Source organism: Streptomyces composti, from assembly GCF_012034205.1.
GTDB lineage: Bacteria > Actinomycetota > Actinomycetes > Streptomycetales > Streptomycetaceae > Streptomyces > Streptomyces composti.
Genome location: NZ_JAATEM010000001.1, coordinates 54772 through 281725, shown reverse-complemented (window position 1 = coordinate 281725; position 226954 = coordinate 54772). Strand labels below are relative to the sequence as shown.

General features: G+C 73.3%; 196 protein-coding genes and 5 pseudogenes. 101 read left to right on the top strand and 100 right to left on the bottom strand.

Annotated features, from left to right (window positions below; genetic code table 11):
• Positions 1–27: 27 nt before the first annotated feature.
• Complete coding sequence (locus tag HCJ93_RS01265) at positions 28–1053, top strand: glutathione S-transferase family protein (protein ID WP_167990240.1); 1026 nt, start codon at positions 28–30, stop codon at positions 1051–1053.
• A gap of 46 nt (positions 1054–1099) precedes the next feature.
• Entirely contained in the window at positions 1100–1408 is a 309-nt protein-coding gene (locus HCJ93_RS01260; RefSeq protein WP_167990238.1) for a DUF4235 domain-containing protein, read from the top strand.
• Positions 1409–1546: 138 nt separating this feature from the next.
• Here the strand turns inward: HCJ93_RS01260 and HCJ93_RS01255 are convergent, their stop codons facing one another.
• A complete protein-coding gene (locus tag HCJ93_RS01255; RefSeq protein ID WP_167990236.1) occupies positions 1547–1939 on the bottom strand; it encodes a VOC family protein in 393 nt (130 codons plus the stop codon).
• Positions 1940–2186: 247 nt separating this feature from the next.
• On the opposite strand from HCJ93_RS01255, the gene HCJ93_RS01250 reads away from it, so the two are divergent.
• Complete coding sequence (locus HCJ93_RS01250; RefSeq protein ID WP_309141282.1) at positions 2187–2579, top strand: anti-sigma factor antagonist; 393 nt, start codon at positions 2187–2189, stop codon at positions 2577–2579.
• Between the two features lie 38 nt (positions 2580–2617).
• Here the strand turns inward: HCJ93_RS01250 and HCJ93_RS01245 are convergent, their stop codons facing one another.
• Positions 2618–3571, bottom strand: coding sequence for a ribose-phosphate diphosphokinase (locus tag HCJ93_RS01245; protein ID WP_167990233.1), 954 nt, complete (start codon positions 3569–3571; stop codon positions 2618–2620).
• A 218-nt stretch (positions 3572–3789) separates the two neighbouring features.
• On the opposite strand from HCJ93_RS01245, the gene HCJ93_RS01240 reads away from it, so the two are divergent.
• Positions 3790–4452: a DUF4230 domain-containing protein gene (locus HCJ93_RS01240; protein ID WP_167990231.1), complete on the top strand. Its 663-nt coding sequence runs from the start codon at positions 3790–3792 to the stop codon at positions 4450–4452.
• Positions 4453–4534: 82 nt separating this feature from the next.
• Positions 4535–5083, top strand: coding sequence for a VanZ family protein (locus HCJ93_RS01235; RefSeq protein ID WP_167990229.1), 549 nt, complete (start codon positions 4535–4537; stop codon positions 5081–5083).
• A gap of 145 nt (positions 5084–5228) precedes the next feature.
• On the opposite strand, the gene HCJ93_RS01230 is transcribed toward HCJ93_RS01235, so the two are convergent.
• Positions 5229–5465 carry a hypothetical protein gene (locus tag HCJ93_RS01230; RefSeq protein WP_167990228.1) on the bottom strand — a complete coding sequence of 79 codons (237 nt, stop codon included), beginning with the start codon at positions 5463–5465 and terminating at the stop codon, positions 5229–5231.
• A 154-nt stretch (positions 5466–5619) separates the two neighbouring features.
• On the opposite strand from HCJ93_RS01230, the gene HCJ93_RS01225 reads away from it, so the two are divergent.
• From HCJ93_RS01225 to HCJ93_RS01210, 4 genes are all read left to right on the top strand, one after another.
• Entirely contained in the window at positions 5620–6645 is a 1026-nt protein-coding gene (locus tag HCJ93_RS01225; RefSeq protein ID WP_167990226.1) for a PHP domain-containing protein, read from the top strand.
• A gap of 135 nt (positions 6646–6780) precedes the next feature.
• Complete coding sequence (locus HCJ93_RS01220; RefSeq protein ID WP_167990225.1) at positions 6781–7437, top strand: HAD family hydrolase; 657 nt, start codon at positions 6781–6783, stop codon at positions 7435–7437.
• 114 nt (positions 7438–7551) lie between these two features.
• Positions 7552–8766 (top strand): FUSC family protein, encoded by a 1215-nt coding sequence (locus HCJ93_RS01215; RefSeq protein WP_373563540.1) that lies wholly within the window; start codon positions 7552–7554, stop codon positions 8764–8766.
• Positions 8767–9122: 356 nt separating this feature from the next.
• Positions 9123–10154 carry an SDR family oxidoreductase gene (locus tag HCJ93_RS01210; RefSeq protein ID WP_167990223.1) on the top strand — a complete coding sequence of 344 codons (1032 nt, stop codon included), beginning with the start codon at positions 9123–9125 and terminating at the stop codon, positions 10152–10154.
• 70 nt (positions 10155–10224) lie between these two features.
• On the opposite strand, the gene HCJ93_RS01205 is transcribed toward HCJ93_RS01210, so the two are convergent.
• Positions 10225–10539, bottom strand: a complete 315-nt coding sequence (locus HCJ93_RS01205; protein ID WP_167990222.1) for a hypothetical protein — start codon at positions 10537–10539, stop codon at positions 10225–10227.
• Positions 10540–10601: 62 nt separating this feature from the next.
• Positions 10602–11891, bottom strand: coding sequence for an ROK family transcriptional regulator (locus HCJ93_RS01200; RefSeq protein WP_167990220.1), 1290 nt, complete (start codon positions 11889–11891; stop codon positions 10602–10604).
• Positions 11892–12136: 245 nt separating this feature from the next.
• On the opposite strand from HCJ93_RS01200, the gene HCJ93_RS01195 reads away from it, so the two are divergent.
• The 3 genes from HCJ93_RS01195 (at position 12137) to HCJ93_RS01185 (ending at position 15319) form a co-directional block, all read left to right on the top strand.
• The gene (locus HCJ93_RS01195; RefSeq protein ID WP_167990218.1) at positions 12137–12625 is read left to right on the top strand and encodes an FBP domain-containing protein; all 489 of its coding nucleotides are present in this window, start codon (positions 12137–12139) and stop codon (positions 12623–12625) included.
• 137 nt (positions 12626–12762) lie between these two features.
• The gene (locus HCJ93_RS01190) at positions 12763–14010 is read left to right on the top strand and encodes an FUSC family protein (RefSeq protein ID WP_167990217.1); all 1248 of its coding nucleotides are present in this window, start codon (positions 12763–12765) and stop codon (positions 14008–14010) included.
• 109 nt (positions 14011–14119) lie between these two features.
• Positions 14120–15319: a lactonase family protein gene (locus tag HCJ93_RS01185; protein WP_167990215.1), complete on the top strand. Its 1200-nt coding sequence runs from the start codon at positions 14120–14122 to the stop codon at positions 15317–15319.
• On the opposite strand, the gene HCJ93_RS01180 is transcribed toward HCJ93_RS01185, so the two are convergent.
• Positions 15287–16015 (bottom strand): DUF2470 domain-containing protein, encoded by a 729-nt coding sequence (locus HCJ93_RS01180; RefSeq protein ID WP_167990213.1) that lies wholly within the window; start codon positions 16013–16015, stop codon positions 15287–15289. The genes HCJ93_RS01185 and HCJ93_RS01180 overlap by 33 nt on opposite strands.
• Before the next feature lie 120 nt (positions 16016–16135).
• A complete protein-coding gene (locus HCJ93_RS01175; RefSeq protein WP_167990212.1) occupies positions 16136–16744 on the bottom strand; it encodes a TetR/AcrR family transcriptional regulator in 609 nt (202 codons plus the stop codon).
• Positions 16745–16886: 142 nt separating this feature from the next.
• On the opposite strand from HCJ93_RS01175, the gene HCJ93_RS01170 reads away from it, so the two are divergent.
• On the top strand, positions 16887–18374 hold the full coding sequence (locus tag HCJ93_RS01170; protein WP_167990210.1) for a cytochrome P450: 1488 nt from the start codon (positions 16887–16889) through the stop codon (positions 18372–18374).
• Here HCJ93_RS01170 and HCJ93_RS01165 read toward each other — a convergent pair.
• The 4 genes from HCJ93_RS01165 to HCJ93_RS01150 form a co-directional block, all read right to left on the bottom strand.
• Entirely contained in the window at positions 18342–19166 is an 825-nt protein-coding gene (locus HCJ93_RS01165; protein WP_167990209.1) for a pentapeptide repeat-containing protein, read from the bottom strand. The genes HCJ93_RS01170 and HCJ93_RS01165 overlap by 33 nt on opposite strands.
• 51 nt (positions 19167–19217) lie before the next feature.
• Entirely contained in the window at positions 19218–20111 is an 894-nt protein-coding gene (locus tag HCJ93_RS01160) for a sigma-70 family RNA polymerase sigma factor (protein ID WP_167990208.1), read from the bottom strand.
• Positions 20108–20860, bottom strand: coding sequence for a PIG-L deacetylase family protein (locus tag HCJ93_RS01155; protein ID WP_167990207.1), 753 nt, complete (start codon positions 20858–20860; stop codon positions 20108–20110). The genes HCJ93_RS01160 and HCJ93_RS01155 overlap by 4 nt, the downstream gene beginning before the upstream one ends.
• Before the next feature lie 112 nt (positions 20861–20972).
• The gene (locus tag HCJ93_RS01150; RefSeq protein ID WP_167990206.1) at positions 20973–22274 is read right to left on the bottom strand and encodes an alpha/beta fold hydrolase; all 1302 of its coding nucleotides are present in this window, start codon (positions 22272–22274) and stop codon (positions 20973–20975) included.
• 268 nt (positions 22275–22542) lie between these two features.
• Between HCJ93_RS01150 and HCJ93_RS01145 the strand changes: the two genes are divergently transcribed.
• The 5 genes from HCJ93_RS01145 to HCJ93_RS01125 all read left to right on the top strand — a co-directional run bounded on the left by HCJ93_RS01145 (position 22543) and on the right by HCJ93_RS01125 (position 27800).
• Complete coding sequence (locus HCJ93_RS01145; protein WP_167990205.1) at positions 22543–23298, top strand: (Fe-S)-binding protein; 756 nt, start codon at positions 22543–22545, stop codon at positions 23296–23298.
• Entirely contained in the window at positions 23295–24773 is a 1479-nt protein-coding gene (locus HCJ93_RS01140) for a LutB/LldF family L-lactate oxidation iron-sulfur protein (protein ID WP_167990204.1), read from the top strand. The genes HCJ93_RS01145 and HCJ93_RS01140 overlap by 4 nt, the downstream gene beginning before the upstream one ends.
• Positions 24770–25438: a LutC/YkgG family protein gene (locus HCJ93_RS01135; protein WP_167990203.1), complete on the top strand. Its 669-nt coding sequence runs from the start codon at positions 24770–24772 to the stop codon at positions 25436–25438. Before HCJ93_RS01140 ends, HCJ93_RS01135 begins: the two co-directional genes overlap by 4 nt.
• 149 nt (positions 25439–25587) lie before the next feature.
• On the top strand, positions 25588–26445 hold the full coding sequence (locus HCJ93_RS01130) for an AAA family ATPase (protein ID WP_167990202.1): 858 nt from the start codon (positions 25588–25590) through the stop codon (positions 26443–26445).
• Positions 26442–27800 carry a vWA domain-containing protein gene (locus HCJ93_RS01125; protein ID WP_167990200.1) on the top strand — a complete coding sequence of 453 codons (1359 nt, stop codon included), beginning with the start codon at positions 26442–26444 and terminating at the stop codon, positions 27798–27800. The genes HCJ93_RS01130 and HCJ93_RS01125 overlap by 4 nt, the downstream gene beginning before the upstream one ends.
• 40 nt (positions 27801–27840) lie before the next feature.
• On the opposite strand, the gene HCJ93_RS01120 is transcribed toward HCJ93_RS01125, so the two are convergent.
• The 4 genes from HCJ93_RS01120 to HCJ93_RS01105 form a co-directional block, all read right to left on the bottom strand.
• The gene (locus HCJ93_RS01120; protein ID WP_167990198.1) at positions 27841–28689 is read right to left on the bottom strand and encodes a class I SAM-dependent methyltransferase; all 849 of its coding nucleotides are present in this window, start codon (positions 28687–28689) and stop codon (positions 27841–27843) included.
• A 111-nt stretch (positions 28690–28800) separates the two neighbouring features.
• Entirely contained in the window at positions 28801–29160 is a 360-nt protein-coding gene (locus tag HCJ93_RS01115; RefSeq protein ID WP_167990197.1) for a cupin domain-containing protein, read from the bottom strand.
• Positions 29161–29320: 160 nt separating this feature from the next.
• Complete coding sequence (locus HCJ93_RS01110) at positions 29321–30298, bottom strand: pyridoxal-phosphate dependent enzyme (RefSeq protein ID WP_167990195.1); 978 nt, start codon at positions 30296–30298, stop codon at positions 29321–29323.
• Positions 30295–31074 carry a helix-turn-helix transcriptional regulator gene (locus HCJ93_RS01105; RefSeq protein WP_167990193.1) on the bottom strand — a complete coding sequence of 260 codons (780 nt, stop codon included), beginning with the start codon at positions 31072–31074 and terminating at the stop codon, positions 30295–30297. The genes HCJ93_RS01110 and HCJ93_RS01105 overlap by 4 nt, the downstream gene beginning before the upstream one ends.
• A gap of 204 nt (positions 31075–31278) precedes the next feature.
• Here HCJ93_RS01105 and HCJ93_RS01100 point away from each other — a divergent pair, with 204 nt between their 5' ends.
• The 3 genes from HCJ93_RS01100 (at position 31279) to HCJ93_RS01090 (ending at position 34600) form a co-directional block, all read left to right on the top strand.
• A complete protein-coding gene (locus HCJ93_RS01100; protein ID WP_206316639.1) occupies positions 31279–32052 on the top strand; it encodes a sulfite exporter TauE/SafE family protein in 774 nt (257 codons plus the stop codon).
• Positions 32053–32194: 142 nt separating this feature from the next.
• Positions 32195–33934 (top strand): sensor histidine kinase, encoded by a 1740-nt coding sequence (locus HCJ93_RS01095; RefSeq protein WP_167990190.1) that lies wholly within the window; start codon positions 32195–32197, stop codon positions 33932–33934.
• A 243-nt stretch (positions 33935–34177) separates the two neighbouring features.
• A complete protein-coding gene (locus HCJ93_RS01090; RefSeq protein ID WP_167990188.1) occupies positions 34178–34600 on the top strand; it encodes a pyridoxamine 5'-phosphate oxidase family protein in 423 nt (140 codons plus the stop codon).
• A gap of 20 nt (positions 34601–34620) precedes the next feature.
• Here HCJ93_RS01090 and HCJ93_RS01085 read toward each other — a convergent pair whose 3' ends face one another.
• The 3 genes from HCJ93_RS01085 to HCJ93_RS01075 all read right to left on the bottom strand — a co-directional run bounded on the left by HCJ93_RS01085 (position 34621) and on the right by HCJ93_RS01075 (position 37569).
• Positions 34621–35313: a response regulator gene (locus HCJ93_RS01085; RefSeq protein ID WP_167990187.1), complete on the bottom strand. Its 693-nt coding sequence runs from the start codon at positions 35311–35313 to the stop codon at positions 34621–34623.
• 143 nt (positions 35314–35456) lie between these two features.
• A complete protein-coding gene (locus HCJ93_RS01080; protein WP_167990394.1) occupies positions 35457–36671 on the bottom strand; it encodes a PP2C family protein-serine/threonine phosphatase in 1215 nt (404 codons plus the stop codon).
• Positions 36672–36945: 274 nt separating this feature from the next.
• Positions 36946–37569, bottom strand: a complete 624-nt coding sequence (locus HCJ93_RS01075; protein ID WP_167990185.1) for a DoxX family membrane protein — start codon at positions 37567–37569, stop codon at positions 36946–36948.
• A gap of 451 nt (positions 37570–38020) precedes the next feature.
• Here HCJ93_RS01075 and HCJ93_RS01070 point away from each other — a divergent pair, with 451 nt between their 5' ends.
• Together HCJ93_RS01070 and HCJ93_RS01065 are read left to right on the top strand one after the other, a co-directional pair.
• Positions 38021–38233, top strand: a complete 213-nt coding sequence (locus HCJ93_RS01070; RefSeq protein ID WP_167990183.1) for a hypothetical protein — start codon at positions 38021–38023, stop codon at positions 38231–38233.
• Positions 38233–38907, top strand: coding sequence for a restriction endonuclease (locus tag HCJ93_RS01065; RefSeq protein ID WP_167990182.1), 675 nt, complete (start codon positions 38233–38235; stop codon positions 38905–38907). Before HCJ93_RS01070 ends, HCJ93_RS01065 begins: the two co-directional genes overlap by 1 nt.
• A 75-nt stretch (positions 38908–38982) precedes the next feature.
• On the opposite strand, the gene HCJ93_RS01060 is transcribed toward HCJ93_RS01065, so the two are convergent.
• The 3 genes from HCJ93_RS01060 to HCJ93_RS01050 form a co-directional block, all read right to left on the bottom strand.
• Positions 38983–39480 carry a flavodoxin domain-containing protein gene (locus HCJ93_RS01060; RefSeq protein ID WP_167990180.1) on the bottom strand — a complete coding sequence of 166 codons (498 nt, stop codon included), beginning with the start codon at positions 39478–39480 and terminating at the stop codon, positions 38983–38985.
• A 100-nt stretch (positions 39481–39580) separates the two neighbouring features.
• Entirely contained in the window at positions 39581–42328 is a 2748-nt protein-coding gene (locus HCJ93_RS01055; protein WP_167990178.1) for a bifunctional acetate--CoA ligase family protein/GNAT family N-acetyltransferase, read from the bottom strand.
• Between the two features lie 244 nt (positions 42329–42572).
• Positions 42573–43469, bottom strand: a complete 897-nt coding sequence (locus HCJ93_RS01050; protein WP_167990176.1) for a universal stress protein — start codon at positions 43467–43469, stop codon at positions 42573–42575.
• Positions 43470–43759: 290 nt separating this feature from the next.
• Here HCJ93_RS01050 and HCJ93_RS01045 point away from each other — a divergent pair, with 290 nt between their 5' ends.
• From HCJ93_RS01045 to HCJ93_RS01025, 5 genes are all read left to right on the top strand, one after another.
• Positions 43760–44953 carry a sensor histidine kinase gene (locus HCJ93_RS01045; RefSeq protein WP_309141281.1) on the top strand — a complete coding sequence of 398 codons (1194 nt, stop codon included), beginning with the start codon at positions 43760–43762 and terminating at the stop codon, positions 44951–44953.
• Positions 44953–45630, top strand: a complete 678-nt coding sequence (locus HCJ93_RS01040) for a response regulator transcription factor (protein ID WP_373563542.1) — start codon at positions 44953–44955, stop codon at positions 45628–45630. Before HCJ93_RS01045 ends, HCJ93_RS01040 begins: the two co-directional genes overlap by 1 nt.
• An 85-nt stretch (positions 45631–45715) precedes the next feature.
• On the top strand, positions 45716–46672 hold the full coding sequence (locus HCJ93_RS01035; RefSeq protein ID WP_167990172.1) for an ABC transporter ATP-binding protein: 957 nt from the start codon (positions 45716–45718) through the stop codon (positions 46670–46672).
• Positions 46657–47433 carry an ABC-2 transporter permease gene (locus tag HCJ93_RS01030; RefSeq protein WP_167990171.1) on the top strand — a complete coding sequence of 259 codons (777 nt, stop codon included), beginning with the start codon at positions 46657–46659 and terminating at the stop codon, positions 47431–47433. The genes HCJ93_RS01035 and HCJ93_RS01030 overlap by 16 nt, the downstream gene beginning before the upstream one ends.
• An 18-nt stretch (positions 47434–47451) precedes the next feature.
• Positions 47452–48483 carry an alpha/beta hydrolase gene (locus HCJ93_RS01025; protein ID WP_167990170.1) on the top strand — a complete coding sequence of 344 codons (1032 nt, stop codon included), beginning with the start codon at positions 47452–47454 and terminating at the stop codon, positions 48481–48483.
• A gap of 43 nt (positions 48484–48526) precedes the next feature.
• Here the strand turns inward: HCJ93_RS01025 and HCJ93_RS01020 are convergent, their stop codons facing one another.
• Positions 48527–49051 carry a hypothetical protein gene (locus HCJ93_RS01020; protein ID WP_373563539.1) on the bottom strand — a complete coding sequence of 175 codons (525 nt, stop codon included), beginning with the start codon at positions 49049–49051 and terminating at the stop codon, positions 48527–48529.
• Positions 49052–49178: 127 nt separating this feature from the next.
• Positions 49179–50144: a pirin family protein gene (locus tag HCJ93_RS01015; RefSeq protein WP_167990169.1), complete on the bottom strand. Its 966-nt coding sequence runs from the start codon at positions 50142–50144 to the stop codon at positions 49179–49181.
• Positions 50145–50310: 166 nt separating this feature from the next.
• Between HCJ93_RS01015 and HCJ93_RS01010 the strand changes: the two genes are divergently transcribed.
• The 3 genes and pseudogenes from HCJ93_RS01010 to HCJ93_RS01000 all read left to right on the top strand — a co-directional run bounded on the left by HCJ93_RS01010 (position 50311) and on the right by HCJ93_RS01000 (position 53589).
• Positions 50311–50685, top strand: a complete 375-nt coding sequence (locus tag HCJ93_RS01010; RefSeq protein WP_167990168.1) for a tetratricopeptide repeat protein — start codon at positions 50311–50313, stop codon at positions 50683–50685.
• Between the two features lie 374 nt (positions 50686–51059).
• Positions 51060–51757: pseudogene (locus HCJ93_RS01005) on the top strand (peptide deformylase).
• 245 nt (positions 51758–52002) lie between these two features.
• Positions 52003–53589: an ABC-F family ATP-binding cassette domain-containing protein gene (locus HCJ93_RS01000; protein ID WP_167990167.1), complete on the top strand. Its 1587-nt coding sequence runs from the start codon at positions 52003–52005 to the stop codon at positions 53587–53589.
• Positions 53590–53707: 118 nt separating this feature from the next.
• On the opposite strand, the gene HCJ93_RS00995 is transcribed toward HCJ93_RS01000, so the two are convergent.
• Positions 53708–55153 carry a dihydrolipoyl dehydrogenase family protein gene (locus HCJ93_RS00995; RefSeq protein ID WP_167990166.1) on the bottom strand — a complete coding sequence of 482 codons (1446 nt, stop codon included), beginning with the start codon at positions 55151–55153 and terminating at the stop codon, positions 53708–53710.
• A 118-nt stretch (positions 55154–55271) separates the two neighbouring features.
• Here HCJ93_RS00995 and trxA point away from each other — a divergent pair, with 118 nt between their 5' ends.
• Positions 55272–55673, top strand: coding sequence for a thioredoxin (trxA, locus tag HCJ93_RS00990; RefSeq protein ID WP_167990165.1), 402 nt, complete (start codon positions 55272–55274; stop codon positions 55671–55673).
• 59 nt (positions 55674–55732) lie between these two features.
• Here trxA and HCJ93_RS00985 read toward each other — a convergent pair whose 3' ends face one another.
• Entirely contained in the window at positions 55733–56770 is a 1038-nt protein-coding gene (locus tag HCJ93_RS00985; RefSeq protein ID WP_240967383.1) for a LacI family DNA-binding transcriptional regulator, read from the bottom strand.
• A 274-nt stretch (positions 56771–57044) separates the two neighbouring features.
• Positions 57045–57686: pseudogene (locus HCJ93_RS00980) on the bottom strand (TetR/AcrR family transcriptional regulator); the annotation flags it as partial.
• 119 nt (positions 57687–57805) lie between these two features.
• On the opposite strand from HCJ93_RS00980, the gene HCJ93_RS00975 reads away from it, so the two are divergent.
• The gene (locus tag HCJ93_RS00975; RefSeq protein ID WP_167990160.1) at positions 57806–58369 is read left to right on the top strand and encodes an NADPH-dependent FMN reductase; all 564 of its coding nucleotides are present in this window, start codon (positions 57806–57808) and stop codon (positions 58367–58369) included.
• A gap of 181 nt (positions 58370–58550) precedes the next feature.
• Here the strand turns inward: HCJ93_RS00975 and HCJ93_RS00970 are convergent, their stop codons facing one another.
• From HCJ93_RS00970 to HCJ93_RS00955, 4 genes are read right to left on the bottom strand one after another with little or no spacing between them, the layout of a single operon-like run.
• Positions 58551–59708, bottom strand: a complete 1158-nt coding sequence (locus HCJ93_RS00970; RefSeq protein ID WP_167990158.1) for an XdhC family protein — start codon at positions 59706–59708, stop codon at positions 58551–58553.
• Positions 59701–61830 carry a xanthine dehydrogenase family protein molybdopterin-binding subunit gene (locus HCJ93_RS00965; protein ID WP_167990156.1) on the bottom strand — a complete coding sequence of 710 codons (2130 nt, stop codon included), beginning with the start codon at positions 61828–61830 and terminating at the stop codon, positions 59701–59703. The genes HCJ93_RS00970 and HCJ93_RS00965 overlap by 8 nt, the downstream gene beginning before the upstream one ends.
• Positions 61827–62819, bottom strand: coding sequence for an FAD binding domain-containing protein (locus tag HCJ93_RS00960; protein ID WP_167990155.1), 993 nt, complete (start codon positions 62817–62819; stop codon positions 61827–61829). Before HCJ93_RS00960 ends, HCJ93_RS00965 begins: the two co-directional genes overlap by 4 nt.
• Positions 62816–63373 carry a (2Fe-2S)-binding protein gene (locus HCJ93_RS00955; protein WP_167990153.1) on the bottom strand — a complete coding sequence of 186 codons (558 nt, stop codon included), beginning with the start codon at positions 63371–63373 and terminating at the stop codon, positions 62816–62818. The genes HCJ93_RS00960 and HCJ93_RS00955 overlap by 4 nt, the downstream gene beginning before the upstream one ends.
• 228 nt (positions 63374–63601) lie before the next feature.
• Here HCJ93_RS00955 and HCJ93_RS00950 point away from each other — a divergent pair, with 228 nt between their 5' ends.
• Entirely contained in the window at positions 63602–64198 is a 597-nt protein-coding gene (locus HCJ93_RS00950) for a TetR/AcrR family transcriptional regulator (RefSeq protein WP_167990151.1), read from the top strand.
• Between the two features lie 359 nt (positions 64199–64557).
• On the opposite strand, the gene HCJ93_RS00945 is transcribed toward HCJ93_RS00950, so the two are convergent.
• On the bottom strand, positions 64558–65463 hold the full coding sequence (locus HCJ93_RS00945; RefSeq protein ID WP_167990150.1) for a LysR family transcriptional regulator: 906 nt from the start codon (positions 65461–65463) through the stop codon (positions 64558–64560).
• Between the two features lie 163 nt (positions 65464–65626).
• On the opposite strand from HCJ93_RS00945, the gene HCJ93_RS00940 reads away from it, so the two are divergent.
• Both HCJ93_RS00940 and HCJ93_RS00935 read left to right on the top strand, forming a co-directional pair.
• Entirely contained in the window at positions 65627–65866 is a 240-nt protein-coding gene (locus HCJ93_RS00940; protein WP_167990148.1) for a hypothetical protein, read from the top strand.
• A gap of 214 nt (positions 65867–66080) precedes the next feature.
• Positions 66081–67268 carry a CaiB/BaiF CoA transferase family protein gene (locus HCJ93_RS00935; protein ID WP_167990146.1) on the top strand — a complete coding sequence of 396 codons (1188 nt, stop codon included), beginning with the start codon at positions 66081–66083 and terminating at the stop codon, positions 67266–67268.
• 152 nt (positions 67269–67420) lie between these two features.
• On the opposite strand, the gene HCJ93_RS00930 is transcribed toward HCJ93_RS00935, so the two are convergent.
• Positions 67421–68083, bottom strand: a complete 663-nt coding sequence (locus HCJ93_RS00930) for a phosphoribosyltransferase (protein WP_167990145.1) — start codon at positions 68081–68083, stop codon at positions 67421–67423.
• Between the two features lie 378 nt (positions 68084–68461).
• Between HCJ93_RS00930 and HCJ93_RS00925 the strand changes: the two genes are divergently transcribed.
• Positions 68462–68845, top strand: a complete 384-nt coding sequence (locus HCJ93_RS00925) for a peptidase M23 (protein WP_167990143.1) — start codon at positions 68462–68464, stop codon at positions 68843–68845.
• A 203-nt stretch (positions 68846–69048) separates the two neighbouring features.
• Here the strand turns inward: HCJ93_RS00925 and HCJ93_RS00920 are convergent, their stop codons facing one another.
• The 4 genes from HCJ93_RS00920 to HCJ93_RS00905 all read right to left on the bottom strand — a co-directional run bounded on the left by HCJ93_RS00920 (position 69049) and on the right by HCJ93_RS00905 (position 71960).
• A complete protein-coding gene (locus tag HCJ93_RS00920) occupies positions 69049–69498 on the bottom strand; it encodes a hypothetical protein (RefSeq protein WP_167990141.1) in 450 nt (149 codons plus the stop codon).
• 168 nt (positions 69499–69666) lie between these two features.
• Positions 69667–70467 (bottom strand): FHA domain-containing protein, encoded by an 801-nt coding sequence (locus tag HCJ93_RS00915; RefSeq protein ID WP_240967382.1) that lies wholly within the window; start codon positions 70465–70467, stop codon positions 69667–69669.
• 117 nt (positions 70468–70584) lie between these two features.
• On the bottom strand, positions 70585–71430 hold the full coding sequence (locus tag HCJ93_RS00910; RefSeq protein ID WP_167990140.1) for an aminoglycoside adenylyltransferase domain-containing protein: 846 nt from the start codon (positions 71428–71430) through the stop codon (positions 70585–70587).
• Positions 71427–71960, bottom strand: coding sequence for a cysteine hydrolase family protein (locus HCJ93_RS00905; RefSeq protein WP_309141280.1), 534 nt, complete (start codon positions 71958–71960; stop codon positions 71427–71429). The genes HCJ93_RS00910 and HCJ93_RS00905 overlap by 4 nt, the downstream gene beginning before the upstream one ends.
• Before the next feature lie 125 nt (positions 71961–72085).
• Here HCJ93_RS00905 and HCJ93_RS00900 point away from each other — a divergent pair, with 125 nt between their 5' ends.
• Entirely contained in the window at positions 72086–72532 is a 447-nt protein-coding gene (locus HCJ93_RS00900) for a type II toxin-antitoxin system PemK/MazF family toxin (protein ID WP_167990137.1), read from the top strand.
• On the opposite strand, the gene HCJ93_RS00895 is transcribed toward HCJ93_RS00900, so the two are convergent.
• On the bottom strand, positions 72517–73392 hold the full coding sequence (locus HCJ93_RS00895) for a TIGR02452 family protein (protein WP_167990135.1): 876 nt from the start codon (positions 73390–73392) through the stop codon (positions 72517–72519). The genes HCJ93_RS00900 and HCJ93_RS00895 overlap by 16 nt on opposite strands.
• 295 nt (positions 73393–73687) lie before the next feature.
• Here HCJ93_RS00895 and egtA point away from each other — a divergent pair, with 295 nt between their 5' ends.
• Genes egtA through egtD form a run of 4 tightly spaced genes read left to right on the top strand, consistent with a single transcriptional unit; the run spans position 73688 to position 78067 of the window.
• Positions 73688–74986 (top strand): ergothioneine biosynthesis glutamate--cysteine ligase EgtA, encoded by a 1299-nt coding sequence (egtA, locus tag HCJ93_RS00890; RefSeq protein WP_167990133.1) that lies wholly within the window; start codon positions 73688–73690, stop codon positions 74984–74986.
• A complete protein-coding gene (egtB, locus tag HCJ93_RS00885) occupies positions 74983–76299 on the top strand; it encodes an ergothioneine biosynthesis protein EgtB (RefSeq protein ID WP_167990132.1) in 1317 nt (438 codons plus the stop codon). Before egtA ends, egtB begins: the two co-directional genes overlap by 4 nt.
• Positions 76299–77105, top strand: a complete 807-nt coding sequence (gene egtC, locus HCJ93_RS00880; RefSeq protein ID WP_167990130.1) for an ergothioneine biosynthesis protein EgtC — start codon at positions 76299–76301, stop codon at positions 77103–77105. The genes egtB and egtC overlap by 1 nt, the downstream gene beginning before the upstream one ends.
• The gene (egtD, locus tag HCJ93_RS00875) at positions 77102–78067 is read left to right on the top strand and encodes an L-histidine N(alpha)-methyltransferase (protein WP_167990129.1); all 966 of its coding nucleotides are present in this window, start codon (positions 77102–77104) and stop codon (positions 78065–78067) included. The genes egtC and egtD overlap by 4 nt, the downstream gene beginning before the upstream one ends.
• Positions 78068–78329: 262 nt before the next feature.
• Here egtD and HCJ93_RS00870 read toward each other — a convergent pair.
• A pseudogene (locus tag HCJ93_RS00870) lies at positions 78330–79589 on the bottom strand (extracellular solute-binding protein).
• A 235-nt stretch (positions 79590–79824) separates the two neighbouring features.
• Between HCJ93_RS00870 and HCJ93_RS00865 the strand changes: the two are divergent.
• Positions 79825–80040: a dodecin gene (locus HCJ93_RS00865; protein ID WP_167990127.1), complete on the top strand. Its 216-nt coding sequence runs from the start codon at positions 79825–79827 to the stop codon at positions 80038–80040.
• A 58-nt stretch (positions 80041–80098) separates the two neighbouring features.
• Here the strand turns inward: HCJ93_RS00865 and HCJ93_RS00860 are convergent, their stop codons facing one another.
• Entirely contained in the window at positions 80099–80590 is a 492-nt protein-coding gene (locus HCJ93_RS00860) for a phosphatase domain-containing protein (protein WP_167990126.1), read from the bottom strand.
• A 113-nt stretch (positions 80591–80703) separates the two neighbouring features.
• Here HCJ93_RS00860 and HCJ93_RS00855 point away from each other — a divergent pair, with 113 nt between their 5' ends.
• Positions 80704–81717: an LLM class flavin-dependent oxidoreductase gene (locus tag HCJ93_RS00855; protein ID WP_167990124.1), complete on the top strand. Its 1014-nt coding sequence runs from the start codon at positions 80704–80706 to the stop codon at positions 81715–81717.
• Between the two features lie 146 nt (positions 81718–81863).
• Here HCJ93_RS00855 and HCJ93_RS00850 read toward each other — a convergent pair whose 3' ends face one another.
• Genes HCJ93_RS00850 through HCJ93_RS00840 form a run of 3 tightly spaced genes read right to left on the bottom strand, consistent with a single transcriptional unit; the run spans position 81864 to position 85234 of the window.
• Positions 81864–82613 (bottom strand): succinate dehydrogenase/fumarate reductase iron-sulfur subunit, encoded by a 750-nt coding sequence (locus HCJ93_RS00850; protein ID WP_167990122.1) that lies wholly within the window; start codon positions 82611–82613, stop codon positions 81864–81866.
• Positions 82610–84559 carry a fumarate reductase/succinate dehydrogenase flavoprotein subunit gene (locus HCJ93_RS00845; protein WP_167990120.1) on the bottom strand — a complete coding sequence of 650 codons (1950 nt, stop codon included), beginning with the start codon at positions 84557–84559 and terminating at the stop codon, positions 82610–82612. The genes HCJ93_RS00850 and HCJ93_RS00845 overlap by 4 nt, the downstream gene beginning before the upstream one ends.
• A gap of 3 nt (positions 84560–84562) precedes the next feature.
• Positions 84563–85234 carry a succinate dehydrogenase gene (locus tag HCJ93_RS00840; RefSeq protein ID WP_167990118.1) on the bottom strand — a complete coding sequence of 224 codons (672 nt, stop codon included), beginning with the start codon at positions 85232–85234 and terminating at the stop codon, positions 84563–84565.
• 132 nt (positions 85235–85366) lie between these two features.
• Here HCJ93_RS00840 and HCJ93_RS00835 point away from each other — a divergent pair, with 132 nt between their 5' ends.
• A complete protein-coding gene (locus HCJ93_RS00835) occupies positions 85367–86251 on the top strand; it encodes a LysR family transcriptional regulator (protein WP_167990116.1) in 885 nt (294 codons plus the stop codon).
• 31 nt (positions 86252–86282) lie between these two features.
• On the opposite strand, the gene HCJ93_RS00830 is transcribed toward HCJ93_RS00835, so the two are convergent.
• The 3 genes from HCJ93_RS00830 to HCJ93_RS00820 all read right to left on the bottom strand — a co-directional run bounded on the left by HCJ93_RS00830 (position 86283) and on the right by HCJ93_RS00820 (position 90436).
• Positions 86283–88427: a putative bifunctional diguanylate cyclase/phosphodiesterase gene (locus HCJ93_RS00830; RefSeq protein WP_167990114.1), complete on the bottom strand. Its 2145-nt coding sequence runs from the start codon at positions 88425–88427 to the stop codon at positions 86283–86285.
• A complete protein-coding gene (locus HCJ93_RS00825) occupies positions 88424–89236 on the bottom strand; it encodes an SAM-dependent methyltransferase (protein ID WP_167990112.1) in 813 nt (270 codons plus the stop codon). Before HCJ93_RS00825 ends, HCJ93_RS00830 begins: the two co-directional genes overlap by 4 nt.
• A 276-nt stretch (positions 89237–89512) precedes the next feature.
• Positions 89513–90436, bottom strand: a complete 924-nt coding sequence (locus tag HCJ93_RS00820) for an SCO0930 family lipoprotein (RefSeq protein ID WP_167990388.1) — start codon at positions 90434–90436, stop codon at positions 89513–89515.
• Between the two features lie 726 nt (positions 90437–91162).
• On the opposite strand from HCJ93_RS00820, the gene HCJ93_RS29805 reads away from it, so the two are divergent.
• The 3 genes from HCJ93_RS29805 to HCJ93_RS00810 all read left to right on the top strand — a co-directional run bounded on the left by HCJ93_RS29805 (position 91163) and on the right by HCJ93_RS00810 (position 92925).
• Entirely contained in the window at positions 91163–91291 is a 129-nt protein-coding gene (locus HCJ93_RS29805) for a hypothetical protein (RefSeq protein ID WP_277350662.1), read from the top strand.
• A gap of 54 nt (positions 91292–91345) precedes the next feature.
• Complete coding sequence (locus tag HCJ93_RS00815; RefSeq protein WP_167990387.1) at positions 91346–92083, top strand: bestrophin-like domain; 738 nt, start codon at positions 91346–91348, stop codon at positions 92081–92083.
• A 215-nt stretch (positions 92084–92298) separates the two neighbouring features.
• Entirely contained in the window at positions 92299–92925 is a 627-nt protein-coding gene (locus HCJ93_RS00810; RefSeq protein ID WP_167990110.1) for a hypothetical protein, read from the top strand.
• A gap of 75 nt (positions 92926–93000) precedes the next feature.
• Here HCJ93_RS00810 and HCJ93_RS00805 read toward each other — a convergent pair whose 3' ends face one another.
• On the bottom strand, positions 93001–93498 hold the full coding sequence (locus HCJ93_RS00805) for a hypothetical protein (RefSeq protein ID WP_167990108.1): 498 nt from the start codon (positions 93496–93498) through the stop codon (positions 93001–93003).
• Between the two features lie 332 nt (positions 93499–93830).
• Between HCJ93_RS00805 and HCJ93_RS00800 the strand changes: the two genes are divergently transcribed.
• Complete coding sequence (locus tag HCJ93_RS00800) at positions 93831–94499, top strand: class F sortase (protein ID WP_167990106.1); 669 nt, start codon at positions 93831–93833, stop codon at positions 94497–94499.
• 60 nt (positions 94500–94559) lie between these two features.
• On the opposite strand, the gene HCJ93_RS00795 is transcribed toward HCJ93_RS00800, so the two are convergent.
• Together HCJ93_RS00795 and lysX are read right to left on the bottom strand one after the other, a co-directional pair.
• Entirely contained in the window at positions 94560–95399 is an 840-nt protein-coding gene (locus HCJ93_RS00795; protein ID WP_167990104.1) for a polysaccharide deacetylase family protein, read from the bottom strand.
• Positions 95400–95486: 87 nt separating this feature from the next.
• Positions 95487–98762 carry a bifunctional lysylphosphatidylglycerol synthetase/lysine--tRNA ligase LysX gene (gene lysX, locus HCJ93_RS00790; protein WP_167990102.1) on the bottom strand — a complete coding sequence of 1092 codons (3276 nt, stop codon included), beginning with the start codon at positions 98760–98762 and terminating at the stop codon, positions 95487–95489.
• A gap of 242 nt (positions 98763–99004) precedes the next feature.
• Between lysX and HCJ93_RS00785 the strand changes: the two genes are divergently transcribed.
• On the top strand, positions 99005–99466 hold the full coding sequence (locus HCJ93_RS00785) for a universal stress protein (protein WP_167990100.1): 462 nt from the start codon (positions 99005–99007) through the stop codon (positions 99464–99466).
• 159 nt (positions 99467–99625) lie between these two features.
• A complete protein-coding gene (locus tag HCJ93_RS00780) occupies positions 99626–101068 on the top strand; it encodes an amino acid permease (RefSeq protein ID WP_167990098.1) in 1443 nt (480 codons plus the stop codon).
• 41 nt (positions 101069–101109) lie between these two features.
• On the opposite strand, the gene HCJ93_RS00775 is transcribed toward HCJ93_RS00780, so the two are convergent.
• A complete protein-coding gene (locus tag HCJ93_RS00775; protein WP_167990096.1) occupies positions 101110–101925 on the bottom strand; it encodes an alpha/beta fold hydrolase in 816 nt (271 codons plus the stop codon).
• Positions 101926–101982: 57 nt separating this feature from the next.
• On the opposite strand from HCJ93_RS00775, the gene HCJ93_RS00770 reads away from it, so the two are divergent.
• Positions 101983–102495 (top strand): MarR family winged helix-turn-helix transcriptional regulator, encoded by a 513-nt coding sequence (locus HCJ93_RS00770; RefSeq protein WP_309141279.1) that lies wholly within the window; start codon positions 101983–101985, stop codon positions 102493–102495.
• A 71-nt stretch (positions 102496–102566) separates the two neighbouring features.
• Here HCJ93_RS00770 and HCJ93_RS00765 read toward each other — a convergent pair.
• Positions 102567–103715 (bottom strand): annotated as a pseudogene (locus tag HCJ93_RS00765) (CapA family protein).
• Positions 103716–103926: 211 nt separating this feature from the next.
• Between HCJ93_RS00765 and HCJ93_RS00760 the strand changes: the two are divergent.
• From HCJ93_RS00760 to HCJ93_RS00750, 3 genes are all read left to right on the top strand, one after another.
• The gene (locus HCJ93_RS00760) at positions 103927–104472 is read left to right on the top strand and encodes a sigma-70 family RNA polymerase sigma factor (RefSeq protein WP_167990094.1); all 546 of its coding nucleotides are present in this window, start codon (positions 103927–103929) and stop codon (positions 104470–104472) included.
• Between the two features lie 136 nt (positions 104473–104608).
• Positions 104609–105124: a hypothetical protein gene (locus tag HCJ93_RS00755; protein WP_167990092.1), complete on the top strand. Its 516-nt coding sequence runs from the start codon at positions 104609–104611 to the stop codon at positions 105122–105124.
• 261 nt (positions 105125–105385) lie between these two features.
• The gene (locus tag HCJ93_RS00750; RefSeq protein WP_167990090.1) at positions 105386–106036 is read left to right on the top strand and encodes a zf-HC2 domain-containing protein; all 651 of its coding nucleotides are present in this window, start codon (positions 105386–105388) and stop codon (positions 106034–106036) included.
• A 74-nt stretch (positions 106037–106110) separates the two neighbouring features.
• Here the strand turns inward: HCJ93_RS00750 and HCJ93_RS00745 are convergent, their stop codons facing one another.
• Together HCJ93_RS00745 and HCJ93_RS00740 are read right to left on the bottom strand one after the other, a co-directional pair.
• Positions 106111–106974, bottom strand: coding sequence for an Fpg/Nei family DNA glycosylase (locus HCJ93_RS00745; protein ID WP_167990088.1), 864 nt, complete (start codon positions 106972–106974; stop codon positions 106111–106113).
• Positions 106975–107008: 34 nt separating this feature from the next.
• The gene (locus HCJ93_RS00740; protein WP_167990087.1) at positions 107009–109108 is read right to left on the bottom strand and encodes a SpoIIE family protein phosphatase; all 2100 of its coding nucleotides are present in this window, start codon (positions 109106–109108) and stop codon (positions 107009–107011) included.
• Between the two features lie 147 nt (positions 109109–109255).
• Here HCJ93_RS00740 and HCJ93_RS00735 point away from each other — a divergent pair, with 147 nt between their 5' ends.
• Complete coding sequence (locus HCJ93_RS00735) at positions 109256–110677, top strand: lipase maturation factor family protein (RefSeq protein ID WP_167990085.1); 1422 nt, start codon at positions 109256–109258, stop codon at positions 110675–110677.
• A gap of 162 nt (positions 110678–110839) precedes the next feature.
• On the opposite strand, the gene HCJ93_RS00730 is transcribed toward HCJ93_RS00735, so the two are convergent.
• The 6 genes from HCJ93_RS00730 to HCJ93_RS00705 form a co-directional block, all read right to left on the bottom strand.
• Positions 110840–113854, bottom strand: a complete 3015-nt coding sequence (locus HCJ93_RS00730; RefSeq protein WP_167990083.1) for an alpha-mannosidase — start codon at positions 113852–113854, stop codon at positions 110840–110842.
• A gap of 30 nt (positions 113855–113884) precedes the next feature.
• Entirely contained in the window at positions 113885–115939 is a 2055-nt protein-coding gene (locus HCJ93_RS00725; protein WP_167990081.1) for an endo-beta-N-acetylglucosaminidase, read from the bottom strand.
• Entirely contained in the window at positions 115936–117258 is a 1323-nt protein-coding gene (locus HCJ93_RS00720) for a glycoside hydrolase 5 family protein (protein ID WP_240967381.1), read from the bottom strand. The genes HCJ93_RS00725 and HCJ93_RS00720 overlap by 4 nt, the downstream gene beginning before the upstream one ends.
• Positions 117259–117403: 145 nt before the next feature.
• Positions 117404–118324 (bottom strand): carbohydrate ABC transporter permease, encoded by a 921-nt coding sequence (locus tag HCJ93_RS00715; RefSeq protein ID WP_167990079.1) that lies wholly within the window; start codon positions 118322–118324, stop codon positions 117404–117406.
• On the bottom strand, positions 118321–119214 hold the full coding sequence (locus HCJ93_RS00710; RefSeq protein WP_167990077.1) for a carbohydrate ABC transporter permease: 894 nt from the start codon (positions 119212–119214) through the stop codon (positions 118321–118323). The genes HCJ93_RS00715 and HCJ93_RS00710 overlap by 4 nt, the downstream gene beginning before the upstream one ends.
• Positions 119215–119220: 6 nt before the next feature.
• Positions 119221–120513, bottom strand: coding sequence for an ABC transporter substrate-binding protein (locus HCJ93_RS00705; protein WP_167990075.1), 1293 nt, complete (start codon positions 120511–120513; stop codon positions 119221–119223).
• A 230-nt stretch (positions 120514–120743) separates the two neighbouring features.
• On the opposite strand from HCJ93_RS00705, the gene HCJ93_RS00700 reads away from it, so the two are divergent.
• The 4 genes and pseudogenes from HCJ93_RS00700 to HCJ93_RS00685 all read left to right on the top strand — a co-directional run bounded on the left by HCJ93_RS00700 (position 120744) and on the right by HCJ93_RS00685 (position 125181).
• The gene (locus HCJ93_RS00700) at positions 120744–121790 is read left to right on the top strand and encodes a LacI family DNA-binding transcriptional regulator (protein WP_167990073.1); all 1047 of its coding nucleotides are present in this window, start codon (positions 120744–120746) and stop codon (positions 121788–121790) included.
• Positions 121791–122512: 722 nt separating this feature from the next.
• Positions 122513–122971 (top strand): annotated as a pseudogene (locus HCJ93_RS00695) (Tn3 family transposase); the annotation flags it as partial.
• A gap of 199 nt (positions 122972–123170) precedes the next feature.
• The gene (locus HCJ93_RS00690) at positions 123171–124535 is read left to right on the top strand and encodes an amidase (protein WP_167990071.1); all 1365 of its coding nucleotides are present in this window, start codon (positions 123171–123173) and stop codon (positions 124533–124535) included.
• A gap of 220 nt (positions 124536–124755) precedes the next feature.
• Positions 124756–125181: a VOC family protein gene (locus tag HCJ93_RS00685; RefSeq protein WP_167990069.1), complete on the top strand. Its 426-nt coding sequence runs from the start codon at positions 124756–124758 to the stop codon at positions 125179–125181.
• Positions 125182–125244: 63 nt separating this feature from the next.
• On the opposite strand, the gene HCJ93_RS00680 is transcribed toward HCJ93_RS00685, so the two are convergent.
• The 7 genes from HCJ93_RS00680 to glgA all read right to left on the bottom strand — a co-directional run bounded on the left by HCJ93_RS00680 (position 125245) and on the right by glgA (position 135049).
• Positions 125245–125724, bottom strand: coding sequence for a GNAT family N-acetyltransferase (locus HCJ93_RS00680; RefSeq protein ID WP_167990067.1), 480 nt, complete (start codon positions 125722–125724; stop codon positions 125245–125247).
• A 51-nt stretch (positions 125725–125775) separates the two neighbouring features.
• Complete coding sequence (locus HCJ93_RS00675; RefSeq protein ID WP_167990066.1) at positions 125776–125949, bottom strand: hypothetical protein; 174 nt, start codon at positions 125947–125949, stop codon at positions 125776–125778.
• A 529-nt stretch (positions 125950–126478) separates the two neighbouring features.
• Complete coding sequence (locus HCJ93_RS00670) at positions 126479–127972, bottom strand: SDR family NAD(P)-dependent oxidoreductase (protein ID WP_167990065.1); 1494 nt, start codon at positions 127970–127972, stop codon at positions 126479–126481.
• A 101-nt stretch (positions 127973–128073) separates the two neighbouring features.
• Complete coding sequence (locus HCJ93_RS00665) at positions 128074–129525, bottom strand: wax ester/triacylglycerol synthase family O-acyltransferase (protein WP_167990064.1); 1452 nt, start codon at positions 129523–129525, stop codon at positions 128074–128076.
• A 259-nt stretch (positions 129526–129784) separates the two neighbouring features.
• Positions 129785–132400: a PA14 domain-containing protein gene (locus HCJ93_RS00660; protein ID WP_167990063.1), complete on the bottom strand. Its 2616-nt coding sequence runs from the start codon at positions 132398–132400 to the stop codon at positions 129785–129787.
• A gap of 225 nt (positions 132401–132625) precedes the next feature.
• Positions 132626–133846 carry a glucose-1-phosphate adenylyltransferase gene (gene glgC / locus HCJ93_RS00655; RefSeq protein ID WP_167990062.1) on the bottom strand — a complete coding sequence of 407 codons (1221 nt, stop codon included), beginning with the start codon at positions 133844–133846 and terminating at the stop codon, positions 132626–132628.
• Positions 133847–133897: 51 nt separating this feature from the next.
• Positions 133898–135049 (bottom strand): glycogen synthase, encoded by a 1152-nt coding sequence (gene glgA, locus HCJ93_RS00650; RefSeq protein WP_167990061.1) that lies wholly within the window; start codon positions 135047–135049, stop codon positions 133898–133900.
• Positions 135050–135435: 386 nt separating this feature from the next.
• On the opposite strand from glgA, the gene HCJ93_RS00645 reads away from it, so the two are divergent.
• On the top strand, positions 135436–136548 hold the full coding sequence (locus HCJ93_RS00645) for a DMT family transporter (protein ID WP_167990060.1): 1113 nt from the start codon (positions 135436–135438) through the stop codon (positions 136546–136548).
• Here HCJ93_RS00645 and HCJ93_RS00640 read toward each other — a convergent pair.
• The gene (locus HCJ93_RS00640) at positions 136538–137806 is read right to left on the bottom strand and encodes a transglycosylase family protein (protein ID WP_167990383.1); all 1269 of its coding nucleotides are present in this window, start codon (positions 137804–137806) and stop codon (positions 136538–136540) included. The genes HCJ93_RS00645 and HCJ93_RS00640 overlap by 11 nt on opposite strands.
• Before the next feature lie 368 nt (positions 137807–138174).
• Between HCJ93_RS00640 and gnd the strand changes: the two genes are divergently transcribed.
• Complete coding sequence (gnd, locus tag HCJ93_RS00635; protein ID WP_167990059.1) at positions 138175–139614, top strand: NADP-dependent phosphogluconate dehydrogenase; 1440 nt, start codon at positions 138175–138177, stop codon at positions 139612–139614.
• A 583-nt stretch (positions 139615–140197) separates the two neighbouring features.
• Here the strand turns inward: gnd and panD are convergent.
• Together panD and HCJ93_RS00625 are read right to left on the bottom strand one after the other, a co-directional pair.
• Positions 140198–140617 carry an aspartate 1-decarboxylase gene (gene panD, locus HCJ93_RS00630; RefSeq protein WP_167990058.1) on the bottom strand — a complete coding sequence of 140 codons (420 nt, stop codon included), beginning with the start codon at positions 140615–140617 and terminating at the stop codon, positions 140198–140200.
• Between the two features lie 234 nt (positions 140618–140851).
• Complete coding sequence (locus HCJ93_RS00625) at positions 140852–142291, bottom strand: MFS transporter (RefSeq protein WP_167990057.1); 1440 nt, start codon at positions 142289–142291, stop codon at positions 140852–140854.
• A gap of 334 nt (positions 142292–142625) precedes the next feature.
• Here HCJ93_RS00625 and HCJ93_RS00620 point away from each other — a divergent pair, with 334 nt between their 5' ends.
• The gene (locus HCJ93_RS00620) at positions 142626–143126 is read left to right on the top strand and encodes a hypothetical protein (protein ID WP_309141278.1); all 501 of its coding nucleotides are present in this window, start codon (positions 142626–142628) and stop codon (positions 143124–143126) included.
• Positions 143127–143397: 271 nt separating this feature from the next.
• A complete protein-coding gene (gene glxA / locus HCJ93_RS00615) occupies positions 143398–145335 on the top strand; it encodes a radical copper oxidase GlxA (RefSeq protein ID WP_167990056.1) in 1938 nt (645 codons plus the stop codon).
• 161 nt (positions 145336–145496) lie between these two features.
• Here the strand turns inward: glxA and HCJ93_RS00610 are convergent, their stop codons facing one another.
• Both HCJ93_RS00610 and ctaD read right to left on the bottom strand, forming a co-directional pair.
• The gene (locus HCJ93_RS00610; RefSeq protein ID WP_167990055.1) at positions 145497–146057 is read right to left on the bottom strand and encodes a hypothetical protein; all 561 of its coding nucleotides are present in this window, start codon (positions 146055–146057) and stop codon (positions 145497–145499) included.
• 3 nt (positions 146058–146060) lie between these two features.
• Positions 146061–147761: an aa3-type cytochrome oxidase subunit I gene (ctaD, locus tag HCJ93_RS00605; RefSeq protein ID WP_373563538.1), complete on the bottom strand. Its 1701-nt coding sequence runs from the start codon at positions 147759–147761 to the stop codon at positions 146061–146063.
• A 416-nt stretch (positions 147762–148177) separates the two neighbouring features.
• On the opposite strand from ctaD, the gene HCJ93_RS00600 reads away from it, so the two are divergent.
• Positions 148178–148795 carry a hypothetical protein gene (locus HCJ93_RS00600; protein ID WP_167990053.1) on the top strand — a complete coding sequence of 206 codons (618 nt, stop codon included), beginning with the start codon at positions 148178–148180 and terminating at the stop codon, positions 148793–148795.
• Positions 148796–148850: 55 nt separating this feature from the next.
• Here HCJ93_RS00600 and HCJ93_RS00595 read toward each other — a convergent pair whose 3' ends face one another.
• The 3 genes from HCJ93_RS00595 to HCJ93_RS00585 form a co-directional block, all read right to left on the bottom strand.
• Entirely contained in the window at positions 148851–150698 is a 1848-nt protein-coding gene (locus tag HCJ93_RS00595) for an ABC transporter ATP-binding protein (RefSeq protein WP_167990052.1), read from the bottom strand.
• Between the two features lie 161 nt (positions 150699–150859).
• Complete coding sequence (gene putP / locus HCJ93_RS00590) at positions 150860–154426, bottom strand: sodium/proline symporter PutP (RefSeq protein WP_167990051.1); 3567 nt, start codon at positions 154424–154426, stop codon at positions 150860–150862.
• Between the two features lie 192 nt (positions 154427–154618).
• Entirely contained in the window at positions 154619–156508 is a 1890-nt protein-coding gene (locus HCJ93_RS00585) for an NAD-binding protein (RefSeq protein ID WP_167990380.1), read from the bottom strand.
• 555 nt (positions 156509–157063) lie between these two features.
• Here HCJ93_RS00585 and HCJ93_RS00580 point away from each other — a divergent pair.
• Together HCJ93_RS00580 and HCJ93_RS00575 are read left to right on the top strand one after the other, a co-directional pair.
• Positions 157064–159109 carry an SPFH domain-containing protein gene (locus HCJ93_RS00580; protein WP_167990050.1) on the top strand — a complete coding sequence of 682 codons (2046 nt, stop codon included), beginning with the start codon at positions 157064–157066 and terminating at the stop codon, positions 159107–159109.
• 78 nt (positions 159110–159187) lie between these two features.
• A complete protein-coding gene (locus tag HCJ93_RS00575) occupies positions 159188–163915 on the top strand; it encodes a DNA repair ATPase (protein WP_167990049.1) in 4728 nt (1575 codons plus the stop codon).
• A gap of 235 nt (positions 163916–164150) precedes the next feature.
• On the opposite strand, the gene HCJ93_RS00570 is transcribed toward HCJ93_RS00575, so the two are convergent.
• Entirely contained in the window at positions 164151–165257 is a 1107-nt protein-coding gene (locus tag HCJ93_RS00570; protein WP_167990048.1) for an SPFH domain-containing protein, read from the bottom strand.
• A 29-nt stretch (positions 165258–165286) separates the two neighbouring features.
• On the bottom strand, positions 165287–165724 hold the full coding sequence (locus HCJ93_RS00565; protein WP_167990047.1) for an NfeD family protein: 438 nt from the start codon (positions 165722–165724) through the stop codon (positions 165287–165289).
• A gap of 460 nt (positions 165725–166184) precedes the next feature.
• Between HCJ93_RS00565 and HCJ93_RS00560 the strand changes: the two genes are divergently transcribed.
• From HCJ93_RS00560 to HCJ93_RS00545, 4 genes are all read left to right on the top strand, one after another.
• Positions 166185–167702: an alanine/glycine:cation symporter family protein gene (locus HCJ93_RS00560; protein ID WP_167990046.1), complete on the top strand. Its 1518-nt coding sequence runs from the start codon at positions 166185–166187 to the stop codon at positions 167700–167702.
• A 377-nt stretch (positions 167703–168079) separates the two neighbouring features.
• Entirely contained in the window at positions 168080–169072 is a 993-nt protein-coding gene (gene dhaK / locus HCJ93_RS00555) for a dihydroxyacetone kinase subunit DhaK (RefSeq protein ID WP_167990045.1), read from the top strand.
• Between the two features lie 55 nt (positions 169073–169127).
• The gene (dhaL, locus tag HCJ93_RS00550) at positions 169128–169748 is read left to right on the top strand and encodes a dihydroxyacetone kinase subunit DhaL (RefSeq protein WP_167990044.1); all 621 of its coding nucleotides are present in this window, start codon (positions 169128–169130) and stop codon (positions 169746–169748) included.
• The gene (locus HCJ93_RS00545; RefSeq protein ID WP_373563537.1) at positions 169738–170151 is read left to right on the top strand and encodes a PTS-dependent dihydroxyacetone kinase phosphotransferase subunit DhaM; all 414 of its coding nucleotides are present in this window, start codon (positions 169738–169740) and stop codon (positions 170149–170151) included. Before dhaL ends, HCJ93_RS00545 begins: the two co-directional genes overlap by 11 nt.
• Positions 170152–170186: 35 nt before the next feature.
• Here the strand turns inward: HCJ93_RS00545 and HCJ93_RS00540 are convergent, their stop codons facing one another.
• A complete protein-coding gene (locus HCJ93_RS00540) occupies positions 170187–170897 on the bottom strand; it encodes a glycoside hydrolase family 75 protein (RefSeq protein ID WP_309141277.1) in 711 nt (236 codons plus the stop codon).
• A gap of 373 nt (positions 170898–171270) precedes the next feature.
• On the opposite strand from HCJ93_RS00540, the gene HCJ93_RS00535 reads away from it, so the two are divergent.
• Positions 171271–172281 carry a fibronectin type III domain-containing protein gene (locus HCJ93_RS00535; RefSeq protein WP_167990042.1) on the top strand — a complete coding sequence of 337 codons (1011 nt, stop codon included), beginning with the start codon at positions 171271–171273 and terminating at the stop codon, positions 172279–172281.
• Between the two features lie 334 nt (positions 172282–172615).
• The gene (locus HCJ93_RS00530) at positions 172616–173143 is read left to right on the top strand and encodes a hypothetical protein (protein WP_167990041.1); all 528 of its coding nucleotides are present in this window, start codon (positions 172616–172618) and stop codon (positions 173141–173143) included.
• 51 nt (positions 173144–173194) lie between these two features.
• Here HCJ93_RS00530 and HCJ93_RS00525 read toward each other — a convergent pair whose 3' ends face one another.
• From HCJ93_RS00525 to HCJ93_RS00515, 3 genes are all read right to left on the bottom strand, one after another.
• On the bottom strand, positions 173195–173800 hold the full coding sequence (locus HCJ93_RS00525; RefSeq protein WP_167990040.1) for a PadR family transcriptional regulator: 606 nt from the start codon (positions 173798–173800) through the stop codon (positions 173195–173197).
• An 86-nt stretch (positions 173801–173886) separates the two neighbouring features.
• Positions 173887–175902, bottom strand: a complete 2016-nt coding sequence (locus HCJ93_RS00520; protein ID WP_167990039.1) for an oxidoreductase — start codon at positions 175900–175902, stop codon at positions 173887–173889.
• Between the two features lie 114 nt (positions 175903–176016).
• Positions 176017–176391, bottom strand: a complete 375-nt coding sequence (locus HCJ93_RS00515; RefSeq protein WP_167990038.1) for a hypothetical protein — start codon at positions 176389–176391, stop codon at positions 176017–176019.
• A gap of 287 nt (positions 176392–176678) precedes the next feature.
• Here HCJ93_RS00515 and HCJ93_RS00510 point away from each other — a divergent pair, with 287 nt between their 5' ends.
• Complete coding sequence (locus HCJ93_RS00510) at positions 176679–178754, top strand: SpoIIE family protein phosphatase (RefSeq protein ID WP_167990037.1); 2076 nt, start codon at positions 176679–176681, stop codon at positions 178752–178754.
• A 4-nt stretch (positions 178755–178758) separates the two neighbouring features.
• Here the strand turns inward: HCJ93_RS00510 and HCJ93_RS00505 are convergent, their stop codons facing one another.
• The gene (locus tag HCJ93_RS00505; protein WP_167990036.1) at positions 178759–179562 is read right to left on the bottom strand and encodes a putative protein N(5)-glutamine methyltransferase; all 804 of its coding nucleotides are present in this window, start codon (positions 179560–179562) and stop codon (positions 178759–178761) included.
• Between the two features lie 339 nt (positions 179563–179901).
• Between HCJ93_RS00505 and HCJ93_RS00500 the strand changes: the two genes are divergently transcribed.
• The 4 genes from HCJ93_RS00500 (at position 179902) to HCJ93_RS00485 (ending at position 183613) form a co-directional block, all read left to right on the top strand.
• Positions 179902–180507 (top strand): sulfite oxidase-like oxidoreductase, encoded by a 606-nt coding sequence (locus HCJ93_RS00500; protein WP_167990035.1) that lies wholly within the window; start codon positions 179902–179904, stop codon positions 180505–180507.
• A gap of 52 nt (positions 180508–180559) precedes the next feature.
• Positions 180560–181300 (top strand): ferredoxin reductase, encoded by a 741-nt coding sequence (locus HCJ93_RS00495; protein WP_373563536.1) that lies wholly within the window; start codon positions 180560–180562, stop codon positions 181298–181300.
• A 454-nt stretch (positions 181301–181754) separates the two neighbouring features.
• The gene (locus HCJ93_RS00490) at positions 181755–182723 is read left to right on the top strand and encodes an acetylxylan esterase (RefSeq protein ID WP_167990034.1); all 969 of its coding nucleotides are present in this window, start codon (positions 181755–181757) and stop codon (positions 182721–182723) included.
• Between the two features lie 146 nt (positions 182724–182869).
• Entirely contained in the window at positions 182870–183613 is a 744-nt protein-coding gene (locus tag HCJ93_RS00485; protein ID WP_167990033.1) for a GntR family transcriptional regulator, read from the top strand.
• A 28-nt stretch (positions 183614–183641) separates the two neighbouring features.
• Here the strand turns inward: HCJ93_RS00485 and HCJ93_RS00480 are convergent, their stop codons facing one another.
• Positions 183642–184388 (bottom strand): class I SAM-dependent methyltransferase, encoded by a 747-nt coding sequence (locus HCJ93_RS00480; protein ID WP_167990032.1) that lies wholly within the window; start codon positions 184386–184388, stop codon positions 183642–183644.
• A gap of 4 nt (positions 184389–184392) precedes the next feature.
• Positions 184393–184962, bottom strand: coding sequence for a PadR family transcriptional regulator (locus HCJ93_RS00475; protein ID WP_167990031.1), 570 nt, complete (start codon positions 184960–184962; stop codon positions 184393–184395).
• Between the two features lie 69 nt (positions 184963–185031).
• On the opposite strand from HCJ93_RS00475, the gene HCJ93_RS00470 reads away from it, so the two are divergent.
• Together HCJ93_RS00470 and HCJ93_RS00465 are read left to right on the top strand one after the other, a co-directional pair.
• Positions 185032–185430 (top strand): nuclear transport factor 2 family protein, encoded by a 399-nt coding sequence (locus tag HCJ93_RS00470; protein WP_167990030.1) that lies wholly within the window; start codon positions 185032–185034, stop codon positions 185428–185430.
• 100 nt (positions 185431–185530) lie between these two features.
• Positions 185531–186712 carry a D-alanyl-D-alanine carboxypeptidase family protein gene (locus HCJ93_RS00465; protein WP_167990029.1) on the top strand — a complete coding sequence of 394 codons (1182 nt, stop codon included), beginning with the start codon at positions 185531–185533 and terminating at the stop codon, positions 186710–186712.
• A gap of 28 nt (positions 186713–186740) precedes the next feature.
• Here the strand turns inward: HCJ93_RS00465 and HCJ93_RS00460 are convergent, their stop codons facing one another.
• The 6 genes from HCJ93_RS00460 to HCJ93_RS00435 form a co-directional block, all read right to left on the bottom strand.
• Complete coding sequence (locus HCJ93_RS00460) at positions 186741–187667, bottom strand: glutaminase (RefSeq protein WP_167990028.1); 927 nt, start codon at positions 187665–187667, stop codon at positions 186741–186743.
• Between the two features lie 89 nt (positions 187668–187756).
• Positions 187757–188773 carry an asparaginase gene (locus HCJ93_RS00455; protein WP_167990027.1) on the bottom strand — a complete coding sequence of 339 codons (1017 nt, stop codon included), beginning with the start codon at positions 188771–188773 and terminating at the stop codon, positions 187757–187759.
• Complete coding sequence (locus HCJ93_RS00450) at positions 188773–189507, bottom strand: FadR/GntR family transcriptional regulator (protein ID WP_167990026.1); 735 nt, start codon at positions 189505–189507, stop codon at positions 188773–188775. Before HCJ93_RS00450 ends, HCJ93_RS00455 begins: the two co-directional genes overlap by 1 nt.
• Positions 189508–189553: 46 nt before the next feature.
• Positions 189554–189928, bottom strand: a complete 375-nt coding sequence (gene crcB, locus HCJ93_RS00445; RefSeq protein ID WP_167990025.1) for a fluoride efflux transporter CrcB — start codon at positions 189926–189928, stop codon at positions 189554–189556.
• Complete coding sequence (locus HCJ93_RS00440; RefSeq protein ID WP_167990024.1) at positions 189925–190368, bottom strand: fluoride efflux transporter FluC; 444 nt, start codon at positions 190366–190368, stop codon at positions 189925–189927. Before HCJ93_RS00440 ends, crcB begins: the two co-directional genes overlap by 4 nt.
• A 195-nt stretch (positions 190369–190563) precedes the next feature.
• Positions 190564–190821: a winged helix-turn-helix domain-containing protein gene (locus HCJ93_RS00435; RefSeq protein WP_206316633.1), complete on the bottom strand. Its 258-nt coding sequence runs from the start codon at positions 190819–190821 to the stop codon at positions 190564–190566.
• A 231-nt stretch (positions 190822–191052) separates the two neighbouring features.
• Here HCJ93_RS00435 and HCJ93_RS00430 point away from each other — a divergent pair, with 231 nt between their 5' ends.
• Complete coding sequence (locus HCJ93_RS00430) at positions 191053–191448, top strand: MarR family winged helix-turn-helix transcriptional regulator (protein WP_167990022.1); 396 nt, start codon at positions 191053–191055, stop codon at positions 191446–191448.
• A 21-nt stretch (positions 191449–191469) separates the two neighbouring features.
• Here the strand turns inward: HCJ93_RS00430 and HCJ93_RS00425 are convergent, their stop codons facing one another.
• A complete protein-coding gene (locus tag HCJ93_RS00425) occupies positions 191470–191880 on the bottom strand; it encodes an SseB family protein (protein ID WP_167990021.1) in 411 nt (136 codons plus the stop codon).
• Positions 191881–192103: 223 nt separating this feature from the next.
• Here HCJ93_RS00425 and HCJ93_RS00420 point away from each other — a divergent pair, with 223 nt between their 5' ends.
• On the top strand, positions 192104–193549 hold the full coding sequence (locus HCJ93_RS00420; protein WP_167990020.1) for a glyceraldehyde-3-phosphate dehydrogenase: 1446 nt from the start codon (positions 192104–192106) through the stop codon (positions 193547–193549).
• A gap of 98 nt (positions 193550–193647) precedes the next feature.
• The gene (locus HCJ93_RS00415; RefSeq protein ID WP_167990019.1) at positions 193648–194616 is read left to right on the top strand and encodes a hypothetical protein; all 969 of its coding nucleotides are present in this window, start codon (positions 193648–193650) and stop codon (positions 194614–194616) included.
• Between the two features lie 120 nt (positions 194617–194736).
• On the opposite strand, the gene HCJ93_RS00410 is transcribed toward HCJ93_RS00415, so the two are convergent.
• Positions 194737–196389 carry an FAD-dependent oxidoreductase gene (locus tag HCJ93_RS00410; protein WP_167990018.1) on the bottom strand — a complete coding sequence of 551 codons (1653 nt, stop codon included), beginning with the start codon at positions 196387–196389 and terminating at the stop codon, positions 194737–194739.
• 271 nt (positions 196390–196660) lie between these two features.
• Here HCJ93_RS00410 and HCJ93_RS00405 point away from each other — a divergent pair, with 271 nt between their 5' ends.
• The 7 genes from HCJ93_RS00405 to HCJ93_RS00375 all read left to right on the top strand — a co-directional run bounded on the left by HCJ93_RS00405 (position 196661) and on the right by HCJ93_RS00375 (position 201969).
• Positions 196661–197785, top strand: a complete 1125-nt coding sequence (locus tag HCJ93_RS00405) for a SchA/CurD-like domain-containing protein (protein WP_167990017.1) — start codon at positions 196661–196663, stop codon at positions 197783–197785.
• Between the two features lie 71 nt (positions 197786–197856).
• On the top strand, positions 197857–198324 hold the full coding sequence (locus tag HCJ93_RS00400) for a cupin domain-containing protein (RefSeq protein ID WP_167990016.1): 468 nt from the start codon (positions 197857–197859) through the stop codon (positions 198322–198324).
• Entirely contained in the window at positions 198321–199589 is a 1269-nt protein-coding gene (locus HCJ93_RS00395; protein WP_167990015.1) for a beta-ketoacyl-[acyl-carrier-protein] synthase family protein, read from the top strand. The genes HCJ93_RS00400 and HCJ93_RS00395 overlap by 4 nt, the downstream gene beginning before the upstream one ends.
• The gene (locus tag HCJ93_RS00390) at positions 199586–200833 is read left to right on the top strand and encodes a ketosynthase chain-length factor (RefSeq protein ID WP_167990014.1); all 1248 of its coding nucleotides are present in this window, start codon (positions 199586–199588) and stop codon (positions 200831–200833) included. The genes HCJ93_RS00395 and HCJ93_RS00390 overlap by 4 nt, the downstream gene beginning before the upstream one ends.
• A gap of 26 nt (positions 200834–200859) precedes the next feature.
• Positions 200860–201120: an acyl carrier protein gene (locus HCJ93_RS00385; protein WP_167990013.1), complete on the top strand. Its 261-nt coding sequence runs from the start codon at positions 200860–200862 to the stop codon at positions 201118–201120.
• Positions 201121–201122: 2 nt separating this feature from the next.
• Positions 201123–201605 (top strand): SRPBCC family protein, encoded by a 483-nt coding sequence (locus HCJ93_RS00380; protein ID WP_167990012.1) that lies wholly within the window; start codon positions 201123–201125, stop codon positions 201603–201605.
• Between the two features lie 28 nt (positions 201606–201633).
• Positions 201634–201969 (top strand): TcmI family type II polyketide cyclase, encoded by a 336-nt coding sequence (locus HCJ93_RS00375; RefSeq protein WP_167990011.1) that lies wholly within the window; start codon positions 201634–201636, stop codon positions 201967–201969.
• 113 nt (positions 201970–202082) lie between these two features.
• On the opposite strand, the gene HCJ93_RS00370 is transcribed toward HCJ93_RS00375, so the two are convergent.
• Together HCJ93_RS00370 and HCJ93_RS00365 are read right to left on the bottom strand one after the other, a co-directional pair.
• Positions 202083–203111, bottom strand: coding sequence for a methyltransferase (locus HCJ93_RS00370; protein ID WP_167990010.1), 1029 nt, complete (start codon positions 203109–203111; stop codon positions 202083–202085).
• 54 nt (positions 203112–203165) lie between these two features.
• The gene (locus HCJ93_RS00365; protein ID WP_167990009.1) at positions 203166–204227 is read right to left on the bottom strand and encodes a right-handed parallel beta-helix repeat-containing protein; all 1062 of its coding nucleotides are present in this window, start codon (positions 204225–204227) and stop codon (positions 203166–203168) included.
• A gap of 452 nt (positions 204228–204679) precedes the next feature.
• Between HCJ93_RS00365 and HCJ93_RS00360 the strand changes: the two genes are divergently transcribed.
• The 3 genes from HCJ93_RS00360 (at position 204680) to HCJ93_RS00350 (ending at position 208002) form a co-directional block, all read left to right on the top strand.
• Positions 204680–205594 carry an AurF N-oxygenase family protein gene (locus HCJ93_RS00360; RefSeq protein ID WP_167990008.1) on the top strand — a complete coding sequence of 305 codons (915 nt, stop codon included), beginning with the start codon at positions 204680–204682 and terminating at the stop codon, positions 205592–205594.
• A gap of 103 nt (positions 205595–205697) precedes the next feature.
• On the top strand, positions 205698–207236 hold the full coding sequence (locus tag HCJ93_RS00355; RefSeq protein ID WP_167990007.1) for an FAD-dependent oxidoreductase: 1539 nt from the start codon (positions 205698–205700) through the stop codon (positions 207234–207236).
• Between the two features lie 190 nt (positions 207237–207426).
• Entirely contained in the window at positions 207427–208002 is a 576-nt protein-coding gene (locus tag HCJ93_RS00350; protein WP_167990006.1) for a DUF6328 family protein, read from the top strand.
• A 90-nt stretch (positions 208003–208092) separates the two neighbouring features.
• Here HCJ93_RS00350 and HCJ93_RS00345 read toward each other — a convergent pair whose 3' ends face one another.
• Complete coding sequence (locus HCJ93_RS00345) at positions 208093–208893, bottom strand: alpha/beta fold hydrolase (RefSeq protein ID WP_167990005.1); 801 nt, start codon at positions 208891–208893, stop codon at positions 208093–208095.
• A gap of 36 nt (positions 208894–208929) precedes the next feature.
• Between HCJ93_RS00345 and HCJ93_RS00340 the strand changes: the two genes are divergently transcribed.
• Together HCJ93_RS00340 and HCJ93_RS00335 are read left to right on the top strand one after the other, a co-directional pair.
• On the top strand, positions 208930–209550 hold the full coding sequence (locus HCJ93_RS00340) for a TetR/AcrR family transcriptional regulator (RefSeq protein ID WP_167990004.1): 621 nt from the start codon (positions 208930–208932) through the stop codon (positions 209548–209550).
• Between the two features lie 162 nt (positions 209551–209712).
• A complete protein-coding gene (locus HCJ93_RS00335) occupies positions 209713–211149 on the top strand; it encodes an MFS transporter (RefSeq protein WP_240967379.1) in 1437 nt (478 codons plus the stop codon).
• A 103-nt stretch (positions 211150–211252) separates the two neighbouring features.
• Here HCJ93_RS00335 and HCJ93_RS00330 read toward each other — a convergent pair whose 3' ends face one another.
• The 4 genes from HCJ93_RS00330 to lnt form a co-directional block, all read right to left on the bottom strand.
• Complete coding sequence (locus HCJ93_RS00330; protein ID WP_167990003.1) at positions 211253–213232, bottom strand: helix-turn-helix domain-containing protein; 1980 nt, start codon at positions 213230–213232, stop codon at positions 211253–211255.
• Positions 213233–213347: 115 nt separating this feature from the next.
• Positions 213348–214148, bottom strand: a complete 801-nt coding sequence (locus HCJ93_RS00325) for a 3-hydroxybutyrate dehydrogenase (protein WP_167990002.1) — start codon at positions 214146–214148, stop codon at positions 213348–213350.
• Positions 214149–214203: 55 nt separating this feature from the next.
• The gene (locus HCJ93_RS00320; RefSeq protein WP_167990001.1) at positions 214204–214683 is read right to left on the bottom strand and encodes an NUDIX hydrolase; all 480 of its coding nucleotides are present in this window, start codon (positions 214681–214683) and stop codon (positions 214204–214206) included.
• A 123-nt stretch (positions 214684–214806) separates the two neighbouring features.
• On the bottom strand, positions 214807–216414 hold the full coding sequence (gene lnt / locus HCJ93_RS00315; RefSeq protein ID WP_167990000.1) for an apolipoprotein N-acyltransferase: 1608 nt from the start codon (positions 216412–216414) through the stop codon (positions 214807–214809).
• Between the two features lie 272 nt (positions 216415–216686).
• Here lnt and HCJ93_RS00310 point away from each other — a divergent pair, with 272 nt between their 5' ends.
• Positions 216687–217754 (top strand): O-antigen ligase family protein, encoded by a 1068-nt coding sequence (locus tag HCJ93_RS00310; RefSeq protein ID WP_167989999.1) that lies wholly within the window; start codon positions 216687–216689, stop codon positions 217752–217754.
• A gap of 79 nt (positions 217755–217833) precedes the next feature.
• Here the strand turns inward: HCJ93_RS00310 and HCJ93_RS00305 are convergent, their stop codons facing one another.
• The gene (locus HCJ93_RS00305; protein ID WP_167989998.1) at positions 217834–218382 is read right to left on the bottom strand and encodes a hypothetical protein; all 549 of its coding nucleotides are present in this window, start codon (positions 218380–218382) and stop codon (positions 217834–217836) included.
• A gap of 230 nt (positions 218383–218612) precedes the next feature.
• A complete protein-coding gene (locus HCJ93_RS00300) occupies positions 218613–219398 on the bottom strand; it encodes a glutamate racemase (RefSeq protein ID WP_167989997.1) in 786 nt (261 codons plus the stop codon).
• A gap of 58 nt (positions 219399–219456) precedes the next feature.
• On the opposite strand from HCJ93_RS00300, the gene HCJ93_RS00295 reads away from it, so the two are divergent.
• Positions 219457–220632: a glycosyltransferase gene (locus HCJ93_RS00295; RefSeq protein WP_167989996.1), complete on the top strand. Its 1176-nt coding sequence runs from the start codon at positions 219457–219459 to the stop codon at positions 220630–220632.
• A 73-nt stretch (positions 220633–220705) separates the two neighbouring features.
• Here HCJ93_RS00295 and HCJ93_RS00290 read toward each other — a convergent pair whose 3' ends face one another.
• Entirely contained in the window at positions 220706–222013 is a 1308-nt protein-coding gene (locus HCJ93_RS00290; RefSeq protein WP_167990374.1) for a TerD family protein, read from the bottom strand.
• Positions 222014–222341: 328 nt separating this feature from the next.
• Between HCJ93_RS00290 and HCJ93_RS00285 the strand changes: the two genes are divergently transcribed.
• The 4 genes from HCJ93_RS00285 (at position 222342) to HCJ93_RS00270 (ending at position 226946) form a co-directional block, all read left to right on the top strand.
• Complete coding sequence (locus HCJ93_RS00285) at positions 222342–222773, top strand: DUF6643 family protein (protein WP_167989995.1); 432 nt, start codon at positions 222342–222344, stop codon at positions 222771–222773.
• Between the two features lie 41 nt (positions 222774–222814).
• Positions 222815–223642: an MOSC domain-containing protein gene (locus HCJ93_RS00280; protein ID WP_167989994.1), complete on the top strand. Its 828-nt coding sequence runs from the start codon at positions 222815–222817 to the stop codon at positions 223640–223642.
• Between the two features lie 123 nt (positions 223643–223765).
• A complete protein-coding gene (locus tag HCJ93_RS00275) occupies positions 223766–224371 on the top strand; it encodes an Rv1733c family protein (RefSeq protein WP_167989993.1) in 606 nt (201 codons plus the stop codon).
• 109 nt (positions 224372–224480) lie between these two features.
• Positions 224481–226946, top strand: a complete 2466-nt coding sequence (locus HCJ93_RS00270; RefSeq protein ID WP_167989992.1) for a right-handed parallel beta-helix repeat-containing protein — start codon at positions 224481–224483, stop codon at positions 226944–226946.
• Positions 226947–226954: the final 8 nt, after the last annotated feature.

Sequence of the window (226954 nt, the reverse complement as noted above, 5' to 3'; positions counted from 1 at the left end):
AACGGGAACGGCGAGGAGGAGGCGACCATGAGCCGCGACGGCGCGGACGGAGGCAACAGTGCCTACGGCAGGAAGGCTTTCCGGCGGTCGAAGGCACACTTCCGGGACCGGATCACGGCGGACGGCCGGGAGGGCTGGCCGGTGGAGGCGGGCCGCTACCGGCTGGTGGTCAGCCGGGCCTGCCCCTGGGCGAGCCGCGCGCTGATCTCCCGGCGGCTGCTCGGGCTGGAGGACGCGCTGTCACTGGCCGTGGTGGATCCCCTCCAGGACGACCGCAGCTGGCGTTTCACCCTGGACCCCGGTGGCCGGGACCCGGTCCTCGGCATCCGCTACCTCAGCGAGGCCTACGACCGGCGCGAGCGGGACTACCCGGGCGGGGTGAGCGTGCCGGCGATCGTGGACGTGCCCACGGGGAAGCTGGTCACCAACGACTACCAGCAGATCACCCTGGACTTCGCCACCGAGTGGACGGCCCTGCACCGGGACGGGGCCCCCGACCTGTACCCGAAGGAGCGGCGCGAGGAGATCGACGCGATCATGGAGGACGTCTTCCGGGACGTCAACAACGGCGTCTACCGTGCGGGGTTCGCCACCGGTCAGGAGGAGTACGAGGCGGCCTGCCGGGACGTGTTCCGCCGTCTCGAGCTGCTGGCCGAGCGTCTGGAGCGGCAGCGGTATCTGGTCGGGGACACCATCACCGAGGCGGACATCCGGCTGTTCACCACGCTGGTGCGGTTCGACCCCGTGTATCACGGTCACTTCAAGTGCAACCGCTGGAAGCTGACGGAGAACCGGGTGCTGTGGGCGTACGCCCGCGACCTCTACCAGACCCCGGGCTTCGGCGACACCGTCGACTTCGACCACATCAAGCGCCACTACTACCAGGTGCACACAGGCATCAACCCGACCCGCATCGTCCCCCTCGGCCCCGACCTGTCGGGCTGGCTGACGCCTCATCACCGCGAGGAGCTGGGCGGGCGGCCGTTCGGGGACGGCACCCCGCCGGGGCCGGTCCGCGCCGACGAGGAGGTCCCCGCCCGAGGGCGCCCCTGACCCCGACCCACCGACCGCACACAGCCCACCGAGCTAGGAGATCCACGTGGCGAAGAAGAGCAAGAAGCCGAAGCTGCCGCTGGCGTACAAACCGATCGGGTTCGCCCTCAGCTGGACGGGCGGAACCCTGGCCGGGCTCGCCTTCCAGAAGACCTGGAAGATGATCCGGCACGAGGACAACGCGCCGGACGCGCTGGACCGGGACCGCCGCTGGGGCGAGATCCTGCTGGCCGCCGCGATCCAGGGAGCGATCTTCGCGGCGGTGCGCAGTGCCGTGGACCGGGCCGGCGCCAAGGCCATCGAGCGCCGCACCGGCGTGTGGCCGGTCACCGACAAGGACAAGGGCCGCGACTGACCTGCCGCCGAGGTCCTTCGGGCGCACGACGGCCGGGCGCGGGGAGCGTGTTCCCCGCGCCCGGCCGTGCCGTGAATGCCCGGAGGCCGTGCCGGGTGCACCCCGCACGGTGCGCCCCGCGGGCGGGGCGGGGAGGACTCAGCCCTGCTTGGGTGCCGTGGACGGGCCGCAGCGCAGGGTGAAGGAGTGGCCGGACGGGTCGGCGTAGCCGCGTTCCTCCAGCGGGCCGCCGGTGTCGGACGCCTCCACCGGGCGCCCGCCGAGGGACACGATCCTGCGTTCCGCCGCGTCGAGGTCGTCCACCACGAACTCCAGGTGCGCCTGGAGGGAGTTCTCCGGGCGGGGCCAGCTGGGAGCGGTCGCGTTCATGTCGCGGCGCAGCGCCAGCCGGAAGCCGTCGGCGGAGCGGAGCTCCACCCGGCCGGCGCCCGCCTCGGTCTCCTCCGCGTCCAGCAACTCCCGGTAGAACTCGGCCAGTTTCTCGGGTTCGGCGCAGTCCAGCACCACCACGCCCGCCGTCACCACCGTCATGTCTCCTCCGCTCAGGTTCGCCGCTCGCGGGGCAGGCCCGCGCCCCGCCCGGTGGAGAACGGTTATCCCCAGAGAGCAGAATCAGTCGGCCGGCGCACCAGCGACCGCAAATCGAAGACATATGTCAATCGAACATGCTCAAAATCTGTCGAGCGAGGGTAACTTGCTTGACGGCGAACGGCGTTGGCGTCGTCCGCCCGTCCCCGTGGTACCCCCGCGCACGGAGCAGGCTGGAGGCGATGGCGTCGTGCGGCACGAATCTGCACCGCTGACCCGGCATCTGCGCGTCCTGCGGGAGCGGGGGCACACGGTGCTGGAGTTCCGCGGTGAGATCGACATCGCCGCGGCCGAGGAGATCGTGCCGCATCTGGACGCGGCGACCGCGGTCCCGGACCCGCGCGTGGTCATCGATCTTTCGCGGATCGAGTTCTTCGACTGCTCGGGTCTGCGGCTGCTCTACCGGGCCAGGCACCGGGTCGCGGACCGTCGTGGACGGCTGCAGCTGGTGTGTACCCACCCGCTGACCCTGCGCATGCTGCGGATCACCGGCCTGTCCCGGCTGCTGCCGCCCCGGCCGACCCTGAAGGCCGCGCTGGAGGCGGCCCGGGAGCAGCCGGAGGCGACGACCGACCCCGTCTGACCGTCCGGGGGTGTGTCCGCAGCGCCGCTCCCCGCCCGCTAGGCGATCGGCTGTGCGTCGAACAGGGCGCTGACCGACTCCCCGTTGTGGATGCGCCGCACCGCCTCGGCGAGCGCCGGGCCGATGGACAGGATCCGCAGCTTGCCGGTGTGCTCCTCGGCCGGCACCGGCACGGTGTTGGTGCACACGATCTCCAGGACGTCCTGCTGCTCGCTCAGCCGCCGCAGCGCGCCGGCCGCGAACAGCCCGTGCGTGCAGGCGACCCGGATCGACCGCGCGCCCAGCTCCCGCAGCCGCTCCAGCAGGGCGAACACCGTGCTGCCCTTGGCGATCTCGTCGTCCAGGACGATCACGTCCCGCCCGGCCACGTCACCGATGACGGAGCTGATGCGCACCCGGTCGTCGGCGAACCGCTGCTTGGCCCCGGCCGCCACGTCGGCCCCGATCAGCCGGGCGAAGTGGGCCGCCTCCTTGGCGTTGCCCAGGTCCGGGGAGACGACGGTGGTGCGGCTGAGGTCGTACTGGCTGAAGTGCGCGGCCAGTTCCCGCAGGGCGTGCAGATGGTCGACCGGCACCGAGAAGAAGCCGTGCACCTGGGGCGAGTGCAGGGTCATCGTCAGGACCCGGCTCGCGCCCGCCGCCACCAGCAGGTCGGCCACCAGCCGGCCGCCGAGCGAGATGCGCGGGGCGTCCTTCTTGTCGGAGCGCGCGTAGGAGTAGTGCGGCATCACCACGGTGATCCGGGACGCCGACGCGCCGCGGGCCGCGTCGATCATCATCAGCAGCTCCACCAGGTGCTCCTGCACCGGCTTGACCAGCGGCTGCACCAGGAACACGTCCCGCTCGCGGCAGTTGGCCTGGAGCTGCACCTCCAGGCAGTCGTTGGCGAAGCGGCTGACCCGCGTCGGGCTGAGCGGCACACCGAGATGCGAGCAGACCTCCTCGGCGAGTTCGGGGTGGGCGCTGCCGCTGAACACGGCGATGTCTCGCATGACCGGTCTCCTCGCCTGATCATGTGTCCGGGCCGGGATCATGCTACTGGCCTGCCGCGCGGCCCAGTTGCCGACGCACGGTCCGTCGTCCGCCGGTGCGCCGTGCGCCCCCCGTGTGCGTCCGGTGAGCATCGTGCGCGCAGCGGTCCGCCTCCCAACGGACCTGTTTGCCACAGCAGATGGGGGCATCCGCTCGGTAGGAAGGAGGGCCGTCCGCCATGACGACTCCCATCGGCCGCCTGTCCGGGCGTACGGCGGGCCGGGTGAAGGTGCTGAGCGCGGTGGTGCTGCTGTTCGCGGTGCTGCTCGCCGGTATCCGGCTGCTCGGCCTGCCGGGACCGAAGGACGTGTTCGGCACCGGGTCCCGCGACCGCGGCGGTCCCGCGCCGCTGAGGTCCGTCCAGGACATCAGCCGCCACGAGGCCGCCTCCGGCAGCTTCCAGGTCGTCGTCGGTCCGGAGAAGGACGCCGAGTACCTGCCCGACGCGCTGCGCGGAAGCCGCACCCCGTACGTCGGAGCGGGCTCCGTGGACGGCTGCGTCGTTCTCGGGAAGGCCGGCGCGGACGCCGTGGGGGCCGACGAGGACCGCACCGCTGCCCCCCTTCGGCTGCCGCACGCCCGCCTCGGCCATCCGGCGCCGGTCCCCGAGTGCTCCTCCGCCGTCTCCAAGCAGCGCGGGCCGTTCGACCGGCTCGGCGATCCGTTCCCGGACAACCCCGACGGCGAGCAGGCCGTGCGGAAGCTCGCCGTGCGGCACATCGGCGACGCCGCGAAGGAGAGCGGTCTGCCGGCCCGCGCCGAGGCCGACACCACCGAGATGCTCCGAGGCCCGCTGCGCTCGCTGGGTTTCGAGGACGTGCGCATCACCTACGGGGACTGAGCCGTCCCCCACGAGGCCGGCCCGTCCCGGCCGCTTGTCCGCCCCGTGCCGCCCCCACCCACGCCGATCACTGGAGGACCTCATGGCCCGCTCCGCCTCGCACTCCCTGTCCGCCGGCCTCCGGCGTTCCCGGCCGGCGGCGCCCGGCGGGGGCGAGCCGGACGGACGGCGCCCGCTGCCGCTGCGGCTGCGGCTGCCGGCGATGGCGTGCGCCTTCGTGTTCATGGTGGCCTTCGCGGTGGTCCTGGCCCGGCTGACCCTGCAACCCTCCCCCGCCTCCGAGGCGCTGACGCACACCAATCTGCATCCGGGCCGCTCGCTGCGGGCCTATCTGGACCACCACACGGCGCGGGACGCGCTGCGGCAGGTCGGCGGCAACATCCTGCTGGGCGTGCCGTTCGGTGTCCTCACCCCGGTGATCGCGCCGCGCACCCGGAGGTTCCTGCGGGTCCTGCTGCTGACCACCGTGGTGATGCTGCTCGTGGAGTTCGCCCAGGGGGCGCTGGTCACCGGGCGGGCCTTCGACGTCGACGACGTCATCCTCAACACCGGGGGCGCGCTGCTGGGGTATCTGCTGGCGGGCCGGCGGCTGGGCCGCGCCGTGCACGCGCGCCGCAGGCGCCCGGCCTGACCGGATTCGGCCCGGCGCCCGGCCGGTCCGACCCGGCCCGCCGCCCGGTCCGGCGCTGCCGACGCCCCGCCCGGTCCGGCGCGAAGGGCACAGGCCGACCGCGGCGCCCGCCCGGGGCGCCGTCGTCGGATGATGCGACCTGCCGCTAGCGGACAGTCCAGGTGAACTTGTCGCCGCCCACCCAGCGGACCACGTCCGGGTCGTCCAGGTCGTGGACCGTGATCCCGTGCGCGGCGGCGACCTGCAGCACGTCGGTGATGGTCCTCGCCTCGCCGACCACCTGTCCGTCGATCTCCACGATGCGGAACGGGGGTGACCCGGGCTGTACGCCCAGCACCATGATCCGCGGTTTGGTGATGTGCGGGCTCGCGCTTTCGGTCATGAATAGAGCGTAGAGCGCAATCGGCGCGAACGCGGCGTCCAGGAAGCAATCCTCCCGGACTTCGCGCGTCCGCTCCTCCCCGGTCCACCGCGGGCGCGGCCGCGGTGTGCGGTGGTGCGCCCGCTGGGGAACCCTGGAGCGAGGAGGTAGGCCGATGGATCCCGTCGAGGCGTTGGAGCGGATCGCCTTTCTGCTGGAACGGTCCCTGGCGCCCGCCTACCGGGTCCGGGCGTTCCGCACCGCCGCCCGGGTGCTGAAGGAGCTGGGGCCCGAGGAGGTGCGCGAGCGGGCGGCGGCCGGGTCGCTTCAGTCGCTGAAGGGGGTCGGCCCGAGGACCGCGCAGGTGGTGCGGGAGGCCCTGGACGGCCGGGTGCCCGGCTATCTGGAGAAGCTGGAGGCCGAGGCGCAGGACGAGACCCCGTCCGGGCGGGGCGGCGGGCGGCTGCGGGCGCTGCTGCGCGGGGACTGCCATCTGCACTCCGACTGGTCCGACGGCGGCAGCCCGATCGAGGAGATGGGCCGGGCCGCGGCCGCGCTCGGCCACGAGTGGGCCGTGCTCACCGACCACTCCCCGCGGCTGACCGTGGCCCGCGGGCTGTCGGCGGAGCGGTTGCGCGAGCAGCTGGAGGTGGTGGCGCGGCTCAACGAGACCTGGGCGCCGTTCCGGCTGCTGACCGGCATCGAGTGCGACATCCTCGAGGACGGCTCCCTCGACCAGGAACCGGAGCTGCTCGAGCGGCTGGACGTCGTGGTGGTGTCGGTGCACTCCAAACTGCGCATGGACGCCCGCTCGATGACCCGCCGCATGGTCGCCGCCGTGCGCAACCCGCACTCCGACGTGCTGGGCCACTGCACCGGCCGGCTGCTCAGCGGGCGCGGGCGCCCGGAGTCGGAGTTCGACGCGGACGAGGTGTTCGCGGCGTGCGCGGAGACCGGCACCGCCGTGGAGATCAACAGCAGGCCGGAGCGGCTCGACCCGCCCCGGCGGCTGCTGCGCCGGGCGGTGGAGGCGGGCGTGCTGTTCTCCATCGACACCGACGCGCACGCGCCGGGTCAGCTGGACTGGCAGATCCTGGGCTGCGCCCGCGCGGAGGAGTGCGGGGTGCCGCCCGAACGGGTGGTCACCACCTGGACGCGCGAGCAGCTCCTCGACTGGGCGCGGGAGCGGAAGCTGCCGTGACCGGTGAGAGGCGGGAGCGCGAGCCGCCGTGACCGGTGAGTCCCAGGGGCGGCGGCTGCCGTGACCGGTGAGGCGCGGCTGCGGCGCGGACGGGTACCCGTACCGCGCACGAGGAGCACCGAGGAAGGGACCGCGATGGAACGCGCCGCCGTGTTCGACGTCGACGGCACGCTGGTCGACACCAACCATCTGCATGTGACGGCCTGGTGGGAGGCCTTCCGGCAGGCGGGCCACCGGGTGCCCATGCACGCCGTGCACCGGGCCGTGGGCCTGCCGTCCGCCGATCTGGTCGCACACCTGCTGGGCGACGAGCGGGACCCGGACCGGGACGGCGAGCTGAGCGCCGCGCACAAGGCGCTCTACGGGCAGTACTTCGACCGGCTGCCCGCTCTGCCGGGCGCCGGCGAGCTGCTGAAGCGGCTGCACGCGGACGGCTGGCAGGTGGTGCTCGCCACCTCGGCGGGCGGCTCCGAGCTGAGCGCGCTGCGCCGGGCGATCGACGCCGACGAGGCGATCACCGCGACCGCGAGCGCCGACGACGTCGAGCAGGGCAAGCCCTCGGCCGAGCCGGTCGAGCACGCCCTGGAGCTGGCCGGGGTAGCGCCCGAGGGAGCGGTGTTCGTCGGCGACACCGTGTGGGACATGAAGGCCGGCCGCCGGGCCGGCGTGCGCTGCGTGGGTCTCCTGTGCGGCGGCATTCCGCGGGCCGACCTGGAGGAGGCCGGTGCCGAGGCGGTCTACGCCGACCCGGCCCATCTGCTGGCGTCCCTCGCGGACAGCCCCCTGGGATGACGGCCGGGCGGCCGGCCCCTCCGAGGTGACCTTCCAGGGCGAGCGTCCGGGTGTGACGTCCGACGCCGGACGGCCCGGGTGTGAACCCCCGGGGTGCCGGGATACCCGCAGGCCATGACGCGTGTGTGGGAGACGGTCGGAGAGGGCCGGGCGGGCAGCCGGGCGACGCCGATGGCCCGGATGGCCGACCTGGTGCGGCGGGACGTACGGGCCGCCGGGCAGGCGGCGCGTGCCGTGTGGCGGGGGCCGGGGCGGGAGCGGGACCAGCTCGTCCAGTCGATGAAGGCCGCCGGGGCGGCGCTGCTCGCCTGGCTGGTGGCATGGGTGTGGCTCGGCGATCCCATGGCGCTGATGGCCCCCTGGGTGGCGCTGGTGCTGGTGCAGGCGACCGTCTACAGCTCGGTGCTCCAGGCGGGGCGGCAGTTCACGGCCATCTGTGTGGGGGCGCTGGTGGCGTCCGGGGCACAGGTGGTGACCGACGACGCGACGGGCGCGCTGGCGCTGTCCGTGCCGGTGCTGATGCTCCTGTCGAACTGGCCGCGCTTCGGTGACCAGGGGATCTTCGCCGCCACCACGGCGCTGTTCACCATCGCCTCGGGCGCGGTGAGCGTGGCGGCGGTCGGCCACCGGCTCGGGCAGGCGGCGCTGGGCGCGGTGATCGGTGTGGCCGTCAACGCGCTGGTGCTGCCGCCGATCCATCTGCGCGACGTGCGGGAGAACCTGGCCGCGCTGGCCCGGGAGACCGGTGACGTGCTGCACGCGGTGGCGCGTGATCTGCGGGAGGGCGACTGGGACGCCCAGTCGGCGGCCGACCGGCATGCGGCCGCCCTGCGGCTGCACAGCAGGCTGGACGCGCTGCGCTCGGCGCGCGGCTGGAGCAGGGAGAGCCTGCGCTTCACCCACGGGGCGCTGCGGGCGCTGCACCGGGCGCCCACCGCCGCGCTGCCTCCCGAGGAGGAGGACGACCGGTTCAGCCGGGTGGTCGGGCATGTCACCGCGCTCACCCGCACGCTGGCGGTGGCCGCCGACGAGCAGCGCAGCCCCACGGCCCCCGACCCGAAGGCGCTGCGGCACTGCGGGCGTCTGCTGGAGCTGATCGGGGACACCTGTCACGCGGAGGCCCGCCGCCTGGCACACGGCGGCTCCTCCGGCGGGGGCCGCCCCGACGAGGAGACCGAGGCCGTGATGCGCCAGCTCCACGAGGACCTGCAGGAAGGCATGCGGGAGCACGCCGGTCTCGGGGCCGCGCGGGCCGCGGTGCTGGGCACGCTGCTGCTGCAGGCCGAGAACCTCTGGGCGGACCTGGTTCCGGAAGGAGACGACGAGTGACGCACATCACCGCAAACACAGACATTCGGCGGAACACCTGAAGGTGGTTGCCCGTTGAACCAAGCGTGGGTGCGGATGGGACAGTGTCCCCGAGCCTCACCATTCGCCCACAGGGACGATCGTTCGGCTGAAGCCCTGTGGAGCCTTTCGCCGAGAGGCGACCGCCATCCGTACCCACCCCGTACCGCCCCGACCGTGATTCCCCCGTCGCGGTCGGGGCTCCTTCTTTCCGCCCTCCTGGCCGCACTCCGCGGCGCGCCCTCTCGCCCTGCCGGTGCGCGCCCTCATGCCCGGCGCGCGTCGCGGGTACTCGGTCGGTTCCGCACAGCAGCACAGCCGGCCGAGAGGAGTGGACCGTGAGCAGCGAGACCGGTCTGAGGGTCGTGGTGACGGGCGCGACGGGGAACGTCGGCACCAGTGTGGTGAGCGCCCTGTCGGAGGAACCGCGGGTCGCGTCCGTACGGGGCCTGGCCCGGCGTCTGCCCGCCTGGTCACCGGCGAAGACCGACTGGTCGGCGGTGGACCTGGCATCCGGCAACGCGAACCTCGCCGACGAGTTCGCGGGCGCCGACGCGGTGATCCACCTCGCCTGGGCCTTCCAGCCGACGCACGATCCGGCGACGACCTGGCGCAGCAACGTGATGGGCAGCATGCGGGTGTTCGACGCGGTCGCCGAGGCGGGCGTCCCGGCCCTGGTGCACGCCTCCTCGGTGGGTGCGTACTCACCGGGGCCGAGGGAGCGCGCGGTCGACGAGTCCTGGCCCACGCACGGCTGGCCGGACGCCGCGTACTGCCGCGAGAAGGCCTATCTGGAGCGGGCGCTGGACATCTTCGAGCGCGACCACCCGGACACGCGGGTGGTGCGCATGCGGCCGGCGTTCCTGTTCAAGCGCGCGTCGGCGAGCGAACAGCGCCGCATCTTCGGCGGCCGGTATCTGCCGGGCCCGCTGCTGCGGCCGGACCTGCTGCCGTTCCTGCCCGACGTCCCCGGCCTGCGGGTCCAGGTGCTGCACACCGATGACGCGGCGACCGCCTGCAAGCTGGCGGTGCTGGACGGGAACGTCAGGGGCGCGTTCAATCTGGCGGCCGAACCGCCGGTGGACGCGGACCTGCTCGGGGAGATGCTCGGTACCCGGCGGGTGCGCATGCCCCGGGCCGCGGCCCGCTCGGCGGTCGCCGCCGCCTGGGGCCTGCACCTGCTGCCCGCCTCCCCGCACCTCTTCGACGCCGTGCTGCGACTGCCGCTGATGGACTGCACGCGGGCGCGCGCGGAACTCGGCTGGCAGCCGCTGCGCAGCGCGACGGAGGTGATGGAGGAGTTCCTGGAGGGTCTCCGCGAGGGCGCGGGAGCCCCCACCGAACCGCTCCGGGGCCGGAAGGTGGCCTGAGAAGGCGGCCTTCCGCTCCGCGAGCCGCCGTCAGGGGACAGGGGGGACTTCGCCCCCCACCCGGGGCGGGTCAGGCGGACGACTCGTCCGGCACCGGGTGCTCCGGGTTGGGGGAGCCGGCGTGCGGGGCGCCGCGGCGACCCGTCCCGGCCTCGTCCGTGTCGGGGACCTCGGTGTCGGGCTCGGGCTCCTCGGAGCCGGACGCCGGCCCGGCCGCTTCGGCCTCTTCGGCGGCATCCTCGGAGGTGTCGCCCCCGGCCTGGCGCTGGGCGGCGCCGGGGGCCACCTCCCAGGGGTCCTCACCGGCTCCGGCCTGCTGGTCGGGCAGGTCGCGCGGGACGGCCGGACCGTTCTCCCCCGGTCCTTCGAGGCGGTGGTCGGTCACGGCGCTCTCCCTTCCTTCGTACGGCGACCTCCGCGAGTACCTCCGCCGGGAGGTGCGAAACCTCAGCGGGGCGTCAGCTCCCGCAGCGCGGCCCGCCAGGCGGGCGGCGGGATCTCGGGATCCGGTTCCGGGCGGCGTCCGCCGCGGGCGAAGAAGGCGGCGAGCGGCAGGACCGCCGCGCCCACGGTGACCGCGTCGGGGCCCAGGCGGCCGAGTTCGATCGTCACCCGCTCGGCCGGGTGGCGCAGCGCGTACGACAGGGCGTGCCGGCGCACGGCGGGCAGGAAGCGCGTGCCGAGCCGGAGGCCGGCCCAGCCGCCGACGAGGATGCGCTCGGGCTGGAACAGGTTGATCAGGTCGGACAGCCCGGCGCCCAGGTACTCGGCGGTCTCCTCGAGGACGGCGAGCGCGGTGGCGTCGGGCTCGGCATCGCCGGCCGGGTAGGCGGCGGCGAGCATCGCGGTGAGGGCGGTCTCCTCGTCGGTGCCCTCGGGCACCCGGCCCCCCTCCTCGCGCCACCGGGTGAGCAGCGACTCGGCACCGGCGTACGCCTCCAGGCAGCCGAGCGCACCGCACCGGCAGCGGCGCCCCCTGACCCGTACCGTCAGGTGGCCCCACTCGACCGCCCGGCCCTGCTCCACCTCCGGGGTGACCAGGCTGGCGCCGACGCCGGAGCCGAGGAGCACCACCACGGCGTTGCGGGCCCCGCGCCCGCCGCCGAACCACATCTCGGCCTGGCCCAGCGTCCTGGCGCCGTTGTCGATGAGGTAGGGGACGGTGTCGGGCAGCGGGGAGCCGGTGCGCAGCAGGGACTCCAGCGGTACGGCGTCCCAGCCGATGGTCTGCCCGTGCACCACGGCGCCGCCGCCCTCCGGGTGCTCGACGATGCCGGGCACGCCGATGCCGACGCCGAGCAGCCGCTCGGGCGGCAGGCCCGCCGCACCGAGCACCTCGGCGATGCCGGAGCGGATGTGGCCGACGATGACCTCGACCGCGTACCGCCGCTGCTCCAGCGGGCGTTCGGCCCGGGCGAGCTCGGTGAGCGCGAGGTCGAACAGCTCCACACGCACCCGGGTCTCGCCCACGTCCACGCCGATCATGTGGCCGCCGGCGGGGGCGACGCGCAGCAGCGTGCGCGGGCGGCCGCCGTCGGAGCCGACACTGCCGGCCTCCTCCACCAGGCCGTCGGCCATGAGGTCGGCGACCACATTGCTCACCGAGCCGGAGCTGAGTCCGGTGGCCGGGCCGAGCTCGTAACGGCTGAGGGGGCCGTCGACGTAGAGCCGCTGCAGCACGGCCGTCCGGTTGGCCCGTCTGAGGTCGCGTACCGTTCGCCCGTTCCGCCCCGCCATGTGGCTCCTTCCGCCCCGGCCCGGCCTGCACCTCACCGCTCGCCGGGACCGGGTCCGGCGCGACTTCCCTCCCTGCTTATTTTACGGTGTGAACTATCACCTCTCCGGCACCCCGGCGAAATTCGGTGGCCCGTTCCCCGCCGGTCTCCCTACGCTGACACCAAAACCTAGACCCCCTAGGTTTCTCGACCGATCCCTTCGACCGATCTTTCGACCATCCCCGACCGACTCGCTGGAGACCCGTCATGCGCCCGCTCACCGAGCAGGACATCCGCACCTCGTTCATCAACTGCTCGAAGGGCGAGGCCAAGCGGCTGCCCGTGCCCCGCGATCTCGGCGAACGCCCCTGGGAGGATCTCGACTTCCTGGGCTGGCGCGATCCGGGCGGGCCCGACCGGGCGTATCTGGTCGCCGAGCGCGACGACCGCCTGGTGGGAGTGGCCCTGCGGTTCCAGCCGGGGCGCCGCGGCCTTCTGCAGCGCAGCATGTGCTCGCTGTGTCTGACCACCCATCCGCGCGGCGGCGTCTCCCTGATGACGGCCCGCAGGTCGGGACCGGCCGGCCGGGAGGGCAACTCGGTCGGCGCCTACATGTGCACCGATCTGGCCTGCTCCCTCTATCTGCGCGGCAAGAAGGTCCCGGAGACCGGGGCCCGTTTCGAGGAGAGCCTCACCCTGGAGGAGCAGGTCGCCCGGACCCGCGACAATCTGCACGCCTTCCTCGACAAGCTGTAGGCCCCCGCCCGGCGGCCCGGCCCCCCGGCGGCCCGGCGGGCGCCGTTCCCGGTGTGTGACGGACCATGGTGCGCCAGTGGAGTTTTCCTCACGGGCCTGTGTGTTCGATGCGAACCGGGAAGGGGAACCGTCGGAAGATGCGAGTGGTACGTGAGTGGACGGCGCCGGTGAGGGAGTTCATCCTGCGTCACCGGGACCCGGTGACCGTCCAGGCGCTGCGCTCGGCCACCGCGGCGACGCTGTCGTACGTCATCGCCCTGCGGCTGAGCCCGGAGCCCGCTCCCCTCACGGCTCCGCTGACCGCGCTGCTCGTCGTGCAGGTCACCCTGTACTCCACCATCACCACCGGTGTGCGCCGGGTGAATTCGGTGGTGGCGGGGGTGCTCGTGGCGATCCTCTTCAGCCTCCTGGTGGGTCTGACCTGGTGGAGTCTGGGCCTGCTGATCCTGGCGTCGCTGATCGTCGGGCATCTGGTGCGGGTGCAGGAGTTCGTCCCCGAGGTGGCGATCAGCGCCATGCTGGTGCTCGGGGTGACGACCCACGGGGAGTACGCCTGGGCCCGTGTGGTGGAGACGCTGACCGGCGCGGTCGTCGGGCTCGGCATCAATCTGCTGCTGGCTCCCCCGGTGTGGGTGGAGGAGGCCGGCGAGTCGATCGAGGGACTGGCCCGCCGGCTGCGGCAGTTGATGCTGAGCATCGGCGAGCAGGCCACCGGCCCCACGCCGCCGCACGAGGCGGCGGACCGGCTGCACGAGGCGCGCCGTCTGGACCACGACATCGTCGAGGTGGACGCGGCGCTGCGGCAGGCGGAGGACAGTCTGCGGCTCAATCCGCGGGTCCGGGAGGGACTGCTGCACCGGGTGGTGCTGCGCACCGGCCTGGACACGCTGGAGATCTGCACGGTGGTGGCGCGGGTGCTGGCACGCACCCTGACCGACCTGGCCAAGGAGCGGGAGCCCGAGCGGCTGTTCGAGCCGGAGACCGGGGCGACCTTCGCGGAGCTGCTGTCCGAGATCGCCGACGCGGTGGTCAGCTTCGCGGTGCTGGTGACCACCAGCGTGAGCAGGAGCGCCGAGTCGGCGGAGGAGCGGCTCGCCTCCGAGCTGCGGCAGGCGGCCACCACCCGCGACAAGCTGGCGCAGCTGCTGCTGGAGGAGGTGCAGCGCGACCCCAGTCAGTGGGAGCTGCACGGCGCGGTGCTGACCGAGGTCAACCGCATCCTCGACGAGATGGACATCGAGCACCGCACGCGCCGCCTGTTCGAGGAGCTGGACCGGCACTCGCGCGAGCAGCGGGAGCGGATGCCGTGGCTGACCCGGCTGCGCGAGAGCGTCCCCGCCCGGCTGCGCCGTACGTCCGGCGCCGCCTCCCATCGCGTCAAGTGACCCCGGCCGTGCGGGCGCCCGGGGCGGTTGTCCCGGTGTCCTTGCCCCGCCGGCGGAACGGCGTCAGGGTGGCCGTGGTGCACGGGGCCCCTGATGACGAGGTGGGTGGATGAGCTCGGGCGGGTGGAGCAGGCGGCGGTTCGTGGGTGCCGTCGTCGGGTCGGCCGCCGCGGCGGCGGTGTCCGGGTGCGGCGGCGAGGACGGTGCCGCCGAGGGCTCGCGGTCGGCGGCGGCACCGGCGTCCCGCAGCGGCGCACGGAGGCGGAGCCCGTCGCCCTCCGGTCCGCGCCCGCTGTACCTCGGCACCTACACCTCGGCCGAGGGCGGCGGCAAGGGCATCGGCCTGGCCGTCTACGACCCGGCCACGGGACGGATCACCGGCACCGGGACCGTCACCGGCGTGGCCGACCCCTCGTATCTCGCGGTGCACCCGGACGGCCGGACCCTCTACGCCGTGAACGAGCGGCACGACGGCGCGGTGACCGCCGTGCGGATCGCCGGCCGCGAGGTGCTGGGCAGCCGGAGCTCCGGCGGTGCCGCGCCCTGCCATCTGTCGGTGCATCCGAGCGGGCGGTGGCTGCTGAGCGCCAACTACGGCTCGGGCAGTGTGGCGGTGCACCCGATCGACGGCTCGGGGGCGCTGGGCGAGCGCAGCGAGCTGGTCGTGCACTCCTCGCCGCCGCCCGGGCCGGGGCAGCGGGGCCCGCACGCCCACCAGTTCGTCACCGCGCCGGACGGCGGGCATGTCCTCGCCGTCGATCTGGGCACGGACACGGTGTACAGCTACCGGCTGGACGAGAGCTCCGGCCGGCTCACCGAGGCCGCCCGGGCGAGCACCCGGCCGGGCGCGGGTCCGCGGCATCTGGCCTTCCACCCCGGCGGCCGGTACGCCTACCTGGCCAACGAGCTCGACAACACGGTGGCGGTGTGCGCCTACGACCCCGGCTCGGGGCGGCTGAGGATCGGGCGGCCGCAGTCCACCGGGACGGGACCCGGCACCAACTACCCGGCGCAGATCGTGGTGACGCCCGACGGGGGCTTCGCCTTTCTCGCCAACCGCGGCGACAACAGCCTCACCCGGTACGCCGTCGAGGAGGACGGGGCCGGGCTGAGGCTGCTGGACACGGTGCCGGTGGGCGGCGACTTCCCCCGGCAGATCGCCCTCTCCCCCGACGGCGCGCTGCTGTTCGCGGCCAATCAGAAGTCCGGTACCGTCACCGTGTTCAGCGTGGACTCGGAGAGCGGGGAACTGCGGCCTGCGGGCGAGCCGTTCGTCTCACCCGTCGCCGTCTGTGCGCTGCCGCTGTAGGGCGCGCGGGCAGGAGGCCGCGCTCGCCTGGGCGAGCAGCACATGCATGCGCTCGGTGAGCTGGGCGATGTCGTCGGCGGGCGCGTGGAACGGCAGCCGTACGTCGCCGTCGGTGCGGGCGCGTTCGACGCGCAGGGTCAGTCCGTGCCGGTCGACGGCGAGCGGCTGGACGCGGACGGCGCCGTGCAGGCTGCCGGGGCCGACCAGGCGGGTGAGGCGTTCCACCGCGTCGGGGTGGCAGTCGGCGAGGTGGGTGAGCAGCCGGGCCTCGGCGAGGGCGAGCGGGTCCGGCGCGGCCACGGCGTACTCGTCCGGGTCGACGAGGACCGCTCCGGAACGGCGGCGCAGCACCACGCGGGTGGGCCTGAAGACCAGATGGCCGTCCTCGGCGGAGAACCAGCCGGCGAGCCACAGCCGGGCGCGGATCCTGCCGCGCACGGGGACGGGCGCGACATCGGCGAACTCCAGCACGGCGGACGGCTCGCCGCGCGGCGCGCAGATCGCGGCGGCGCGCAGCACGCTGTCCTCCGGCACGCTCAGGCGGATCCGTCCGTCCTCGGTCACGCTGTGCGCGCCGACGAACTCCTCGCGCGCGCCCTCGGCGGTCACCGCGCAGGACCAGGCCGCGGCCAGCACCGAGCGGGCGCGTTCCGCGGCGCCGGGTGCGGCCGTCCAGCCGTGCGTGTCGTCACCCATCCCCGAACCTCCTCTTAGGTAAGCCTTGCCTAACTTATCGGAGATCGGGGTGTGCGCCAACCGGGACACCTGATCTTCACGAGACCTCGCCGCGCCGGACCGGCCGGCCCGGCGCGGCGGTCAGTGCGCGAGCACCTTCAGCAGGGCGCGGGCGCACAGGTCGCGGACCTGCTCCCGGCTCAGCTCCGAGCCGCGCAGCCACTCCAGACACACGGCGGTGGTGAAGGCCAGCCAGCCGCGCACGGCGAGCCGGACCTCGGGACGCTCCTGGAACGCCGGCCCGAACTCGGGGTCCGCGGCCAGCGCGGCCAGGATCTGCCGCTCCTGGGCGGCGAGCGCCCGCCGGTAGGCACGGCGCACCACCTGGTCCCCGGCCGCCTCGGCACGGTGGAAGGCCCGGTAGCCGTGGGCGTGCTCGGCGGCATGCGCGAGATACATGTCGAGGTTCGCGGCCAGCTGGTCGCGCACCGGAACGCCGGGTACCGCGGCGGTCATCCGCAGCATGCGCTCGCTCTCCCGCTCCACCACGGCCGCGAAGAAGTCCCGCTTGGTCGGGAAGTAGTGGTACAGCAGCCCCCGCGATACCCCGGCGATCTCGGCGACCTGCTCGATCCACACCTCGTCGTACGGCTTCTCGGAGAACAGGCGCGCCCCGACGGACAGCAGCTGCTCGCGGCGCTCCTCGGTGCTGAGCCGGCGACGGGTGCGTTCGCCCTGGTTCGCAGCCATTCCCGCACTGTACTTGACGCCGGTTCAGCGGCGGGACGACACTGAGGCCGCTATTGAACCCACGTCCAACACGCGAGGGGGCGCAGGCTGCCCACGGCTCCCGCGGCGCGCAGGCGCGCCGGCAGTGAAGGAGACCGCTTCCATGGCGAAGACGACGACAGGGACGAAGCCGCCGAAGGGGTTCCGCAGCGCCGAGCTGGGCTGGCCCGAGCTGCACCGCATCCCGCACCCGCCGTACCGGCTGCCGCTGCTCGGTGATGTGATCGGCGCGAGCAGGCGCACTCCGCTGCAGGACTCGCTGAAGTACGCCTCGCTCGGGCCCGTCTTTAGGCGGAACGCCTTCGGCAAGGAGTTCGTGTTCGTGTGGGGCGCCCGCCTGGTGGCCGATCTCGCCGACGAGTCGCGCTTCGCCAAGCACGTCGGTCTCGGCGTCGCCAATCTGCGGCCGGTCGCGGGCGACGGCCTGTTCACCGCGTACAACCACGAGCCCAACTGGCAGCTGGCGCACGACGTGCTGGCCCCCGGCTTCAGCCGCGAGGCGATGGCGGGCTACCACACCGTGATGCTGTCGGTGGCGGAGCGGCTGACCGGCCACTGGGACCGGGCGGCGGCCGCGGGCCGCGCCGTGGACGTGCCCGGCGACATGACCAAGCTGACCCTGGAGACCATCGCCCGCACCGGCTTCGGCTACGACTTCGGCTCCTTCGAACGCTCCCGCCCGCACCCCTTCGTGACGGCGATGGTGGGGACGCTCACCTACGCGCAGCGGCTGAACACGGTGCCCGGTCCGCTGATTCCGCTGCTGCTGCGCCGGGCGAGCCGGCGCAACGCCGCCGACATCGAGCGGCTGAACCAGATCGTCGACGAGGTGGTGCGGACGCGCCGCGCCGACGGGGGCGGGAGCGGCGACCTGCTGGACCGGATGCTGGACACCGCGCATCCGGAGACCGGTGAGCGGCTCTCCGCCGAGAACGTGCGCCGCCAGGTCATCACCTTCCTGGTGGCGGGCCACGAGACCACCTCGGGCGCGCTCTCCTTCGCCCTGCACCATCTCGCCCGGCACCCCCGGGTCGCGGCCCGCGCCCGCGCCGAGGTGGAGCGGGTCTGGGGCGACACACCGGCGCCCGGCTACGAGCAGGTGGCCAAGCTGCGCTACGTCCGCCGGGTGCTCGACGAGACGCTGCGGCTGTGGCCGACGGCGCCGGCCTTCGCCCGCGAGGCGCGCGAGGACACCGTGCTGGCCGGGGAGCATCCGATGCTGCGGGGCGCCTGGGCGCTGGTGCTCACCCCGCTGCTGCACCGGGACCCCGAGGTGTGGGGACCGGATGCGGAACGCTTCGACCCGGACCGGTTCGAACCGCGGGCGGCGCGGTCGCGGCCGCCGCATGTGTTCAAGCCGTTCGGGACGGGGGCGCGGGCCTGCATCGGGCGGCAGTTCGCGCTGCACGAGGCGACGCTGGTGCTGGGACTGCTGCTGAGGCGGTACGAGTTCCACGCCGACCCGGCGTACCGGCTGAAGGTGACCGAACGGCTGACGCTGATGCCGGAGGGGCTGCGGCTGCGGGTGGAGCGGCGGCCGGTCAGGGGCAGGCCGGTGTCAGACGCCCCAGTGGGCCGGGCGCCGAAGTGACGCCGGCAGGCGGGTGCCCTCGTTGCCCCGTGCGGCGTTCACCTGCGGCTGGGTCAGGAACAGCGCGCCGGTCAGGTCCGCGTCGGTGAGATCGGTGTCCCGCAGGTCCGCGCCGAGCAGGTCGGCGCCGCGCAGGTCCGCGCCGGTCAGATCGGCGGCGATCAGGCAGGCGCCGCGCAGGCTGACTCCGCGCAGATCGGCGCCGCCGAGGCGGGCGCCCGGCAGATCCGCCCCCCTGCGATCCCTGCGCCGTCCGCGCAGCGAGGAGCGGGCCAGGTCACTGACCCTCAGCAGCAAGGCGCCGACGTGCTGCCGGTGGGCCTCCGCGTCCAGCGCCGCCAGTTCCTGCGGCGGCAGCAAAGCGAGCCGCTCCGTCTCCTGAAGCGTTACGCGCAGCTCGTCCCGGAGAGGGCGGGCGGCGGGCAGCGAAACGGCCTCGGTGAGGTACCACAGCAGCTCCTGCAACTGGCGCACCACCGGGAACACCTCGAACATGCGCCGGGCGTGCTCGTCGGGCCCGCCGCGCCAGTCGCGTCCGCCGAAGGTGACCTGGGAGACCTTCTGCCCGGCGCCGAAGCAGTCGTAGACGGTGCAGCCGCCGTAGCCCTCCTGCCGCAGCCGGGCGTGGATGCGGCAGCGGTGGTCCTTCTCGAGGTTGCGGCAGGGGGTGCCGGCCGGCTTGTCGGCGGCGAAGCCGGACGACCGGGCGAACGGCAGGGCGACGCAGCACAGTCCGAAGCACTGCGCGCAGTCGCCGCTCAGGTCCGCCCGGCCGGCCGTCTCCTCGTGCACGCCGTTCACCCTACCGGCCGGCTCGGTCCAGCCGGCGCCGGTGCGGTCTGGTCACCGCAGGCCGGACACGTCGAGCCGGGCGAGCCGCTCGGGGTCGGCCAGGACGTACATGCCGGTGATCCGGCCGTCGTCGTCGACGGTGACGTACATGACCGAGTTCAGGCGGCCGTCGACCAGGCTGACCAGTCCAGGGGAATCGTTGACCCAGGCCATCGTGGCGGCCGCGGTGTAGCGGGCGAACAGGAGCGCCGACTCGGCCACGGGCTTGGCACCCTGCAGCCGCCTGGAGGCGCCGGGGCCGCGGACCAGCGGACCCGCATCGGCCCGGAGCACCACGTCGGGGTGCAGCACCGAGACCAGCGCCTCGAAGTCACCGCCGCGCGCGGCGGCCATGAAGGCCTCGAGCGCCTGCCGCTGCCGGGCGGGATCGGGCTCGGTGGAGGGCGTGGCCTCCTTCACCCTGCGACGGGCCCGGCTGGCCAGCTGCCGGGTGGCCGCCGGGGTGCGCTCCACCACCGGTGCGATGTCGTCGAAGGGCACCGCGAACATGTCGTGCAGCACGAAGGCCAGGCGCTCGTCGGGCGCCAGCGTCTCCAGGACGACCAGCAGCGCCAGGCCCACCGAGTCGCTGCGCACCGCGTGCTGCTCCGGGTCGGTGTGGCCGAGCGGCCTGATCACGGGGTCGGGGACGAAGGTCTCGTCCATCGGCTGCTCGCGGCGGGCGGTGCGGGTGCGCAGCATGTCGAGGCAGATCCGGCCGGTGACGGTGGTCAGCCAGCCGCCGAGGTTGTCGATCTCCTCGGTGCCGGTGCGGCCCAGGCGCAGCCAGGCCTCCTGGACGGCGTCCTCCGCCTCCGCCGTCGAGCCGAGCATCCGGTAGGCGACCGAGGTGAGCCGGGCGCGGTGCTCCTCGAAGCGCTCGGCCAGCTCCTGGGTGCCGCTCATGCCCCCGCCCTGGGGAAGAGCTCGAAGGTGACCGCGGGCCGGCCGCCGAACCGCTTGCCCGCCTCGCGGGCGAAGCCGATCAGGAACTCCCGCACGTACTCCTCCGGGTCCCGGTCGGTCAGCGCCTCGATGTAGGCGCGGTGCTCGAGCAGGGAGCGCACCGCGCGCTCCATCCCCTCCGTCGCGTCCACGGCGTGCGTGGGCGAGCTGGAGCCGGCCACGGCGACCCAGCGGACGCCGTCCCAGGGTTCCAGGCCCTGCTCGGTCAGCTCTGGGAAGATCCAGCGGTTGCCGGCGTCGGCGGCGGCGTCCAGCGTGGCCCGCCCGACCGCCACGTGGTCCGGGGTGTTCCACTGCGTGCCGCCCCAGGTGTCCCGGTGGTTGAGGGTGATCACCAGTTCGGGCCGGTGCCGCCGGATGGCGGCGGCGATGTCGCGGCGCAGCGCGGGGCCGTACTCGATGACGCCGTCCCTGTGGTCCAGGAACTCCACGGTCGACACCCCGACCACGGCGGCGCTCGCCCGCTGCTCCTGCTCGCGCAGCGGGGCGCACTCCTCGGGCGGGAGCGTGTCGATGCCCGCCTCGCCGCGGGTGGCCAGCACATAGGCGACCTCGCGGCCGGCGTCCGTCCAGGAGGCGATGGCCGCCGAGCAGCCGTACTCCAGGTCGTCGGGGTGGGCCACCACCGCGAGCGCGCGCTGCCAGTCCTCTGGCATGGGGCTCAATTGCGTGATCAACGGATCCGTCATGCCCGCAGCGTAACCACGTCGGAGCGGTGACCTCGCGTCGATGTGCGGCGAGTTGATCACCCGTCACCGCGCGCCCCGGCAGACGCACGGCGGGCCCCCGCGCTCGGCAGCCTCACAGCCGGCCGCGGGCGAGTGCGAGCAGCCGGTCGAGCACCCGGGGGCCGCCGGCCCGCACGCCGTCGTGCTCGAACTCGTCGGTCACCCAGGTGCGCAGGCCCTTCACGGCGCGTGCGGTGGCGAGGGAGTGGGCCGTGTCGACGAACAGGTCGTCGTGGTAGACGGCCGCCGCGACCGGGACCTCGTTGACGGCGAGGCGGGCGGGGTCGTACAGCGGCGGCCAGTCGGTGCGGGCGGCCAGCAGTTCGGCGGTCTCGCGCAGCGGGCGCAGCGCGGGGTCGCAGTCGAAGGTCCAGGGGTGCACGGTCTCCCCGGTGAACAGCAGCGGCTCGTCACCGGCGAGCGCCTTGGCCGCGTCGAACTGCGGGAACTCCGAGCGCACCCGCTCGGCCGCCCAGGCGGTGGGGCGGTTTCCCTGGGCGTAGCAGGCCTCGTGGACCAGGGCGTACAGCGGATGGCTCGCGTAGGAGAGCAGGTGCTGGACCTGCTCCTGGAAGGCGTCCGACAGGGCGGGTCCCGAGGCTGTGCGGACGAAGGCGTCCTCCAGGAGGTGGTGCAGGCGGTGGGTGCCGTCACCGCTGCCGAGCAGGATGCCGAGGGACTGGAACGCCTCGACGGTGAGCCGGTAGCCGTTCGGCAGGGTCACCTCGTGGGTGAGGAGGTGGTCGGCGATGCGGCGGGCCCGTTCGACGTCCTGCGGGTAGCGCTCGTAGTGGGCGGTGACCTTGCGCTCCATGCGCGGGTAGGCGGCGCGGTAGACGTCGTCGGCGTGGCCGTCCAGCGAGGGCAGCCCGCCGGTGATGATCGCGGTGTCCAGGCCCTCGGGGGCGAAGGACAGATAGGTGAGCGTGCAGAAGCCGCCGAAGCTCTGCCCGAGGACCGTCCAGGGGGCGCCGCCGGTGACGCGGGGGCGGATCGTCTCGCAGTCGCGGACGATGGAGTCGGCGCGGAAGCGGGCGAGGTAGGCGGCCTGTTCGGCGGGGCCGCCGCGCAGCGGGAGGGTCTGCCGGTTGGCCGGTGTGGAGTGGCCGGTGCCGCGCTGGTCGAGGAGGAGCACCCGGTAGTCGTCCAGGGCCCGGCCGAGCCAGGCCTGCTTCCCGATGAAACGGTTCGCCCCGAAGCCCGGTCCGCCCTGGAGGTACACCAGCCAGGGCAGGTCCCGGTCCGCCTTCTCGGCGGCCACGGCCTCGCGGGCGTACAGCTCGATGGTCTCCCCCGAGGGGTCGTCGTGGTCGAGCGGAACGGTGAAGCGGTGGTCGGTGAGGACGACTCCCGGCTGGCGGTAGCTGTGCGTCAACGGGGCTCCCGGGACGGACGGACGATCGGACCGCGCCCCAGTCCAGCACATGTTTCTGCGGTCAACGAGCCCGGATCGCGCAAAACTTTCTGATCGGTCGGTCAGGGGGGCGCGGAGAGCGCGGGAGGGGCACGCCGCTCGCCGGATCGCATTCCCTCGCGCGGGGCGCGCACGCGCGGTGCGGGACCCGGCAGGCCCCGGGTCTGCCCCACGCGCCGCGAAGCGCACTACTCTGCTCAGACGCGATGATCGACAACTGGGAGCCGCCATGCGTGTCGCCCTGTTCCTGACCTGTGTGAACGACACGCTCTGCCCGGACACCGGGAGGGCCGTGGTGAAGCTGCTGACCCGGCTGGGCGTGGACGTCGACTTCCCGATGGACCAGACGTGCTGCGGCCAGGCGCACTACAACACCGGCTACCGGCACGAGGCGGAGCCGCTGGCCGAGCACTTCGCGAAGGTCTTCGGCGAGTACGAGGCGATCGTCACCCCGTCCGGTTCCTGCGGGGCGATGGTGCGCGAACTGTATCCGCGGATGGGTGAACGGGCGCGGGCGGAGGGGCGCGGCGACAGCCTGGCCGTCACGCTGGCCCCGGTCGTGCCCCGGACCTACGAGCTGACCGAGTTCCTGGTGGACGTGCTGGGCGTGACGGACGTCGGGGCGTACTACCCGCACAAGGTGACCTACCACCCGACCTGTCACGGGCTGCGGAGCCTGGGCCTCGGCGACCGGCCGCGGCGGCTGCTCCAGGCGGTGGCGGGACTGGAACTGGTGGAGCTGCCCGGGGCGGAGGAGTGCTGCGGGTTCGGCGGCACCTTCGCGGTGAAGAACTCCGACGTGTCCGCCGCGATGGGTGCCGACAAGGTGCGCAGCGCGGAGTCGACCGGCGCTCAGGTGCTGTGCGCGGCGGACAACAGCTGTCTGATGCACATCGGGGGCACCATGAGCAGAGTGGGCACCGGCATGCGTGCCGTGCACCTCGCGGAGATCCTGGCGAGCACACGGGAGGAGCCGGCGGCATGAGCGGGACCTTCATCGGAATGCCGGCGTTCCCGCAGGCCGCGCGTGCCTCGGTGCACGACGCGACCCTGCGCGGCAACCTGCGGCACGCCACGCACACCATCCGCGGCAAGCGGGAGCAGGCGGTCGCGGAGGTCGCCGACTGGGCCGAGCTGCGGGAGGCGGGCAAGCGGATCAAGGACCATGTGCTGCGGCATCTCGACCGCTATCTGGTGCAGCTGGAGGAGTCGGTCACCGCCGCGGGCGGCGTGGTGCACTGGGCGGCGGACGCCGAGGAGGCCAACCGGATCGTGGCCCGGCTGGTGAAGGAGACCGGCGAGCGCGAGGTCGTCAAGGTCAAGTCGATGGCCACCCAGGAGATCGGGCTGAACGAGGCGCTTCAGGCCGAGGGCATCCGCGCCTACGAGACCGACCTCGCCGAACTCATCGTGCAGCTGGGCAGAGACCGGCCCTCGCACATCCTGGTCCCGGCGATCCACCGCAACCGCGGCGAGATCCGGGACATCTTCACCCGCGAGATGGGCGAGTGGGGCCGGCCCGCCCCCGAGGGCCTGACCGACTCGCCCGCCGAGCTGGCCGAGGCGGCCCGGCTGCATCTGCGGGAGAAGTTCCTGCGCGCCAAGGTCGGCATCTCCGGGGCGAACTTCATGGTGGCCGAGACCGGCACGCTGGTGGTGGTCGAGTCGGAGGGCAACGGCCGGATGTGCCTGACCCTGCCGGAGACGCTGATCTCGGTCGTGGGCATCGAGAAGACCGTGCCGAGCTGGCGGGACCTGGAGGTGTTCCTGCAGACCCTCCCCCGCTCCTCTACGGCCGAGCGCATGAACCCGTACACCTCGATGTGGACCGGGACGCGGGACGAGGACGGTCCGCGCGCCTTCCATCTGGTGCTGCTGGACAACGGCCGCACCGACACCCTCGCCGACGAGGTCGGCAGGCAGGCCCTGCGCTGCATCCGCTGCTCGGCCTGCCTGAACGTCTGCCCCGTCTACGAGCGGGCCGGCGGCCACGCCTACGGCTCGGTCTATCCGGGCCCGATCGGCGCCATTCTGAGCCCTCAGCTGCGGGGCACGCGGAGCGAGATCGACGCCTCGCTGCCGTATGCGTCGAGCCTGTGCGGTGCCTGCTACGAGGTGTGCCCGGTGGCCATCGACATCCCCGAGGTGCTGGTCCATCTGCGGGAGCGGGTGGTCGAGGGCGGACCGGTGATCCGCGAGGGCAACAAGGTGGTGCTGCGGCCCGCGAAGGGGCATGCGGCCGAGCGTGCCGCGATGCGCGCCGCCCGCTGGGCGCTCACCCGGCCCGGTGCCCTGCGCACCGCCCAGCGCCTGGCCTCCCGCACCCGCCGGCTGCGTCCGCGCACGCTGCCCGGCCCCGGCAGGGCGTGGAGCGGCACCCGGGATCTGCCACCGGTGCCGCCGGAGCCGTTCCGCGACTGGTGGCAGCGCACCCGCGGCGGAAAGGACGAGGCGAAGTGAGCAGCAGGGAACGGATCCTGGGCCGGGTGCGTCGTGCACTGGCCGACGTGCCCGGCGACGACACCCCCTACGAGCAGGCGGTCCCCCGCGGCTACCTGCGCGAGCACGGCGAGCGGAGCACCGAGGAGACGGTGGAGCTGCTCGCCGAGAACCTGGCCGACTACCGCGCCCTGGTGCACCGCACGGACGCCGGGGGGCTCGCCGGGACCGTCGCCGCGCTGCTGCACCGGCGCGGCGCCACGTCGGTCGTGGTCCCGCCGGGCCTGGACGAGAGCTGGCTGGCGGAGACGGACGTACGGCGGGTGGTGGACCGGGCGGAGCAGACACCGGGCGAACTGGACCGGGTGGACAGCGTGGTGACCGCCTGTGCGGTCGCCGTCGCCGAGACGGGCACCATCGTCCTGGACGGCTCCCCCGACCAGGGCCGGCGCCGCATCACGCTGATCCCCGACCACCACATCTGTGTGGTGCGGGTGCCCGGCCAGGTGGTCTCCTCCGTGCCGCAGGCGCTCGAACGCCTCGACCCGGTGCGCCCGCTGACGTGGATCTCGGGCCCCTCGGCCACCAGCGACATCGAACTGGACCGGGTCGAAGGGGTGCACGGCCCGCGCACCCTGGAGGTGGTGCTGGTGACCGGCCTGCCGAGCGGCACGGACGGCTCGTAGCACCCCGAGGTCCGCCGCGTGCCGGAGGGTGATCCTTCGGCACGCACCGAGGACCCTGATGCGCGCACCCCGGGCTCCCTGGTGCACCGACGGGCTTCCTGGGGCACCCACCCATTGATCCGGCGGTGAGCAAGCGCTTGGATAGTGCCATGTTCACTTCCGTCGACGACGTCTCCGCCCGCCTCGCGGAGGCCGGCTATCTCGCCTCCCCCGCGGTCGCCACCACCGTCTTCCTGGCCGACCGGCTCGGCAAGCCGCTGCTGGTGGAGGGGCCCGCCGGGGTCGGCAAGACCGAGCTGGCCAAGGCGGTCGCCCGGGTCGCCGGGGCCCGGCTGGTGCGGCTGCAGTGCTACGAGGGCGTCGACGAGTCCCGGGCGCTGTACGAGTGGAACCACGCCAAGCAGCTGCTGCGCATCAGCGCAGGACGGGACGAGAGCTGGGACGAGACGCGCACGGACATCTTCAGCGAGGAGTTCCTGCTCCCCCGCCCGCTGCTGACCGCGATCCGCGGCGACGAGGCGAAGGTGCTGCTGATCGACGAGATGGACAAGGCGGACGTCGAGGTCGAGGCGCTGCTGCTCGAGGTGCTCAGCGACTTCCAGGTGACCGTCCCGGAGCTGGGCACGGTGACGGCGACCCGCCGCCCCTTCGTCGTCCTCACCTCCAACGCCACCCGCGAGCTGTCCGAGGCGCTGCGCCGCCGCTGCCTGTTCCTGCACATCGGCTTCCCCGACGCCGAGTCGGAGCGGCGGATCGTGCACCTGAAGGTGCCGGGGATCGACGCGGCGCTCGCCGAGTCCGTGGTCCGGGTGGTGGGCGCGCTGCGGGCGATGGACCTGCGGAAGGTGCCGTCCGTCGCCGAGACCGTCGACTGGGCCCGCACCCTGCTGGCCCTGGGCGCCGACACCCTCGACGAGACGGTGGTGCGCGACAGCCTGGGCGTGATCCTCAAGCACCAGGACGACGTGCTGAAGGCGCAGGCCAAGCTCGACCTGGACGCGGTGTGACCACCTCCGCGGATCTCGCCTCCCGCCTGACCGGGCTGGTCGACGCGCTGCGCGCGCACGGCCTGCGCATCGGCACCGGTGAGACGGTGGACGCGGCGCAGGCGGTCCGGGAGCTCGGCCTCGCCGACCGCGAGCTGCTGCGCGAGGGCCTTGCGGCGACCCTGCTGCACTCGGCCGGTGCGCGGCCGGTGTTCGACGCGGTCTTCGACCTGTACTTCCCGAGCGGCGTCGGCGCGCCGGACGTGGAGCCCGCCGGCCGGGAGGAGCTGCGCGACCGTCTGGCCGCCGCGCTCGCCGACGACGACACCGCACTGATGCGCCGGCTGGCGATCGAGGCCGTCGACGGTTTCGGCGGCTACGGCGCTTCGCCCGCCTCGGACGGCTGGTCCTCGTACCAGACGCTGGACCGGCTGCGCCCCCAGACCCTGCTGGCACGGGTGCGGGACGAGGTGCGGGCCCGGGGCGGCTCCACCGGGTTCGGCGACCGGCTGCTGGAGGACGAGATCCGGCGGCGCATCGAGGAGTTCCGGCGGATGGTGACAGCGGAGGCCCGGCGCCGGGTGGCCGAGCGGCGGGGCCGGGACGAGATCGCCCGGCGGGCGGTGGCACCGACGGCGGACCGTGTGGACTTCCTGTTCGCGGGCAAGGAACGGCTGGCCGAGCTGCGCCGGACGGTCCAGCCGCTGGCGCGGAAGCTGGCGACCCGGCTGGCCGCACGGCGGCGCCGGGCGGCGCGCGGCAGCATCGATCTGCGGCGCACCCTGCGCGCCTCGCTGTCCACCGGCGGGGTGCCGATGCGTCCGGTGCTGCGCCGCCGCCGTCCCGCGCGGCCGGAGCTGGTGCTGCTGTGCGACGTGTCCGGCTCGGTGTCGGGCTTCTCCGACTTCACCATGCTGCTGGTGCAGGCGCTGCACGACCAGTTCAGCAAGGTGCGGGTGTTCGCCTTCGTCAACCGTGTCGACGAGGTGACGGGCCTGCTGGTGCACGGTGCGGCCGACCCGGAGGGTCTCGGCGCCCGCATCAGGGGCGAGGCGGCCCTCACCTCGTGGCACGGCAGCAGTGACTACGGCGCCGCGCTCGGCGAGTTCACCGAGCGGTACGCGGATGCCGTGGGCCCGCGCACCACGGTGTTCGTGCTCGGCGACGCCCGCAACAACATGGGGGACCCGAACCTCCCCGCGCTGGCCGGGATCACCGCCCGCGCCCGGCGGGTGTACTGGCTCAACCCCGAGCAGCGCTCCCGCTGGGGCACCGGCGACTCGGCGGCGCCGGCGTACGCCGAGCTCGTCGAGATGCACGAGTGCCGCAACGTACGGCAGTTGAGCGCGCTGGTGGGGCGGCTGCTGCCGGTGTGAGGTCCGGCCACGTTCCCGGGCCGGGCCGTGGGGCCGGGCGTCAGGCGTCGGCGCGGCGGGCGGTGAACAGCAGGTACTCCCAGTCCATCACCGTGCCGTCCGTGCCCGCCCCCCGGTCGTGGCTCCGGGCGAGCTCCGCCAGGTCCCGGTCCAGGGCGGCGGCACGCCCGGCGTCGTCGCCGATCGCCTGGTAGACGCTGATCGTGGGGCCGTAGCGCTGCTTGAAGTAGTCCCGCCACTCCTCGGGCGAGGCGAAGCGGTCCACCGTGAGCATGCGCCGCTCGGCCGTCACTTGGGTGATCCGGTCGCCGAACAGCGCACGCACATGACTCTCGTCGCCCCACAGCGGCGGCGGCTGCGCACCCGGCGGGGGCGGCGGGGCGTAGGGCTTCATCGCGGCGAGCATGCGGCCGAGGAACCCCTGTGGCGTCCAGCTCAGCAGTGCCACGGTGCCACCGGGGCGGCAGATGCGCAGCAGCTCGTCGGCGGCCTTCTGGTGGTGCGGGGCGAACATGACGCCGACGCAGGAGAGCACCACGTCGAAGGAGCCGTCGTCGAAGGGCAGGGCCTCGGCGTCGGCCTCCTGCCAGCGCAGCTCGGCGCCCCGCTGCTCGGCCAGCCGCCGCCCGGTCTCCAGCAGTTCGGGGGTCAGGTCGGAGGCGACCACCTCGGCTCCGGCCAGTGCCGCGGGGATGGCGGCGTTCCCCGTACCGGCCGCCACGTCGAGGACCCGGTCCCCCGGGCTCACCCCGGCCGCCCGGACCAGGATCTCCCCGAGACCGGGGATCATCTCGGCGGCCACGCTCGGGTAGTCGCCCTGAGCCCACATCGCGCGGTGCTTGTCCTTCAGGGCACGGTCGGCCGCGGCCGTGTCACTTCCGTTGCCCATCAGCGCTCCTCGACGGTTCACGGCACGGCCCAGAAGGCGCGCGGCCCAGCGCTGCGCCTTCGGTTTCCTGGCCGGGTCTCCGGGGTGTCAGCACTCCGTGCAGTGCTGGTACTACTCCTTCTTCGCGTACTCCTGCGCCATGGTGCCCGCGAAGTCGTACACCACGACCTGCTCGTCGCCGACGACCCAGGCGTCGTGGCCCGGCGGGCAGACGAAGACGTCCCCGGGGCCCACTTCGCTCTCGGCGCCGTCGTTCATCCGGATGTGCAGCCGGCCCTGCACGACGTAGCCGTTGTGGTGGATCTCGCACAGCTCGGTCCCGGCGATGGGGCCGACGGACTCCGTCCAGCGCCACCCCGGTTCGAACGTGGCCACCGCGAAGTCCAGCCCCGTCAGGTGCACCGCTTCGAGGTGTCCCCTGGGGAAGTCGCGCCGCTCGTCCGGCTTGTCCAGCGTCTTGACCTCCAGCATGGCCCTTCTCCCTTCCGGTGGCCCTGGCGACCTCGCCCGGCATGCTCACGTGACCGCGTGACACGCGGCCCCGGTGGGCGTGCACGGCCTGGGCCCGCCACTCCATCGTCCGCCCGGCAACTCGGCGGCGCCATTCGGGTGACGGGCCCGCCCGGGGGCGTCAGGCGCCGGGGCCGCAGAGCCTGGCGAAGCGCTCGGTGTCGATGTTCCCGCCGGAGAGGATCACCCCGACCCGGCCGGCCAGCGCGCCCGCCCGGCCGGTGAGCAGCGCGGCCAGCGGGGTGGCCCCGCTCGGCTCCAGGACGATCTTCAGACGCTCGAAGGCGAAGCGCATGGCGTCCCTGATCTCGTCCTCGCCGACCGTGACGACCCCGTCCAGCAGCCGCCGGTTGACCGAGAAGGTCAGCTCTCCGGGGGTGGGCAGGGCCTGCCCGTCGGCGATGGTGCGCGGAACGGGGATGGTCACCCGGTGTCCGGCCTCCAGCGACCGTCTGGTGTCGTCACCCGCCTCGGGCTCGACCCCGATGACCCGCGCCCCGGGCCGGAGCCCCTTGACGGCGGTGGCGCAGCCGGCGATCAGACCGCCGCCGCCCACCGGGGCGAGCAGCAGGTCCAGCGCGCCCGCCTCCTCCAGCAGTTCCAGGGCGGCCGTGCCCTGTCCTGCCATGACGTGCGGATGCTCGTAGGGCGGGATCAGGGTGAGGCCCCGTTCGGCGGCGAGCGCCTCGGCGATGGCCACCCGGTCGCCGGTGTAGCGGTCGTAGGTGACGATCTCCGCTCCGTACCCCTCGGTGGCCGCCCGCTTGGACGGCGGCGCGTCCTCGGGCATGACGATGACGGCACGGGTGCCGAGCTCCCAGGCGGCGAGCGCGACCGCCTGGGCGTGGTTGCCGGAGGAGTAGGCGGCGATGCCCCGGGACAGCTGCTCGGGGGTGAGCCGGGAGGCCGCGTTGTAGGCGCCGCGGAACTTGAAGGCGCCGACCCGCTGGAAGTTCTCGCACTTGAGGTGGATCTCGGCGCCGGCCCTTTCGTCCAGCGTGCGGGAGCGCAGCACCGGGGTGCGGTGGGCGACGCCCTTGAGGCGCTCGGCGGCGGAGCGGACGTCGTCCAGGGTCACCGGCTGGCTGGTGGTCGTCATGCGGGGCCTCCGGGTGGGGCGGGATCGGCGGATGTGTTCGGGGTGCCGGACCGGGAGCGCGCGCCGGGCGCGGCCGGGGGGTGCGGGGGGCCGGCCTCGTTCTCGGCAGGCTCCCCGTTCCGGGCCTGGGAGAGGTAGCTGTAGGCGGAGGCGCGGGAGATGCCGAGCCGGGACGCGACCTGCTCGACCGAGCGCCGGACGGCGAACACCCCGCTCGCCTCCAGGTCGCGGAAGAGCCGCAGCCGTTCGGCGCGGTCGAGCTGTGCCCAGCCGCGGTGCCGGCGCAGTGGGTGGGCGTCGATGACGGCGTCCACCACCGAGCCGATGTCGTTGCCGAAGGTGGTCGCCGGCGGATCGGCCGCGGGGCCGGTGCCGAGGCCGGCGAGCGCGCCGAGCAGGGCGTGCGCCTGCCCGACGGCCCCGGCGTCGATGTTGACGCACAGGGCGCCGAAGACCGCGCCGGTGGAGTCGCGCAGCGGCATGGTGGAGGACTTCACCAGCGTCCCGGTGCGGGTGCGGGTGAGCTGGTTGAGTTCGTTCTGCGCCTCCTCGCCGCGGGCGAGCATCCGCATCCCGATCTCGCTCATCGCCCCGCCGACGGACCGGCCGGTCACCGATCCGGCCACGGCGATCACGGACGCCTCCGGGCGCCGGTAGTCGTGCAGCACCACCTCGCACACCGGTCCGAAGGTGGCCGCGAGCCCCTCGACGACCGGCCGCAGCGCCGCCAGGATCGCGTCGCGCTCGGCGCCGAGCCGCGCCTCGTCGGCTGCCATGCCCACTCCCCTCGTCCGCACGGTTCCCGGATCGACACCTGGACTATATGTCCAACCACTGGATGATGTGTACAGCACCCCGGGCAAAACGTGTCGAGCCCGACCGCCGGGCCCCCCGCCGCTCGCCCCCCGATCCGCTCATGGATGATCGGAACCGGCCCCTCGACCTGCAGGGCGGGGAGGCGTACCCGCGACGCGAAGGAGATGGCTTTGTCCATCTGGGAGGCTCTGGCGGTCCTCGCTGCCGGAATCGGCGCCGGCACCATCAACACGATCGTCGGCTCGGGCACCCTGATCACGTTCCCGGTGCTGCTCGCCACCGGACTGCCGCCGGTGACCGCCACGGTGTCCAACGCCCTCGGTCTGATCCCCGGGTCGGTCAGCGGCGCCATCGGCTACCGGGCGGAGCTGAAGGGGCAGCGCAGCCTGGTGCTGAGACTCGCAGGGGCCTCCGCGACCGGCGGTCTGGCGGGCGCGGTCCTGCTGCTGATGCTGCCCGAGACCGCCTTCGAGACGATCGTTCCCGTCCTGGTCGCCCTCGCCCTGGTGCTGGTGATCTTCCAGCCGCGCCTCTCGGCGGCCGTGCAGCGCCGCCGGGAGCGCAACGGCACCTCCGCCGTCTCCCACGGCGGTCCCGTCCTCTTCGGCTCGCTGCTGCTCGCCAGCGTCTACGGCGGCTACTTCACCGCGGCGCAGGGGATCATCTACCTGTCCCTGATGGGGATGCTGCTCGACGACACCCTGCAGCGCCTGAACGCGGTGAAGAACGTCCTCGCCGCGATCGTGAACACCATCGCGGCGCTGTTCTTCCTGTTCGTCGCCGACTTCGACTGGTCCGCCGTGCTGCTGATCGCCGTCGGGTCCGCGCTGGGTGGCCAGGTCGGCGCGAAGGTGGGGCGGCGGCTGCCTCCCTTCGCGCTGCGCGTCTTCATCGTCGCCGTCGGCTCGGTCGCCATCGTCCAGCTGCTGCTCCGCTGACCCGGCGCCGGACGGGGCGTCATACGATCGATGTCCGGACGGCACACGGCCGGCGCGTACTTGGGCAAGCGTTCGCGCGCGGGGAGGACCGTTGGGCATGCTGGTGGGGTGCCTTGCGGTACCCCCACCGGAGGGAGCGGGAATGGTGGACAGTCCGGTCGAACGGCACGGGCGCGGCCCGGGGGCACCTCAGCTGCGGCTGGACGAGCTGCTGGAGGGCCTGCAGGCGCAGGTGGCGCAGGTGCGGGCCACCCGTGACCGGGTGCACACCCTGCTGGACGCGGTGCTGTCGATCGGTTCCGATCTCGACCTGGGTGTGGTGCTGCGGCGCATCACCGAGTCCGCGGTCACCCTGGTCGACGCCGAGTACGGGGCGCTGGGCGTGCTCGGCGAGGAGGGCAAGATCGCCCAGTTCATCACCGTCGGCGTGGACGAGGAGACCATCGAGCGGATCGGCCACTACCCGGAGGGGCGCGGCATCCTGGGCCTGCTGATCCGGGAGCCGGAGCCGCTGCGCCTGGCCGACCTCACCAGACATCCGGAGTCGGTGGGCTTTCCCGAGGGGCATCCGCCCATGACGTCGTTCCTCGGTACCCCGATCCGGGTGCGCGGACGCGTCTTCGGCAACCTGTATCTGACGGACAAGCGCGACGGGGGCGAGTTCGACGACGAGGACGAGGCGGTGCTGCGCACCCTGGCCGCGGCGGCCGGTGTCGCCATCGACAACGCCCGGCTCTACGAGGACACGCGCCGCCGTGAGCAGTGGCAGGCCGCCAGCAGCGAGCTGACCCGCAGCCTGCTGTCCGGGACCGAGCCCGACTCCGTGCTGCACCAGGTGGCGGCGACGGTACGGTCGCTGGCCGGGGCGGATCTGGTGACGGTGGCGGTGCCGATCGCCGAGGGCGGGGAGCTGGTGATCGAGGCGGCCGAGGGCGAGGGTGCCGAGGAGGTGCGCGGACTGCTGCTGCCGGAGACCTCGCTCGCCGTGAAGGTCCACCGGACCGGTGAGCGGATCACCAGCAGCGCGCTGTCCCAGGAGCCCCAGGAGGGCAGCGGCTCCGCCAGCCGGGTACGGCTGGGCCCGGGCTTCCTGCTGCCGCTCAGCGGCCGCGAGCACGTCCGCGGCGTACTGCAGGTGGCCAACATGCCGGGCGGCGAGACCTTCTCCGATGCCACCATGACGATGATCAGCGGCTTCGCCGACCAGGCCGCGCTCGCGCTGGAGATCGCCGAGCACCGCAGGGAGGCCGAGCAGCTGATGGTGCTGACCGACCGCGACCGCATCGCCCGCGATCTGCACGACCTGGCCATCCAGCGTCTGTTCGCCTCGGGCCTGACCCTCAACTCCGTGCTGGCCCGGCTGGACGACCGCCCCGACGTGGCCAAGCGGGTCCAGCGGGTGATCGACGACCTCGACGACACCGTCAAGACGGTGCGGACCACCATCTACGCCCTGCGGGAGCACGACCGCTCCGAGGGGCGGCCGAAACTGCGGGCGCAGCTGCTGGCGGAGACCGACCTGGCCGCCGAGGTGCTGGGCTTCAGCCCCGCCCTGCGCATGACCGGGCTGCTGGACACGGGCGTGCCCGCGGCGCACGCCGAGCATCTGCTCGCGGTGCTCCGCGAGACGTTGTCCAACGTGGCCCGGCATGCGAAGGCCTCCGCGGTGGAGGTCACCGCCGAGGCCGACGGCACCCGGCTGCGGCTGCGGGTCGCGGACAACGGCCGCGGCATCGACCCGGCCGTCACCCGCCGCAGCGGCCTGGACAACTGCCGCCGCCGCGCCACCGACCTGGGCGGTGACCTCACCGTCGGCCCGAACGAGCCGACCGGCACGGTCGTGGAGTGGACGGTGCCGCTGCCCGCGGAGAGCGGCGCGTGAGCGCTGTGCCCACCTGGTGCCGGGCGCTTCGCGCGAGCACGGTGCCCCGCCCGGCCGCGGCGCCACGCATGCGCACCGCGCCCACGCCGTCGGGGAGCGGCGCACCGGCCACGGTGCCGGCGGTGGTCGGCGCCTTGTCCCGGACGGCCCGGTCGGTGATCCTTTCCTGAGAATTGAGGACAGCCGCGCAGGTGGGGCCGGTCGGCCCTATCCTCTCGCGGCGGTGGCGGAGAACATGAAGCAATGGACCACCAGGACGCCTTCCGCGCACTCGACCGGCAGGAGTGCCTTCGGCTGCTCGCCAAGGTGCCGGTCGGCCGCGTGGTCTACACCCGGCACGCCCTTCCGGCGGTGCTGCCCATCAATTTCTCCCTGGACGCGGACGCCAACGTCCTGCTGCGCACCTCGCCCAACTCCGAGCTGGTGCGCGCGGTGGACGGCTTCGTCGTGGCCTTCGAGGCGGACGAGTACGACGCGGCCACCCGCTCCGGCTGGAGCGTGATCGTCACCGGGCCGGCCACCGTGGTGACCGACCCGGCCGAGGTGGAACGGCTGTCCGAGACCGCCCCCGCCTCCTGGATGCCCCTGCCGGAGTCGGTGATCGTGCGGATCGAGGCCGAGCTGGTCACCGGCCGCGAGCTGAGGGGGACGCCCGGGAACGGGTGAGTCGTCGCCCTTCCCCCCGGTCAGTGCCCTTCGTGCCTGAGCCGGTCCTGGGCCTGGGTGGCGATGACCGCCGCCTGGATGCGCCGCTCCACGCCCAGCTTGGCCAGCAGCCGCGAGATGTGGTTCTTCACCGTCTTCTCGGCGAGGTAGAGACGCTGGCCGATCTGCCGGTTGGTCAGGCCCTCGCCGATCAGGGCCAGGATCTCCCGCTCCCGCTCGGTGAGCCCCGGCAGCGCCTCCTCCTCCGGTGACGGCTCCCGCTCCTGGCGCAGCCGGTCCATCACCCGGGCCGTGACGCTGGGGTCGAGCAGCGACTGGCCGGAGGCGACGGTGCGGACCGCCGACACCAGGTCCGAGCCCTTGATCTGCTTCAGTACGTATCCGGCGGCCCCGGCCATGATCGAGTCGAGCAGCGCCTCCTCGTCGTCGAAGGAGGTGAGCATCAGACAGGCCAGCTCCGGCATCCGCGAGCGCAGCTCGCGGCAGACGGTCACGCCGTCGCCGTCCGGGAGCCGCACGTCCAGCACGGCCACCTGCGGACGCAGCGCGGGCACGCGGACCAGGGCCTGCTCGGCCGTGCCGGCCTCGCCGACGACGGTGATGTCCGGTTCGTCGTCCAGCAGATCGTGCACCCCGCGCCGCACCACCTCGTGGTCGTCCAGCAGGAAGACCCTGATCGGGCCGCCGTCGCCCGGCTGCGCGCCGTCCGCCATGGAATCGCTCCTTCTCCGCATCGCGCGCTCCTTCGCACCGCGCGATGCAACTGTCCGTCCTTCGCCGATCCTCCGCCATCCGGGCCCGCGGGGCCAGGGCCGGTCGGCCCTACCCGCCGCCGCTTCGTGCACCGGGGCACGGCTCAGGGCGGGCCCGGTGGCCGGATCGCCAGGAGCGCGAGATCGTCGTCGCCCGAGCCGGGGTGCCGGTCGGCCAGCACGCGGCACAGGTCCTTCAGCGGCAGGCCGCTGTGCGCCGCTGCCTCCGCGGCGAGTTCGTCCAGGCAGGCGTCCAGCGAGCGGCGGGGATGCTCGACCAGTCCGTCGGTGTACAGCAGGACCGTGTCCCCCGGCTTCAGCGCGCGGGTGTGGTCGGGGCGGGGCAGCGACTCGTCCACGCCGAGCGGCAGACCGGGCTCGGCCTCCAGGTAACTGGCGTGTCCGTCGGCCGTGACGACGAGCGGCGGCAGATGTCCCGCAGTGGACCACAGCACACGCCACCCCTCGCCCTGCCGTTCGATGCGGGCGAGGCAGGCAGTGGTGACGGGGGCCTTGGTGATGGCGTGCAGGGTGTGGTCGAGGCGGTGCAGGACCAGGCTGGGCGGGGTGCGGCGGTCGTAGAGCAGGGCGCGCAGCATGTTGCGGATCTGCGACATGGCCGCCGCCGCGGTCAGGTCGTGTCCGACCACGTCCCCGATGATGGCGGCGCAGGAGCCGTCCGGCAGCGGCAGCACGTCGTACCAGTCGCCCCCGAGATGGTGACCGGGTGCCTTGGCGGGGCGGTACTCGGCCGCGGCGGCGAACGGTGCCGGCTCGGGCAGGGTGGGCAGCAGCAGCCGCTGGAAGTGCTCGGCCGAGGACCGGGACTGCTCGTAGAGGCGGGCGTTCTCGATGGCGATGCCTGCGGCCCCGGCGAGTGCGGTCACCACGGCCTCGTCGTGGTCGTCGAAGCGCCGGCCGTCCCGCCGGTCGCACAGGTAGAGATTGCCGTAGATCCGGCCGCGGACGCTGATGGCGACGCCGAGCAGGGTGCGCATCGGCGGGTGGCCCGGCGGGAAGCCCACCGAGTCGGGGTGGCCCGGCAGGTCCGCCACGCGCAGCGGCTCGGGGTGGTGGATCAGATGGCCGAGCAGGCCACGGCCGTGCGGGAAGTCGGAGCCGGCCAGGGCGTCGTACTCCTGCTGGTTCAGGCCGAGCGGGATGAACTTCTCCAGCGCTGAACCGTCGTCGTTGAGCACGCCCAGGGCGCCGTAGCGGGCGTCGACCAGGTCCATGGCGGTGCTGACGATGCGCCGCAGCACCACCGGCAGCTCCAGCTCGCGGCTGACCGCCAGGACAGCGTTGAGCAGGCGCTCCATACGCTGCTGCGCCCTGGCCGACTCCTCGTCCGGGTCCACCACGACGTGCTTCTCCTCGTGTGCCGTGCGGCCGGGGCGTCGCGCGGTACCGCCGCGACGTGCGGTGCCGCCACCCTCGTCACATCGTGACCCGGCCGCCGCCTCCCCGCACGTCCGCGGCTACCGCCCGTCCGGCCCGGACCCTCGCGCGGGCGTACGGGGAGGGGCGTCCCCGTACGGCCGGGAACGCCCCTCTCCCGCGGCAGGCCGGCGGCCCACGCTCTCGGACCCGCTCTCACAGCAGCCAGCGGTGGCGGCTGACGAAGGGCAGCCGCGCCCACGCCTTGCCGAGTCCCCAGGTGGCGCCGGCCCCGGCCGCGGCGAGGGCGATGAGGACGACCGCGTACACCAGGTGGTAGTCGGCGAACGGGTTGGTCGACATGCTCGGCGAGCCGTCCGACAGGTGCCTGGCCGGCGGCCACTCCGCGATCCACATCAGCGCCATCATCACCGTCCCGGCGACCGCGGCGATCCGCAGGCCGATCCCCGCGAGCAGGGCGACTCCGATGCCGAGCAGACCCAGCATGAACAGCCAGTCGGCCCAGGCGGCCCCGGCCCAGTCGTGGAAGACGGACTCCATCGGTCCGACGGCGACACCGCTGAGGAAGCCCTCGGTGGGAGAGCCCCCGTCGATCCAGCCCTTCCCGGAGGGGGTGGCGTAGCCGAGGCCGAACGTCTTGTCCAGGAACGCCCACAGGAAGACGAACCCGGTCAGGATCCGGAGCCCGGCCATCGCGTACGCGCCGGCGGCGGTGGCCTCCGCGGTCGCCGCCCCGGCGGACGCCCGGTCCGCCGCGCCCCGGCGCAGCGACGGGAAGCGGAAGGCGGGACGTCGGTGCGGGTGCTCGTGAACTGCCATGGCGCTCACCTCTTTCGCACGGTGAAGCCGGCTCTCAACGGCTTCGTTGCACCTTCAATGTCCCGCTCCACGAACCCCGACCGGAGAGGCTGCAGGGCCCTCGGAACGGGCCGAAGGTCCCCGGTCCGCAGGGACGCTCCGCGTCCGGCCCGTCGCTCGGAAGGCCAGGGCGCACCACGGCGCATTCCGCATCCGGTGCGCGCCGTCTTTTCTCGCCAACCTCCATGTGCCGCCGTTGATCCGGCGCAGGCGTCCGTGCGCCCAGGTCAGAGCCCGGGTGCCCGCGCGGCGGAGCCCGTGCGCGCGAGGCTGCTGCCCCGCCGGGGCGGGCCGGATCGTTACCGAGGGGGGTGCGACGCCGTGAAAGGCCGTCAGGCGTTGTCAGTGCCCGCTGGTACACCCGGTTGCAGAGCAGGCCGCACGAGGCGGCCTCCGTCGAGAGGGAGACGGCATGAGGAAGGCACCCGAGGGATTCCACTACGTCCGCGGCCACCTGCGCCGCAACCCGAAACCCCGCAGTGCGAAGCGCATGAGCGGCTGGATGATCGCCGGTCTTCTGGCGGGCGTCTGGTTATGGGGCCAGTTGTTCGGCTTCGGGGAGGCCGGGACGTCGGCCCCCTCGAACGACCCCAGGCCGGCGGTCAGTGAAACGGCCGGCCGCTGATGGGCCGGATGCGTCTGCGGCGCCCGCGCGGTGCCGGAGAGTCGTTCTCGGCTGCGCTCGTCGGACTGGCCGTGCTCGTTCTGCTGGCCCGGACGGCTGCCGCGGTCGTCGACGCCGTGATCGCCGTGTGGCCGGTGCTGCCGGCCTGCGCCCTGGTCGCCGGCGCCGTCGCGGTGCGCCGGATCAGGCGGGCGTCGTCGCAACGGGCCCGGGACAGGGCGCGGTTGGCCGCCCTTCGCCTCACCCTCACCCAGCTCGACGCCCTGGACGATCGCCGATTCGAGTGTGCGCTGCGCGATCTGCTGATCCGTGACGGCTGGACGGCTCGGCGGGTCGGCGGGGGCGGCGACCAGGCCGCCGATGTCATCGCCTACCAGGGCCCGTTCGGGCGCATCGTCGTGCAGGCCAAGCACACCCGTGTCGGCGGAAAGGTCGGCTCCTCGGTGATGTACGCGGTGAAGGGGACGGCGGGCCCGGTCCATGGAGCGGATCACGCCGTCGTCGTCACCAACGGCGGCTTTACCCGTGACGCCAGGCAGTGGGGCGACCGGCACGGCGTCCACTGGGTCGACCGTGAGAGGCTCCGGCGCTGGGCCGAGACGGGTGCGGCCCTGCACGACCTCCTCGGTCTGGTGGCCCGCCCCCGGACCGGCCGCTTCAGGCGTGCCGCCTGACGGCCGGGAGCAGAGCCTCTGCGGAGGGACCCCGGCGCCGGGCGCCGGGGTGTCAGAAGGTGCCGGCCGGTGGGCTCAGATGTGCCTGATCTCGTCGGCGACCCGGGTCGCCCATGCCTCGACGGCGATGAAGTCGCGGTGGTCGCCGCCCTTTCCGTCGCGGAGGATCATGCGGGCGATCCAGCCCTTGGCGCCCTCCTGCAGGCAGCCGCCGAAGGTGACGTGGCCGCGGGCGTCGAGGGCGGTGACGGCCTTCCTGACGCCGGGCACGGGCGGGATGTCGCGCTCGGAGGCGGAGGCGTCGAGCGGGCCGCTGCTGAACAGCCACAGGGGGCGTTCGGCCAGGGCCCTGCGGTGCCGTCGCAGGAAGCGCCGGGCGTCCTTCTGCCAGCGACCGCCGTAGAGTCCGGCGCCGGCCACGACGGCGTCGTAGGGTGCCACGCTCGTCACGTCCTCGGCGGGCCGGACCTCGACCGTCAGTCCGTCCTTGCGCAGGACGTCGGCGACGGTCTCGGCGATGCGTGCGGTGGACCCGTTCGTGCTTCCGTAGGTGACCAACACGGTGCCGGTCATGGCGGTGCCTCCTTTCGCGTCCGGCGCGGCCGGTGCCGGTCACGCCGTGTGCAGCGTCTGCTGGTCGTTGCCGTACGGAGCAGCGATCAGCCGCGGGCTCTCAGCGGAGCCGGCGCAGATAGGGGTCCTGGGGCCGGCACGGCACCAGGCGGATCCGTGCGTCGAGCACGGTGACGGCGTCCGGTGTCGCCAGGACCGGGTTGAAGTCGGCCTCGGCGAGCTGCGGCAGGTCCTCCGCCATCCGGGACAGCCGCAGCAGCAGCTGTTCCAGACCGGCCACGTCGGCGGCCCGGCCGTCGTGCGCGCCGAACAGCAGCGGGGCGCAGCGCGGTGAGGTGATCAGGTCCTGCACGTCGTGGTCGGTGAGCGGGGCGAGGCGGGCGGCGTGGTCGGCCAGGATCTCGGTGGCCGTGCCGCCGAGTCCGAACAGCACCAGCGGGCCGAACACCTGGTCCTGGACGACCCCGGCGAACAGTTCGGTGCCGCGGGGTGCGAGGGGCTGCACGACGACGCCGGTGACGAGCCCGTCGAAACGGGTGCGCAGGTCGCGGAAGGCGGACCTGATCTGCTGTTCGCCGCGCAGGTCGAGGTGGACGGCGCGCTGCTCGCTCTTGTGCACGAGTCCGGGCCAGTGGGCCTTCATCACCACCCGGCCGTCGGCGCCGCGCAGCCGTTCGGCGGCCGCCACCGCCTCGTCCTCGGTCTCCGCCCAGGCCCAGGGGATGTGCGGGATGCCGTAGCAGGCCAGCAGGTCCGCGCAGGGGCGCGGGTCGAGCCAGCCGCCGTCGGGGTGGGCGGCGAGGTGGTCCCGCACCAGCGCGCGAGCCCGGTCCGCGTTCACGCCGTCGAGCGCGGGGTCGGTCCCGGCGGGGCGGGCGAGCCAGGCGGAGCGGCGTGCGGCGTGGGCGAGCGCCCGTGCGGCGGCCTGGGGTTCGGCGTAGGAGGGGATGCTGCCGCCGCCGGCCGCCGCCGGAAGCAGCTCGACGGACCGCGCTTGTTCGAGGCGTACCAGGGTGACCGGCTTCGGCGTCGTCGGGGCGGCGGCCTCGGTGACGGCTCGGGTGACGGCTCGCACCAGGTCGTCCCCGGTTGCCGCGGCGACCGCCGTGGGGACGAGGGTCACCACCACCGCGTCGATGCCTCCGTGGCGCACGATCCGCTCCACGCAGTCCGTCAGCTGCTGTTCGGTGACGGCCGCGGTGGCGTCGACGGGATTGCCGACGGCGGCGCCCTCGGGGAGGGCGGCGCGCAGGTCGTCGGTCAGCTCCGGGGTGAGCGCCGGAAGGACCAGCCCCGCCTCGGCGCAGGCGTCGGCCGCCAGGACCCCCGCTCCGCCCGCGTTGGTGACGATCGCGACGCGCGGGCCTGCGGGCAGCGGCTGGGCGTGCAGCAGAGCTGCCGTCTCGAGAAGTTCACCGACCGAGCGGGTGGCGGTGATGCCGGCCTGGGTGAACAGCGCGTCGCGCGTCATGGTGCGGGTGGCGGCGGCCGCGGTGTGCGAGGCGGCGGCCTTCCTGCCCGCCTCGGTGCGGCCGGCGTCCACCGTCAGCAGCGGCATCCTGCGGGTCACCCGGCGGGCGGTGCGGGAGAAGGCGCGCGGGTTGCCGAAGGACTCCAGATGCAGCAGCGCGAGACCGGTGCGGCCGTCGCTCTCCCACCACTGGAGCATGTCGTTGCCGCTGACGTCGTACTTGTCGCCCAGGGAGGCGAAGGAGGAGACGCCGATGCCGAGCCGGGACAGTCCTTCGAGGAGCGCGATGCCGACGCCGCCCGACTGCACGGCGACGCCCGCGGTGCCGGGGCTGGGGTGCCCGGCGGCGAAGGTGGCGTCGAGGCTGATGCCCGGCTCCGTGTTGCTGATGCCCAGGCAGTTGGGGCCGACGAGCCGCATGCCGTAGGTACGGCAGGCGGTCAGGAGCCGCCGTGCCTGGTCCTTGCCGAAGCCCGCGGAGACGACCACCAGGGCCCGGACGCCCGCCCGCCCGCACTCCTCGGCGATCGCCGGGACCGCGGGGGCGGGCGTGGCGATCACGACGAGATCGGGGATCCGGGGCAGGGAGGAGACCGAGGGGTACGACGGCACGCCCAGGATGGCGGTGGCCGCGGGGTTCACCGCGAACAGCCGGCCGGTGCAGCCGCCGGAGTGCAGCTGGCGCAGGATGGCCCGGCCGACCGAGCCGGGGGTGCGGCCGGCGCCGACGACCGCGACGGTCCTGGGCCGCATCAGGGGGCGCAGGCTGGCGACGTCGGCGGTGCGTCCGCGTTCCTCGACCGCCGTGAGGTAGGTGTCGTTCTGGTCGAGGGCGATGGTGCAGCGCACCTCCGGTCCCTCGAAGCGGCGTTCGGTGCGCAGGCCGAGGTCGGCGAAGAGTTTCAGCACCTCGCGGTTCTCGCTGAGCGCGTCGGCGGTGAAGGCGGTGATGCCGTCGGCGCGGGCGGCGGAGACGAGGTGCTCGACGAGCAGGGTGCCGACGCCCCGGTGGTGGAGCCCGTCGGCCACGGCGACGGCCACCTCCGCCGTCTTCCGCCCCGCCCCGGCCTCGCTCTCCTGGTCGGCCCGGCCGTCCTCCGTCTCGTACTCCGCGAGGCCGATCACCCGGCCCTGCCGCTCGGCGAGCAGCGCTCGGTAGCCGGGGCGGGCCGGTCCGCAGGCCCGGTCGGCGGCGAGCCGGGCCGACCTGCGGGAGAGGGAGAAGAACCGCAGCCGCAGGTTCTCCGGGGACATCTCCTCGTACAGCCGCTGGATCTGCTCGTGGTCGTCGGGCCGGACGGGACGGATGCAGACGGTGGCGCCGTCGGCCAGCAGCGCGTGGACGGGCGGCCGGTCGGTCACGTCGTGCTGCGTCATCACAGGGCTCCTCACACAACCGGTCGGTCGTCTCGAGCATCCGGCGGATCCGGCGGCCGTCCCATGGGCTGACCGGGGCGCTTCGAAGGCCGGTCGGCCCCGGCCCCGTGCCGATCGGCCCCCGCCGGGACCCGCCGGAAAGACCCGTCCCCCGGGCCTGTCAGCAGGGGTCTGTCAGCAGGGGTCTGTCAGGCGGCACGGGTCAGGGGGACCGGTCAGGAAGGGCACGGCGGACCGGTGGCCGTCAGTGGTGCGCCACGACCGCGACGGGTGCCGCGCAGTGGTGCAGCACGGCGTGCGTGACGGGGCCGATGTGGACACCGACGGGCGCCCGGCGGATCCGGCGGCCGACCACGACCAGCGAGGCCTCGCGCGAGGCCTCGACGAGACGGCTCGCGGCGCTCCCGGCGGCGGACTCCTCGACCACCTCGACGTCCGGGAACGTCTCCCGCCAGGGACTCAGGATCTTCGTGAGCGCGGCCGCCTCCTGTTCGCCCAGGTCGTCACCGAGGCGGGGGCCGGCGGGCAGGGCGAAGGCGTAGTGGGCCGGGAGCGTCCAGGCGTGCACGGCCCTCACCGCGGTGCCCCGGCGTGCCGCCTCCTCGAAAGCGAAGGCGATCACCGCGTCATCGGGGTGCCGGGTGTCGATCCCGAGCACCACGGGCAGCCGCGCGGCCCCGGCGGACGACGCGCGCTCGCGCTCCTCCCCGTCCGCCCCCGCCACAGCACGCACCAGCACCACGGGGGCCTCCGTGTGACCGATCACGTACATGCCCACCGACCCGACGAGGAACCCGCCGAGCCCGCTCAGCCCCCGCGAGCCGAGCACGAGCAGCTCGGTCTCCTTCGCCACCCGGGGCAGTACGTCCATCGGGCTGCCGGGAACCGACTCCACCCGCACATCCAGCTCCCGGTGCCGTGAGCGCAGCCCGTCGGCCACCTGACGCGGAATCTGCTCACTCCAGCGCCTCAGCTTCTCCGGCGTCAGATGCGCGACCTCGGCGACCGGCTCGGGGACCGGTTCCCATACGTGCACCAACCTCAGCGGCAGCTGCCACAGTTCCGCTTCCCGCGCCGCCCACTCGGCGGCGGCACGGCTCTGGAGCGAGCCGTCGAGCCCCACGGCAATGCTGCGGAACATCAGGTCCACCTCCTGGAAACGGACTGCCGGCTCCAGCGTGCCGGGCGGGGCGCCCTCGGCGGCATTGCCCGCAGGTCCCTGACAGGGGCCCGATGGGCCCGGCTCGCGCGGACGCCACGCCGTCGGCGCTCCGGCCACCGCGGTGTCGTGCCGCGCCGGTTGCCCCGTCCGCGCGTGCCGTCCGGACCAGGCCCGCTCGGCCCGGATCCGGCTGCGCCCCGCGAGTTCGCCGGCGGCGTGTACTCCCGCGGATGTACGCGCACGCGGCGGTCGGCTCTTACCGTGAGGCTGTGAGCCGTTCCGAGCCCCGGTACCGCCTGCGTGCCCCCTGGCCCCTGCCACCGCCGCTCGCGGATCTGCTGATCGCGGCGGTCGTCGCGCTGTTCACCGGGCCGGACGTGGCCGTCAACGACCCCGGGCACCGGCAGGCCGACGGCGTGACCTGGCTGTTGTTCGCCGTGTCGATCGGGGCGCTGCTGGTGCGCAGCCGATGGTCGATGGCAGTCGCACTGGTCACCGGGGCGGCCTGCGCGGGATGGGCGCTGTACGGGCACATCGGTGAGCTGCTGAACCTGCCGGTGATGGTCGCGCTGTACACCGTGGCGGTGCAGGGGAACCGGACGCGGACGGTCCGTACCGGTGCGGTCGCCGCGCTCGCCTCCGGGATCGTCTCGGTGGTCGCCGGCAAGGACGTGGCGCAGCCGCAGGGGGCGCCGCTGCTGGAGATGCTGTGGCCGCTGGTGCCGCTGCTGCTGGGCGAGGTGGTGCGCGGCCGGAGGGAGCAGGTGCGCGCGTACGCGGAGCGGGCCGCGCGGGCGGAGGCGGAACGGGAGCGGGAGGCGCAGCGCCGGGTGGAGCAGGAGCGGGTGCGGATCGCGCGGGAGTTGCACGACGTGGTGGCCCACACCGTGTCGGCGATGACCGTGCAGGCGGGTCTGGCGCTGGACGCGTTCGACACCGAGCCGGAGGTGGCGCGGGCCGCGATGCGGCAGGTGCGGGCGTCCGGCAAGGAGGCGGTGCGGGAACTGCGGGCCACGGTGGGCGTGCTGCGGGCGGAGGGGGGCGTATCGACCGGGCCCGCGCCGCGGCTGGGCGAGCTGCCCGAACTGGTGGAGCGGATGCGCGCGGCGGGCCTGGATGTGACGCTGCGCATGGACGCCGGGCAGCTGCCGCAGGTGGTGGAGCTGGCGGCGTACCGGATCGTGCAGGAGGCACTGACCAACGTGATCAAGCATGCGCGCGCCCGGCACGCGACCGTGTCGGTGGGCCGGGACGGAGACGAGCTGGCCGTGGAGGTCGTCGACGACGGGGTCGCGGGAGGCCGGCCGGTTGACGGTTCCTGGCTCGTCGGCGACGGTTTCGGCCTCATCGGCATGCGGGAGCGAGCAGCCGCCGTGGGCGGCCGGCTGGAGGCGGGGCCGGTGCCGGGCGGCGGCTGGAGGGTCTGCGCGCGGTTGCCCGCCGGCGGTGGGGCGAGGGCGTGATCCGGGTTCTTCTGGCCGACGACCAGACCGTGGTACGGGCCGGCTTCCGTGCCCTGCTCGACCTGACCGACGACCTGGTGGTCGTCGCGGAGGCCGCCGACGGGGTGCGGGCGGTCGAGCTGACGCGCACCACGCGGCCCGACGTGGTGCTGATGGACATCCGTATGCCCCGCGCGGACGGCCTCGAGGCGACCCGCCGCATCGCCGCCGACCCCGCCCTGGGTTCCGTGCGCGTCCTGGTCCTGACGACGTACGAGATCGACGAGTACGTCTTCGAGTCCCTGCGGGCCGGGGCCGCCGGCTTCCTGCTGAAGGACATCGACCCGGAGGACCTGCGTTCCGCGATCCGTACGGTCGCCGCCGGGCACAGCCTGCTCGCACCCGCCGTCACCCGCCGGGTGATCGAGGAGTTCACCCGCCTCAAGGGCCCCGAGACGCGGGCCGTGCGGCGGCTGGAACCGCTGACCGGACGGGAGCGGGAGGTGCTGGCGCTGGTCGGTCGCGGGTTGTCGAACGACGAGATCGGCGAGCGGCTGCTGATGTCCCCGCTGACGGCGAAGACGCATGTCAGCCGGGTGATGAGCAAGCTGTCGGCGCGCGACAGGGCCCAGCTGGTGGTGCTGGCGTACGAGACGGGGCTGGTGCGGGCGGGAGAGCGGCCCGAGGAGGGGAGCTGAGCGCGCCGCCGCTACTCCCGGCGGAGTAGTCGCCGGCTCCCGGCGGCGGATGTCCGCCGTGGCCGTCCTCCCTAGCGTCGAAGACATGATCGAAGCGCGGGAACTCACCAAACGGTACGGCGGCAGGACCGCCGTGGACGGATTGACCTTCACGGTCCGGCCCGGGGCCGTGACCGGCTTTCTGGGACCGAACGGCGCGGGGAAGTCGACCACCATGCGCCTGGCCCTCGGCCTCGTCAGGCCGACCGCGGGATCCGTCACGGTGGCGGGTCGCCGCTACAGCGAACTGGCGGCGCCGCTGCGCGAGGCCGGCGCCCTGCTGGACGCGAGAGCGGTGCACGGCGGCCATACGGTGCGCCGCCACCTGCTCGGCCTGGCCCGCTCCCACGGCATCCCCGCCCGGCGGGTGGACGAGGTGCTGGGAGCGGTCGGTCTCGAGTCGGTGGCGGACCGGCGGGCCAGGGGCCTGTCGCTGGGCATGGCACAGCGGCTCGGCATCGCAGCCGCCCTGATCGGCGATCCCGGCGTCCTGATCCTCGACGAGCCGGTCAACGGCCTGGACACCGAGGGCATCCGCTGGATCCGGGCTCTGCTGAAGTCCCTGGCGGCGGAGGGACGCACGGTCTTCCTCGCCAGCCATCTGATGAGCGAGCTGGAGCTGACCGCCGACCGGATCATCGTGATCGGGCGTGGCCGGCTGCTCGCCGACACGGACATGCGCACCTTCATCGAGAGCAATTCCCCGCACGCCACGCTGCTGCGCACCCCGGCGGAGGAGTCCGGCCGGATGCGCGCCCTGCTCGAGGCCCGCGGCGCCGCGGTGCGCCCCGACGCGCACGGCCGCTGGCGGGTGACCGGGCCCACCACCACGGACATCGGCGAACTCGCCCGCGAGCACCGTATCGCCGTGCACGAACTCACCCCCTGCCGTTCGTCGTTGGAGGAGATCTACACGGCCCTGACGGGCGCGGCCGTCGAGTACCGGAGCACACGGTCCGCTGACGCGAATGCCGAGGAGGAGCTGTCATGCATGCCGTCGTGAACACCGCCGTCACCCCCGCTCCCGGGTTCCGGGAGGCACTGGCCTTCGAGTGGACGAAGTTCACCGGCCTGCGCTCCACCCTGTGGACCACCGCCGCAGCGGCCCTGGTGACCGTGGCCGGTGCCGTGTTCGTGTCCCTGACCCGCAGCCTGCAGCCGGACGACACCGTGCTCGGCGGCAGCCTCACTCTCAGCGTGGTCGGACTGATGATCGCGGGTGTGGTGGGTGCGCTGACGGTGTGCGGCGAGTACTCCAGCGGCACGATGGCCACCACCCTCGCCGCGGTGCCCCGCCGCGGCCGGGTGCCGGCCGCCAAGACCGTGCTGGTGTCGGCGGTGCTGTACGTCGTCGGGCTGGTGTCCTGCACGGTGGCCTACCTGCTGGGCGACGCCTTCCTCGACGGCTCCTACGCCCAAGGGCGGCCGCTGCCCGCGCTGTTCGGCATCGCGGCGCTCTTCTCCGTCGTAGGAGCGCTGGGAGTGGCCATCGGGCTGGTCGTGCGGCATCCGGCCGGTGCGGTCACCGTGGTGATCGCCGTGCTTCTGCTGCCGTCGCTGTTCGGGCCGCTCTTCGGGGATCTGCAGCGGTGGGTCGCCGGTGCCGCCCCGACGGCCGCGCTGGAGAAGCTCACCCAGACGTCCGACGCCGCCCCGGAGGCGGTGGGCAGCCTCGGCGGCTGGCCGTCCCTTGCCCTGGTCACCGCGTACACCGCCCTCGCCCTCGCGGCTGCGTCCGGCGTCCTGTGCAGGCGCGACGTCTGACGTCCGGCGAGGTGCGTGATGTGTGATGTCCGGCGGTTCCTCGTCCGGATGCTGGTGGCGCTGTGCAGCACGGCGGCCCTGCTCGCGCCGGCGGCGCCGGACGCCCGGGCCGGCGAGGGCGTCCGGGTGGTGGACGAGCACCGGGTCGCGGACCGGATCGTCGACCTGACCGTGCGCTCGTCCGCTCTGGGCCGTGCAGCCCGCGTCCGGCTGCTGACCCCGGACGGATGGGACGAGCGCGACCGTCACCAGCGCTGGCCGGTGCTCTGTCTGTTCGCCGGCGGTGACGGTGACCACGCGACCTGGACCCGGGAGTACCAGGTCCACCGAAAGCCGTCGCTGCGCGACACCCTGGTCGTCATGCCGGAGATGCCGCTGTACGGCTTCTACAGCGACTGGTGGAACCACGGCGACGGCGGACCGCCCGCCGTGGAGAGCTTCCATCTGCGCGAGGTGCTGCCGCTTCTCGAACGCTCCTACGGGGCGGGTACCCGGCGGGCGGCGGCCGGGGAGCCCCAGGGCGGTTTCGGCGCCCTCTCCTACGCCGCCCGGCACCCTGGACTCTTCGGGGCGGTGGCCAGTTACAGCGGGTTCGTCCATCCGCTGCGGCATCCGCACGCGGTACGGGCCGGTATGACCTACCTGGGCCTGGACTGGACGGCGCTGTGGGGCGACCCCGTCGCCCAGCGTGCGATCTGGCGGGCGCACGACCCCTTCCATCTGGCCGAACGCCTGCGCGGCACGCGCGTGCACCTGTCCAGCGGCGACGGCAGGGCGGGCGCGCTCGACCCGCCCGGGACCGAACCCGATCCGCACATCCCCGGTCTGGAGGACCCCGGCGATCCCTTCCCTCACGACGTCGTCTCGCCCACGGAATTCCTCATGGGGGACGAATCGCGCGCGGTGGCCACCCGCCTCGCGCGGGTCGGCGTCCGGCTGAGCACACACTTCTACACCGGGACGCACTCCCCGCCGTACTGGTGGCGCGAACTGGACCGCACCCTGCCGATGCTGCTGGAGGCCCTGGACGCCCGGCCGTCAGGGCGATGAGGCAGCGATGTGCTCGGTCACGGCCGGTGGAAGCGCGGCGCGGCTACGCCGTACCCGGACCCGCCGTGGGCCCCATGCCCCGCAGCTGCTGGACGGTGCCGCCGATCTTCTCCCGGAACCGCTCCAGCATCTCCGGGTCCTTGGCGCTGACGATCCAGCGCGGGCCGACGAGGTACGTGCCGCCGTACACGGCGGCGGAGTCGAGCCAGGCCTGCTGGTACTTCTCCTGGGGGAAGGTCGTGACGAGGTAGTCGAGCTCGGGCGTGTGGCAGAGGCCCTGGCGCAGTTCGTCGGCGTCGATACGGATCCTGGGCTTGCAGCCGGTGAGCCGGGCGATCACCTCGACCCGGGCGGGGGCCACGACACCGGCGGCGGGCGCCGCCGGGATGTCCGAGGGGTCGCTCTTCGCCTTCTCGTCGCCGTCCGCGCCGCCGCCGCACGCGGTGACCAGGGGCAGCAGGGCGAGGCAGCCGGCCAGCAGGGACAGGCGTATGCGGCGGGCGGTGTGCGGTGTGCGGCCGGTGCGTCCTGACTGCGGTGGCGGTGACTGCTCGGGATGCCGTGGCACGTGCCTCTCCGTACTGGGAGTACCCGGGTGCCCGGAGTACTCGGACCTCTCTGCCCGCGTCGGCGGGCGGGCGTTGGGCTACGGAGAGGGGTACGGGTGAACGGCGGCTCGTGTTCAGCCCGGTGCGTCAGCGCACTCTGCCCCGCGGCTTCAGCGGTGTCGCGGGCAGCTCGGGTGCGGGCAGCGGGGCCCCGGCATAGCCCTTGACCTCGCCGAAGCGGGTGCCCTCCATCCAGTCCCGGCGGGCCTGTTCGATCTCCTCCTGGGTGCGGGCGATCCAGTTCCAGAACATGATGAGCTCCTCCTCGAAGGGCTCACCGCCGAGCAGCATCACGCCGGCGTCCGACTCGGCGCGCAGCGGGAGTTCGGCGCGGCCGCAGCCGAGGTAGAGCATGGAGCCGGGCAGCACCGGCACGCCGTCGACGTGAGTCTCGCCGGACATGGCGAGGACGGCGTACTCGAAGTCGGGTTCGAGGGGGAGGCGGAGGTCGGCGCCCCGGGTGAGGGCCAGGTCGGCGCCGACGATGGGCGTGTAGGTGGTGCCGGGGGACGTGGCACCGTCCAGGCTGCCGAGGATCAGGGTGGCCGTGAGCCCCGGTGCCGTGACCACGGGCAGGTCGGCGTGGTGCTCGAAATGCGGGTCGGTGTGGCGGTGGCTGTCGGGGAGCGCCACCCACAGCTGGGCGCCGTGCAGGAAGCGGGCGTGCTCGCGGGGGCTCTCCTCGGAGTGGCTGATCGCCCGGCCGGAGGTCATCAGGCCCAGTTCCCGCGGGCGGATCAGCTGGAGGCTGCCCGTGGAGTCGCGGTGCAGCACCTCGCCCTCGTGCAGCCAGCTCACGGTCTGCAGGCCCATGTGAGGGTGCGGTGGCACCTGCATGCCGGGCTCGTCGGCGATGTCGTCGGGGCCGTAGTGGTCGACGAAGCACCAGGCGCCGATCATGCGCCGGCCGAGGTTCGGCAGCAGCCGCCGTACCTCGGTGGACTCGCCGAGCCGGACGTGCCGGGGGCTGAGGAGTTCGCGCACCGGTTCGGCGACCACGAAACCCCGCCCGCCGCACACCGAGGGGACCGCCTCGCGCTCAAGGTTGCTCATGCCGGACAACCTAGCCGCGAGACGTGCGGTCCGTCAGTGCGTCGCAGCGGGAACGGTCCGATATCGGTCCGATCGGGGGCCGGACGCGCTGCGGACGCCCCGCGAGGAGGGGGCTGAGGAATAGCCGGTCACCGCCGTCCGTTCCGGGCCTTCGAGGAGGTCACGAGTGGACACCAGGTACTACGGCCACGGAACGCCCGCCGAGCGCTGGGAGCGCGCCGGGACGTTCTTCGACGCCAAGGACTACGCCGGCGCCGCGCGCGTCCTGGCCGGGCTGGTCGAGGAGGTGCCGGAGCAGACCGGGCCGCGGCTGCTGCTGGCCCGCGCCTACTACCACTCGGCCCAGCTGCGCCGCGCGGAGGCGGAGCTGAGGACCCTCGTCGAACGTGACCCGGTGGAGCACTACGCCCGGCTGATGCTCGGCCGCACCCTCCAGCGGCAGGGGCGGCACGAGGAGGCCGCGTCCCATCTGCGCATCGCCGCCGCGTTCGAGGGGCGGTTCGACGCACCTGACGGGGACGGGGGATCATCCGGGGTCTGACGGGAAGCGGCCGAAGTGACGGGGGCCGACGTGTCCGGGCGGGGCCGGACGGGTTCCCCGTCACAGGTCTTGGTCAGGGACCCGTGACGAGGAACGCCGGGGCGGACGGCCCGGCGTCGGTGGTCCGCCCGGGGACGCTGCCCGGCACCCCCCTGTGGAGCCGGGCCCCCGTGTTCCAGAGGGTGGTTCCGCCTGTCCGGTTGCGCCGGAGGCCCGCCGGGTCCGCCGGTGGGCGATCTCGCCGAGCAGGATGCCGGCGGCACGAGGAACGCGGCCGGCGGGACGCCGAGGAGCGTGGCGTTCCCGCGCCGCGGGAGCGGCCTGTGCCACGTGGGGCCGTCGAAGGGCGGGTCGGGGCACGGCATGCTGGCGCGATGGGACACGCCGAACGTCAGGGAACGATCGCCGCGCAGGTGGAGGAACTCCTCGCCGTCCCCGGCCCGTTGACGATCGTCACCGCCGGTGACCCGGTGCTGCGACGCGGTGCCGAGCCGTTCGGCGGGCAGCTGGATCCCGGTCCGCCGGCCCGTTTCGTCGGGGCGCTGCGCCTCACCCTGCACGAGGCGCCCGGCGCCGGGCCGGCCGCGCCGCAGGTGGGAGTTCCGCTGCGGATCGCGGTGCTGGAGGATCCGGCTCCGGTACCCGAGGAGGTGCCCGGGCGCGGGAGCGCACGCCGCAGCCGTTCCGGGTGCTGATCAATCCGGCGTACGAACCGGCCGGCCCGGAACGGGTCGCGTTCCACGAGGGCTGCCTGAGCGTTCCCGCCTATCAGGCGGTGGTCGCCCGTCCGCGCGCGGTGCGGCTGACGGGGCAGGACGAGTACGGCCGGTCCTTCGACGAGGTCTTCACCGGCTGGCCGGCGCGGATCGTGCAGCACGAGACGGTTCACCTGGACGGCGTCCTCTGCCTCGACCGGGCCGAACCGCGCTCGCCGGCCTCGCTGCAGGCGCCGGCGGAACGCTGGTCGCGGCCGGCGCCCGAGGAGGCGGCCCGGGCGCCGGGGTTCGAACTGCCCTGGCGGCCTGCCGTGGCCGGCCGACGCGGCGAACCGACGCAGCCCGGAGAGCGGTGACGGTCCGCCGCGGCGCCTTGGCGACTGCGACTGACTGCGATCGGCGACCCCGCGCCTTCCTGCCGGCGAAACGGCGGGCGCGCGGCGCACTCGCCCACTCCCCCGGCGGGACCCGCGGAAAATCCGGCTGCGCCCGGCCCACCGCCCCGGCTACCTTGGCCGCATGTCCACGCCCCGAACTTCTTAGCCGAGGACCCGCTTTCACGCCACCCGTGTGTCCTCTTGCCAGTTCGGAGCGTCATCCCATGATCACCGTTCGTGATGTCGACGTGCGCGTGGGCGCGCGTCTGCTGCTGTCCGGCGTGTCCTTCCACGTCTCCCCCGGCGACCGGGTCGGCCTGGTGGGGCGCAACGGCGCCGGCAAGACCACCCTGATGAACGTCCTGGCCGGGACCCTGCGGCCCGCCTCCGGGACCGTCACCACCCACGGCGGCATCGGCCACCTGCCGCAGGACTCCCGTGCCGCGGACCAGTCGGTCACCGTCGCCGACCGGATCCTGTCCGCGCGCGGACTCGACCGTGCCGTGAGGGCGTTGCGCCGGGCCGAGGAGGCGATGGCGGACGGCACCGAGCGGTCGATGCGGGCGTACGTGCGCGCCGAGGCCGAGTTCCAGGCGCGCGGCGGGTACGCGGCGGAGGCAGAGGCCGCCCGGGTCGCGGCCGGAGTCGGGCTGCCGTCGGCGCTGATGGAGCGGCGGCTCGCCGCGCTCTCCGGCGGCCAGCGACGGCGGGTGGAGCTGGCCCGCATCCTGTTCGCGGGCCACGACACGCTCCTGCTGGACGAGCCGACCAACCACCTCGACACGGACGCGGTCGACTGGCTGCGCGGCTTTCTGACGAACCACCGGGGCGGGCTGGTGATGATCAGTCATGACACCTCCCTGCTCGCCGGCACGGTGAACCGGGTCTTCCATCTGGATCCGCAGCGGGCCGCGCTGGACGTCCACAACACCGGCTGGGAGACGTATCTGGCCCGGCAGGAGGCGGACGAGCGGCGGCGCGCGCGGGAGCGGGCCAACGCCGAGCGCAAGGCGGCCTCGCTGCACGCCCAGGCGGACCGGATGCGGGCCCGGGTGTCGACGGCGGTGGCCGCGCGCAACATGGCCCGCCGCGCCGACCGTCTGCTGGCCGAGCTGGAACCGGAGCGGCGCAAGGAGCGCACGGCGCGGATCCGGCTGCCCGAGCCGGCGCCCTGCGGGCGGATCCCGCTCGGGGCGGTGAGCCTCGTCAAGGCGTACGGCGGGCAGCGGGTGCTGCACGGCGTCGATCTGGCCGTGGACCGGGGCAGCAGGCTGGTGGTACTGGGGCCCAACGGGGCCGGCAAGACGACCCTGTTGCGCATCCTGGCGGGCCACGAGCGGCCGGACGAGGGCAGGGTGGTGCACGGACACGGGCTGCGGCTGGGCTACTTCGCCCAGGAGCACGACACCCTGCGCCCCGACCTGACCGTGCGCCGGCAGCTGGCGTCGGTCGCTCCGGGTCTGACGGACGGTGAGGTGCGCAGTGTGCTGGGGTCGTTCCTGTTCTCCGGCGACGACGCGGACAAGCCGGTCGGTGTGCTCTCCGGCGGCGAGAAGGCCCGGCTGGCGCTGGCGGGGCTGGTGCACTCGGGGGCGAACGTGCTGCTGCTCGACGAGCCCACGAACAACCTCGACCCGGCGTCCCGGGAGGAGGTGCTCACGGCGGTGGGCACCTATCCGGGCGCGATCGTCATGGTGACCCACGACGAAGGGGCCGTCACGGCCCTGCGCCCGGACCGGGTCCTGCTCCTGCCGGAGGCGGAGGAGGACCTGTGGAGCGAGGACTACCTGGAACTGGTGGCCTCCGCATGAGCGGGGCGACGGCTCCCTCCGGCTGAACCGGGGGCCGGCGGCCGCCGCCTGCGCCGCGAGAGGGGGCGGCGCCCCACCGGGCGAGCCGCGGGCGCCGCCGGGAGGGCCGGCCTCCGCGTCAGCTGTCGCGGTACGCCTCCAGCAGGCGGAGCCAGACCTCGCTGATCGTCGGGTAGGAGGGGACCGCGTGCCACAGGCGGGGCAGCGGGACGCGGGCGGTGACCGCGATGGTGGCCGAGTGGATGAGCTCGCCGACGCCGGGACCGACGAAGGTGACTCCGCGCAGGATCTCCTCCTCCACGTCGACGACCATCCGGGCGCGGCCCCGGTAGCCGTCGGCGTAGAGCCCGGCGCCGGCGACGGTGGCGAGGTCGACGTCGACGGCGCGGACGCGGTGGCCGGCCTGCTCCGCCTCGGCGAGGGAGAGGCCGACGGCCGCCGCCTCGGGGTCCGTGAAGACGACCTGGGGGACGGCGGCGTCGTCCGCGGTCGCGACATGCGCGCCCCAGGGGTCGGTCGCCACGGGTTCGCCCGCGGCCCGGGCGGCGATCGCGGCGCCCGCGATGCGGGCCTGGTACTTGCCCTGGTGGGTGAGCAGGGCGCGGTGGTTGACGTCGCCCACGGCGTAGAGCCAGTCGTGGCCGGTCACCCGGAGGCTGTCGTCCACGGGGAGCCAGGAGCCCGGTTCGAGGCCGATCGTGTCGAGGCCGATGTCGTCGGTGCGGGGGGCGCGGCCGGTGGCGAACAGGATCTCGTCGGCCTCGATGCGGTCGCCCTTGTCGGTGACCACGGTGAGCGTGCCGTTCTCGCGGCTCACCGAGGTCACCGAGGTGCCGGTGCGGATGTCGGCGCCCGCCTCGGCGAGCGCCTCGGCCACCAGTTCCCCGGCGAAGGGCTCCATGCGGGCCAGCAGGCCGCCGCCGCGGACGAGGAGGGTGACGCGGGAGCCGAGGGCCTGCCAGGCGGTGGCCATCTCGGTGGCGACCACGCCGCCGCCGACCACCACGAGCCGGCCGGGTGCCGCCTTGGCGCTGGTGGCCTCCCGGCTGGTCCACGGTTCGATCTCGTCGAGTCCTGGCAGGTCGGGCAGCCGGGCGCGGCTGCCGGTGCAGACGGCGACGGCGTGCCGGGCGGTGAGGACCCGGCGGCTGCCGTCGGATCCGGTGACGGTCACCGTGCGCTCGCCGGTGAGCCGCCCGTGCCCCCGGTACAGGTCGGCGCCGATGCTCTCCAGCCAGGAGACCTGTCCGGCGTCGTCCCAGCCGGAGGTCTCGTAGTCCCGGTGGGCCAGGACCTCCGCGGTGTCGAGGGGGCCCTGCACGGATCGGCGCAGGCCGGGGACGCGGCGGGCGTCGGCGCGGGCGATGACCGGGCGCAGCAGGCTCTTGCTGGGCATGCACGCCCAGTAGGAGCACTCGCCGCCGACCAGCTCGCTCTCCACGACGGCGGTGGTGAGGCCGGCCGCGCGGGTGCGGTCGGCGACGTTCTCCCCCACGGGCCCGGCCCCGAGCACCACGACGTCGTAGGCGATGGGTGCGTTGTGCGTCGATTGCGATTCCGTCATGGCGTCAGTCTGGTGGGTGGTGTGCACGGTGGCCACATGGGTAGGGGCGCGGAATACGTGACCGGCCGGCCGTGTTGTGCCGACGGCTCGACCCGACACCAGGAAGAGGGACCACGCCATGAGCAGCACCGTTGAGCTCACCAAGGAGAACTTCGACCAGATGGTCACGGACAACGAGTTCGTCCTGATCGACTTCTGGGCCGAGTGGTGCGGGCCGTGCCGGCAGTTCGCCCCGGTCTACGAGAAGGCCGCGCAGGAGAACCCCGATCTGGTGTTCGGCAAGGTGGACACGGAGGCGCAGCCGGAGCTGGCCGCGGCCTTCGGGATCCAGTCGATCCCCACGCTGATGATCGTCCGGGATCAGGTCGCGGTGTTCGCCCAGCCGGGTGCCCTCCCGGAGGCGGCCCTGACCGATGTCATCGGGCAGGCGCGCAAGCTGGACATGGACGAGGTCCGCCGGCAGATCGCCGAGCAGCAGGCACAGCAGGGCCAGGGGCAGGCACCGGGCGACGGCGCCTGAGCCTCCCGCCGGTTGCGTCCCCGCCGAGGGGATGCGGGTCCTCGGGTCCGCAGGCCGCGTCAGCTGGACTCGCGCTGCACCACCGTCGCGCCGAGCACTTTGTGTGCCTCGGGCGCGGCGGCCGGGTCGCGCACGGCGCGGTCGACCAGCTCGGCCAGCTCGCAGCCGGAGGGCAGTTCCAGGTGGACGGTGCTCAGCCGGGGCCGCAGCAGCCGGCCGAGCACCAGGTTGTCGGCGCCCACCACGGCGGTCTCCTCGGGGATGCGGATGCCCTCGTCGAGCAGGGCGCGCATCAGCAGCATGGCGTACTCGTCGTTGTAGGTGAACACGGCGTCCAGGCCGAGGTCGCGCCAGCGGGCGGCGAGCCGGGCGGCGGCCTCCTCGTCGTAGGCCAGGGGCAGTTCTGTGACCTCGGCGTCGGTACCGTGCAGCGCCTCGCGCACCCCGGCGAGGCGGGGTGCGGAGAACGTCTCCAGGCCCCGGTCACGGGGGACGACGACGCCGATGCGGCGCCTGCCGCGGTCGAAGAGGTGGGCGCCGGCGCTGTGGCCGACGACCTCATGGTCCAGCAGGAGGGCGTGGGCGCCCTCGACGGACTCCGGACCCAGGGTGATCACTGCGCGGGCGCCGGAGCGCTTGAGCACCGCGACGCCGCCGGGTCCGAGACCCGAGCCGGGCACCAGGACGGCCACGGGCCTCAGTTCGGCCCAGGCGCGGGCGGCCTCGTCGTCGTGACCGCCGGTCGTGCCGAACTGCACCACGGTGTAGTCGAGCCGGCCCAGCGCCTCCTGCAGTTCGGTGATGAACCTGCTGTACAGGGGGCCGACGGGGAAGGCGGGGGCGGGCATCAGGACCGTACGGCTGTGCCCCGCGCGCAGGCTGCGCGCCGCGGCGTGCGGGACGTATCCGAGTTCGCGGGCGGCCTCGCGGACCCGGCGGCGGGTGGGCTCGCTGATGCGGACGGCGACGGCGTTGTTCAGCACGTAGGAGACGGTCGCGCGCGAGACGCCGGCCAGGCGGGCCACATCGGCGCTCGTGGGGACCGAGCGCGTCGGTGCGGGGGACGCAGGGGCGGATTGTTTCGGTATCTGCACCATGACGTACCGCATCTAAGCAGAAGCCCGAACGGGGCCTTCAGCCGGGGGAGTTGAGCGACGCGGTCGGCAGATGCGGGAGGGATGCCACAAGGGGTCAGACGGCCCTGTCCGCGCCCCGGTCGGCCCCGTCCGCACCCCGGCCGTCCCCGTCCGCCGCCCGGCCGTCCCCGTCCGCCGCCCGGCCGTCCCCGTCCGCCGCCCGGCCGTCCCCGTCCGCCGCCCGGCCGTCCCCGTCGGCGGTCCGGCCGTCCCCGTCGGCGGTCCGGCAGGCCCCGCCCGTCACCCGGTCGACCAGGTCCACCCAGGCCTCCTCCAGGCGGCTGAGCGGCATGCCGCACTGCCGGGTGAGGTGGTGCACCAGCGCGGGGTCCAGCGGTGCCATCAGGGTGTGCGCCAGCAGCTCGGAGTCCGCATCCGGCACGGCCTCGCGCAGCAGCAGCGTCACATGGTGGCGCAGCACCCTGCGCGGCGGTGCGGTGAAGCGGCGGTCCGCGGCGGGCTCGGCCGCCAGTTGCAGTTCGAGCTCCTCCGAGGTGCGGCGCAGCATGGCGAGACCGAAGGCGCGCAGCCGCTCCACCGGCGGTGCGCCCGGTCCCAGCGGCGGCGGGCCGCTCAGGAAGGCGGCCTGGAACTTGCGCTCGGAGTGGTCGAGCAGGGCGGACAGCAGCCCGGTCCGGTCGCCGAAGCGGCGGAAGACGGTCCCCTTGCCGACGTTGGCCTCGGCGGCGACGGCGTCCATGGTGAGGCAGTCGGCGCCGCGCTCGGCGACGAGGCGGGCGGCGGCCTCCAGCAGACGCGCCCGGTTGCGTGCGGCGTCGGCGCGCAGGCAGGGGTCGGGCTCCGCGCCGAGCTGGAGCAGTTCCTGTGCTTCGACGGGCTCCGGCGACGTCGGGGTGGGCGGCTGAACGGCGGACATGAAGCCAGCGTAAAGCATCGGAATAGAACTGGACCGCGGTCCGGTTAAAGTGCTACAACAGAACCGGACCTCGGTCCGCTTGTTAAGGGCCTGTTTCACACCCCTCCCAGGAGATCTTCATGTCCGTTCGCATCCTCGCCCTCGTCGGCAGCCTCCGCGCCGGCTCGCACAACCGCCAGCTCGCCGAGGCTGCGGTCAAGCTCGCGCCGGAGGGCACCAGCGTCGACGTCTACGAGGGGCTGGCCGACATCCCCTTCTACAACGAGGACATCGACGTCGAGGGCAGCGTCCCGGCCGCCGCGGTGAAGCTGCGCGAGGCCGCCGGCAGCGCCGACGCGCTGCTGCTGTTCACGCCCGAGTACAACGGCACCATCCCTGCCGTGCTGAAGAACGCCATCGACTGGCTGTCGCGTCCGTACGGAGCCGGTGCGATCAGCGGCAAGCCGGTCGCCGTGGTCGGCACCGCCTTCGGCCAGTACGGCGGCGTGTGGGCGCAGGACGAGACCCGCAAGGCGGCCGGCATCGCCGGCGCGAAGGTGCTCGAGGACATCAAGCTCTCCATCCCGGGCTCCGTGACGCGCTTCGCCGAGACCCACCCGGCCGAGGACACCGAGGTGGCGGAGCAGCTGACCGAGGTCGTCGCCCGTATCCAGAGCCACGCGGCTGCGCCGGCCGCGGCCTGAGCCGCACGGGAGCGGCCGCGGCGCACCCGGGGCCGATGGCACGAGAAGGGCCGGAGCGTTCTCCGCTCCGGCCCTTCGGCATGACAGACGTGACCGGCCCCGCCTTCGGCACGAGGGCATGACCGGCCCGGGCGGGGCGCTCCGGCCGATGTCGTCGGCAGCCGGCTTCCCGGCCCGCGCGTCAGGCGGCGGCAGCGTCACGGTCCTCCGCGGGCGGGCCCGGTGCGGGAAGGTCCGGTGCGGGCCGGTGGATCGGGGTGCCGGAGACGGTCAGCGGCAGCCCCGTGCCGCCCCGGCTCGCGGCGACGATCTCCGCGGTGATGGACAGCGCCGTCTCCTCCGGGGTGCGGGCGCCGAGGTCCAGGCCGATCGGCGACCGCAGGCGGGACAGCTCGGCGTCGGTGAGGCCGGCGGCGCGCAGCCGGCGTTCGCGGTCCGCGTGGGTGCGGCGCGAGCCCATCGCCCCCACGTAGGCGACCGGCCGCCGCAGCGCCTCCACCAGCAGCGGGACGTCGAACTTGGCGTCGTGGGTCAGCACGCACAGCACCGTCCGCCCGTCGGTCCTCGTGCGCCGCAGGTAGCGGTGCGGCCAGTCGACCACGACCTCGTGGGCGTCGGGGAACCGGGCCCGGGTGGCGAAGACCGGGCGGGCGTCGCAGACGGTGACGTGGTAGCCGAGGAAGCGCCCGGCCCGCACCAGCGCCGCGGCGAAGTCGATCGCACCGAAGACGATCATGCGGGGCGGGGCCAGGTTCGTCTCCACGAGCAGGGTGACCCCGCCCGGGCAGTGCGAGCCGTCCTCCCCCACCTCGACCGTGCTGGTGCGGCCCGCCTCCAGCAGGGCACGGGCCTGTTCGGCCGCCGTCCGGTCCAGTTCGCCGGGTCCGCCGAGGCCGCCCAGCCGGGTGCCGTCGGGCCGTGTCAGCAGGCCACGGCCGACCAGGTGTCCGGGGCCGCGGACGACGCGGGCGAGCGCCACCGGCTCGCCCTGGGCGGCGGCGGTCACCGCGGCGCGGACCGCCGGGTCCTCCTCCACCGGCGTGACCAGTACCTCGATGACCCCGCCGCAGGTCAGTCCGACGGCGAAGGCGTCCTCGTCGCTGTACCCGAAGCGTTCGCGCACCGGGACGCCGTCCCGGAGCGCCTGCAGGCACAGCTCGTACACCGCGCCCTCGACGCAGCCACCGGACACCGAGCCGATCACCGTGCCGTCCTCGTCGACGGCGAGCGCGGCGCCGGGGCCGCGCGGGGCGCTGCCGCTGACGCCGGAGACGGTGGCCACCGCGAAGCGCCGGCCCTCGTCCAGCCAGGTGCTCAGCTCACCGGCGATGTCAAGCATCGACGGCTCCCGCCGCGATCACCCGGTCCGGTCGGATCGGCAGGTGGCGGTGGCGTACGCCGGTGGCGTGCCAGACCGCGTTGGCGACGGCCGCCGCGGCGCCGACGATGCCGATCTCGCCGATGCCCTTGATGCCGACCGGGTCCTCCGGGTCCGGGTCGTCCACCCAGTCCGCCTCGATCGCCGGCACGTCGGCGTGCGAGGCGATGTGGTAGCCGGCCAGGTCGCCGCCGTAGAGCCCGCCGAAGGCGGGGTCGCGGACCGCTTCCTCGTGCAGGGCCATGGACAGGCCCCAGGTCATGCCGCCGACGAGCTGGCTGCGGGCGGTCAGCGGGTTGACGATGCGGCCGGCGGCGAAGATGCCGAGCATGCGCCGCACCCGCACCTCACCGGTGGCGGGATCGACGGCTACCTCGGCGAACTGGGCGCCGAAGGAGTGCCGTTCCTTCTGGGAGAGGGTGCCGAGCGCCTCGGTGGTGTCGGCCCGCACGGTGAGGCCGTCCGCCGGGATGTCCGGGGCGGCCGCCAGCCGTTCGCGCAGCTCCCGGGCGGCCGCCATGACCGCCCAGGACCAGGAGCGGGTGCCGGTGGAGCCGCCCGCGATCATCGCAGGGCCGAAGGCGCTGTCGCCGATCCGCACCCGCACCCGGTCGGGTGTCACCTCCAGGGCGTCGGCGGCGACCAGGGTGAGGGCGGTACGGGCCCCGGTGCCGATGTCGGCCGCCGCGATGCGCACGGTGAAGGTGCCGTCGGGTTCGGCGGTCAGGCTCGCCGTGGACGGCCCCGCCCCGGCGCCGAAGGAGGCGGCGGCGGTGCCGGTGCCGAGCAGCCAGCGGCCCTCTCGCCGCACGCCGGGGCGCGGATCGCGGCCGGCCCAGCCGAACCGGCGGGCGCCCTCGCGGAAGCACGCGGCGAGGTTGCGCCCGGCGAACGGCAGCCCGGAGACCGGGCCGCGCTCGGGGTCGTTGCGCAGCCGCAGCTCGATCGGGTCGATGCCCAGCTTCTCGGCGAGTTCGTCGAGCGCCGACTCCAGGGCGAAGGAGCCCGGCGCCTCGCCCGGGGCGCGCATCCAGGTCGGCGACGGCACGTCGAGGGGCACCAGCTCCGAGGCCGTGCGGTGCGCGTCCGCGTCGTAGAGCACCCGGCCCGGGATGGAGGCGAGTTCGAGGAACTCGTGGACGGTGGAGGTGTGGTTGAGGGTGCGGTGCTCCAGGGCGCGCAGCCGTCCACCGGCGTCGGCGCCGAGCCGGACCCGCTGGACGGTGGGGCTGCGGTGACCGGTGAGGCTGAACATCTGACGCCTGGTCAGCACGACCCGCACCGGCCGGTCCAGGACGCGGGCGGCCATCGCGGCGGCGACCTGGTGGGCGCGCAGGCCCTTACTGCCGAATCCGCCACCGATGTGCTCGGAGCGCACCCGGATGTCGGCCGGGTCCAGGGCGAACAGGCCGGCCAGTTCGCTCTGCACCCAGGTGGTGCCCTGGTTGGAGTCGAGGAGGTCGAGCCGGCCGTCCTCCCACCGCGCGGTCGCCGCGTGCGGCTCCATCATCGCGTGGTGTTCCTCGGGAGTGGTGTACTCGGCGTCCACCACGGCGGCGGAGGCGGCGAGTTCGGCCTCCAGATCGCCCTTCTCCGTCACCCCGGGCAGGTAGTCGTCCACCGTGCGGGCCTCCGGCCGGTCCGCGGTGAGGGCGATGTCGTGCGGCTCCTCCTCGTAGGTCACGGTGAGCGACTCGGCGGCCTCGCGGGCCTGTTCGGGCGTCTCTGCGACGACCAGGGCGACGGGCCAGCCCGCGTGCGGCACCCGGTCGTGCTGGAAGACGGCCGCGGTCTGGTCGTGTGCGCCGAACTGCCGCTCGTAGTCGGTGCGGAGCCGGGGTGCGTTGCCATGGTGGAGGACGGCCAGGACGCCGGGCATCGCCAGGACGGGCCCGGTCTCGACGGAGCGGATCCGGCCACGGGCCACACGGGAGACGACCAGCCAGCCGTGGGCGAGGCCCGGGAGCGGGAACTCGGCGGCGTAGCGGGCGGCTCCGGTGACCTTCTCCAGGCCCTCCACGCGGGGATGGGCGGTGCCGACCGCGCCGGCCGCCGTGGCGGGGCGAAGGGGCGTGGTGGTCATCGGGCGGCCTCCTGGGCGAGGTCGGTCAGCACGGCCACGACGAGATTGCGCATCAGGGTCACCTTGTAGGCGTTGTCGGGCAGCGGGCGGGCGGCGGCGAGCTCGGCGTCCGCCGCGGCGGCGAAGTGCTCCGCGTCGGCCGGGGAGCCGACGAGCGCGCGCTCGGCGGCGTGCGCCCGCCAGGGGCGGGAGGCGACCGCGCCGAACGCCAGGCGCACATCCCGCACGACGCCGTCGTGCACCTCGAGCGCGGCGGCGACAGAGCCGATGGCGAAGGCGTAGGAGGCGCGTTCGCGCACCTTGCGGTAGCGGGAGCGGGCGGCGACCGGGGCGGCCGGCAGGGTGACCGCGGTGATCAGCGCGCCCCGCGGCAGCGCCGTCTCGCGGTGCGGGGTGTCCGAGACCGGCAGGTAGAGGTCGGCCAGCGGCAGCTCCCCCGGCCCGTCGGCGGTCTGGTAGGAGACGACGGCGTCGAACGCGGACAGCGCCACGGCCATGTCGGAGGGGTGCACGGCCACGCAGTGCTCGGAGGCGCCGAGGATGGCGTGATTGCGGTGCTCGCCCTCGATCGCGGGGCAGCCGCTGCCCGGTTCCCGCTTGTTGCAGGGTTTGGTCACGTCGGCGAAGTAGCCGCAGCGGGTGCGCTGCAGCAGATTGCCGCCGACGGTGGCCATGTTGCGCAGCTGACCGGAGGCGCCGGCCAGGACGGCCTGGCTGAGCGCCGGACAGCGGCGGCGCACCTCCGGGTGGGCGGCGAGGTCGCTGTTGGTGACGGTGGCGCCGATGCGCAGTCCGCCGTCGTCGGTGAGCTCGATGCCGTCCAGCGGGAGCCGGCGGATGTCGACGAGGCGGGCCGGGCGTTCGACGCCGGTCTTCATCAGGTCGACGAGGTTGGTGCCGCCGCCGAGGTAGCGGGCGCCGGGGTCCGCGTCGAGCAGCGCCACCGCGCCGGTGACGTCGTCGGCGCGCCGGTATCCGAACTCCCTCATGCCGCCTCCTCCTTGGCGCTCTCGTCCTGCTGCGCGGCGGCGCGGGCGACCGCTCGGACGATCGACACATAGGCGCCGCAGCGGCAGAGGTTGCCGCTCATGCGTTCGCGGATCTCCTCGTCGGTCAGCTCGGGCGGCCCGTGCTCGGGCCGTACGTCCTCGGTGGCGGCGCTGGGCCAGCCCGCGGCGTGCTCCTCGAGCACGGCGACGGCGGAGCAGATCTGGCCGGGCGTGCAGTACCCGCACTGCAGGCCGTCGAGTTCGAGGAACGCCTGCTGGACCGGGTGCAGTTCGCCGCCCCGGGCCATGCCTTCGATGGTGGTGATCTCCTGGTCCTCGGCGGCCACGGCGAGCTGCAGGCAGGCCAGGGTCCGGCGGCCGTCGACCAGGACGGTGCAGGCGCCGCACTGGCCCTGGTCGCAGCCCTTCTTGGTGCCGGTGAGATCCAGGCGCTCACGCAGGGCGTCGAGCAGTGTGGTGCGGTGGTCGAGCGACAGCTGGTGCTTCTCGCCGTTGATGTTCAGGGTGACGGTGCTGGACGTCGAGGGATGCATGAACAGCCTTCCTGCACGGATCCGGGCAGGCGCCGGTGGCGGCCTTCCGGACGGCGGACGGATGACGGGTCAGGCCGGGCTGGGGGGTGTGCAGACAGGGCGCGGGTGCGCCGATACGATGACTGGTAAGCAGTAAGCGGACAGCTGTCCGGTACTACCCGGAACCGTAGTGGACAGCTGTCCGGTTAGCAAGGGGTCGATTCCGGCCGCGACCCACGAGGAGGACGAGTGGGGCAGGACAAGGACGCACCCCTGCGCTCGGACGCCCAGCGCAACCGGGAGCGCATCCTGGAAGTCGCCGTCGCCGAGCTGACCCGCTCGGCGGAGGTCCCGCTGAGTCAGATCGCCAAGAAGGCGGGGGTCGGGCAGGGCACCTTCTACCGCAACTTCCCCAACCGCGAGGCGCTGGTCCTGGAGATCTACCGGCACGAGGTGCAGCAGGTGGCCGACACCGCGGACCATCTGCTGTGCACACGGGAACCGGACCGGGCCCTGCGCGAGTGGATGGACCGGTTCGCCCGGTTCGCCATCACCAAGGCCGGCCTCGCGGACGCGATCCGCCAGGCCACCAGCGCGCCGGGGAGCCCGGCGGCGCCGGGCAAGGCGCCGATCACCGCCGCGATCGACCGCCTGCTGCGGGCCGGCGAGGCGGCCGGCACCATCCGGCCCGGGCTGACCCCCGAGGACTTCTACCTCGCCATCGCGGGGCTGTGGCACCTGGATCCGCGCGGCGACTGGCAGCCGCGTGCGGCCCGGCTGCTGGACATCGTCATGGACGGGTTGCGGGCTCCGGGGCAGGGGGCGCGGACCGCCCCTCCGGCTTAGGGGGTCTGGAAGCCGTCGCCCCACGGAGCGCGGACGCTGCTGCGGGGCGGCGAGGCGAGCGGGGGCGCTCAGAGCGGGACGACGCGACGCCCACGAGACGGGCGGTCGGCACAGCGCCCCCGGCCAGAGCGATGACGGGCCTCTTCCGGGGCAGACCCCGGCGCTCGCGAACCGAGCGGCAGCGCACCTGAGCCGGGGCGGGTGCGGGGCACGATGCCCGCGATGAGAGAATTGCTCCCGCGGGAGGGACGGGCCGCCGTCCGATCGGGCCGACGCCGTCCACCGAGCCACCGCGAGACCCTCCGGTCACCACCGGCCCCTTCGGGCCGCCGCCGTCCGCTCGAGCCGCCACGGGCTCTTCAGGCCACCGCCGTCGACGCGAGTTCCCGCAGCTGCGTCAGGGCGGCACGGACCGCCGGGCGGGCGTGGCCGCCGCCGCGGGTGACGGTCAGCAGCTTGCGGTGGGGATTGCCTGAGCAGCGGACACGGGTGATCGGGAGGTGCGGCGTGAGGTGCGCCAGGCGTGGGATCAGGGCCACGCCGAGGCCGTTGGCGACCAGATGCGCGGTGACGTTCCAGTCGAGGGCGTGGTGCACCACCTCCGGGGTGAAGCCGGCCGCGCCGCACGCCGACATCACATGCGTCCGGCAGGGACTCTCCGGCACCGGGGCGATCCACGGCTCGTGCGCCGCGTCGGCCAGCTCGATTCGCTCGCGCCCGGCCAGCCGGTGCCCCTCCGGCACCACGAGGTCGAACGGGTCGTCCAGCAGAGACTGCTGGTCGAACCGCGTGTCGCTCAGCGGCGGGTTGTGCGGCGTGACCTCCGCCACGACCAGGTCGACGGCGCCCTCGAAGAGCAGGTCGAAGCTCTGCGGCACCCCCGCCTCGGTGATCCGGACGGACAGCCGGGGATGAAGTTCACCGAGCCGTGCCGCCATCGGCGCCAGCAGCACCGGGACGGCCACCGTGAACCCGGCGACCCGCAGCAGCCCCGCCGGTTCCCCGTGATCCGCCCGCAGGTCCAGTTCCGCCTGCTCCCAGCGGGCCTGGATGGCGTCGGCGTGCGCCAGCAGGCTCTCCGCGGCCGGCGTGAGCCGTACACCCCGCCCCTGCGGCTCCAGCAGGTCGACGCCGAGGTCGCGGGAGAGCTGCCGGATCTGCTGGGAGGCGGCGGACGGGGTGAAGTGCAGAGCCTGGGCCGCCGCGGTGACCGTGCCGTAGTGGGCGACCGCTCTGAGGACGTGCAGCCGGCGCAAGTCAATCATGTAGCCCAGGCTTCACGGTCTTCTTCAGAAAGTCAACCTGGACGTGAACGGTTGTCAGGCCGCACCCTGGCTGTGTCAGGACGAACGGCGGCCCCGGGAGCACCGCACGCGACAGCGGCCGCAGCAACCGCACCGCACACACGGAGAGTTCGAAGGAGTCAACATGGCCAGCACGACCGGCACCACGGGAACCACCGGCACCACCACGTGCCCGTACTGCGGTTGGCCGGACCACGCCGAGCCGTTCCAGGTGGTGTCGCGGCACGGCACCTCGGCGGGCAGCACGGTCTGGACGCGGTGCGGCTGCGGTTCGCTGCAGGTCCGCGTGGTCGGCGACGAGGGCATGCGGATCGTGTCCCGGAGCAGGCCCGCCGATCTGCCGTGGGGCGACCCGGCGCCCTGAACCGACCCACTCCGCCGGTGCGCCCGGGCGCCCTGGCGGTCAGGGGGCCTGCCCCGGACCGGCGCGCACCGGCGTCGACAGGCGGCGGGGGCACCCCGGCCGGCGTCGACAGGCGGCGGAGGGCACCCCGGCCGCCGTTGACAGGCGGCGGAGCACACCCGTACTAATCGAAACTGTCGGGACGGATGATCCCGCCGGGAGCGGAGGCACGGACGTGCAAGGACATCCCCTGTCGGGGGTCACGGTGATCAGCCTGGAGCAGGCCGTGGCCGCGCCCTACGCCACCCGGCAGCTCGCCGACCTCGGTGCCCGGGTGATCAAGGTGGAGCGGCCCGGGGAGGGCGACTTCGCCCGGCACTACGACACCACCGTGCACGGGCAGTCCAGCTACTTCGTCTGGATCAACCGCTCCAAGGAGTCGCTCACCCTCAATCTCAAGGACCCGCGCGGCCTGGAGATCCTGCACAGCCTGCTGGAGGGCGCCGACGTCTTCGTCCAGAACCTGGCCCCGGGCGCAGCCGACCGCCTGGGCCTGAGCACCGAGGAGCTGACCCGGCGCTACCCGCGGCTGATCCCGTGCACCGTCTCCGGATACGGCACCACCGGCCCGTGGGCCGACCGCAAGGCGTACGACATGCTGGTGCAGTGCCAGACCGGGCTGGTGTCGCTCACCGGCACACCCGAGGGCACGGCCCGCACCGGGATCTCCGTCGCCGACATCGCCGCCGCGATGTACGCCTACAGCGGGATCCTGACCGCCCTCTACACCCGCGCCACCACCGGCGAGGCGCACCCGGTGGAGGTGTCCCTGTTCGAGGCGCTCGGCGAGTGGATGGGCCAGCCCGCCTACTACACCCGCTACGGCGGCACCCAGCCCCCGCGCCTGGGCACCCAGCACGCCACCATCGCCCCCTACGGCACCTACCGCGCGGCCGACGGCCGGGAGGTGCTGTTCTCCATCCAGAACGAGCGCGAGTGGGCGGCGCTGTGCTCCGAGTTCCTGCGCCGTCCCGACCTGACGGACGATCCGCGCTTCGCCACCAGCTCCGCCCGGGTCGCCCACCGCGACGAGCTGAACACCGTCATCGCCGAGCGCTTCGCCCGCTCCGACGCCGGCGAGCTGCTGAAGGACCTGGAGTCCATCGGCATCGCCTGCGCCGGCGTCAACGACATGCACGCCTTCCTCGACCACCCCGTCCTCGCCGCCCGTGGCCGCTGGAGCGAGGTGGCCGTGCCCGGCGGCACGACCGTCGAGGCCCTTCTCCCGCCCGCCGACCTCGCGGGTCTCCCCCCGCGCATGGACCCGGTACCCGCCGTCGGCGAGCACACCGACGCGATCCTCACGGAACTGGGCCACTCCCCCACCGCCATCGAGGCCCTGCGTGCCGACGCGGTGATCTAGAACCGCCCGGCAGTGATCCGGACGGATCCTCCTCCCCCCCCGCCGTGCCCCGGAGGGGCCAGAACCCCCGCAGTCTCCCGGACGGATCCCCGACGCCCCCAATGGCCCGAACGCCCCCGGGGCCCGGACGGCTCCGGGCCGCGCGGCCCGGCTCACCGGCCGCCCGCTCCCTCGGCCCTCTCCTGCAGCGCGGCCAGCACGTCCTCGTCGGTCAGCTGCTCGAAGTCGTCGTACCACTGCCCGACGGCCATGAACCCGGCCGGCTCGGACAGGCACACCACCTCGTCGGCCTCCCTCCGCATCAGCGCGGCACCCTCCGGCGAGGCGACCGGCACCGCGAAGACCAGCCGCGCCGGCTGCTGCCGCCGCACCGAACGCAGGGCGGCCCGGGCGGTCGAGCCGGTCGCCAGACCGTCGTCCACCACCATCACCGTCCGGCCCGCCAGTTCCGGCGCGGGCCTCCCCCGGCGGTACAGCGCCTCCCGCCGACGCAGCTCGGCCCGCTCCCGCTCCACCACCGGCTGTAGATCCGCCTCGCTCATCCCCAGCCGGTACAGGGCCTCCTGGTCGAACAGCGGAACCTCGTCACCGGCCATCGCCCCGACCCCGTACTCCTCGTGGAACGGCGCCCCGATCTTCCGCACCACCAGCACATCCAGCGGCGCCCCCAGCGCCCGCGCCACCTCCCGGCCCACGGCGACCCCGCCCCGGGGCAGAGCAAGCACGATCGGGTCCGGCCATCCCCCTGCCTCCCCCCGCGCACGCAGCCGCTCGGCCAGCTCCCGCCCGGCCTGCCGACGATCCCGGAAGCGCATCTCACCCCTCCTGCCCATCCCGCCAGCAGTTCCGGCTCCCGCGTACCCCGCTGCCGGAAGCCGAAGCACGACGCCCCCCACCCACTGGCAGGGGCGGGCGTGCCAGTGGGTGGGGGCGCTCTGCCGATGTCGGCCGGGGCCGAGTGCGGGTCCTCCGTGCCGGCGAGGCCGCCGATGCCGACGATGCCGACGATGCCGGCGGGGCAGCGTGTCCCTCCGCGCAGCCCGCTGCGGGGGGTGAACGGGCCCGGTTCCTGACATCTGTCAGGAACACTTCCGTGCCGCGGGTTCCTAGTGTGATGGAGCGGCGGCCCCTTCCGGCGAGCGCCGGCCCGGGCCGCAGGCAAAGGAACACCCAGTCGAATCCGGGGGACAACCATGAAGCAGCTGACCCGCCGTACCGCCACCGCGCTGGGCGCGGCCGTGCTCGCCGTGGGCGCACTCGCCGCCACCGCGCAGGCCGCACCCGCCGCGCCCGCGGCTCCGGCCGGGGGCGACCCGACGCTGACCGACGTCTACATCTGGGCCACCGACGTCAACCTGCGCGCGCACCCGACCACCAAGTCCAATGTGCTGGCGGTCCGGTCGACGTACTGGCTGGACGCGGTCTGCCAGAAGCAGGGCGAGACCGTCACCGACCCGGCGGTGGGCACCAACAACTGGTGGACCGCCGTCCAGGAGTTCGCTGGGAGCGACATCGCCTGGGTGAACAACCTGTACCTGCGCGGCGGGCAGAAGATCGAGGGCGTTCCCGACTGCTGACCCGCGCAGCCGGCCCCGGCGGCCATGTGCCGGGGCCGACGGGGGACGACGGGGGACAACGGGGGATGTACAAGCGCCTGTGGGCGGCCACCCTGGAGCAGGGTGGCCGCCCACAGGCCTTTTACCCCGTGACCGCCGACGGGCTCCCCCGCGGGCCGCCGGCGGTCGTTCCCCCGTGGTCGGTCGCCGCGATGCGCCGGTCGTCAGTACCAGGCGGTCGTGGCCATGATGTGGCCGTCGCAGGTGAGCATCGCCCGGGAGACGCGGCCGTTCAGGTTGTTGCCGATCTTCGTGTAGGCGTAGTTGATGCCGGGGTCGACGGTCTCGGAGACCCAGCCGTCGGCGCGGCCCGTCCCGTTGTTCGAACGCTCCAGCACCGCGGCACAGTTGCTGCGCGAGTTCTCGATCCGGGCGAAGGAACCGCACTTGTCCGAGTAGAAGTACTTCAGCGCCATGCCGTCGGCGTACTTGGTGCCCCCGACTTGCCGGAACGTCCCCGAGCAGCTGGAGATGGTGGGATACTGCCCCTCCATGCTGTAGGCGCCGTAGTTGCCGCCCGAGTACGGGGCGGCGACGGCGGATGCGGGCAGGAGCGCCAGCACCGCGGCGGCACCCCCGGCTGCGAGCAGAGTCCTGAGCGAACGGCGGCTCATGGTCCCTCTTTCCTGTGTCGGCGTGTGGTGACCCGGGGCGACGGCTCGCTGCCGTCGTCCGGTGATCGTGAGCCTACGAGCCGTCACCGCCGCTGCGACACCTGACAGATATCAGGGTGGGCGGGCCGGGTGTCAGGGCGGGGGTGCCGGGCGTCTGGCCGGCACGGGTCAGGTGCGGGGCCTGCGCGGCAGCAGGGCGAGGTGCTCCTCGCGTACCAGGCCGAAGCGCAGCGCGACCGAGGCGAGCCGGGCCCGCTTGGCCCCGGTGCGGCCGCCGCCGTCGGCGGTCGTGCCCGCCTCCTCTCCCGGGTCCAGGCGCAGCTTGGTGAAGGACAGGTAGTCGATGTGGTAGTTCACCGCCGAACGGGTGAGGTCCCGGCAGGAGTCGAGTGGGCGGAGGCGTTCCACGATCTCTCCGACGCCGGGCAGCGTGGAGTCGGAGGGGTCGCGCAGCCGGGGCTCGCACAGCGCGACCAGCACCAGGAAGTACTTCGCCGTGGGGTCGAGCGCGAACGGGTGGACGGTCTGTTCGCCGAGGCCGTCGGAGGGCCGGTCGCCGAGGTAGGCGTGCTGCGGCGCGAAGACCTTGAAGGAGGCGGTGCCCGCCAGGGCGGGCAGCACCACACGGGAGAACTCGAAGGGCACGGGTGCCCCGAGCCGGCCCGGGGCGACGGTCAGGTACTCGCCGGCGCCCTCCAGGTTCTCCACCACGTAGGACACACTGCGGCTGAAGTTGGACAGCCGCCAGTAGTCGCCGGCCGCCTCCAACTGGCCCGCGTGACGGGAGATTCCGGGGTCGTCGAGCGGGATGGCCACGTCGGTGCCGCCGGGCTGCCCCCGGCCGAAGGAGACGATGTCGCCGGGCCCCAGGTGCAGCAGCCTCGGCTTGCCTCCCCCGCCACGGGGCGGGCTGGGCAGCTGGTCCTGCGGATCCGTGGCGTCCGGCAGCTGGACGATGATGGTCTCCATGGCGGCTCCCCCGACGAGTCGCCAGAAATTGTAGGGGCGCGTTCCGCTTGTCGGCGAGGCGGCACGACGGGCGCCGGTGACCCCTGAGGGCGCGAAGCCGGGCAGGTCAGCGGCCGGTCAGCGCGGTGCTGCGCCGCCGGCTGCCGCCGCCCGTGCCTCCTCCACTCCCTCGGCCACCCGCTTCAGGAAGGCCCGCACCTCGTCCCTCGGCAGCGGGAGCGCCTCGGCGCGCGGGCGTTCGAAGCTGCGCAGGGCGGCCGCGAGCAGGGCCCGGAAGGCCGGCTCGGCCCCGGCCACCGCCGTGGCGGCCCGGCGCTTGGGCAGCCAGCGGCCGGTGCGGCAGAACATCAGGGAGCGGCAGCCGTTGAGCACCCGGTTGTCCGCCAAGTGTCCCTCGCCCTCCTCGTGTTCGCGAACGGAGGCGCGAAGTGCGCCGAGCAGTACCGGGTGTTCGGGCGCGGCGACCACCCGGCGGGCCGGCGGGCCGTACAGCGCCAGCCCGCACTGCCGTGCCACGGAGCGGTCTATGACGTACCAGAAGGGCTGGGCCCCGGCCGGGTCGCAGCTGACCTTGCCGGGCAGTCCGTCGCCGGTGTTGAGGTCGAGGAGGTATCCGGCCTCACCGGACGGACGGGCCGCGAAGTCCGCGTCGTAGACGACCAGTTCGAGCCCGGCGGCGGGGCACCGCAGGCCGGGGTGGCGCAGGGCGCCGGCCAGCTCCGTCAGGGCCGGGGCAGGGAGGCCGGGTGCCACCACGACGGTCACGTCGACATCGCTGCGTCCGTGCCGGTAGTCCCCGAGCGCGACGGAGCCGACGGCGAGCACGCTCACCAGGTCCGCTCCGCAGACGGCACGGGTCCGTCCGACCAGCTCGGTCAGGTAGGGCCGCAGCTCGACGGGGACGCCGGGAGACCCGGGGGATCCGGGGGATCCGGGGGATCCGGGGTCCTCGGGACGGTTCACTTCCACAGATCTCCGCTCTCGCACACCTTGGCACCCATGTTCCGTTCCATCATGCGCAGCGCCGCGTCGGCGAGGTCGGCGTGGATGTGCGCGACGGCGTCGCGCGGGACGACGACCTGGTAGTGGCGGATGTGGGCGTCCAGCGAGGAGTAGAGGACGCACTGCTCGGTGACCTGCCCGCACAGCACCAGTTCGTCGATGCCCTGCTGGCTCAGCAGGTAGTCCAGCGGGGTCTCGAAGAAGATCGAGTGCCGGGCCTTGACGACGAAGAGGGAGGAGTCGTCGGGGCGCAGCGGTTCGACGAGCCGGGCGTGCGGTCCGGCCAGGGCCTTCTCCAGCAGCTCGCCGTGGTGCGAGCGCCACTCGCCGAAGTTGTCGTTGACGTAGATGACCGGGACGTCGCGGCGGCGGGCGCGTTTCAGCAGGCCGGCGATGACCGGGACGACGGGTTCGGCGGTGGGGATCAGCTGCTCGGCGTCCTGGTGATCGTAGGTGTTGATCATGTCGATGACGATCAGTGCGGTGGTCACAGCGAGCTCCCAGCGGTGGTGCGTCGTCCGGGGACGGGGCGGGGCCCGGCCGTCCCTGCCGGACCCCACCGCTCTCCGGGTTACCCGGCGGCCGGCGTTCACGCACGTCCGCGTACGGTACGACTGTGACCGCCTACAGCCCTGAGAACTTCCCCGGCCGTTACGGCCCGAGCGCGACCACCGAGGCCGACCCCCGTGAGGTGGGCCGGGTGCGCACCGAGTACTCGCCCGCGTACGACGGCGACCCCGATCCCGGGGAGATCGTCTGGACCTGGGTCCCCTACGAGGAACGGGACGGCCGGGGCAAGGACCGGCCGGTGCTGGTGGTGGCCCGCGAGGCGGCGGGGACGCTGCTCGCGGTGCAGCTGTCCAGCAAGGACCACGACGGCGACCGCGACTGGGTACCGATCGGCAGCGGTCCCTGGGACCGCTCGGGCCGGGCGTCCTGGGTGGCCCTCGACCGGGTGCTGCGCCTGCACAACGAGGGCATGCGCCGCGAGGCGTGCGCCCTGGACCGCGTGCGCTTCGACCTGGTCCGCCACCGTCTGCGGGAGCGCTACGGCTGGAGCTGAGGCCCGGCTGCGGCTGAGGCCGGGGCGGCGTCCGCGCGCGTCAGGTCGGCAAGGACGCGGTCGAAGACCCCGCGGGTCTCGCCGCGCCGGTCCAGGATGGCGAAGACCACGTGTGCGAACGCGCCCGCGAAGCGTCCGCCCGGCCCGAGGAGGGCACGGAACGCGCCGGCCACCTGTGCGGGGTCGTTGCGGAACACGCCGCAGCCCCAGGCGCCCGGCACGAGGGCGCGGTAGCCGTGGGCGGCCGCGGTCTCCAGGACCCGCTCGGCGCGGACCGCGAGGGCGCGGGGCAGCCCGGCCGCGCGCTCCGGGGCGGTGCGCAGGACGACGCCCGCGTTGGGTGCGGGCGAGGTGAGGAAGCCCGCGGTGAACGGCTCGCTCAGGAGCACGCCGCGGTCGTCGCGGAAGACGGGCACACCCGGTGAGTGGATGACGCGGTCCGAGTAGAAGGGGTCGCGGACGGCGCGGTGGTGCTCGTAGTACCCGGGGGCGCGCAGCAGGCAGGCGTACAGGGCGGAGGCACGGCACAGGGCCTCCTCCTGGGCCTTGGCGCCGTTGAGGTAGCCGCCTCCCGGGTTGCGGGCGGAGGCGAAGTTCAGTACGGCGGGCGTGCCGTTCCCGGTGTCGGAGGCGAGGCGGCGCGCGGCCCCGAGGCTGCTCTCGCCGGTCACCTCGAACCGGGTGGCGACGGAACGGAACGGCGGCACCGGTACCGGTTCCGGGCCGTACAGCCGGGTCCCGGCGAGGGCGGCGTCGAGCTCCGTCCGGAGGGACACCTCGCGCCCGTCAGGCGCGCGGTAGCGCCCTGCGGCAACGATCCGCTCCGTCTCGCGTGCGAGATCGCGCAGGCGCCCGCTCACGCCCCGACCCCCGTGCGCGGCGTGGGCGAGAGCCGCGCGATCTCTCTCGTCGTGCTCATGCACGCATCCTGGGTGATCCTGGGGAGGCGGCGCAACGCAGTTTCCCTCCCCGCCGGGAGCCGGGAACGCCGGAGAAAGCCCAGGCCAGAAGCCTGGAGAGGAGTGTGACAGACCGGGAACGCGCCCGCAGGCGCCCTTGTGCCCGGCGCGCCCGCCGTCTTGGGTGGGACGCGTCGCTGCCGGCCGGGCCCACCGAGCCCCGACCGGCATGGTGGTATCTCAGGAGGATCCCGACATGTCTGCATCGGCAGGTGGCTGTACCGACCCGCCTGACGCCGTCACCGAGGCGGAGGCGGACGCCCTGGTCCGCGGCATCTGCTTCAAGACCGGACCGCCGAGCCGCCTCGGAGTCGAGGTGGAATGGCTCGTTCACGAGCTGCGCGGCCCGCAGCTCCCCGTCTCCCGCGAGCGACTCGAAGCGGCCTATGCCGCACTGCGGACGCTGCCCCTCGGCTCGGCACTCACCGTGGAGCCCGGCGGCCAGCTGGAGCTGAGCTCGCCGCCCGCCGGGTCACTGACCGAGTGTGTGGGCGTCGTCGCCGCCGACCTCGAGGCCGTGCGCGCGGTACTGCGCGAGGACGGTCTGCGACTGGTCGGCCTGGGCCACGACCCCTGGCACCCGCCCCGCCGTTACCTGCGTGAACCGCGCTACGACGCCATGGAGGCCTGCCTCGACCGGGAGGGCCCGGCCGGCCGGGCCATGATGTGCACCTCCGCCTCGGTGCAGGTCTGTGTGGACGCCGGGTACGAGGAGCCCGGCCCCCTGGGCCATGTGCGGCGCTGGTGGCTGGCGCACCAGCTCGGCGCGGTCCTGGTCGCCGTGTTCGCCAACTCCCCGCTGGCCGGCCGCCGGGCCACCGGCTGGCTGTCCACCCGGCAGCTGCGCTGGGCGCAGATCGGATCCGGCCGCGCCGGCGGTCCCCCGCTGGACGCCGACCCGCGCGGCGCGTGGGCCCGGCATGTGCTCGACGCGCCGGTGATGTGCGTACGGGGGGAACGCGGTCCGTGGGCGGTGCCGGATGCGCTGACCTTCCGGGAGTGGACCAGGTCCCGGCGGCCCAGGCCGCCCACCCGGGAGGATCTCGACTACCACGCCACGACCCTGTTCCCGCCGGTCCGGCCGCGGGGGCATCTGGAGCTGCGGATGATCGACGCGCAGCCCGGTGACGACGGCTGGATCGTGCCGCTCGCGGTGACGGCGGCGCTGTTCGACGATCCGCAGGCCGCCGAGACCGCCTACCGGGCGGTGAAGCCGCTGACCGAGCGGACGCTGGGCCGGCCGGCCCCGCACAATCCGCTGTGGCGCGACGCGGCCCGTGTCGGCCTCGCCGACCCTGAGCTGCGCGAGACCGCCGCCGTGTGCTTCGCGGCGGCTCTGGAGGCCCTGCCCCGGCTGGGCGCCACGGGTGAGGTGGTGGACGCCGTGGCGGCGTTCGAGGACCGCCATGTCAGGCGGGGGCGCTGTCCCGCCGACGACCTGCTCGACGCGCTCCACGCCGGGAAGTCCCCGTACGGGAAGGACCTGAGCTCATGACCGACCTCGCCCCCGGCACCGAGACCCTGCGCGAGCGCGCGGTCACCTCGCTGGTCACCGCCCGCGACCGCACCACCCTGCTGACCGAGTGCGTGGACGAGCCGGATCTGACCGCCCAGCACTCGCCGCTGATGTCCCCGCTGGTGTGGGACCTGGCGCACATCGGCAACCAGGAGGAGCAGTGGCTGCTGCGGGCCGTCGCCGGGCAGGAGGCGCTACGGCCCGAGATCGACAGCCTCTACGACGCTTTCGAGCACCCGCGCGCCGAACGCCCGAGGCTGCCGCTGCTGCCGCCGGACGAGGCCCGCCGCTACGCCGCCGAGGTGCGCGGCCGGGCGCTGGACGTGCTGGAGAGCGCCGCGTTCGACGGGACCCGGCTGACCGAGGCAGGTTTCGCCTTCGGGATGATCGCGCAGCACGAGCAGCAGCACGACGAGACGATGCTGATCACCCACCAGCTGCGCAAGGGCCCGCAGGCGCTGACGGCGCCCGACCCGGATCCGGTGCCGCTGTTCGCCGGACCGTCCGAGGTGCTGGTGCCGGGCGGTCCTTTCACCATGGGCACCTCCACCGAGCCGTGGGCGCTGGACAACGAACGGCCCGCGCATGTGCGGGAGGTGGCGCCGTTCTGGATCGACACCACCCCGGTGACCAACGCCGCCTATCTGGCGTTCGTCGAGGACGGCGGCTACCGGGACCCGCGCTGGTGGACCCCGGAGGGCTGGGCGCACATCCGCCGCAACTCCATCACCGCGCCGCTGTTCTGGCGTCTGGACGGCGGCCAGTGGCTCCGCAGGCGCTTCGGCCTCACCGAGGTGGTCCCGCCCGACGAACCGGTGCTGCACGTGTGCTGGTACGAGGCGGACGCCTACGCCCGCTGGGCCGGGCGGCGGCTGCCCACCGAGGCCGAGTGGGAGAAGGCCGCGCGGTACGACCCGGCCGGCGACCGCTCGATGCGCTACCCGTGGGGCGACGCCGACCCGGGCCCCGAGCACGCCAACCTCGGCCAGCGGCATCTGCGTCCGGCGCCCGCCGGCAGCTATCCGGCCGGTGCGTCGCCGCTCGGGGTGCGGCAGCTGATCGGCGACGTCTGGGAGTGGACGGCGAGCGACTTCCTGCCGTACCCGGGCTTCCAGGCGTTCCCGTACCGGGAGTACTCGGAGGTGTTCTTCGGCTCCGACTACAAGGTGCTGCGCGGCGGTTCGTTCGCGGTGGACCCGGTGGCCTGCCGGGGCACGTTCCGCAACTGGGACTATCCGATCCGGCGGCAGATCTTCTCCGGCTTCCGCACCGCACGCTCGGAGGACGTCTGATGTGCCGTCATGTGGCCTACGTGGGGCCGGAGGAGCCGCTGGGGCGGCTGCTCGTGGAACCGCCGCACGGCCTGTACCGGCAGTCGTGGGCGCCGCGCCGCCAGCGCTACGGCACGGTCAACGCCGACGGCTTCGGCGTCGGCTGGTACGCGCCGGGCGATCCGGTACCGGCCCGGTACCGGCGGGCCGGGCCGGTCTGGGCGGACCTGTCGTTCGCCGATCTCGCCCGGGTGGTGCGCACCCGGGCGCTGCTGGCGGCCGTGCGGGACGCCACGCTCGCGGGCGCGGACGCGGAGGCGGCCGCGGCGCCGTTCGCCGCGGGGACCTGGCTGTTCAGCCACAACGGGGCGGTCCCCGGCTGGCCGGGCAGCCTCGCGCCGCTGGTGTCCGCGCTGCCGCCCGAGCAGCTGCTGTCGCTGGAGGCCCGCAACGACTCGGCGTTCGTGTGGGCCCTGGTGCTGGCCCGGCTGCGGTCCGGCACCCCGGACGGGCAGGCGCTCGGCGACACGGTCCTCGAGGTGGCCGGGGCCGCCCCCGCCGCCCGGCTCAATCTGCTGCTCACCGACGGTGGCACCGTCTCGGCCACCGCCTGGGGCGACACCCTGTGGTACCTGGTCCGTCCCGGCGGCGGCACCGTGGTGGCCTCCGAGCCCTACGACGACGACCCGCACTGGCAGGAGGTCCCGGACCGCACCCTGCTCACCGCGAGCCGCACCGAGGTGCTGCTCACCCCCCTGCACCAGCCGGCCGGCGCCCTGGCGGCCGCCCCCGCCCGAGCCGCGTCACCGAAGGAGCCGAGTACGTGAGTCCGTTCCGCATCACCCGCACCCTGCCCGAGGACGCCACCGGCGCGGCCCTGCGCGCCGACGTCCTGCACGGCCTGACCGGCGACCCCAGGACGCTGCCGCCGAAGTGGTTCTACGACGCCCACGGCAGCGAACTGTTCGAGAAGATCACCCGGCTCCCCGAGTACTACCCCACGCGGGCCGAGCGGGAGATCCTGTCCGCCCGCGCGGGCGAGATCGCCGCCGCGGCCGGCGCCCGCACCCTGGTGGAGCTGGGCTCCGGCTCCTCGGAGAAGACGCGGCTGCTGCTCGGCGCCCTCACCGAGTTGCACACCTACATACCCGTCGACGTCAGCGAGAGCGCGCTCCGCCAGGCCGGCCGGGCGCTGACGGCCGAGCGCCCCGGCCTCGACGTGCACGCTCTGATCGCCGACTTCACCGGCCGGCTCACGCTGCCGGACGCTCCGGGGCCGCGGCTCGTGGCGTTCCTCGGCGGCACCATCGGCAATCTCCTGCCCGGCGAACGGGCCGCGTTCCTGGCCTCCGTGCACGCGCTGCTGGCGCCGGGCGACGGTCTGCTGCTCGGCACCGACCTGGTCAAGGACGAGCAGGTGCTGGTGCGCGCGTACGACGACGAGGCCGGGGTGACCGCCGCGTTCAACAAGAACGTGCTGACCGTGATCAACCGGGAGCTGGGCGCCGACTTCGACCCGGCCGCCTTCGAGCACGTCGCCCTCTGGGACGCCGAGCGGGAGTGGATCGAGATGCGGCTGCGTTCCCGCACGGCGCAGACGGTGAAGGTGCCCGCGCTGGATCTCGCCGTGGACTTCGCGGCGGGCGAGGAGCTGCGCACCGAGGTGTCGGCGAAGTTCCGCGGGGAGGGAGTGCGTGCCGAACTGGCCGCCGCGGGGCTGGAACTGAGCCGCTGGTGGACGGATGCGGAGGGACGCTTCGCGCTGTCGCTGAGCATCGTGCGCCGATGACGGGTGCGGAGGACGGCGCGCCGAACACGGTGGGCCGGCCGGCAGGGGTGCCGGGCACCGTGCGCCCCGGACCGGGCGGCCACACGGCGAGCGCGGTGTGCCGGCCGGCGGGCACCGGACACGTACACCGGCCGGCGGGGCGCCGGCCTCGGTGCGCCGACCGCTGGGGCGCCGGGCGGTGCGCCCCGGCGGGGCGGCCACGCACCGCGCACGGTCCACCGGCCGACGGGGCGGCCACGCGCCGTCCCGCGGGTCGGTCCGGTCAGTCCCCGGTGAGGGCCGCGGTGATGCGGCGGGAGGCGCGCTCGGCCTCCATCGCCGGGTCGCCTCCGGTGAGCACCGCGGTCATGTACTCCTTGATCGGGTTGTCGGCCTCGACGACCCCCCAGTCGGGCGTGATGGGCGTGGCGCGGCCCCGGGCCGCGCCGGCCGCCATGGCCGCGACGGCCTCCTCGCCGGCCACGGCTGCGGCGAGGGTGGTCTTGTTGGGCACGTAGTTCATGGTGCGGGCCAGCTCGGTGTTCCACTTCTTCCCGGCCAGCGCGGTGACCACCTCGATGGCGCCGTCCGGTTCGCCGGCGGCGGCCGGGACGACGAGGTCCGAGCCGCCGGTGAACACGGCGCCGGGCCTGCCCGCGGTGCGGCCGGGGACGGGGAAGTAGCCCAGCTCGCCCTCCAGTTCCGGGTTCTGCTGCACGATGACCCGGGCCAGTCCCGGCACGGCCACGATCTGCGCCACGGAGCCCTCGGCGAACACCTCGGCCTGCGGCGGGTGCTCCTCGTCGGTGTCGGCCGGCCCTTCGCCGAGCGCCTGGAGGCGGCGGTAGAAGTCCATGCCGCGCAGCGCCTCGGCCGAGTCCAGCGTGCCCCGCCAGACTCCGCCGCGTTCCTCGGCGAGTTCGCCTCCCGCCTCCCAGATGAACCCGGCGAGCGTGTACCAGTCCTGCCCGGCCAGGTAGATCCCCTGGTTGCCGCCGCTGTTCAGCTTCTCGGTGACCGTGAGCCACTCCTCCTGGGTCCTGGGCGGTGCGGTGACACCGGCCTTGCGGAAGAGGTCCTTGCGGTGGATGACCACCCGGTTGGCCGCGTACCAGGGGATGCCGTACTAGCGGGAGCCCCAGCGGCCGGGTTCGGCCAGGCCGGGCAGCCAGTCCTTGTCCGGGTCCCAGTCGCGCAGCGCCTCCAGGGTGAGGTCCCGCAGCTTGCCGCCCTCGGCGTACTGGGCCACCTGGGTGTTGCCGACCTCGATGACGTCGGGGCCGTCCTCGCCCCGGCCCGCCAGCGCGGCCTGGATCTTCTCGCCGATGCCGGTCCACTCCTGGATGCGGATGTCGAGCTCGAGGTCCGGGTGGGCGCGTTCGAAGTCCTCGGTGAACCGGTCGAGGAAGTCCTGGGAGGCGCTGTGCCGCATCAGCCACACCGTGACGGTGCGCCGTCCGAATGCCTCGCCTCCCGGCATCAGCCCGCAGCCTCCGAGCAGAGCGGTGAACGCACAGGCGAGGGCGAGCAGTCGACGTCTCACGTGGGGGTCCTGTTCTCTGTCTGGCGGACAGGGTGGTCCCGACGTGGGGGGAGAGCGGGTGCGCTCGTACGGGTTTCGAGCATCTTGGTATGGACCAATGCGCAGGGTCAAGGGCCGTCGGGCGAACGGAGCCGACGCCTCGCGCCCGGGCACGGCTTGGGGCACCGTGGAGTGATGTGTGACACAGGCGGCACCGCCGGGCCCGGTGGGAGCCGCCACGGAGAGGAGCACCCGCATGTCGAACCACACCTACCGGGTCACCGAGATCTACGGCACCTCGCCCGACGGGGTCGACCAGGCCGTCCGCAACGGCATCGAGCGCGCCGCACAGACGCTGCGCAATCTGGACTGGTTCGAGGTGACCCAGGTACGCGGCCAGATCGAGGACGGCCGGATCGCGCACTATCAGGTGGGCCTCAAGGTCGGCTTCCGCCTGGAGGAGAGCGAGTAGTCCGCACGGACCGCCCGGCGACCGGGGGTCCGGCTCCGCGTACCGCCGCGGGACGGCGTCAGGTGCGGCCCTCGCGCTCCTGAGCAATCTCGAGCGCGTCCGACGGGTTCGCCCAGCGGGCCTGCAGCACGGTGAACCCGGCGCGCCGGGCGTCCGCGCAGACCAGCTCGTCGTCGTCGACCAGCACCCTGATCTCCCGGCCGCGGGCGAGCCGGCGCAGCACGGCGAGCTTGGTGTGGCGAGCGGGCCGGCGGTCGGCGTCCCCGCGCATGTACAGGGCGCCCTCGGGCAGTCCGTGCTCGCGGAGCCAGTCCAGCGTGTCCCGACGGCAGCGCTCGGGGCGCCCGGTGAGGTAGACGATCTCGCACGCGCGGGCGCTCTCCCGCACCATGGCGACGCCCTCGGCGAGCGGCGGATCCTGCGGGGCGGCGGCGAAGAACCCGTCCCAGTCGCGTGGCCTGCGCTCGAGGAAGTGCTGCCGGTGCGCGGTGTCGGCGAGCGTGTTGTCCAGGTCGAACACGGCCAGCGGCCGCCTGCTGCTGTCGGTCACACCGCCAGCCTAGACAACCGATACCCCGGCCGGGGCGGACCGGTCTCCCCGTGAGGGCGGGCACAGCGGCGCCGGGTGCGGAATCCTGGGGCGCGACCGGTGTTGAACCGTGCATGAGCTCCGTGATCGCCTCGGCCCGTTTCTCCGTCCTCGACCGCTCCCGTACCCGCGAGGGCCACACCGGCCCCGAGGCACTGCGGGACACCGTGCGGCTGGCGCAGGAGGCCGAACGGCTCGGGTATCACCGGTTCTGGGTGTCCGAGCACCACGGTGTGCCCGGAGTGGCGGGTTCGGCGCCGACCGTGCTGGCCGCGGCGGTGGCGGCGGCGACCCGGACGATCCGGGTGGGCACGGGCGGGGTGATGCTGCCCAACCACCGGCCGCTGGTCGTCGCCGAGCAGTTCGGCGTGCTGGAGTCCCTGTTCCCCGGGCGGATCGACATGGGTCTGGGCCGCTCGGTCGGTTTCACGAACGGGGTGCGCAAGGCGCTCGGCCGCGGCAAGGCGGACGCCGAGGACTTCGCCGCCCAGCTCGACGAGCTGCTCGGCTGGTTCCGCGGCACGTCCCCCACCGACGTGCACGCCCGCCCGTCCGAAGGGCTTGCCGTACCGCCGTTCGTGCTCGCCATGGGCGAGGGCGCCGCCATCGCCGCCCGGGCCGGGCTGCCCATGGTGATCGGCGATCTGCGCAGCCGTGAGCGGATGCTGCGCGGCATCGAGACCTACCGGGCGCGGTTCCGGCCGTCCGCCTGGGCGAGCGAGCCCTACGTCGTGATCTCGGGCACGGTCGCCGTGGCGGCCACGGCCGAGGACGCCCGGCGGCTGCTGATCCCGGAGGCCTGGTCGATGGCGTACTCGCGCACCCGCGGCACCTTCCCGCCGCTGCCGCCCGCCGAACGGGTCGAGGCCCTGCGGATGAGCGACCGGGAGCGCGACTTCTACGAGGCGGCGCTGACCGGTCACATCGCCGGCACCGAGGAGGAGGTCGCGGACCAGCTGGCGACGGTGCTCAGGGAGACCGGGGCCCAGGAGGTCCTCGTCACCACGAGCACCTACGACCGTGCGGCGCTGCTGGACTCCTACCGCCGGCTGGCCCGGATCGCGGGCCGGGCGGGCGACGGCCGGTGAGGCGTCCGCCCGGCCGGCTCACGGCGGGGATCCCGGTGGGCGGACACCAGACGGGGCCGGGATGAGCACCACACCCGGCCCCGCCCGTCCGCACCGTTCGGCGAACGTCTGTGATCAGCCGCCGCGGCGGCCCGCGCGCCGGCGGGTCACCGCTTGCCGGCCTTGCGGGTGGCGCGCAGCCACTCCTTGTTCATGCTGGTGATGGACGTCAGCGGGATGCCCTTGGGGCAGGCGGTGGCGCACTCGCCGGTGAGGGTGCAGCCGCCGAAGCCCTCCTCGTCCATCTGCGCCACCATGTCCAGCACGCGGGTCTCCCGCTCCGGAGCGCCCTGCGGCAGCACACTGAGGTGGTTGATCTTGGCCGAGGTGAACAGCATCGCCGCCCCGTTGGGGCAGGCGGCCACGCAGGCGCCGCAGCCGATGCACTCGGCGTGCTCGAAGGCGTAGTCGGCGTCCGGCTTGGGCACGGGGGTGGCGTGCGCCTCCGGCGCGGAGCCGGTGGGAGCCGTGATGTAGCCGCCGGCCTGGATGATCCGGTCGAACGCCGACCGGTCCACCACCAGGTCCTTGATCACCGGGAAGGCGGCGGCCCGCCACGGCTCGATGTCGATGGTGTCGCCGTCCTTGAAGGCCCTCATGTGCAGCTGGCACGTGGTGGTCCGCTCGGGGCCGTGGGCCTCGCCGTTGATGACCAGCGAGCAGGCGCCGCAGATGCCCTCGCGGCAGTCGTGGTCGAATGCCACGGGGTCCTCACCGCGCAGGATGAGTTCCTCGTTGAGGGTGTCGAGCATCTCCAGGAACGACATGTCGGGCGAGATGCCGTCCACCTCGTACGTGGACATGGCACCTTCGGCGTCGGCGTTCTTCTGCCGCCAGACGCGCAGGGTGAGCTTCATGCGTAGCTCCGCTGAGTGGGGTGGACGTACTCGAAGACCAGGTCTTCCTTGTGCAGGACGGGGGCGGAGCCCGTGCCGGTGAACTCCCAGGCGGCCGCGTAGGCGAACTCGTCGTCCTTGCGGGCGGCCTCGCCGTCGGGCGTCTGGGACTCCTCCCGGAAGTGACCGCCGCAGGACTCGGTGCGGTGCAGCGCGTCGAGACACATCAGCTCGGCGAGCTCCAGGTAGTCCACGACGCGGTTCGCCTTCTCCAGCGACTGGTTGAACTCCTCGCCGGTGCCGGGCACCTTGATGCGCCGCCAGAACTCCTCGCGGATCTGCGGGATGCGCTCCAGGGCCTTGCGCAGCCCGGTGTCGTTGCGCGCCATGCCGCAGAACTCCCACATCAGCTCGCCGAGTTCGCGGTGGAAGGAGTCGGGCGTGCGGTCGCCGTCGACGGCCAGCAGCCTGCGCAGCCGCTCCTCGGTCCCGGAGACGGCCTCGCGGACCGCGGGGTGGGTGGCGTCGACGTCGTCCTTGTGCGGGTTGCGCGCCAGGTAGTCGTTGATGGTGGCGGGCAGCACGAAGTAGCCGTCGGCCAGGCCCTGCATCAGCGCGGACGCGCCGAGCCGGTTGGCTCCGTGGTCGGAGAAGTTCGCCTCGCCGATGGCGAACAGGCCCGGAATGGTGGTCTGCAGGTCGTAGTCGACCCACAGGCCGCCCATCGTGTAGTGCACGGCGGGGTAGATCCGCATCGGCACCTCGTACGGATCCTCGTCGGTGATCCGCTGGTACATGTCGAAGAGGTTGCCGTACTTGGCCTCGACCGCCTTGCGGCCCATGCGCTTGATGGCGTCGGCGAAGTCCAGGTAGACGCCCTGGCCGCCGGGGCCCACTCCCCTGCCCTCGTCGCAGACGTTCTTCGCGGCGCGGGAGGCGATGTCCCGGGGGACCAGGTTGCCGAAGGACGGGTAGATGCGCTCCAGGTAGTAGTCGCGCTCGTCCTCGGGGATCTGGTCGGGCGGCCGGGTGTCGCCCTTGGCCTTGGGCACCCAGATGCGGCCGTCGTTGCGCAGCGACTCGCTCATCAGGGTGAGCTTGGACTGGTGGTCGCCGGTGCGCGGGATGCAGGTGGGGTGGATCTGGGTGAAGCAGGGGTTGGCGAAGTAGGCGCCGCGCCGGTGCGCCCGCCAGATGGCGGTCGCGTTGGAGTTCATGGCGTTGGTCGACAGGTAGAAGACGTTGCCGTACCCGCCGCTGGCCAGGACCACGGCGTCCGCGAAGTAGGTGTCGATCTTCCCGGTGATCAGGTCCCGGGCGACGATGCCGCGGGCGCGTCCGTCGATGACGATCAGGTCGAGCATCTCGGTGCGCGGGTGCATCTCCACCTGGCCGGCGGCGATCTGCCGGCTGAGGGCCTGATAGGCGCCGAGGAGGAGCTGCTGGCCCGTCTGGCCGCGGGCGTAGAAGGTGCGGGAGACCTGGACGCCGCCGAAGGAGCGGGTGTCGAGCAGGCCGCCGTACTCGCGGGCGAAGGGCACGCCCTGGGCCACGCACTGGTCGATGATCTCGACGGAGATCTGCGCCAGGCGGTGCACGTTGGACTCGCGGGCGCGGAAGTCGCCGCCCTTGACGGTGTCGTAGAACAGGCGCTGGATCGAGTCGCCGTCGTTGCGGTAGTTCTTGGCGGCGTTGATGCCGCCCTGCGCGGCGATGGAGTGGGCGCGGCGCGGGGAGTCCTGGTAGCAGAACTGGATGACCTTGTAGCCCTGTTCGGCGAGGGTGGCGCCGGCCGAGCCGCCCGCGAGGCCGGTGCCCACCACGATGACGGTGTGCTTGCGCCGGTTGGCGGGGTTGACCAGCTTGGCCTCGAAGCGGCGCTTGTCCCAGCGCTCGTGGATGGGGCCCGAGGGCGCCTTGGTGTCGGCGATCGGCTCGCCGGTCGTGTAGTCGGCGTAGGAAGTCATGGGTCAGCTCACCACTCCGGTCATGACGCCCACGGGCACGGCGACGAAACCGGCCGTGAGCAGCAGCGCGAGGACGTTGGCGACGGTCTTCAGGGCGCGGTCGCGGGTGCGGCTGCCCACGCCGAGGGTCTGCGCGGCGGCCCAGAAGCCGTGCCGGATGTGCAGGCCGACGGCGAGCATCGCCACGATGTAGATGGTGTTGCCGTACCAGGTGGAGAAGGTGTCCACGACGTTCTGGTAGGGCTTGCCGCTCTCGAAACCGCCGGAGTGCACGGTGCCGGTGGTCAGGTCGAGGATGTGCCAGAGGATGAACAGGGCGAGGATGATCCCGCCCCAGCGCATGGTGCGCGTCGCATAGCTGGCACGGGGCTTGCGGTGGACGTACTTGCTCGGGCGCGCCTTGATGTCGCGGCGGCTGAGCTGGTACGCGGAGACGGCGTGCGCGACGACGGCGAGGACGAGGACGACGCGGACGAGCCAGAGCGTCCACTCGTAGTGCATGAAGGGCTCGCCGATGGTGCGCAGCCAGTGGGCGTAGTGGTTGAACTCGCCCGCCCCGAAGAAGATCTTCAGATTGCCGAGCATGTGGACGACCAGGTACAGCAGCATGATCAGTCCACTGACCGCCATCACGGTCTTCTTGCCGACGGTCGAGTCCCACACGGTGCGTGCCATGGACGGCCGTCGGTCCGTCCGCGTTGCCAGAGCCATGTCATCAGACGCTAGGGCCGAAGGGCCCCATCGGTCCAAGACATGGTGCAGCTCGTTCCGATAGGCACTGCCTATGGGCGGGCTACGATGGCGGGCATGCAGTTCCAGCAGCTCCAGTACTTCGTGGCGGTCGCCGAGACCCGGCACTTCACACGGGCGGCCGAGGCGGTGCATGTGGCGCAGCCCTCGCTGTCGCAGCAGATCAAGGCACTGGAGCGGGAGCTGGGCGCGGATCTGTTCCTGCGCGCGCGGGGCAACATCACGCTGACCGACGCGGGTGAGGCGCTGCTGCCGCTGGCCCGGCGGATCCTGGCGGACGCGGAGACCGCACGGCACGAGGTGCAGGAGCTGGTGCAGCTGCGCAGCGGGCGGGTGCGTCTGGGGGCGACGCCGAGCCTGTGCACGGGTCTGCTGCCGGATGTGCTGCGGGCCTTCCACGACCGCTATCCGGGCATCCGGCTGCTGATCGAGGAGAGCGGCTCGCACGATCTGGTGCGTGAGCTGGCGCGCGGTGCGCTCGACCTGGCGCTGGTGGTGCTGCCGCTGCCGACGCCGTCACCGGCGCTGACCACGGTGGAGCTGCTGCGGGAGGACCTGGTGGTGGTCTCCTCCCCGGACGCGCCCAGACCGGGCGGCGGCAGGCGCTCGGTGCGCATCGCCGACCTGGAGGGCGAACGCCTGGTGATGTTCCGCCACGGCTACGACCTGCGCGAGCTGACCGTCGCGGCGTGCCGCTCGGCCGGTTTCGAGCCGTCCTTCGCGGTGGAGGGCGGCGAGATGGACGCGGTGCTGGGCTTCGTCCGGGCCGGTCTCGGCATCGCCGTGGTGCCGCGCATGGTTGCCTCCCGCGCCGGACGGGGGCTGCGGGTCACGCCGCTGGCACGCCCTGGACTGCACCGCACCATCGCCCTGGCGCACCGCAGCGACGTGGCGCCGCCGCGAGCCGCACGCGAGCTGCAGCGGATGCTGCTCGAGCGGTGATGCCCCGCCGGCACGGCCGGCAGACGCCGCCTCAGGAGGTCGCGTCCGCCAGGGTCAGCTCGTGCAGCCGCTCGGGCGGACCCGGCCGGGCGTAGTACCAGCCCTGGGCCGTGTCGCACCCCAGTATCCGCAGCTGCTCGGCCTGAGCACCGGTCTCCACGCCCTCCACGGTGACCGCGAGGTCGAGGCTGTGGGCGAGGGAGACGATGCCCTCCACGATCTTCAGGTCGACCGGGTCGGCCGGGAACTGCTGCATGCTCTGGGTGAAGGAGCGATCCAGCTTGAGCACGCTCACCGGGAGGCGGCGCAGATTGGCGAGGTTGGAGTAGCCGGTGCCGAAGTCGTCCAGGGCGATGTCGACACCCATCTCGGCCAGCCGGCGCAGCGGTTTCAGCAGGTCGTCGTCGGCGCCGATCAGGGCGGACTCGGTGACCTCCAGACACAGGGCGCTCGGCTCCACACCGGTGCGCTCCAGGATCTCCACGGTGTCCTGGACCAGCCCGGGGTGCGTGAGCTGGCAGGGCGAGAGGTTGACGTTGATGCGGAGCGGTCCCGTGGCCTCGGTGCCGCCGTTGCGCTCCTGCCAGGCGCGGGCCTGGCGCACCGACTGCTCGAGCACCCAGCGGCCGAGCGGCACGATCAGACCGGTGTGCTCGGCGAGCGGGATGAAGCGGTCCGGGGAGAGCACGCCGTGCTGCGGGTGCAGCCAGCGCACCAGGGCCTCGGCGCCGCGCACGCTGCCGTCGCCGAGGTGCACCAGCGGCTGGTACTCGATGAAGAACTCTCCGCGTTCCAGGGCGGCGGGCAGCGCCGTGGTCAGCCCGTGCCGGGTGATGGCGCGGGCGTCGGCCTCCGGGTCGGCGACCTCGAAGCGGTTGCCGCCCGCGGACTTGGCCCGGTACATGGTGATGTCCGCGCTGCGCAGCACCTCCGCCGCGCTGCGCTCCCCCGCCGGCCCCTCGACGATGCCGATGCTGCCGCGGACGGTCAGCTCCCGGCCGTCGATGCTGATGGGGGCGAGCAGCACGTTCATGATGCGGGCGGCGAGCTCGTCCACCTTGCGCCGGGTGTCGGGGCCGGTGGTCAGCGCGACGAACTCGTCGCCGCCGAGCCGGGCGACCATCTCGCCGGGCGCGGTGGCGCAGGACTGGAGCCGGTCGGCGACCTCCACCAGCAGCCGGTCGCCGGCCGCGTGGCCGAGGCTGTCGTTGACGGTCTTGAAGCCGTCCAGGTCCAGGTAGCACAGCCCGAACCGCTGTCCTTCGCCGGCGGCCAGTGCCTTCTCGAGCCGCTCGAAGAAGAAGGTGCGGTTGGGCAGGCCGGTGAGCGCGTCGTGGGTGGCCTCGTAGCGCAGCCGCAGATTGAGCAGCCGGCGCTCGGTGGTGTCCTCCATGAGGGCCAGCTGGTACTGCGGGTTGCCGTCGGCGTCCCGCAGCAGGGAGACCGTCAGGTTGGTCCACAGGACCGTTCCGTCAGGCCGGTAGAAGGCCTTCTCCACGTGGTAGTGGTCGCGTTCGCCGCGCACCAGCTCCTCGTAGAGCTTCCACACCTGCGGGGCGTCGTCGGGGTGGGTCCACTGCAGGATGCTGCGGCTGCGCAGCGCCTGTTCGCTCTGCCCGAACATGCGCAGCAGCGCCCCGTTGACCTGGAGGACGTTGCCCTCGAGGTCGGCGATGCCGATCCCTATGGCCGCGCCCTCGAACACCGCGCGGAACCGGGCCTCGGTGGCGTGCAGGGCCTGCGCCACCACGCCCTGGGCGCGCAACGCGGCCTGGGCGATGGCCTCCTGCTCGGCCAGGGTCCGCCGGCGCAGCGCCTCGGCGAAGCCGGCGGCCAGGGCGTGCTGCAGCCGTGCGCAGCGCGCCCGCAGGTCCTCGCGGTCCCCGTCGCCGCCGCAGTAGAGCACCAGGTAGGAGTCCAGGCAGTCCAGGGTGCGGGTGAGTGCGTCGGGGTCGGTGCAGTGCGCCTCCACCAGGGCGGCGCCGGCCGCCCGTCCCGCCTCCGGGTCGAACACCCGGGCGGTGAGGGCCTCGCTCAACCGCTGTGCCGCCGGCAGCAGTTGCTCCTCCAGCTCGGCCCGGGTCGACGACGTGGAGGTCACCGGGAAGACCGCCCGGCTCCAGATCGTGGTGAACCGGCGCAGTCTGTCCTCCGGCCCGTCCGGCTGTGCGCTCACGCCTTGCGCCCCACGCCCGCGAGACCGGAGAACGCGAACGGATCCTCGTCCTCCGGCGGAGAGTCCGGCCTCCAGCGCGGCGGCGACACAAGTCCCGGTTCCACCATGTCGTACCCCTCGAAGAACCGCGCGATCTCCTCGCGCGAGCGCATGATCAGCGGATTGCGGATGTCCTTGTAGACGTCCACCGCTCCCCCGGCCCGCTCCGGCGGCAGCGGAATGCCCTCGTAGGAGGCATGGGTGAGCACGAGCAGGCTGCCGGGCGCGAGGGCCTCGCGCAGTTCGGCCACCGCCGAGTACGGGTCGTCCGCGTCTTCCACGAAGTGCAGTATGGCAACGAGAAGCAGCGCGACTGGCCGATTCAGGTCGATCAGCCGGTGCACGCCGGGGCTTTCGAGGATCTCACGGGGCTTGCGGAGGTCCGCGGCGAGGATGTCCGCGTGGTCGTTCCCCTCCAGCACCGCCTGGCTGTGGGCCACGGCGACCGGGTCGTGGTCGACGTACATCACCCGGGCCCGCGGATCGGCCTCCTGCGCCACCTCGTGCACATTGCCGAAGGTGGGGATGCCGGAGCCGATGTCCAGGAACTGGGTGATGCCCTCGCCGGCGGCGTACCGCACCGCCCGCCGCATGAACGCCCGGTTCGCCTGCATGATTTTGGGCAGTCCCGGCATGAACTCCATGGCCTTGCGGGCCGCTTGCCGGTCGACCTCGAAGTTGTGCGATCCGCCCAGGTAGTAGTCGTACATCCGGGCGACGCTCGGCACCGTGATGTCGATGCTCCGTGGGGCCCAGGCGGGGCGCTCCATGTATCACTCCAAGGCGTAGGCGATCCGGTGTTCGACAGGAGGCTACTGATCGCCCGCCCGGGCGGCGACCAGAACCGGAAATCGACCGTCCGTTCCCGGTCACTGCCAGCGGCACGTGCGGATACTGAATGCCGGATCAGTACCCAGAATCCGGTCATTCGGCCGTTCCGCCGTTTTCACCGCACCGCTCGGCAAAACGGCCCGCCCCCCGCGCCAGTTGCGCGGGGGGCGGGCCGTGGCCGGGGCGCCGGAGTGGACGACACCCTGGGGAGGTTGCTACTTCTCCTGCGCTCCGACCGGCTTGCCGTCGGGCCGTACGGCGTACCAGGTGCCGCCCACGCCCTGACCGTTGGTGTCGCCGGGCTTCTTGTCACCGGCGAAGGTGTAGATGGGCCAGCAGTTGATGGTCTGCTGGTCGGCGCCGTCGGGCCGGGTGAAGGTCATGTAGCCCTTCTTCTGGATGCCCTTGGTGTCCTCGAAGGGCACCGGTGAGACCACCGGCCACTTCTGCAGACACTCGCCCTTGCACGCGGAGACGGGCTTCGGCCAGGCCTCGTCCTTCATGAAGCGGTAGACCGTCATGCCGTTCTTGTCGACCACGATCTCGCCGAGCTTCGGGTCCTTGCGGGTGGACAGGCCGAGCTGCTCGGCCGCCTGCGCCTTCTTGCCCTCGGGGTTGAGCGCGTACCACTTGCCGCCCACGCCCTGGCCCTTGACGTCGCCGGCGTTGATGTCCTTCACGTAGCGGTAGGCGGGCCAGCCGCCGATGGTGAGCTGCTTGGTGCCGTCGGCACGTGTCACCTCGCCGAGGAGGGACTTGTCGATGCCCTCGCCGGCCGTGGCGTCGTCGGCGGGCACCGGCGGCCAGGTCTTGGCGCAGTCGCCGTCGCAGTTGGACTTGGGCGGCTCGGCGACATCCTGGTCGAATCGGTACAGGGTGCGGCCGAGGCCGTCGGTCACCACCTTGCCGAGTTCGGCGTTGGTCGACACCGTCAGCTTGCCGGCGGAGTTGTCGGGAGCGGTCGAGGCCTCGGCCGTTCCGCCGGGGGCCTTTCCGGCCCCGGCGTAGTCACCGGATCCGGCCGCGCCCACGTTCTGGCTGCTGGCCGGCGGCGGAGCATCCTGACCGCAGGCCGTCGTCAGGGCCAGCACCGCCGCTGCGCTCGCCACGAGCGAGGCGGTCCGCCAGGAGGTCTTCATCGTCAACTCCACATCATCGCAAGGGTGTTGTGTTGCAGCGCCCTGCTGTGCCGCCGCTCGACGATGAGTACGCACCGAAGCACCTGTTGTGTTCAACGCGAGGCCGACTTCTTTTGTGACGCGAGTGGCCGGCGCCCGGGGAGACCCCGCCCCGCCCCCGTGGACGCCCCGTACCGCTCTCCGGCGACATTCCCTCATCCGGGGCAATCCTGGCGCACTCCGGCGTGGCCCGGTCCGGCTCCACCCATGATCCTCTCCGTGCAAGGACTCGTACCGACCCGATCCGCGCTCGCCGCACGGGCGTTGGCCGCGACCACGCTGGTCTGGGCACTGCTGGGTGCGCCGGGCGCGGCGGTGGCCGACGCCTGCGCGTACGCCTCGACGGGGCCGGAGGGCACCGAGGCGGTGGTGGTCGCCGGGGGCCTGCCCTGGCCGGTCCCGCCGTGCTCCCCGTCACCGGCCCCCACGCCCACCCCCACTCCACCGCCTCCTCCCCCTCCACCTCCACCGCCTTCGCCCTCGCCTCCGCCCGACCCGACGCCCACGAAGACCCCGCCACCGCCGAAGCCCACCCCCACACCGGCCCCCGCTCCCCCACCGCCCCCTGCGGCCCGCCCGGCGCCGCCACCCCCGCCCGGCCCCACACCCACACCACGACCCACGCCGCCCCCGCCCCCTACGCCCGCCCCGTCGGCCACACCCGAGCCCCGCCCGTCCGTGACACCGGTGCGCTATCCGCCGCACCGTCCGGCCCGGCCCAGCCAGCCCTCCCGCAGGGCCACGTCACCACTGACCTTCGTCCTGCTGATCACGGCGCCCGCGGCGGTCGCCGTGGCCGCCCTGCGTCCGCGCTGATCCCGACCGACTCTGGAGGACCCCTTGCCGGAATGGCTCGTTCTCACCCTCGCGATGCTGGCCGCCGGTCTCGTGGTGGTCGTCATCACCGTCGTACGCCACCGCAGGGCGTCCGACGACGAGGACACCAGCGAGACCCCGGACGTCATCGAGTACATGACGATGTGGATCGGCGTGGTGTACGCGATCGTCCTGGGCCTCGCCATCGCGGGGGTCTGGGAGGGACGCAGCGCCGCGCAGGACCACGTGCGGGCGGAGGCCGCGGCGCTGCACGAGATCAAGGAGCGGGTACGGGTCTACCCGTCCGAGGTCCGCGACCGCATCCGTGACGACGTCGACGCCTACGTCGAGCACGTGCTCACCTCGGAGTGGCGCAGCATGGCCGACGAGGGCGAGTTGACCGGGCGCGGCGCCGAGCTCCTGGACCGGGTGCGCCGCGACGTCACCGACTACGAACCCCGCACCGACTTCGAGGCCCAGGCCTACCAGCCCCTGCTGGACCAGGTCACCGCGGCCGACCAGGCCCGTACCGCCCGCGCGGAGTCGACCGGCAACACCATGCCGGGCGTGGTGTGGTTCGGCCTCCTCACCGGAGCGGTGGTCACCATCGGCATGATCTTCGCCCTCCAGATCCGCCGCACCGGCCGCGAGCTGATCCTCGCCGGCGTCTTCTCCGCCCTGATCGCCTTCCTCCTCTTCCTCATCTGGGACTTCGACGCCCCGTACAGCAGAGACGCAGCGGAATCCGCGGAACCGCTCCGCTACTTGTTCCCGCACCTTCTGCATTCCTGACGGGGTCCGGCCGCAAGGAGCCCCTGACACGGATCCGGCCGGGAAGGCGGGCGGCGCGCCGTGCGGGTCGCCCGGGCGGCTCAGGGGTGTGACCCGTTCGCTCTACTGCGATCGCGCGCCGGGGCGCGGGTTCCTAGCGTTTCGGGCATCGAGGCGCTTTCACGGCGTGAGCGGAACAGGTCCGCAGCCGCTCCTCGGAACCCGGAGGATTCACCATGCACGCGATACGCGTCGCTTCCGCCGCGCTGGCTGGCGCCGGCGCTCTCACCCTCGCCAGTGCACCGGTCGCCGGTGCCGAGACGGCCGCCGGTGCCCCGCCGGCGGCCGTCTCGCACGTCGGACGGGCCCCGGTCCTGGACGGCGGCATCACGCCGTTCGGTTTCGAGGTGAAGCCGAACATCGTGGAGCCGGGGGACACGGTGGGGTTGCGGGTGGAACGGGACGACGGGGGGTGCAAGGGGCGGGCGAAGGTCTCCTCGGCCGTGTTCGACACGGTGACCATCCCGCCGCGGCGTTCCACGGCCACGGCCGTGGTGGACCGGGACGCCCGGGTCGGGGCGGAGTACCGGGTGACGTTCACCTGTGACGGCGCCACCGGGAGCACGGTGCTGACCGTGGTCGGCGGTACGCCGGTGCCCCTGCCCTCCCCGGTCGACAAGGAACACGGGCACCGCTCCGAGGGGCATGACGGCCGTCATCCCAAGGGTGTGCACGCCGGTGAGGGCGGCACGCTCGCCGGGGCGGACCTCGGCAGGGTGGGGCTGGGCGCGGTGTTCGTCGCGGGGGCGCTCGGGGTGGCCTACCGGATGTCCCGGCGCGGGCGCACCGAGGACGGCGGCTGACGGCAAGGCTGCGCCCCGGAACCGCACCGGGGTTCCGGGGCGAGGCCCACGTGCGCGGCGCGGCCCGACGGCGCCTCAGATCCGCTTCTCGGCGCGGCGGCGCATCCAGAAGAAGCCGCCGCCGGCCAGCGCGGCGGTCACCAGGGCGCCGCCGATGGCGATGTCGGTCGGGGTCGCCCCGGTGGTGCTGGAGCCGCCGATGCCGCCTCGGACACCGCCGATGACGGTGAAGGCCGCGGGCCGGGTCAGGTTGCGGTTGGAGCACTGGACGTGGACGTCGTAACGGCCGGGTCTGGCATCGGGGTGGACCGTGGCGGTGCCCTTGGCGGTGCTGCTGCGTCCGCCGACCGGGGTCAGCTCGGTCCGGTGGAAGGCCTCGGACGTGGCGTGGCCGCCGTGCGGGCAGCCGTCGGCCGTGATGGTCAGCTGGCCGCCCGCGGCGATCACGCTGGGCATCACGACGATGTTGTGCGGTCCGGGGACCTGGCCGCCGTCGGCGTGTGCGGCCGGGGCGGCGAGCCCGAGGACGGCGACGGCGGCACCGGTGGCCGCGAGGGCACGTGGATTGCGCATGTGTTCCTCCGCGGAAGGCGCCCCGGGTCCCGTCCCCGGTCGATCGGCGAGAAAGCGCCTCCCGCAACGACAGTCGGGTGCGGTGCCCCGGCCCGCATGTCGGCGATGGTCCGTCCCGGTGAGGCCGTGCCCCGTGCCCGAACCGCTCGACCGGCTATCGCCGCAGGTCACGGACCGTCAGAAAATCTTCGGCCGGACCGCCTCGGATGGCGCACGTCCGCGTGCCCCGGCCACCCGTTCGCCGCTGCCCCGTCGCCGGTTGTGCGCACGGCACTTAGCGTTTGGCCATGCGCGAGTGACGCGGCGACGGCCGGGTCGAGAGGGGAAGGTGAATGTCTGCTTTCGAGGCGGGCGAACCGGAAGAGGAGCAGCGCCCCAGGAAGCGCGCGCCCTGGGGCGTGATAGCGCTGGTGCTGCTCACCGGGCTCGCGCTCATCCGCAACGGCTCCGGGGAGTTCGACGAGGGTCCGCCGCAGCCCGCCAGCGCGGCGGCCGCCGACACCCGCTCCGGCGCCGCGGTCACCCTGGGGACGGCCGCTCCGCTGCCGTTCGCGGTGCCGGACCGGGTGCGGATCCCGGCGATCAATGTGGACGCGCCGATGATCCCGGTGGGGCTGGACGCCGAGGGCTGGGTGGACGCTCCGCCGCCGGAGGACCCGAATCTGGCCGGCTGGTTCAGTGGCGCGGTCACTCCGGGCGAGAAGGGCACCGCGGTCGTCGTCGGCCATGTCGACAACCAGCAGGGCCCGGCCGTCTTCTACGGGCTCGGCGCGCTGAACAAGGGCCAGCGCGTGGAGATCGCACGGCGGGACGGCAAGACGGCCGTGTTCGAGATCTACGGCGTCGAGGTGTTCGCCAAGAACAGCTTCCCCGGTGAGCGGGTGTACGCCTCCAAGGGCGCCCCGGAGCTGCGGGTGATCACCTGCGGCGGCGGGTTTACCCCGCAGGAGGGCTACGACGGCAATGTGGTGGTCTTCGCCCGCCTGGTCGAGGTCCGCTGAGGGCTCGCACCGGGCGGGCGGAGAGGGCCTGCGGGCAGAAGAGGGCGAGGGCCGGCGGGCTCAGACGTACTGCCGGCGGGGCACGCCGATGTGGTAGCCGGAGTCGAGCAGCTGGGGCAGATAGTCGCGCAGCGCCCGGACACTCTGGGAGCGTTCGCCCCCGGCGTCGTGGGAGAGCACCACGACGCCGGGGGCGGCGCCGTTCTCCACCCGTTCGACGATGGTGCGGGTGCCCGGCGTGGTCCAGTCGAGGGTGTCGACGGTCCAGGCGAGGGGTTCCATGCCGAGTTCCGCACCGAGCTGGAAGGTGGCGCGGTTCCAGGCGCCGTAGGGGGCCCGGAACCACTGCGGGGGCTCGCCGTAGGCCTTCTCGACGACCTCGCAGGTGCGCTCCATCTCGGCGCGGATGCGGCTGCGGCTCAGGCTGGTCAGCAGCGGGTGGGACCAGGTGTGGTTGCCGACGACATGGCCCTCGTCGGCCATCCGGGCCAGCAGGTCCCGGTGCTCGGTGGCCATCTCCCCGCACACGAAGAACATCGCCCGCACGTCGTACGCGGCCAGGGTGTCGAGGATGTCGGGGGTGTAGCGGGGGTCGGGGCCGTCGTCGAAGGTCAGGACCATGGTGTTGCCGCGCCCGGTCATGCGCAGCAGCGGTGCGCTGCGCACGGGGGTCCGGCCGGGCACGGCGCGCGGCGGGCCGTATCCGGTGAGCGGCTGGAGGCGGTACGCGGACGGCTTGAGCGGGCTGCGGGCGGCCTGGGCGCCGGCCGCGGGCGCCGCCGGTGCGGCCGTCCTCCTGCCGGTGCCGGTGGCGAGCGCTCCGGCCAGCGCGGCGGCCCCCATGGAGGCGGCGCCGGCCAGCAACGCCCGGCGCCGCGTGAGGAAGTGACACTTCTGCATGAGACATCAGTCGCCCAGCGGCGGGCCGACGCACTTCAGCGACACCGGTGTGGCGGCACGAAACCACCCGGTCGGCTCAGTGTTCCGTCAACGCCGGCGCACCAGCGGGAAGGGCAGGGTCTCCCGGATGGTGAGCCCGGTCAGGAACATCACCAGCCGGTCGACGCCGATGCCGAGGCCGCCGGTGGGCGGCATGGCGTACTCGAGGGCGTCGAGGAAGTCCTCGTCGATCTCCATCGCCTCGGGGTCTCCCCCGGCGGCGAGCAGCGACTGGGCGGTGAGGCGGCGGCGTTGCTCCACCGGATCGGTCAGTTCCGAGTAGGCGGTGCCCAGTTCGGTGCCGAAGGCGACCAGGTCCCAGCGTTCGGCGAGCCGGGGGTCGGTGCGGTGCTGACGGGTCAGCGGCGAGACATCGGTCGGGAAGTCCTTGTAGAAGGTGGGCAGTTCGGTCTTCTCCTCGACCAGCCGCTCGTACATCTCGAGAACGACGTCGCCGGGTGTGTCGTCCTCGACGTAGGGCACGCCCGCGCGGTCGCACAGGCGCAGCAGTTCGGGCAGTTCGGTGCCGGGGCCGATCTCCTCGCCGAGGGCCTCGCTGATCGCCTGGTGGACGGTCTTGACGGGCCAGGTGCCGGAGATGTCGTACTCCTTGCCGTCCTTGCGGGCGACGGGTGCGCCGAAGGCGGCGGTGGCGGCGCCCTGGATCAGTTCGCGCACCAGGTCCAGCATCACGTCGTAGTCGGCGTGCGCCTGGTAGGCCTCCAGCATGGTGAACTCGGGGTTGTGCTTGTAGGAGACGCCCTCGTTGCGGAAGGTGCGGCCGAGTTCGAAGACCTTCTCCAGGCCGCCGACGCACAGGCGTTTGAGGTACAGCTCGGGGGCGATGCGCAGGTACAGATCGAGGTCGTAGGCGTTGATGTGGGTGGTGAAGGGGCGGGCGTTGGCGCCGCCGTGGATCTGCTGCAGCATCGGCGTCTCGACCTCGAGGAAGCCCCGGTCCAGCAGCCCCTGGCGCAGGGCCTGGACGGCGGTGGAGCGGCGCCGGACCACCTCGCGGCTCTCGGGGCTGGCCACCAGGTCGAGATAGCGGCGGCGGACCCTGGTCTCGGGGTCGGCGAGGCCGCGGCGCTTGTCGGGCAGCGGACGCAGGCACTTGCCGGTGAGCTGCCAGGAGGTGACGAAGACGGTGGGCTCGCCCTTGTCGCTGAGGGCGGCGTGGCCGGTGGCGGTGATGTGGTCGCCGATGTCGGTGTCGGCGCGGAAGCGGGCCAGCTCGGGTCCGGCCCCGGAGCGGGTGAGGGCGATCTGGTGGTCGCCCGACCAGTCGCGCAGTCCGGCGAAGAGGATGCCGCCGAAGTCGCGCACCGCCATGATCCGTCCGGCGACGGTGACGTCCTGTCCCGGGCGGACCTCAGCGAGGGTGTGGGTGCGGGCCGGTACGCCGACGGGGTAGGGGTCGGTGCCGCCGGCCCTCAGGCGCTCCAGCTTGCGGTGCCGGACCCGGAACTGGTCGGGCAGCCGGGCGAGCGGGTCGTCGGTGCCGGGCTCGTCCCCTCCCCCGGGACCAGGGACGTCCGGTGTGGGCAGGCCCGCGGCGGGGGCGGCGTGCCCGCCCCTCGCGTGCCCCTTGCCCAGGAGGCTGCGCAGCGACGGTACGGAGACGAAGCCCTCGGCGATGGCGGAGGCGAGGCCGACGCGGGCGAGGGAGGCCGCGTCGGCGTAGCAGAGGAAGCGCGGGCACCACTCGGGGTGGTACTTGGCGTTGGACCGGTACAGCGCCTCCAGCTGCCACCAGCGGGAGAAGAACAGCAGCAGGCGCCGCCAGAGCCGCAGCACCGGCCCGGCGCCGATCCGGGCGCCCTCCTCGAACGCCGAGCGGAACACGGCGAAGTTGAGGGAGATGCGGCGGACGCCCAGCTTGGGGGCGGCGGCGCACAGCTCGGCGACCATGAACTCGGTGACGCCGTTGGGGGCCTCGCGGTCGCGGCGCATCAGGTCCAGGGAGATGCCGTCGCGGCCCCAGGGGACGAAGGAGAGCAGCGCGAGCAGCCGGCCGTCCCCGGAGAGGGCCTCGACCAGCAGGCAGTCGCCGTCGGCGGGGTCGCCGAGGCGGTTCAGGGCCATGGAGAAGCCGCGTTCGGTCTCGGTGTCGCGCCAGGCGTCGGCCCGGTCGACGATCTCGCGCATCTCCTCGTCGGTGAGGTCGGCGTGCCGGCGCACCCGGCAGCGGGCGCCGGTGCGCCTGACCCGGTTCACCGCCTGCCGGGTGACGCGCATGTCGCGGCCGCCGAGGTCGAAGTCGCTGACGTGGAGCACGGCCTCGTCGCCGAGCTGCAGGGCGCCGAGCCCGGCGCGGACGAAGGCACGGGCGCCCTCCTCGGACGCGCCCATCACCGCCGGGGTCCAGGCGTAGCGGCGGGCCAGGTCGAGCCAGGCGTCCACGGCGTGCGGCCAGGCCTCCCTGTCTCCGACGGGGTCGCCGCCGGCCAGGCAGACCCCGGCCTCGACCCGGTAGGTGACGGCGGCCTTGCCGCTGGGCGAGAAGATCGCCGCCTTGTCGCGGCGGGTGGCGAAGTAGCCGAGCGAGTCGCGGTCGCCGTAGGAGCGCAGCAGGGCGCGGATGCGGGCCTCCTCGTCGCCGTGCAGGGCGGCCTCGAGGCGCTGGGAGCGGAACAGGGTGGCGGCGGCGTTCAGCAGGGCGAGCGCGCCGAACAGGCCGAGCAGGAAGGACAGCAGGCGCGGCGGGCTGCCGTCGAAGGTGCCGCCGGACATCAGGCCGCCGAAGACCCGGTTGGCGGCCCAGGGCAGCCACTGGCCGGCCGGCAGCCCGCCGGGGAACAGCGCGACCAGGCCCCAGCCGACGAGCACCGAGAGGGCCAGCCCGGCGGCGAGCACGGCGAGGGCCCGCCGTACGGCGGCCGGGCGGGAGAGGGCGTAGAACTCGCCGCGGGCGTGAACGAGCAGCCCCAGCGCGAGGGCGCACACCACGAACGACGGGACGGAGTCGGCGTAGAGGCCGGCTGCCATGCCGAGCACGTCGGCGAGCAGCAGCAGGGCGAGGTAGACGACCACCAGCCACCAGGCGATCTTCTTGCGGGCGGCCGTCGCGGCGGCGAGCAGGAAGAGGAAGACGGCGTAGGCGAGGTTGGCGCTGACGGGGACGAGCAGCAGCTCCAGCACGTCGACGAGGGGCCGCAGCGCGGTGCGCAGCGGCGGAACGACCGCCAGCAGCACGCAGAGCGCGCCGAGCAGCGCGAAGAACACCGCGAACCCCTGAGGCACCCTGCTCAGCACGGACCGTCCCGGCCGCCGTCCCGACTCCGCGGTGCCCTGGGCTCTGCCGGTGTCCACGGTGACACCCATGAAGTCGACTTTAGGAACACCTGACCGGACGCGCGCGCCGAACGGCGGCGGGCCGCGGGCCACCCGGGCGGGCTGCGGGTGGCGCGCGGGGACGGGCAACCCGCGGCGCACACGCGGACAGGCAGGATGCGCGTGCGCGGACGGGGCGGCGCGGGCCGCGGGTGCGCGGGTGGGGCTCGGGGATCGCGGGTGCGCGGGTGGGGCCCGGGGGGGGCGCGGAGCGTGTTCGATAGCCTCGCGGCGTGAAGGAACCACGTCCCGGACAGTTCGAACGCGGTACCGACGGGCCCAAGGTGATCGTCGTCGGAGTGGACGGCTCCGAGTCGTCCATGCGTGCCGCGGCCTACGCCGCCGGGCTGGCGAGGCGGCAGGGTGCGCTGCTGGCCCTGGTGTACGTGCAGCCGGTGATGGCGGCGGGCGCGGCGCTCGGGGCTCCGGTGGCGGCGGTCACCGACGAGATAGCCGAGGATCTGATGGCGCAGATCCGGGAGGCGACCGAGCGGATGCGGGGCATCTTCGAGGTCCGCTGGGAGTTCCACACGTTCCGGGGCGACCCCTTCAGCGGTCTGGCGAGGGCGGCCGACGACCTCAAGGCGGACGCGGTGGTGGTCGGCGCCTCCGAGCAGGCCGGGCACCGCTTCATCGGCTCGGTGGCGGTGCGGCTGGTGAAGGCGGGGCGCTGGCCGGTGACCGTGGTGCCCTAGCGGGTGCCCGCGGGACACGCGGGGCGCCGGGCGTCGGTTGCCGGGGTGGCGTGTGCGCCGGGTGTCGCCCGAGGTGTGCGTGGCGTCTTCCCTCCCGGCCGGGCCGGGGGCATCATGATCCGCCGTCAGCCGTTTGCCTGTCGCGAAGAGGTGAGGCGCATGGCCGGGCTCCGGATGGGTGAGGGCGTTCTCCGCCGCAAACCCATCGAGCACATCGAGGAGACGGAAGTCGGCGAGGGCACCCGGCTGGACCGCACCCTCGGCCTGGGTCAGCTGACCGCGATCGGCGTGGGCGGCATCATCGGCGCCGGTATCTTCACGCTCGCCGGCACGGTCGCCAACGGCACGGCAGGACCCGCGGTGCTGGTCTCCTTCCTGATCGCCGGTGTCGCCAGCGCGGCCGCCGCGCTGTCCTACGCGGAGTTCGCCGGGCTGATCCCGAAGGCGGGCTCGGCCTACACGTACGGGTACGCGGTGCTGGGCGAGCTGGCGGGCTGGTTCATCGGCTGGGACCTGCTGCTGGAGTACACGGCGATCGTCGCGGTGGTCGGCATCGGCATCTCCGGCTACTTCAGCTTCCTGGTGAGCGAGATGGGCGCCGATCTGCCCAGCTGGATGCTGGGTGCGCCCGGCACCGGCGAGGGCCACAAGATCGATCTGTTCGCCGCGCTGCTGTGTCTGCTCATCGCCTTCCTGCTGAACATGGGCATCAAGAACGCGGCCCGGTTCGAGACGGTGGTCGTGGTGCTGAAGGTGCTGGTCGTGCTGCTGGTGATCGCGGTCGGCGTCTTCCACATCGACACCTCGAACTACAACCCGTTCTTCCCGTACGGGGTGGGCGGCGCGTTCACCGGTGCGGCGACGGTGTTCTTCGCGGTGTTCGGCTACGACGCGATGTCGACGGCGGCCGAGGAGTCCAAGGACGCCCAGAAGCACATGCCCAAGGCGATCATCTACTCGCTGATCATCTCGATGACGCTGTACGTGGCCGCCTGTCTGGTGCTGACGGGCATGCAGAACTACACCGAGATCGACCCGGAGAGCGGCTTCTCCACGGCGTTCAAGTCGGTGGGTCTGACCGGACTCGCGGACCTGATCGCGGTGGGCGCCATCATCGGCATCCTCACCGTGATGTTCACCTTCATGCTGGGTGTGACGCGGGTCTGGTTCGCGATGTCCCGCGACGGGCTGCTGCCGCGCTGGTTCGCCAAGACCCACCCGACCCGGCACGTCCCGACCCGCGTCACCTGGATCGTGGGCGTGGCCTCGGCCGTGATCGCCGGCTTCCTGCCGATCGGGGAGGCGGCCGAGCTGACCAACATCGGGATCCTGCTGGCGTTCATGGTGGTGTGCACCGCGGTGATCGTGCTGCGCTACCGGCAGCCGGACCTGCCGCGCGGCTTCCGCACGCCGTGGATGCCGGTGGTTCCGGCGATCGGCGTGGTGTTCTCCATCTGGCTGATCACATTCCTGGCGTGGCAGACCTGGGTGCGTTTCGCGGTGTGGTTCGTCATCGGCCTGGTGATCTACTTCGGCTACTCCTACCGGCGCTCGGAGCTGGCGCGCCGTCCGGGGCCGGCGGAGCAGCACGGCGGCCGGTAGCGCCGGCCCCGCCCCCCGTAGGCGGGGCCGGCGGGTCCGCGCTAGAGGGAGCCGAGGAAGTCGGTGAGGAGCGCGTTGTAGACGCCGGGCCGTTCCTCGTTGGGGTAGTGGGCGGTGCCCTCGACGGTGGCCAGGCGGCCGTCGGGGACGGTCCGGGCGAGCCGCTCGGTCAGGCGCAGGTGGTCCTCGGACTCCAGGGCGCCGCGCACGGCGAGCACCGGGACGCCGATCCCGGCGGCGCGCTCCCAGGTCCGGGTGACGGGCACGCGGTGGTCCGGCTCGCCGGCCGTGTGCTTGCGGATGGTGCCCAGTGCCATCTCCCGGTGCTTGTGCAGGATCTCGGGCGGCACCTCGTCGGCGGTGCGGTGCGGCCCGGGGAGGAAGCGCAGGAACGCCTCCAGCCAGGCCTCCACGTCCCCGGCGGCCAGGGCCCTGGCCCACTCGGCCATGAGCGAGGTGGTCCAGGGGTCCTGGAAGTCGGGCTCGCTGGTGCCGGCTCCGGTGACGACCAGCGCGCGGACCAGGCCGGGGTGTTCCAGTGCGGTGTCCACCGCCGTGCCCGCGCCCATGGACAGGCCGATCAGCACCGCGGAGTCGATGCCGAGGTGGGTCAGCAGCGCGGCGACGTCGTCGGTCTGCCGGTAGGGGCGGGTGGCGTTCGCGGAGGCGCCGTGGCCGCGGGCGTCCGGCGCGATCACCCGGTGTGTCCCGGCGAGGGCGGCTACCTGAGCGTCCCACATGCGGTGGTCCAGGAACCCGCCGTGCAGCAGGACGACCGGGTCCCCCGAACCCGCTTCGAGGTAGGCGAGGTCACCGTCGCCGGACGGGAGGTGACGCAGAGCAGGAACAGCAGTCATGACAACCAAGGTGTCATCTTCTGGCTCACATGACAACCTAGGTGTCATGATGACAGGGTGAACGACACCGATGCCCCGCTGCCGCACGACGGCACCCCCGCACCCTCCGACCTCCCGCTGCCGCCGGACGAACTCGCCCGCCGCCTCACCGAGGTGTACGACGTGGTCGGCCCCCTCTACCGGCGCGTCCAGCGCCTGGTGGAGCAGAGCCTGGCCCCCGAGGGCCTGTCCGTCGGCGTGCGGGCGGTGCTGACGCTGCTGCACCGCGGCGGGCCGATGACGGTGCCGCAGATGGGCCGCGCGCAGTCGATCAGCCGTCAGTTCGTGCAGCGCATGGTGAACGACGCGGCGGAGCGCGGCCTGGTGGAGAGCGTGCCGAACCCCGCGCACCGCCGGTCCTCGCTGATCCGGCTCACCCCTCGGGGCTCATCGGTGATCACCGCCGTCCTCGACCGGGAGCACCGGATGCTCCGCGAGGTGGGAGGGGGTCTGACGGACGCCGAGGTGGCGGCGTGCCTGCGGGTGCTCGGCGTCATGCTGTCCGCCCTGGACCACGTGGACGTCGGCTGACCCCGCAGCCCGGGGGACCCGCTCCGGCAGCGGGCCGAGGGAGCCGAGGGCCGTGGCCCGCGACCGGCCCGCTACTCCCCCATCACCAGTCCGTCCTGGGCCGCGCCCCGGCTCATCACCACCGCGCTGATGCGGTCACGCACGGCGTGCGCCTCCGCGCCCTGGGCGATCGCCCGGTTCAGGTTGACCACCCGGCCGGCGTCGACGTCGAACAGCTGCGGGACGAACTCCGCGCGGGTCACCTCCCAGCGTCCGCCGGGCCGCCGGGGCGGGCCGAAGGTGAAGCGGGCGAGGGTGGACTGGTTGGCGCGCGGGTCCCTGGCGCCCTACCGGCCGGACATCTCGCCGGCGATCTGGTCGCCCATCCCGTAGACCACCCAGGTGCCGTTGACCTTCTCGTAGGCCTGCGGGACATGGGCGTGGGTGCCCAGGATCAGGTCGATGTCGGGCCGGCCGCCGGAACGGGAGGCGGTCAGCGAGCGGGCCAGGGCGACCTGCTGCTCGTCGGGGTTCTCCTGCCACTCGGTGCCCCAGTGCAGCGAGACCACCACGACGTCGGCGCCCGCGGTGCGGGCGGCCCGCGCGTCGGCGACGATCCGCGCCTCGTCGATCAGGTTGACGGACCAGGACTGGTCGGGCGGATAGGGCGAGACGGCGGTGCCGTAGGTGTAGGCGAGGTGGGCGACCTGGGCCTGGCCCGCACGCAGCAGGGTGACGGTGCGGGCCTCCTGCTCGGTGCGGGCGGAACCGGTGTGCCGCACCCCCGCCCGGTCGAGGGCGTCGAGCGTGCGCCGGATGCCCTCGGAGCCCGCGTCCAGGCTGTGCTCGGAGGCGGTGGAGCAGCCGTCGTAGCCCGTGGCGGCGAGGCCCGCGGCGATCTCGGGCGGCGACTGGAAGACGGGGTGACCGGTGTACACGCCGTCGGCGCCGTAGACCGTCTCCATGTGACACAGCGCCAGATCCGCGGGGGCGACGACGGAACGGATGCCGGAGAGCATCGGCCGGAAGTCGTGACCGGCGCCGTCCGCGTCGAAACGGGCCCGGTCGATGACCGAGGTGTGCGGCAGGATGTCCCCGGAGGCCACCAGGGTGAAGCCGCGCGCGGCGGACGGCGCGTGCTGCCCGCCGGCGGGCGGGCGCTGGTCCTTCGCCTGGCAGGCGGCGCCCGCGGCGAGGACGACGGTCAGGGCCAGGGCGACCTGTCGACTTCGAGCGATCATCATTTCACCCCGCAGTAGTCACATTTACGGATCAACAGGTAAGAAGTGGATCTGGGTCCGCCGTGGCTCCGACACGCGTTTTAGGCCGTCCGGCGTGCGCGAAAGGACGTCTCGACCGTTCGTCGAACCGTTCGTCGACGCGATCGACCGCCCGCCGCACACCCGTGCGCGCTCCCTGTCGTCCCCCGGCGCCGTGCGCTGGCATACGGCCATGACGGCCGGAATCACACTCCCGAACGAGACGACCGCCGAGCACGAGCTCGCCGCACTGCAGCGCGAGCACGGCCGGCCTCTCTTCGCGCTGCTGCTCCGGCTCTGCGACGGAGACCGGCAGCGGGCGGAGGATCTGGTACAGGAGACGCTGCTGCGCGCCTGGCAGCATCCCGAGGCACTGCGCGCCGACGCCTTCGACTCCGTGCGGCCGTGGCTGCTGACGGTGGCGCGCCGGCTCGCCATCGACGCGCGGCGCGCCCGTCAGGCCCGGCCCGCCGAGGTGGGCGACGCGGTGCTGGAGAGCGCGCGGGTGATCTCCGATCACGCCGAACGGGCCGCCGCGGCCCTCGATGTCCGCGAGGCTGTGAAGACACTCACTCCGGAGCACCGTGAAGTCCTGGTGCTGGTGTATTTCCAAGGTGCGAGCGTGGCGGAAGCGGCGAAAACCCTCGGCATCCCTCCCGGTACGGTGAAGTCCCGCGCGTACTACGCGCTGCGCGCCCTGCGCAGGGTGCTTCCGGGCTACGCCGCCGACCTGCGGTGAAACCGCCGGCCGGGTCAAACCTCCGTAAAGCGCCTTGCCGACCACCCGGGTTGAGTAATCGGCTGTCCTCATCCGTGTTCCGGACCGGGGGCCCGGGTTCGGGCGACGCGCACGCACCGGAGGAAGGCAGGAAGGGATGCTGCACAGAGGTCGAGAGGGCACGGACGGCTCAGGCGGAGGCGAACTGATCGTCCCCATGGCGTGGTTGTACGCCGAGTACATCGCCGACGAACTGCTGCGCAGCGGCGATCTGATGCCGCCGACGTCCTTCGAGTTCCGGGCCGGCCGGGACGCGTTGGCGCTGACCGTCTTCCTGTCCGACGCCGACGGCGAGCTCTCCGGCATCCGCGTGGTCACCCAGCTGGAGACCTGGCTGTCGCTGACCGCGTACGACCAGCCGTGGCAGGAGTGGGTGGAGGACCGGCTGACGGATCTGACCGCCGACGCGGCGGCTTCCGGCCGGAGGGATCCCGACCTGGAGCTGGCCCGGGCGGCCTGGCGCTGGCTCCAGGAGACCGAACTGCTGGCGCCCGATCTCAACGCGGTGCCGGGCGGCGGGGCGGTGGCCGGCGAGGACGAGGGGCCCAAGGTGTGGACCCCCGCCTGGCAGCTGGGCCTCCCGCTCAGCCACCTCGCCATCCATCTCTTCTAGCGGGCCGCGGCCGCTCTCCTCGTCCTCCCAGGGCCGCGGCCGTTCCTCTCGTCGCGGACAAGCCACGGCTCCGGCCGGCCGGAAACGCTCCATGCCCCGGGAATTCCGAAGGTTTCCGGGAATCCGACCAATCCGCGGGACGGGCCGCTCCGAATCCTTAGGTCACGATTCGGTGCGTGGCTTGAGTGATTCGGCTGCCTGGTGCGTACCGGTGGGAGCAAGGAGTAACCCCACCCGCACCCAACGGCACGAGGATTCGGCATGAGGTCCCTGGAGAGGCATCGCGACGTCGGCGCCTACGCGCTCGGCGTGCTGGACGAAGCGGAGGCGTTCCGCTTCGAGGACCACCTCATGGAGTGCCCCAGCTGCGCTGCCGAGGTGACCGAATTCGGTCCCACCACACGGCAGCTGATGCTCTACCGGCGCTCCACTCCTCGTCTGGTGCACCCCCTGGCCAAGCCGGGTCCCGCGATGCTGGACCGGCTGCTGTCGGAGGTGACCGCCCGGCGCCGGGCGGGCCGCCGGAAACTGCTGTTCGCGCTGGCGGCGTCGGTGGTGTTCGCGGTGTCCGCACCGGCCGTGGCGATCGTCGCGGGCGGCGAGGACGAGCCGGTGAGCATCGCGGCGACCGACGAGCGGTCCGGGGTGTGGGCGCAGATCACGACGGAGGACACGGACTGGGGCAGCCATATGGAGCTGCAGGTCAAGGATGGTGCGGGTCCGCGCGACTGCCGTCTGGTGGTGGTCGGCAGGGACGGCTCCGAGCAGACCGTGACCAGCTGGAGCGTCCGCCGCCACGACGCCCGCCCCAACACCATGCTGGCCGGCACGGCGCTGCACCCCGACGAGATCTCCCACTACGAGGTCCGCACCGCGGACGGCGAGCATCTGGTCACCCTCGAGCCCTCCTGACGCGTCGCCCCCGAGGGCTCCCGACCGCGCAGTCCCCGCCCCGGCGCGGGCTCCCTCCGCGGCCGGGGCAGAGGTCACTTCAGCAGCCGGGACAGTCTGCGGTCGGCCAGCGGCTTGCCGCCCGTCTGGCAGGTCGGGCAGTACTGCAGGGACGAGTCGCTGAAGGACACCTCCCGGATGGTGTCTCCGCAGACCGGGCAGGCCTCGCCGGTGCGGCCGTGCACTCTCAGGCCGCTCTTCTTCTCCGCCTTCAGCCGCCCCGCTGCCACGCCCCGGGAGCGTTCCACCGCCTCGGTCAGCGTGGTGCGCAGCGCCTCGTGGAGCCGTGCGGTCTCCTCCGGGGTGAGGGAGGCGGCCAGTTTGAACGGGGACATCCGGGCGGCGTGCAGGATCTCGTCGCTGTAGGCGTTGCCGATGCCCGCGATCAGGCCCTGGTCCCGCAGCGCGCCCTTGAGCTGCCTGCGCTCCCCCGCCAGCAGCCCGGCCAGGCGGCTCACGTCGAAGTCGTCGGCCAGCGGGTCCGGGCCGAGCCGGGCCACCCCGGGCACCTGCCGCGGGTCCGTCACCACATAGACCGCGAGCCGCTTCTGAGTCCCGGCCTCCGTCAGGTCGAACCCGGCGCCGGTCTCCAGGGCGACGCGCAGGGCGAGCGGCCCCTTGCCGGGGCGGGGCGGGCCGCTGGGCAGCCGGTCCTTCCACCGCAGCCAGCCGGCGCGGGCCAGATGCGTGACGAACCAGGGGCCGCCGCCGGTGGCGAGCGCGAGGAACTTGCCGTGGCGCTCCACGGCGGTGACCTCGCGGCCCTCCAGGGCGGTGAGCGGCGGGTCGTAGGTCTTCAGGACGCTGATCGCCACGGGCAGCACCCGTACGATCTCGTGGCCGACCAGCTGCTCGGTGAGGAAGTCCTTGAGCGCCTCGACCTCGGGGAGTTCCGGCATGGGTTCCAGAATGCCACCGGTGCGGGCGGGGCGGTCAGTCCTGATCGTCGTCGGGGTCCACGGGAAACTCGCACCACACGCACTTGCCGCCGCCGCGGGCCTCCACGCCCCACATGTCGGAGAGCAGCTCGACCAGCAGGAGCCCCCGCCCGGACACCCCCGAGTCCCCCGCCTCCCGGCGGCGGGGCAGGGCGCTGGAGGAGTCCTCGACCTCCACCCGCAGCCGCCGCTCGGCGCCGGTGAGGACCCGCAGGGTGACCACCGCCGCGCCCTCGGTGTGCATCAGCGCGTTGGTGATCAGCTCGTCGGCGACCAGTTCGATCTCGTCCGCCTTGTCCTCCGCTCCCCAGGCGACGACCGCGGTGCGGATCATGCGCCGGGCCTCGGACAGCGCCTCGGGGTCGCCCGGGGCGACATGCTGCTGGAGCCGTCCGCCGGCGCGGGGGCTGTCCAGGATGCGGCGGCGCAGCACCAGCAGCGCCACGTCGTCGCCGCCGCTGCGCTCCTCGGCCACCTCGATCAGCAGGTCGGAGAGTTCCCGCACGTCCTCGGGGCCGGTCTGGACCAGCGCGGCGAGGGCCTCCATGCCGTCGTCGAGGTCGGCGCCCGGCTGCTCCACCAGGCCGTCGGTGCACAGCAGCAGCGTGTCGCCGGGGTCGAGCTCCATGGTGCCGACCGGGTAGTCGAGCTGCCCGAACTCGGCGGACAGCCCGAGCGGCAGCCCGCCGGGGACGCAGACGCGGCGGCAGGAGCCGTCGCCGCCGCGCCGCACCAGCGGGTCGATGTGCCCGGCCCGCACCATCTGCAGCACCCCGGTGGACAGGTCGGCCTCGGCGTACAGACAGGTGGCGGAGCGGTCCGTGTCGAGCTCGTGCAGGAAGCCCGAGGCGCGGGCCATCACGGTGGCCGGAGGATGGCCCTCGGCGGCGTAGGCACGCAGCACGATGCGCAGCTGGCCCATGACGGCGGCGGCGTGGGTGTCGTGGCCCTGGACGTCGCCGATGACCGCGCCGACCCGCCCGCCGGGCAGCGGGATGAGGTCGTACCAGTCGCCGCCGATGTCCCGGCCGAAGGTGCCGCCGATGCTGGCCGCGCGGTAGCGGACGGCGACGTCGGCGCCGCGCACGCTGGGGATGGTGCGGGGCAGCATCGCCTGCTGGAGCCCCTGCGCCAGGTCCATCTCCTGCTCGTAGAACATGGCGCGCTGCAGGCTCTGGGCGATGCTGCTGCCCAGGGCGACGAGGATGTTGCGGTCCTCCGGGGAGAAGCCGCGCCGGTCGCTGTAGAGCAGGCCCATGGCGCCGATGGGGCGGGCCTGGACGATGAGCGGCAGGTAGGCCGCCGAGGTGATGCTGAGGTCGGTGATGTGCGGCCAGAGCGCCGGGAAGCGCTCGGCGAACTCCTCGGGCGACTCGATGTAGCAGGGGCTGAGGGTGCGCACGCACTCGCTCATCGGGTACGGCTCGTCGATGCGGGTGATCCGGGTGCCCTCCACATAGCTGCCCTCGGGTCCCTCGGCGATCAGCCGGATCCGGCCGGCCTCGATCAGGCCCAGCACCAGGCTGGTGGCGCCCAGGTGGGTGAGGCCGTGGGTGTCCTTGATGGCGTCCATGACCTCCTGCACCGTCCGGGCGTGGGCCAGGGCGGCGGTGGCGAGCTGGACGACGTTGGTCTGCTGCCGGCGGGCGTCCTCCTGGGCGGCCTGCTGACGGTGGGCCTCGTGGTCCCGCAGCTCCTCGGTGGCGTCCCGGATGACGCCGAGGATGCGGCGGGGCAGCCCGGTCTCGTCCCGGCGGATGTAGCCCTGGCTGTGGGTCCAGCGCAGGGAGCCGTCGCGGCGGCGCACCCGGAAGTACGCGCCGTAGTTCTCGCTGCCGTCCTTCAGCGCCTGGGAGACGGCGGAGTCCAGGCGGCCGGCCTCGCCGGGCGGGACGCGCATGGCGAGGGTCTCGGGGTGGTCGTCGTACTCCTCGGGGCGCACGTCGAAGATCTCGTGGGCGAGGGCGTCCATCTGCATCAGACCGGTGTCCAGGTCCCAGTCGAAGCAGCCCATCCGGTTGAGCGCGAGGATCGAATCCGGGTGGTCCGGCCAGTCGTCCGGGAGTGACGGTGCGCTCGCTCCCCGATCAGCCATGGGCCCACCTTGCCAGGATTCATCCGAATCTTCGACTGGTGCGCCGGGTACGCGGGGCCACTCCGGTGCCGTGCGTGATCGGGGTATACCGGAGCCGTACGGAGCGTCACAGCAGGGTGTGCGGACAGGCAGGAGGGAGCGGCTGCCGTGGAGTGGTTCACCGCACCGGACTACTGGCTGAGCCGGCTGGTCTTCCAGCGGGCGCTCGCCGCGATCTACCTGGTCGCCTTCCTCACGGCGGCGCTGCAGTTCCGCGCGCTGATCGGGGAGCGCGGCATGCTCCCGGTCCCGCGCCATCTGCGGCTGGTGCCGTTCCGCAGGGCGCCGAGTCTGTTCCACTGGCACTACTCGGACCGCTTCTTCGCGCTGGTCGCCTGGTCAGGCTGCGCGGTGTCGGCGGCGCTGCTGGCGGGGGTGGACTCGCTGCTGCCGCTGTGGGGCGGGATGCTGCTGTGGCTGGTGCCGTGGGTGCTGTATCTGTCGATCGTCAATGTAGGGCAGACCTGGTACTCGTTCGGCTGGGAGTCGCTGCTGCTCGAGGTCGGCTTCCTCGCCGTGTTCCTGGGCAACGACGAGGTGGCCCCGCCGGTCGTGGTGATGTACCTGCTGTGGTGGATCCTGTTCCGGGTCGAGTTCGGCGCCGGGCTGATCAAGATGCGCGGCGACGAGTGCTGGCGGAAGCTGACCTGCCTGGATCACCACCACGAGACCCAGCCGATGCCGGGCCCGCTGAGCTGGTTCTTCCACCATCTGCCGAAGCCGCTGCACCGGGTCGAGGTGGCCGCCAACCATGTGACGCAACTCCTCGTGCCGTGGCTGCTGTTCGTCCCGCACCCGGTGAGCACGGCGGCCGCCTCGGTGATGATCGTCACCCAGTTGTGGCTGGTGCTCTCCGGCAACTTCGCCTGGCTGAACTGGCTCACGATCGCGCTGGCGCTCTCCGCGGTCCGGTTCCCCGCGGACCCGCCGGACACGCCGGACGCCCCGCTGTGGTTCGTGGTGGTGGTGCTCGCGGTGGCGGCACTGCTGGTGACGCTCAGCTACCACCCGGTGGTGAACATGATCTCCAAGCGCCAGGTGATGAACCGCTCTTTCGACCCGTTGCACCTGGTCAACACCTACGGCGCGTTCGGCAGTGTCAGCCGGATCCGCTACGAGGTGGTGGTGGAGGGCACCACGGACGAGCTGCCCGGGGAGGACTCCGAGTGGCGGGAGTACGAGTTCAAGGGCAAGCCGGGCGACCCCCGGCGCTGGCCGCGCCAGTTCGCCCCCTACCATCTGCGGCTCGACTGGCTGATGTGGTTCGCCGCGCTGTCCCCCGCCTACGCGGGGGCCTGGTTCGGGGCCTTCGTAGAGCGGCTGCTGGAGAACGACCCCGACACGCTGAAGCTGCTGCGCCGCTCCCCCTTCCCTGCGGACACCCCGCCCCGGTACGTCCGCGCCCGCCTCTTCCGCTACCGCTACACCACCTGGCGGGAGCTGCGCGAGACCGGCGCCTGCTGGCAGCGGACGTATGTGCGGGAGTACCTGCCGCCCACGCGGCTGGCGGAGACGGCGCGCAGCGGCTGAGGCGCCCCGCCTCGGTCACTGCGGTGAGGCGCCCCGCCCCGGCGCGCTCCGAGGTGTCCGGCGCTCGCCACGGGAGGGGCGCCCGGCCCGCCACGGACACGACGGGAGGGGCACCCGGCCCGCCACGGACACGACGGGTGAGGCGCCCCGGTCCGCCGCGGCTCAGGCCCGCTTCAGCCGCAGGGTCATCAGCTCGAACGGACGCAGCCGCACCGGGATCCGGTCGCCGTCGAGGGCCGGCGGCTCGGTGTCCGCGAGCGGCCGCTCCAGCAGATCGGTGACCTGCACCCCGGTGGCCCGGAAGCCGGTGGTGAGGGTGGCGCGGGCCCGGCCGCCGTGGGCCTCGTGGAAGCGGACGACCACGTCGCCGCTGCCGTCGTCGGCCAGTTTCACCGCGGTGATCACCACCGAGTCGCGGTCCACCGTGACCAGCGGGACGACCTCGCCAGCGCCGGTGAGCCGCCGCTCGGGCAGGTTGATCCGCCAGCCCTCGCGCACCGCGTCGCCGATCCCGGCGCCCACCACCAGCGCGTGCCGGAAGCGGTGCACGCCCTGGTCGGTCTCGGGGTCGGGGAAGCGCGGGGCGCGCAGCAGGGAGACCCGCACCGTGGTGGTCGTCCCGCGGTCGCCCTCGGTGCGGACGGTGCGGGTCACGTCGTGGCCGTAGGTCGAGTCGTTGACGACGGCGACGCCCCAGCCGGGCTCCTCCAGGTGCACGAAGCGGTGGTTGCAGGCCTCGAACTTGGCGGCCTCCCAAGAGGTGTTGGTGTGGGTGGGCCGGTGGAAGTGCCCGAACTGGGTCTCCGAGGCGTACCGTTCGGCGTGCAGGTCGAGCGGGAAGGCGAGCTTGAGGAACTTCTCCGTCTCGTGCCAGTCGACCTCCGTGTCCACCTCGAGACGTCGCTCCCCCGGCGCCAGCGACAGCAGCTGGGTGACCCGGGAGGAGCCGAAGGACCGCACCACGCGGACGCCGTCCTCGGTGGCGGTGAGCTCGTCGGCGTCGGTGAGGTCGGTGACGGTGTTGCGGTAGAACTTGTCGACGTCCCAGGCGTCCCACATGTTCGGGAAGTCCGGGTGCAGCTGAAGCAGGTTGCCGGCCTCGCCCGGTGCGATGGCCTCGCGGTCGGCCTCCAGGTCCAGGGCGGAGACGACCAGGCCCCGCTCGTCGATCTCGATCCGCACCAGCCCGTTGTCCAGGACGTACCCGCCGCCGGGGCGCGCCGCCGGCCGGGCGGGACGGTCCCCGCCCGCGGCCGCGGCGCCGCCCGCCGGGACGCCCGCGCGGGCGTGCGGGGCGGCGTTGAAGACCAGCGGGACGTCGCCCTCGCCGGCCAGGGCGCGCTGCGCGGCGTCGATGATGCCGTTCAGGTCGGCGGCGACCCTCTCGTAGGTGGCGCGCGCCTCACGGTGCACCCAGGCGATGGACGAACCGGGGAGGATGTCGTGGAACTGGTGCAGCAGCACCGTCTTCCAGATCCGGTCCAGCTCCTCGTAGGGGTAGGGGAAGCCGGTGCGGACGGCCGCGGTGGCGGCCCACAGCTCGGCCTCGCGCAGCAGGTGCTCGCTGCGCCGGTTGCCCTGCTTGGTCCTGGCCTGGCTGGTGAGGGTGCCCCGGTGCAGTTCCAGATACAGCTCGCCGGCCCAGACGGGCGGTTCGGGGTACTCGGCGGCGGCTTGGGCGAAGAACTCGGACGGGGTCTCCCAGGTGACGGTCGCCGACCCCTCCAGGCTGCGCAGCCGAGCGGCCTTGGCGACCATCTCCCGGGTGGTGCCGCCGCCTCCGTCGCCCCAGCCGGTGGGGGCCAGGGAGTGCCGGGCGGCGCCCTTGTCCTTGAAGTTGCGGACGGCGTGGGCGATCTCGCTGCCCTTCATGGAGCAGTTGTAGGTGTCTACGGGCGGGAAGTGGGTGAAGATCCGGGTGCCGTCGATGCCCTCCCACTGGAAGGTGTGGTGCGGGAACTTGTTCGTCTGCGACCAGGAGATCTTCTGGGTGAGCAGGTACTTGGAGCCGGCCGCCTTGATGATCTGCGGGAGCCCGGCGGCGAAGCCGAAGGTGTCCGGCAGCCAGGCCTCGTCGTTCTCGATGCCGAACTCGTCGAGGAAGAACCGCTTGCCGTGCACGAACTGCCGTGCCATCGCCTCGGCTCCGGGCATGTTGGTGTCCGACTCCACCCACATCCCGCCGGCCGGCACGAACCGTCCGCCGGCCACCGCCTTCTTCACCCGTGCCCACACCTCCGGCCGGTGCTCCTTCACCCAGGCCCACTGCTGGGCCTGTGACATGGCGAAGACGAACTCCGGCTCCTCGTCGAGCAGCGCGGTCATGTTGGCGGTGGTCCGGGCGACCTTGCGCACGGTCTCGCGCAGCGGCCACAGCCACGCCGAGTCGATGTGCGCGTGGCCGACCGCGCTGATGCGGTGCGCGGACGGCACGGCGGGCGCGGAGAGCACCTCGGTGAGGCAGGAACGGGCACGCTCCGCGGTGGCGTTGACGTCCTGCAGGTCGACCAGGTCCAGGGCGCGGTCCACGGCGCGCAGGATCTCCCAGCGGCGCGGCGATTCCACCGGCAGCTCGGCCATCAGCTCGCCGAGCACCTCCAGGTCGATCACCAGCTGCCACACGGTCTCGTCCAGGACGGCGAGATCCATCCGGGCGAGGGTGTACTGGGGTTCGCTGCCCGCGGTCTCCTTGTCGCCGAGCGGGGTCGGCACGAAGGGGTGGTAGTCCAGGATGACGGGGTTGGAGGCCGCCTCGATGTGCAGACGCACCTCCTCGCCGCCCTCGGCGGGTGAGCCGATGCGCACCCACTGGTTGCGCGGGTTGAGGCCCTTCACCGGGGTGCCGTCGGGCCGGTAGACCAGCCCCTCGCACTGGAAGCCGGGCATGTTCTCGTCGAAGCCGAGGTCGAGGATCGCCTCGACGGTCCTGCCGGCCCACTCCTGCGGGACCGTGCCGGTGACCCGGAACCAGCTGGTGCCCCAGGGAGCGCCCCAGCGGGCGCCCACCGCGATGGGCTCCGGCTCGGCGGCGAGGCCCTCGGCGACGGGGACGGGCTCTCCGGGAGCGTGCCAGACCGCCACGTCGAGCGGGACGGACTCCGGGTACACGGCGGGGCGGATGCGCTCGTCGAGGACGCGCTTGAGGCGGGCTTCGACCAGGGTGCGGTCGTCATGCATACGGGATGCTCCGTGGGTGGGTGCGGGTGGTTACCAGGTGTGGGTCACGGTGACGGGTTCCGACGAGGTGTACAGCTCCCCCACCGCACGCAGTTCGAACCGTGCGGATCGCTCTCCCTGCTCGGGTTCGAGACCTCCGGCGAACCAGGCGTGCTGGCAGGTGCCGCCGAGGAAGCGGCGGGTGCCGTCCGGCAGGACGCGGTGCAGGGTGTAGTGGCGCACCGGGCCGCGGGCCGGCCGGTGCCAGGCGAAGCGCAGGTCACCGCCGCGCGCCGCGGTGATCCGCAAGGCGGTGGGTGCGGCGGGCGCCCCGGGTGCGAGGGCGCGCACGGCGAGCCGCCCGAGCCGCCAGCGCACGGGGCCCCTGGCCGCGGTGAGCCGGACGCCGATCGCGCGCACGGTGCCGGCCCCGCCGGGCAGCGGGACGGCCGTCCTCAGCCAGCCCCCGGTCCCGCTCTCCGGCAGCAACTCGCCCACCGGCACGAACGTGTACGGCCATGGCTCGCCCGGCCCCGCCGGGTCGGCGGTGGCCACGGCCAGCTCCAGGTCCACGCGTCCGGCATCCGTGCGATGTGTGAGCTCGACAACCGTCCCGGCGGTGACCGGCAGCCGGGTCGCGTAGAGGTCCACGGTGACCGGCGCGTCCAGGGCGCCGTCGACGAGGAGGCTGCTGCCGCCGTGCCAGGCGTCGGCGAAGTCGAAGCCGACGGCGGGCGGCCGTCCCCCGGTGCGCACCACCCATCTCCGCGACGGCAGCAGGTCCTGCAGTCCGAGGTGGTTCCAGGGATCCGGCGAGGTCACGGCGCCCCGCTCGTACCAGCGCAGCCCGTGGCCGGTGTTGAAGACGGTCGCGAACGGCACCGAGGTGACGGTGGACCGGTCGGCGACCGAGACGGCGGGCGCCCGCCAGGGGGCGGCGGGGTCCGGCCGGGAGGGGTCGCCCGAGGCGCCGGTCCAGAACCGGTCGTCGGCGGCGTGGAAGTCCGCCGGGGTGCGCCGGTCCTGGGGCAGGTGGTTGCGGGTCCACTCCGGGCGGTAGAAGCCGATGGAGGTGGTGTGCGGCCGGCCCGCCGGGACGATCGCGTCCCAGTCGGGGCGGGTGTTCCAGCCGTTCGCCTCGACGTCCACGCCCGCCCACAGCTCGTAGCGGCTGCGGCCGAGCCGCTCGGCCTCCTCGCCGGAGGAGGCGAGCCGTGCCGGGGTCCAGCGGAAGTCGAGGAACATGGCGTCGGCGGTCTGGTAGAAGGCGCGGTTGCGTTCGTCGAGCGCGCCCTGCCAGCTGACGGTGCCGTCGATGGTCATCGCGTCGTACCAGGTCACCCGCTTGCCCTTGGCGGTCGCGCGCTGCCTCAGCTCGCGCAGGAAGGAGAGCATGGCGGCGCCCAGGGCCGCGTCCCCGCCGCCGGTCTCGGCGTTGACGAACCAGCCGTCGAAGCCGTACGCCTCCGCGACGGCCACCAGCCGCTCGGCGAGCGGATGCCGGCCTGCGGCGTCCCGCTGCACCAGGTCCCGCGTCCACTGCAGCTGCCCGCCGTAGGCGGCCGGGGGCAGGAAGACGGTGCCGAGTACGGGGACGCCGTGCCGGTGGGCGGCGTCCACGATCGGGGCGTTGGGGGCGAGGATCAGGCCCTCGCCTGAGGAGCCGCCCCAGAAGACCAGCTCGTCGATGTACGCCCAGTGGGTGAGCGCGTAGTAGTCGGCGGTGGGCGAGCCCTGGGAGGGGTTGGCGGAGGTCGGGGCGAAGGAGACCAGGGACTGGATGCGGGCCTGCCCGGCGCGGGCCGTGGCGTTGGCGGGTGCCGGGGTGAAGCGGCGGGCGAGCGGCACGGTGGCCGCGTTGAAGGCGAGGTCGGGGTCCTGGTCGGCGCGCCAGGACCTCAGGCTGCGCCAGGTGACGCCCTCCTCGGGGGTGCCGCTCGGCAGTGAGTCGGGGAACCAGTAGGCGGCGTACGGCTGGAGCGGCGGGGCGGTCCTTGCCGGATTCCGCTCCGGACGGTCCCGGTCCGGGGCCGCGGCGGCGGGCGGGGCCGCGGTCAGGGCGGCCGTGGTGGCGGCGAGCAGGACGGTGCGCCGGGTGGGGGTCATGTGGGGGTTCCTCCGTCCGGTCCTGGCGGGTGAGGGAGTGTCTGCGGGTGTGGCAGTCCCCGCGGATGCGGGTGTGCCTGCGGGTGCGGGAGCACCTGGTCGGGGGTGAGCACGGTGGTGATGGAGCGCGCGGCGAGGTGGTCGCTGTCACCGGCGCGGGTGTCGAGGACGGTGGTGGGGCGGACGCCGTCGGCGACCAGCCGGAAGAAGGCGTCGAAGACGGGGCCGCCGGGCGCGCAGCGGGAGCGGGCTGCCGGGTCGGCGGGGACGACGAGCGCCGTGGTGCGGGGCGCGGGTGCGGTGTGCCGGTGCTCCCTGGCGGCGTCGGAGAGCACCCGCGCCAGGTCCTTGGGCTTGCGGTCGTTGGTCAGCAGGCCGAGGCCGTACTCGAGCTCCGGGAAGTCGGCGAGGTCGCGGGAGACGTCGTGGGAGCACCACCAGGTGATGCCCCACAGGTCGGGGCAGTCCAGGGCGTTGGCGACGGTGGCCTCGGTGAACCCGGCGGCGTCCTCGGGCGGCACCAGGGGGGCGGGGGCGCCGACCTCCTGGAGCCAGACCGGGCGGTGCGGCTCGGCCGCCCAGGCCTTGCTCAGCTCGACGAGGTAGGCGGCGTGGTGCTCGGCGGGGACGGAGGCGCGGCCGTGCCGCTGGGCGGTGCCGTTGAACACCCAGGAGTGCACGGCGGTCAGGGCCCCCCGGCGGGCGGCCTGGGCGGGGGTGAAGGGCTGGTCGTCCTGATACCAGGTGGCGTCGTACTCGGCGTGCAGGTGCAGCCGGCCGGGGGCGCCCTCCTCGCAGGCGGCGAGCATGCGCTCCAGCCAGGCGTCGGTCTGCTCGGGTGTCGCCCGGTCCGGGTCGGGGTGGGGGTTCGCGGAGAACTGGTTGACCTCGTTGCCGAGGGTCATGCCGAGGAAGTTGGGCCGGTCGGCGAGGGCGGCGGAGAGGGTGCGCAGATAGGCGGCCTGGCCGTCGATGACGTCCGGGTCGGTGAAGAGGTTGCGGCGGTGCCAGGTACGGGTCCAGGCGGGCAGGAAGTCGAAACTGCTCAGATGCCCCTGGAGTCCGTCCACGTTGACGTCGAGGCCGCGCTCGCCCGCGGCGTCCACCAGGTCGAGGAGCTGCTCGACGGCCCGGGGCCGGATCAGGGTGCGGTTGGGCTGGAAGTACGGCCAGAGCGGGAAGACGCGGATGTGGTCCAGGCCGAGCGCGGCGATGGAGTCGAGATCGGCGCGCACGGAGTCCGGGTCGTAGTCGAGCCAGTGGTGGAACCACCCCTCGCTCGGGGTGTAGTTGACGCCGAAGCGCACGGCAGGAGGCATGCGGATTCCTTCAAGGTCCTGGGGAGGTCCCGGTCCGGGCCGGCAGGGGGTCCGGGGGTCTCCGGGAGGGGCCGGTGGCTTGCGTGGTGTCCGGACGTGGCCGGTGGTCTCCGGGTCCGGAAGTGGCCGGTGGTTCCGTGGTGGTTCAGCCCTTGACCGCTCCCTCGCCGACCCCGCGGAAGAAGTACCGCTGGAGGCAGGCGAAGAGGAGGATCAGCGGGGCGACGGCGATGATCGTGCCCGCGGCGACCAGGCGTTCGTCGTTGGCGAAGGTGCCGTGCAGATAGTTGAGGCCGATGGTGAGGGTGAACTTCGACGGGTCGCTGAGCACGATCAGCGGCCACAGGAAGTCGTCCCAGGCACCCATGAAGGCGAAGATGGCGACGACGGCGAGGGTTCCCTTGACCGACGGCAGCGCGATGCGCAGGAAGCGCTGCCAGACGTTGGCGCCGTCGACGAAGGCGGCCTCCTCGATCTCGTAGGGCAGGCCGAGGAAGGCGTTGCGCATCAGCAGGACGTTGAGGGCGCTGACGCAGCCGGGCAGGACCACGCCGATCAGGGTGTTGTTGAGGCCGAGCTCCCGCATGGTGGTGAACTGGGCGATGACGATGCCCTCCACCGGCACCAGCATCGCCAGGATGAACGCCAGCGTGGCGACGCGCCGGCCCCGGTAGCGCAGCCGGGCGAGCGCGTATCCGGCGAGTGCGGCACCGACGCAGTTGGTGACCACGTTGGCGGCGGCCACCTTCAGGGAGTTGAGGGCGTAGTCCCAGACGGGAATGGTGTCGGCGACCCGCTCGTAGTTGTGCAGGGTGGGGTCGCCCGGCAGGAACCGCGGCGGGGAGCTGTAGATGTCCTCGGTGGGTCCCTTGAGGGAGGTGGACAGCTGCCACAGGAAGGGGCCGATGGTCAGGGCGAGCACGGCGAGCAGCAGGACGTAGCGCAGGGCGAGTTCCCAGACGCGGATGCGCCGTCCGTGCTCGTCGGCGATCCGCGGGCGGCGGGGCGTCTCGGGCCGCTTCGCCGGGGCGGGCCGGGCGGCCGGTGCCTTCTCGATGACGCTCATGACTCCTCCCGGCGGTCGGCGCGCAGCACGAGCAGCATCAGGGCGACCGTGACGACGAAGACGACGACGGAGATCGCGGAGGCGTAGCCGACCCGTCCGGTCAGGCCGGTGCCGGTGCGCTGCACCAGCATCACCAGGGTGGTGTCCTCGCCCGCGGGGCCGCCGCTGGGTCCGGCGAGCAGATACACCTCGGAGAACACCTTGAACGCGGCGACCGAGGAGAGCGCACCGACCAGCACCATCGTGGAGCGCACCGCGGGCACGGTGACGCTGAGGAAGCGGCGGACGGGTCCCGCACCGTCCACGGCGGCGGCCTCGTGGAGTTCGCGCGGGACGTTCCCGAGCGCCGCCAGATAGATGATCATGTAGTAGCCGAGGCCCTTCCACACCGTCACGGCCATGGCGCTGAGCAGCAGCAGCCACTGGTCACTGAGGAAGCCGATCCGTCCGGCGCCGACGGTCTCGAGGACCGCGTTGACCAGCCCCCGCTCGTCGAGCAGCCACACCCAGATCAGCCCGACCACGACGATCGAGGCGACGACCGGGGTGTAGAAGGCGGACCGGAAGAAGGTGATGCCGGGGATGTTCTTCTGCACGAGCAGCGCGAGCAGCAGCGGCAGCACGATCAGCGCGGGCACCACGCCGAGCACGTACAGGGTGCTGTTGCGCAGCCCGGTCCAGAACATCTCGTCGTGCAGCAGCTCGCGGAAGTTGGCCAGGCCCACGAACTCGCCCGGGACCAGGGTGCGCCGGTCGGTGAAGGCGTTGACCAGGGTGGAGACGAACGGGTACAGCACGAAGGCGCCGGTGATCAGCAGCCCGGGAGCGGCGAACAGCCAGGGGCTGCTCGGCAGCTGGCGCCGCACCCGGGGGACGGCGGTGGTGGCCATGGCGCGCTACCCCTGCTGGGCGAGGAGCCGGTTGCAGGCGCTGACAGCGTTGTCCAGGGCCTTCTTCGGGCTCTGCTTGCCCTGCAGCGCCTTGGCGACCTCGTTGCGCAGCGCGGTCTTCATCTGCTCGCTGAACAGCACGGGCGTGTAGTTGACGGCCGTCTTCAGCGACTTGGCGGCGGCCACCCGCACCCGGGTCTCGTCGGTGCCGTCCTCCTCGGTGAAGTACGGGTCGTCCAGCGAGCCCGCGGTGGACGGGAAGATGGCGACCTTCTTGGCGAACGACATCTGCCGGGTGGCGTCGGTGACGAAGTGCGCGAAGGCGACGGCGGCCGGGGTGCGCTCGGTCCGCGCGTTGACCATCACGCCCATCACATACATGTTGACGTGGCCGGTGCTGGTGATCTGGTCGGTGATGCCGACGTTCTTGTAGAGGCTGGGTGCCTGCTTCTTGAAGTTGGCCAGGTCGAGCGCGCTTCCGGGGTTCATGGCGACGGCGCCGGTGAGGAACTTCTTGCCCGAGGACTCCGGGGTGGCGGTGAGCGCCTGCGCGTCCAGGGCCCTGGCGTCGTACAGTTCCTTGTACCTGGTGAGGAGTTCGGTGCCCTTGGCGTCGTTGAAGGTGAAGGCGGTGCCCTCCTTGTTCATCAGCTGCACGCCGTAGCGGCCGAAGTCCTCGATGGTGGGCACATTGGCCAGGGTGGCGACCTTGCCGCCGGACTTCCGGGCCATCTGCAGGGCCTGGTCGAAGAGTTCGCCGTAGGTGGTCGGCGGCTTCTCCGGGTCGAGCCCCGCCTTCTTGAACAGGGCCTTGTTGTAGAAGAGCGGGCCGGTGTTGAGGTACCAGGGGAAGGCGTACGTGCCCTCCATGCCCGGGATCCGGTGGCTGGCCCAGGCGCCTGGCAGGTACTCCTTGCGGTACTTCCCGGCGGCCTTGTCGAGGTCGAGGGCGAGGCCCGCCTTGGCGAGCGGGGCGACCAGGTCGGGTGAGACGTTGACGACGTCGGGCAGGGTGCCGCCGGCCGCGTCGGCGCTGATCTTGTCGGCGTAGCCCTCGGCGGGCTGGTCGACCCACTTCACGCGCGTGCCGGGGTACTTCTTCTCGAAGTCGGCGATCACGCCCTCGAAGTAGTCCTTGAAGTTGGCCCGCAGGTTCCAGGTCTGGAAGGTGATCTCGCCCTCGACCTTGCCGGAGGCGCCGGCCGAGCCGCCGCCTCCGCCTCCGGAGCCGCATGCGGCGAGCGGCATCAGCAGGGCGGCGACGGCGGCTGCGGCGAAGGTTCTGCGCGAAGTGGGCACGGTGACACGTCTCCCTGGGCAGCGGGAACGGTGGGATGCCGCAGACCATGCCGAGGGCATTGCGGGAAAGTCAATGGATTCGCCGCCACTAAAGTTTTCTGCCCAGCATTAGTGCAGGTCACAGGCTGCCCGCGGAGGACATTGACCGTTTCGGCTAATGCGCTTTAGGCTTCCTGCACTCAAGCGCATTAGTGACCATCGCCGGTGCTCGCCCCGGGAAAGGGGAGATCATGCCTGCCAGACGGCCCGCCGCGCGTCGGCCGACGATGAAGGACATCGCCCGGCGGGCCGGGGTCTCCGAGAGCGCGGTGTCCTTCGCGCTCAACGGCAGGCCGGGTGTGTCCGAGGTGACCCGGGACCGGATCCGCCGGGTCGCCGAGCAGCTGGGCTGGCGGCCCAGCACAGCGGCGCGCGCCCTGTCCGGGGAGGGCGCGGCGACGGTCGGTTTCGTGCTGGCGCGGCCCGCGCACACCCTCGGCGTGGACTCGTTCTTCCTGCAGCTGCTCTCGGGCATCCAGGAGGTGCTGGCGGAGCGTCACCTCGGGCTGCTGTTCCAAGTGGTGGAGGACGTCGAGGACGAGTGCGCCGTCTACCGGCGCTGGTGGGCGGAGCACCGGGTGGACGGTGTGCTGGTCGTCGACCCGCGCACCGACGATCCCCGCCCGCAGCTGCTCGACGAACTCGGGCTGCCCGCCGTGGTGATCGGCGGCGCCCCGGACGAACGCCACCCGGGCATGTCGACCGTGTGGGCGGACGACGCGGGCGCCATGGCCTCGGTGGTGGGCGGCCTTCACCAGCTCGGGCACCGCCGGATCGTGCACATCGCGGGCATGTCCGGGCTCGCCCACACCGAGCGGCGGATCCGCACCCTGCGCGCCGAGGCGGACCGGCGCGGACTGACCGAGGTGCTGTCGGTGACCACCGACTACTCGGACGCGGCGGCCGTCGCCGTCACCCGCCGCGTCCTCGGCGCCGCCGCTCCCCCGACCGCCCTGATCTACGACAACGACGTGATGGCCGTCGCCGGCGTCGCCACCGCAGCGGAACTCGGCTTCTCGGTGCCCGAGGACGTGTCGGTGGTCTCCTGGGAGGACTCGGCGCTGTGCCGCCTGGTCAAGCCCTGGCTGTCCGCGCTGTCCCGGGACAGCGCGGAGTTCGGCCGCACCGCGGCCCGGGAGCTGACCGTCCTGCTGGACGGCGGCTCCGACCGCACCGTGCGGGTCCCGGTCCCCCGTCTGATCGAACGGGACAGCACCGGACCGGCCCGCGATTCCTGAGCTCGCGCACCAACTGCCCGACGGCCGCTCCGGCGGGACAGTGGGCACCATGCGGACCCGGGGTCCGGTCTGCGCCGGCGCCGCGCTGCTGCTGGCCCCGACGGCCGGCTGCACCGGCGGCACGGAGGAGGCCGTCCCCGAACGCACCACGGCGGCCGCCACCCCCGCCGCGCCGGCCACGCGCTCCTCCCCCGCCCCCCTCACCGGCCGACCCGGTGTCGCTGCCCGCCCTGACGGCGCGCGAGCACACCGGGTCCGCCTGCGCCTGGGCCGGGTCCTGGCGCGTACCTCGGCCCGCACCCGGTACGCGGTGACCTACGAGGCGAACGGGCTGACCATCTCCGGCGTGATGATGCTTGTCGAAGACCTTCTTGCCGGCCGGGGGGAGGCCGTGCCCGTGACGGGCACTCCTGCCGACGTCCAGGCCGAGGAAGACGCCCACGTCGTCGATGTCGTCCAAGCCGTCCTCCCGAACGGGGTTCGTGCGGTGCCGGCCAGGGCGTTGGCGTCGTATGCGCGCATCCACGTCATGCAGACCTGCCGCCCGCAAGCGGCCGGGCAGTGCGCCAGCCAGGCGGTGGCCGGACCTCTCATCAGCGTCTCCAACGGCGCCTCCCCGGGCCCGGTGACACCGCCCCCCGGGTCATCCGTTCGACAGGGGGGACCAGTCATGCCGGGCCCGGAGGCCGGCGGCCCTCTTGCAGGACCACGGAGAACACAACGGGGGTGCGGCCCGGCTGAAGGACCTGCACACGACAGTCGCCGCGCTGCTGGTGGCGCACGGCTGCAATACCGGCTGCACCCCGGTCATCGGGGCCGCGGACGCGCTGAGGTACGGGCGCCCGTCCCCTGTCGACCAGGCGCATCTGCGGCTGGCGACGTACCGGGCCGCGAACGCCATCTTGATCGACTGCCCGGTGTCCGTCCCGCTCGCGCGGGCGTGGGGCGGCGGGCTGGTCGCCTCCGTGGGCGGCATGTGGTTCGTCCCCGTGCGCCGGTGCACGCGTGGCCGAACCCGAAGTACTCCGGGCGCCTGGGCGGGGCGACCTGGCTGACCATGATCAATGATCGGGCGGCGGGGCCGGGCGGGAAGGGCGGTGGCCGACATCCCGCGCGACTCGCTGTACGTGCTGGACGTCCTCTACGACCGCGACGGCGGCAAGTGCCCGGAGAGGATCGTGTACTTCGAGCGGCACTTGACCTGACCGCAGCCCGCCACGGTCCGGACCGGGTCTCGACGCGAGGGCATGGTCCGGGGCAGAGTTCTCCCTGCGTACTCACCAGTACGTCCGGTTGACCCGCTGCACGGGTGCGCCCGGTTCGCCCTGTGCAGCACCCAGCCCTGCTCGCCCTGCTCAATCGCCCTCCGAGGAGCCTACGTTGACCAGTTGGGCCGGCCGCACCGCCGTCGAGATCGCCACCGCCGTACGGGAGAAGCGGGTCGCCCCGCGCGAGGTGGTCGCCGAGCACCTCGCGCGGATCGACCGGCTGGACGGGCGCATCGGGGCGTTCCGCACGGTCCGGGCCGAGGCGGCGCTCGCCGAGGCGGACGAGGTGGCCGCCCGCGGCGACCTGACCGAACTGCCCCTGGCCGGCGTGCCGGTGGCGGTCAAGGACAACCTCGCCGTGCGCGGCGAGAGCGTCCGCAACGGCTCGGCCGCGACCCCGGACACGCCCGCCGAGCGCGACCACGAGACCGTGGCCCGGCTGCGGGCGGCGGGCGCCGTGGTGGTGGGTCTGACCAATGTGCCGGAGCTGTGTGTCTTCGGCACCACGGAGGGCGTGCACGGCACCGCCCGCAATCCGTGGGACCCCGGACGCAGCGCGGGCGGGTCCTCGGGCGGCAGCGCGGCCGCGGTGGCCGCGGGGATGGTGCCGCTCGCCCTCGGCAACGACGGCATGGGCTCGCTGCGGATACCGGCCGCCAACTGCGGTCTGGTGACCGTCAAACCGGGGCAGGGCGTGATACCTGCCGGGATCAGCGAGGGCGACTGGTTCGGCATGTCGGAGAACGGGCCGCTGGCCACCACGGTCGAGGACGCCCGGCTGATGTTCACGGTCCTGGCCGGACAGGAGCCGGCCCGGCCTGAGGAGCCCGCCGCCCGGCGGATAGCGGTGTCGCTGCGCAGCCCGCTGGCCGGGGTCGCAGTCTCCAGGCCGTACGCGGCGGCGGCGCGGGAGGCGGCGGAGGTGCTGATGAAGGCGGGCCACCAGGTACGGCGCGCCGACCCGCCCTACCCGGCGTCCCTGGGCGTGACCGCGCTGGCCCACTGGACGGCCGGGGCGGCCGTGGACGCGCGGGGGCTGGACCGCCGTTTTCTCACCCGCCGCACCCGGGTGCACGCCGCGATAGGGCGCCGCTGCGAGCGCAGGGTGGCCGGCGGTGCCGCGCGGGAGCGGCTGCGCGGCCGGCTGGAGCCGTTCTTCGGCGAGTACGACGTGCTGCTGACCCCCGCTCTCGCCCGACGCTCCCCGCGGGCCGCGCCCTGGCACCGTCGGGGCTGGCTGCGCAATGTGCTGGCCAACTCGGCCTACTCGCCGCTGACTCCGCCGTGGAACCTGACCGGCTGGCCCGCGATGGCCGTCCCCTTCGGCACGCTGCCCTCCGGTGCGCCCTGCTCCGTGCAGCTGGTGGGCCGCCCGGGCTCGGAGGGCGAGCTGCTGGACCTGGCGCAGCAGCTCCAGGACCGCCGTCCGTGGCCGCGCATCGCGCCGCTGACGGGTGCGGAAGCCGCCGCCCCGTGACGGAGCACGGTGTTGCCGTGATCGTCGGGGCGGGACTAGGGTCGGGACCGTGACTGCCGGGTCGGCCCTGACGGGCCTCGCACGGAAAGCGGTCCCGGCCTCGACGTGAGCCCGAGGCGGGGACGCGCCCCGCCCTTCCCTCTCCGCGTTCATCGCCCTTTCCGCCGCCGCGCCACGCCGCGGGCGGCGCCCGACGATCACACCGGAGAAGGATTCAGCCATGTCACAGGCACAGCACCCGTCCCCGCCCGGCCTCCCCACCACCGTGGCCCACTTGAACCACACCGTCGTCTACGCGCGGGACCGTCGGCGGTCCGCCGAGTTCCTCGCCTCGATCCTGGGCCTTCGGGTGGGTGCCCCGTTCGGGCCCTTTCTCCCCGTCGACCTGGGCAACGGCGTGACCCTGGACTACTACGAGAAGCGCGACGAGCCGGTCCAGGCGCAGCACTACGCATTCCTGGTGCCCGAGGAGCAGTTCGACACGATGATCTCCAGGCTCGAGGCGGCCGGGGTCACCTACTACGCGGACCCCGCGCACACCGAGCCCGGCCGGGTCAACGACCTCTTCGGCGGCCGGGGCGCCTACTTCGACGACCCGGACGGCCACAACATGGAGATCATGACCCGCCCCTACGTGCGCCCCTGACCCGGGACGGCCCGGGACCGCGCACGTACCCGGCGCCGGCCCGCACGGGCCTCACCCGGTGCTTCACAGGCGCCGGTACATGATGTGCAGCCCGACCAGCCCGTGCCGGGGGTGCTCGAACGCCTCGGGGACCGTGCCGACGATGTCGAAGCCGAGGGAGGTCCACAGCTTCACGGCGGGGTTGGTCTCCACGACGGCGTTGAACACCATGCCCCGGTAGCCGGCCGCGGCGGCCTCGGCGAGCAGATGCTCGGCAAGGGCGCGGCCGTAGCCGCGGCCCGACCGGTCGGGGTCGACCATGAAGCCGGCGTTGGCGATGCGGGCGGCGGGGCCGCCGTAGTTGGGGGTGAGATAGGCGGAAGCGACGATCTCCCCGTCGTCCTCGACGACGTAGACCCGTTTCGGCGGGCTCATCCACAGGGCCCGGGCGGCCTCCTCGGAGGTGCCCGGGTCCCAGGTGTAGGTCTCGCCGGCGGCGACGATGCGGTGCCAGAACGGCCAGATGCGCGGCCAGTCGCCGGGGGTGGCTTCCCTGATCAGCATGGTCGTGAGTCTGGCACGCGCGGGCGCCGGGAGCTCGGAAGGGGTGAGGGATCAGTCGACGCTGGGGAGGATGTGGGGCTCGGCGAGGTCGTCCTCGTAGCCCGCGAGCCGGATGGGGGCCGAGCGGGCCCACACGTCCAGGCTGCCGATCTCCCCGGGCCTGCGGCCGGCGCGCTCGGGGCGTTCCTTGGGGCGCTGCTCGCGATTCTTCTTCTCCGGTGTCACCGCGCACTCCTTATGTGTCGGTCACCCTCGGGACGTCACGCCGGTCCTGCTGCGCCACCGTCCGCGGGGGCTGTATGTCGATAGCCGTTCGGACGCGGTGGCGCCGGCAACTCGAAGGAGAGCAGGCCGTTGTGAACCGGCTGTCCCATGACGGACCGTGGGTGTGGGTCGAACCCTGCGTGCTGTCCGTCGCCGTTCAGATTAACCAAATGAGCGGACCCCCGCTCGATGGGGCTGCAAACCCTGGGTAACAATCATGCTTCGGATCGCATTCGAAGCACCAATATATGCACATATAGCCTGATGAATGCGCCTCAGCGTCATCACTCGATCGGAGGACACGGGGGTCGGCGCGTGCGAGCGGGCGGCCTGGCCCGGGGCGTCCACGTGACCCGGGACGGCGAGGGGCGTCCGCCGGGGACCGGTGTCGGCAGTGGAGCGGCACAGCCGGACAACGGCGTCAGCCGGGGGGCGGCCTCAGCCGGGAACCGGCGTCAGGCGGCGCGCGGCGTCGGCCGGCTGCGCGGTGTCACCACTTGCCCGGCTTGTAGTCCTTGAGGAAGACGCCGTACAGGTCCTCGCCCGCCTCGCCGCGCACGATCGGGTCGTAGACGCGGGCGGCGCCGTCGACCAGGTCGAGCGGGGCGTGAAAGCCGGCCTCGGCCAGGCGCAGCTTGTCGAAGTGCGGCCGCTCGTCGGTGATCCAGCCGGTGTCGACCGAGGTCATCAGGATGCGGTCGGTCTCGAACATCTCCTGGGCGCTGGTCCGCGTCACCATGTTCATGGCGGCCTTGGCCGCATTGGTGTTCGGATGGCCGGCGCCCTTGTACCCGCGGGAGAACACGCCCTCCATCGCCGAGACGTTGACGACGTAGGCGCGGTTGGAGGGGGCCTTTCGCGCGGCGGCGGCCAGCGCCGGGCGCAGCTTGCTGATCAGGATGAACGGCGCCGTGTAGTTGCACAGCTGGGTCTCCAGCAGCTCCACCGGGGAGATCTGCTCGATGGTCTGCACCCAGGTGTTGGTGTCCACCACGTCGGGCACCAGACCGCCCGCGTCGATCGCGGTGCCCTCCTGGTGCTTGGCCAGGCTGGCGTTGCCCGCGACCAGGGCGAGGTCGGCCACCTGCTGGGCGTCGAGGCCGCTCACTCCCGGGGGCAGGGCGGCAAGGCCGTCCACCGCGCCGGAGTTGAAGGCGCCGATGACGTGGTGGGCGGGCAGCTCACCGGCGGGCAGCGGCGCGCTCTCGCCCTCGACGAGCGCGGCGTAGGCGGAGGGCAGCCGGCGCACGGTCTGGGTGGCGTTGTTGATCAGGATGTCCAGCGGACCCTGGTCGGCGACCCGTTCGGCGAGCGCGACCGCCTGCGCGGGGTCGCGCAGGTCGATGCCGACGACCTCGAGGCGGTGGATCCACTCCGGGGAGTCGTCCATGGCCTTGAAGCGGCGGATGGCGTCCTTGGGGAAGCGGGTGGTGATCGTGGTGTGGGCGCCGTCGCGCAGCAGCCGCAGCGCGATGTACATGCCGATCTTGGCGCGGCCGCCGGTGAGCAGGGCGCGCCGTCCCGCCAGGTCGGTGCGGGCCTCGCGGCGGGCCCGGTTCTCGGCGGCGCAGGCCGGGCAGAGCTGGTGGTAGAAGTAGTCGACCTCGACGTAGCGGGTCTTGCAGACGTAGCAGGAGCGGGGGCGCTGGAGTATGCCCGCGATCCTGCCGGGCTCGACGCGGGAGGACGGCAGCAGGCCCTCGGTCTCGTCGTCGATGCGCTGGGCGGAGCCGGTGGCGGTGGCCTCGGTGACGGCCCGGTCGTGGGCGGTCTTGGCGGCGCGGCGCTCCTGGCGGCGGCGCTGTTTGACCGTGCGGTAGATGTGCGAGGTGGCCCGGCGGACCTTGATCGCGTCCGGATGGTCGATCTCGAGCTTGTCCAGCTCCTCGAGGACGCTGAGGCAGACGGCGAGCCGCTCCGGGTCGATGCCGGGCCCGTACTCCACGTCGTCCGTGGACCCGGAGCCGTCCTGTGTCACCGTCATCGCCGCTGCCGTCCCGCTCTGCCCTGGCGGCGCTCCGTTCGCGCCCGCTTTCGAACGGGGAAGTGTACGGAGCGCCGGGCCGCAGCACCAAACCCGGACGGTCAGGGCGCGCAGGCGGCGATCAGGGTCTCCACCTCCTGGGACACCGCCCGGGCCAGCCGGTCGAGGTCGGGCACGGCGGCGCCGTCGGCGACCAGTCCGTAGTGGACCCGGCCCCGGTAGGTGGAGATCGCCACCGCCAGCGAGTGTCCGGGAGCCAGCGGGGCGAGCGGGAAGACCGCGCCCAGCGGGTTGCCGCCGAGCCGCAGGCCGAAGCCGGGCAGCGGCACGCTGGTGACCAGCACGTCGAACCAGAGCCGGGCCGCCTGCCCCAGGACCGGCCCGCCCAGCCGGTGGCCGAGCGGCGGTACGTGGTCGGCGAGCAGGGCGACCGCGCCGGCGCCCCGCTCGGGTCCGGCGTCCTTGTTGCGGTCCATGGCGGCGCGCACCAGCTTGAGGCGGGCGACCGGGTCGCGCTGGTCGACGGGGAGCCGTATCAGATAGCCGGAGAGCCGGTTGCCCTGCGGGTGCGCGGTGCGCGGGCGGCGCCGGGAGACCGGGATGAGGGCGCGCGGGGCCACGTGCTCGCTGCCGTCGCCGCGTTCGTCGAGCCAGGTGCGCAGGGCGCCGGCGACGACGGCGATCAGCACGTCGTTGACGGTCCCGCCGACGCTCTTGCGGATGCGGTGCACGTCGTCGAGGTCGGCGACCACGCCCGCGGTGCGGCGGGTGCCGCTGGGTTCGCAGGCCAGCGCGGGCGAGGTGCGCACGTCGAGGGTGGAGCGGGCGACGGAGGCGCCGATGTCCAGGGCCCGGCCCACGTCGGACAGGGCGCCGCGGACCAGTTCCGGCACCTTGCGCACGTCCGGCAGCAACCCGGCCGGCTCCTCGGCGGGGCGGGGCCGGGCGGCGGGCAGGTCCATGGGGTCCATCAGCGCGGCGGCGAGGGTGAGCGCGCGCAGCCCGTCGGCCAGGGCGTGGTGGAACTTGAACAGTACGGCGAAGGACACCCCGTCCTCCCCCGGCAGGACGTGCGCCTCCCAGGGCGGCCGGGTGCGGTCCAGCGGGCGTTCCATCAGCCGGCCGGCCGCGGCGTGGAAGTCGGCGGCCGGGGCGTGCAGCCGGATGTGGTCGAGGGGGTCGAAGTCCGGGTCGGTCTCACGGGCGGCACCGCCGAAGGCGAGCGGGCGGCGCAGCGCGGAGGCCAGCGGCCGGCGCAGCGCCCCGGCGAGGGGGCGGCCGAGCGCGGTGGTGAGCGGTTCGCCGAGGGCGTTCCAGGTGCGGCGCAGGGCGGGCAGCGACTCGCGCAGCGGCAGCGGCTGCCACACGTCGCGGATGCGCATGCGCAGTCCGGGGACGGCGGCGGCGCGGGAGGCGAGCAGATCGGCGGCGTGGGCGCCGGCGGCCGGCGAGTGGGCGGAGAAGACACCGAGGGCGGCCAGATGCATCGGATGGTCGGCGGACTCGATGTTCCAGAACGCCAGGTCGAGTGGAGCCAGCAGATCTGCGTTCACATTGCCTCACATCGACGTCGGGTTGGATCAGCAGTCAATCGCCCCCGGCCGATTACGGTCAAGTACGATCTCGCTACGCATAGTTAACAGCACATTACGTCGTCGCCCCTTCCGCGGGCGAGGCGGAAGGGGCGGGACGTGTGAGCCGGATGTGGTCACCGGGGCGCGGCCGGGCAGCGTTCGGGGTGACCGACGCCACCCGGACGGGCGGCAGCCGCCGGGGCGGCACGCGCCATGTGATCCGGCCGCTGAGGATGCGTCACCCGGCGGGGCAGCCCGCGGGCCGGGCCCGGGAGGCGTCCCGGATCAGCGCCTCGTGGGCGGCCCTGACCCGGGGGACGTCCGGCTTCATCACCCGGCGGTCGTAGGTGAGCAGCCCGTTGAGCTCGCCCTCCACGTCCGAGATCTGGGTGTAGACGGCACCGTTGCCGCCCTTGCAGACCAGGGCGCGCACCTCGTCGAGCTTGGCCAGGTAGTCGTCGGTGTAGGTGGCCGGGTCGACGTCGATGTACGACTGCTGCACCGACCAGGCGTGTCCGGGCACCGCGAGCCCGAGGCCGCCGTACTCGCCGCTGACCAGGGCTCGCCGGCCGTCCGGCCGCGGCGGCAGCGCCGGGCTCGGATAGCCGTGCTCGTCCATGATGTCGCCGGCGTTGCCGTCGGCGCCGAGGTTGAGCCCCGACTGGTTGTTGACCAGCCGGGAGGGGTCCCAGGCCTTGGCCAGCTCGGCGATACGGCCCACGTCGTACTGGCCCCAGCCCTCGTTGAAGGTGACCCACATGACGACGGACGGGCTGCTGATGTGCTCGTCGATCATCTGCTTCAGCTCGCGCTCGAAGCGGGCGCGCGACTGGGCGTCCGGATTCACCCCGGCGGTCATCGACGGCATGTCCTGCCACACCAGCAGGCCCAGCCGGTCCGCCCAGTAGAACCAGCGGTCGGGCTCGACCTTGATGTGTTTGCGCACCGAGTTGAAGCCCAGCTCCTTGTGCTTGCGCAGGTCGAAGGCGAGGGCCTCGTCGGTGGGCGCGGTGTGCAGACCGTCGGGCCAGAAGCCCTGGTCGAGGGTGGCCATCAGGAAGACGGGCTTGCCGTTGAGGACCGTGCGGGGCACCCCGTCGATCTTCTCCACGGCGATGGAGCGCATACCGAAGTAGCTGCCGACGCGGTCGGCGCCGACGGTCACCTTCAGCCGGTACAGGTACGGGTCGTCGGGCGACCACAGGCGGGGGTTGCGGATGCGCAGGGTCAGCGGCTCACCCGTCCGCCCGGTCGCCGTGGCGACCTGGCGGTTGCCCGCGTACGCGGTCGCCCGGACCGGCAGTCCGTCCCGGACGCCGCGCGCCTGGACGGACAGCTGCTCGTTGTCCACGTCGGGGATCAGCGCCAGCGAGTCGACGTGGTCGCGGGCGACCGGCTCCATCCAGACGGTCTGCCAGATGCCGGAGCTGGGCGTGTACCAGATGCCGCTCGGGTCGAGGCGCTGCTTGCCGAGGGGCGGGTTCTCGCCGTTCGCCGCGTCGGTCGGGTCGTGGACGCCGACGACGAGTTCCTGGGTGCGGCCGGGCTTGAGCGCGTCGGTGACGTCGGCGCTGAACTTGTCGTAGCCGCCCTCGTGCTCGGCCACCTTGGTGCCGTTGACGTACACCTCGGCCCGCCAGTCGACCGCCTGGAAGTTCAGCCGCAGCCGCTGGCCGGACCCGATGCGCCAGTCGCGCGGGACGGTGAAGGTGCGCCGGTACCACATGCGGTCCTCGTGCCGCTGGATCCCGGAGAGCTGGGACTCCACCGGGAACGGGACCAGGATGCGCTCCTTGAGCGTCCTGCCGAACGGCGGCCGCTCGCCCTCCTCGGCGGCGGCGAACTGCCAGCGTCCGTTGAGGCTGGCCCACTTGTCCCGGGTGAGCTGGGGGCGCGGGTACTCGGGGTGGGCGTTGTCCGGGCCCACCTCGTCGGCCCACCTGGTGCGCAGCTCGTAGGTGGAGCGGTTGGGGCCGCTGCTGAGGAAGGCGTCGACCGGGTCGCCGTCGGCCGCCGTCAGTCCGCCCTTGCCGTCGTAGCGGATGTCGGCGGTGCCGCGGGCGGTGCCGGTCTTGTTGCCGACGACCGGCTCGCCGAGGGTGACCAGCAGGGCCCTGGGGTCGGCGGGGTCGGGCGCGGCGGACTTCAGCGGCCACTCGGCGCCGCCGATGACCGCGGTCAGATGCTCGGTGAACCCGGCCGGGGGCGCGGCGAGCGGCTGCGGGAAGTCGAGCTCGAGGGTGCGTCCCGAGGCGAGGACGGTGGCGGCGAGTGCGCCGTCGTAGTCGAAGCCGTCCGGGAGGCGGAACGCCGACTGGGGCACCGGCTCCTTGCTGCCGCCCGGCTCCGTCCAGCGCAGGTGGAAGTTGGAGCCGCCGTAGTGCTCGAAGTACTCGACCTTGATGTCGTAGGCGCGGCCCGCGGTCAGCTCGACGGGCTCCGCGGTCTGTTCGCGGTCCCAGTCGTCGACCCAGTGGTCGATGGCCGGCTTGCCGTCGATCCACAGCCGGAACCCGTTGTCGGCGGTGATCGAGAAGATGTGGGGGCCGGTCTTCTCCGGCACGATCTTGCCGGTCCAGCGGACGCTGACGTCGTCCGAGCGGCCGGTGGTGAAGTTCAGCCGGGGCTCGAGGTTGTCGAAGTCGAGGTGGGGATCGAAGGCGGTGGCCTTGAGCTCGTGGAAGTCGAAGACGCCGGGCGCGGAGTGGGTGTAGTACTCGCCCTTCAGCCCGTGTATCTCCGCCGGGTCCTCCGCCGCCGCGGCGGCGGCCTGGCCGGTGGCGGTGAGTCCCGCGACGGCGAGTGCGGCGGCCAGCAGGAGCGCGAGTCGGTCTCTGAGTCGTCTGGTGCGCACGGATCCTCCGTGGGTGAGGAAGGTGACGGCTCTCGCTGATGACGAACGTGGCGATGTTCTGTTGTGTGCGAAGTAGTTGCTCACACAACGTTGTCACGAACAGTACTCGGCATAACAGCACGGATTCCGCCATCCGTCCAGGGACATGACAAGGGCCCCGGTGGTCCCACGACCAACCGGGGCCCCTAGGGCTTCGGGACTGCCGCGCCCGCAGGCGCTCCTGGACTACTGCACCTGCTGGCCCTTGCCGAGGACGATCACGCCGCCCTTGGACACCGTGTACAACTCGGCGTCCCGCTCCGGGTTCACGCCGATCGTCGCGCCCGGCGGCACCTCGACGTTCTTGTCCAGCACGGCGCCGCGCACCACCGCGCCCCGCCCGATGTGCACGTTGTCGTGCAGCACCGAACCCTGCACCACCGCCCCGGGATCGACCACCACCCCCGGCGAGAGCACGGACCGGGTCACCTGACCGCGGATCAGACAGCCCGCACTGATGATCGACTCACTGGCGATCCCGCCCGCGTTGAACCGGGCCGGCGAGAGCTGGCCGGAATGGGTGTAGATCGGCCACTGCCGGTTGTAGAGGTTGAACGCCGGGCGCTCCGCGATCAGGTCCATGTGCGCCTCGTAGTACGCGTCCAGAGTCCCCACGTCCCGCCAGTAACCCTGGTCGCGGGTGGTCTCGCCGGGCACATGGTTGGTGCTGAAGTCGTACAGCGCCGCCTCACCGCGCTCGGTGAGCCGGGGCAGGATGGAACCGCCCATGTCGTGCACCGAGTTCTCGTCCTCGGCGTCCCGCTGCAGCGCCTCGATCAGGGCCTTGGTGGTGAAGATGTAGTTGCCCATGGAGGCGAACACGCGGTCCGGGTCGTCGGCGAGCCCCGGCGGGTCGGCCGGCTTCTCCAGGAAGCGCTGCACGGTCTGCCCGTCGGAGCCCGGGGTGATCACACCGAACGCGGAGGACTCCGCGCGCGGCACCCGGATCCCGGCGACCGTGACTCCCGCGCCGCTCTCGATGTGCTGGGCAAGCATCTGGCGCGGGTCCATACGGTAGACGTGGTCGGCGCCGAACACCGCCACGTACTCCGGCCGCTCGTCGTAGATCAGGTTCAGCGACTGCAGGATGGCGTCCGCGCTGCCCAGGTACCAGCGCGGGCCGAGCCGCTGCTGCGCGGGCACCGGGGTGACGTAGTTCCCGAGCAGGCTGGACATCCGCCAGGTGGTGGTGATGTGCCGGTCCAGGGAGTGCGACTTGTACTGCGTGAGCACGCAGATCCGCAGGATGTCGCCGTTGACCAGGTTGGACAGCACGAAGTCGACCAGCCGGTAGGTGCCGCCGAAGGTGACCGCGGGTTTGGCGCGGTCCGCGGTGAGTGGCATCAGACGCTTGCCCTCGCCGCCCGCGAGCACGATTCCCAGGACCGAAGGTCCACCACGACGCATGGCCGCTCCCCTCACGCCGAGTCTCCCCATCCCTGCCCGTGGCAGGGACGGCTAAGCCTGTTCGCGGATCTCCTCGTAGAGCCGGACGGTGCGGCGGGCCACCGCCGCCCAGCCGAACTCGGCGACCGCGCGTTCCCGGCCGGCCTCGCCCATCCGCCGGGCGGCCTCCGGGTCCCCGAGGACCTGATCCAGCGCCCGCGCCAGACCGGCCTCGAAGTCGTCGTCCACGTCGACCAGTACCCCGGTCTCCCCGTCCGCCACGACCTCCGGGATCCCGCCGGTGCGGGAGGCCACCACGGGGGTGCCGCAGGCCATCGCCTCCAGATTGACGATGCCGAGCGGCTCGTAGACGGACGGGCAGACGAAGACGGCGGCGTGGGTGAGCAGCTGGACGACCTCCGGCCGCGGCAGCATCCGCGGGATCCAGTGCACGCCCTCGCGCACCCGGCTGAGATCCTCGTACAGCTCGCGGAACTCCCGGTCGATCTCCGGGGTGTCCGGCGCTCCCGCGCACAGCACCACCTGGGCGGCCGGATCGATGCCGCGCACCGCCCGCAGCAGGTGCGGCACGCCCTTCTGCCGGGTGATGCGGCCGACGAACAGCACATAGGGGCGCGAGCGGTCCAGGCCGATGCGCTCCAGGGCCTCGGTGCCCGGGTCGGGGCGGTACAGGCCGGTGTCGATGCCGTTGTGCACGATGTGCACGCGGGCCGGATCGAGGGCGGGGTAGCACTCGAGGATGTCCCGGCGCATGGCCCCGGAGACGGCGATCACCGCGTCGGCGGTCTCGAACGCGGTGCGCTCGGCCCAGCCGGACAGCGCGTAGCCGCCGCCGAGCTGCTCCGCCTTCCAGGGGCGCAGCGGCTCCAGCGAGTGGGCGGTGAGCACATGCGGGATGCCGTACAGCATCTTCGCGAGGTGACCGCCCAGATTGGCGTACCAGGTGTGGGAATGCACGAGGTCGGCGCGCTCGAGGGCGGCGGCCATGGCGAGATCCACCGAGAAGGTGCGCAGCGCGTCGTTGGCGCCGTCGAGTGCGGGCCACGGGCGGTGGCGCAGCACCCCGTCGGCGCGGCCCTCGCCCCAGCAGTGCACCTCGAGGTCCACCAGCGGCCGCAGCTCGCGGGCGAGGAACTCCACGTGGACTCCCGCACCGCCGTACACGTCCGGGGGGTACTCCCGGGTCAGCAGTCCCACACGCACCCGCGAACCCCCTGTCTGAGCACACGTCCCCTTCATGGTCACCCACAACGGCCGCCTGCGGAACCCCCGGAGGACGTCTCCCCGATCTTTCTGCGCGGGGTCCGGGACCCTTGCCGCGCGGGCCCGGGACGCCGGGGGCCGGTCTCGCCGCGCCCGCGTCACCCGCGCCAGGGGGTGTCCCCTAAGGGCCCGACCCCGGGGCGGGGGACCTGCCGGTACCCGTCCAGGGGATGACGGGCCCGCCGCCGTACTCCATCGGCAGTAGGACACATTGAGTGCTCAGGGACGACGACGGGAACAGGCCGGGACGGCAAGGTGTTGGTCATGGAAGCCGACCCTTCGCCGCGCCGGGCCGACGGCCCCCGCCATCCGCAGAGGAGCAGCCGATGAGCGCCCTCGCGTTGTCCGTGCTGCTGTCGTTCGTGTCCGCCGTGGCCTACGCCGGCGGCGCGATCGTGCAGGAGCGGGTCGCGGCGTCCTCGCCGGGCGAGCAGTACGCACCGCTGCGCCGCCCGGCCTGGTGGGCGGCCGTCGCACTCAACGGTCTCGGCGCCCTGCTGCACGTGGTGGCGCTCGCCTACGGGCCCCTCAGCATCGTCCAGCCGCTGGGCGCCCTCACCATCGTGTTCGCGCTGCCCATGGCAGCGCTGTTCGTCGGCCGCAGGGCCGGGGCGACCGCCTGGCGCGGCGCCGTCATGGCGACGGTGGGCCTGGCCGGTCTGCTGGCCCTGGTCGGCGCCCCCGCCGCACAGTCGCTGGACACCGGCCAGCGGGTCGCGGTGGCCCTCACCACGGCCGGCGCCATCGCCGCCCTGGTGGTCGCCGCCCGGGCCGTGCACCGGCACCCGGCGGTGCGCAGCATCCTGCTGGCGGTCGCCTCCGGCGCCGCCTTCGGCATGGCCTCCGTCTTCACCAAGACCGTCGCGGTCGACTGGACCGCGGGCGTCTCGGTCGGCGACCTGCCCTCGCTCGCGGTGATCGGCGTGCTGGCCACGGCCGGGCTGCTGCTGTCCCAGGCGTCCTACCGCAGCGGCGGACTCGCCGCCCCGCTCGCCACCCTGACGGTGGTGAATCCGGTGGTCGCCGCCGCGGTCGGCATCACGATGTTCGGCGAGACCTTCCGCTACGGCACGACGGGCACCGCGCTCGCGCTGAGCTGCGGTGTGGTGGCGGCCGGCGGGCTGATCCTGCTGACCACGGAACGGCTCGCGCGCGAGCAGCGGCAGGCCGCCCCGGCCACGTCGGTTCCCGCGGTCCCGGCGCCGGCTCCGGCTGCTGCGACGGCGACGGCCCTCCCGGCCGACGACCCCGCGCGGGGGCTGCTCGCCGGTCTCGAGGTGCCCGAAGACGTGTCGCTGCCGGTGCCGGTCCCGGCCGGGGTCCCGGCGGGGGCGGATGCCGGCGCCGAGGTCCCGCGGGCGGCGTACGCGCCCTTCTACGGCGGCCCGTACGTCCCGGTCCCCGGCACCGTCCGGCACCGCATGCGTGTCAGATCCTGACGCCGCCCGCCCTGAGGTAGGCGACCGGGTCGATGTCCGACCCGAATCCGGGCCCCGTCCGCACTTCGAAGTGCAGATGCGGGCCCGAGCTGTTGCCCGTGGACCCGGAGCGGCCGATGCGCTGGCCGGCGCTCACCGGCTGGCCGCTGCGCACGGAGATCGCCGAGAGGTGCGCGTACTGGCTGTAGCGGCCGTCCTGGTGCCGGATCACCACCTGGTAGCCGAAGGAGCCCTCCCAGCCCGCGCTGACCACGGTGCCCGCCGCGACCGACCTCACCGACGTGCCGGTGGGCACGGGGAAGTCGACGCCGGTGTGGTAGCCCTTCGACCAGGCGGAGCCCGCCTTGTGGTAGGGCGTGCCGAGCGCGGCGCTGACGGGGGCGACGAGCGTGCCGCCCTTGGCGGCCGTACCCCGCCCGGCACGCTCCCCGCCGCGCTGCGCCGCGGTCTGCTTCTCGGTCTGCTTCTCGGCCTTCTTCTGCGGCTTCCCGCCCCGCTTCTGGGCCTTCTCGGTCCGCTCGGCCGGCTTCGGCTGCTGAGCCCTCCTCGGCGGCTGCGCCGTGCCGGAGGCGCCGTCGGGCAGGGCGAGGCGCTGGCCGGGGATGATCAGATCCGGGTCGGCGCCGATGACCGAGCGGTTGGCCTCGTACAGTCCGCGCCAGCCGCCCCGCACCTTTTCCTCGGCGGCGATGCCGGAGAGCGTGTCGCCCGTGACCACGGTGTACATCTCGGTGCGCCCGGCGCGGGACTGCGGCGTCTTCTGCGGTTCGGCGTCCTCGACCGAGGACCGGTCGGCGCGCTGCCTGCGTTCGCCGCGGGCGGTCTTTCCTTCGCCGCCCTTGCCGTCACCGCCCTTGACGCCGATGTCCGGGGCCTCGCCGCCCCGGGTGAGTCCCGCCCGGACCGAGCAGACCGGCCAGGCTCCCGGTCCCTGTCCCTCGAGGACCTTCTCCGCCACGGCGATCTGCTGTTCCCTGGTGGCGAGATCGGCGCGCGGCGCGTACCGCGTGCCGCCGAACGCCTCCCAGGTGGACTGGGTGAACTGCAGTCCGCCGTAGAACCCGTTGCCGGTGTTGATGTCCCAGTCGTTGCTGGACTCGCACGCCGCCACCTTCTCCCAGGTCTCCACGTCGGCGGCCTGGGCGGTGCCGCTCATGGTCAGCGGCAGCGCCATCCCGGCGCCGCCCGCGGTCACGGTGAGCGAGGCCCGGTTGATCCTGTTCGGCTGATACCGGCGGTGCCGGCCGCGCACGGCCATGGTGCCCCCCATCGACAATGCGTCAGGAGGGGCAAAAGTAAGCGCTGCGAACAGGCCGCCACAAGACGCCTATCGGTCGCGCGGATGCGTCACATGGCCGGTCTTTTTCGCCCGTTGCGCCCCGAGTTGCGGATCGGGTGCCGCACGCGCGGGCGGGTGCGACGCGCCGCGGGCGCACGGACGCACGCGCCCCGGTGAGTGCGAAGGGGGGTGACGCCCGTATGTGCCTGCGGCGGAGCCGTACGACGGCGCCCGCGGCCGGTCCGGCCCGCGCGTGCGCCCGCCGGTACGGCACGTCAGGATGGTCGAGGCAGGACTGACGGGCACCACCGGCAGCACCGATACCGAGGGCACTAGGAGCCAACCCTATGAGCAGTTCAGCGCAGATCGGCGTCACGGGTCTCGCGGTCATGGGCCGCAACCTCGCGCGCAATTTCGCCCGCAACGGCTACACGGTCGCGGTGCACAACCGGACGGCGGCGCGGACGCATGCGCTGGTGGAGGAGTTCGGCCACGAGGGCGAGTTCGTCGCGGCGGAGACCGCCAAGGAGTTCGTGGCGGCGCTGGAGCGGCCCCGGCGGCTGGTCGTCATGGTGAAGGCCGGTGAGCCCACGGACGCGGTGATCGAGGAGTTCGCCCCGCTGCTGGAGCCCGGCGACATGATCATCGACGGCGGCAACGCGCACTTCGCGGACACCCGGCGCCGCGAGCGCGAGCTGCGCGAGAAGGGCATCCACTTCGTCGGCACCGGCATCTCCGGCGGCGAGGAGGGCGCGCTCAACGGCCCGAGCATCATGCCGGGCGGCTCGAAGGAGTCGTACGAGTCGCTCGGCCCGATGCTGGAGAAGATCTCCGCCAAGGCGGCCGACGGATCGCCCTGCGTCACGCACGTCGGCCCGGACGGGGCCGGGCACTTCGTGAAGATGGTGCACAACGGCATCGAGTACGCCGACATGCAGCTGATCGGCGAGGCGTACCAGTTGCTGCACGACGTGGCCGGCTACTCCCCCGCGCGGATCGCGGACATCTTCCGGACCTGGAACACCGGCCGCCTGGACTCGTACCTCATCGAGATCACGGCCGAGGTGCTGTCGCACGTGGACGCGGCCACGGGCGAGCCGTTCGTGGACGTGGTGGTGGACCAGGCCGAGCAGAAGGGCACCGGCCGCTGGACGGTGCAGATCGCCCTCGACCTGGGGGTGCCGGTCTCCGGCATCGCGGAGGCCGTCTTCGCCCGTTCCCTGTCGGGGCACGCGGCGCTGCGCGAGGCGTCCCGCGGGCTCGCGGGCCCGAAGGCGAAGCCGATGAGCGAGTCGGAGGCGGCGGCCTTCGCCGACCGGGTGGAGCAGGCGCTCTACGCCTCGAAGATCGTCTCCTACACCCAGGGGTTCCACGAGATCGCCGCGGGCAGCGAGGAGTACGGCTGGGACATCGACCTCGGCGCGGTCGCCTCCATCTGGCGCGGCGGCTGCATCATCCGGGCGGCCTTCCTGGACCGGATCCGCGCCGCGTACGACGCCCGGCCAAACCTGCCGAGCCTGCTGTCCGACGAGACCTTCGGACGGGAGATCGCCGAGGCGCAGGACGACTGGCGCGAGGTGCTGGTCGCCGCGGTCCGCAACGGCGTGCCGACCCCCGGCTTCGCCGCCGCGCTCGCCTACTACGACGCCCTGCGCGCCGAGCGCCTGCCCGCGGCGCTCACCCAGGGCCAGCGGGACTACTTCGGTGCGCACACCTACCGGCGGACCGACCGCGAGGGGTCGTTCCACACACTGTGGGGCGGTGACCGCTCGGAGGTGTCGGCGTAGGCAGCGCCGCCGGACACGCGAAGGGGCGGTGGATCCCCGGCCCGCCGGCCCCCCCGGGGAAATCCCCGAGGCCCAAAGCTCGTTCCGGGATCCACCGCCCCTCGCCCGCCCCGGGCGGGATCGCCCCGCCGGTCCGCCGGTGTGCCGCCGGTGATCACGCTCAGGTCAGGGGCGGGCCCGGTTCCGGGTTGGGCACCGGCTCGGGTCCCGGAGGGATCGGGGACGGCGAGGGCTCGGGCGGCGGTCCCGGGGACGGGGGCGGAGGCGCCGGGGCGGGCGGCGTGGGTGCCGGGCCCGGCTCGGGGGCGGGGGGCGGCTCCGGCGGCGGGACCGGGTGGGGCTGGGGGTGCGAGGGCTCGGGGCCCGGTGCGGGCCCGGGAGGGACGGGGTCCGGGTACGGGTCGGTCATGACGGATGTCCTCCGGCCAGTCGCTCGACTACGGCTCTGGACTCATCCCCCGCCTACCCGACGCCCGATACCTCAGTCACCCCGTCGCGGGACATTCCGGGCCCGGGTGGCGCTGCACCCGGGCCCGTCACCGATCGGCTCACCCGTGCGGACCCCTCCGGCGGGTGCGCGGGGTCAGGCGGTCACGGCCTGCGGGCTGCGCCGCTGGTCCGACCCGGGCACCGGCTCGGCGGCGTCGGCCCCGAGGGCCACGATCCGGTTGCCGGCGTCCACATGCACGACCCGGGGCTTCATCTCCCGCGCCTCGGCGTCGCCGACCTGGGCGTAGCTGATGATGATGACCAGGTCACCGGGGTGCACGAGATGGGCGGCGGCACCGTTGATGCCGATGACCCCGGAGCCGCGCTCGCCCTCGATGACGTACGTCTCCAGACGGGCGCCGTTGGTGATGTCCACGATGTGCACCAGCTCGCCGGGCAGCAGGTCGGCGGCGTCGAGCAGATCCGCGTCGATCGTCACGGATCCCACGTAGTGCAGGTCAGCCTGCGTGACGGTGGCACGGTGGATCTTGGACTTGAACATGGTTCGCAGCATGTCGGTCTCCCCAAAGACGGCTCCCTGCCCGCTTTGTGCAGGTCAAGGGCTGTTGCGACACCTTACAACGAGTCGCTTGTCCGGCTGCTGTCTGCTGCGTCACCGGGACTTGCGCGGTCCGCGCACCGAGCCCTACGACGCGCGGCGGCCTGTCGGGAGAAGCGGTTCGGATGATCCGCCGCTCCCGAAGGGCGTCGCCCATGGCCGGGGGTGGTCCGGCCGGCGGCTCGTCGGTCAGACGCCTGTCTGCTCGGTCTCGGGGACCTCGGCCGCCTCCTGCGGGGCGGCGACCGCCCTCTGGGCACGCATCGTGGTCAGCGCCAGGATGCCGCCCACTGCTGCGACGCCTGCCGCCGCGAGGAAGGCGGCGCCGAATCCGTCGGTGAGCGCCGGCAGGTCACCGAGTGCGCCCGCGCCCCGGGAGGTGGCCAGCGCGGTCAGGGCCGCGAGACCGAGCGCCGAGCCCACCTGGTAGGCGGTGTTGACGATGCCGGAGGCCAGGCCCGCCTGCCCGGCCGGGGCGCCGGACATGGCGGCCATCATCGCCGGGATGTACGCCAGCGACATGCCCAGGGCGGCCACCAGCGAGGCCGGGAGGACGTCCACCGCGAAGGAGCCGGTCGGTTCCACCGCCGACAGCCACACCAGGCCCAGCGCGAGGACGAGCAGTCCGCCCGCGATCAGCGGCTTGGCACCGAAGCGGGCCAGCAGCCGTGCCGTGACGGCGTTCATGAAGACCATGAGCAGTACGGTCATCGGCAGCAGCGCGGCGCCCGAGGCGAACGCCCCGTACCCGAGCACCTGCTGCAGGTAGAGGTTGAGGAAGTACCACATCGGGATCCATGCCGCACCGAGCAGTGTCATCGCCAGGTTGGCCGCTCCCAGCCCCGGGACCCGCCAGATGCCGAGCGGCATCAACGGCTCGCGCACGGTCCGCTGGAGCACGAGGAAGACGGACAGCAGAGCCGCGGCGCCGAGCAGCCCGAGCACGGTCTGCGGGGAGCCCCAGCCGGTCTCCGGGGCCCGTACCACGGCGAACACGGCGAGCGCGAGACCCGCGGTGACCGCCACGGCACCGAGCAGATCGACGGCACCGCGGCGCGGGGCGACCGACGGCAGCAGCCGGGCGGCCGCGAGCGTGGCCAGGCCGATCGGGACGTAGATGATGAACACCCAGGGCCAGCTGAGCCATTCGGTGAAGACGCCGCCGAGGAAGACACCCGCGGTGCCGCCGGCGGGAGCCGCGGCACCGTAGAGGGCCATGGCCCTGCCGAGCTCCTTCGGGTCGTGTGCGAACAGCGTCATGAGCAGGGTCATCGCGGCAGGCGCGATCAGAGCACCGCCCACGCCCTGGACCGCTCGGCCGGCGACCTCCACCCATGCCGTCTGCGCGGCTGCCGCGACGACCGACCCGCCGGTCAGCACGGTCCAGCCCGTGATGAAGACCCGGCGGGCACCGAGCAGGTCGGACAGGCGCCCGCCGAGCAGGAGCAGACCGCCGAAGGCGATGACGTACGCGTTGAAGACCCACTGCAGATCACCCTGCGAGAACCCGAGATCCCGCTGCATCTCGGGGAGCGCGACACCGATGATCGAGGTGTCCATGATCACCATGAACTGGGCGGCGGCGAGGACGACGAGCGCCCACCAGCGCCGTGGACTGACGGTCGGCATGACCTTTCCCTTCCACTCGTGGCCGGAACCCGGGCAGCCGGGAACCGGGAAGTCGATACCCCTAGGGGGTATCCATGCGGGAAGCTACAATACCCCTAGGGGGTATGCAAGCGATGGGGTGGCCGGCATCCGGTAGGGCCGGACGGTCCTGCGTGTGAGGGCCGTTCGGTCCCGGTTCCCGGCCCCGTCGGCCCGTGTGCGTGCGCGCGGCGCGCGGGCATGATCGTCACGCTCGTGGACGGCGCGTCCTCAGCGGCGAGTGCCGTCCGCGGGAAGGTGCGGCGCGCTGCCGGGGGGACCGCCCGAGGGCGACGGGGAGAAAGGACGGCCGGGAGTGATCGCAGTTGTGGGGCATCCCGATCTCACCGCGTCGACCCTCGCATTGCTGGAGCAGGAGCTGCGCTCCCGGCTGGCCGGCTTCGCCGAGACGGGCCGGAGGGGACTGGTCCGCGTCGGCAAGGGGCTGCCCGTGGCGTTCGGCAGAGCCGCCCGTGCGGCGGGGCTGCCGCTGGTGACCGTGCTGCCCTGCCGTGACGGCATGCCGGTGTATCTCGCCGAGCCGGATCGCAGCGCGGCGGGTGAGCTGCTGTTGCTCTCGGAGCAGGTCCGATTGGTGGAGTACGACCCCGCGGACCGCACTTCGTGCGTGACCGCGGACGAGGGCCTGCTGCGTTCGTGCGCCCGGCTGCTGGCCGTGTGGGACGGCTCGCCGTCGAACGGCCGGGATGCCACCGCTCATCTGGTGGCCTACGCACGCAGTCACGGAGTAGCTGTCGAGGTGCTCTGGCCGCAGGGGGCGCGGCACGGGGCCGCGGCCTGTGCGGCGTCGGCATGAACGCCGGACGCGTTGCTCCGGACCGGTGGCGTCTCGGGGCGCCGGCCAAGGGCCGTCGAGCCGGTGACGAGCGAGCCCATCTGGCTCACTGACACGGCGTCAAGACATCAGGGGACGAACGCTCGTCGTGCCGGGCGGCGGCGTGCCGTACCGCGCCCGGGAAGACCCCGCGCAGCACGCCTCCTCGCACCGGACGCGGCCGGGCCGGCCTGTGCGGCGGCCCGGCCGGTCCATGTCGTTCAAGCTCATCACTCTTTGGGGAACGCAGGGAATGACCATCCATACCGCCCGACGCCGTCGTGCCCGTCGTCTTGCGATGGCCACGACGGCGGTGCTCGCGCTGGCCGGGATGAACGGGCCGTGGCTGTATCGCGTCACCGCCGACACGTACCACCGGTACCGGATCAACACGCCCGAGTACAAAGCCGAGAACGGCCACTGGGAGACCATCGAGTTCCCCGAGGAGTACCGGCAGAACACCATTCATGCGGCGCTGCTGCACACCGGCAAGGTCCTCATGATCGCCGGGTCGGGCAACAACCAGAAGAACAAGGACGCGAAGGTGTACGACACGCGTCTGTGGGATCCGGTCCGGAACACCATCAAGAAGATCCCGACGCCGAACGACCTGTTCTGCGGGGGCCACACCCAGCTGCCCGACGGCAAGCTGCTGGTGGCGGGCGGCACCAAGAGCTACGAGAAGCTCAAGGGTGATGTGAAGAAGGCCGGGGGCGTGATGATCATCTACAACGAGAACCCGGACAAGCCGATGACGCTGCCCGCCGGGACCAGGTTCACCGGCCGGAAGAACGGGAAGACCTTCGTGGCGACGGAGCCGGTGCTGATTCCGCGCGCGAAGAAGATCTTCGACAAGTCCGGCAAGTGGCTGCGGAACAACCCGGGTTACGGCCGGGTCTATGTCGAGGCGCTGAAGGAGGGCGCCAGGTACGAGACCGGTACCGAGGACAACTACCGCATCCAGGGCCTGACCGGCGCCGACGCCCGCAACACCTACGGCATCGCGCAGAAGCTGGCGCTGGACAAGAAGGACTTCCAGGGGCTCAAGGACACGTACGAGTTCGACCCGGTGGCCGAGAGGTACGTCAAGGTCGATCCGATGCACGAGGCCCGCTGGTACCCGACGCTCACCACGCTGAGCGACGGGAGGATCCTCAGCGTCTCCGGCCTCGACGACATCGGTCAGATCGTGCCGGGCAAGAACGAGATCTACGATCCGAGGACCAAGAAGTGGACCTACACCGACAAGGTCCGTCAGTTCCCCACGTACCCGGCGCTGTTCCTGATGCAGAACGGGAAGATCTTCTACTCGGGCTCCAACGCGGGCTACGGACCGGACGACGTGGGCCGTGAACCGGGCATCTGGGACCTGAGGACCAACGAGTTCACCAAGATCCCCGGGTTGAGCGATCCGGAGCTGATGGAGACGTCCGGGACGGTGCTGCTGCCGCCTGCGCAGGACGAGAGGTACATGGTGATCGGAGGCGGCGGGGTCGGTGAGTCGAAGCGGTCCAGCAAGAAGACCCGGCTGGTCGATCTCAAGGCGAAGAACCCGCGCTTCGTGGACGGGCCCGAGCTGGAGAAGGGCACCCGCTACCCCGAGTCGTCCATTCTGCCCGACGACACCGTGCTGATCTCCGGCGGCTCCGAGGACTACCGGGGGCGCAGCGACTCCGACATCCTCCAGGCACGCATCTACCACCCGGACACCAACACGTTCCAGCGCGTGGCCGACCCGCTGATCGGCCGCAACTACCACTCCGGTTCGGTGCTGCTGCCCGACGGCCGCGTGATGTTCTTCGGCGGGGACCCGCTCTTCGGCGACAAGGCGAACACCAAGCCGGGCACCTCCGAGAAGCGCATCTCCATCTACACGCCGCCGTACCTCTACCGGGGCGAGCGGCCCCGGCTCAGCGGCGGCCCGAAGACCGTCAGGCGCGGTGAGTCGGCCACCTTCGCCACGAAGGACGCGGCGTCCGTCAGGACGGCCCGGCTGATCCGCCCCAGCGCCACCACGCATGTCACCGACGTCGACCAGCGGTCCATCGCGCTGGAGGTGAAGAAGTCGAAGGACGGCGTGACCGTCACCGTCCCCGGGAACCGCAACCTGGTCCACTCCGGCTGGTACATGCTGTTCGTGGTGAACGACAAGGGGACGCCGAGCAAGGCGCAGTGGGTCAGGGTGCCCTGAGCCCCTGCTCCACGGCAGAGTCACAGAGGACGAGGAGGAGGAAAGGAGAAGGAGGGGGGGGAAGGAGGGAAGGGAAAAGGAAAGGGAAAGGGGAGGCACCCGGGTTCCGGGGCCTCCCCTGAATCGTTCCGGCGTCAGGACGCGTCCGTCGTGCCTGACCGTCACTGCGGGTGGTGCGTACGGCCGGCTGCACCACGGCCGGCCGTACGCGTGTGGGCGATCGCGAGGGTGAGGGAGAGGCCCGCGATCGCGGCGGGAACGGCGGCGGTCGCCAGCCAGTGCGTGCCGTTCCCGGGTCCGGTGGCCAGTCCGAGGATCGCCGTGGCCGAGCCGGTGATCAGCCCGCCGGCGAGGAGGAGGGCGACGAGGGTCCGGGAGGGGCGGGGGCCGGGCCCTGCCGCCTGTTGCCCGAGCTCCGCCCAGTGGCGGGCGGCCTCGCGCAGTTCGCGGCGCAGCTGGACCGCTGCGCGCACCCGGAGGGCGACGGTGAGGGCCGCGCCGGTGGTGGCCGCGGCGGACGGAGTCCACCAGGAGTCGGCCACCAGGAGCAGCACGGCGACGATCCCTGCCGTGCTCCAGCCGCTGAGGCAGGCGGCAGCGGCGGTGCGGCGGGAGGCCGGGCGGTCGGCCCTCGCGCGCAGATCGGCCAGGGCCGGCACGTACCAGACGCAGCCGGAGGCGGTCACCGCGGCGAGTCCCAGGGCGACGACGGCTCGGGACATGGCCTACCTCGCCGCCTCGAGCTGGGCGATCTCGGGATGGTGCAGGTCGAACGCCGGGGATTCGCTGCGGATGCGCGGCAGGGTGCGGAAGTTGTGCCGCGGCGGCGGGCAGGAGGTCGCCCACTCCAGGGAGCGGCCGTAGCCCCACGGGTCGTCCACGCCGACCGGCTTGCCGTACTTGGCCGTCTTCCAGACGTTGTAGAAGAACGGCAGCAGCGACATGCCGAGCAGGAACGAGCCGATGGAGGAGAGGGTGTTGAGGGCGGTGAAGCCGTCGGCGGCGAGGTAGTCGGCGTACCGGCGGGGCATGCCCTCGGCGCCGAGCCAGTGCTGGACCAGGAAGGTGAGGTGGAAGCCCGCCGTGAGGGTCCAGAAGGTGATTCTGCCGAGCCGCTCGTCGAGCATCTTGCCGGTGAACTTGGGCCACCAGAAGTGGAATCCGGCGAACATCGCGTACACGACCGTGCCGAAGAGCGTGTAGTGGAAGTGCGCCACCACGAAGTAGGTGTCGGAGACGTGGAAGTCCAGCGGCGGGGAGGCCAGGATGACGCCGGTCAGGCCGCCGAAGGTGAAGGTGATCAGGAAGCCGGTCGCCCACAGCATCGGCGTCTCGAAGGACAGGCTGCCCTTCCACATGGTGCCGATCCAGTTGAAGAACTTCACGCCGGTCGGGACCGCGATGAGGAAGGTCATGAAGGAGAAGAAGGGCAGCAGCACGCCGCCGGTGACGTACATGTGGTGCGCCCACACGGTCACCGACAGGCCGGCGATGGCGATGGTCGCGCCGATCAGGCCCATGTAGCCGAACATCGGCTTGCGGGAGAAGACCGGGACGACCTCGCTGATGATGCCGAAGAACGGCAGGGCCAGGATGTAGACCTCGGGGTGGCCGAAGAACCAGAAGAGGTGCTGCCACAGCAGCGCTCCGCCGTTGGCCGAGTCGAAGATGTGCGAGCCGAACCTGCGGTCGCACTCCAGCGCGAACAGGGCGGCGGCCAGCACCGGGAACACCATGAGGACCAGCAGGGCGGTCAGCAGCACGTTCCAGGTGAAGATCGGCATCCGGAACATCGTCATGCCCGGCGCGCGCATGCAGATGATGGTGGTGATGAAGTTGACCGCGCCGGCGATCGACCCGAAGCCGGAGAGCGCCACGCCCATGATCCAGAGGTCGGCGCCGACGCCGGGAGAGTAGACGGAGTTGGACAGCGGCGTGTAGAGGAACCAGCCGAAGTCGGCTGCCCCGCCCGGCGTGAGGAAGCCGGCGGCCGCGATCAGCGAGCCGAACAGGAACAGCCAGAAGGCGAGCATGTTCAGCCGGGGGAAGGCCACGTCGGGCGCGCCGATCTGCAGCGGCATCAGCCAGTTGGCGAAGCCGGTGAACAGCGGCATGGCGAACAGCAGCAGCATGACCGAGCCGTGCATGGTGAAGGCCTGGTTGAACTGCTCGTTCGACATGATCTGCGTGCCCGGGCGGGCCAGTTCGGCGCGCATCATCAGCGCCATCACGCCGCCGACGATGAAGAAGACGAACGCCGAGACCAGGTACATCGTCCCGATCTTCTTGTGGTCGGTGGTGGTGAGCCAGTCCACCCACGACGGCCGGGGGGCCGTGTGCTCCGTCCGTGGGGCCGGCTCCCCCGCCGCCGGATCCGCCGCCCCCGTCCGCGGGGTCCCCACCTGTTGAATCCGTGCCTCGTCCACCGGACGGCGTCCTCCCTGTGTGCTCATGTCGCTGAGGGCCGGGAAGAGCCGCGCACGCGGGGAGACCCCGACGGGGCCTTCCCGGCCCGCCACATGATCGGCGCAGGGGTACCCGGTCCCGATAGGGTCGAACGGTCCCTGTCGGGGCGGGGCGGGCAGGACCAACGGCCCCTTTTCGCACGGCGGGCCTCCGGCGCCGGGCGGGAGGCGCTCGGGTTGCCGGTCCGGGAGGCGGAGGACGCGGCCCGGTGGTGAACATTGGCGGTTCCCTTACCGGGCGCTGACACAGCTCTGACGTTGCGCTGAACGTCGTCCTCCTAGGCTGGTGGCCGTCAGCGGCCGGCCGTCCACGGTGCGTTCCCCGCTCGGTCGGTGCACCGGACGGGCCCGTTCTCCCGGCCGTGAGGAAGGATGCTGTGACGACCGATCTCGATACCCGTTCCTCGAGCACTCCCCCCGCCGGACCGGCCGGCGCCGCACCGCTCGGTCCCTCGCTCACCGGTGGCGAGGCCTTCGACGACACGGACCCCACCGAACTCCTGGGGCCGCTGCCGGAGGATCTCGTGGACTCCCCGGTGCTCACCCGTCCTCCCGGCGACGAACCCGCCGGGGCGTCGCGCGGCGGGCTCTGGGACCGGCTGGGCGACCGCTGGGCGACGGCCGCCACGGCGGCAGCGGCCGGATGCGTGCTGCTCGGGGCCCTGCTGGGCGTGGCGAAGCTCACCGAGGGCTTCCCCGTCATGGGTGAGGGCACACAACAGGCGGGCGGGGCCGCCTCGTCCACCGCCCCTCCCGCCGAGGAGCCCGGGCAGGAGACCCCCGCCGCGCCCGCCTCTCCGCCGGCGGCCGCCGCGCCCTCCCCTCCGGCCGAGCCCACGCCGTCGGAGTCGCAGCCGGAGTGGGGCGGCGCCCTGCCGGAGCAGAGCCCCGCACACCCCGACGACGACCCTCATGACGACGACGAGGAGGAAGAGGAGGACGAGGACGAGGACGACCGCCGGGACCGCGACGAGCGGGAGGACGACGAGCACTAGGGGCCGGACGGTTGCGCGTGCTCCCGCCGGTGCCCGGTGCTCCCGCTCGGTGCGCTCACACGGTGAGATCGGGCTCCCGGTCGACGACGTCCGCCGGCTCCGGGCCGTCGTTCTCGCCGAGGAAGCCGCCGGACTGGTGCTGCCACAGCCGGGCGTAGGTCCCGTGCGCGGCCAGGAGTTCCTCGTGGGTGCCCTGTTCGAGGACCTTGCCGCGGTCCAGGACCACCAGGCGGTCCATGCCGGCGACGGTGCTCAGCCGGTGGGCGACGACCAGCGCGGTGCGCCCCTCCATGAGCCGCCACAGGGCGTCCTGGACCAGGATCTCGCTCTCCGAGTCCAGTGCGCTGGTCGCCTCGTCGAGCAGCAGGACCGGGGCGTCGCGCAGCACCGCCCGGGCGAGGGCGACGCGTTGGCGCTGGCCGCCGGAGAGCTTCACGCCCCGCTCCCCCACCAGGGTGGCGAAGCCGTCGGGGAGCTGGTCGGCGAACTCGGTGACATGGGCGGCGTCCGCCGCCGCGCGGATCTCCTCGTCGGTGGCGCCGGGGCGGGCGAAGGCGATGTTGTCGCGCAGGCTGCGGTGGAACATCGCGGGCTCCTGCGGGACGTAGGCGATCAGTGAGCGCAGGTCGCGCTGGCGCAGCCGGCTGATGTCCTGACCGCCGATCAGGATGCGTCCGCCGTGCAGGTCGGACATGCGCAGCAGCAGCCGGGTGAGGGTGGTCTTGCCGCCGCCGGACCTGCCGACCAGGCCGACCCTGGTGCCGGCGGGCACGTCCAGGTCCAGGCCGCGGAAGATCGGCTCGGCGCCGCGGTGGGCGAAGGTCACGTTCTCGAAGCGGACGCCGGTGTGCTGCGGGGCGAGCGGTTCGGGGTCCGCCGGGTCGAGCACGGTCGGCGGGTCGAGGACCAGCTCCGTGAACTGGGCGGCCTCGGTCATGGAGCTCTCCAGCCGCCGGTAGATCTGGTTGAACTCGAACATGATCTGGGTGGCGTTGGAGTAGTAGGTGAAGGCGACCACGATCTGCTCGACGCTCTGGCCGGATCCGCCGAAGACGATGGCGACCAGCAGGCCCAGCACATTGGTCAGCACGGACATGGGGGCGATCAGCGTGTCGACGCGCAGGTTGCCGTAGTCCCAGGAGCGCAGCATCAGGCGACGGGAGTCCGCGACGTGCCGGCGGTGCTCCTCGGCCTCGCGTGGTTCGGCCGCGAAAGCCCGGATGGTCTCCATGTTGCCGAGGCTGTCGGCGACGTGACCGGAGACCCGGGCGATCGCCGCCTCGCGGTCGTTGACCAGCCGCTGGCGGCGGCGGATCAGCGGGGCCGCGGCCACCACGGTCAGCGCGATCATCAGCAGCAGACCGGCGACGAGCAGCGGTTCGTAGCGCCAGAGGATCACGGCGCCGAAGCACAGCGGGACGAGGCTGCCGAAGATCCGGAAGGTCAGGGTGTCGACGAAGTCCTCGAAGCGCCGCCCGTAGCTGAGGATGCGCTTGGTCAGGGAACCGGCGAAGTTGTCGTGGAAGAACGCCGCGTCCTTGGCGAGGAGTTCATCCATTCCGGTGATGTACAGGTGCTCGATGCCGAGGGCGTCCACGCGGTTGAGGCAGTGCAGCCCGATCCGCCACAGCGCCTCGGCGAGCAGCAGGACGGCCCCGAAGCCCAGGACGTACGGCAGGGCCGAGGCGAGGGTGAGTTCACCGCGGTCGGCGGCCTGGCCGGCCAGCTTGGCGATCAGCAAGGGGGCGATGTAGCGCAGGCCGATGTTGCCGGCGGCAGGCAGCAGGAGGGCGGGCAGAGCCCAGCGTCGCAGGCGGAGCAGTTCGCGTCCGTAGCGGCGCAGCGCCAGGGCGACCGCACCTCGGTGCGGCGGCGCGGGTGGTTGCGTGTCTGACGTTCCCATCACACTCCCGGTGGTCGGACATCGGAAACCGGAAGTGTCCCGTCCCGGGATGCCCACAGTCCAGGCATTTACCGTGGACCGCAGAAATCAGGACATCCCAGGTGTGCGCTTCGTCGACTTGCGTGTCACGCACGGAGGTTCGACGAGGTCCGGCCCGCGGGCTACACCTCCGGCGTGAGGCTCTGCTCCGCCCAGATGACCTTGCCGGCCGAGGTGTAGCGGGTGCCCCAGCGGCGGGAGAGCTGGGCCACGATGAGCAGGCCGCGCCCGCCCTCGTCGGTGGTGCGCGCGTGCCGCAGCCGGGGTGAGGTGCTGCTGGCGTCGGAGACCTCGACGATCAGGCTGCGGTCGCGGATCAGGCGCAGCGAGCCCGGCATGGCCGCGTGGCGGATGGCGTTGGTGACCAGTTCGCTGACGATGAGTTCGGTGGTGAACGCCAGATGGTCCAGGCCCCAGTCGGCGAGCTGCCGCACGGCGGCGTTGCGGGCGTCGGCGACCGCGGCCGGGTCGCCGGGAAGGTCCCAGGAGACGACCTGATCGGGTGTCAGGACCCGGGTGCGGGCGAGCAGCAGCGCGGCGTCGTCGGGCGGCGGCGCCGGCAGCAGCGCGTCCACGACGCCGCGGCCGATCTCCTCCAGGGTCGGCCGGGGCACGGCGAGCGCCTCGCCGAGCCTGGCGATCCCGGCGTCGATGTCACGGTCGAAGGTCTCCACCAGGCCGTCGGTGTAGAAGGCGATGAGGCTGCCCTCGGCCAGCTCCACCTCGGCGGACTCGAAGGGCAGGTAGCCGAGGCCGAGCGGCGGACCGGCCGGCAGGTCCAGGACCTCGGGGCGGCCGTCGGCGCCGACGACCACCGGCGGCAGGTGCCCGGCGCGGGCCAGGGTGCACCGGCCGCTGACCGGGTCGTAGACGGCGTACAGGCAGGTGGCGCCGAGGAAGGCGGCGCCGGTGGCGATCTCCTCGGTGGCCGTCTGCTCCCGGTCGCCGTCGGGGTGCATCAGCCCGATGACCAGGTCGTCGAGGTGGGCGAGGAGTTCGTCCGGGGAGAGGTCGAGGTTGGCCAGGGTGCGGACGGCGGTGCGCAGCCGGCCCATGGTGGCGGCGGCGTTCATCCCGTGGCCGACGACGTCGCCGACCACCAGGGCGACCCGCGCGCCGGACAGCGGGATCACGTCGAACCAGTCGCCGCCGACCCCGCTGGGCGCGTCGGCCGGCTGGTACCAGGACGCGGCCTGCAGGGCGGAGCCGCCCGCCAGCGCCTGCGGGAGCAGGGCCCGCTGCATGGCGCGGGCGGCGGTGCGCTCCCGGGTGTAGCGGCGGGCGTTGTCGACGCAGAGCGCGGCGCGGGAGACGATCTCCTCGGCGAGCCGTACGTCCTCGTCGTCGAACGGCCCGAGGCGCCCGTAGCGGGCGAAGGTGGCGACGCCCAGGGTGACGCCGCGGGCCCGCAGCGGGACCACCATCAGCGAGCGGAAGTCGGAGCGCAGAATCGAGGCGCCCAGCGACTCGTCCTCGGTCACCCATGGGCTGACGGAGCGGTCCAGGGTGCGTTCCACCAGGGTTCTGCTCTCCCGCAGGCACCGGGTCACCGGCGAGGAGGGTGCCCGCCGGACCGCCTCCCCCACCTCCAGGCTCGCCTCCGGGCAGCCGGGGCGCACGGAGTGCTGTCCCGCCCGGCGGATGACCGGGGCGAGGCCGACCGGGCCGGGGGCGGGTTCCTCGCCGCGCATCACGGAGTCCAGCAGGTCGACGGCGACGAAGTCGGCGATGCGCGGCACCGCGACCTCGGCCAGTTCCTGGGCGGTCCGGGTGACGTCGAGGGTGCTGCCGATACGGGCGCCGGCGTCGTTGAGCAGGGCGAGGCGTTCCTGGGCGCGGCGGCGCTCGGTGACGTCCAGGACCATGTACAGGATGCCGACGGTGCGGCCGTGGCGGTCCTTCATCCCGAAGAACGACACCGACAGGGCCCGCCCCGGGTCGGGGCTGTTCTCGGTGCTGCGGAACTCGTAGTCCATCACCGGTTCGCCGGTGCGCAGGACCGTGCGCATCCGTTCCTCGAAGGGCCCGGCCTCCTCCGGGGGCAGCACCTCGCGCACCGCCCGGCCGAGCCGCTCCTCACGGGGGATCATGCGGTCCAGCGGCTCGTTCACCCAGACGTAGCGCAGGTCGGTGTCGAGGACGGCCATGCCGACCGGGGCGTGGGTGAGGAACGGGGTCACCATCAGCTGGCCGCCGCCCGGCATCTGCCAGAAGGCACGTTTCGGCGGGCGGCCCACGTAGCGTCCGAAGAGCAGGGCGGCGCCGGTGGCCATCAGCACCCCCGGCACCATCTCGTAGATGCCGGACTCCAGCGGGCCGAGCAGCGGGTTGATCCACTTCCAGGCGAGGACCGTGGTGGCACCGGCCACTATCCCGGCCATGGCGCCCGCCCAGGTCATCCGGGGCCAGTAGAGCGACAGCACGACGACCGGGCCGAAGGCGGCGCCGAACCCGGCCCAGGCGTAGGCGACGATGCCGAGGATCCCGTCGCCGCGCAGCGCGATCGCCAGGGCCACCGCGATCACCGCCACGACGGCGGCGCGGCCGATCCACACCAGTGCGGTGTCGGAGGCGCGCCGGTTGAGGAACGCCCGGTAGAAGTCCTCGGTGAGAGCGACGGACGAGACGAGCAGCTGGCTGTCCGCGGTGGAGATGATGGCGGCGAGCACGGCGATCAGCATGATCCCGGCGACCCAGGGGTCGAGCAGGGCGTGGGTCAGCGCGATGTAGACGGTCTCCGGGTCGGACAGCGGTGTGCCGAGCTCTCCGATGCCGGCGAGGCCCACGACGGTGGCGCCCAGGAGGACGACGATCACCCATCCGGTGCCGATCCGGCGGGCGGCGGGGACGTCCTGGCTGCTGCGGATGCCCATGAAGCGGGCCAGGATGTGCGGCTGGCCGAAGTAGCCGAGCCCCCAGGCGAGCAGCGACACGATCGCCACGCCGCCGAGGCTGCCGCCGGACATCCATTCGCCGCCCTCGTAGATGACCAGGCTGCCGGGCTCGCGCAGGCCCCGGTCCTTGCTGTCCAGGGCGTCGCCCAGGGCGGTGAAGCCGCCCAGGGAGGCGAGGGCGACCACGGGGACCACGACGAGCGCGAGGAGCATCAGCGCGGCCTGCATGACGTGGGTCATGCTCACCGCGAGGAAGCCGCCCAGGCCGGAGTAGACCACGATCAGCAGCGCCGTCAGCGTGGCCCCCGCCTCGAAGGGCAGGTCGAAGGTGGTCTGGAACAGCACTCCGCCCGCGACCAGCCCTGAGCCGACGTAGACGGTGAAGAAGACCAGCGTGACCGCCGCGGAGACCAGCCTGAGCATCCGGGTGCGGTCCTCGAAGCGCTCCTCCAGATACGCCGACAGGCTCACGGCGTTCTCGGCGTGCTCCGTGTAGGTGCGCAGCCGTGGCGCGACGACCAGCCAGTTCAGGTAGGTGCCGATGACCAGTCCCACGGCGATCCACACGTATCCGATCCCGGCCGCGTAGACCGCACCGGGAAGGGCGAGGAACAGCCAGCCGGACATGTCGCTGGCACCGGCGGACAGACCGGCGACGAGCGGGCGGAGCCTGCGCCCGCCGAGCGCGAAGTCGGTGAAGCGGCGCGTGCGGGTGCAGGCCCAGACACCTGTGGCGACCATGGCGACCGCGTACAGGACGAACGTGGTCACGATCGGCGCGCTCAACTCGAACATATGGTCCTCGCCCGCGAGGGTCGCGTTCAGCGTGGCGGCAGCCGGCCGCCCGACAGCGTCACGCCTTGGCGACAAATGTACAGATTGCAGGCGAGTGTTTCGCGTGCTGCGCACATCTGTGCACTCCTGCGCGCCTGCGGCGCACCGGACCGGCGGGGAGGCGGCAGCGGGCAGAGGGGGAACGCGCGGAGGCTACGAGCCCGGTGTGCCGGAGCGGGTGCGGGGGGTGGTGCCGAGGAGTTCGGCGAGGCCCTGGCGGGTGGCGGCGACGATGACGCGGTCCTGGGCGTGCAGGACGTAGCCCGGGTGGGGGTTCCAGACGAGTCCGCCGGGGTCGTCGGAGGGGGAGGCGGCCAGGTCGGCGCGGCGTTCGCCGGGGTCGTCGGGGTCGAGGGCCAGGACGCGCCAGGAGCCGGGGCGGAAGGTCTCGGCGACGGTACGGCCCGCCAGCTGCGGGGTGTCCGAGACCTCGAGGGCGGCGAAGACCAGTACGCGCCGCTCGACCGGGATGGCGCCCAGGATGCGGCGGCCCATCATCGCCCCGGCGAAGGCGGGTGCGGCCAGGGTGGAGACGCTGCGGCTGCGGGTGAGCGCACCGGGGTGGGCGGCGCGCAGGGTGCGGTAGACGGCGGTGGCGAAGGCGTCGTCGTACAGGCGCAGCGACACCCGGAGGCCGGGCTGCACCGAACGGGCGTAGAGGACCGCCTCGAGGTTGGTGGTGTCGCTGCTGGTCACGGCGAGCAGGGCCCGCGCCCGGTGGATCTTGGCGGCCTCCAGCACGCCTTCCTGGGTGACGTCCCCGATGACGGTGGGCACCCGCTCGCGGCGGGCCAGGGGGATGCCGCGGGCCTCCGGGTCCTCCTCGACACATACGACGGGGATGCCGAGCTCGCAGAGCCGGGCGAGGACGCGGGTGCCGATCTTGCCGAGGCCGAGAAGGACGACATGGCCGGAGAGCCCGCGGGGCGGGCGGCGGAGGGCGGAGGCGGTGCGGAAGGTGCCGAGCCCTTCCAGGACGGCGGCCAGCAGCACCGGCATCAGGAGCAGCCCGGCGACCCCGGTGAGCAGTTGCAGGAGCTGGCGGGCGGTCTTGTCGCCGGTGGCCGGGTCGCCCATGGCGAGGAGGTCGAGCAGGGTGAGGTAGGCGGCGTGGAGGGGGTGGTCGCCGGTGGTCTGCCAGGAGACCACCGCCAGGGTGAGTACGACGAGCAGGAGGCCGGCCAGGGACCAGCGCAGCCGCCGGGAGAAGAAGGAGCCGATCGGCAGGCCGCGCCCGCTGAGCCGCCCGGCCGGTGCGGGCCCGTCGTGGGTGACGGCCTCCAGAACGACGGTGCCACGCCCGTCGGCGGCGGCCACGGTGTCGTCGTCGGGCAGCAGCAGGGGCCCCTCGGCGCCGCTGGAGTCGGAGCCCTCGGCGCCGGCCGGGTCGCTGGCGGTGGAGGAGAGCAGGGCGAGGGTGCACAGTCCGGGGTCGGCGACCTCGCCGTACCTGGGCGGGGTGCGTTCCACGGCCCGCAGCAGCAGTCCGTCCGCCTGGACGATCTTGCTGGTGCCGGCGACCGCGGTGGCGACCAGCGCGGGCGCCGCGGTGTCGGCGTCCGACAGGACGGTGGTGGAGGTGTCCAGGGCGGCCGGGTCCAGTCCGGGCGAGGCGACCGCCGCGGCCTGGTCCAGCAGATCGGCCAGATGCTGGCCGAGCTTGCGGTCGTAGAGCCGGATCACCAGCCGCAGCCGGGGGTTGAGGCGGCGGGCCGCGAGGGCGGCGCGGATGTTGGTCTCGTCGTCGCTGTGCACCAGGGCGAGCGCGGCGGCCCGCCCCACCCCGGCCTCGGCGAGGGTGTCCTCGTCGAAGCCGGTCACCTGCATCACGCGGACCTCCGGGTTGGTGCCGGAGCCGGCCGCGCGGTTCATCATGCTCTGCATCCGCGCCAGCAGGGCGGAGGCACGGGCCCGCCCGGCGGTGGGGTGCGTCCGGTCGGCGCCGGGCAGGGAGGGGACGACGACGGTGACCCGCATGCGGTACAGCTCACGCAGCTCGGCCGCGAGCCGTTCGGCGAGGGCGTCCTCACCGAACACCACCATGTGACCGGCGTCCGGCTGCTGACCCTGGTCGGGGAGGAAGAGCCCGCGCCTCACCGGGCGGCCCTCCGGCCGTCCCGGGCCGCCGCCTCACGGCGCGCCCCCGTCCCGTGTGCCTCTCGGCGCACTTGTGCTCCTTCCGCTCGTCACACCTGTGACGGCACGTCACCTCTCGGATCGGCCGCCTGACGGCTCGTCATCTGTCGTCGCCCCGACTGCCGTTCCTGCGGCGACTGCTGACCTGCCGTCAACCCGAGCCCTGTCCGTCGATCATCCGCCCGAACGCTACGTCCTGCACGGCGGCACGAGCCACCACCCACGTGTCGTGTCCGGCATCAAAATCGCGTAAACATTGCCGGAATCCAGCAATGCGTCGTGCGGTGACGGCAGTTCAGAATGGGTCGCGACGGAACACCGAGCGACGGCAGTGCCGGGCCCCGGCAAGTCGCGCCCACCAACCCCCGGATGCACCCGTCGATGACGCGTCGCGTCGGCACGGCCCGAAGAACCGCCCCCGTGCCACGTGCGCCACCCGTACACAGATTCCGAGGTTTACCCATGGATGCCACCACCGTGGGCATCGGCGTGCTCGCCGCCGCTGTCCTGCTCGTCACGATCGCCGTCGTGTTCGTCGTCTCCCGACTCTTCCGGAAGGTGGAGCAGGGCAAGGCGCTGATCGTCTCCAAGCTGCGCAAGGTCGATGTGACCTTCACCGGGCAGGTCGTGCTGCCCGTGCTGCACAAGGCCGAGGTGATGGACATCTCGGTGAAGACCATCGAGATCACCCGGGCCGGCAAGGACGGCCTGATCTGCCGGGACAACATCCGGGCGGACATCCGCATCACGTTCTTCGTCAAGGTCAACAAGACGGTCGAGGACGTCATCAAGGTCGCCCAGGCCGTCGGCACAGCACGGGCCAGCGACCGCGACACGCTGCAGGAGCTGTTCCACGCCAAGTTCTCCGAGGCGCTGAAGACCGTCGGCAAGCAGATGGACTTCACCGACCTGTACACCAAGCGCGAGGAGCTGCGGTACCGGATCATCGAGGTCATCGGGGTCGATCTGAACGGCTACCACCTCGAGGACGCGGCGATCGACTACCTGGAGCAGACGCCGCTGTCCCAGCTGGACCCGGCCAATGTCCTGGACGCCCAGGGCATCCGGAAGATCACCGAACTGACCGCGGCCGAGCACGTGCGCACCAACGAGGCCCGGCGCACCGAGGAGAAGGAGATCACCCGGCAGGACGTCGACGCCCGCGAGGCCATTCTGGAGCTGGAGCGCCGCCAGGCCGACGCCGAGATCAAGCAGAAGCGGGAGATCGAGACCGTGCGGGCCCGCGAGGAGGCGGAGACGGCGCGCGTGGTGGAGGAGGAGCGGCTGCGGGCGCAGACGGCGTTCCTGCGCACCGAGGAGCAGCTGGGCGTACAGCGGGAGAACCAGGCGCGTGAGGTCGCCGTGGCCGCGAAGAACCGCGAGCGGGTCATCGCCATCGAGACCGAGCGCATCGAGAAGGACCGGCTGCTGGAGGTCATCGCGCGGGAGCGGGAGACCGCGCTGACGCGGATCGCCGCCGACAAGGAGGTCGAGGCGGAGAAGCGGCAGATCGCCGAGGTGGTGCGCGAGCGGGTCGCCGTGGACCGGACGGTGGCCGAGCAGGAGGAGGCCATCAAGAAGCTGCGCGCCGTGGAGGAGGCGGAGCGGCAGCGGCAGGCGGTCGTCATCGCCGCCGAGGCCGAGGCGCAGGAGAAGCTGGTCAAGGACATCAAGGCGGCGGAGGCCGCCGAGCAGGCCGCCACGCACCGTGCCGCCGAGGAACTCACCCTCGCCGAGGCCCGGTTGAAGACCGCCGACCTGGACGCGCGGGCGAAGCTGCGGCTCGCCGAGGGCGTGCAGGCCGAGGCAGCCGCCGAGGGACTTGCCGCCGTGCAGGTGCGGGACAAGGAGGCGGAGGTCATCGAGAAGGCCGGCCGTGCGCAGGCCGAGGCGGAGCAGGCGCGGCTGCTCGCCGAGGCGGAGGGGACCAGGGCGAAGGCACTGGCCGAGGCGGCGGCCGTCGGCGAGAAACTGAAGGCCGAGGCCGCCGGTCTCACCGAGAAGGCGGCGGCGATGGCCGCGCTGGACGAGGCCTCCCGCTCGCACGAGGAGTACCGGCTGCGGCTGGAGACCGAGAAGGACATCCGGCTGGCCTCGCTCGACATGCAGAAGCAGGTCGCCGAGGCGCAGGCGACCGTGCTGGCCACCGGGCTCGAGAACGCGGACATCGACATCGTCGGCGGCGAGTCGGTCTTCTTCGACCGGCTGCTGTCCTCCATCAGCCTGGGCAAGGGCGTCGACGGCTTCGTGGAGCACTCCAGGACGGCGCAGACGCTGGCCAAGCCCTGGCTGGACGGCTCCGGGAGCTTCACCGACGACCTCAGCCGCGTGCTGTCGTCCGTCTCCACGGCCGATGTGCAGAACCTGACCGTCTCCGCCCTGCTGGCGAAGCTGATGCGGGACCGGGGCGGGGAGGCCGGCGCAGCGGAGCAGCTGCTCGACCCGGCGGGCGCACCGCGCGAGGAGGACTCCTCGCTCGGCTCGCTGAACGGCAGCGCAACGGTCTGACCCGGCTCGTGCTCCGGAGCCGCCGCACGAGGGGACGGCGGCTCCGGAGCACGTTCGACGCTCTTCGAGAGGGACACCATGACCACCGGCCTGGACACCGGTACCTACGAACTGCTGCGGGACCGGCTCGCCGCGCAGGCGGCCGAACTCGCCCGGCGGGCCGAGGCGCTGAACGCCCGCCGCGTCGAGGAGTTCGGCTCCCAGGGCCTCACCCTGTCCGGCACCCAGTCGCTGCACACCGAGCGGACCTGTGTGCCGGGTGATCTGGTCGCCGTCGGCGAGGTGCTGCTGGCCGGCTTCTCCGGCGTCCTGGACGCGGGCGCCGAGCCGGCCGCCTGTGACGTCCTGGCGCTGTACGACCGGGAGTTGAACCGGCTGGACGCCGGCGCGGTGCCCGGACTGCTCGACGATCCGGCCTTCCGCAAGGAGTTCGCGGACCTGCACCGCTACTACCGGCAGGCCCGGCTGCTGCAGCTGCGCCGGGTCGACGGCAAGCTGCTGGCGGTGTTCCGCACCGGTGAGAAGCCCGGCGATCTGCGGGTGCTGCGCTGGTCGGTGTCCGACGACGGCAGGGTGACCTTCCTCGACTCCCGCGGCGAACGCGACCATGTCTTCCCCGACTCGCACGACGTGCTCTGGCGCGAGACGACGCGGGAGGACCACGTCCTGGGCCGGCACCCGCATGTGTCGGTCGACGGCGAGCTGTTCGTGACGACCGTCGGCGGTGCGCTGGTGGTCAAGACGGAGAACGACACGGAGACGGGCGAGGGCGTCCACCGCGAGCCGGTCGACGAGCCGCTGCAGTCGCTCGCCGACGCCTCCATCGCGTACGCGCGGGTGGGCGCCCTGATCCTGCTGCGCGTCCTGCCCTACAAGGAGGAGACCCACCGGTACCTGGTGTGCAACACGCTCACCGGGACGGTCGTCCGGCTGGACGGGATCGGGCAGGCCTGCCGCCGCCTGCCCGACGACCAGGGCATCGTCTTCCCCGGCGGGTACTGCCTGTCCACCGGCCCGTACAAGACGTTCGCCGGGGTGGACGCGGACGGCCTGGAGCTGGAGCGGGTGGTGCGCTCGCCCAACGGCGAGGACGTGCTGTTCGCCTTCCACGCGCCTGGGCGGGGCAGGAGCCTGCTGCTGCCGTACAACATGATCCGCAAGGAGATCGCCACCCCGCTGCCGTGCCGCGGCTGGGCGCTGCTCGACGACGGCACGCTCTTCCTGCTGCGGGCCGGCGACGAACCCCGGCGCGTCCACCCCGTGCAGCTGTGGCGGTCCCCCTACGTGTCCGACACCCATGCGGCGGCCCGGCTCACCGGCAGCGGCCCGCTGGCCCGGGTCGGCAACGCCGATCTGGTCCGCGGCATCTCCGACTGCCTGTCGGTCACCCGCACGGTCGCGGAGACCACGGAGGCGGCCGAGGTGTACCAGGCGCTGGTCACCTCCTGCGTGCGCACCGCCGACACCTATCACTGGCTGGGCGAGGACGGACTCGGCGATCTGCTCACTCCGCTGCGGCAGGTCCGCGAGACGGCGGAGCAGGTGCTGGCCGAGTTCGAGAACGTCCGGGCGCTCACCGGCCGGGCCAGGGCCGCCGTGGCGGAGACCGCGGAGCGGGCCGGTGCGGTGGTGCGGCGGCTGCGCGGCGAGGCGCCCCGCGCCGCCGAGGCCTGGGTGGCCGGGCTGACCGAACTGCGGCAGGCCCAGGGGCATCTGCTCACGCTGAAGGACCTCCCCTACGCGGACACCGGCCGCATCGACGAGCTCGCGGCCGGGATCGAGGACGACCTCGCCTCCTTCGGGCGGCGCGCCGTCGAGCACCTGTCCCACGAGGACGCCTTCGCCGGGCACCGGGCCGGCATCGAGCAGCTCGTCGCGGCGGCCGAGCAGGTCGCCACCGTCGCCGAGGCCGAGCCGGTCGCGGCACGGCTGACGGAGCTGTCCGAGCAGCTGAAGACGGTGACGGAGGTGGTGGGCGGCCTCGACATGGGCGACGCCACGGTCCGCACGGCCGTGCTGGAGCGGATCGCGGAGGTGCTCGGCGGGGTCAACCGGGCCCGCGCCGTCCTCGACAACCGCCGCCGTGCGCTGCTCGACCGCGAGGGCCGCGCCGAGTTCGCCGCCGAGTTCACGCTGCTGGCGCAGTCGGTGACCGGTGCACTGGCCGCGGCCGACAGCCCCGCGGCCTGCGACGACCAGCTGGCCCGGCTGCTGGTGCAGGTCGAGACGCTGGAGGGGCGGTTCGCCGAGTTCGAGGACTTCCTCGGCCGGCTGGCCGAGAAGCGGGAGGAGATCCACGAGGCGTTCGCCGCCCGCAAGCAGACCCTCGCCGACGCCCGGGCCCGCCGCGCCGAGCGGCTCGCCGAGTCGGCGGACCGGGTGCTCGGCACGGTGGCCCGGCGGGCCGCCGCGCTGGCCGACGCGGACGCCGTCGCCACGTACTTCACCTCCGACCCGATGCCGGCGAAGCTTCGCCGGATCACCGCCGAACTGCGCGACCTGGGCGACGCGGTGCGGGCGGAGGAGTGGGAGGGCCGTCTGGCGTCCGCCCGGCAGGAGGCGCTGCGCGCGCTGCGCGACCGCGGGGATCTGTTCGAGGACGACGGCCGCACCATCCGTCTCGGCGGCCACCGCTTCGCGGTCAACTCCCAGCCCCTGGACCTGACCCTGGTCCCGCACGGCGAGGGCCTGGCGTTCGCGGTGACCGGCACCGACTACCGCTCCCCCGTCACCGACCCGGGCTTCGCACAGACGCGCCGCTTCTGGGACCGCCCGCTGCCCTCGGAGTCCCCGGACGTCTACCGCGCCGAGCACCTCGCCGCCCGCCTCCTCGACGAGCTGGGACCGCAGGCGCCGGCCGGCGCGGACCTCCCGGCCCTGGTGCGCGAGCGGGCGCAGGAGGCCTACGAGGAAGGGTACGAGCGCGGCATCCACGACCACGACACGGTGCTGATCCTCACCGCGCTGCTGCCGCTGTACGCCGGTGCCGGCCCGCTGCGCCACGAACCGGCCGCCCGCGCCGCCGCCCAGCTGTTCTGGGCGCACGGCACCACGGCCGAGGCGCGGCAGGGCTGGTCCCGCCGCGCGGTGTCCCTGGCCCGCGCCCGGGACGCCTTCGGCCCGGTGGCCGCGCTGGAGCAGCTGCGCTCCGAGCTGGCCGGGGCCATCGGCGGCGAGCACGCGGACGCCGCCGCCGCGTACCTGGTGGAGGAACTGACCGGCGGCCCCGAGGGCTTTGTGGTCAGTGCCGGTGCCCTGACGCTGCTGGAGAAGTTCCGCCGCACGGTGGGCGGCCCGGCCTACGAGGAGGACCTGGCCGCCCTGGACGACCTCGCCGTGCGCCGGCAGCTCGTCGAGGCCTGGCTGACGACCTGGGCGTCGTCCACCGGCACGGACGCCGGCCCGGGCGACCTGGCCGAGGCGGTGGCCGTGGAGCTGTGCCCCGGGCTGCCGCGGTACACCTCCGACGCGCCGCTCACCGTGACCGTCGAGGGGCTGCTCGGCACCCATCCGCGCATCGACGGCGGCGTCCTGACGGTCCGTCTGGACGAGTTCCTCGCCCGCACCCGGGACTTCCGGGCCCACGAGGTGCCCGCGCACCGCGCCTACCAGAGGCGCCGCGCCGAGCTGGTGGCGGCCGAGCGCACCAGGCTGCGGCTGGACGACCACCGGCCGCGCGTGCTGCCGGCGTTCGTCCGCGGCCGGCTCGTCGACGAGGTGTACCTGCCGCTGTTCGGCGACAGTCTGGCCCGGCAGATCGGCACCGCGGACGGTGCGCACGGCGGCACCGGCGGGCTGCTCCTGCTGATCTCACCGCCGGGCTACGGCAAGACCACGCTCGTCGAGTACGTGGCGCACCGGCTGGGGCTGCTCCTGGTGAAGGTCGACGGCCCCGCGCTCGGCCATGCCGTCACCTCGCTCGACCCGGCGGAGGCGCCCAACGCCACGGCCCGCCGCGAGGTCGAGAAGATCAACTTCGCGCTCGAGGCGGGCAACAACACGCTGCTCCTGCTGGACGACATCCAGCACACCTCGCCGGAGCTGCTGCAGAAGTTCATCTCGCTGTGCGACGCCACCCGCCGGATCGAGGGCGTGCGCGACGGCGAGCCCGTGACGTACGACCTGCGCGGCAAGCGGTTCGCCGTCTGCATGGCCGGCAACCCCTACACCGAGTCCGGCGGGCGCTTCCGGGTACCGGACATGCTCGCCAACCGGGCCGACGTGTGGAACCTCGGCGACGTGCTGACCGGCAAGGAGGACCTGTTCGCGCTGAGTTTCGTGGAGAACGCCCTCACCGCCAACCCCGTCCTTGCGCCGCTCGCCGGCCGGGAGCGGTCCGACCTGGACGTGCTGATCCGGCTGGCCCGGGGCGACCTCGGGGCCGGCGCCGACCAGCTCTCCCACGGCTACGACCAGGTGGAGCTCGAGCGGATCCTGGCCGTGCTGCGGCATCTGCTGGCCGCGCGGGAGACCGTGCTGGCGGTCAACGCCGCGTACATCGCCTCGGCCGCGCAGTCCGAGGCGACGCGGACCGAGCCGCCGTTCCGGCTGCAGGGCTCGTACCGCACCATGAACCGGATCGCCCAGCGCATCCGTCCGGCGATGGACGACTCCGAGCTGGCGGCGGTCGTCCGGGACCACTACGCCGCCGAGGCGCAGACCCTGACCACCGGTGCGGAGGCCAACCTGCTCAAGCTGACCGAGCTGCGCGGCACCCTCACCGAGGCGCAGGCGGCACGCTGGGCGGAGGTGAAGTCCGCGTACGCTCGCGGCGCCGGCGCCCCGGAGGCCGGGCGGACGGCCTGAGCGCCCCCGCGCGAGGGCGGCCGACGGGGCCGGCCCGGGGACTCCAGGGGGCGGTCCGGCCGCCTGCTGCGGCCTCTGCCCGCGGGACCCCGTCCCTCCGGCTCGCCCGCCGAAGCCGCGCAGCCGGGTGCATCCCCCGTCGGCGCGGTCGCCCGGTGCCGCCCGTCAGGACTCAGCGCTCAGCCGCCCGCCCGCCGCTCTCCGGGCCTCAGCCGCCCGGCGCCGCTTGCGGAACTCAGCCGCCCGGTGCCGCCCGCCGGGGCGACTCGGCGGCCTGGGCCTCCGCCTTCGCGTCGCTGACCGCCGCCGCGGCCTGCTTCACCGCCTCGTCGGCGGCCGCGGCGGTCTCCGCGGGCATCGGGGCGTGCCGTGCCTCGAGCGCCGGTGTGCCGCCCTCGTCCGCGGCGCCCCGGGCCTCGGTGCCGCCCTCGGCCGCCTCCTCGGGCTGCGCGGACCGGGCGGCCCCGTCCGCCGGCTGGTCGCCGAAGGCGCGGGTGACCGTGCGGACCGCCTCGGTCAGCTCGCCGGGGATCACCCAGAAGGTGTTGTTGTCGCTGCTCGCCAGGCTCGGGAGCGTCTCGAGGTACTTGTAGGCGAGGACCTTGGGGTCGGCGTTGTTGCGGTGGACGGCCTGGAAGACGAGCTCCACCGCCTTGGCCTCGCCGTCCGCGCGCAGGATCATGGCCTGCTGCGCGCCCTGCGCCTCCAGGATGTCCTTCTGCTTGGTGCCCTCCGCGGTGAGGATCTTGGCCTGCCGCTCACCCTCGGCGTGCAGGATGGCCGCGCGCTTGTCGCGTTCGGCCCGCATCTGCTTCTCCATGGCCTCTTTGATGGTGGAGGGCGGGTCGATGGCCTTGATCTCCACCCGGTTGACCCGGATGCCCCACTTGCCGGTGGCGTCGTCGAGCACCGCCCGCAGCCGGGAGTTGATCTCCTCGCGGGAGGTGAGGGTCTCCTCCAGGTCCATGCTGCCGATGACGTTGCGCAGGGTGGTCACCGTGAGCTGGTCGATGGCCTGGAGGTAGTCGGCGACCTCGTAGGCCGCCGCCCGCGGGTCGGTGATCTGGTAGTAGAGCACGGTGTCGATGTTCACCACGAGGTTGTCCTCGGTGATCACCGGCCGCGGATCGGACGAGTAGACCTGCTCGCGCACGTCCAGCCGGGTGTTGACGCGGTCCGCCACCGGCACCACGAAGTTCAGGCCGGGCTGCAGCGTGCGGCGGTAACGGCCGAACCGCTCGATGTTGTAGCGGCGCGCCTGCGGCACGATCCGCACGGTGGAGGCCACCAGGAACACGACCACCAGGGCCGCCACGACGAGAAGGATGACAAGCGGGTCCACAGTGCCTCCGTTGCGGTGTGTTCAGCCGTTCAGGGGAGGAGTTCGCGGGGGTAGACGACGGCGGTGGCGCCGTCGATCTCCATGACGTCCACGAGCGCTCCGACCGGGATCACCAGGCTCTCGTCATATGCGCGGGCCGACCACTCCTCGCCGCCCACCTTGATCAGTCCATGGGTCGCGGTGACCTCCTGCACCACCTCGGCGCGCCGCCCGATCAGCGCGTCGCTGCCCTCGCGGAAGACGGGCTGCTGCCGCATCTGCCGCAGGGCCACCGGGCGGACGACGAGCAGGCCGGCCGCGGCTGCCGCGATGAAGGCCAGAAGCTGTCCCAGAAGGCCGATGCCCACCCCGGAGACCACGGCGGCCACCAGCGCGGCGCCGGCCAGCAGACCGAAGACCAGCGTGAGGGTGAAGAACTCGGCGGCACCCAATGCCGCGGCGGCGAGCAGCCAGAGGATCCACGGCATGGAATCGCCCTCCTTAAGGGGCCTTCCTCATCCAAGCTACCTCGCGGACGGCACGGCAGACAGATGACGGCAACAGGCGGAATCCGATCGTCCGCCGGGTCGGCCCGGTAACTGCGATCACCAAGCGGGATATGGATGTCCGGTGAACGGACATCCGCTTCCGGATAACGGTCCGGTCTCGAGCCCTGGGATTTTGCCAAGTTACTGATGGTTATGTGAGATGCCTCACTAGTGCGCCAGAAGGAGCGTGGTAAAACGACGCAACTCCGCAGGTGGGCCGCACCCCTGGGTATGCCTGCGGAAGGTCCGGCTCCGTCGGCTGTACGACCTGAGCGGTCACGTTCCGCACTCGCGGAGCGACACACCGCAGGTCACTGCCGGACAACGGTGTGCGCTCCAGGACGGCGCATGCCGTCGGCGCCGTCTCCCCACCACCGCTCCTGCGCCACGAGGTAGCCCTGTGTCACTCGACTCCATCACCCGGTCCGTCGACGAAGCCGTCAGCGGATTCTTCGAACCCATCGCCACCTGGCTGGGAGAAGTCGTCTTCTACGCGGTGCCCGTCGCGGGCACCGACCTTCCGCTGATCGTCGCCTGGCTCGCCATCGCGGGCCTCGTCTTCACCCTCTGGTTCGGCTTCCTGCAGTTCCGCAAGTTCCGCCTCGCGGTCGCGGTGGTACGCGGCAAGTACGACGAGAAGGGGTCGGACGGCGAGGTCAACCACTTCCAGGCGCTGACCGCCGCCGTCTCCGGCACGGTCGGCCTCGGCAATATCGCCGGTGTGGCCGTCGCGGTCTCCATCGGCGGCGCGGGCGCCACCTTCTGGATGATCGTCTGTGGTCTGCTGGGCATGGCCACCAAGTTCGTCGAGGTCACCCTCGGCGTGAAGTACCGCGAGGTGCACCCCGACGGCACCGTCTCCGGCGGTCCGATGCACTACCTGCCCAAAGGTCTGACCGAGCGCTTCGGCGGCAAGGGCAAGCAGCTCGGCAAGGTCCTGGCCGTGCTCGCCTCCTTCATGATCCTGTTCTTCGGTCTGTTCGGCGGCAACCTCTTCCAGGTCAACCAGTCCTACGCGCAGCTGGTCTCCGTCGCCGGCGGCGAGGACGGCGCGCTGGGCTCCTCGGCCGGCGCCCTCTTCTTCGGCATCCTGATCGCCGCGCTCGTCGGCATCGTGCTGCTGGGCGGCATCCGCTCCATCGCCAACGTCACCAGCCGCCTGGTCCCGGCCATGGCGATCGTCTACATCCTGGCCTGCCTCACGGTCATCCTGGTCAACGCCACCGCGGTCCCGGGTGCCCTGGTCGACATCGTCGACGGCGCCTTCGACCCCGAGGGCGTGGCCGGCGGCATCATCGGTGCTCTGATCATCGGCTTCAAGCGAGCTGCGTTCTCCAACGAGGCCGGTCTCGGCTCCGCCCCGATCGCCCACTCGGCCGTGAAGACCAAGCACCCCGCCAGCGAGGGCCTGGTCGCGCTGCTGGAGCCGTTCATCGACACGGTCGTCATCTGCACCATGACCGCGCTGACCATCGTCATCGCCAACCCGGACAGCCTGGGCAAGGACATCGGCGGTGTCACCATCACCTCGGACGCCTTCGAGACGGTGCTGCCCTGGTTCCCGTACGTCCTGACCGTGGCGGTGCTGCTGTTCGCCTTCTCCACCGTGCTGACCTGGGGCTACTACGGCCTCAAGGCGTGGACGTACCTGTTCGGCCGCACCCGCACCAGTGAGCTGGTCTACAAGGTCGTCTACACCGTCTTCGCCATCGCCGGCTCGCTGCTGACGCTGCAGACGCTGATCGACCTGGCCGACGCCGTGCTCTTCATGCTCGCGGTCTTCAACATCATCGGTCTGTACCTGCTCGCCCCGCTGGTCAAGCGCGAGCTGAACTCCTTCCTGGAGTTCGTCCGCCGCCGCCAGGCCGGCCTGCAGGACCCGGACGAGGACCAGGAGTCGGTGAAGACCACCGTCTGACCGCCCCCGCGGCCCGGCTCCCGAGCGGGCCCGTGCACACCTCGCGCCGTGGTGTGCACGGGCCCGCTCGTCCTGTGTCCTGACGGCACGTCGGCGGACGGGACGATGCCCGACCGCACCGCGATCGCCCGGATACCGCCGGCCGCCCGGCGCCGGCCCGGTGCGGCCCCGGCCCGGCCGTCCGGCGCCGCACGTGCCACGGCCCGGGCCCCGCTCGCCCGTCACGGCGACGGGCCGGGTGCCGACTGCGTGACCTCGGCCGCCGCAGGGCAGATACTGCCGTCAGTGTCAGTCGCCGTCGTCCGGGAACCGGCCCCGTGTGCCCGGGTCCCGCGAAGGCGGGTCAGGGCTCGCCCGGTCGATCACAGGAGGTACCCATGAGGATGCTCATCAACGTCCCGGAGACCGTGGTGGCGGACGCGCTGCGCGGGATGGCCGCGGCCCACCCGGAGCTGACGGTGGACGTGGAGAACCGGGTGGTGGTGCGGCGGGACGCGCCGGTGGCCGGGAAGGTGGCGCTGGTGTCCGGCGGTGGCTCCGGGCACGAGCCCCTGCACGGCGGGTTCGTCGGTCCCGGGATGCTGTCGGCGGCCTGTCCCGGCGAGGTGTTCACCTCCCCGGTGCCCGACCAGATGGTGCGGGCGGCGGCGGCCGTGGACAGCGGGTCCGGGGTGCTGTTCATCGTGAAGAACTACACCGGCGACGTGCTGAACTTCGACATGGCCGCGGAACTCGCCGAGGACGAGGGCATCCGGGTGGCCAAGGTACTGGTCAACGACGACGTGGCGGTGACCGACAGCCTCTACACCGCGGGCCGGCGCGGCACGGGCGCCACGCTGTTCGTGGAGAAGATCGCGGGCGCCGCCGCGGAGGAGGGCGCGCCGCTGGACCGGGTGGAGGCGCTCGCCCGGCAGGTGAACGAGAAGTCCCGCAGCTTCGGTGTGGCGCTGAGCGCCTGCACCACTCCCGCCAAGGGCACGCCCACCTTCGAGCTGCCGCCCGGCGAGCTGGAGCTGGGCATCGGCATCCACGGTGAGCCCGGCAGGGAACGGCGGCCGATGATGACGTCGGGCGAGATCGCCGAGGTGGCCGTGCAGGCGATCCTGGACGACATCACGCCGCGCAACCCGGTGCTGCTCCTGGTCAACGGCATGGGTGCGACGCCGCTGCTCGAGCTGTACGGCTTCAACGCCGAGGTGCAGCGGGTGCTCGCCGAGCGGGGTGTCCCGGTCGCCCGGGTGCTGGTCGGCAACTACGTCACCTCGCTGGACATGGCGGGCGCCTCGGTCACGCTGTGCGAGGCCGACGAGGAACTGTTGCGGCTGTGGGACGCGCCGGTGAGTACGCCGGGGCTGCGCTGGGGCATGTGATCAGGGTCCGGAGCACCCGACCGGATCACCGTCGACGACCACGCAAGGAGTACCCGTGCTCGACGCCGACTTCTTCCGCCGCTGGATGCTGGCGGCCGCCTCGTCCGTGGACCGCGAGGCGGAACGGCTCACCGCGCTCGACTCGCCCATCGGCGACGCCGACCACGGCACCAACCTCCAGCGCGGGTTCGCCGCGGTCCGCGAGGCGCTGGAGAAGGAACCGCCCGCCACTCCGGGAGCGGTGCTGACCCAGGCGGGGCGGCTGCTGATCTCGAAGGTGGGCGGCGCCTCGGGCCCGCTGTACGGAACGCTGCTGCGCCGCACCGGCAAGGCGCTCGGGGACGCCGCCGAGGTGAGCGAGGAGCAGCTGGCCGACGCGCTGCGCGCCGCGGTGGAGGCGGTGAAGCAGCTGGGCGGAGCGGCGCCGGGCGACAAGACCATGGTGGACGCCCTGGTCCCCGCGGTGGACGCGCTCGGCGACTCCTTCGCGGCGGCGCGCCGGGCCGCCGAGGAGGGCGCCGTCGCCACCACACCGCTGCAGGCGCGCAAGGGCCGCGCGAGCTATCTGGGGGAGCGCAGCATCGGGCACCAGGATCCGGGGGCCACCTCGTCGGCGCTGCTGATCGCCGCCCTGGCCGGGACCGCGGAGGCGGGCGGTGAGTCCGGTGGCGAGTGACGACAAGCTGGTCGGGATCGTGCTGGTCTCGCACAGCGCCGAGGTCGCCGCGTCGGTGGCGGAGCTGGCCAAGGGGCTCGCGGGGGCCGGCGCGGCCGTGCCCGTGGCCCCGGCGGGCGGCACGGAGTCGGGTGAACTCGGCACCAGCGCCGAGCTGATCGGCGCGGCGGCCGCCTCCGTCGACCGGGGAGCGGGGGTGGCCGTGCTGACCGACCTGGGCAGCGCGGTGCTCACCGTGAAGACCCTGCTCGCCGAGGGCGACGAACTCCCCCACAACACCCGCCTGGTGGACGCCCCCTTCGTGGAGGGCGCGGTGGCCGCGGTGGTGACGGCGGCCACCGGGGCCGGCCTCGAGGCGGTGGCGGCCGCTGCCCAGGAGGCGTACGCGTACCGGAAGGTGTGAGGCACGAACGCGCGGCGCGGAGGGCCGACGGGTGATCAGTCGCCGCCGGTGAAGGCACGGGCGAGCCGCTCGCCGGCCGCCTCCGCGGCGGCGCGGTCCTCGATGGGGCTCACCCGGCTGTTCTTGAAGACGATGTAGGTGACCCCGCTCGGCACCCCGCCGCGCTGGGGGTGCGGGTCGATGCCGAGGCCCTTGGCCGTCGCGTAGGACGCCTCGCCGATGATGCCGGCCGGGCCGGTGTCGCCGACGACGGCGTACTGCACCCGGTCGCCATGAATCACGGCCGCCACGGAGCCGCCGCGGACGCCGCTGGCGCGGTAGTCCCACAGGGTGCTGGGCGCGGGCACCACGATGAACGGCAGCTGCTCCGAGCTGAGCGGGCGTCCGTCGGACTGGGCGAAGGCGGTGGAGGCCGAGAAGTGCGGGTCGGTGCGCGCGTTGCAGTAGGTGCCCGGGCGTCCGTCGCAGTCGATGTCCATGTCGGCCTTCCAGAACACCGCCCCGGTGGTGCCGCACACGGGGACGGTGGGGGCCTTGCCCTGGTCGGTGCGGTAGAGGCCCCTGCTGATCCGGGTGCAGTCGCGCACCTTGGCCAGCAGTTGGGCGGCGGTCACGCCGTCCGCCCTGGCGGCTGCGGCCGGGGGGCGGGACTCGGTCGCGGTGGCGGGGCCGCTGTGCAGGGCCGCGGGGGCGAGCAGCGCGGCCGCGCCGGCCAGGGCCAGGGTGATCGATGGGGCTGGGGACACGTGGCATGCCTCTCACTGGGGGACAGAACGGCGCAATCAGGGCCAATCTCATCCCGAAGTCACGGCACGGCCACCGCAACACGGCCGGACGACGCACCTGGAACCGGGCGGGACCGGCGGCCGGGGGCCCGAGTCGGTACCGGCTCCGGCCGCCCGGCCACTGAGTCGGCGCGGGATCTGCGACGACAGCGATGTCCGCGCCGCGGGCATGAACTCCCCGGCACCCGGGAGCAGTTCAGCCGTGCCCCGTCAGCATACGGAATGCCGCCGCGGGCACCCAGGACCCACCTCTTGATGTGACCGCGTCACTCGCGTCATATTGGTCCGGACCATTGCCGGACCGTTCCCGTGTGCTGCCCCGGGAGGCTGAACCGTGCCAGGAGTCCCCCGTGCCGTCCCCCGGCTCCCCCGGCTCCGCCGGCTCGCGCCGTGCGGGGCGCTGCTGCTGGTCGCCTCCTGCGGCTGGGGCGGGACGGGGAACGCGGACGACGGCCCGGCGCCGGGCGCGCCGACGGGAGTCACCGCCCGGGCCGGCAGCGCCACCAGCGTGCATGTGATGTGGAACGCGGTCACCGGGACCGCGGCCGAGGTGAGCCGGTACGAGGTGTACCGGGGCCGCACCAAGGTCGAGGAGGTGCCGGGCTCCGAGCGCATGGTGGACGTCACCCGGCTGCGCCCGTCCACCACCTATGTCTTCACCGTGCGGGCGCGGGACACCGAGGGGCGTCTCGGCCCGCGCAGCCGTGCGGTCCGGGCGACGACGCCGCCGGCCACCGAGGCCGACCGTTCGGCACCCGGCCGGCCCGGGCGGCTGCGGGGGCGGGCGGTCGGCGCCAGGGCCGTCCAGCTCTCCTGGTCCGCGGCGAAGGACGACCGTGGCGTGGTCTCGTACGAGATCCTCCAGGGCGGGTCGAAGGTGCACAGCGTGGGCGGCGGTCAGACGGCCGCCGTGGTCACGGGGCTGCGGCCCGGCACGCGGTACGCGTTCACCGTGCGGGCCCGGGACGCCGCCGACAACCTCTCCCCCGCGAGCCCCGCGGTCCGCGTCACCACACCGGGCCGCGACGACGGCGCCTCGACCGCGCCCACCGAGTTCCGCGCCGGCACCCACCGCGGGGACGACGGCGCGTACTACATCGACCTCGGCTGGGTGCCGCCCCGGGCGGACGGGGTGATCACCGAGTACGAGATCCAGCTGGACGGCCGCACCGCGACCTCGCTGGTGTTCGGCGGCGAACCGCCGCGCGACCGGGCGAAGCACAGCTTCTACGCCGGCCGTGAGCCGGGCGTCAGTCACCGGGTGCGGATCCGTGCGCTGCTGCCCGACGGCACCTGGGGCGGCTTCTCCGCCGAGCGCACGGTGCGCACCGGCTCGCCCCGCTGACCTTCCGTCACCGGCCTTCGCCGCCTTCGGCGGTGCTCGGCCCGGCGATGTGACGGCGGCCCCCTCCGGCTCTCCTTCGGCGGGTTTCCGACACCGGCCGTCCGTCGCCGGCTCACCGGTCGCCGGTCCTCCGCCGCAGGTGTCCCGGCGGCGTGCTTCGGCCGCCGGCTCCGGCCATCGGCCGGAGGGCGGACTTCGTCACCTGCCCGGCGGCAGCCGGAGTGCGTCGGCCGCGGGCTGCGCATTGGCTGGCCCCGTGGCAGCACGGGCGTTTCCCCGATCCTCGGCGGCGCAAGGGATGTACCGCCAGCCGTGCCGCCGGAAGGCAGTCGACATGCGCTTTGCGAAGCCTCTGATCCGCACCGGTCCGACCGCGGCAGCCGCCGCCGCGCTGGCTCTGTCCCTCGCCCCGCCCGCCGCGGCGGCGGGCATCTCCGTCAGCACCTCCGGGTCGACGGTGTCGGTCACCACGACCGCGTGCACCCAGATCAACGGCAGCTGGGGCACCGCCTCGCTGCTCACCGGCAGCCAGGCGACCTTCTCGCAAGGCCGTCAGGTGGCGCTCTCGGGCACCTCGGCGGGCCAGTCCGCAGCCTGGTCGAACGTCAGCCCGGGCACCTACACGGTCATCGTCATGTGCTCCAACGGCAATACCGCGGGCACCCAGTCGGTGGTCGTCTCCTCCGCGCCCACCTCCCCCAGCCCGACCGCCTCACCGTCGCGCGGGGTGATGGGCGGCGTGGGCGGCAGCTCGACCGACTACGGCACGGTGACGCTGGTGGCGGGCGGCGCGCTGGTCGCCGGCGGCGTCGCCGGAGCCGCCTGGTACCTGCGCCGGCGCACCCGGCCGCACCGCCTGTGACCCGGCGCCGGCCGCCCGGCTTCGATGCGCTCCGGTGGGCGGCCGGCGTCGTCAGGCCCCTTCCGCGGGCCGGGACCCGGCGGACGGGACCTCGGGAGAATCCGCGTCGGCCAATTTCGCCCCGGGCAGCCGCTCGAACTCGGCGAGCGCGTGGTCGAGCCACTGTGTCCAGAAGGTCTCCAGGTCGATGCCGGCCCGGAGCACCAGGTGCCGCAGCCGGTCCTCGGGGGCGTTGCGCTCCGGCGGGAAGTCGCGCCGCTCGATCTCCTGGTACTCGGCCAGCTGCCGTGCGTGCAGCTCGCGGTGGCGGCGCAGGTCGGCCTCGAGGCCCTCGGTGCCGACCACGGCCGCGGCGCGCAGCCGGAGCAGCAGCGGGTCCCGGTGCGGCTTCGGCTCCCCGGGCGCGGCGGTCCAGCGGGCCAGTTCGGCCCGGCCGGCCGGCAGCACCTCGTAGGACTTCTTCTGCCCGCGGGCCGGCTGTTCGGCGGGCAGCGCCCTGATCAGCCCGTCGGCCTCCAGTTTCCCCAGCTCGCGGTAGATCTGCTGATGCGTCGCCGACCAGAAGTAGCCGATCGACCGGTCGAACCGGCGGGTCAGCTCCAGCCCCGACGACGGCTTCTCGAGCAGGGCGGTGAGGATCGCGTGCGGGAGTGACATGGACTCATCCTAGGTACGGGCCGGGGCGGCGCCCCGGCCCGTACCTTCCCCTCCGCGGCCCACCGGGCCGTGGTCCTGCCGCCCCCTTACAGCGCCGCCGCCAGTTCGGTGCCCTGCTTGATGGCGCGCTTGGCGTCCAGTTCGGCGGCGACGTCGGCCCCGCCGATCAGATGGACCGGACGTCCGGCGGCGGCCAGCTCCTCGTACAGGTCCCGGCGCGGCTCCTGGCCGGTGCACAGCACGATGGTGTCGACCTCCAGGACGGTGCTCTCGCCGTCGACGGTCAGGTGCAGTCCCGCGTCGTCGATCCGGTCGTAGCGCACGCCCGGGACCATGGTCACGCCGCGGTGCCGCAGCTCGGTGCGGTGGATCCAGCCGGTGGTCTTGCCCAGGCCCGCGCCGACCTTGGTGGTCTTGCGCTGGAGCAGGTGCACGGTGCGCGGCGGCCTGGGCCGCTTCGGCTCGGCGAGCCCGCCGGGGCCGCGGTAGTCGAGGTCGACGCCCCAGTGACGGAAGTAGGTCTCGGGGTTCTCGTGGGCCTTGTCGCCGGGGTCGGTGAGGAACTCGGCGACGTCGAAGCCGATGCCGCCCGCGCCGAGGATCGCCACACGCTCCCCCACCGGGGCGTCGTCGCGCAGCACGTCCAGGTAGCCGAGGACGCTCGGGTGGTCGACGCCCGGGATGTCCGGGACGCGCGGGGTGACGCCGGTGGCGACGACGATCTCGTCGAAGCCGTCGACGTCGGCCGGCGTGACGCGGGTGTCGAGGCGTACGTCGACGGCGAGTTCGGCGAGCCGGGTGCGGAAGTAGCGCAGGGTCTCGTCGAACTCCTGCTTGCCGGGGACCTTGCGGGCGATGTTGAGCTGCCCGCCGATCTCGCTCTCGGCGTCGAACAGCGTGACGTGGTGGCCGCGTTCGGCGGCGCTCACCGCGCAGGCGAGCCCGGCGGGTCCGGCGCCGGCCACCGCGATCCGCTTGCGGCGGCGGGTCGGCGAGAGCACCAGCTCGGTCTCGTGGCAGGCGCGCGGGTTGACCAGACAGGAGGTGATCCGGCCGCTGAAGGTGTGGTCCAGGCAGGCCTGGTTGCAGCCGATGCAGGTGTTGATCGCCTCGGGGCGGCCCTGCGCCGCCTTGGCGACGAAGTCGGGGTCGGCGAGCATCGGGCGGGCCATGGACACCATGTCCGCGCAGCCCTCGGCGAGCAACTGCTCGGCCAGCTCGGGGGTGTTGATGCGGTTGGTGGTGACCAGCGGGAGCGAGACCTCGCCCATGAGCCGCTTGGTCACCCAGGTGTAGGCGCCGCGGGGCACGGAGGTGGCGATGGTGGGGATGCGGGCCTCGTGCCAGCCGATGCCGGTGTTGATGATGGTCGCCCTGGCGTCCTCGACCGCCTTGGCGAGGGTGATCACCTCGTCGAGGGTGGAGCCGCCGGGCACCAGGTCGAGCATGGACAGCCGGTAGACGACGATGAAGTCCTCGCCGACCGCCTCGCGCACCCGGCGGACGATCTCCACCGGGAAGCGCATGCGGTTCTCGTAGGAGCCGCCCCAGCGGTCGGTGCGCTGGTTGGTCTGCCGGGCGATGAACTCGTTGATCAGATAGCCCTCGGAGCCCATGATCTCCACACCGTCGTAGCCGGCCTCGCGGGCCAGGCGGGCGGTGCGGGCGTAGTCGTCGATGGTGCGCTCGATCTCGGCGTCGGTGAGCTCGCGCGGTACGAAGGGGCTGATGGGCGCCTGCAGCGGGCTCGGGGCGACCAGGTCCTGGTGGTAGGCGTACCGGCCGAAGTGCAGGATCTGCAGGGCGATGCGCCCGCCCTCGCGGTGGACGGCGGCGGTGACGACCCGGTGCTGCCCGGCCTCCTCCTCGGTGGTGAGCCTGGCGCCGCCCTCGTAGGGCCGGCCCTCGTCGTTGGGGGCGATGCCGCCGGTGACGATCAGCCCCACCCCGCCGCGGGCCCGGGCGGCGTAGAACTCGGCCATACGGGAGAAGCCGCCCTCGGCCTCCTCGAGACCCACGTGCATCGAGCCCATGAGGACACGGTTGGGCAGCGTGGTGAAGCCCAGGTCGAGGGGCGAGAGCAGGTGCGGGTAACGGGTCATCGGGCCCTCCGAGCGCGGGTGTGGTGCCTCCTGTTGTAGAGGACACCCGCCGCTTTATGCAACGAGTTGCATAAAGCAGTGACGGAGGGCACACCGACCCCTCGGCCGCGGCCGTCAGCGGTGGCTCTCGAGCACCAGGTGCAGCTCCTCCTCCTGGTCACCGGAGACCATGCTCAGGTCGTGCACGGTGAACAGGGAGTCCAGAGTCGAGCGGAACCGGTCGATCGCCCAGTAGCCGCCGTGCACATCGGCCTCCACCGAGGACGACAGCCGGGCCGGCTGCGCGGCGCCCTCGCGGGCGTCGGCCACGTCGAAGGTGCCGAGCCACACCGTGGGCCGGGTCTCGTGGAACTCCTCGGGGATGTCGTCCTCGCACCGGTCGGACGAGAAGCACGCGCAGAGCGCGTCGAACACGATCCGGGCGTCGTGTTTGCTGCATCCGCTGATCTCGACCGAGACCGTCTCGGGGTGCGGTCGCTCGCTGGCCATCGTGATCGCTCCTCTCCTGCCCCCGCGGCGCTGCCCCACCCTTCACCCAGGAAAGCACCGCGCGCCACGGGGCACTACCCGCGAGCGGGCCCTTCCGCGGCATGAGCGGGCGTGGCACGGTGCGGGTACCCGGATTCGGGGGCCCGTCGCGGGTACGCCCGCCGCGAAGTTGGGAGAAGGTGGAAGGAGACGGCAGGAGCGGCGGAAAATCGCCCCCGCGCACGGTAGAACACGGGAGTCGGCACCGTGACGGCGGGCCGTGAGGATCGGCGAAGGCGGGGCGTGGGATGAGTGCAGCCGGGTCACCCCAGGTCGAGGGCGACGGGCCTGCGCGCGGGCCGGTGCGCCCCAGCGGGCTGCTCGACGTACTGGGCGTGGCCTCGGTGGTCCTGGACGCCGAGGGGCGGGTGGTGCTGTGGAGCCCGCAGGCCGAGGAGCTGTTCGGTTACAGCGCCCAGGAGGCGCTCGGCCAGTACGCCGCCCGGATCATGGTGCACGAGGAGCACCTCAGCCTCGTGGTCGACCTCTTCGCCGAAGTGATGCGCACCGGACGCAGCTGGGCCGGCGCGTTCCCCATACGGCGCAAGGACGGCTCCACCCGTCTGGTGGAGTTCCGCAACATGCGGCTGCTGGACGACCGGGGCGACGTGTACGCGCTCGGCCTCGCCGTGGACCAGTCGACCGTGCGCCGGCTGGAGCGGGACGTGGCGCTGTCCACCCGGATCGTCGCCCAGTCCCCGATCGGCCTGGCCGTACTGGACAGCAAGCTGCGGTACGTCTCGGTGAACCCGGCCCTGGAGCAGATCAACGGGGTCCCGGCGGACGAGCACCTCGGCCGCACCGTGCGGGAGGTGCTGCCGCTGATGGACGCCGACACCATCGAGTCGGCCGCCCGCCAGGTCCTGGACACCGGCAAACCGGTGGTGGACCAGCCGACGATCGGCCGCACCCCTGCCGACCCGGACGAGGACCACGCCTGGTCGGTGTCGCTGTACCGGCTGGAGAACGCGCTGGGCACCGTGCTGGGCGTGGCGGTGTCGGTGGTCGACATCACCGAGCAGTACCGGGCGGGCATCGAGGCCGAGGCCGCCCGGCGCCGCCTGGGGCTGATCGCCGACGCCACCACCCGGATCGGCACCACGCTCGACCTGGACCGCACGGCCAGGGAGCTCGCCGATGTGGCGGTGCCCGAGCTGGCCGACGTGGCGGCGGTGGACCTGCTGGACGCGGTGGTGCGCGGCCGGCGCAGCACGCTGGGCCCCGCGGAGCCCGCGGCGATCCGGGCGCTCGCGGTCCGGGCCGACGACGCCCCGGAGGCGCTGCAGGCGGCCGACCCGCCGGGACAGGTGGCCCGCTACGGCCCTGACCGGCTGGTCACCGAGTGCGTCCGCACCGCACGACCGGTGATGGTGCCGCAGGTCAAGGACGAGGACCTGCCCCGCATCGCCCGGTCGCCGGAGGCGGCGGACCTGCTGGCGCGGGCCGGGGTCCACTCCTATCTGGCCGTTCCGCTGATCGCTCGGGGCGAGGTGCTGGGCGCCCTGGACCTCAAGCGCACCCGCAACCCGCTGCCGTTCGACGAGGACGACCTGCTGCTGGCCCGGGAGCTGGCGTCGCGGGCCGCGGTGCAGATCGACAACGCCCGCTGGTACCAGAACGCGCGGGACGCCGCGCTCACCCTCCAGCGGAGCCTGCTGCCCAGCCACCCGCCGGTCACCGGCGGCCTGGAGGTGGCCTCCCGCTACCAGCCGGCCGGCGCCACCAGCGAGGTGGGCGGCGACTGGTTCGACGTCATCCAGCTCGACGACGGCAAGACGGCGCTGGTGGTCGGCGACGTCATGGGCAGCGGCATCACGGCGGCGGCCACCATGGGCCGGCTGCGCACCGCCACCAACACCCTGGCCTCCCTCGATCTCGACCCGGCGGTGCTCCTGGAGCATCTGGACCGGATCACCGGCGGCCTCGACCAGGCCATCGCCACCTGCCTGTACGTGGTCCACGACCCCCGCGAGGGGCGCTGTCTGATCGCCAACGCCGGGCATCTGCCGCCGGTGCGGGTACGGGCCGGCCGGGAGCCGGAGCTGCTGGAGCTGCCGACGGGCGTGCCGCTGGGCGTGGGCGGCGTCGGCTTCTCCACCACCGCCGTGGACCTGGGACCGGGCGACCGGCTGGTGCTGTACACCGACGGGCTCGTGGAGACCCGGCACCACCCGCTCGACGAACGCCTCCAGCGTCTGCTCGGGCTGCTGGACTGCCCCGGCCGCCCGCTGGAGGAGGTCTGCGACCTGCTGCTGCGCACGCTGCACGAGCCCGACAACTTCGACGACGTGGCCCTGCTGATCGCCCACGCGCGGGAAGACTGAGCCGTCACGGCCGGACGCCGATCACCACATGGGCGTGGTACTCCTGCGAGACGGCGAGGCGGGCCCGCAGGCCCGCGCCGGTGAACGCGGCGAGCGCGGCGGGAGCCTGGTGACGCCCGGTCTCCGCCAGGAGGCAGCCGCCCGGAGCGAGCCAGCCGGGCGCCTCCGCGGCCACCCGCCGGAGCACGTCGAGCCCGTCGGATCCGCCGTCGAGGGCGGTCAGGGGTTCGTGGTCGCGGGCCTCGGCGGGCAGCAGTGCGATCTCGTCGCTGGGGACGTACGGGACGTTCGCGGCGAGGATGTCGACACGGCCGCGCAGGGCGGCGGGCAGGGCCTCGAAGAGGTCACCCCGGTGCACCCGTCCGCCGACCCCGGCGACATTGCGGCGGGCGCAGCGCACGGCGACCGGGTCGATGTCGGCGGCGTGCAGTTCGGTCTCACCCCCGCCGAGTCCTTCGGCCAGCGCCGCGCCCACGGCTCCCGAGCCGCAGCACAGGTCGACGACCACCCGCGCCCGCGGCGCCTGGGCGAGCGCCTGGTCCACCAGGAACTCGGTGCGGCGGCGGGGCACGAACACGCCGGGGGTCAGCGCGATGCGCAGACCGCGGAACTCGGCCCAGCCGACGACGAGTTCGAGCGGCAGTCCGGAGCTGCGCCGCTCCACCATCGCGGCCACCTCGCGCGGGGCGGAGGCGGCGGTGAGGATCAGCTCGGCCTCGTCCTCGGCGAAGACACAGCCGGCGGCGCGCAGCGCGGCCACCACGGCGTCGCGTGAGGCGGGTGAGGGTGCGGATGCGGATGACGGCATGGGCGGCGGATGCCTTTCGGAGAGAGGGCGCTCTCCCCGCGGTCACCGGCCTCTGGTGGTCCGCGTGGCGTCGGTGAGGGAGCACCCGAGCCGGTACGGCGGTACAGCGGTGATGGGGCTCACCTCCTCGTTTCCCCGGCCGGGCCCGTCCGCGGCCGGACGGCCACCCTACCGGAGCGCCTCCCGGCGGGGCGAGCATGATCATTGTGCGGGCACCGGCGGTCACCCCGTACGGTTGACCGCGGAACATGTCGCGCCCGTGCGGGCTTTCCGCCGGCAGCCGGGCCTCATGCCAGCAAGCCGAGTCCGCAGCAGTCGTCGTAACGGAACACCGATCACGTGAACATCACCCGAGGCTTCTCCGGCCGCCCCCGCGTGGACAATCCCGGTCTGCCGCCCGGCCAGTACGACGCGGGTGACGCCTGGCCGGTGCTCTCCGCCGAGGTCACCCCGGACATCGCGCCCGCCGACTGGACCTTCCGCATCGACGGGCTGGTGGCCGAGCCGCGCAGCTGGGACTGGGAGCAGGCACACCGGCTGCCGGCCTCGGCGTACGAGGGCGCCGTCCACTGCGTGACGAGCTGGTCGAAGTTCGGCGTGCGGTTCGGCGGGGTGTCCCTGGACGCCTTCCTGGACCAGGTGCGCCCCCTGGAGTCGGCCACCCATGTGGTCGCCTACTCGCACACCGGCTACACCACCAACCTCCCCCTCGCGGACGTCACCGGCGGCCGGGCCTGGATCGCCTGGGAGTACGACGGCCGGCCACTGCCCGCGGAGCACGGCGGACCTGCCCGGCTGCTCGTGCCGCATCTGTACTTCTGGAAGAGCGCCAAGTGGATCGCGGGTCTGCGGCTGCTGGACCACGACGAGCCGGGCTTCTGGGAGAGCAACGGCTACCACGAGCGCGGCAATCCGTGGGAGGAGCAGCGGTACTCCGGTGACTGACAGCCTGACCCGACCCCCGGGAACGCCGGGGAGGACCCGGACGGAGCGCTTCGTGCCGCCCGTGCGGTTCGCGGTGCCCGGACGCATCGGGGTGAGCGAACAGGAAGCCTCGGTGTGGCGGACGGCCACCCTGACCGGGATCCGGCGCGAGACACCCCGCGTGGCCACGTTCCGGTTCGCCGTGCCAGGGTGGCCCGGGCATGTGCCGGGCCAGCATCTGATGCTGCGGCTGACCGCCGCGGACGGCTATGTGGCCCAGCGCCACTACTCGATCGCCTCCGCACCGGACGACTCCGGGCACATCGAACTGACCCTGGACCATGTGGACGGCGGCGAGGTCTCGGGCTGGTTCCACACCGTGGCCAGGGTCGGTGACCGGGTCGAACTGCGGGGGCCGCTCAGCGGCTTCTTCGCCTGGCCGGGCGACCGGCCCGCCCTGCTCATCGGGGCCGGGTCCGGTGTGGTCCCCCTGATGTCGATGGTCCGGCACCACCGGGCCCGCGGCCTGTCCCATCCGCTGCGCATGCTGGTCTCGGCCCGCAGCCCCGAGGACCTCATCTACGCACGGGAGCTGGGCCCGGAGACCACGACGGTCTTCACCCGCAGCGCTCCCCCGGGCGTGCCGGTGGGCAGGATGACCGCCGCTCATGTCGCGCCGCTGCTCGCCGAGCGGCCGCCCGGCGGCTGGGAGGCCTATGTGTGCGGCTCCAACTCCTTCGCCGAGCACGCCTCCAGGCTGCTGGTGGCGGCCGGGCAGCCCGTGGACCGCATCCGCATCGAGCGCTTCGGCTGATCCACCGGGCCCGGGCCGCCGGTCTCGCAGCCCCTCCCCCGTGCCGGGCTCCGTGGGCCCTCCCCTGCTCCGGCCGGTGGGCCCTGAGCCCCTCCCCGCCGGGTCCCCGTTTCCCCGGCACGGGCCGGGGCACCCCGCACCGGGGAAGGTCAGACGGCGGAGCGGGGCCACGTGCGCACCCGGTGGAACCGCGCACCGCCACCGCCCGGGTCGCTCCCGGGGTGCGCAAGGGCGACCGCGTCGCGGCGTGGCGGCACGCGGCGCCGCGATGCGCCGGCGGCTCGCGGGAGTGGGAGCGGGGACCGGGCGGTCACGGAGCCGCGCTGGACGCAGCGCGAGGGCTGCTCGCCCGGCCCGGTGGATGCTCACCGGAGACGGGTTCCCTGGAGGTGCCGCGGACGCCTCACGTACGGTGAGGCCGCCGGACACTCCCTCGTCACAAGGCGGTTGCAGTATGGCTCTGTTCGACCTCCCTCTCGACGAACTGCGCGAGTACCGCAGCGCGTCCACGGCTCCCGGCGACTTCGACGCCTTCTGGGCCGAGACGCTGGCTCAGGCGCGCGAGTACGACCTGGACGTCCGTTTCGAGCCGGTCGACACGGGGCTGTCCACGGTGGAGGTCTTCGACGTCACGTTCGCCGGCTTCGGCGGCCACCCCGTCAAGGGCTGGCTGACCCTGCCCGCCGGGGCGGACGCCCCGCTGGCGCTGGTGGTGGAGTTCATCGGCTACGGCGGTGGCCGCGGCCTGCCGCACGAGCACCTGCTGTGGGCGTCGACGGGGCGGGCGCACTTCGTGATGGACACCCGCGGGCAGGGCAGCGCATGGGGCGCGGGCGGCAGCACCCCCGATCCGGTGGGCGGGGCTCCCGCCTACCCCGGCTTCATGACCCGCGGGATCGACGCACCCGAGAACTACTACTACCGCCGGGTGTTCACGGACGCCGTGCGGGCGGTGGAGGCGGCCCGCACGCACCCGCTGACCGATGCGTCCCGCACGGTGGCGGTCGGCAGCAGCCAGGGCGGCGGCATCGCCCTGGCGGTGGGCGCGCTCGTCCCGGATCTGGCGGGCGTGGCGCCGGACGTGCCGTTCCTCTGCGACTTCCCGCGCGCCACCACGCTGACGGACCGTCAACCGTACCGGGAGATCGGCCTCTACCTCCGTACGCACCGGGGACGCACCGAGGAGACGATGCGCACCCTCTCCTACTTCGACGGTGTGCACTTCGCCGCACGCGGCCGGGCGCCCGCGCTGTTCTCGGCCGCGCTGGAGGACGAGACCTGCCCGCCCTCGACGGTGTTCGCGGCGTTCAACGCCTGGGCGCACGAGGACAAGAGGATCGAGGTGTACGAGTTCAACGACCACGAGGGCGGCGGGGCGTACCAGGAGAGGGTGAAGCTGCGCTGGATGCGGGCCTACGCCTGAGCCTCCTGCCGGCGGGCCGGGAGCCGCAGGGACCTGTTTCGGCCGAACTGCCCGGCCACCCTTCCCTGTTGGTTTAGACCACTGGTAGATGTGGTGGCGCAATGAGCCCGCACGGCTACGGTACGTCACCACACAGGAGGCGCGGCATGGCCCGCTCCACCCCGCACGTCTCAGCGCTCACCGATGGGGAGCCCCTCTATCTGCGGATCGCGAGCAGGCTGCTGGGCGAACTGCGCGACGGCACGGTTCCGCCAGGCGAACGGCTCCCCGGCGAACGGCAGTTGGCCGAGCACTTCGGGGTCAGCCGGGAGACGGTACGGCAGGCCCTGGAGGTACTGCGCCGCGAGGGCCTGGTCGCCACGGACCGGCGGGGCAGTCACGCCACCCTGCCGGGGCTGCCGGTGGAGACACCGGCCTCGCTCACCTTCCCGGTCGGTGCGCGCGGCGCCGACCGGGGCGCGATCGCCCGGACGACGCTGGCATGGGAGCCTCCGCCGGCCGGACACGCGGAACCGCTGGGGCTGGCGCCGGACCGGCCGACGCTGGTGCACCGCTACTGGTCGGCCTCGGCCGACGGGCGGGAGGTGCGCACCGCCGTGTCGTCGTTCTCCGCCGTGGCGCTGTCCGAGGTGGAGGAGCTGGCCCGCTACCGGGACCGGGCCGACGGCAGGTCCGCCGCCGAGCTGCGCCGCGCCTACGACTGGATGCGGCGCGCCGGCCTGACGCTGCACCACCGGGACACCATCACCAGGATCGCCGACGCCCCGTCGGTCCGGGTGATGCGGCGGGTGCACGACCAGTACGACCGCCCGCTGGAGCTCACCGAGCTGATCGTCGACGCCCAGCAGGACGCCCTGGTCTACGAGTTCACCCTCCCGGCCGCGGTCTGAGCCGGAGACACCCGGCCCCGGGCGCCCGTCACAGGGTTCGACGGTCCTGCGGGCGGGTGGCTGTGGCCACGACCAGGCGCACCCTGGGACTGCCGTCCGCCCGCCGGCCGAACTCCTCGAGCGGCTGCCACCGCACCCGGAAGCCGGCCTCGGTGAGTTCCGGGCCGAGGGCGCTGAACGGCATCGCCCGGTAGTACATGACGAACGGCGGCCGCCAGACGGCGTTGCGCACCCGCATCACCACGTCGAAGCCGAGCAGCATCCAGTACGCGAGCGAGCCCGGCCGGGCCGGGGCGACCACCGGGAAGACGAAGCGCCCGCCCGGCCGCAGCACCGAGCGGACCTGGGCGAACAGCCGCGGCCGCTCGGCGGGCAGGAAGTGACCGAACGCCCCGAAGCTGACCACGAGGTCGAAGGCGGGGCCGAACGGCAGGGCGCGGGCGTCCGCCCGCACCAGGTCCACCTGCGGCCCCGCACCCCGGACACGCCGCCGCGCCACCTCGAGCATCCCGGCGCTGAAGTCGACACCGGTGACCCGCTCCCGGCACACCCGCTGCAGCACTCCGATGCCCGCCCCCGTGCCGCAGCACAGGTCGAGCCCGCTGCCGAACGGTCCCATCCGCCGCAGCGCGGACGTGGTGGCGTCCAGCACGGAGTCGGGCGTACGGAAGGGCGTGGCGTCGAACTTGGGGGCGAGCAGGTCGTAGCCGCGCTCGACGGAGGACAGGGCCTGGACGGCGAGCTCACGCAGGCCGGGGCCTTCGGGGCTGAACATTCCGTCAGCTTAGAGCGGCCCGGCTGCGCAGCACCGCGAGCACCCGCTCGCACCAGCGCAGGTTCTCCTCCTCGAAGGCGATGCCGCCCATCAGGGTGAGGTAGGGCCCGATCCGGTCGGCCCGGCGCAGGAACTCCTCCTCGGTGCGCCCGCCCAGCAGGCGCTCCCGCACCCGGGCGTAGCGGTCGAGCTTGGCGCGCGCCCAGGTCGCGCGCTCCTCGACGAGGGCACAGGTCGCCTCGGGATCGACACCGTCCAGGTCCATGGCCTGGATCTTGATCATGAGTTCGTCGCGGATGGCGGTGGGCCGCTTCGGCGGCGCCGCGGCGAAGGTCTCCAGGTCCCTGCGGCCGCTCTCGGTGAGGGAGAACATCCGCTTGTCCGGCCGCCGCTCCTGCCGCACCACGCGCGCCCGGACCAGGCCGTCCCGCTCCAGCCGTTCCAGCTCGCGGTAGAGCTGCTGCGGGGTGGAGGCCCAGAAGTTGGCGAACGAGACGTCGAAGAGCTTGGACAGCTCGTAGCCCGAGGCCTCGCCCTCCAGCAGGGCGGCGAGAACGGCGTACTTGAGGGACATGTGGACACGGTAGCAGCGGGCGACTATTCTCATTCGCACCTATTCAATTTGTTGACTATGGGAGCCGCGATGAAGGCATTCCGAGAGGCCATCGAGGCACGGGACCTGGACGCCGCCGAGGCACTGCTGGCCGAGAACGTGGTCTTCACCAGCCCCGTCGTCTTCAAGCCGTACACCGGCAAGCCGATGACCGCGGCGATCCTGCGCGGGGTGGCCCGCGTGTTCGAGGACTTCCGCTACGTCCGGGAGATCGACGACACCTCGGGCCGCGACCACGCCCTCCTCTTCACCGCCCGCGTCGGCGACCGCACCGTCGAGGGCTGCGACTTCCTCCACCTCGACGAGAACGGCCTCATCGACGAGTTCACCGTGATGGTCCGCCCCCTGTCGGGAGCCCAGGCCCTCGCGGAGGCCATGGGCGCCCAGTTCGAACGCATCGCGAAGGACGCGCGGGAACGCCCGGCCTGACGCCTCGCCGCCCGCGCCGGAGTGCGGCATCCGGGTGCTCGCGGGGCGCGTGCGGCCGGGGCAGCGGGCCGCGCCGGGGGGTCGTTTCTACGTTTGCGGTATGACTATCGGACTTGCTTCGCGGGCTGCCGTATCCACCTGTGTGCTGTGCACGGCGGGCCTGCTGGTGCTCGCACCCGCCGCGGGGAGCACGGCCGCGGACTCCGGGCCCTCACCGGGCTCCGGCCCGCGGGTCACGAAGGCGGCGCCCGCCGAGCTGCTGTACCGCCGGGGAACGCAGGTGCGCCCGCACCGCAAGGCGCCCGAGCTGCCCGAACTGTCGGCCAAGGCCTGGCTGGTGGCCGACGCCCGCAGCGGTGATGTGCTCGCCGCGCACAACGCGCACCGCAAGCTGCCGCCCGCCAGCACCCTGAAGACGCTGTTCGCGCTCACCGTGCTGCCGTCGCTGCCTGCCGGCATCCGGCACACCGTCAGCGAGAAGGAGCTGCGCGGCATCGGTCCGGGCAGCAGCCTGGTCGGCGTCGCGGAGGACCGCACATACCGGGTGTCCGACCTCTGGAACGGGGTGTTCCTGAACTCCGGCAACGACGCCGTGCACGTGCTGGCCGCGCTCAACGGCGGCTGGCGGGTCACCGCGGAGCGGATGGAGGCGAAAGCCCGCGCGCTCGGCGCCCGCGACACCCGGGTGACATCACCGGACGGGTACGACGCGCCCGGTCAGGTGTCCTCCGCCTTCGACCTCGCGGTGTTCGGCCGGGCCGGGCTGAAGAACCCGGAGTTCGCCCGCTACTGCAAGAAGCGCTTCGCGCTCTTCCCGGCCCGCGACGGCGGCAGCTACCCCATCCGCAACACCAACCGGCTGCTCACCGGCGCGGACGACGTGGAGCCCTACGAGGGTCTCGTCGGCATCAAGAACGGCTACACCAGCCACGCCGGGCACACCCTGGTGGCGGCGGCACGCCGGGACGGGCGCACCCTCGTGGCGACCGTGCTGAACCCTCAGGAGGGCGGGGCGCACGCCGTGTACGAGGAGGCCAGGGAGCTTCTCGACTGGGGCTTCGCCGCGGCGGGGCGGGTCGATCCGGTGGGGTCGCTGGACGCGCTGCGCGACCGGCCGCTGACGGGGCCCGAGGCGGAGACCGGCCCGGCCAGGGCGGAAGCCCTGGACGACGGAGGGCGCGCCGGGGCGGTGTGGGCCGTGGCGGGCGCCGCGCTGCTGGGCGGAGCCGTGGTGGGGGTGTCCCTGCGGCTCGCCTGGGGGCCGGTGCCCTCGGAACGGTGAGGCAGCAGCTGGACCGGAGGGGCGGGGCTCAGAACACCGACAGGCCCGTCAGGGTGTTGAAGCGGTCCAGGGCCGCCACCCCGGCGACGGAGTTGCCCCGCTCGTCCAGGCCGGGGCTCCACACGCAGAGCGTGCACCGGCCGGGGACGACGGCGATGATGCCGCCGCCGACGCCGCTCTTGCCGGGCAGCCCCACGCGGTAGGCGAAGTCGCCCGCCGCGTCGTAGGTGCCGCAGGTCAGCATGATGGCGTTGACCTGCTTGGCCTGGCTGCGGGTGAGCAGCCGGGTGCCGTCGGCGCGGACGCCGTGCCGGGCGAGGAAGGAGGCGGCCAGCGCCAGGTCGGCGCAGGAGGCGGCGACGGAGCACTGCCGGAAGTACTGCTCGAGCAGGACCGGCACCGGGTTGTCGATGTTGCCGTAGGACGCCATGAAGTGGGCCAGGGCGGCGTTCCGGTCGCCGTGCGCGGACTCGGAGGCGGCGACCTCCTCGTCGAAGCCGAGCTGCGGGTTGCCGCTCTCGGCGCGCAGGAAGGCGAGCAGTTCGCCGGCCGCGTCGCCGCTGCGGGTGTGCAGCCGGTCGGTGACGACGAGAGCGCCGGCGTTGATGAACGGGTTGCGCGGGATGCCGTCCTCGTACTCCAGTTGCACCAGGGAGTTGAAGCGGTTGCCGGAGGGCTCGCGGCCCACGTGCTCCCACAGGGCGTCGCCCTCGCGGGCCAGGACCAGGGCGAGGGTGAACACCTTGGTGACGGACTGCGCCGAGAACGGCTCCCGCCAGTCCCCCACCCCGTACACGGTGCCGTCCGGTTCGGCGACGGCCATGCCGAAACGGCGCGGGTCGCGGGCCGCGAGCGCGGGGATGTAGTCGGCGGGCCGGCCGCGGCCGGGGGTCCGCTCGATCTCCTCGGCGATGCGCTCCAGGACCGGCCCGAAGCTCGTCGGCGACGTCGTCATGATGTGGCTGTTCTCCGTTCGGGCCCGCGGGGCCGGTGGCCCGCGGGGCAGCGGGCGGGGGCGCACTCCCACGGGGATCGGACGTGGACTCAGACGCGGGCGGCCGCCGGCGGGGCGAGCGCGGGCACCGGGCGTACGGCGCCGACCGGACGGCCCCCGCCGAGCAGGGGCTGCCCCGCGAAGGCGGCGAGCGCCTCCGGCTCCACCCCGGCGCGGACCAGCGCGGCGGCGGCGACGGGGACGCGGGCCCGGTCGGCGCCGTCGGCTATCTTCACGGCGACCGCGCGGCCGTCGGGGAGGGCGGCCACCTGCACGCCCTCGAAGCCGTCCTTGGCGAGCAGCCCGGGCACGGCCCGCATCAGCGCGGCCACGTCCCGACCGGAGCCGGAGGCCATCTCCGGGTGCTGCCGCATCGCGTCGGCGACCCGGCCCTCGGGGGTGCCCGGCGCGGCGGTGGCGATCCGCGCGACGGCGCGGGCGAGCCCGTGCGGGGAGACGGAGAACAGCGGCGCACCGCAGCCGTCGACGGTCACCTGGGCGATGCGCTGCCCGGTGAGGTCCTCGACGGTCTCGGCGATCATCTGCTGGAGCGGGTGCGCGGGGTCGAGGTAGTCCTCCAGGGGCCAGCCGTTGAGGACGCAGGTGTGGAGCATCGCCGCGTGCTTGCCGGAGCAGTTCTGGGCGAGCCTGCAGGGCGCCCGGCCGTCACGGACCCAGCTGTCCCGTACCTCTGCGCCGAACGGCAGGTCCGGCACATTGCGCAGGTGCCGCTCGGTGAGGCCGGCGGCCGCCAGGATCCGCCGCGTTCCCGCGAGGTGGCGTTCCTCGCCGGAGTGGCTGGCGGCGGCGAGGGAGAGCAGCTCGCCGTCGAGCGGGAGACCGGCCCGCACCATCGCGGCGGCCTGGAGCGGCTTGACCGCGGACCTCGGATGGAAGGCGGCCTCGGGGTCGCCCAGCCGGAAGAGCGGCTCGCCGCCGGGGCCGAGGACGACGACGGAGCCGTAGTGGACGCCCTCCACCAGGCCGCCGCGGACGAGGTGGGCGACGGGGGCGTGGCGGGGCTCGCGGACCGGGGGTGCGTCCGCGGGGAGGGTGCTGTGGCGCATCACTGCCTGCTGCTCGTGGGTCGGGACGGCACCGGGCGCGCGCGGCGCACGATGTCGGCGAGGGTGCTCTCGACGCGGTCGAGATGGTGGGTCATGGCGTCGGCCGCCCGGTGCTCGGACCCGGCGATCAGGGCCTCGACGACGGCCCGGTGCTCACAGTCGGACTGCTCACGGCGTCCGCCCAGCTCGTTGAGGAACGCGGACTGGCGGGCCAGTGCGTCCCGCAGCTCCTCGATGACCCGGCGGAACACCGGGTTCTGGGACGCCTCGGCCACGGCCAGGTGGAAGCGGGTGTCCATGGCGACCCAGGCCGCGGTGTCCGTCTCCCGTTCCATGCGGTCCAGCAGGCCGGTGAGCCGGTCCAGGTCGTCCTGGGTGCGGCGCAGGGCGGCGTAGCCGGCGACCGGGATCTCCACGTGGCGGCGCACCTCGAGGAGGTCCCCCGCCGAGTAGTCGCCGAAGGTGGGGCCGGCCACGGCGTCGGCGACCACGAAGGTGCCCCTGCCGGTGCGGGACACCGTCAGGCCCATGGTCTGCAGGGCCCGCAGCGCCTCGCGCAGCACGGGCCGGGAGACCTCGAGGGTGCGGCAGAGCTCCGCCTCGGAGGGGAGCTTGTCGCCGATGGCGTACTCGCCGCGTTCGATGGCACCGCGCAGGTGGGCGAGCACCGCCTCCAGCGCGCTGACGCGGCGCGGTCCGGGCACCCCACCTGTCTGGCTGTCTGACAGGTTCACGGAGCGATGGTGCGGTGGCGGGGCTGCCGCTGTCAATCGGGACCGCTCAGGGCCAGATCCCCCGCGCCAGGGCGAGGCCTGCGCAGGCGGCGCCGAGACCGGCCAGCACGCTTCCGGCCACGTTGGCGGCCGCCCGGCCCCGGGCGCCGGTCTCGATCAGCCGCAGGGTCTCCCAGGAGAAGGTCGAGTACGTGGTGAGCGCCCCGCACAGCCCGGTCCCGAGCAGCAGCGCGAGCCGGGAGCCCGCGGCGCCCGCGATCACCGCGCCGGTGAGCAGCCCGAGCACGAGGCTGCCTGCGACGTTGACGGTGAAGGTGCCCCAGGGGAAGCCGGAGGTGTGCCGGGCCTGCACGGCGCGGTCGGCGAGGTAGCGCAGCGGGGCGCCGATCATGGCGCCGGTGACGACGAGCAGCCAGCTCATGCGCGCCCCCTGAGCAGCCCCCGGGTCGCCCGCGCCGCGAGCCACACGGCGGTGAGGGCGGCGAGCGGGGTCACGACGAGGCAGGCGAGCGCGGTGCGGGCGTGTCCTTCGGCGAGGAGCCCGGCGATGTCCGTCGTGTAGGTGGAGAAGGTGGTGAAGCCGCCGAGGACGCCGGTGGCGAGGAACGGGCGGAGCAGGGGGTGAGGGGTCCGGCGGGCCTCGGTGAGGAGCACCGTCAGCAGGCCGATCAGTGCGCACCCGGCGACGTTGACCACCAAGGTGGTCCAGGGGAATCCGTGGGCCGGCGTCGGCCAGTGCACGGCGGCCGCGTGGCGCGCGGCTGCCCCCGCTCCCCCGCCGAGGGCGACGGCGGCCACGACCCGCCCCTGGAGAAAGCCCGCGGTGCGGGTCGGCCGGGCCCGGGTCTTCGGGAGGGTCACGCTGGTACGTCTCCTACTCGCGGGGCGGCCCGGACGACCGGGCGCACGCTGTGGCAAGCAGGGACCGTCGGCGGCGGTCGTGCCGCGGTTCGGGTACGGCGGGCCCCACCGCCGTGCCGCGGGCGGCACGCCCGCGGTCGTGAGCCAGGGTAGCGCGGAGCCCGGCCGCGGCGGCAGGCGCCGGCCCCCGCCCCTCTACCAGCCCTTCTCGAACCGGCGCGCCACGTCGGCGATGCGGACCTCGTCGCACCGGTAGTACACGCGGCCGCCGAGCGGGGTGGCGTGCAGCAGGCCGATGGCGGTGAGCAGGCGGAGGTGGGTGAGGGCGACCGGGCGTGGGAGTCCGAAGCGGGCGGCGACGCCCTCCGCGGTGGCGCCGGTCTCGGCGAGGGCGGGCTCTCGCAGCCAGGCCAGGATGTGCATGCGGGTCGTGCCGACGGGGGCCTTGAGCATGTCGTCCACCTCCGCCCGGGCGTCCTTCTCTCCGGGCCCCTCCACTGTCCCGCAGCCGCGCCCTCCGCGTCCCGCGAGTCGGTCAGCTTGTCCGGGAGAAGCACCAGATTGTCCTCAACTCCCCTGGCGGACAAGACGGTTGAGGCGGGAAGCAGCCGGCGTCCGCGAGGACCGGAGGGACCGGCCTCGATGCGCATTCATTCAACGTGCAACGAGTGTTACGGTTCGAACATGGCAGCGCACACCACCGGCACGCGGCTCGAGGAGCGGTGGCGGGAGATCCTCGCGGTCCACGCCCGCACCCTTGGCGAGATCGACCGCGCGCTGCACCCGTACGGGCTGGGCGCCTCGGACTTCGAGGTGCTGGACCTGCTGGTGGCCGCCGCGCCCGAGGAGGGCGATCAGTGCCGGGTGCAGAACCTGGTGGGCCGGGTGCATCTGAGCCAGAGCGCGCTGTCCCGGCTGATCGCGCGGCTGGAGAGGGACGGCCTGGTCACCCGCAGCATCTGCGCGGAGGACCGGCGCGGCGTGTATGTCTCCGTGACGCCGAAGGGGCGCGCGCTGCACGCGGAGGTGCTCCCCCTGCAGCGCGCTGCCCTGGCCCGCGCACTGGGCGACGAGGCCTGATGGCGCCGGCCGTGGGTCCGGTCAGCCTTGGGGGCGGGCCAGCAGGGTGCGTACTCCCTCCGAGGTGAGGGTCAGACGGTGTTCCGAGCTGCCGTCGATGGTCAGGGACAGATCGTCGGCCGGCCACTGCGCGGCCAGTGCGCCGAGCGGCACCAGACGGTAGCGGGAGACGAAGGGCAGCAGCCCGGCCATCTCCAGCTCCGAGGTGAAGACGGGCACCACCTGTCCGCCGCCGGGCTGCTCCAGCACCGGCAGGGCGACCGCACCGGGGTCGGCGGCCTCGTTGTCGGCGGCGTCGTCGGGCACGGGGATCAGGACGTCGCTGTTGGCCAGGGCGTCCAGAGCCGCCGCGTTCTCGGTGTCCTCGGCGAGGGCGTCCAGCGCCTGCTGGGCGGGCGTCGGGGCATTGTTCTCGGGTGCGGGAGTTTCCATGGTGTTTTCCCAGGTTGCGGCGGTTGTGCGGTCCGCCCGGGACATGATCCGTCCCGGGCACGGTGCTGCACGCGTACCCGATCACCCGGCGCGCAATCCTGCTGCTTCCCGATGAGTCGCCGAGGGTCCGCCGGCCCGTTCGCCGGCCGGGGAGGGACCCCCGCGGGACCCCGGTGGGTGCATGGCTATCATATGAGCGCCGTCTAGCTCGAAAGATGATCCAGTGACTGTCAACGAAGACTCGTTCACCAATTGGAAGCACCGCGAGGAGATCGCGGAGTCGATGATCCCGATCATCGGGAAGCTGCACCGCGAGCGGGACGTCACCGTCCTGCTGCACAGCCGCTCCTTGGTGAACAAGTCGGTGGTCAGCATCCTCAAGGCCCATCGTTTCGCCCGGCAGATCACCGGCCGGGAGCTCTCGGTCACCGAGACGCTGCCGTTCCTCCAGGCGCTCACCACGCTCGACCTCGGCCCGTCCCAGATCGACATCGGCATGCTCGCCGCGACCTACAACACCGACGACCGCGGGCTGTCCGTCGAGGCGTTCACCGCCGAGGCGGTCGCAGGCGCCACCGGCGCCAACAAGATCGAGCGCGGCGAGGGCCGTGACGTCGTCCTCTACGGCTTCGGCCGCATCGGCCGGCTCGTCGCCCGGCTGCTGATCGAGAAGGCCGGCTCGGGCAACGGGCTGCGGCTGCGCGCCATCGTGGTCCGCGGCGGCGGCGAGCAGGACATCGTCAAGCGGGCCTCGCTGCTGCGCCGTGACTCCATCCACGGCCAGTTCCAGGGCACCATCACCGTCGACGAGGCGAACAGCACCATCGTCGCCAACGGCAACGAGATCAAGGTGATCTACGCCGACGACCCGAAGAAGGTCGACTACACGGCGTACGGCATCAAGAACGCCATCCTCATCGACAACACCGGCAAGTGGCGCGACCGCGAGGGCCTGTCCCAGCACCTGCGCCCCGGCATCGACAAGGTGGTGCTGACCGCGCCGGGCAAGGGCGACGTCCCCAACATCGTCCACGGCGTCAACCACGACACCATCAAGCCGGACGAGCAGATCCTGTCCTGCGCCTCCTGCACCACCAACGCCATCGTCCCGCCGCTGAAGGCGATGGACGACGAGTTCGGCGTGCTGCGCGGACACGTGGAGACCGTCCACTCGTTCACCAACGACCAGAACCTGCTGGACAACTACCACAAGTCCGAGCGCCGCGGCCGCAGCGCGCCGCTCAACATGGTCATCACCGAGACCGGCGCCGCCTCCGCCGTCGCCAAGGCGCTGCCCGACCTCAAGGCGAAGATCACCGGCAGCTCGATCCGCGTCCCGGTCCCGGACGTCTCGATCGCCATCCTCAACCTGCAGCTGGCCCGCGAGACCGACCGCCAGGAGGTCCTCGACTACCTGCGGGACGTGTCGCTGACCTCGCCGCTGCGCCGCCAGATCGACTTCATCAGCGCCCCCGACGCGGTCTCCAGCGACTTCATCGGTTCCCGCCACGCGTCGATCGTGGACGCCGGAGCGCTGAAGGTCGACGGCGACAACGCCATCCTCTACCTCTGGTACGACAACGAGTTCGGCTACTCCTGCCAGGTCGTCCGGGTCGTGCAGTACGTCTCCGGGGTGGAGTACCCGACCTACCCGGCCCCCGCGCCCTGACGGTGCCCCAGGCGGCACTACCGCCGGTAAGAGGGGCAGATCGGTAACGATCGTCCGCTATGGGTTGCCCGGTCCCGAAGGGTTCCTAGTCTGCGGGCATGCCCCTCTTCAGCAGTCGTACCGCCAAGCGTCCCCGTATCGTCCCCGGGCTCGACGACGCCGTCCTCGCGCGCGTCCTGCGGCAGTTGAGCAAACGGGGCGGCGACAGCCGGGCGGTGGACGTGGCCATCGTCTCCACCGTGCTGGAGCAGACCGGCGCCGACTGGGACCGGCGCGAACACCGGGTGTCCGTCCTGGCCGAGGTGACCGCCGACACGGCGATCTCCTCGGCCTGGGTGGACCAGGAGCCGGACGACGCCGACGCGCTGGTGTTCCACAGCAGGGTCGCCCTGGTGCGGGGACTGCGCGAGCGGCAGCTGCGGGACGTGCGGCAGGTGGTGCAGGACTGCCGCAGGGCGAGCGAACTGGACCCCGCGGATCCGCTGCCCTGGGTGACGCTGCTCGGCGTGGCGCGGCTCGAGCGGTACGCGCAGCGGGAGGTGAACGCCATCTGGCGGGAGGCCACTGCCCGCGACCGCTGGCACCGCGAGGCGTATCTGCAGATGCTCGCCTACCTCTCGCCGGAGGAGGGCGGATCCAGTGCGGCCGTCCTGGACTTCCTGGACGTGGTCCGCGAGTACATACCGGCCAACGCCCCGTGCGCCGCCGTCGAGCTGACGGCCGCGGTGCGGCAGTACCAGGGCCTGCTGGTCCAGGGCGGGGTACGGGCCATGACGGCCGGTCAGCTGTGGTCCGGCGGCCGGCCGGCCGCCGCACTCGAGCAGGCCGCCGCACTGTGGCCCAAGCCGGGCTTCTTCCAGCACGCGGGCGCGCCGGCCGACCTCAACATGCTGGCCTACGCGCTGTGCGCGGCGGGGCGGGCCGCGGACGCGCACCCGGTGTTCCAGGTGCTGCAGGGCACGGTCACCGCGTGGCCCTGGCAGGTGGAGGGGGACCCGGTCCAGGTGTTCGAGCAGTACCGGGACAAGGCGGAACGCGGACGGCTGGGCCGGATCGGCACGGCCTGACCCCCCCTGCCGGACACTGCCGGACCTCTTCCGGTGGCCCGGCGGGGCACTCCGCCCCATCACACCCGCGCGAACGAGCGGCACCACGTGTGCCGCTCGTTCGCGCGTGCCGGGACCGGGTCAGCCCCGCGCCAGGATCGCCTGCACCGCCTCGCGCAGGGTCCGCAGCGGATCGGGGGTGCGGTGCTCTGCCCGCCAGGCGACGAAGCCGTCGGGGCGGACCAGGACCGCGCCGTCCTCGCCGACCCCGTGGGCCCGCGCCCAGTCCTGGCCGCCCTCGGGCACCAGGTCCGCCTCGGCCCCGTGTCCGATGCGGTGGGAGTCCAGCGGCGCGTTCAGCTCCTTGGCCACCTGCTGGGCCGCGGTGTGCCAGGCGAAGCCCGCGTCCGCGGAGCTGAGCAGCACCGGGTGCCGCTCGTACAGGTCGAGGGTGGAGATCCGCTCGCCGGCCCGTCCCAGCCACAGGTGCGGGGCCCGGCTGCCCGGAGCCCCGTCGAGGACCAGCGCGTCGGGGACGACGGGGGACGCCGGGTCGGTGCCGAGCACCGCGCCGCGCGGATAGCGGTAGCCGAGGGCCACGTTGAGGATGCCGCCCCGCGCGCCGCGCCTGCCCGCGCCTTCGGCGGGGGTGTAGCCGGGGTGGCTGTGCTCGACGGAGCGGGTGGAGGCGCGGGCGCTGGTCGCCTCGGCGACCGGCCGGCGCTCGGTGTCGTAGGTGGCGAGCAGTCCGGGACCGGCCCAGCCGCCCAGCACGGCGGACAGCTTCCAGGCGAGGTTGTGCGCGTCCTGGATGCCGGTGTTGGAGCCGAACGCCCCGGTGGGCGACATCTCGTGGGCGGAGTCGCCGGCCAGGAAGACCCTGCCGTCGGCGTAGCGCTCGGCGACCCGTTCGGCGGCGTGCCAGGCTGCCCGGCCGGTGATGGTGACGTCCAGATCGGGCACCCCGACCGCCCGCCGGATGTGATCGGCGCACCGCTCGTCGGTGAACTCCTCCAGCAGCTCGCCGCGTTCGGGGTGCCAGGGCGCGTGGAACACCCAGTGCCGCCGGTTGTCCACCGGCAGCAGCGCCCCGTCGGCCTCCGGGTTGGTCAGGTAGCAGACGATGAACCGGCGGTCGCCGACGACGTCGGCCAGGTCCTGCGAGGTGAAGGTGACGCTGACGTTGTGGAAGAGGTCACCGGGGCCGGTCTGGCCGATGCCGAGCCGCTCCCGCACGGGGCTGCGAGGACCGTCGGCGGCGACCAGGTAGTCGGCGCGGATGGTGGTGTGCTCGCCGGTCTCCCGGCTCTTGACCAGCGCCGTCACCCCGTCGGCGTCCTGCTCGAAGGACATCATCTCGGTGGCGAACCTCAGGTCGCCGCCGAGTTCGCGGGCGCTCGCCAGGAGCACCGGCTCCAGGTCGTTCTGGCTGCACAGGCACCAGGTGGTGGGGCTGAACCGGGCGAGCCCGCCGCCGGGATCGATCTCCCGGAACAGCCACTCCCCCGCGTCGCCCACCAGGGCCGGCGTCTGCAGGATGCCGTGGTTGTCCGCCAGCACGCCGGCCGCCCGGCGGATGCGTCCCTCGACGCCGGCCGTCCGGAACACCTCCATGGTGCGCACGTTGTTGCCGCGCCCACGTGGGTGGATCGAGGTGCCCGCGTGCCGCTCCACCAGGATGTGCGGCACGCCGAGACGTCCCAGGAACAGGGACATGGACAGGCCCACCAGTGAGCCGCCGACGATGAGCACGGGCGTGCGGTGAGCGCCGCCGGCCTCTTCCACTCGGTTCATTGAAACGCCTCCAGCGTCGCGCGCGACCAGCTGTGGGAAGGGACGCACATTCCATGCCCGGTGCGGGCCGCTTCGTGTCGGGGCGGCACCCGGTTGGCACACGGTTCACCCACTCGCCCCGTGGCGCTCGCGCACCCCGCGGGGCCCGCCGACCATCGGTACATGGCGACCCCGGCCTTTCGGGCACCGCGGTCGTTCCTGACCTTCCGTGACGCACATCCGCAAAGGACTTGTGCACGGACTTCCATGAGAATGAGGAGAGGTGCGCCGGATGACCATGTCGGGACGCATATCCCAGTCGGCCTTCGACGGCTCGCGGCTGCGGGTGATCCTGCTGCTCGACCTCTACGAGGGGGCTCAGGAGGAGTTCCTCGAGGCATACGAGCACATGCGCAACAAGGTCGCGTCCGTCCCCGGTCACATCAGTGACCAGCTCTGCCAGTCGATCGAGAACCCCTCGCAGTGGCTGATCACCAGCGAGTGGGAGAGCGCCCCGCCGTTCCTCGCCTGGGTGAACAGCGAGGAGCACGTGGAGACCGTCCGGCCGATGCACAACTGCGTCCGGGACACCCGCTCGATGCGCTACAGCATCCTGCGCGAGACACGCCCCGACCAGCCCCTCACCCCCGAACGGGCGCGGGACGGCCTGCAGGCCGCGGTCCGGGTCGGCGACGGGGTGGCCCGCCACGCGCTCACCTTCACCGTCAAGCCCGGTTCCGAGTCCAAGGTCGCCGAACTGCTGGCCGGCTACCAGTCCCCCAGGGCGCAGGTCGACGAGACCACCCGGCTGCGCCGCACCTCCCTGTTCATGCACGGCAACCGGGTCGTGCGCGCCGTGGAGGTCGAGGGCGACCTGCTGGCGGCGCTGCGCCATGTGGCGCGCCAGCCGGAGGTGCGGGCGGTCGAGGAGGCCATCAACCCGTACCTCGAGCAGGACCGCGACCTCACCGACCCCGAATCCGCGCGGGTGTTCTTCACCCGTGCCGCGCTCCCGGCGGTGCACCACGTGGTGCAGGGCCGCCCGGAGCCCGCCGGACTGCGCCGGCACATGCTGTACTACCCGGCCGTCTCCGGCCACGGCATGGAACTGGCCCGGTTCCTCGCCCACCAGGACGAGGCCGCGGCCGAGGACCCGGACAGCCCGGTGTACGCCAGCACCGTCTTCCAGCGCGACGACATCGTGGTCCGCCTGGTGGACGTCACCCACGACCTGGACCTCGACATCCCGGCCGCTCTCGGCATCAAGGGCCCCGGCAGGGCCGCTGGGCTCCAGCGGCTGCTCGACGGCGCCGCCATCGGTGTCGAGGGCTCCCTCGACTCGGAGCGCACCCTCAACCGGCTCCTGTCGCACGCCGACATGATGCCCGTCACCGACCGCAGCTCGGCGGAGGCCTGACGGCCGACCGCGGTGGCGTCCGCGGCCTTCGCGGCGCCCGGACGTCACCGGCACACCCGGAGGTATCAACCATGTCCAAGCAGCAGCCACGCATCGTGGACCTGAGCGAGACGGAACCCAACCGACGGCGCGGAGGTGACCTCAGGACCCTGCTCACCCCGGCCACGGTGGGCTCCACCAGCGGCTTCATGGGTCTGGCGATCATCCAGCCCGGTGAGCGGATCGCCGAGCACTACCACCCGTACTCCGAAGAGTTCGTGTTCGTGGTGAACGGGCAGCTCGAGGTCGACCTGGACGGCGAGCCGTTCGCCCTCCGCGCCGACCAGGGTCTGATGATCCCCGTCGACATGCGGCACCGCTTCCGCAACGTCGGCGACACCGAGGCCCGGATGGTGTTCCACCTCGGTCCGCTGGCCCCGCATCCGAGCCTCGGCCACGTGGACACCGAGGAGAACGAGAGCGCCGAGGCGGGCCCGCAACTGACGGTCGGCGGGCCGGAGCACGGCCGGCCGTCCGAGCCGAGCGGGGCCATAAAATGACCCGCCGAGTGGCCGTCACCGGTGTCGGTGTGGTCGCTCCCGGCGGCATCGGGGCGACGGCCTTCTGGGACCTGCTCTCGGCCGGCCGCACCGCCACCCGCGGCATCACCCTGTTCGACCCGGCCGGACTGCGCTCGCGCATAGCCGCCGAGTGCGACTTCGACCCCTTCGAGCACGGCCTGGACGCCGAGCTGTGCCAGCACGCGGACCGGTACATCCAGTTCGCCGTGGTGGCGGCCCGCGAGGCGGTGCGCGACTCGGGGATCGACACCGCCGCCGAGGACCCCTGGCGCACCGCGGTGTCGCTGGGCAGCGCGGTCGGCGGCACCACCCGCCTCGAGCACGACTACGTCCTGGTCAGCGAGCACGGCCGGCGCTGGGACGTGGACCACGAGAAGGCGGACCCGAAGCTGCATCTGGCGTTCTCGCCGAGCACGCTCGCCTCGACGGTCGCCGAGCAGTTCGGCGCCAAGGGCCCGGTGCAGACGGTCTCCACCGGCTGCACCTCTGGTCTGGACGCGGTCGGCTACGCCTTCCACACCATCGCCGAGGGCCGGGCCGACGTGTGCATCGCGGGCGCCTCGGACTCGCCGATATCCCCGATCACCATGGCGTGCTTCGACGCCATCAAGGCGACGTCGCCGAACAACGACGACCCCGAGCACGCCTCCCGCCCCTTCGACGCCCACCGCGACGGTTTCGTGATGGGTGAGGGAGCGGCCGTGCTGGTCCTGGAGGAGTACGAGCACGCGCGGGCCCGAGGGGCCGAGATCTACTGCGAGCTCAGCGGCTACGCCACCTACGGCAACGCCTACCACATGACCGGGCTGACCAGCGAGGGGCTGGAGATGGCCCGGGCGATCGACACCACGCTCGAGCAGGCCGGGATCGACCCCACGCGGATCGACTACGTCAACGCGCACGGCTCGGGCACCCGGCAGAACGACCGGCACGAGACGGCCGCGGTGAAGCGGTCGCTGGGCGCGCACGCCTACGACACGCCCATGAGCTCCATCAAGTCGATGGTGGGGCACTCGCTGGGCGCGATCGGCGCGATCGAGGTGGTCGCGTGCGTCCTCGCCATGAAGCACCAGGTGGTGCCGCCGACGGCGAACTACGAGACCCCCGACCCGGAGTGCGACCTGGACTACGTGCCGCGCACCGCCCGCCCCCGGAAGCTCGAGCATGTGCTCTCCGTCGGCAGCGGCTTCGGCGGCTTCCAGTCCGCGGTGCTGCTCAGCGGGCCGGGCGGGAGGACACCATGAGCACTCAGCGCTCCGGGCGCGCCGCCATCACCGGGATCGGGGTGGTCGCGCCCAACGGACAGCGCACGGACGCGTACTGGAAGTCCGTGCGCGAAGGTCTCAGCGTGCTGGACCGCATCACCCGCGAGGGCTGCGGGCACATGCCGCTCCAGGTGGCGGGCGAGGTGCAGGGTTTTGACCCGTCGGCGCTCATCGAGGACCGGTTCCTGGTGCAGACCGACCGGTTCAGCCACTTCGCCATGGCCGCCGCCGCGCTCGCGCTGGACGACGCCGGCCTCGGCGGCGGCGCCCCGGCCGAGCCCTTCTCCGTCGGTGTGGTCACCGCCGCGGGCAGCGGCGGCGGCGAGTTCGGCCAGCGGGAGCTGCAGAAGCTGTGGGGCCAGGGATCGAAGTTCGTGGGCCCCTACCAGTCGATCGCCTGGTTCTACGCGGCGAGCACCGGCCAGATCTCCATCCGGGGCGGCTTCAAGGGGCCGTGCGGGGTGGTGGCCAGCGACGAGGCGGGCGGCCTGGACTCCCTCGCGCACGCGGCGCGCGCGGTGCGCCGCGGCACCGGCACCATGCTGGCCGGTGCGGCGGAGGCGCCCCTCGCCCCGTACTCGATGGTGTGCCAGCTCGGCTACCCCGAGCTGAGCACCGTCGCCGAACCGGACCGCGCCTACCGCCCGTTCACCTCCTCCGCCTGCGGTTTCGTGCCCGCGGAGGGCGGTGCGCTGCTGGTCGTCGAGGACGAGCGCAAGGCCGTCGAGCGCGGGGTGCCGGTGCGGGCCACGCTCGCCGGGCACGCCGCCACCTTCACCAGCGCCGCCCGCTGGGCCGACTCGCGTGAAGGGCTGGCCCGTGCGATCCGCGGGGCCCTCGACGAGGCGGGCTGCGCGCCGGAGGACATCGACGTGGTGTTCGCGGACGCGATGGGCGTGCCGGAGGCGGACCGCGCCGAGGCGCAGGCGATCGGCGACGCGCTCGGCGGGCACGGCCGGCGGGTGCCGGTCACCGCGCCGAAGACCGGCATCGGGCGCGCCTACTGCGCGGCGCCGGTGCTGGACACGGTGGCCGCGGTGCTCGCCATGGAACACGGTCAGGTGCCGCCCACGCCGAACGTGTTCGACGTCTGCCACGACCTCGATCTGGTGACGGAGCGCGCTCGCCCCGCCGAGCTGCGCACGGCCCTGGTCCTCAGCCGGGGACTGATGGGCTCCAACGCGGCGCTGGTCGTGCGCCGCGGTGGCGAATCCGCCCGGTAGGACCGGGCGGGGAAGGAGCAGATCCCATGATCACCACGGAAGTGACCTTCGACGAGCTGGCCGCTCTGATGAAGAAGGCGGCCGGCATCACCGTCGACCCGCAGGAGCTCAGGCAGTCGGCCGAGTCGCCGTTCGACTCCTTCGGTCTGGACTCGCTCGGCCTGCTCGGCATCGTCGGCGAGCTGGAGAACCGGTACGGCCGGTCCCTTCCCCCCGACTCGGAGCGCTGCAAGACGCCCCAGGAGTTCCTCGACCTCGTCAACAGCACCCTCAAGGCTGGAGCCTGAAAGTGGCCGGACACACCGAGAACAGCATCACCATCGACGCTCCCTTCGACCTGGTCTGGGAGATGACCAACGATCTGGAGAACTGGCCGAACCTGTTCAGCGAGTACGCCTCGGTCGAGGTGCTCTCGCGGGAGGGCGACACCACCACCTTCCGTCTCACCATGCACCCGGACGAGAACGGCAAGGTGTGGAGCTGGGTCTCCGAGCGCACCCCGGACCGCGCCGCGCGCCGGGTGAAGGCGCGCCGCGTGGAGACCGGTCCGTTCGCCCACATGGACATCCTGTGGGAGTACACGGAGCTGCCCGGCGGGGTCCGGATGAAGTGGACGCAGGACTTCGCGATGAAGCCGGACGCGCCGGTGGACGACGAGTGGATGACGGACAACATCAACCGCAACTCGCGCGTCCAGATGGCCCTGATCCGGGACCGCATCGAGCAGGCCGCCCGGGAGCGCGAGAGCGCCTCGGTCGCGTCCACCCGCTGACCGCGCGCCCAGGGAAGGGACACAGCGCATGCACCACGCCCTGATCGTCGCCCGGATGAAGCCCGGGTCGGCGCCGCAGATCGCCGACATCTTCGCCGACTCCGACCGCGGTGAGCTGCCTCACCTGGTCGGGGTGACGCGGCGCAGGCTCTTCCAGTTCGGGGACGACGTGTACCTGCACCTCATCGAGGCGGAGCGGGACCCGGGACCGGCCATCGCCAAGGTGGCGGGTCACCCGGAGTTCCGCGGCATCAGTGAACGGTTGGAGGCGTTCGTGAGCGCCTACGACCCCGCGACCTGGCGTTCCCCGAAGGACGCCATGGCCCAGTGCTTCTACCGCTGGGACCGCGACGCCTCCTCGTGAGGCGGGCGCATCTGGCACCGAGGCCGCCGGTTCCGCGTCGTGCGCGCGAGCCGGCGGCCTCGGTGTGCGTTCAGCGGGCCGGTGGCGGGGCGTCCGTCAGCCGGAGCCCGCCGTCACCCCGGGACAGTGCACTCGAAGGCGTGCAGATAGGCGTTGACGGGGGTGATCTCGCCGATGACCAGGCCGGCGTCGGTGAGCCGGTCGGTCATGGACTGCCGGGTGTGCTTGGCCCCGCCCACGTTGAGCAGGAGCAGCAGGTCCATCGCGGTGGTGAACCGCATCGACGGGGTGTCGTCGACGAGGTTCTCGATGACGATGACACGGGCGCCGGGGCGTGCCGCGGCGCGGACGTTGGCCAGGGCCCGGCGGGTGCTGTCGTCGTCCCACTCCAGCACGTTCTTGATGATGTAGACGTCGGCCGTGACCGGGATGGTCTCGCGGCAGTCCCCCGCGATGACCTGGACGCGGTCGGCGAGCGCGCCGCCCTCGCGCAGCCGCGGGTCGGCGTTCTCCACGACGCCCGGAAGGTCGAGCAGGGTGCCGTGCAGGCGGGGGTGCTTCTCCAGCAGGCTGGCCAGGACGTGGCCCTGGCCGCCGCCGATGTCCACCACCGAGGCCACGTCCCCGAGGTCGAGCAGCCGGGCGACGTCGCGCGCCGACTGCTCGCTGGAGGTGGTCATGGCCCGGTTGAACACATGCGCGGACTCCGGGGCCGCCTCGTTCAGGTACTGGAAGAACTCCCGGTCGTAGACGTCCTCGAAGACGTTGCGGCCGGTGCGCACCGCCTCGTCCAGCAGCGGCCAGACGTTCCAGGTCCACGGCTCGGTGCACCACAGAGCGATGTAGCGCAGGCTGTGCGGGTCGTCCTCGCGCAGCAGCCGGGACATCTCGGTGTGGGCGAAGGTCCCGTCGGGGCGTTCGGTGAAGACGCCCTGGCAGGTCAGCGCCCGCATCAGCCGGCGCAGGGTGTGCGGCTGGGACTTCACCGCCGCCGCCAGCTCGTCCACGGTCATGGGGGTGTCGTCCAGCGCGTCCGCCACGCCCAGGCGGACGGCCGCACGGACGGCGGCGGCGCAGGCCGCCCCGAAAACGAGCTCCCTCAGCCGCATGGGTGGCGGTGGAGCCTGATCAACGGTCGTCATCCGTTGCCTCGCTTCTGCAGTGCTGTCGGTGGGGGGTGTGGGGGTGAACGGGCGTCAGCACATGCCGGCGGGCTCGGAGAGCGTGCAGGTGTTGCGGCTGAACGTGTTGTTGCTGGCGGTGTCCCGGTTGGCCAGGTCGGCCGGGCTGTTGCCGGTCACCAGGTTGTCGCGGATGTCGTTGTTCTCGTTGGGGGTGCCGACGAGGCTCTTGAACAGCACGATGCCGCCGGACAGCGGGGAGGTGCCCTGGTTGTTCTCCACCCGGTTGTAGGTCACGCGGGTCTTCTCGGCGCCGGTGAGCACGATGCCGGAGCCCTGCAGGAAGGGCAGCCGCTCGGTGGCCGCGCAGTACTTGTTGTTCTCGTGGACGTGGTTGTGGCTGACGCTCATGTCGCCGGCCCGGGGCGAGCGCTCGTCGCCGACGACGAACACGGCGGCGCAGTTCCCGGTGACCTCGTTGTGCTCGACGCTGAGGTCGCGCAGCCGGCGCACGGTGACGCCGATGCGGTTGCCGGACAGGCGGTTGTGGCGCAGGACGGTGCCGTCGGTGTCGCGGGCGCCCTCCTCGGTGTCCACGGTGTTCGCGACGAACAGGCCGGCGTCGCCGTTGTCGCGGGCGGCGTTGTGGGTGACGACGCTGCGCACGGAGCGCTCCAGGGCGATGCCCCAGGTGCCGTTCTTCTCGGCGAGGACGCCGCGGACCTTCAGCCGGTCCGTGCCGGTGGCCCACAGGCCGTGCTTGGCGTAGCCGCGCAGCGCCAGGGACTGCACCGAGACGTCCTTGAGGGGTTTGTCGTCGGTGCCGAGGACGCAGATGCCGCTGCCCGCCTTGGCGCAGGCGTCCTTCTCCTTGCTGTCCGGCACCAGCACGGTGCGGGCGGCGCCGGAGCCGCGCAGGGTCAGGTCCGGCACGGTGACCCGGACGTGCTCCTTGTAGACGCCGGGCGCGATGAGGACGGTGTCGCCGGGCTCGGCGGCGTTCACGGCCTTCTGGATGGACTCGCCCGGCTGGACGCGGTGCACGGTGCTGTGGTCGGCGGCCGACGGGGTGGCGCCCAGTCCCGCGGCGACCACGGCCGCGGCGCAGGCGAGAAATGTGAGCTTTCGTCTGGTCATGTGCCGAAGCTATGAGCGGGTTTTCCGGCCCGCCACCGCTGATCACCCGCGCGGCAGCGCCCGGTAGGCCGTCCGGCGGGAAAATGCGACGGGCCGTCAGACATGCTGGACGACGGCCCGTCAGAAGGCTAGTGGCGGCACGCTGGTTGCGGTTCGCCTTCACCCGAGTCCGACCGCGGGATCGCCGGGGCCGGGTCCTCCGCTCCGGGACGCGTGAGCACAGCGGACCTGCGCCTGCGGGGCGGCGGCACGGAGCACACCCGCCGTCCCGCCCGGCCCCCGCACCCCGCCAAGGCCGGGAAGGACCGGTCCCGCTGTTACCAGGGGGTAGGCAGGCGGGCCCTCTTGCTATACAGTCCGTCAACAAGTCTCCTGCTGTTACCGCGGGTAAGTCCCGGGTGGACGCAGCGAGGCCGAGTGCATCGCACGGACTGACCGAGGAGCCCCGCATCATGGCACTGAGCATCTCGCGGCCGGACCCCACGCCCCAGCCCGCCGAAGAGGACATCGCCCGCCGGCTGCTCGACTCCTCCGCGCAGCTCTCCTACGACCCGCTCACCGAGGTCGACTGGGAGACCCCGCTGGACACCGGGTACCACGGCGCGAGCCCCGAGTGGAGCACCCTGTACGGGACGGCGTACTGGAACGAGATGACCGAGGAGCAGCGCAGGGCGCTGACCCGCCAGGAGGCCGCGTCCGTCGCCTGCACCGGCATCTGGTTCGAGATGATCCTGCAGCAGATGGTGCTGCGCGACATCTACGCCAAGGACCCCACCGACGACACCTTCCAGTGGGCGCTCACCGAGATCGCCGACGAGTGCCGGCACTCGATCATGTTCGCCCGCGGCGCCAAGAAGCTCGGCGCCCCCGCCTATCGCCCGCCCCGGGCGGCGCTCGAACTCGGCAGGCTGTTCAAGACCGTCGCCTTCGGCGAGGCCGCCTACGCGGCGATCCTGGTCGCCGAGGAGGTCCTCGACGTCATGCAGCGTGACTGGATGCGCGACGAGCGGGTCGCGCCGTTCGTGCGCACCATCAACAACATCCATGTCGTCGAGGAGTCGCGGCACATGAAGTTCGCCCGCGAGGAGACGCGCCAGCACCTCGCACGCGCCGGGCGGCTGCGCCGCCGCGCCCATGCCGTGGTCATCGCCATCGCGGCGTACGTGATCGTCACCAGCATGGTCAACCGCAAGGTGTACGCCAACGCCGGCCTGGACGAGGAGCGCGCGGTGCGGGAGGCGCGGGCCAACGAGCACCACAAGGCCATGCTGCGCTCCAGCTGCGCCGGCCTGATGGAGTTCCTCGGCTCGGTGGGGCTGCTGACCAAGCCGGCGCTGTACTGGTACAAGCGCGCCAATCTCATCTGACCCGACCTCATCCGAGACACCACCGTGTGGCTCCCGCGCGGGCAGGTGCTCACACCTGCTCTCCCGCGCTCCTGCGAGCCTCAGCCGAGCGGACGACTGAACCATGGCCTTCGCGATCACCCAGACCTGCTGCAACGACGCCACCTGCGTGTCCGTCTGCCCGGTCAACTGCATCCACCCCACTCCCGACGAACCGGCCTTCGGCAGCACCGAGATGCTGTACATCGACCCGAAGGCCTGCATCGACTGCGGCGCCTGCGCCGACGCCTGCCCGGTGGACGCGATCTTCCCGGCCGACCGGCTGACGGCCGGTCAGCAGGAGTACGCGGAGATCAACGCCGCCTACTACGCACGGGACGGGGCCGACCAGGCCCCGGCACCGCCCGACGAGGCCGAAACCGGCCCCCTCTTCCACCCCTGGGGCAGGCCGGTCTTCGACCGCGTGCTGCCGTCCGGCTTCGGGCCGCTGCGGGTCGCCGTGGTCGGCACCGGGCCGGCCGGGATGTACGCGGCCAAGGACCTGCTGCTGCACACACCCGCCGAGGTCACCCTCATCGACCGGCTGCCGGTCGCGGGCGGTCTGGTCCGCTTCGGCGTCGCGCCCGACCACCCGTCCACCCGGAAGGTGAGCGAGACCTTCGCCCAGGTTCACGCCCACCCCCGGGTGCGCACCCACCTCGGCCTCGAGGTCGGCACGCACATCACGGCGGAGGAACTGGCCGCCCACCACGACGCGGTGATCTACGCGGTGGGCGCGGCCACCGACCGCCGGCTGGGCATCCCGGGCGAGGACACGCCCGGCACCCTGTCCGCCACCACCTTCGTCGCCTGGTACAACGGGCACCCGGACGTCGCGCCCGACGCCGTGGACCTCTCGTCCGAGCGGGTCGTCGTGGTCGGCAACGGCAATGTCGCGCTCGACGTGGCCCGCATCCTGGTCTCCCCTCCGCAGACCCTGGCCGGCACCGAGATCGCCCGGCACGCGCTGGAGGAGCTGCGCCGCAGCAAGGTCCGCGAGGTGGTGCTGCTGGCCCGCCGGGGCCCCGAGCACGCCGCGTACACCCGTCCTGAGCTGCGCGCCCTGAAGCACCTCTCCGGCGTGGACCTGCTGATCGACGACCACGACCCGAGGATCGCCCCGGCCGTCGACCGGGCCGGGCCGGCGGACAAGGCGGCCGTGCTGCAGGGCGTGGCCCGCGAGCCGGTCGACTGGTCCGCGCCCCCCGCCGGATCGGGCGCCCGCCGCCGCATCGTCCTCCGCTTCCACTCCGCCCCGCTGGAGATCCGCGGCGACCGCGCCACCCGCGCGGTGCGGGTGACGGGCGGGAGCGGTGAGACCGAGCTCCCGGCCGGGACGGTGCTGCGGGCGATCGGCTACCGGGGAGTGCCGCAGGCAGGGCTGCCGTTCGACGAGGCCACCGGGACCGTGCCGCACGAGCGCGGCAGGGTGGCGGGGATGCCCGGCACGTATGTCGTGGGCTGGATCAAGCGGGGCCCCTCGGGCGGCATCGGCGCCAACCGGGCCTGCGCGGCGGAGACCGTCGGCACCCTTCTCGCCGACGCGATCGCGGGCGCCCTGCCCGCCCCGGCCGGCAGCGCCCGGGCCTTCCACCGCCTGGCCCGCCGGCGCCGGCGCCGCTGATCCGCTGATCCACCGCTCCGCTGGTTCACGACCCGGAAGAACCCGGGGGAGAACCCGGTACCCCTCCCCACCCCCGGCGTTCCCGCACCCCCGGATCGCACGCGAACTGAACGTGCACTCCGTCGTGAACTGCATGAAGCGCACCGTCCGGGGCATTCGGAACCTCCTGTGAACCGCCGGGAGGACGCCCATGACGATGACGGACCAGCGGGTCGGCGTGACGCACGAGAGCGCCCGCGAGAACGGTGCGGGCTGTGCGTGCGACACCGGCCGGCCAGGAGCCGGGGCCGACGAACCGGAGACGCCGCGCGAGCGGGTCAACCGGCGGTGGAACGAGGTGCTGCAGGAGACCCGGGTCACCCAGACCGGCGTGCAGATCCTCTTCGGCTTCCTGCTCAGCGTGGCCTTCACCCCGGTGTTCGGCGAGCTGGGCACGGCGGACCGCACCATCTACGTCGCCACCGTGGTGCTGGGCGCGTCCGCCACCGGTGCCCTGATCGCGCCCGTCTCCCTCCACCGCTTCCTGACCGGGCAGCGCATGAAGGACGAGCTGGTGGAGGCCGCCTGCCGCCTGATGCGCTGCGGCATGGTCCTGCTCGCCCTCACCATCGGCTGCACCCTGCTGCTGATCCTGCGCTTCGTCATACCCGGCGTGCTGGCCGAGGCCCTGGCCGGAGGCGTGATGCTCTGGTTCGGCCTGTGCTGGTACATCCTCCCCTTCCGCCTCCGCCGCCGCGCCGCCCGCCGCGCCGCCGACGCCGGCTGACCGGCAGACCGGCGACCGCCGCCCGGCCGCGCCGACGCGCGTGGGGGGCGGGAGGCGTGCGGGGAGCGGGCGCGCGGGGAGCAGGCCCCCTCACCGGAAGCCGGCGAGGTCGTCGAGGAGCCGGCTGAGGCGCTCCGGCGCTCGTATGTGCCCCAGGTGCCCCTCCCCGGCGAACTCGTGGACCGATGCCTGAGGGACGCGCTGCCGGACGTCCTCGAACGACGTCCCGTAGGGGTCGGTTCCCCGATTGCACTGACCGATGATCAGGTCGACCCGGTCCGCCTGACGCGCCATCGCATCCGGGGACGGTGCCGCGTTCAGCGCGAGGAGCTCCGCATGCAGCGGTTCGCTCAGGCGCCGCAGGGTCTCCCAGCCACGTCCGTCGGCCCGGAGCTTCTCGACATGCGCCGCGGAGAAGCCGGAGATCTCCCGGTTGACGATCTCGACACCGCGGTCCCGGTCGGACGTCTCATGCGCGGCTCTCAGGGAGGGCAGCGCATGGCGGGCGAAGGGCCGCATCACGGGCTCGTAGGCGATCACCTGGCGCACCGGTCGCTCATCGGCGGACAGCAACGCGATCAGGCCGCCGTAGCTCCAGCCGAACAGGGCCTGCGCGGTGCCCACCTCGTCGAGGACCACGCCGAGGTCCCTGACCTCGGTTCGCAGCGAGTACGCGCTGGTCAAGGGCCCCGAGGGGGAACGGCCACGACGGTTCACCACCGCCACCGAGGGCCAGGCCCGGAGGGCGCCCGCGACATGACGCCACGCGTGCGCGTCACTCATCACGCCGGGCACCACGACCAGGCCGGGAGCGTCCGGCTCCCCGTACACGTCGACGGTGATCCAGCTGCCCCCGGAGACCGCCACCTTTTTCTGGATCGTTCGCTCCATAAAATCATTATGGAGCGCCCGCTCTACAATGCAAGCGTGACCGAACGCAGACGCGGACGCCCGCCGGCCTTCGACCGCGATCGCGCGGTCCTCGAGGCCGCACGCCTCTTCTGGCAACGGGGCTACTCGGGGACCTCGACCCGCGCCCTCACCTCGGCCCTCGGGCTCTCCACCTCCAGCCTGTACGCCGCCTTCGGCAGCAAGGCCGGACTGTTCGAGGAGGCGGTGCGCACCTACGCCGAGCGCTACCGGGAGATCTACGAGCGGGCCGCGGCCGAGAGGGACCTCGAGGCCGTGATCGAACGGATCCTCGTCGACTCGGTCCACGAGTTCACCCAGCCCGAGGAGACGCATCCCGGCTGCCTCATCGGCAGCGCCGTCATGACCGACAGCACGAGCACCCTCGACACCACCGCCTATGTCGCCGAGTTGCACCGCTCCAACGAGCAGACGCTGCGGCGGCGCATCGAACGAGCGATCCGGGAGGGCGAGCCGGCCGGCGGAACGAGTGCGGATGCGTTGACCGGGTTCGTCCAGACTCTCTGGCACGGTCTGTCCGTACGCTCCAGCATGGGTGCGACACGCGAGCACCTGCTCGAGACAGCACGGCTGGCCCAGGAGCTGATCCGCCGCCGGCTCGGGTCATCCGGATCCTGACGGGCGGCGGGCAACCGGACTCCACCGCACCGCATGGTGCCCGCACGCATCCCCTGGGCCGGAACTATGGTGGCCCACCACATGTGCGCCCGACCTGGCGCTTCCTACCGTGTGCCGACACGTACGCACCCCGTCCCCACCGCACACGAGGAAGTGGCGCACATGGCCTCCGCACCATCCGCTCCCCCGACGCCGTCGAGTCTGAAGCGCATCGTCGCCGCGTCCCTCATCGGCACCACCATCGAGTGGTACGACTTCTTTCTGTACGGCTCGGCGGCCGCGCTGGTCTTCAACAAGCTGTTCTTCCCCGAGTCCGACCCGCTCGTCGGCACGCTGCTGTCGTTCCTGACGTACGCGGTCGGGTTCGCGGCACGGCCGATCGGCGCACTGGTCTTCGGGCACTTCGGGGACCGGCTGGGCCGCAAGAGGCTGCTGGTGCTGAGCCTGCTGATGATGGGCGGGGCCACCTTCGCGATCGGTCTGCTGCCGACCCACGCGACCATCGGCAGCGCCGCGCCCCTGCTGCTCACCGCGCTGCGGCTGGTGCAGGGCTTCGCGCTGGGAGGTGAGTGGGGCGGCGCCGTGCTGCTGGTGTCCGAGCACGGGGACGCCGAGCGGCGCGGCTTCTGGGCGTCCTGGCCGCAGACGGGCGCTCCGGCAGGGCAGTTGCTGGCGACCGGCGTGCTCGCGTTCCTCACCGCGGTGCTCTCGGACGCGGCGTTCGGCAGCTGGGGCTGGCGGATCCCGTTCCTGCTCTCCGGTGTGCTGGTGATCGTCGGTCTGTGGATCCGGCTGTCGGTCGACGAGTCGCCGGTGTTCCGGCAGGCGCTGGAGCGGGCCGAGGCGCGCAAGGCGGAGGCCGCCGCCGTCACCGAGCGGATGCCGCTGGTCGCGGTCGTCAGGCACCACTGGCGCGATGTGCTGGTCGCGATGGGCGCCCGCATGGCGGAGAACATCAGCTACTACGTGATCACCGCGTTCATCCTGGTGTACGCCACCGTCTCGGCCGGTGTCTCGAAGCAGACCGCCTTGAACGCGGTGCTGATCGCCTCCGCGGTCCACTTCGCGGTGATCCCGGCCTGGGGCGCGCTGTCGGACCGGATCGGCCGGCGGCCGGTGTATCTGATCGGTGCGGCGGGTGTGGCGTTGTGGATGTTCCCGTTCTTCGCGCTGATCGACACCGGGGGCTTCGGGGCGCTGCTGCTCGCGGTGACCGTGGGTCTGGTGCTGCACGGCGCGATGTACGCACCGCAGGCGGCGTTCTTCTCCGAGATGTTCGCGACCCGGATGCGCTACTCGGGTGCCTCCATCGGCGCCCAGTTCGCCTCGGTGGCGGCGGGCGCGCCCGCACCGCTGATCGCCACCGCGCTGCTGGACGCCTACGGCACCTCCGTGCCGATCGCCCTGTACGTCATCGCGGCGAGCCTGCTGACCGTGGTGGCCCTGGCGGCGGCGAAGGAGACCCGCCACCGGGACCTGGCGGACATCGCCCCGTCCGGCGGGACCACCGGGCCGGCCGGGCCCCGCAAGGACCGGAGTGACCAGAAGGACCGGAGGGACCAAGAGAACCGGACGACGGAGGACGCGCCGACCATCTGACACCTCGTCACTCCGCTCCACCGGCCGGCCCCCGTGCGCGCCTCGCGTACGGGGGCCGGCGCGGTGCTGAGGGGGCGACGTGTACCGGGCCGGCCGTACGAGGTCAGTGCCCGAGCGGGCGTGCCGAGGGGCCGGAGAGGCGGTGCAGGCGCAGGGCCAGCTGTATCTCCAGGGCGCGGGCCGGGCTCTGCCAGTCGGAGCCGAGCAGGCGTCCGACGCGTTCCAGGCGCTGGGCGACGGTGTTCACATGGACGTGCAGTTCGTCCTTGGTGCGGGCGGGGCTCATGCCGCAGGCGAAGTAGGCGTCGAGCGTGCGGACCAGTTCGGTGCCCCGGCGCTCGTCGTAGGCGACGACCGGGCCGATGGTGCGGCCGACGAAGCCGGTGACGTCGCGATCGCCGGCCAGGAGCAGGCCGAGGAAGCCGAAATCCTCGGCGGCGGCGCCGTCGCCGGAGCGGCCGAGCAGGCGCAGGGCGTCCAGGCAGCGGCGGGCCTCCGCGTAGGCGGCGGCCACGGTGTCCGGACGGGCGGTGAGGCGTTCCACGGGGGCGGAGGCGCCGACGCTGACCGGTTCGTGGACGGCCGTGCCCAGGTGGCGGGCGGTGCGGCGGGCGACGTCCGTGGCGGTGTCGTCGCCGGTGAGCGGCACCAGCAGGACGGTGCCGCCGTCGCGGGCGGCGGCCAGGCCCTGCCGGGTCGCGGCCAGGTGCGAGGCGGCGGCCCACAGGCGTCTGCGGGTGTCGGCCTCCTGCTCGGCGTCGTCGGTGCCGCCCTCCAGGCGGGCGGCGAGCACCACGTGGGTGGCGTCCAGGTCGGCGTGGAGCCGGGCGGCGCGCTCGCGCAGCAGACGCGGGTCGCGGTCGCGGGCGTCGAGGAGGTCGTCCAGCAGTTCCCCGCGGACGCGCTGTTCCGCCTCGGCGGCGGAGCGGCGGGCGAGCAGCAGCAGCGAGGTGACCATGGCGGCGCGTTCCAGCGTGCGCTGGTCGACGGGGTCGAGCCCGGGGTGGCCGCGCAGCACCAGGGCACCGAGGAGTTCGTCGCCCGCGGCCACGGCGGCGATCCAGTCGTCCCCGTGCCGCACGGCGTGCCCCTCGGCGCGGGAGGACTCCAGGGCGCCGGGCGGGGCCGTGTCCGCCTCGGTGAACCGTACCTGGCCGTCCAGCACCTCGGAGACGGCGGCGGCCACGTCGTGCACCCCGCCGCCGCGCAGCACCAGCTCGGCCAGCCGGTCGTGGACCTCGGAGGCGCGCTCGATGACCCCGCTGCGGTCGCGGATGATCTCGTTCGCCTGCTCCAGGTCGGCGAGGGCGGAGCGGGTCTCGGCGAGCAGGTTGGCCGTGTCGATGGCCGCGGCGGCGAGGGCCGCGAAGGAGCCGAGCAGGGCGATCTGCTCCCGCTCGAAGACCCGGGCCCGCCGGTCGGCGGCGAACAGCACGCCGATCACGGTGTGCCCCAGTGTCAGCGGCACGCCGAGGATCGCCACCAGGCCCTCGTCGCGCACCCCGGCGTCGATGGCGCGGGTGTGCCGGAAGCGGTCGTCGCCGAAGTAGTCGTCGGTGACATAGGGGCGGGCGGTCTGGGCGACGAGACCGCCGAGCCCCTCCCCCATGCCCAGCCGCAGCTGCTGGAAGCGGGCGGACACCGAGCCCTCGGTGACCCGCATGTACGTGTCGCCCCTGGCCGGGTCGTTCAGGCTGAGGTAGGCGACGTCGGTGCCGAGCAGGGAGCGGGCGCGCTGCACGATCGCCCGGAGCACGGCGTCCAGGTCCCGCAGTCCTGCGAGGTCGTGGGCGGTCTCGAAGAGCGCGGACAGCTCGGCCTCGCGACGGCGCCGCCCCTCCAGCTCCGCGCGCACCCGCAGCGCGAGCAGCTTGGCCTGCTCCAGCGCGGCGATCCGCTCGGCGGGCCGCCCCTCGGCGCGGGCCAGCAGCACCGGCTGCTCATAGGCCTCGGCGGGCGCGCCGCGGGCCAGCAGCTCGAGGAACGGCGTCTCGGCGCCGCCGGGCCAGGGGCCGGAGGCGGGGCGCGGACGCCCCAGGGCGGGGACGCCGGGCCCGGCGGACTGCACATGATCGCGGGACATGACCACAGGATTCCTCATCTCCCGGCCGGTCCGGCAGGCCTGTGGAAAACCCGTTCCGGCCCCTCGGGCCCGCCGCGGGGCAGGCCGGTGCGCGGCCCGGCCGCCGCCGAGGCGTTCAGTGCGCGGTCCAGCCACCGTCCAGGACCATGGACGTGCCGGTCACGAAGGCGGCCGAAGGTCCGCACAGATACGCCACCGCCTCGGCGACCTCCTCCGGTTCGATCAGCCGCTTGACCGCGCTGTCCTGCAGCAGCACCTCGCTCAGCACCCGCTCCTCGGGGATGCCGTGGGCGCGCGCCTGGTCGGTGATCTGCCGCTCGACCAGGGGGGTGCGCACATAGCCGGGGTTCACGCAGTTCGAGGTGACGCCGTGCCGGGCGCCCTCGAGCGCGGCGGTCTTGGACAGTCCCTCCAGGCCGTGCTTGGCGGCCACATAGGCGGACTTGTAGGCGGAGGCGCGCAGTCCGTGCACGGAGGACACATTGACGATCCGGCCCCAGCCCTGCTCGTACATGTGGGGCAGGGCGCCGCGGATCAGGCGGAACGGCGCCTCGAGCATCACCGTGAGCACGGTGTGGAAGACCTCGGGCGGGAACTCCTCGATGGGGCGGACCAGCTGCAGCCCCGCGTTGTTCACCAGCACGTCCGTGCCCGCGGCGGCCGCCTCCGCGGCGTCCAGGTCGGTGAGGTCCACGACCTGCGGCTCGACCGCGCCGCCCAGCCCCCGGACCGCCTCGGCGAGCGACTCCAGTCCGGCGGCGTCCCGGTCGACGGCTCTGACCTTGGCGCCGGCGGCGGCGAGCCGCAGCGCGCAGGCGCGGCCGATACCACCGGCGGCGCCGGTGACCAGAGCGGTGCGGCCACCGAGGTCGAGCGGGGAGGCGTGGGGAGCCGGAACGGCACGGGAGGCGGTCATGTCCCCGACCCTAGGCAGCACCCGCACCCCGCCCCATGTGGTCAGCCCCTACACTTCAGCTGTTTTCCATAGGGTCGAACCATGTGGGGGCGTCCGACAGCGCCTGCTTGATCCGGAACCGCGAGAACTCGTGCATCTCCGGCAGGGCGTCCACCGGGAACCAGGCGACGTCCAGCGACTCGTCGTCGTTGACCCGCGCCTCGCCGCCGACGGCCCGGCAGCGGAAGGTGATGTCCATGTACTGGCAGATGTCGCCGTTGCCGTAGGTCACCGGCTGGAGCGCCTGCACCAGTACCACCCGCTCCGGCACGCAGCGCACCGCCGTCTCCTCCTCGACCTCCCGCACGGCGCAGGCGGCCGGCTGCTCCCCCGGCTCCGGGATGCCCCCGATCACGGACCACGTGCGGGTGTCGGCCCGGCGGTTCAGCAGCACTCTGTCCTCGTCGTCGAAGACGAGGGCGGTGACCCCGGGGAGCCACAGCAGCTGATGACCGGCGGACTCGCGCAGCGTGCGGATGAAATCAGGGGTAGCCATGCTCCCGACCCTAACCGGCCGGTCGGTCGCCCCGTCCCCGCTGCACCGGCCGTTCCCCCCGGGTACGCCGTCCTCCGGCGGACAGCCGTGCTCCGGCAGTACGCCGCCCCTCCAGCGGCACGGCTACGCGTCACCGGCGCGCCGGGCGCGCAGTCCGGCGCCGACGGCCCAGCCCAGGCCGCCCGCGGCGACCAGCACCAGGACGATCTCCGGAGCGATGCCGAACCGGGTCGCCGGGGTCTGCGTCGAGCGCAGCGGCACCTCCTGCACCAGGGAGTCGGCGACGAACATGCCGGTCCTCTGCGAGATCGTCCCGTCCGGCAGGATGACCGCGCTGACCCCGCTGGTGACCGGCACGGTCACCGTGCGGCTGTGCTCCACCGCGCGCACGCGGGACATGGCGAGCTGCTGGTAGGTCATCTCGCTGCGGCCGAAGGTGGCGTTGTTGCTGGGCACCGAGATCAGCTGGGCGCCGCCGGTGACCGTGTCCCGCACCGCCCAGTCGAACGCCGCCTCGTAGCAGGTCACCAGGCCCACCCGGGCGCCGCCCATGGTGAACACCCCGGGCTCACCGCCCCGGCTGAAGTCCTGGCGCACCATCGACGTCCACTCGTCGTTGATCGCGCCGATCAGCGGTCGCAGCGGCAGATACTCGCCGAACGGCTGGATCTGCCGCTTGTCGTAGGTGTCGACGGGGCCCTTCTCCGGGTCCCACAGGATCTGCTCGTTGAGCAGCCTGCCGTCCTTGGCCACCACGCCGCCGACCGAGACCGGCGCACCGATGGCCCTGGCCGCGCGGTCGATGGCGGCGCGCGCGTCGGGGTTGACGAACGGGTCGATGTCGGAGGAGTTCTCCGGCCACAGCACGATGTCCGGCCGCTCGGCCTTGCCCGCCTTCACCTGCTCGGCCAGGCGCACCGTCTCGCGCGCGTGGTAGTCGAGCACGGCCCGCCGCTGCGCGTTGAAGTCGAGCCCGAGCCGCGGCACGTTGCCCTGGATGACGGCCACGGTGACGGTGCCGTCCTCGGCCGCGTCACCGACCAGCGGACGGGCGGCCACGGCGCCCGCGACGGGCAGGACGACGCTCACCGCGCCGAGGACCGCGGCGGCCCTCCGCACCGTCCCGGTGCGCCGCGCCTCGATCAGCACCCGGGCCGACTCGGCCAGGCCGAAGCCGCACAGCACCACCGCGAAGCCCAGCACCGGCGTGCCGCCGACCGCGGCCAGCGGCAGGAAGACGCCGTCCGCCTGCCCGAAGGCGATCTTGCCCCAGGGGAAGCCCTCGAACGGCACCCGGGCACGGACCGCCTCACCGGCGATCCACAACGCCGCGGCCCACACCGGCCACGCCGGAAGCCGGGACACCGCGGCGACGCCGGCACCGACGAGCGCCACGAACACCGCCTCGATCACCACCAGGGCGATCCACGGCCCCGGTCCGACCTCCACGCCCGTCCACACCAGCAGCGGCAGCAGGAACCCCAGGCCGAACAGGTAGCCGAGGCCGAGAGCCGCCGTCCAGCGGCGTCCGCGCAGCACCCAGCCGAGGATGCCGAACGCGGGCAGGGCGAGCCACCACAGCGTGCGGGGCGGGAAGCTGGCGTACAGGAGCAGGCCGGAGAGGGCGGCCGCGGTGGCCGGCCCGAGCCGCGCGAGCCACCGCCCGCGCACGGGCGTGTTCTGCGGCGGCATCGACTCCGACTCGTCGACGGGGGCAACGGTGACGGTCACTCCGGGAGTCTAAGACGCCCTCCCCGATCGCCGACACCGGCACGGTTTCCCGGAGCCCCTGCCGGTCGGGGCGGCGGGTCAGGCGGGCCGGCGGCCGTGCGGGGAACCGGACGCGCGGTTTCCCGCGCCCCTGGAGCCCACCCCTCCTCACAGGACATCCCCAAATCGCCCACCAGCCGTTAACGTGTGCCGGTGCCCGGGTCGCACGGACGACCGGGGTCCTACACAGTCGGGGGCGACGCGTTACGGGGTGCGGGGTGGGTTCCACGGGCATGGCTGCTGCGGCCGGCGCGGAGGCGGACGGCGAGAGACGAAACGGACTGGACGTCGCGGGCGTCGTGGTCCTCGGCGCGTGTGCCGCCTGGCCGCTGATCACGGCGGCGGTCCGCGGCGGCCGCCCCGAGGGCATGCTGCTCGCCGTGCTCGCGGTGGCCGCCGGCTACGCGGCGGGCCGGATCGGCGCCACGCTGCTTCCGGTGGCCGCCCCCTGCGTCTGGGCGCTGGCCGGCGCCGGCCTGGCCGTGGCCGTCCCGCATCTGACGCCCGGGCCGCAGATGTCCACGCCGCTCGGTCACGCCGGGGCCACCGCCGCCGTGCTGGCCCTGTCCGCCGGCGCCGCGTGCTGTGCCGCCTGGGCGGCCACCGCCCGGGCCCTGCGGATCGCGCTGCGGCTGCTGGCGGCCGGCATCGCGGTGACCGCCGCCGTGCTCGGCTCGCCGGCCGGCTGCGTCGCCGGAGCGCTGGTGCTGCTGTGCTCCCTGGCCGCCGCGCGGGTGCGGCGCCGGGGTCCGGGCCTGGTGCTGCTGGCGCTGGCGGTCGCGTGCGTGGCCGGTACGACCTGGGCGGTGGCCCGTGACGCCCTGCCGGACGGACTCACCGCCTCCCTGGAGGGCCGGCTCTCCGCGCACCGCGTGGAGCTGTGGCGGGACGCGCTCGGCATGGTGCGCCGGCACGCGGGCCTGGGCGTCGGTCCCGGCCGGTTCGGGGAGCTGAGCGCGGCGTCCGGCGAGTCCGTGCTGTCCGACGGCAGACCCCACTCCGCGCCGCTGCAGCTGGCGGCCGAACTGGGTGTCGTCGGGGCGCTGCTGCTGGCACTGGCCTTCTGCTGGGTGCTGTACGCCTTGTGGCGCAGCCCCCGCTCCACCCCGGTCGTGCTGACCGCGGGCGCGGCCCTGACGGCGGTCGCGGCGATCTCCTCGGTGGGCAATGCGCTCAGCTTCACCGTGGTGTCGGTGGGCGTGGGCCTGCTGGCGGGGACGGCGACGGCGCGCCCCCTCGCCCCGGGTACGCCGCCGCGCACCCCGGACGCCCGGTCCCACGAGGACCGGCTCGCCAGATGAGCCGGGCGTGAACCGGTCCTGCCGAAACGTTCTTGCGTTCGCCTGCCCGCCCGGGTTCCCGCGTTCTCCCGGTGCGCGCTCAGCGCGCGGCGTTCGGCCGCTGCGGGCGGAGCCGGTCGCGGATGACGCGGACCGCGGCCTCGGCGTCGTCCACGGTGACGGTGAAGGTGTGGCCGTCCCACAGGCGCAGCAGCAGACCCTCGCCCCGCCGGACGACGACCGCCGTGCCCTTCTCGGGCCGCCAGCGGTAGCCCCAGCCGCCCCAGTGCCGCGGGGTGACGTGCGGGACGAACTCCGCTCCCGCGACCTGCGACAGCGGGATGCGGCGGCGGGGCACCCCGATGTGGCCGCAGCGCACCTCCAGATGCTCCTCGTCGACGCGCAGCGCCACATGCACGAAAGCGAGGGTGCCGAAGAGGACCAGCAGTCCCGCGGCGATGCACCCGACCACCGCCATGACCAGCGGTGCCACGGCGGAGGTCCACGCGGAGTCCACGGCCAGCGCGATCCCCAGGGCCATGCAGGCGGCTCCGGCCAGCGCGAGCAGCCACTGGGCGCGGTTGGTCGCGCGCCCGGTCCAGACGTCCGGGTACGGGGTGTGCTCACCGTGGGGGTGGTGGTCCCTCATACTTCGAGACTACTCAGGAATCGCACCGCGGGTACCGCGTCGCACAGCGTGACCGGACCTGCCGCGGTCCGCGCGGACCGCGCGGGCGGCAGGTCCTCGGCAGGCGCGAGCGGCGTCCGGGCAGGCGGGGCAGGAGGCCGGGGAGGCGCGGAACGTCCGGCGGAGACCGCGCGCCGGTGCTTCGGAATTCGGCGGATCCGGGCAGAACCCGGCGGATCCGGCGCCGCCGTTCAGGCCGTAGGGGTGACCTGCTTCAGCAGGCGGCCCTCCGCGTAGGTGAGGGCGGATGCGGGCAGCGTGCCCTCCCGGCCGCTGAGCAGGACCGTCAGGGAACCGCTCGCGGGGGCGTCGGGGGCCGGCTCGGCGCCGATGCGGCGCAGCGCCTGCGCGGCGACCGCTCCCGCCGAGCCGTGCAGGGCGAGCGGGGGCGCGTCGGGGCGCTGCACGGCGGTCCGGATGCGTTCGGCCACCAGTTCGTAGTGGGTGCAGCCCAGGACGACGGTGGTGACATGCTCCGGCGTCAGCTCCGCCGCGGCCGCGACCGCCTCGCCGACGGCGTTCTCGTCGGCGCGCTCCACGGCCTCGGCCAGTCCCCAGCAGGGCACCTCGGTGACGCCGACGCCGTCGGCGAAGTTGCGGATCAGGTCCCGCTGGTAGGGGCTGCCGGTGGTGGCCGGCGTGGCCCAGATCGCCAGGTGGCCGCCGCCCGCGGCGGCGGGCTTGATCGCCGGGACGGTCCCGATGACCGGCAGCTCGGGTTCGAGGCGGGCGCGCAGGGCGGTCAGCGCGTGCACGGTGGCGGTGTTGCAGCCGACGATCAGCGCGTCCGGGCGATGGGCCGCAGCCGCCTCGGCGACGGCCAGGGCGCGCTCGGTGAGGTCCTTCGGCGTCCGCGGGCCCCAGGGCATGCCGTCGGGGTCGAGGGAGAGGACGAGATCGGCGTCCGGGCGGAGACGCCGTACCGCGGCGGTGGCCGCGAGCAGACCGATTCCGGAGTCCATGAGCGCGATCTTCACCCGGCCACGATAGACGATGGGCCGCTACCGGCCGCCTCGGTGAGGCAGACTGCGCAGCGTGAGCGTGCTTGCGTGGACCGCCGTCGGATCCCTCGCCGCCTGGCTGTGGCTGCTGCTCGGCCAGGGCTTCTTCTGGCGCACGGACGTGCGCCTCCCGCCACTGCGGGAACCGGAACGGTGGCCGCGGGTGTGCGTGGTGGTGCCGGCCCGGGACGAGGCGGCGGTGCTGCCGAGGAGTCTGCCGTCGCTGCTGGCGCAGGAGTATCCGGGGCACGCGGAGGTCTTCCTGGTGGACGACGGCAGCACGGACGGCACCGGGGAGCTGGCGCGCGAGCTGGCGCGGCGGCAGGGCGGACTGCCGCTGACGGTGGCCTCGCCCGGTGAGCCGCAGGCCGGGTGGACCGGCAAGCTGTGGGCGGTGCGGCACGGCATCCGGCTGGCCCGTACCCGTGCGCCGGAGTACCTGCTGCTCACGGACGCCGACATCGCGCACGCCCCGGACAGCCTGCGGCGACTGGTGGCGGCCGCGCAGAACGGCGGTTTCGACCTGGTCTCGCAGATGGCGCGGCTGCGGGTGGCGAGCGGCTGGGAGCGGCTGGTGGTGCCGGCCTTCGTGTACTTCTTCGCCCAGCTGTACCCGTTCCGCCGGATCGGCAGGGACGGCGCGCGCACGGCAGCGGCGGCGGGCGGCTGTGTGCTGCTGCGCGCCGGGACGGCCGAGCGGGCGCGGGTCCCGGAGGCGATCCGGCACGCGGTGATCGACGACGTGGCCCTCGCCCGGGCGGTGAAGCGGGGCGGCGGCCGGATCTGGCTGGGGCTCGCGGACGGGGTGGACAGCGTGCGCCCCTATCCCCGGCTGCACGATCTGTGGCGCATGGTGTCGCGCAGCGCGTACGCCCAGCTGCGGCACAACTTGGCGCTGCTCGTGGGCACGGTCGCCGGGCTGGCGCTGGTGTATCTGGTGCCGCCGGCGGCGGTGGCGGCGGGCGCGGCGGCGGCGGACGGGCCGGCCGTGGCCGCCGGTGCGGCGGCCTGGCTGGTGATGGCCGGGACGTACGCGCCGATGCTGCGCTACTACCGGCAGCCGCTGTGGCTCGCTCCCCTGCTGCCGTTCACGGCGCTGCTGTACCTGCTGATGACCGTCGACTCGGCGGTGCAGCACTACCGGGGGCGGGGTGCGGCCTGGAAGGGCCGCACCTACTCGCGTCTGGACACCGTGCCCGAGGAGGGGTGAACGGGCCGCGGCCCAGGGGCACTTGCGGCCCTGTGCGGTCACGCGGCGGCTGCGGCCCCGTCCGCCCCCGGCCTCACTTGCGGCCCGGTGTCCAGTTCATGCCCCAGCCGTAGGCGTAGTCGATGGTGCGCTGCGGGCTGACTCCGCGCTCGGGCACCAGGTAGCGGGCCTCGCGCTGGACGACCAGGTCGCCGCTGCCGGAGTTGGTGATCAGGGCGAGGGCGCACACCGTCGAGGGCACCGTGCACTCGTCCAGCGAGAAGTCGATGGGCGCGCCGTGCTGCGGGGTCAGCGTGACATGGGCGTTGAGGTCGGCGAAGGAACGGGCGCCCTCGTAGATGGTGACGAAGACGAGGATGCGCCGGAAGTACTGCTTGTAGTCGAGGTTGACGCGGAGGTTCTCGCCGGTGGCGACGGCGCCGGTGCGGTCGTCGCCGTCCAGGTGGATGAAGGGCGGCTGGTGGAAGGAGCCGAAGGCGTTGCCGAGGGCCTGGACGACTCCCTTGGTGCCGTCGCTCAGTTCGTACAGGGCGCACAGGTCGAGGTCGAGGTCGGAGTGCATGGCGACCGGGCGGCCGAGCTTGGCGGCCCAGCCGGAGAACTGCTTGCGCACCTGCCAGTTGAGGTTCACGTGCAGGGTGCCGGAGGTGCCGCCCTGCTTGGTGAGCGAGACGGAGGGCGCCGACTTGGTGAGCGTCACCTTGGTGAGCCGGACCGGCGCGGGGGGTGTGGCCGGCGGGGGCGGCGCGGACGGCCGGGTCACGGGCGGCTGCGGCGGGGTGACCGGCCGGTTCATGGTGGGTGCGGCCGGGGGCGGCGGGGTGGCTGGTGCCGCCGGGGCCGGGGTGGGTGCCGCGTGCTGGGGCTCGTCCACGGTGATGCCGTAGTCGGTGGCGAGGCCCTCGAGTCCGCTGCTGTAGCCCTGGCCGACGGCGCGGAACTTCCAGGCGCCCTGGCGGCGGTAGAACTCGCCGAGCACGAACGCCGTCTCGGTGGTCGCGCCGGTGTCGTCGAAGCGGGCCGCGACGGTGCCCTGTGCCGCGTCCTTGACCTCGATGTAGAGGCCGGGGATCTGCCCGAAGGTGCCGCCGTCGCTGGAGGCGGCCAGGATCACCGTCTCGATGCCGGGCTCGATGCGGGTGAGGTCGACGAGGAGGGTGTCGGTGACCTGGTTGCCCGCGGTGCGCTTGCCCTCGTGCCGGACGGCGCCGGAGGCGTGGGCGGGCTGGTTGTAGAAGACGAAGTCGTCGTCGGAGCGGACCTTGCCGCCCACCAGCAGCAGAGCCGAGGCGTCGGCGTCGGGCACGCCGGGTCCCGAGCGCCAGCCCAGCTCCACCCTGAGTGCCGTGGCCGGCACCGGCGTGTTCGATCCCTTCGGCATTGACATGTCCGCCCCCATGAGGTCTTCGCGCCAGGCCCGTTCCCGGCATCCATCGGGTTGTCGTCGGCCCAACCTATTGCGGGACCAACCCCCTCATCCAGCCCGCCGCCGGTGACGGGCCGCGGGTGCGGATCCGGCCGCGGGCAGAACGGACAGGCAACCGCCGGTAACCCGCCTGGGCCTTGGCCTTTACACCAAACTTCGGCCACGCAAGGTCCGTTTTCATCAAATTCGCTCGCATTGGGGAACTCCAGACCACTGAAGACCCCTAAAACAACCCTCTTATCGGTCTCCCCAACCAGCACATCGTGGGCTTAACTTATGTGCCATGACCTCCCCCCGCTCCACCTATGGCGGCGGCTACTACTCCGCCTCCTTCCCGGACACTCCGATCTACGACTCGCTCGTGGCCGAGCGGGGCACCCCGCAGATCGCCCCGATCCGGGTCCCCGCCGCCTACGACGCGCCCGGCGGCTCGCTGCCGGCGCTCCCGTCGGCGCTGCCCGCCCTCCCGGCGGCACCGTCCCAGCCCGCGTACGGCTATCCGCAGGCCCCGCAGCCCGCACCGCTGCAGCAGGCGCACGCGCCGCACATCCCGCAGCAGGCAGGCGCGCCGCGCGGTTACCCCGGGCCCCAGCCGCAGCCGCCGCGTCCCATGGCCCCGGCCACGGGCTACGAGGCGATGCGCCCCGCGGCTCCCCGGCCGGCCCCGGCGCAGTATCAGGACCCGTACCAGAACCAGCAGTACCGCGGCTACTGAGCCCCTGCGGGCCACCGGCCGGCGACTGGCAGGATGGCCCCATGGGGAACCCGCGGCTGCACTCGATCCACGTCCATCCGGTCAAGGCGTTCCGGAGCGTTGCGCTCCCGGAGGTTGCCGTGGAGCCCTGGGGGCCGGCCGGTGACCGGCGCTGGACGCTGATCGACGACGGGGCGAAGGTCGTCACCCAGCGCCGGCAGCCGCGTCTCGCCCTGGCCGCCGCCGAGTTGCTGCCCGGCGGAGGTGTCCGGCTGTCCGCACCCGGCATGGACCCGATCGAGGTGCCCGTGCCGAGGCCGGGCCGCACCGTCAGGGTTCGGCTCTTCGACGACCAGGTCGACACCGTCCCGGCCGAGGACCCCGCCGCGCACGCCTGGTGCAGCACCTACCTAGGCGCCGACGTGCGCCTGGTGCACCTGGACGACCCGGCCACCCGCCGCCCGGTCGACCCCGAGTTCGCGCTGCCCGGCGAGACCGTCACCTTCGCCGACGGCTTCCCTCTGCTGCTCACCTCCACCTCCTCGCTCGACGCCCTCAACTCCCTCATCGCCGAGGGCGAGCACGCGGACGAGGGCCCCCTGCCGATGAACCGGTTCCGGCCGAGCGTCGTCGTCGACGGCGCCCCCGCCTGGGCCGAGGACGGCTGGTCCCGCATCACCATCGGGGAGGTCGCCTTCCGGGTCGCCAAGCCCTGCGGGCGCTGTGTGGTGACCACCACCGACCAGACGACGGCCCGGCGCGGCAAGGAGCCGCTGCACACTCTTGGACGGCACCGCGGATCGGGCGGCAGACTGGTGTTCGGGCAGAACCTCGTGCCCGTCTCGCCCGGCACCGTCCGGGTCGGGGACCCGGTCGTCGTCGTGGCCTGAGTCCTCGTCAACGCGACGACGGCCGGGGCCGCCCCCTGCGGGAACGGCGGGAACCGGATCGCGGGCCGGCGCGTTGGTTGCGTGAGAAGTGCGTGAGACGGCTGCGAAGGGGGGTCGGCTACCGTGCGTGCGATCAGCGGCCTGTGGCGCTGGCGGCACAATCCGCTGTGCCGCCCCACCGACCTGCTCGAGGGCTGGGTCGCCCTCACGGCGCTGCTGCTCCTGCTCGTCGCCGCACCCGTGACGGGCGTGCTGGTCCACGACGCCGCCCAGGACGCCCTCCAGCAGTCCGTCCGCGAGCAGCAGCGGTCGCGGTACGCCGTGACGGCGACGGTGATCCGCGCCCTGGAGCCCTCGGCGCTGGACCTGGACCCCGAGGCGGCCACCGGGCAGGACCTGCGCAGCCGGGTGCTCGCCCACTGGACCGCGCCCGACCGCACCGTCCACCGGGGAACGGTGGCGGCCCGGCTGGAGGATCCCGGGCCGGGCGACCGGTTCCGTATATGGACCGACCGCAACGGCCGCCTGGTGCCCCGCCCCCTCGACGCCGCGACGGCCACCACGCATGCCGTGATCGCCGGCGTGGGCGCCGCCCTGGCCGCGGCCGGACTGATCGAGTGCGCCCGGCGGCTGGCCGTCTGGCGCATGGTCCGCCACCGGTACGCGCTCTGGGACCAGGCCTGGGACCGAGCGGGACCGGACTGGGGCAGGACCGGCACCGGCAGCTGACCGGCTTTCCGCTCCGGTCAACCCCCAGGCCGCGCGCACGCTACGGTGGTCCGGCGCAAGCAGAACCGCGAACAACCTGCGTACGACGAGGTGGGGGCACAGTTACGCCATGGCACAGGGCACGGTCCAGGTGACGCACACCGGCACCTCGCGGTGGCGGCGCCGCACGGGTGAGTACGCATCGCTCGCCGCCGCCCTGGAGGCCGCGGCCGACGGCGATGTCCTCACCGTCGCCCCCGGCACCTACCGGGAGAACCTCGTCGTGCGGCGGGCGGTGACCCTGCGCGGCCCCGACGGCTCCCCCGGCTCGGTGCGCATCGCGCCCGCGGACGGTGTGCCGCTCACCGTGCGGGCCGCCGCGGTCGTCCGGGACCTGCACGTGGAGGGCCAGGACGCCGCAGCCCCGGCGGTGCTGATCGAGGAGAGCACACCGGAGCTGCGGGACATCCGGGTGGTCACCCGGTCCGCGGCCGGCATCGAGGTGCGCGGCACGGCCCGGCCCTCGGTCCACCGGTGCACGGTCGACAACCCGGCGGGCATCGGCGTCGCCGTACTGGACGGCGGCGGCGGGGTGTTCGAGGAGTGCGAGGTGGTCGCCGCGGGGCAGGCCGGTGTGGCGGTGCGCGGCGGCGCCCAGCCCCGCCTCGAGCGCTGCCGGGTGCACCACGCCTCCGGCTCCGGGCTCACCGTGACCGGGGAGAACTCCGCGCTGGACGCGACCGGTTGCGAGATCTACGAGGTGCGCGGCAGCGGGGTGCAGGTGAGCGCGCGGGCCACCGCGCAGCTCGCCGACTGCGATGTGCACCGCACCACCACCGACGGGGTCACCCTGGACACCGACGCGGTGCTGACGCTGGCCGACTGCCGCATCCACGACATCCCGGAGAACGCGGTCGACCTGCGCTCGCGCTCCGTGCTCACGCTGACCCGCACCACGGTGCGGCAGTTCGGGCGCAACGGCCTGTCGGTGTGGGACCCGGGCACCCGGGTGGACGCCGACCACTGCGAGATCTTCGACAGCACCGGCGACTACCCGGCGGTGTGGGTGAGCGACGGCGCCACGGCCGTCCTGGACTCCTGCCGGGTGCACGACGTTCCCGACGCCCTGTTCGTCCTGGACCGCGGCTCACGTGCGGACGTCGTCGACAGCGACCTGTGGCAGGTGCGCAACACGGCGGTGTCGGTCAGTGACGGGGCCACCGCCCAGCTGGACGACTGCCGGATCCGGGACGCGGCGACCGGCGCCTGGTTCCGCGACCACGGCAGCGGGGGCACGCTCAGCAACTGCACGCTGGACGGCATGCAGACCGGCCTGATCGTCACCAAGGGCGCCGACCCGGCCGTGGAGCGCTGCACCATCACCTCCCCCGCCGAGGCGGGCGTCTATGTCTCCGCGGGCGGCCGCGGCAGCTTCCTCAACTGCCGGGTCACCGGCAGCGGCGGCTACGGCTTCCACGTCATAGACGGCAGCCGCACCACGCTGCGCAGGTGCCGCACCGAGCGCTGTGCGCGCGGCGGTTACGAGTTCGCCGACGCCGGGGCGGACGCGGTGAACGGCGCGGGCGGTCCGCTCGTCGAGGAGTGCACCAGCGACGAGAGCGGCAGCCTGCGGGTGGCGCCCGCGGCGACGGAACGGGCCGTGCAGTCGGTGAGCACGTCGCCCGGGCTGCTCGGCGGGCTGCCGGAGCAGCGCGTGGAGCGGCCGGCGGCCGCTTCGCCCGTCCCCACCGCCGCCGCACCGGCTGCGGAGCCCGCACCGGCGGTGCGCACCGCCAAGGACGTGCTCGGGGAACTCGACGCGCTGGTCGGGCTGGAGAGCGTCAAGCGGGAAGTGCGGGCGCTCACCGACATGATCGAGGTCGGCAGGCGCCGGCAACAGGCCGGGCTGAAGGCCGCGTCCGTCAAACGGCATCTGGTGTTCACCGGTTCCCCCGGCACGGGCAAGACGACGGTGGCCCGGCTGTACGGCGAGATCCTCGCGGCGCTCGGGGTGCTGGAGAAGGGGCATCTGGTCGAGGTGTCCCGGGTCGATCTGGTCGGCGAGCACATCGGGTCCACGGCGATCCGCACCCAGGAGGCGTTCGAGCGGGCGCGCGGCGGGGTGCTGTTCATCGACGAGGCGTATGCGCTGTCTCCCGAGGACGCCGGGCGGGACTTCGGCAAGGAGGCCATCGACACGCTGGTGAAGCTGATGGAGGACCACCGGGACGCGGTGGTGGTGATCGTCGCCGGGTACACCGCCGAGATGGAGCGGTTCCTGTCCGTCAACCCCGGTGTGGCGTCCCGGTTCTCGCGCACCATCACGTTCGGCGACTACTCGCCGGAGGAGCTGCTGCGGATCGTGGAGCAGCAGGCGGAGGAGCACGAGTACCGGCTGGCGCCGGGGGCGCCGGAGGCGTTGCTGGAGTACTTCAGCAAGATGCCGAAGGGGCCCGGGTTCGGGAACGGGCGCACGGCTCGGCAGACGTTCGAGGCGATGGTGGAGCGGCATGCGAGCAGGGTCGCGCAGCTGGCTGAGCCGGATAAGGACGACCTGACGTTGCTGTACGCGGAGGATCTGCCGGAGCCGGGATAGGTCGTTCG

Coding starts and splice junctions, on each gene's coding strand:
- HCJ93_RS00720 (WP_240967381.1), bottom strand. CDS start 117,258: ATGCCTCCTGCCGTGCGCTTCGGCGTCAACTACACCCCGAGCGAGGGG.
- HCJ93_RS00800 (WP_167990106.1), top strand. CDS start 93,831: ATGTCTGCTTTCGAGGCGGGCGAACCGGAAGAGGAGCAGCGCCCCAGG.
- HCJ93_RS00865 (WP_167990127.1), top strand. CDS start 79,825: ATGTCGAACCACACCTACCGGGTCACCGAGATCTACGGCACCTCGCCC.
- HCJ93_RS01160 (WP_167990208.1), bottom strand. CDS start 20,111: ATGAGCGGCACCCAGGAGCTGGCCGAGCGCTTCGAGGAGCACCGCGCC.
- HCJ93_RS01200 (WP_167990220.1), bottom strand. CDS start 11,891: ATGGCGGGGCGGAACGGGCGAACGGTACGCGACCTCAGACGGGCCAAC.
- HCJ93_RS00845 (WP_167990120.1), bottom strand. CDS start 84,559: ATGACTTCCTACGCCGACTACACGACCGGCGAGCCGATCGCCGACACC.
- HCJ93_RS01110 (WP_167990195.1), bottom strand. CDS start 30,298: ATGACGACCACCAGCCAGCCGGTGACCCTGGACGACGTCCGCTCCGCC.
- HCJ93_RS00415 (WP_167990019.1), top strand. CDS start 193,648: ATGCCCCTCTTCAGCAGTCGTACCGCCAAGCGTCCCCGTATCGTCCCC.
- HCJ93_RS00975 (WP_167990160.1), top strand. CDS start 57,806: ATGTCCGTTCGCATCCTCGCCCTCGTCGGCAGCCTCCGCGCCGGCTCG.
- HCJ93_RS01070 (WP_167990183.1), top strand. CDS start 38,021: ATGAGGAAGGCACCCGAGGGATTCCACTACGTCCGCGGCCACCTGCGC.
- HCJ93_RS00305 (WP_167989998.1), bottom strand. CDS start 218,382: ATGAGGGACCACCACCCCCACGGTGAGCACACCCCGTACCCGGACGTC.
- HCJ93_RS01105 (WP_167990193.1), bottom strand. CDS start 31,074: ATGGCAGCCGACGAGGCGCGGCTCGGCGCCGAGCGCGACGCGATCCTG.
- HCJ93_RS00810 (WP_167990110.1), top strand. CDS start 92,299: ATGCACGCGATACGCGTCGCTTCCGCCGCGCTGGCTGGCGCCGGCGCT.
- HCJ93_RS00850 (WP_167990122.1), bottom strand. CDS start 82,613: ATGAAGCTCACCCTGCGCGTCTGGCGGCAGAAGAACGCCGACGCCGAA.
- HCJ93_RS01050 (WP_167990176.1), bottom strand. CDS start 43,469: ATGTTCCGCAGCATTGCCGTGGGGCTCGACGGCTCGCTCCAGAGCCGT.
- HCJ93_RS00995 (WP_167990166.1), bottom strand. CDS start 55,153: ATGACGGAATCGCAATCGACGCACAACGCACCCATCGCCTACGACGTC.
- HCJ93_RS00575 (WP_167990049.1), top strand. CDS start 159,188: ATGACCACCGGCCTGGACACCGGTACCTACGAACTGCTGCGGGACCGG.
- HCJ93_RS01240 (WP_167990231.1), top strand. CDS start 3,790: ATGACGACTCCCATCGGCCGCCTGTCCGGGCGTACGGCGGGCCGGGTG.
- HCJ93_RS00625 (WP_167990057.1), bottom strand. CDS start 142,291: ATGCCGACCGTCAGTCCACGGCGCTGGTGGGCGCTCGTCGTCCTCGCC.
- HCJ93_RS00410 (WP_167990018.1), bottom strand. CDS start 196,389: ATGAACCGAGTGGAAGAGGCCGGCGGCGCTCACCGCACGCCCGTGCTC.
- HCJ93_RS00530 (WP_167990041.1), top strand. CDS start 172,616: ATGCGCTTTGCGAAGCCTCTGATCCGCACCGGTCCGACCGCGGCAGCC.
- HCJ93_RS00820 (WP_167990388.1), bottom strand. CDS start 90,436: ATGAAGACCTCCTGGCGGACCGCCTCGCTCGTGGCGAGCGCAGCGGCG.
- HCJ93_RS01055 (WP_167990178.1), bottom strand. CDS start 42,328: ATGACGCAGCACGACGTGACCGACCGGCCGCCCGTCCACGCGCTGCTG.
- HCJ93_RS00455 (WP_167990027.1), bottom strand. CDS start 188,773: ATGCGCCACAGCACCCTCCCCGCGGACGCACCCCCGGTCCGCGAGCCC.
- glgC (WP_167990062.1), bottom strand. CDS start 133,846: ATGCGTCGTGGTGGACCTTCGGTCCTGGGAATCGTGCTCGCGGGCGGC.
- HCJ93_RS00460 (WP_167990028.1), bottom strand. CDS start 187,667: ATGACGACGTCGCCGACGAGCTTCGGGCCGGTCCTGGAGCGCATCGCC.
- HCJ93_RS01155 (WP_167990207.1), bottom strand. CDS start 20,860: ATGACGGATCCGTTGATCACGCAATTGAGCCCCATGCCAGAGGACTGG.
- HCJ93_RS00425 (WP_167990021.1), bottom strand. CDS start 191,880: ATGGAAACTCCCGCACCCGAGAACAATGCCCCGACGCCCGCCCAGCAG.
- HCJ93_RS00490 (WP_167990034.1), top strand. CDS start 181,755: ATGGCTCTGTTCGACCTCCCTCTCGACGAACTGCGCGAGTACCGCAGC.
- HCJ93_RS00435 (WP_206316633.1), bottom strand. CDS start 190,821: ATGCTCAAGGCCCCCGTCGGCACGACCCGCATGCACATCCTGGCCTGG.
- HCJ93_RS00745 (WP_167990088.1), bottom strand. CDS start 106,974: ATGCCGGAACTCCCCGAGGTCGAGGCGCTCAAGGACTTCCTCACCGAG.
- HCJ93_RS00645 (WP_167990060.1), top strand. CDS start 135,436: ATGAGCGCCCTCGCGTTGTCCGTGCTGCTGTCGTTCGTGTCCGCCGTG.
- HCJ93_RS00795 (WP_167990104.1), bottom strand. CDS start 95,399: ATGCAGAAGTGTCACTTCCTCACGCGGCGCCGGGCGTTGCTGGCCGGC.
- HCJ93_RS00730 (WP_167990083.1), bottom strand. CDS start 113,854: ATGCATGACGACCGCACCCTGGTCGAAGCCCGCCTCAAGCGCGTCCTC.
- HCJ93_RS01230 (WP_167990228.1), bottom strand. CDS start 5,465: ATGACCGAAAGCGCGAGCCCGCACATCACCAAACCGCGGATCATGGTG.
- HCJ93_RS01120 (WP_167990198.1), bottom strand. CDS start 28,689: ATGGGCAACGGAAGTGACACGGCCGCGGCCGACCGTGCCCTGAAGGAC.
- HCJ93_RS01025 (WP_167990170.1), top strand. CDS start 47,452: ATGTGTGATGTCCGGCGGTTCCTCGTCCGGATGCTGGTGGCGCTGTGC.
- HCJ93_RS01220 (WP_167990225.1), top strand. CDS start 6,781: ATGGAACGCGCCGCCGTGTTCGACGTCGACGGCACGCTGGTCGACACC.
- HCJ93_RS00640 (WP_167990383.1), bottom strand. CDS start 137,806: ATGGCCGTGCGCGGCCGGCACCGCCGGTATCAGCCGAACAGGATCAAC.
- HCJ93_RS00480 (WP_167990032.1), bottom strand. CDS start 184,388: ATGTTCAGCCCCGAAGGCCCCGGCCTGCGTGAGCTCGCCGTCCAGGCC.
- HCJ93_RS00700 (WP_167990073.1), top strand. CDS start 120,744: ATGCCTGCCAGACGGCCCGCCGCGCGTCGGCCGACGATGAAGGACATC.
- HCJ93_RS01175 (WP_167990212.1), bottom strand. CDS start 16,744: ATGGCTGCGAACCAGGGCGAACGCACCCGTCGCCGGCTCAGCACCGAG.
- gnd (WP_167990059.1), top strand. CDS start 138,175: ATGAGCAGTTCAGCGCAGATCGGCGTCACGGGTCTCGCGGTCATGGGC.
- HCJ93_RS00835 (WP_167990116.1), top strand. CDS start 85,367: ATGCAGTTCCAGCAGCTCCAGTACTTCGTGGCGGTCGCCGAGACCCGG.
- HCJ93_RS01180 (WP_167990213.1), bottom strand. CDS start 16,015: ATGGGTGACGACACGCACGGCTGGACGGCCGCACCCGGCGCCGCGGAA.
- HCJ93_RS00520 (WP_167990039.1), bottom strand. CDS start 175,902: ATGACCCGTTACCCGCACCTGCTCTCGCCCCTCGACCTGGGCTTCACC.
- HCJ93_RS00750 (WP_167990090.1), top strand. CDS start 105,386: ATGAGGTCCCTGGAGAGGCATCGCGACGTCGGCGCCTACGCGCTCGGC.
- HCJ93_RS00310 (WP_167989999.1), top strand. CDS start 216,687: ATGGCTGCTGCGGCCGGCGCGGAGGCGGACGGCGAGAGACGAAACGGA.
- HCJ93_RS00855 (WP_167990124.1), top strand. CDS start 80,704: ATGAGCTCCGTGATCGCCTCGGCCCGTTTCTCCGTCCTCGACCGCTCC.
- HCJ93_RS00395 (WP_167990015.1), top strand. CDS start 198,321: ATGACCCGCCGAGTGGCCGTCACCGGTGTCGGTGTGGTCGCTCCCGGC.
- HCJ93_RS00970 (WP_167990158.1), bottom strand. CDS start 59,708: ATGCTTGACATCGCCGGTGAGCTGAGCACCTGGCTGGACGAGGGCCGG.
- HCJ93_RS01185 (WP_167990215.1), top strand. CDS start 14,120: ATGAGCTCGGGCGGGTGGAGCAGGCGGCGGTTCGTGGGTGCCGTCGTC.
- HCJ93_RS00925 (WP_167990143.1), top strand. CDS start 68,462: ATGAAGCAGCTGACCCGCCGTACCGCCACCGCGCTGGGCGCGGCCGTG.
- egtC (WP_167990130.1), top strand. CDS start 76,299: ATGTGCCGTCATGTGGCCTACGTGGGGCCGGAGGAGCCGCTGGGGCGG.
- HCJ93_RS00325 (WP_167990002.1), bottom strand. CDS start 214,148: ATGACCGCCTCCCGTGCCGTTCCGGCTCCCCACGCCTCCCCGCTCGAC.
- HCJ93_RS01190 (WP_167990217.1), top strand. CDS start 12,763: ATGCGAGTGGTACGTGAGTGGACGGCGCCGGTGAGGGAGTTCATCCTG.
- HCJ93_RS00685 (WP_167990069.1), top strand. CDS start 124,756: ATGTCACAGGCACAGCACCCGTCCCCGCCCGGCCTCCCCACCACCGTG.
- HCJ93_RS00710 (WP_167990077.1), bottom strand. CDS start 119,214: ATGGCCACCACCGCCGTCCCCCGGGTGCGGCGCCAGCTGCCGAGCAGC.
- HCJ93_RS00280 (WP_167989994.1), top strand. CDS start 222,815: ATGGGGAACCCGCGGCTGCACTCGATCCACGTCCATCCGGTCAAGGCG.
- HCJ93_RS00965 (WP_167990156.1), bottom strand. CDS start 61,830: ATGACCACCACGCCCCTTCGCCCCGCCACGGCGGCCGGCGCGGTCGGC.
- HCJ93_RS00760 (WP_167990094.1), top strand. CDS start 103,927: ATGACGGCCGGAATCACACTCCCGAACGAGACGACCGCCGAGCACGAG.
- HCJ93_RS00465 (WP_167990029.1), top strand. CDS start 185,531: ATGACTATCGGACTTGCTTCGCGGGCTGCCGTATCCACCTGTGTGCTG.
- trxA (WP_167990165.1), top strand. CDS start 55,272: ATGAGCAGCACCGTTGAGCTCACCAAGGAGAACTTCGACCAGATGGTC.
- HCJ93_RS01100 (WP_206316639.1), top strand. CDS start 31,279: ATGGCTTTGTCCATCTGGGAGGCTCTGGCGGTCCTCGCTGCCGGAATC.
- HCJ93_RS00840 (WP_167990118.1), bottom strand. CDS start 85,234: ATGGCACGCACCGTGTGGGACTCGACCGTCGGCAAGAAGACCGTGATG.
- HCJ93_RS00780 (WP_167990098.1), top strand. CDS start 99,626: ATGGCCGGGCTCCGGATGGGTGAGGGCGTTCTCCGCCGCAAACCCATC.
- HCJ93_RS01170 (WP_167990210.1), top strand. CDS start 16,887: ATGGCGAAGACGACGACAGGGACGAAGCCGCCGAAGGGGTTCCGCAGC.
- HCJ93_RS01195 (WP_167990218.1), top strand. CDS start 12,137: ATGCGCCCGCTCACCGAGCAGGACATCCGCACCTCGTTCATCAACTGC.
- crcB (WP_167990025.1), bottom strand. CDS start 189,928: ATGAGCTGGCTGCTCGTCGTCACCGGCGCCATGATCGGCGCCCCGCTG.
- HCJ93_RS00755 (WP_167990092.1), top strand. CDS start 104,609: ATGCTGCACAGAGGTCGAGAGGGCACGGACGGCTCAGGCGGAGGCGAA.
- HCJ93_RS00920 (WP_167990141.1), bottom strand. CDS start 69,498: ATGAGCCGCCGTTCGCTCAGGACTCTGCTCGCAGCCGGGGGTGCCGCC.
- HCJ93_RS01245 (WP_167990233.1), bottom strand. CDS start 3,571: ATGCGAGACATCGCCGTGTTCAGCGGCAGCGCCCACCCCGAACTCGCC.
- HCJ93_RS01015 (WP_167990169.1), bottom strand. CDS start 50,144: ATGAGCAACCTTGAGCGCGAGGCGGTCCCCTCGGTGTGCGGCGGGCGG.
- HCJ93_RS00290 (WP_167990374.1), bottom strand. CDS start 222,013: ATGCCGAAGGGATCGAACACGCCGGTGCCGGCCACGGCACTCAGGGTG.
- egtB (WP_167990132.1), top strand. CDS start 74,983: ATGACCGACCTCGCCCCCGGCACCGAGACCCTGCGCGAGCGCGCGGTC.
- HCJ93_RS00565 (WP_167990047.1), bottom strand. CDS start 165,724: ATGCCGTGGATCCTCTGGCTGCTCGCCGCCGCGGCATTGGGTGCCGCC.
- HCJ93_RS00335 (WP_240967379.1), top strand. CDS start 209,713: ATGGCCTCCGCACCATCCGCTCCCCCGACGCCGTCGAGTCTGAAGCGC.
- HCJ93_RS00390 (WP_167990014.1), top strand. CDS start 199,586: ATGAGCACTCAGCGCTCCGGGCGCGCCGCCATCACCGGGATCGGGGTG.
- HCJ93_RS00930 (WP_167990145.1), bottom strand. CDS start 68,083: ATGCGCTTCCGGGATCGTCGGCAGGCCGGGCGGGAGCTGGCCGAGCGG.
- HCJ93_RS01140 (WP_167990204.1), top strand. CDS start 23,295: ATGAGCGGGACCTTCATCGGAATGCCGGCGTTCCCGCAGGCCGCGCGT.
- HCJ93_RS00375 (WP_167990011.1), top strand. CDS start 201,634: ATGCACCACGCCCTGATCGTCGCCCGGATGAAGCCCGGGTCGGCGCCG.
- HCJ93_RS00740 (WP_167990087.1), bottom strand. CDS start 109,108: ATGGCTGATCGGGGAGCGAGCGCACCGTCACTCCCGGACGACTGGCCG.
- HCJ93_RS00805 (WP_167990108.1), bottom strand. CDS start 93,498: ATGCGCAATCCACGTGCCCTCGCGGCCACCGGTGCCGCCGTCGCCGTC.
- HCJ93_RS01145 (WP_167990205.1), top strand. CDS start 22,543: ATGCGTGTCGCCCTGTTCCTGACCTGTGTGAACGACACGCTCTGCCCG.
- HCJ93_RS00470 (WP_167990030.1), top strand. CDS start 185,032: ATGAAGGCATTCCGAGAGGCCATCGAGGCACGGGACCTGGACGCCGCC.
- HCJ93_RS00385 (WP_167990013.1), top strand. CDS start 200,860: ATGATCACCACGGAAGTGACCTTCGACGAGCTGGCCGCTCTGATGAAG.
- HCJ93_RS01060 (WP_167990180.1), bottom strand. CDS start 39,480: ATGACCGGCACCGTGTTGGTCACCTACGGAAGCACGAACGGGTCCACC.
- HCJ93_RS00485 (WP_167990033.1), top strand. CDS start 182,870: ATGGCCCGCTCCACCCCGCACGTCTCAGCGCTCACCGATGGGGAGCCC.
- HCJ93_RS00960 (WP_167990155.1), bottom strand. CDS start 62,819: ATGAGGGAGTTCGGATACCGGCGCGCCGACGACGTCACCGGCGCGGTG.
- HCJ93_RS00725 (WP_167990081.1), bottom strand. CDS start 115,939: ATGACCCCCACCCGGCGCACCGTCCTGCTCGCCGCCACCACGGCCGCC.
- HCJ93_RS00525 (WP_167990040.1), bottom strand. CDS start 173,800: ATGTCACTCCCGCACGCGATCCTCACCGCCCTGCTCGAGAAGCCGTCG.
- HCJ93_RS00595 (WP_167990052.1), bottom strand. CDS start 150,698: ATGGGAACGTCAGACACGCAACCACCCGCGCCGCCGCACCGAGGTGCG.
- HCJ93_RS00370 (WP_167990010.1), bottom strand. CDS start 203,111: ATGACGACCGTTGATCAGGCTCCACCGCCACCCATGCGGCTGAGGGAG.
- HCJ93_RS00670 (WP_167990065.1), bottom strand. CDS start 127,972: ATGACGGTGACACAGGACGGCTCCGGGTCCACGGACGACGTGGAGTAC.
- HCJ93_RS00680 (WP_167990067.1), bottom strand. CDS start 125,724: ATGCTGATCAGGGAAGCCACCCCCGGCGACTGGCCGCGCATCTGGCCG.
- HCJ93_RS00825 (WP_167990112.1), bottom strand. CDS start 89,236: ATGGAGCGCCCCGCCTGGGCCCCACGGAGCATCGACATCACGGTGCCG.
- HCJ93_RS00985 (WP_240967383.1), bottom strand. CDS start 56,770: ATGGTGCAGATACCGAAACAATCCGCCCCTGCGTCCCCCGCACCGACG.
- HCJ93_RS00945 (WP_167990150.1), bottom strand. CDS start 65,463: ATGATTGACTTGCGCCGGCTGCACGTCCTCAGAGCGGTCGCCCACTAC.
- HCJ93_RS00430 (WP_167990022.1), top strand. CDS start 191,053: ATGGCAGCGCACACCACCGGCACGCGGCTCGAGGAGCGGTGGCGGGAG.
- HCJ93_RS00360 (WP_167990008.1), top strand. CDS start 204,680: ATGGCACTGAGCATCTCGCGGCCGGACCCCACGCCCCAGCCCGCCGAA.
- HCJ93_RS01030 (WP_167990171.1), top strand. CDS start 46,657: ATGCATGCCGTCGTGAACACCGCCGTCACCCCCGCTCCCGGGTTCCGG.
- panD (WP_167990058.1), bottom strand. CDS start 140,617: ATGCTGCGAACCATGTTCAAGTCCAAGATCCACCGTGCCACCGTCACG.
- HCJ93_RS00585 (WP_167990380.1), bottom strand. CDS start 156,508: ATGGTGGTGTTCGGTGAGGACGCCCTCGCCGAACGGCTCGCGGCCGAG.
- HCJ93_RS01090 (WP_167990188.1), top strand. CDS start 34,178: ATGGACCACCAGGACGCCTTCCGCGCACTCGACCGGCAGGAGTGCCTT.
- HCJ93_RS01265 (WP_167990240.1), top strand. CDS start 28: ATGAGCCGCGACGGCGCGGACGGAGGCAACAGTGCCTACGGCAGGAAG.
- HCJ93_RS01130 (WP_167990202.1), top strand. CDS start 25,588: ATGTTCACTTCCGTCGACGACGTCTCCGCCCGCCTCGCGGAGGCCGGC.
- dhaK (WP_167990045.1), top strand. CDS start 168,080: ATGAGGATGCTCATCAACGTCCCGGAGACCGTGGTGGCGGACGCGCTG.
- HCJ93_RS00400 (WP_167990016.1), top strand. CDS start 197,857: ATGTCCAAGCAGCAGCCACGCATCGTGGACCTGAGCGAGACGGAACCC.
- HCJ93_RS01095 (WP_167990190.1), top strand. CDS start 32,195: ATGGTGGACAGTCCGGTCGAACGGCACGGGCGCGGCCCGGGGGCACCT.
- HCJ93_RS00815 (WP_167990387.1), top strand. CDS start 91,346: ATGCTGGCCGCCGGTCTCGTGGTGGTCGTCATCACCGTCGTACGCCAC.
- egtA (WP_167990133.1), top strand. CDS start 73,688: ATGTCTGCATCGGCAGGTGGCTGTACCGACCCGCCTGACGCCGTCACC.
- HCJ93_RS01065 (WP_167990182.1), top strand. CDS start 38,233: ATGGGCCGGATGCGTCTGCGGCGCCCGCGCGGTGCCGGAGAGTCGTTC.
- HCJ93_RS01080 (WP_167990394.1), bottom strand. CDS start 36,671: ATGGAGCGCCTGCTCAACGCTGTCCTGGCGGTCAGCCGCGAGCTGGAG.
- HCJ93_RS00270 (WP_167989992.1), top strand. CDS start 224,481: ATGGCACAGGGCACGGTCCAGGTGACGCACACCGGCACCTCGCGGTGG.
- HCJ93_RS00940 (WP_167990148.1), top strand. CDS start 65,627: ATGGCCAGCACGACCGGCACCACGGGAACCACCGGCACCACCACGTGC.
- HCJ93_RS01000 (WP_167990167.1), top strand. CDS start 52,003: ATGATCACCGTTCGTGATGTCGACGTGCGCGTGGGCGCGCGTCTGCTG.
- HCJ93_RS01235 (WP_167990229.1), top strand. CDS start 4,535: ATGGCCCGCTCCGCCTCGCACTCCCTGTCCGCCGGCCTCCGGCGTTCC.
- HCJ93_RS00610 (WP_167990055.1), bottom strand. CDS start 146,057: ATGTCCCGAGCCGTCGTCGCCCTGGGACTCGCCGCGGTGACCGCCTCC.
- HCJ93_RS00915 (WP_240967382.1), bottom strand. CDS start 70,467: ATGGAGACCATCATCGTCCAGCTGCCGGACGCCACGGATCCGCAGGAC.
- HCJ93_RS00515 (WP_167990038.1), bottom strand. CDS start 176,391: ATGGCCAGCGAGCGACCGCACCCCGAGACGGTCTCGGTCGAGATCAGC.
- glxA (WP_167990056.1), top strand. CDS start 143,398: ATGACCATCCATACCGCCCGACGCCGTCGTGCCCGTCGTCTTGCGATG.
- HCJ93_RS00475 (WP_167990031.1), bottom strand. CDS start 184,962: ATGTCCCTCAAGTACGCCGTTCTCGCCGCCCTGCTGGAGGGCGAGGCC.
- HCJ93_RS00365 (WP_167990009.1), bottom strand. CDS start 204,227: ATGACCAGACGAAAGCTCACATTTCTCGCCTGCGCCGCGGCCGTGGTC.
- HCJ93_RS00715 (WP_167990079.1), bottom strand. CDS start 118,324: ATGAGCGTCATCGAGAAGGCACCGGCCGCCCGGCCCGCCCCGGCGAAG.
- HCJ93_RS00285 (WP_167989995.1), top strand. CDS start 222,342: ATGACCTCCCCCCGCTCCACCTATGGCGGCGGCTACTACTCCGCCTCC.
- HCJ93_RS00775 (WP_167990096.1), bottom strand. CDS start 101,925: ATGACTGCTGTTCCTGCTCTGCGTCACCTCCCGTCCGGCGACGGTGAC.
- HCJ93_RS00580 (WP_167990050.1), top strand. CDS start 157,064: ATGGATGCCACCACCGTGGGCATCGGCGTGCTCGCCGCCGCTGTCCTG.
- HCJ93_RS00955 (WP_167990153.1), bottom strand. CDS start 63,373: ATGCATCCCTCGACGTCCAGCACCGTCACCCTGAACATCAACGGCGAG.
- HCJ93_RS01215 (WP_373563540.1), top strand. CDS start 7,552: ATGACGCGTGTGTGGGAGACGGTCGGAGAGGGCCGGGCGGGCAGCCGG.
- HCJ93_RS01075 (WP_167990185.1), bottom strand. CDS start 37,569: ATGGCAGTTCACGAGCACCCGCACCGACGTCCCGCCTTCCGCTTCCCG.
- HCJ93_RS01225 (WP_167990226.1), top strand. CDS start 5,620: ATGGATCCCGTCGAGGCGTTGGAGCGGATCGCCTTTCTGCTGGAACGG.
- HCJ93_RS00350 (WP_167990006.1), top strand. CDS start 207,427: ATGACGATGACGGACCAGCGGGTCGGCGTGACGCACGAGAGCGCCCGC.
- HCJ93_RS00345 (WP_167990005.1), bottom strand. CDS start 208,893: ATGGAGCGAACGATCCAGAAAAAGGTGGCGGTCTCCGGGGGCAGCTGG.
- HCJ93_RS01255 (WP_167990236.1), bottom strand. CDS start 1,939: ATGACGGTGGTGACGGCGGGCGTGGTGGTGCTGGACTGCGCCGAACCC.
- HCJ93_RS01115 (WP_167990197.1), bottom strand. CDS start 29,160: ATGCTGGAGGTCAAGACGCTGGACAAGCCGGACGAGCGGCGCGACTTC.
- HCJ93_RS00355 (WP_167990007.1), top strand. CDS start 205,698: ATGGCCTTCGCGATCACCCAGACCTGCTGCAACGACGCCACCTGCGTG.
- HCJ93_RS00320 (WP_167990001.1), bottom strand. CDS start 214,683: ATGGCTACCCCTGATTTCATCCGCACGCTGCGCGAGTCCGCCGGTCAT.
- lysX (WP_167990102.1), bottom strand. CDS start 98,762: ATGGGTGTCACCGTGGACACCGGCAGAGCCCAGGGCACCGCGGAGTCG.
- HCJ93_RS00510 (WP_167990037.1), top strand. CDS start 176,679: ATGAGTGCAGCCGGGTCACCCCAGGTCGAGGGCGACGGGCCTGCGCGC.
- HCJ93_RS00405 (WP_167990017.1), top strand. CDS start 196,661: ATGACCATGTCGGGACGCATATCCCAGTCGGCCTTCGACGGCTCGCGG.
- HCJ93_RS01035 (WP_167990172.1), top strand. CDS start 45,716: ATGATCGAAGCGCGGGAACTCACCAAACGGTACGGCGGCAGGACCGCC.
- putP (WP_167990051.1), bottom strand. CDS start 154,426: ATGTTCGAGTTGAGCGCGCCGATCGTGACCACGTTCGTCCTGTACGCG.
- HCJ93_RS00505 (WP_167990036.1), bottom strand. CDS start 179,562: ATGCCGTCATCCGCATCCGCACCCTCACCCGCCTCACGCGACGCCGTG.
- HCJ93_RS01085 (WP_167990187.1), bottom strand. CDS start 35,313: ATGGCGGACGGCGCGCAGCCGGGCGACGGCGGCCCGATCAGGGTCTTC.
- HCJ93_RS00330 (WP_167990003.1), bottom strand. CDS start 213,232: ATGTCCCGCGATCATGTGCAGTCCGCCGGGCCCGGCGTCCCCGCCCTG.